The sequence below is a fragment of the Bradyrhizobium sp. HKCCYLS3077 genome (genome assembly GCF_051167555.1).
Classification (GTDB): Bacteria; Pseudomonadota; Alphaproteobacteria; order Rhizobiales; family Xanthobacteraceae; genus Bradyrhizobium.
Genome location: NZ_JBNPTH010000003.1, coordinates 734,456 through 931,440, shown reverse-complemented (window position 1 = coordinate 931,440; position 196,985 = coordinate 734,456). Strand labels below are relative to the sequence as shown.

Below are 196,985 nucleotides of genomic sequence, written 5' to 3'. Positions count from 1 at the left end.
GTACAGAAGCAAGGGCCCGGCGATAGGACATGCAATTGGGATTGACAAACCAAGGCCCGTTACAGAAGCCCGGATGAGCGGAGCGACATCCGGGTTCAACGCCAGCGGCGCGTGAGACCCCGGATATCGCTGCGCTCATCCGCGCAACCTTAAACAAAAAGCCCGGACACGATCCGGGCTTTTTCCTTGCCGTTGAGCTGCTGGTTACGCCGCGCGCACCGCTTCGAGGAAATTGCCGACCTCGCGCTTGAGGCGGTTGGAGTCGCCGGCGAGCGATTTGGCCGAGGAGAGCACCTCGGAGGACGCCGAGCCGGTCTCGGTCGCCCCGCGCTGCACGTCGGTGATGTTCGACGAGACCTGCTGGGTGCCGTGCGCGGCCTGCTGCACGTTGCGGGAGATTTCCTGGGTCGCGGCCCCCTGCTCCTCGACCGCGGCGGCGATCGCCGCGCCGATCTCGGCCAGCCGCTCGATCGTCGTGCTGATTGCCTGGATCGCGGTGACCGATTCCTGCGTCGCCGTCTGCACGCCGGAGATCTGTTGCGAGATCTCGTCGGTGGCCTTCGCGGTCTGCTCGGCCAACGCCTTCACTTCGGTGGCGACGACCGCGAAGCCGCGCCCGGCCTCGCCGGCGCGGGCAGCCTCGATGGTGGCGTTGAGCGCCAGCAGGTTGGTCTGGCCGGCAATCGTGTTGATCAGTTCGACGACGTCGCCGATCCGCGCAGCCGCCTGCGACAGCTCGGCGACGCGGCTGTTGGTCTGGCGCACCTGCTGAACGGCGTCACCCGCCATGCGCGCGGAGGTCTGCACCTGCCGGCTGATCTCGTTGACCGAGGAGGACAGCTCCTCGGTCGCGGACGCCACCGACTGGACGTTGGCGGAGGCTTCCTCCGACGCCGCCGCGACCACCGTGCTGAGCTCCTTCGAGCGGTTCGCGGTGCTGGTCAGCGTATCGGCCGCGGTCTCGAGGCCAGACGCGGCCGACGACACGGTGTTGACGATGTCGGCGATCGTCGCCTCGAAATTGCGGGTCAGCGTGTCCAGCCGGCGGGCGCGATCGATCTGCGCCTGGGCATCGCGCTGCGCCGCCTCGTCCGACGCCTTCTTGGCGACCAGGGCATCCTTGAAGATCTTCAGCGCGCGCGCCATGGCACCGATCTCGTCCTTGCGGGTGTCGTTCGGGATCTCGGCGTCGAGCTCACCATTGGCGAGACGCAGGGTCACGCCGGTCAGGCCGACCAGCGGGCCGATGACGCCGCGGACGACACCGATGACCACAGCGACCGAAACGGCCGCGACCAGCAGAAGCACGCCGAGCGCAATGGACAGCCGCAGCCGCGCCGCGCCGATCGCCTGGTCGATCGACTGATGCGCCGTTTTCAGCGCCGCGTCGCGCAGTACGATGACATTGTTGAGCATCGGAGAGGTCCAGCGGCCCCACTCCTCGGCGGTGATCGGCGATGGCTGGGCGTCGCGCGCGGCGGTCACGATGGCGCGATAGCGGCGCTCTCCGTCACCCATCAAGGTCGAGCGGACATGTTCGAGGGCCGCGGAGACCTCCGGCGCATTGCGAACACTGCGGGCGGCCAGTTCGATCTGCTGCCACAGCAGGGTCACCTGCCCGCTATTTTCGGTCACATCGGCGAGACGGGCCGGCGTCCAGCTGGTGTTCTGGATGAAGAAGCGCAGCACCGCCGAGCGGGCGCCATTGATCGTGCGCATCGACTGCGACAGCTGCGCGAGCTGGGCGGATGGCAGAAGGTTCTCGACCTCCCCGCCGGACCGCGCCAACTCGATCGCCGTCTCGTCGATGGCAGCGCTGAGCGCGTCGGCCGCCCGGCCGAGGCCATCGGTCGTCGCGGCTTGGCTATTGGCGGGGCGCTGGGCCGCCGCAAGCTGCGCTGCGCCACGGCCTGCCGAGCGGACATCCTTCAAGGTCTGCATGGCGGCGTCGACATTCCGGGTCGGCAACCCTGCCACCTGCACCGCGCTCTTGGCCTGTGCGAGCGCCTCGTCCGTCGTCGCGATCGCCTTGTCGAGCTTGGCCATGTCCTCGGCCGACGCCGCTCCGGGTGCTCCGAGCACGTTCCACTGGCTGCGTTCGAGCGGGATCAGCGCGTTCACCTTCATCACCAGTTCGAAGGCATCGAGCACGCGCGCGGCCTGCTCACGCTTGCCGAGATCCCCCCAACTGCTCCAGGCGAGCATGCACGCGAAAGCCATGGCAAACACGCCGGTCAGCAGATTGCCGGCCAGGATCTTCCATTTGAGACTGACCGCTCCAGCCTCCCGGTGAACGGGATCGTTCTGCATCATCGCAAGGTCGGACATCGGTCATTCCCAATCGATCGCCGTCGGCCGCGTGGCGACCCGCATGGTCAGCCGGCGCGGACCGCGTCATCTTTGCCGCGTCCTCATCATTAAGAACGAATGACCACCAATCCCTTAAACCGTCTGGTTTTTGTGGTAATCGAATGCTGATTAGTTCGATGAACTTGACAGTTTCGAGGATCGTTCACCCGCCGCTACTCGGCGGCGGCCGTCGTTACAACTTCGGGATCGTGCACCACGACGCCGGACAGCGGATCGAACTCACCCTTCCAGGGCATCCGCTCCAGCACCGAGCGCGTATGCTGATAGCCGGCGCTCCAGCGCGCGGCGATGCCGCGCTCGCTGAAGTCGATATCCTTGGTGTGGTTCTCGCGATCGAGCTGCGGCGCCAGCAGCCTCACCACGTGCATCCTGGTCTGGCAGCCATAGCTCGCGAGCTCGCGCACGACCGGATCGTTGCGGACGGAGTCCGGCAGCCGCGCGGCCAGTTCCTTGATGATGTGGCGGAGCCGGTGGATCTGCTCCTGGCGGGCGATCTGGCTGCCCATTCGGCTCGCATATTGGACGTCCTTGTGACGGTTGAACACCTCCGCCATCGTCACCGGCTCGGTCCCTTCCGGATTCCACAGATTGACCGCGAAGATCAGCGAATCCCGGCGCGGATTGTCGTCGAACACGACCTCGGTCGGCGTGTTCGAAAGAATGCCGCCGTCCCAATAGAGTTCGCCGTCGATGCGGACGGCCGGAAACGCGGGCGGCAGCGCGCCGGACGCGAGGATGTGGCGGACGTCGAGCGTCCCTTCGCGGCTGTCGAAATAATGCATCCGGCTGGTCCGGACATGCGCGGCCCCGACCGTGACGCGGAGGCCACCGCCATTGAGCAGATCGAAATCGACCAGTTCCCGCAGCGTCTCGCGTAGCGGGGCGGTGGCGTAGTAGCCGGCCTGCTCGGCGCCGAGTGGAAACCCATCGCCGGCATGTGCCAGCGCGTTGGGCTTGAAGAACCCGGGAATGCCGTGGGTCAGGGTCGTCCAATAGGACAGCTTCTCGTCGAGATCCGGAAAGGCGGTGCGGAGGCCCCAGATCGGACGCGCGTGCATTCGCATCCAGAACTCCCGCAGCCGGGCCATCCGCTCCTGCACCGGACTGCCGGCGATCAGGGCGGCATTGATGGCGCCGATCGAGGTCCCGATCACCCAGTCCGGCTCGATGCCCGCCTCGCTCAGGGCCTGATAGACGCCAGCCTGGTAGGCGCCGAGCGCGCCGCCGCCCTGCAGCACGAGGACCACCTGCCCAGGAAGCGTGCTGCGATCGATCGTCGCGCGCGTCGTGTCGCCGCCCTCGGCCAAATCTGCGGCCATGTCTGCCTCTTCATCCGCGTGAACTCTTGGCCTGTTCGCAAGGCCCGCGGCATTGTTACGACAGGGGCCGTCGATGCGACAGTGTCAGCGTTCGCGGGGATGGTAAGGGGATCACGACCTCGAAGGGGCAGCCTCCGGCTGAGCCGGGGCGGCCGGCTCATCATCATCGGCAATAGCGCGCCAGGCGGCGCCTTCGAGGTCCTCATACTGGCCGCTCTTCAGCGACCAGAGGAAGCCGACCAGTCCGGCCAGACCGAGCGCCAGCGCCAGCGGCACCAGGATGATCATCACTTCCATGACGCGGCCTCCTCGCGGACCTTGCGGGCCCGCAGCGCGTTCAGCATCACCAGGATCGACGAGCCCGACATCGCGGCCGCCGCAATCAGCGGCGTGACGACGCCGCTGATTGCCAAAGGCACCGCGAAGACGTTGTAGAGCACCGCGAGCCACAGATTCTGCCGCATCAGATGCAGCGCCTTGCGGGCGTAGTCGATCGCAGCCAGCACCGGCGCGAGTGGGCGGCCGAGGAAGACGAGATCGGCGGTGGCCTGGCTGAGATGCGCGGCCGAGATCGGCGACATCGAGACATGGGCGGCGGCCAGCGACGGCGCATCGTTCATGCCGTCGCCGACCATCATCACCTTGACGCCCGCCCGCTTGAGCTCCTCCACGCGCGCGATCTTGTCGGCCGGCGTCACGCCGGCGCGCCAGTCGGTGATGCCCAGCGCCTTCGCGGCGGCGGCAACGGCCGCCTCGCGATCGCCCGAGAGGATCTCGACCTTGATGCCGCGGCGCTGCAGGCCGGCGACGATCCTGGCGGCATCGGGACGCAGACCCTGCCGCACGGAGAACAGGTACTTCTGATCGCCACGGCTGAACGCGACGACGGAGGCCTCGGGATCGACATACGCCGTGAGCAGCGCCTCGGCGCCGCAGAATGCCGGGCGTCCCAGCCTGATCTCGACGCCGTCGACGATGGCGCGGACGCCCTGCCCGGGCTCCTCGGTCGCACCCATCAGCGGCGAACGGGCCTGCGCGGCCTGAGCCACCGCCGCGGCGACCGGGTGATGACTTGACAGCGCGAGCTGGCCCGCGAGCGCGAAGACATCCGCCGGGATATCAGCCGCGTTGACCACTTCGAGCTCGGGCAATGTCAGCGTGCCCGTCTTGTCGAAGATGACGTGATCGGCCTCGGCCAGGCGCTCTATCGCGTCGCCGGCATTGAGCAGCACGCCGGACTTGAACATCGCGCCGGAGGCGACCGTCTGCACGGTCGGAATGGCAAGGCCGAGCGCGCAGGGACAGGTGATGATCAGCACGGCGATGCCGGTGACGATGGCATCGTGCCAGCTCGCGCCGGCGAGCGCCCAACCCAGCACAGTGAGCGCTGCGGTGGCATGCACCACCGGCGCATAGAGCCGCGAGGCGCGGTCGGCGAGACGCATGTAGCGCGAGCGGGCCTGCAGCGCGGTGTCGAGCAGGCGCGTGATCTCGGCGAGCAAGGTGCCTTCCGCCGCGGCCGAGACGCGCACACGCAGCGTGCCGGAAATGTTGAGCGAGCCGGCATAGACCGCGGTGCCCTGCTCGGCCGGCACATAGAGCGTCTCGCCGGTGATCAGGCTCTGGTCGATCTCGGAGCGGCCCTCGACCACGACGCCATCGACGGCGCAGCGCTCGCCGGGCCGCAGCAGCACGAGGTCGCCGGCGCGGACGGCGGCGACCGGGACCTCGGAGATTTCGTCCGCGCCGATGAACTTGGTCGCGGTCTCCGCCTTCAGGGCGGCGAGATTGCCGGCGACGGCGCGGGTCCGCCGCCGCATGTTCTGGTCGAGATAACGGCCGACCAGCAGGAAGGTCAGCAGCATGATCGCGGCGTCGAAATAAGCGTGCTCGGCGTGATGAAAGGTCTCGACGATCGACATGCCCAACGCCAGGATCACGCCGATGCAGATCGGCACGTCCATGTTGACGTTGCCGGTCTTCAAGGCGCGCCACGCCGAGCGGAAGAACGGCTGGCCGGCATAGGCTGCGGCCGGCAGCGCGATCAGCGCCGACAGCCAATGAAAGAAGTCGCGCTGCTCTGGCAGCATGTCGCTGACGTTGCCCGACCACACCGGGATCGACAGCATCATCACGTTCATGGTCGCGAACGCCGCGACACCGAGGCAGCGCAGCAGGAAGCGCGATTCCTCGGCCTCGGTCGCCTCCGCGCTCGCCTTCTCGAACGGATAGGCCTTGTAGCCGAGCTCGGCCAGGCGATCGATGAACTTGGCCGGATCGAGCGTGCCCTGCTTCCACTCCAGCGCGACGCGGCGGTCGGTGAGATTGACACGCGCCAGCGTCACATCCGGCAATGCCGACAGCCCGCGCTCGATCTTGGCCATGCAGCCGGCGCAGCTGACACCTTCGACCGCGAGGTCGATATGCTTCAGGCCGGCGCCGAGATCCTTGACGTAATGGGAGAAGTCACGCGTCACGTGCATGATCGAAACATCCTTCAGTTCAGCAGCACGCGGTTCTTGGACATGAACAGCCGCCGGCCGCTGGAATCGCCTTCGAGCACGAGATCCCACTGCCCCGGCGCGATCGCTTCCGCCGTGCCGCGATAGATCCCGATGCCGACCTCGGCCAGATCGACCTGCTGATCGGCGCGCTTGTCGGCGGGGCGCTCGAGCCGGCCCTGGAAGGTCAGGCCGGAGACCGGATTGCCGCTCGCGTCACGCGCATTGACCTGCACCACGGCCGCCCCGCTGGCGCCGCGCTCGATATGCGCCTCGACCTTCCAGCGCCGTGCGTCCTGATCGCGCGCCGCCGCGATCTCCTTCTCGTAGCCGAGGCTCGCGCTGTAGGCGCTGTCGACGTCGGTCCCGGGCAAGGTCGAGATCGCCATCTTCATCATGTAGACGTTGACGCCGATCACGAGCCCGAAGAAGCCGATCAGCATCGCGAGCACCATGCGTCCGGTCAGCTGGAAGGACGGTTGGGAACGGCTGGCCATGGACGGGCTCCTTCGATCTTACGGGCTGACGAAATTGTCGGTGGCGGAGGCGACGACGCCGAGGCCGATATCGGTGATGTGGAACTTCACCGGGATCGACTTCTCCGGATTGCTCTCCTCCGGCGCGGTCACCAGGAGCCGCAGCTCCTCGGTCTGGTCGCGGCCGATCACGATCATCGGGCGATCAGGCGTCACGGAGTCGGCGCCGACGACGTGGACGGTCGAGTTCACCGGCCCCTCGATGTCGATGGCGATGACGCGGTCGAAGCCGTGCTTGTTGAGCACGCGCACGGTGTAGGCGTTGCGGATCGAGCCGTCGGACAGCTTGATCGCAATCGGGTTGCGATCATGCAGGACGTTGACGTCGAGCAGTGAGCGGGTCGCGAGCTTGTAGACCATCGCGCCGCCGACCACCGCGATGATCGCGGCATAGGTGACGGTGCGCGCGCGCACGAGCTTGTAGATCGGCGCCTTGCCTTCCTGGCGGCGGTGGATGTTGATGTCGTTGTCATAGCCGATCAGCCGCGTCGGACGGCCGATCTTGGTCATGACGGTGTCGCAGGCGTCGATGCACAGGCCGCACTGGATGCAGTCCATCTGCGCGCCGTCGCGGATGTCGATGCCGGTCGGACACACCGCGACGCATTGCTTGCAGTCGATGCAATCGCCGGCCGGCTGGCCGAGCGCGCGCAGCTCGGCGGCCTTCTTGACCGACATGCGGTTCTCGCCGCGGTCGTAGCGATAGGTGACGTTGAGCGCCCATTCGTCGGTCAGCGCCGCCTGGATGCGCGGCCACGGGCACATGTAGACGCAGACCTGCTCGCGCATGAAGCCGGCGAGCGTGTAGGTCGTGGCGGTCAGGATCGCGATCCAGATATAGGCCAGCGGCGGCCCCTGGAAGGTGACGAGCTCCTTCACCAGGGTCGGCGCGTCGCTGAAGTAGAGCACCCAGGCGCCGCCGGTCCACCAGGCGATCATCAGCCAGATCGAATGCTTGAGGACGAGCTCGGAGATCCGTTCCAGCTTCATCGGGTCGCTGGAGGCGTCCTTCTTCATCCGCTCGCGGCGGTCGCCCTCGATCAGGCGCTCCACGGCGTAGAACAGGTCGGTCCAGACTGTCTGCGGACAGAGGTAGCCGCACCAGATGCGGCCGCCGATCGCGTTCATGAGGAACAGGCCGATCGCGGCGATGATCAGCAGGCCGGTGAAATAATACACCTCCTGCGGCCACAGCTCGATGAAGAAGAAATAGAAGCGATGATTGGGGAAGTCGATCAGCACCGCCTGATCCGGCGCGCCGAGACCGCGATTCCAGCGCACGAACGGCAGGAAGTAATAGACGCCGAGACAGAAGCCCATCAGGCCCCATTTGATCCGGCGGAAGGTGCCCGAGACGCTCTGCGGATAGACCTTCTTGGTGGGCGCGTACAGCGGACCGTAATCGTCCACCGGCTGCGCCTCTTGAGGCTTCAGGTCGTCGGGTTTTACCGTCTGGTTCATCGCTGGGGTCTTCTCGCAGTTGCGGCCGAAGGTATGCCCACCTCCGGCCGCTCAGTTGATCCAGCTCAATTGGAAGGAAAGTTCCGTTGGATTTCCGTTACTTTCCTCCGCCCAGCGAATGGACATAGACGGCCATCGCCTTGATCGTGGTCGGGTCGAGACGGCCCTCCCAGGCCGGCATGACACCGGCGCGGCCATTGGTGATGGTCTCGATCAGGGTCGCCTCGTCCGAGCCGTACAGCCAGATCTTGTCCGTGAGGTTGGGCGCGCCGACCTCCGGATTGCCCTTGGCGTTGTCGCCATGGCACGCCGCGCAGTTCTCGGCGAAGATCTTGGCGCCGGCCTTGGCGTCATAGCCTTGCCGCGTGGGCAGGCCGGCCAATTCGCGGACGTAGTTGGCGACCGTTACAATCTCCGCCGGCTTCAGGACACCGTCCTTGCCGAAGGCGAGCATCTGGCCCTCGCGGGTCTTCGGATGACCTGAGCGGATGCCGTACAGCAGGGTCTGCTGGATCTGCTCCAGCGAGCCGCCCCACAGCCAGTCGTCGTCGTTCAGGTTCGGAAAACCCTTGGCGCCGGCCGCACCCGTGCCGTGGCAGGCGGCGCAATTGTCGCCGAACACGGTCTTACCCTTGGCACGGGCCAGGGCCAGCATCGCCGGATCCTTTTCGATGTCGGCGAGCGAGGCGGTCGCGAGCGCCGCCATCTTGGCGCCGCGGATCTTCTCGAGATTGGCGAGCTCGACCGCGACGTCCGCGCGGGACGAGTAGCCGAACAGGCCCGTCGTGTTGCTGGTGATGGTCGGCCAGGCCGGATACACGATCCAGTAGCCGATCGCCCAGACGATGGTGATGTAGAAGGTGATCACCCACCACCGCGGCAGCGGGGTGTTGAGCTCCTTGATGCCGTCCCAGGCGTGGCCCGTGGTGGCGGTGCCGGAGACGCTGTCGACTTCGTTGTGGTCAGCCATGTTGAATTACTCCTCCCGCAACGGCATGCTCGCCGCCTCGTCGAAAGCGGCCTTGTTGCGAGGCCAGAGGGCATAGGTCACGATCGCGATGAAGATCGCGACAAAGATCGGGGTCCACAGCGTCGTCACGAGTGACGACGCGATGTTCTCGACTGCAAGGATGGGCTTCATGATGTCAGGCTCCCGATCTCAGCGCAGATTGGCTTTTTCGTTGTAGATCTTGAAGTCGACCAGGGTGCCGAGCATCTGCAGATACGCGACCAGCGCATCCATTTCCGTCGGCGCCCCCGCCTTGCCGTCGAAGTTGCGCACCACCGCCTTCGGATAGCGCTTGGTGAGCGCCTCCGCGCCGGCATTGTCCGGATCGACCTGCGCCTTCAGATCGGCAGCGGCGTTGGCGATCTGGTCCTCGGTGTAGGGCACGCCCACGGCCCGCAACGTCTTCAGATGGTCGGCGACGTTGTCGGCGTTCAGCTCGGTCTCCTTCAGGAAGGGATAGCCGGGCATGATCGACTGCGGAACGATGGCGCGCGGGTTGGTCAGATGGGTGACGTGCCAGTCGTCGGAATACTTGTTGCCGACGCGGGCGAGGTCAGGCCCCGTGCGCTTGGAGCCCCACTGGAACGGGTGGTCGTACATGCTCTCCGCGGCGAGCGAGAAGTGGCCGTAGCGCTCCACTTCGTCACGCAGCGGACGCACCATCTGCGAGTGGCAGAGATAGCAGCCCTCGCGGACATAGATGTTGCGGCCGGCCAGCTCCAGCGGCGTGTAGGGACGCACGCCGTCGACCGCCTCGATCGTGCTCTTCAGGTAGAAGAGCGGAGTGATCTCGACGAGGCCGCCGATCGCGACCACCAGCAGGATGCCGATGATCAGGATGATCGAGTTCTTCTCGAAGACTTGGTGTCGTTGCCAGAATGACATGGTTGGATACCTCACTCCGCCGGCTGAAGGGCGACGGGGGACTGAACCTCTTCCTCACCGACACGGACCGTCATCCAGAGATTGTAGGCCATGATGAGTGAGCCGATCAGGAACAGCGCGCCACCGGCGGCACGGATGATGTAGAAGGGGTGCATCGCCTCGACGGTCTCGATGAACGAGTATTCGAGAAAGCCGAGCGCCGTGTAGGACCGCCACATCAGACCCTGCAGGATGCCCGAGACCCACATCGCGGAGATGTAGAGCACGATGCCGAGCGTGGCCGTCCAGAAGTGCCAGTTCACCAGCTTGAGGCTGTAGAGACCCTTACGGTTCCAGATCCACGGCACGAGGCAGTACAGCGCGCCGAAGGAGACGAAGCCGACCCAGCCGAGCGCACCGGAGTGCACGTGACCGATGGTCCAGTCGGTGTAGTGGCTGAGCGAGTTGACCACCTTGATCGACATCATCGGACCTTCGAAGGTCGACATGCCGTAGAAGGCGACCGAGACGACCAGCATGCGCAGCACCGGGTCAGTCCGCAGCTTGTCCCACGCCCCCGACAGGGTCATCAGGCCGTTGATCATGCCGCCCCAGGAGGGCATCCACAGCATGATCGAGAAGGTCATGCCGAGCGTCTGCGTCCAGTCCGGCAGCGCCGTGTAGTGCAGATGGTGCGGGCCGGCCCAGATGTAGAGGAAGATCAGCGCCCAGAAGTGGATGATCGACAGCCGGTAGGAATAGACCGGACGCTCCGCCCGCTTCGGGATGAAGTAGTACATGATGGCGAGGAAGCCGGCGGTCAGGAAGAAGCCGACCGCGTTGTGGCCGTACCACCACTGGAACATCGCATCCTGCACGCCGCCCCAGGCGATGTAGGACTTCGAGCCGAAGAACGACACCGGAAGCGCCGGGTTGTTGCCGAGATGCAGCACGGCGATCGTGACGATGAAGGCCAGATAGAACCAGTTCGCCACGAAGATGTGCGGCTCCTTGCGCTTGATGACCGTCACCAGGAAGACCAGCAGATAGACCACCCAGACGATCGTCAGCCAGAGATCGGAGTACCACTCCGGCTCGGCGTACTCCTTGCCCTCGGTGACGCCCAGCAGATAGCCGGTGCCCGCGATCAGGATGAAGAAGTTGTAGCCGACCACCACGAACCACGGAGCGAGGTCACCGGCGAGGCGGACGCGGCAGGTGCGCTGCACGACGTAGAACGACGTCGCCAGCAGCACGTTGCCGCCGAACGCGAAGATCACCGCCGAGGTATGCAGCGGCCGCAGGCGGCCGAAGCTGGTCCAGGGCAGATCGAAGTTCAGCGCCGGCCAGGCGAGCTGCGAGGCGATGATGAGGCCGACGGCGAAGCCGGCGATGCCCCAGAACATCGCCATGAAGGAGGCGAACTTGATCGGCCCGAGATTGTAGTAGGGCCGGCCGTTGATCTCCTGCGGCGGCAGGTCGCCGCGCTCGAAGTAGCGGTTGAGGATGAAGAAGACGGACGCCGCGCTGGCGGCAGCCGCGAGCGAGGCGTGAAACGCGAAGGCCGTATCCAGTGCCTTCGCCGCAGCGAAGACGCACAAGAAGGCGGTGACGGCGAAAATGAGCGATAGCCCACTCTCACCGATGGTCATGGATTTTGTTGATGAGGACGCGCTCATGCGGAATCTCGCTGAAAGAACACGAGCCCAGCAACCATAATCGCCCACACGTGGAATTGATCGAAATCAACCTTGCGACCCGTTCGCCGCCAATCACCCAGGATGTTGCCGAAATCAGCGCGGTTCCGAGGTGAGATGACGAGTGCAGCCGAGCCGCCCGAACTCGCCTGTGCACATCTTCGCTGCGGGGGGATTCCGCCTCGCCCCGCTTGCGGGGAGAGGTCGGATTGCATCGAAGATGCAATCCGGGTGCGGGGGATTCTCGGCGGAGTCGGTGGATGTGGCTGCCCCTCACCCCAACCCTCTCCCCGTGAAGGACGGGGAGAGGGAGCGCACCGTTTGTGCCTTCAAGAGCCCGAATCCAACTTTGAAGATGTTTGCTCAAACAAGGCTACAGATCCCGAGAGAAGACGAGAACGACCAAGCTCGCAGATGGGACATCTGCGAGCCGGGCCGATCAAACATTGGTATGCGACGCGAAACAGGTCGCCGCGCTCAGTCCTTGGCGGCCGCGGCAAGCGCCCGCACGATATCCTCGCGGGCGACGATCCCGACCACCCTGTTCTCGGCATCTGTTACGGGAAGGCTGCGGATGCGGTGCTCGACCATCAGCTGAAGCACGCGCGTGAGCTTCGTATCCGGGCGGACATAGATGAACTCCGACGTCATCACGTCCGCCACCGTCCGGTTCATCAGATCGGCATAGCGCGGCAGCATCTGGTTCGGCGTGAAGGCGAAGCACTTCAGCACGTCGAACTTGGTGACGATGCCGATGACCTCGTCGTTCTCGACGACGGGGTAGGTGTTGAAATCGTCGCGATCGAACATATCGCCGAGCTCGCGGATCGTCGTTTCCCGGGTCACGGTGGTGACGTTCCGCGTCATGCAGCTGCCGGCGGTTTCCTCGAGGAATCTGTACAAGGCGGCAATCCTGTTCTCGGATGGAGCGGGTGAAAACCTCAATGCGACAGCAGCACGCAACGTTCGGTGCGCGTCATCAGATGCTCGGTGACGCCACCGAGCACGAACTCGCGGAATCGCGAATGGCCATAGGCGCCAGCGACGACGAGCCCGGCCGACAGATCGGCGGCGACGGCGTCGAGCCTGGCCGTGACGCTGCGCCCCTGCCCCGCCTCCTCGACGCGCGCGGATGCGACGATCTCGTGACGCTTGAGCCAGCCGATCACATCCTCGAGGCGCGCCTCGCAGGCATCATATTCGGAGGCATTTTCCAGGATCTCGGCCACGACCACGTTGCTGGCCTTCGCCAGCAGCGGCAACGAATCGGCCAGCGCCCGGCGCGCCTCCGGCGTCTCCTTCCAGGCCACCAGCACCGTATCGAGATCGAGCCAGCTCGCAGTGTCGGGCACCGCGAGCAGCGGCCGTCCGGCCTGCATCACGAGATCCTTGGGGCTGGCGACCGCGAACGCATCGGAGACGCCGGTCGGAGCGCAGCCGGTGACCAGGATGTCAGCCGCGCGGGCCTGGGCCAGCGTGTAGCGGGCGGGGAAATCCAGCGCGCTGCGCCAGCCCAAGGGGGCGGCGCGGTCGCCGATCGTCGCGCGGAATTGCCGCTCCAGCTCCGCGAGCCGGTTCTGGAGCCCGGCCTCGCCCTGCTCGATCAGGTCCTGCGCCTGCTCGCCGGTCGTGAAATAGAGCGGCGGCGTGAATTCGCCCGCCGCCACGCCGATGACGCCTGCGCCAAAGCGGGCCGCGAGATCGCCTGCGACCTGAAGGCGGGCCTCATTCGGCTGGCTGAGCGCAAGACTCACCATGACAGTCGCGAGCGTCATCCCGCCTCTCCACACGTTGCTTCCATGCCGCTCTTAGAGGTGAAAACACCGGCCGTGATGAGATAGATCAATATGCCGCGATGGAACCGTCGCGCAGACCGGGCCTGGAACCGGCGAAAATCGGAGAAAGCCTTGAATTGTCGAACCAAAGTTTAAGCCGGCCGGGGTTGAAACAATCCAATCTGGTATAGGATGAGACGGTGGCCGGCCCCGGCTGCGACATCAACGGCGAATCGATCGAAGGCTCACAAGTGCGCGGCGTCACCCAACCTTTCCCGGACGCATCCGTCAGGCCCGAGGACGCCCGGGCGCTGGGGTTCGGCGCGTGGGATCTCGACCTCGCCTCCGGGGCGTTCTACTGGTCGGTGACGACGCGGAAGCTGTTCGGGGTCACGGCCGACGAGCCGGTGAGCTATGGCCTGTTCCTGTCCCTGCTGGCCGCACGGGACCGCGCTCCGGTCGAGGCGGCGATCGAGCATGCGCGCCACCAGGGCACCGGGTTCGACATGTCGTTCCAGGTCTCCGGCGGCGGCCACTGGATCCGGGTGCTCGCCGGCGTGGTCCCCGACGAAACCGGCAAGCCGCGGCATCTGCGCGGCATCGCGCTCGACATCGACCAGGAAAAGCAGCTCGAAGAGGCGCTGCGGCTGCGCGAGCAGCACTTCCGCTCGATCCTGGACACCGTGCCCGACGCGATGATCGTGATCGACGGCGGTGGCATCATCCAGTTCTTCAGCGCCGCGGCCGAGCGGATGTTCGGCTATTCGGAGGAAGAGGCCGTCGGCCTCGACGTCAGCGAGCTGATGCCGGAGCCGGACCGCTCACGCCATTCCTCCTACCTGACGCGCTATCACGGCACCCGCGAGCGCCACATCATCGGCATCGGCCGCATCGTGACCGGACGCCGCCGCGACGGCACGACCTTCCCGATGCATCTGTCGATCGGCGAAATGCAGTCCGGCGGCAAGCCCTATTTCACCGGCTTCGCCCATGATCTCACCGAGCACCAGCAGACCCAGGCGCGATTGCGCGAATTGCAGTCGGAGCTGGTCCACGTGTCCCGGCTCAGCGCCATGGGCGAGATGGCCTCGGCGCTGGCGCATGAGCTGAACCAGCCGCTCGCCGCGATCAGCAACTACATGAAGGGCTCGCGACGGCTGCTGGCCGGCAGCAGCGATCCGAACACGGCAAAGATCGAGAGCGCGATGGACCGGGCCGCCGAGCAGGCGATCCGCGCCGGCCAGATCATCCGCCGCCTGCGCGACTTCGTCTCGCGCGGCGAATCGGAGAAGCGGGTCGAGAGCCTGTCCAAGCTGATCGAGGAGGCCGGCGCGCTGGGCCTTGCCGGCGCGCGCGAACAGAACGTGCAGCTGCGCTTCCAGCTCAATCCCGAAGCCGATCTGGTGCTCGCGGACCGGGTCCAGATCCAGCAGGTGCTGGTCAATCTGTTCCGCAACGCGCTCGAGGCCATGTCGCATTCCGAGCGCCGCCAGCTCACGGCGACGAATCGGCGGGTCAGCGACGACTTGATCGAGGTCGCCGTGTCCGATACGGGGACGGGGTTCCCCGACGACGTCATGCCCAATCTTTTCAAGACCTTCTTCACCACCAAGGACACCGGCATGGGCGTCGGCCTCTCGATCAGCCGGTCGATCATCGAGGCTCATGGCGGGCGCATGTGGGCCGAGAACAACGAGGCAGGCGGCGCGACCTTCCGCTTCACCCTGCCCGGCGCCCCAACCAAGGTTGAGCAAGATGGCTGAACGGGCCAAGGTCTATGTGATCGACGACGACGAGGCGATGCGGGACTCGCTCAACTTCCTGCTTGATTCCTCGGGCTTCGACGTCACGCTGTTCGAGAACGCGCAGAGCTTCCTCGACCGGCTGTCGACGCTGAGCTTCGGCTGCATCGTCTCCGATGTGCGGATGCCGGGGATCGACGGCATCGAGCTGCTCAAGCGCATGAAGGCCGCCGGCAGCAGCTTTCCGATCCTGGTGATGACCGGCCATGGCGACGTGCCGCTCGCGGTCGAAGCCATGAAGCTCGGCGCGGTGGACTTTCTCGAAAAGCCGTTCGAGGACGAGCGCCTCGTTGCGATGATCGAGACGGCGATTCAACAGGCGGCGCCGGCCGCGAAGAACGAGCAGGTCACGCAGGACATTCTCGGCCGCATCGCGAGCCTGAGCCCGCGCGAGCGCCAGGTGATGGACGGTCTGATGGCCGGGCTCTCCAACAAGCTGATCGCGCGCGAATACGACATCAGCCCGCGCACCATCGAGGTTTACCGCGCGAACGTCATGACCAAGATGGGCGCGAGCAGTCTCTCGGAGCTGGTGCGTCTGGCGATGCGCGCGGGCGCTTTGAAGGATTGAGCTAGATCAAGCGCGCTTGACAGATTCGGGTGTTATGTTGCGCCTTGGTTCAACATCACATTCGCGCGGCACGTGCCATGTCGGTTCACGCCAAACCCAAGGTCTACGTCGCCGACGACGATGCTGACGTCCTCGGCTCGTTGCGTTTCCTGCTGGAGGCCGACGGCTTCGACGTCCGCACCTTCCGCAGTGGTACCGCCTTGCTGAAGGCATCGACCCAGGCGCCGGTCGACTGCTTCGTGGTCGATTACAAGATGCCGGAGCTGAACGGAGTCGAGCTCACGGAAAGGTTGCGCAAGCTGGGCGCGACCGCGCCGGTGGTGCTGATCACGGGGCATTATGACGACCGGCTGGAGGCCCGGGCGGCAGCGGTGGGCATCCAGGATTTCCTGCTCAAGCCGTTGCTCGACGATAATCTGGTCAAGCGCATCCGCAAGGCGATCGCCAGCGACCATTCGGCTACCGCCCAGCGCGTCTCCTGACCGGCCGGTTACGTACATCTACGTAAGGGAACCCCCTTAAGATAACGGCCCAAATGTCCTTAACGGGAGGCGCCGTGTACCACATCGCCATCCGCCGCAAGGAGATGGTCATGCTCAATCAGTCGCTTACCCACTCGGTCGTCACCCCCAGCGCCACTGCCGTCTCCTCTCCTGCCGCCAACCCCTTTGCCGAGATCACCGGCCATGCCGGGCTCATCGCCAGCGAGTTCTCCTACAAGAAGGACGAGGAGATCTATGGCGAGGACGAGCCGGCCGAGTACGTCTACCAGGTGATCTCCGGCGCCGTGCGCAGCTACAAGCTGCTCTCCGACGGCCGCCGCCAGATCGGCGCCTTCCATCTTCCCGGCGACGTCTTCGGCCTCGAATTCGGCTCCGCCCACCGCCTTGCCGCTGAAGCCATCATCGACACCACCGTGCGCCTGGTGAAGCGCCGCAGCCTCGAACAGGCCGCCGGCACCGACGTCGCCGTCGCCCGCAAGCTCTGGACCATGACGGCCCACGATCTGCGCCACGCCGAGGACCACATGCTGCTGCTGGGCCGCAAGACCGCGATGGAGCGCGTCGCGACCTTCCTGCTGGAGATGGACCGCCGCCTCGCGGTGGCCGGCATGATGGCGCTGCCGATGTGCCGCCGCGATATCGGCGACTATCTCGGCCTGACGCTGGAAACGGTGTCGCGCGCGCTGTCGCAGCTGCACAGCCAGGGCGTTCTCGGCTTCTCCGGCGCCCGCCAGATCGTGTTGCGCAACCGTCAGCGCCTGCGCAGCATGGACGCCTGAGCGACGCCCGTTACGCCCTGCGAACGCGCTGCCCCGTTTCCGGCATCAGCAGCGCGATCAGAACGAGGCCTGTCAGCGCCACGCCGGACAGGCCCATGAAGGCGGCGACGCTGCCGTAGCGGTCGCTGGCAAAGCCGGCGATCACGGTCGACAATGATCCGCCGATTCCCGACGCTGTCCCGACGATTCCCTGCGCCAGATTGAAGTGGCCGCTGCCGAAGGCGACGTCGGCCACCGTCAGTGGGATCATTACGGCGAACACGGCGGCGGTGATGCCGTCAAAGATCTGTACCGCGACCAAGATGTAGGGATCGTGCACGACCGCGAACAGTGCGCCGCGGACGGCGAGCGCGGCGAATCCCAGCATCAGCAGCGGCCGCCTTCCCCATTGTTGCGCCACCGCCCCGACCGACGGCGAGGTCAGGGCCACGATCGCCTGCGGCACCACGATGCAGAACGCGATCAGCATCGGCGCCCATTCGCTCGATTTCGTCGTCACCACGCCGGCCATCAGCGGCAGCATCGCGGCGTTCGCGAGTTGCAGCAGGAACACGCCGAGCGCGAACACCAGCAGCGCACGCTGTCGCAGCAGGCCGAGCAGGCTCGACAGCCGCGCGACCTCCTTGTCCTCCTGATCCGCGCGGCCATGCGCGCGCGCGATGTCGATCTCGCTTTCGCGGATGCGCGACAGCGCGATCAGCGTCGGAAAAGCGAGGATGAAGGTGACGAGAAACACCGCGCGGCTGGAGAGCAGGTAGCCGCAAGTGCCCATCACCGCCGCCGCGACGCCGTTGCCGAGCGAGGCGAAGCGCGCGTTGCGGCCGAGTCGTTCGGCCATGCCGCGCGGCCCGACCAGGCCGAGGCTGATCGCGGCAATCGCCGGTCCCAGCACGCAGCTCGCGGCCGCATGCAGCATGGCTGCGCCGGCGACCACCGGAAAGATCGGCCAGACGGCGTAAGCGAGCGCGCAGCAGCCGATGTTCGCAATGGCAAGGCCGGCGACGCGCCGCTCGGATTTCGCGGCATCAATGATCGCGCCGCCCGGCATCTGTCCGATCAGCCCGACGATGCCGCCGATCGACAGCACCAGTCCGATCTGCGCCTGCGTCCATTTCTGTGTCGTCAGATACACTGCGATGAACGGACCAAAGCCGGTCTGGACATCCGCGAGGAAGAAGATGAACCAGTCGAGCCCGCGCAGGCTCTGCTTGGAGGGCGAAGGCCTCGCGGCCGGGCCGTGGTCCTGCACCTCGTCCGCGCGCACGTCCGCCGCCGCGCGCTCCGGCGCGGGGTCCCGATCAGATGATCTCGACGGCCGTGCAATCGGCATGATCTCGACGCTTCAAGTCAGGGCTTGCTGGACAAACACTCCCGCCATGCCCCGGTCGCTGTGCGGCCCGGAGTGGCGGCCTCACTCATCAACTCAATGATCGAAATCCCAGGGAGACAGCTTGCCGGCCGCGCCGAGCACGACGACCGGCTTGTCTTCCTTGTATTCAGGCGCGGCCTTCACCTGTTCCTTGGTGAGGTCGAGCGTGACCTGGTCGCTCTTGTCAGCGATGTGCTTGAAATCGAGCGCGGTCCAATCCACCACGATCTTGCGGCTGCCGACGCCGAGGAAGCCGCCGAAATCGATCACCGCCGCACGCACCGTGCCGGTGAGATCGACGATCACATCGACGATGTGCCCCATGTCCTCGCCGGTCGAACTGCGCACGTCGCGCCCAAGCACGCCATGTGCATCGCGTGCGCCGAGGATGGTCACCGACGGCGGCGGCGCGGGCTCCTTGACGGGAGCCGGCGTTTCCTTGGCCGTTGGAGCCGGCGAGGCCTGTTGTGCCCAGCCAAAAGAAGGCTGAACCGCAATCAGCAGCATCGGCAGACCCACGATGACGCGTCGCCACGCTTGTCGTGCACTCCTCGTCATTGCGCCAGCACCAGCGAGACCTGGATCTGCCCGCGCCGACGCAGCACCTCCATGGAGACGTCCTCGCCGTGACGGCGGATGCGCAGATCGATCGCCGAGCCGCCGAGCCGGAGATCGCGCAGCACGACCCAGTCGAGGAAGGCCGGCAGCCGCGGATTGCGCAGCCGGATCTCGCCGCGCGCGGCGTCGAACTCGAGCCCGAGCGCCGCCTCCAGCAAGGTGAACGGCGTCGCGCTCGCCCAGGCCTGCGGCGCGCAGGCCACGGGATAGAGCGTGGGGCCGCGATGCTTCTCACGCCGGAAGCCGCAGAACAGCTCCGGCAGCCGGCGCAGATCCATGTAGGACGCGGCCTCGAACAGGCCTCGGAACACCTGCTCCACGGCATGCTTGAGGCCGTAGCGCGACAGGCCGAGCGCGATCAGCGCGTTGTCGTGCGGCCAGATCGAGCCGTCATGATAGGACATCGGATTGTAGCGCGCTTCTCCGTAAGCGACCGTGCGGATGCCCCAGCCCGAGAAGAAATGCGGCCGCAGCAGGTCGGCCGCGACCTTGCGGGCGCGGTCCTCGCGCACCATGCCGCTGAACAGCAGCTGACCCGCATTGGACGTGCGCACCCGGCACGGCTGCTTGTTGCCGTCCAGCGCCAGCGCATAGGTGTTGAGCTCCTCGCACCAGAAGGCTTCCTCGAAGCGCTTGGCCAGATCGGCCGCCTCGGCATCGAGCCGGTCGGCCATCTCGGTCTTGCCGAGCCGCCGCGCGCAACGCGCCGCGAGCTGCTTGCCGGCGAAGACATAGCCCTGGACCTCGGCGAGCGCGATGTAGCCCTCGGCGAGACGGCCGTCGGCGTGGAACACCGCGTCGTAGGAATCCTTCCAGCCCTGGTTGGCGAGGCCCTGCTCGGAGGCGCGCTGATACTCGACGAAGCCGTCACGATCGGGATCGCCGGGTCCGTCGATCCAACTGAGTCCCAGTTCGATCGCCGGCCACAGTTCCTTCAGGGTGTCGAGATCGCCGGTGCGCTCGACATAGAGGCCGGCCAGCAGCACGAACAGCGGCGTGGAATCGACGCTGCCGTAGTAGCAGGCGAACGGAACCTCGCGCAGCGCCGCCATCTCGCCGCCGCGCATCTCATGCAGGATCTTGCCGGGCTCGGCGTCGGCGAGCGGATCGGTCCGCTGCGCCTGGTACACGGCGAGCCGGCGCAGCACGCCGCGCGCGATGCGCGGATCGACCCACAGCATCTGCATCGCCGTGATCAGCCCGTCGCGGCCGAACGTCGTCGAATACCAGGGAATGCCGGCATAGGGGTAGCGCCCCTGCGGCGTATCCGTCATGAGGATATTGAGATCGGCGGCCGCCTGGCACAGCACCTCGTTGAGGATGTCGTTGGAGGTTTCGATGCTGGTCGCGCCCTGCGTGCAGCGGCGCATCTCGCGGCGGTGCGCGAGCAGGCTGCGGAAGAACCGGCCTGGCTGCTCGCCGGCCGCGGCGTTGCAGCTCACCGCGACGAACAGCGAGGTCGATTGCTGCGGCTCCAGATCGAAATGATAGGTCGCGACATCGACCGACAGCCGCGTCGGACGCGGATCGAAATGCAGCGCGGTCGTGCGCGTCGCGCCGTCGAGGCCGCGATAGTCGAGCATCACGTCGGAGGAGCTCATCAGCTTGCCCGACCCGGCGCCGCGCCGCGGCCGGACGCTGCCGCGCACCTCGAACAGATCCGCGAAATCATTGTCGAAGGTCAGCTTGAGATCGAAACTGGCGCGCCGGTCGCCATGGTTCTGCACGCCGATGCGCTGGTAGGCGGTGCCGCGCCAGAGAAAGATCGTGCGCACGATGTGCAGCATGTCCTTCGGCAGCACCAGCCGGCCCTGCTCGTAGATATCGGGATTCGTCAGGTCGATGGTCAGGGACGAATTGTCGTCGCGCAGGCTCGATCCGAGCAGCAGCGGCTGCACCTCGTCGAGGGTCAGCTCGAGCCGCGCCAGATAGCGCGTATCCGCGTTGAACAGGCCGTCCGGGCCGCCGGCGGAGGCGCCGATGTCGCCATGGCCATCGAGCACGATGAAGGTGTCGTCGTGCTTGAGGGACCGCCGCGGCCGCGCCGCGGGTCCGGTCATCGGGATGTAGAACGGCTGCTCGGCGGGCTCATCGGCCCGCGCGATCGACGTGAGTGAGGTTGCGACTTCAGCCGACATTTTGACCTCGTGCGAAGTTGGAGTGATCACGCGACCGGGGGCAAGCAAGGTCGCGACGCGACGCAACGATCAGGCGGCGAACGTGGCGAGCCGATTCATTTCCTGGGTGACGAGTTCCCGATAAGGACCCTCGCCCTGCATCAGCCGGTCAGGCGCACCGTCCTCGATGATCCTGCCCGATTTCAGGACCACGACGCGGTCAAAATTGCGCAAGGTCGCCAGCCGGTGCGCGATCGCGATCACGGTCCGGCCACGCATCAGCCGGCTCAGCGCCTCGCGGATCGCCTCCTCGGATTCGCTGTCGAGCGCGGCCGTGGCCTCGTCGAGCAGCAGGATCGGCGCGTCCTTGAGGAAGGCGCGCGCGATCGCGATGCGCTGGCGCTGGCCCCCCGACAGCTTCACGCCGCGATCGCCGACCATGGTCTGCAAACCCTCGGGCAGCGTCTCGACGAAGTCGCAGCGCGCCGATATCGCCGCGCGCAGCACCTCGTCGTCGGTCGCGCTCGGCCGGCCGTAGCGGATGTTCTCGAGGATCGAGCGATGGAACAGCGAGATGTCCTGCGGCACCACCGAAATCGCCTCACGCAGGCTCTGCTGCGTGACCCTGGCGATGTCCTGGCCGTCGATCTCGATGTGTCCCGCCTGCGGGTCGTAGAACCGCTGCAGCAAAGTGAACAGGCTGGACTTGCCGCCGCCGGACTGGCCGACCAGCCCGACACGCTGACCCGGCAGCAGGCGCAGCGTGAAGTTCTCGAACAGTTTGTTGCCGCCCGGATAGTGAAAGGTGATGTCGTTGAAGGCAATGGCGGCGCCGCTCTTGACCAGCGGCTCGGCCTCGGGATGATCGCGCAGCTCATGCGGCTGCAGCAGCGTGGCGATGGCCTCGCTCATGCGCGCGACATGTTGCGTCACATCGACCAGGGCGACTGCGAGATCGCGCGTCGCGTTGAGGATGCACAGGCCGAGTGTGCACACCAGCACGACGTCGCCCGTGGTCGCCCCGCCCCGTTGCCACATCGAGATCGCCCAGGCCATCAGCGCGACGGTGAGCACGATGGTGACCGTCGCGTGCAGGATCCGCAGCTTTTCCAGATAGCGGAGGCTGCGTCCGCGCGCTTCGAGTTCCTTGTCCACGGTCGCATCGAACCGGTCGTGCTCGTGGCGCAGGCCGCAGAACGCGCGCACCAGCGGCATGTTCGAGATCACGTCGACCATCTCGCCGTCGACCATCGCCGCCTTGTCGGCGAAATCATCATGCAGCGGCTTGCCGGCCGACGCCAGGCGGAACATGGCCAGGACCATCATGGCCGCGATCAGCAGTAGCGCGCCGGCCATCGGGCCACTCACGGTTCCAATCAGCAGAATCGCCGCAACCGTCGCCAGGCAGGGCGGCAGCACGTTCCAGACGAACATGTTCTCGACCGTGAACACGGCGTTCGAGGTGGCGGTGATGCGGCTCGACAACATGCCGGGCAGCCGATCACCGAAATAGCTCGGCGAATGGCCGGTGAGATGACGGAAGATGTCGCGCCGGAGATCGCCGGTGACGCTCACGAAGGTGAAGCTCGCGATCCAGCTGGCGACGCGCCAGAGGACGTTGTCGGTTGCGATCAGCGCCATCAGCAGGATGAATGCGGCCCACACATTGCCGCTGCCGCGGGGACCGGCCGACAGGCTGTCGACCAGGAACTTGACTCCGTATTGCGTGCCTACCGAACAGGCAACTGCACCGACAACAGACAACAAGATGATGAGATGCGCCGTCGGCCGCTTGCGCAGATAGCGCATGACGAATGGGAACGGCCGGTGCGCGTAGCCTGATAGCTGATCCATGTTTGTCCTGTGCGACTGTTGCGACACCTGTTGCGGCCAGATGAACGATGAACGGTTTCTTCTGTTCCGCGCCGCAACAGCAGTGGCGCTCTGTCAACTTCGCATGAGCGCTGGTCGGCAGAGCTGAAGATGCCAGATGGCAGCAATGAGGTCGGTGGGAACACGTTGTGTCGAAGAAAGAGTGATCGCAAGCGCCGGAACTTCGCAGATGGGTCAACGTTCCTGCTGCGGCAGTGCCGGTGCCATCTGGGGGTTTCCATCCATGATCACGAATAGGAGACGATGAGATGCGCATTGCGCAGGTTGCTCCGTTGACGGAGGCTGTGCCTCCGAAACTCTATGGCGGCACTGAGAGGGTGGTGCACTGGCTGACCGAAGAGCTCGTCGCGCTCGGGCACGACGTCACGCTGTTTGCCAGCGGTGATTCGCAGACCTCGGCGAAACTCTCACCGACTTGGCCGAAGGCGCTGCGCCTCGACGGCTCGGTCCGGGATCCCAACGCGCTGCACATGGTCATGCTCGAAAGCGTGCGCCAGCGATGTGACGAGGAGGAGTTCGACGTTCTGCACTTCCACCTCGACTACTATCCCTTCTCGCTGTTCCACCGGCAGCCCACGCCGTTTCTCACCACGCTGCATGGCCGGCTCGACCTTCCCGAGCACCAGCCGGTGTTCTCCGTCTTCAAGGACGTTCCCGTGGTCTCGATCTCCGATGCACAGCGCAGACCCGTGCCGAATGCGAACTGGGTCCGCACCGTTCTGCACGGCCTGCCCGAACAGCTGCTGATGCCGAAGCCCGTGACGCCGAGCTATCTCGCCGTGCTCGGACGCATCGCGCCGGAAAAGGGCGTCGACCGCGCCATCAAGATCGCGATGCGCTGTGGCATCCCGCTCAAGATCGCCGCCAAGGTCGATCGCGCCGACCAGGACTATTATGACCAGCTGATCTATCCGATGATCAACGGCAATCCGCTCGTCGAGTACATCGGAGAGATCGGCGACCATGAGAAGCCGGAGTTCCTGTCCGGCGCGCTCGGCCTGCTGCTGCCGATCGACTGGCCCGAGCCTTTCGGACTGGTCATGATCGAATCGATGGCCTGCGGCACGCCCGTGATCGCCTATAATCGCGGATCGGTGCCGGAGGTGATCGATGACGGCGTCACCGGCTTCATCGTCGAGGACGAGCTCAGCGCGGTGGCGGCCGTCAACCGTCTGCACGATCTCAGCCGCGCGCGCGTGCGCGACCGCTTCGAGCAGCGGTTCACGGCCCGGCGCATGGCGCTGGACTATCTCGCCGCCTATCGCGGCCTGATCGAACGGGCCGAGCCGCGCATCCGCCTGGTCAGCAGCGCTGAGTGATGCGCATGGGCCGGGCAATTCCGACGCCCGGCCCGCCTCAGGTCACCGCGGTCCGCTTCGGCTCGACGATCTCGAACATCCGCGGAAACTCATCCATCAGCGACATCAGCTCGGCGAGCCGCATCGGATTGCCGACGACGCTGATCTTGCCGGCGGCGACCGCTTCCGGAAAAGTCGTCGCCTTGGCGATGACCGCGTCGAGAGTCGATCGCGCCAGGGTGAAGCCGGCATCCGCCGTGGACGCCTGCGCGCCGGCCGCATAGGTCAGCGCGCAATTCTGCAGCGTGAGGACGAAGCGCTCGCCGGTGTCGGTGAAGCTCCAGTTCAGCACGATGTGCTTGCCCTCGGCCTTCGGTCCGTTCAGCCTGACGCCGAGCACGTCCCATATTTGCTCGGTGCGCAGCGCCGCCAGGGTTTCTCGCGGCATGCCCGGGCGCGCCGGGATCTCCGGCATGCCGTGGCGCAGCTCCTGGGCGCCGAACAGATAGGCGTTGCGCCACGTCGCGCTTTCGGCGGCATAGCCGAGCTGTTCCAGCGTATCGGCGAGCAGCGCACGCGCCTCGGCATTGTCGGGCTCGGCGAACACCAGATGGCCGACGACCTGGGCGACGAAGCGAAACTCGCCCCTCTCGAAATCCGCGCGCGCCCGCGCCAGCAGCGCCTCCGCGCCGCCCATATAGTCGACGTATTTCCGGCCGGCCTGGACCGGCGGCAGCGGATCGAGATTGACGGGATTGGCGTCGTACCAGCCGAGATATTTCTGATAGATCGCCTTCACATTGTGCCGGATGTGGCCGTAATAGCCGCGCGCGTGCCAGGCGTGCTCGAGGCTTTTCGGCAGCGCGATCTGCTCGGCGATCTCGCTGGCGGTCAGGCCGTGGTTCATCAGGCGGAGAGTCTGATCGTGCGCGAATTTGTAGAGGTCGCGCTGCTCGCGGATCATCCTGTCGACGCGGGCTGCGCCCCACACCGGCCAGTGATGCTGGCCGCACATCACCTCGGCCTTGCCGCCCCATAATTGCAGCGCCTCGCCGAGATATTTCGACCACGCCAGCGCATCGCGCACATCGGCGCCGCGGAACGGCAGCAAATTGTGGAAATTGTGCGTGCAGTTCTCGGCGAGGTTCAACAGCCTGTAGCGCGGCACATAGAAATGCATCTCCGCCGGCGCCTCGCTGTTCGGCGCCATCTGGAATTCGAAAGCGACGCCGTCGATCGTCCTGGTGTCGCCGGTTGCCATGATCAGATCGGTCGGCCGCAGCAGCGCCACGCTGCCGGCGGCCATGGTCTTGCCCAGGCCGCAATCGACATGGCCCTTCGTCCCTTTTGCCAGCAGCGGCCCAAACTGATACTGCGCCCGGCGCAGCATCGCGGGACCGGCGATGATGTTCTCGGACACCGCGTGCTCGATGAACAGGTTCGGCGCGATCAGCGGCACGCGGCCGCCGGTGACGGCCTCCTCGTCGACGACCCCACGCGCCCCGCCCCAATGGTCGGTGTGGGTGTGCGTGAACATCACCGCCATGACCGGCCTGGTGCCGCGGTGCTGATAGTAGAGATCGAGCGCGGCGCGGGCGCCCTCGATCGAGGTCAGCGTATCCACCACGATCACGCCGGTGTCGCCCTCGATGAGGGTCATGTTCGCGATGTCGAGCCCGCGCACCTGGTAGACCCCGGGCACGACCTCGAACAGGCCGTGCTGCATGTTGAGCTTGGCCTGCCGCCACAGGCTGGGATTGACGGTCGGCGGCGCCTCCTCGGCCTCGAGGAAGCCGTAGGGCGCAAGGCTCCAGACGGTTCGGCCCTGTGCGGTGGCCACCTTGGCGTCGTCGATGGTGCCGAGAAAACCGCGGGCCGCATCGTCGAAGTCGGCGGTATCGCCGAACGGCAGCGTCTCGAGCATCGCCTGCTGCGCGGCCCTCACCGCCGCGGTCGCGTCCTTGGCCTCCTTCGAGCTGTTGTCGCTGACCGGCACATTCATGGCTTTAAGTCCCCCCGTCACGAATTTTGTTGGCGGGATGCTAGTGCGGGAGATCGTCGAGCGCAAATTGCGCAGAACGGAAGGGTGCTCAGAGCACGCGATCCACCGCCTCGTCGATCGCCGCGTAGACCGTGTCGAGATCCTCTGATGTGACGCAGTAAGGCGGCATCACGTAGATCGTGTGGCCGAGCGGCCGCAGCAGCACGTGGCTGTCACGGAAGATGCCGTGCAGCTTCGGCCCGACGTCGGCGAGGTAACCGGGCTCCTCGGCGTGCAGATCGATCGCCGTAATGGTCCCGCACCGCCGCAGATCGGAGAACCGCTCGTCATAGCGGAAACGCTCCAGGCAGCACTGCTGCATTGCCGCGACCGCGGCGACGCGGGCTCGCGTCTCGGGCTGGCGCCATAGCGCGAGATTGGCCGATGCCGCCGCGCAGGCGATCGGATTGGCCGTATACGAGCTGGAATGAAAGAAGGTCCGCGCACGATCGGCCGACAGATGCGCCGCGAAGATGGCCTCGCTGCACAGCGTGACCGCGAGCGGCATCGCCCCTCCGGTGAGGCCCTTGGCATAGCAGGCGATGTCCGGCGCAATCTCCGCCTGCTCGCACGCGAACAGCGTGCCCGTGCGGCCCCAGCCCGTCATGACCTCGTCGGCGATGAACAGCACGCCGTGCGCCCGGCAGATGCGGTGGATCTCGCGCAGCACCGCAGGCGAGTACATCAGCATGCCGCTGGCGCCCAGCACCAGCGGTTCGACGATGAAAGCCGCCGGGCGATCCCGCTCGCAGATGGCGGCGAGTGCATCGAGCGTCGCCTGCTCGCGGCCCTCGGCCGGAAAGGGCACGACCGCGACATCGAACAGCAGCGGCTCATAGGCGGCGTTGAACACGCCGCGCGCGCCGACCGACATCGCGCCGATGGTGTCGCCGTGATAGGAATGCTGCATCACCACGATGCGCGTGCGCGGCTGACCGATATTCCTGAAATAGCCGAGCGCCATCTTCAGCGCGACCTCGACGCTGGTGGCGCCAGAGTCCGAGAAGAACACGTGCGCCAGGCCCGGCGGGGTGAGGTCGAGCAGCCCGGCGGCCACCTGCTCCGCCGGCTCGTGCGTGTATCCGGCGAAGATCACCTGGTCGAGACGCTCGGCCTGCTGCTGGATCGCGCGCACGATCGGCGGATGACAATGGCCATGCGTCACCACCCACCAGGACGCGATGGCATCGATGATGCGCCGGCCGTCGGCCGCGTGCAGATAGGCGCCTTCGCCGCGCGTGATCGGAATCATCTGCGGCTGCAGCGCGTGCTGCGTGAACGGATGCCAGATCGGCGAACCTGCCGCGCGCGTCATCGCGCGAAATCCTTGCGCCGGAATGCGGCTGCCATCGCCTGCTGCAGCGTCGATGCCGTGAGCGGCGCCAACCAGGGCAAACGGCCAAGACGCGTGACCTTGCCGAGACGGCAGATCGTCTCCTCGCTCTCCGCGACCGCGTCGCCGATGAAGGCGATGCCGAGCACGTCGATGCCGCGGCTGCGCAGCGCCGCCAGCGACAACAGCGAATGATTAATGGTGCCGAGGCTCGTGCGTGCGCACAGCACCAGCGGACAGCGCCAGCGTGCGAACACATCGAGAGAGAGCGTGTCGTCGTCGAGCGGCACCATGACCCCGCCGGCGCCCTCGATCACCAGAGGCCGGCCGGTGTCGGGAGGATCGAGACTGAGCGGATCAATCCTGATCCCTTCGAGGCGGGCGGCGCGATGCGGCGACGCCGGTTCCGCCAGCCGATAATTTTCGGGGAGGACGCGATCCGCGGTGAGTTCGGCCAGACGGCGGACGCGATCGGAATCCGTCTCCTCCGCGAGGCCTGCCTGCACCGGCTTCCAATAGCAGGCGCCGAGCAACGCCGTCAGGCCGGCGGCGAATACGGTCTTGCCGATGCCGGTGTCGGTGCCCGTGACGACGATGCGCTGCGCCATTGCTGCTCTCCTTCAAGTTCGACAAGCGTGTCGAGCAGCGCCGTGATCGCGGCCTCGTCGACGTTCAGGGTCAGCGACAGCCGCAAGCGCGCGGTGCCTGCGGGCACCGTCGGCGGCCGGATGCCGCGCACGTCGAAGCCGCGCCGCTGCAGGCCGGCGGCGAGGGTCATCGCGCGCGCATTGTCGCCGACGATGTAGGGAATGATCTGCGTCGACGACCACGTCGCGCCGAACCGTGCGACGATCGCGCGGTGTGCAAACGCCATGAGCTCCGTCAGCTTCTGCTGCCGCTGCGGCTCATCCTGCAGGATCGCGAGCGCCTCCGTGACGGCCACCGCCATCAGCGGCGACGGCGCGGTGGCGAAGATGAAGGGACGAGCGCGGTTGACGAGGATGTCGCGCAGCACGCGGTGCGCGGTCACCAGCGCGCCGGCGGCGCCGAGTGCCTTGCCGCAGGTGTGCACGACAACGACATCGTCACGGCCTTCGAACCGTGCAGCAAGGCCCCGCCCCTGCGGGCCATGTACGCCGGTCGCATGCGCCTCGTCGATCACCACGAAGGCGTCGTGTCGTTCGGCCACCGCGATCAGATCATTCAGCGGCGCGATGTCGCCATCCATGCTGTAGAGGCTTTCGACGACGATCCAGGGCCGGCCGACACCGCCGTCGCGGCGCCACGCCAGGATCTTGTCCTCGGCGGCGCTGGCATCATTGTGCGCGAACTGACAAATCCTGGCCCGGCTGGCGCGCGCGCCCTCATGGGTGCTGGCGTGCACGAGCGCATCGAGCACCAGCAGGTCGTCGGCTTGCGGCAGCGTTGCCAGCACGGCAAAGTTGGCGACATAGCCCGAGCCGAAGACCAGCGCGCTGTCGACGCCGAAGAAACGTGCCGCTTCGGCTTCCAGCCGCTCGTGCTCCGCGCAATTGCCGCGCAGCAACCGCGCCCCACCCGCGCCGACGGGCGTGCCCGCCTCCATCGCCGCAGCGATCGCGCGCTTGATCCGCGGCGACTGAGCGAGGCCGAGATAATCGTTGGACGAGAAATCGAAACCGGATCGCGGACTCAGGCGCCGGAGACGGTCGCGCGCCGCGAGATCTTGCAGGTCGTTTGCATAGATCGCCAATTTGTCGGAAGGCATATTGTATCCGCTCTCTATCGGTCAGCCGCATTCGCTTGGAGTCGGAGAACCATGCGGCCAACGTCCGGGCCTCGCCGTTCGAGACGCCCGCCTGAAGGGCATGCTCCTCGGGGTGAGGGAAAAGCGGTTCGGCGAAGCCGCCAAGCACCGCATGAGATCGAACGCTTGCTTGATGCGCACACGACTCATCGTCTTCGTGCAGCTCCGATTGCGGAGCCCATCCCTCATGGTGAGGAGCGCCGCGCACGCGATCGAGCCGTCGCGAACGGTCGCAATGGCGGCGCGTCTCGAACCATGAGGCCCCGCTCCTGCGACATCATGCAATGACTGATCGCCGCGCCGGCCCGCTTGCATCTGTTCTCTCACGCGCCGACAACGACGACGTCATACCGAGCCGCGCCAGCAAGTCAGCATCGCGCTCGGCCTGCGGATTGGCCGTCGTCAACAACACGTCGCCGATGAAGATCGAGTTGGCGCCGGCGAGCAAGCACAGGCTCTGCAACTCGTCGCTCATGTACTGCCGCCCCGCCGACAACCGCACGACGCTCTTCGGCATCATGATGCGCGCCACCGCGATCAGCCGCACCAGCGCGATCCCGTCGGGCCGCGTCGCGGTGTCGTTGACCGGCACGCCCTTGACCTCGTTCCAAAGGTTGATCGGCACGCTATCCGGATGCGCCTCGAGATTGGCGAGCAGCACCAGCATGCCGAGCCGGTCATCAACCTCCTCACCCATGCCGATGATTCCGCCGCAACAGGTCTTGATGCCGGCCTCGCGCACATGCGCCAGCGTGTCGATGCGGTCCTGCAAGGTACGGGTGGTGATGATGCGGTCGTAGAACTCGGGCGAGGTATCGACATTGTGGTTGTAGTAGTCGAGCCCGGCCTGCTTGAGCCGCTGCGCCTGGGGCGGCGTCAGCATGCCCAAGGTGACGCAGGTCTCCATCCCCAGATCCTTCACGGCGCTGACCATGTCGCAGACCTGGTCGAGATCACGGTCTTTCGGGCTGCGCCACGCGGCGGCCATGCAGAAGCGCTCGGCGCCGGCCTGCTTGGCGCGCCGCGCCGTCGCGACGACGGCGTCGTGGTCCATCAGCTTGGTCGCCTTCAGGCCGGTGTCGTAATGCGCGCTCTGCGAGCAGTAGCCGCAATCCTCCGGACAGCCGCCGGTCTTGATGCTGAGCAGGCTCGCGGTCTCCAGCCGGGTCGGGTCGAAGTGCCGCCGATGCACCGACTGGGCGAGAAACATCAGGTCCGGAAACGGCAACCCGTACAGCGCCTCGGCCTCGTCCCGGGTCCAGTCATGGCGGACGGCGCCGCCCTGCTGGATTGGCTCGGACGACGAACTGCTGACACCGGTCATGCTGACGCTCCACAATTATAGATTTTCATAGATATTATCTATTAAGTTTCGTTCTTCCTGGACCGTAGGACGGCACAGCTTCCGTTGCACCAGCTTTTTCGATAGATAATCTATCACCATGACAGATGAGAACCTCACGACAGCCCATCGCATCGCCGAAGCCATCACCGAACGCATCGTCAGCGGCGCCCTGCCTCCGGATGCGCCGCTGCGGCAGGACCACATCGCCCGCGAGTTCAATTCGAGCCATGTGCCGGTGCGCGAGGCGTTCCGGCAGCTCGAGGCGCTGCATCTGGTGGTCGCGATGCCCAGGCGCGGTGTCCGTGTCGCGCCGCTCGATGCGAAGGCGACCAAGGAGATCGTCGAGATGCGCGTCGCGCTCGAAGTGGTGGGCTTGCGCAATGCCGCGCCGCGCTACACGCCGGCGCATCTCGCTGCGATCGAGCTCGCGCTGATCGAAGGCGACAATGCCGAGACCATCCAGGAGTTCGAGACCGCCAACCGCGCCTTCCACCGCGCCCTGGTCACCCCGTGCGCCATGCCGCGCCTGCTGGCGAGCCTCGACGGACTCCGCCTCGCCAATTCGCGCCTCGTCCTCACCATGGCCCGCACCGCCGGCTGGCGCCCGCGCAGCAACGGCGATCACCGCCAGATCCTGCAGGCGCTGCGCGAGCGGCAGATCGGGCATGCGTGCGAGTTGCTGACACGGCACAATCAGACGATCGAGCGGCTGGCGCGGCCGGGGAGCGCGTAGCTACACACAGCGACTCGGACGGTTAGATGGGGCCGCTGACATCCGACCCGATCAGGGCCAATCTGACTGGAATGGGCTGCGAGTTGCCCTGACGTGACATTGATGGGATGTCCGGCGCTCACCTGACGGCGAGCGACTTGCTCCACACACAATCACGGCGGCCTGCGTCAGAACAAAGTTGTTAGTCCACCCCTGATCATAACCAGCCCTCTGAAGATCGGTCGACATGTTTGATGTTGCGTCTCGGAAGCAGACATCACCTGGCGCTAGCTGGACGTCAAACATCAACCAACAGCGGAATTTAGTTCAGCTCCTCACGTGAAGGCCCCGACAGGAGAGAGCAAAGACCCATACACACTACTCCTGCCATAACGATGGTCCACACGTGAGCCGAATAAGGCTGTTCTGTACGGCTCGCTATCGCAAAGAGGAGAAACGCCACAGTCGCCCCGCCAACGACCACGATGAGCGGCGCCCTGAGCTGGGAGGAGAAAAAATGTGCGAGGTAGCCGTCAACCAATCCGGTGGAGATCGAAACGACAAGCGAGAACATGAAGGCCCAGACTATGCCTTCTTCGGGGATTCTTCCCGCAGCCAGCTCAATCATAACGGCCGAAGCGACACAAAGCGCAGGGCCTAGCAGCGAGAACACGAGAGTTCTTCTCATTGATATCACCGCAGCGGCCCCAATATCCTTTGCTTCACGCCTAAGCGCCACGGCGCATGGCTTCGTATATGGAACGTCCGGTTAAGAGGCGGTTGTGGGGTCCGGGTCATGTCGGCTTCGGGTCGAATGCAAACATCCACGGCGGCTACAAGAGTCGGCTTTGGTCATAACCAGAGATACTCTAGGCGCTGCACCACACTCCCCTATCACCCCCCAGGGCCGTCCTTCAGGATGTAGCCCATCAGGTCGTCGACATTGTGCTCCAGATCCCGGATGATGTTCTTGACGACGTCGCCGATCGAGATCACGCCAACGACCTTGTCAGCGTCCAGCACCGGCAGGTGGCGAAAGCCGCGCTGCGACATCATCGCCATGCAACTGTCCAGCCGGTGGTCCGGCCTGACCGTCACCGGATCGGCCGTCATCACCTGGCCGACCGGCGTCCGCGTCGCATCGAGCCCGGGCAGCAGCACCTTGATGGCGCAGTCGCCCTGGGTGACGATGCCGACGAGCACGCCGTCGTCGATGACCAGTACCGAGCGGACCCGGTTGTCGCGCATCTTCTGCAAGGCTTCGACGACCATGTCGCTGGAGCGAACATGAACCAGGGCGCCACTCTTCTGGGCCAGAGCGTCTTTGACTGTGCTCATTGATCTCCTCGTGGGCTCCCTGTTTTGTTCTGCCTTGATGGTCTGTTTGCATCGGACGATAGTCGAAATAGATGGCCGCGTCAGCACCGTGACGATGTTGCCGGCGAGGCCATGAGTTCGCGCGGCACGTCCTCTCCGCCGCGTCGTTCCGGGGCGAGCGGAGCTTGCGGCCGACGCAGTCGGCCGCAAGCGCAGCGCGAGCCCGGAACCCATACCCACAGGCCCGTCGTATGTGGCACGCTGGTGGTGGGCGTCTCGCGCCCCACTTCCGTTCGTGGTTATGGATTCCGGGCTCATTCGCGCTGCTTCAGAACGGCTGCGCCGCTTTCCGCGCGAATGCCCCGGAATGACGGAGCAAGACGAGGGGCTCTTGCAAGCCTCCAACAGTCTCGGCTCCGCCCCCGCGCATAAGCCCATGCGCCAGCAATGGCTGGGGCTGTCGCCCGCTCCCGTGTACACGCTCATTGGAGACGCGCGCACCGAAGGTCCTCCAGCTCCCCATGTCCAACCGCCACCACGCTTCGAAGCTCGCCGGCGACGGCCCGGCCGACGGCCTGCCCGCCAGCCAGCGGCCCTGGGCGATCGCGGCGATCTTCACGGCGCTGTCGATGGCTTCGCTCGACGTCGCCATCGCCAACATCGCGCTGCCGTCGATCTCCAATGATCTGCACGTCTCGCCGGCCGAGGTGGTCTGGGTCGTCAACATCTACCAGATCGCCCTGGTCGCGACCCTGCTGCCGCTGGGCGCGCTCGGCGAGATCGTCGGCCACCAGCGCATCTATCTCGGCGGCCTGCTGCTGTTCACGCTGGCCTCGGTCGGATGCGCGCTGGCCTGGTCTCTGCCATCCCTGGTGGTCGCCCGCGCATTGCAGGGGCTCGGCGCCAGCGGCATCATGAGCGTCAACACCGCGCTGGTGCGCTATGTCTATCCCGGCAAGATGCTGGGGCGCGGCCTCGGCCACAATGCGCTGGTGGTCGGCATCTCCTTCACTTTCGGCCCCACGATCGCGTCGGCCATCCTCTCGCTCGGCTCCTGGCCCTGGCTGTTCGCGATCAACCTGCCGTTCGGCCTGATCGCGATCGCCATCGGCATGAAGATGCTGCCGAAGACGCCGCGCGCCGAGCACGCGTTCGACTTCCTCGGCGCCGGCCTCGCCGCTGTTTGCCTCGGCCTGTTCATCACCGGCATCGGCAGCGCCGCGCATGGCGCGACGCCGGCGATGGTGGTCGCGGAACTGATCGGCGCACTCGTGCTCGGCATCATCCTGGCGCGGCGCCAAGCCGATCATCCCGCGCCGATGCTGCCGATCGACCTGTTCCGCCGCGGCGTGTTCGCGCTGTCGGCGGCGACCGCTGTCTGCTCCTTCTCCGTGCAGGGCCTCGGCTTCGTGTCGCTGCCCTTCTACTTTGAGGACATTCTGCAGCGCTCGCAGGTCGAGACCGGCTTCTTCATGACGCCCTGGCCGCTCGCGGTGACCATCATGGCGCCGATTGCGGGCCGACTGTCGGATCGTTTCCCCGCCGGCCTGCTCGGCGGCATCGGCCTCGTGATGCTCGGAACCGGCATGGCGCTGCTCGCGATGCTGCCGGAGAACCCAAGCATCCCGAACATCGTCTGGCGCATGCTGATCTGCGGCATCGGGTTCGGCTTCTTCCAGGCGCCCAATATGAAGGCCATCATGTCAAGCGCCCCGCCCCATCGCAGCGGCGGCGCCAGCGGCATCGTCGCGACGGCAAGGCTGACCGGCCAGACCACCGGCGCGGCGCTGGCCGCGCTGTGCTTCAGCTTGGCCGGACGCGAGGGCGCGACCATGGCACTGGCGCTCGGCGCAGGCTTCGCCGCGCTCGGCAGCGTGATGAGTTTCCTGCGGCTGGCGGTGGCGCCGCCGCGCGGCTGATGAGTTCGGGCGAACTCAAACCCCGCCCCATCACAAATCTTCCGCGCCGCAAACGCATATTCTTGATTTGAAGGATTCCAGGCTTCGCGCCACAGTGCGACCTTCAGTTCAACGGGCGCGTTGAACGAAAGGGATCTGCGATGGCAAACCTCACGATTAACGGAAAATCCTATTCGCTCGATGTCGAGCCGGACACGCCGCTGCTGTGGGCGATCCGCGAGAACGCCGGGCTGACCGGCACCAAATATGGCTGCGGCATCGCACAATGCGGCGCCTGCACGGTGCATCTCGACGGCACCGCCGTGCGCTCCTGCGGAGTCACCGTCTCGGAAGCCGTGGGCAAGCAGATCACCACCATCGAAGGCCTCGCGGCGGACAATGGCCTGCACAAGGTGCAGCAGGCCTGGCTCGAGAACGACGTTCCGCAATGCGGCTATTGCCAGAGCGGAATGATCATGGCCGTCGCCGCGCTGCTCAAGGACAATCCGAAGCCGAGCGACCAGGACATCAACGACGCCATCACCAATATCTGCCGTTGTGGAACCTTCGCCCAGGTGCGCGAGGCGATCCACGCCGCGGCGAACGCCTGAGGAGGCTGGCATGAACCAGCATGTGACGCCGCGCCTCAACCGCCGCTCCTTCGTCATCGGCACCGCCGCGCTCGGCGGCGGCCTTGCGCTCGGCCTCGACCTTCCCTTCGGCGGCCCGCAGGTGGTGCGTGCCGCTGACGGCTCGCCCGAGGTCAATGCCTGGGTGGTGATCCGGCCCGACGACACCGTGGTGATCCGCATCGCCCGCTCGGAGATGGGCCAGGGCTCGCTGACCGGCCTTGCCCAGCTCGTCGCGGAAGAGCTCGCCTGCGACTGGAGCAAGGTCACGACGGAATATCCGACGCCGGGCCAGAACGTCGCGCGCAAGCGGGTCTGGGGCGATTTCTCCACCGGCGGCAGCCGCGGCATCCGCTCCTCGCAGGACTATGTCCGCAAGGGTGGCGCCGCCGCGCGCATGATGCTGATCCAGGCCGCCGCCGACGAGTGGAAGGTGCCGGCAGCGGAATGCACGGCCGCGAACAGCGTCATCACCCACAAGGCCTCGGGCAAGACCACGACCTATGGCAAGGTCGCGGAGGCCGCCGCGAAGCTTTCGCCGCCGGCCGACGTCAAGCTGAAGGACCCGAAGGACTGGACCTTGATCGGCAAGGGCGTGAAGCGGCTCGACACCGCCGACAAGGTCACCGGCGCGATGGTCTATGGCGCCGACATCAAGCTGCCGAACATGCTCAACGCCGCGATCAAGGATTGCCCGGTCACCGGCGGCAAGCTCAAGAGCTATGACGAGGCCAAGATCGCCGGCATGAAGGGCGTCAAGAAGGTGGTCGCGATCGACGGCACGGCGGTCGCCGTGGTTGCCGACACCTGGTGGCACGCCAAGACCGCGCTCGATGCGCTGCCGATCGTGTGGGACGAAGGTCCGAACGCAAAGGTCTCGTCGGAGTCGATCCGCAAATGGCTGGCCGAAGGTTTGGACTCCGGGCCGGCTTTCGTCGGCAATGAGAACGGCGATGCTAAGGCGGCGCTGGCGAGCGCGGTGAAGAAGGTCGAGGCCGTCTACAACTATCCGTACCAGAACCACGCCACGATGGAGCCGATGAACGCGACCGCGCTCTACACGCCGGAGCGTTGCGAGGTGTGGTGCGGCACGCAGAATGGCGAGGCGGCGTTCGCCGCGGTGCTGGAGGCGTCAGGCCTGCCGGCCGACAAATGCGAGGTGCACAAGCTGATCCTCGGCGGCGGTTTTGGCCGGCGCGGTCAGACGGACTACGTTCGCCAGGCGGTCAAGATCGCCAAGGAGCTGCCGGGCACGCCGGTCAAGCTGATCTGGTCGCGCGAGGAGGACATGACGCATGGCCGCTATCACCCGATCACGCAATGCAAGCTGACCGGCGGCTTCGATGCCGACAACAATCTGACAGCGCTGCACATGCGCATCTCCGGCCAGTCGATCCTGTTCAGCCTGCGCCCCGATGCGCTCGTCAACGGCAAGGACCCCGCGACCTTCCAGGGGCTCGCGGCCTCGGGCGAGGCCACGATCGGCTACTCCGTTCCCAACCTGCTGATCGAGCACGCCATGCGCAACCCGCACATCAATCCGGGCTTCTGGCGCGGCGTCAACGTGAACCAGAACGCGATCTATCTCGAATGCTTCATGGACGAGCTCGCCAACGCCGTCGGCCAGGACCCGCTGGAGTTCCGCCGCAAGCTGATGAGCAAGAATCCCAAGCATCTCGCCGTCCTCAACGCCGTGGCTGAAAAGATCGGCTGGGGCACGCCGGCACCGGAAGGCGTGTACCGTGGTCTCGCTCAACTGCACGGCTATGGCAGCTACGTCGCCGGCGCGGCCGAGATCTCGGTGATCGACGGCACAAAGATCAAGGTTCATCGCATCGTCGCCTCGACCGATCCGGGCTACGTCGTCAACCCGGCGCAGGTCGAGCGGCAGATCGCGGGCTCGTTCGTCTACGGCCTGTCGGCGCTGTTCTATGGCGGCTGCACGGTGAAGGACGGCCGCATCGAGCAGACCAACTTCGATACGTATAATTCGATGCGCATCGCCGAGATGCCGAAGGTGGAATCGATCATGATCCCGAGTGGCGGCTTCTGGGGCGGCGTCGGCGAGCCGACCATCGGCGTCGCCGCGCCTGCGGTGCTGAATGCGTTCTTCGCCGCCACCGGCAAACGCATCCGCTCGGTGCCGCTGCGCGACCAGAACATCACCTTCGCATGATCAGCGTGGCGGCAGCTGTTGGGAGCAATGGCTGCCGCCGTGCTATTCTCACGCAATGACATTTACCCGTACGCGCAGAGAGGTCGGCGGCCTGATCGCGGCAAGCGTCGCCATGGTCGCCGCACCTGCCGTGCTGCGCGCGCAGACGGCGGCGCGCGTGGTCGTGATCGGCGGCGGCTTCGGCGGCGCGAGCTGCGCCCGCGCGCTGCGCAAGGCGGATGCGAAGCTCGACGTCACCTTGGTCGAAGCCAACAAGACCTTCACCTCCTGCCCCCTCAGCAACGAGGTCATCGCCGGCCTGCGCGACATCGGCGCGCAGCAGTTCGGCTACGACAAGATCGCCGCCGAAGGCTTGCGCGTGGTGCCGCAGGCCGCGACCGCGATCGACGCGTCCGCGCGCAAGGTGACCCTCGCGGACGGCACCACCCTCGCCTATGACCGCCTCGTGCTGGCGCCGGGCATCGACATCGATTTCACGGCATTGCAAGGCTATGACGAAGCGGCCTCCGCCGTCATGCCGCATGCCTACAAGGCCGGCGCGCAAACGCTGCTGCTGCGCAAACAGATTGAGGCGATGCCGGACGGCGGCACGGTGGCGATCTCGGTCCCTGCCAATCCCTCGCGCTGCCCGCCCGCGCCTTATGAACGCGCCAGCCTGATCGCGCATTACCTCAAGACGAACAAGCCCAAGTCGAAGCTGCTGGTCCTCGACGCCAAGGACAATTTCTCGCAGCAGAAGCTGTTCGAGCAGGCCTGGCAGCAGCTCTACCCCGGCCTGATCGAGCGCATCCCGTTGTCGCAGGGCGGCCGCGTCACCGGCGTCGAGGTTGGCACGCGCACCGTGATCACCGAGTTCGGCAACTACAATCCCGCTGTCGCCAACATCATCCCGCCGCAGAAGGCCGGCCGCATCGCGCAGCTTGCCGGCGCGGTCGACCGCACCGGCTGGTGCCCGATCGACGCCGCGACCTTTGCCTCGAAGCTGCTCCCTGACGTCCATGTCGTCGGCGATGCCTGTCTCGGCGGCGGCATTCCGAAATCGGCCGGCGCGGCGCAGGCGCAGGGCAAAGCCTGCGCGGCGGTGATCGCGCGCGACCTCATCGCGCGGTCATCCGAGCCACCGCCGCTGACCGGCGTCTGCTACAGCACCGTCGCGCCGGACTACGCGTTCTCGCTGTCGGGTGTGTATCAGCCCAAGGGCGATCTGTTCGCCGAGGTCGAGGGCGGCAAGACGAGCTCCCTCGACGCGCCGCGCAGCGCGCGCGCGGCCGAGGCGGATGCTGCGACGGCCTGGTTCAAGGCGCTGACCCATGATGCGTTCGGCTAGCCGGGTCATCGCCGTGATCGTCACAGCCCTGCCCGCAGTCGCCGGCGCACAGGCGCTGAAGCCGTACACGATCAGTGGCGACGGCATCGCGCAATCCCTCACCGGCGAGCCCGGCGATCCAGCGCGCGGCCGCGCGCTGGTGCTGGCGCGCAGCTCGACCTGTATCCTCTGCCACTCCGGCCCGTTTCCGGAAGCGCGCTTCCAGGGCGATCTTGCGCCCGGCCTTGCCGGCGCCGGCGGCCGCTCGACGATCCCGCAATTGCGGCTGCGGCTGGTCGATGCCTCCAGGATCAATCCGGAGACGATCATGCCGTCCTACTACCGCGTCGACGGCCTGACCCGCGTCGGTTCCGCCTGGCGCGACAAGCCGATCCTGTCGGCGGAGCAGATCGAGGACATTGTCGCCTATCTCGCGACCTTGCGCGAGTGAGCCCATATGGAGAGCATGTTCGAACCGCTCCCCCTCTCGCGCCGCCATCTGCTGCAGCTGGCGGCGACGGCCACCGCGGCCAGCGCCCTGCCGCTGATCACCGTCCGCCCCGCGCAGGCGACGCCGGCGATGCTGGCCTCCGCGATCCGCAGTCTCGTCGGCGAAGCCCACGTGCAGGTCGGCAAGATCCGGCTCGACATCCCACCGCTGGTCGAGAACGGCAACACCGTGCCGATGACGGTCAGCGTCGATCACCCGATGACGCCGGACAGCTACGTGAAGAGCATCCACGTTTTCAACGAGAAGAACCCGCAGCCCAACGTCGCGAATTTCCATCTCACGCCGAGCGCCGGCCGCGCCCAGGTCACGACCCGCATCCGGCTCGCCGACACGCAGAAGGTTGTGGCGATCGCAAAACTCTCCGACGGCTCGTTCTGGTCGGCGACCGTCGACGTCATCGTCACGCTCGCCGCCTGCACCGAGGAGATGCCGTAATGCCCGCCGCCCTCGTCAACGTCCCGCCAAAGGCCAAGCGCGGCGCGGTCATCGAGATCAAGACCTTGATGAGCCACGTCATGGAGCCCGGCTATCGTCACACCGCCGCCGGCGAGGTCGTGCCGCGCGACATCATTACCAGCTTCACCTGCAGGTTCAACGGCGCCGAGATCTTCCGCGCCGATCTCTATCCCGCCATTGCCGCCAACCCGTTTCTCTCGTTCTTCACCACGGCAAGCGAGAGCGGCAAGTTCGAATTCGAGTGGATCGGCGACAACGGCTTCGTCGCCACCGCGTCGGCGGCGATCACGGTCGAATGACGCCGCGCGCCCTCCTCGCCGTGGCTCTGCTCGGCTTGGGCCTGCCGGCGCTGGCCGGCGAGATCGCGACCGCCGACCGCCGCTCCGGCTACGACTTCATGTCGCCGGAGACCAAGGCGATGCAGGACGACGACACTGCCAATCCCGCGATGCTGTCGGTGCTCGACGGGGAGACGCTGTGGACGACAAAGGCCGGCGCCGCCAACAAATCCTGCAACGATTGCCATGGCGCGGTCGACGTCAGCATGAAGGGCGTCGCCGCGCGCTATCCCGCCTTCAACGCCGCCAGCGCCGCGCCGGTCGATCTTGGCCAGCGCGTCAATCTCTGCCGCAGGCAGCACCAGGAGGCGGAGGCCTTTGCGCCTGAGAGCCGCGAGCTGCTCGCGCTGACGGCGCTGATCGCCAGGCAGTCGCGCGGCATGCCGATCAAGGCCGGCGACGATCCGCGGCTGTCGCCGTTCGTCGCGCGCGGCCGCGAGCTGTTCGTTCAGCGCCAGGGCCAGCTCAACCTCGCCTGCGCCAATTGCCACGACGACAATTGGGACAAGCATCTCGCGGGCTCCGCGATCACGCAGGGACAGCCGACCGGTTATCCGATCTATCGCCTGGAATGGCAGGGCATGGGCTCGCTACAGCGCCGCCTGCGCGGCTGCATGACCGGCGTGCGCGCGCAGGCGTTCGACTTCGACGCGCCCGACATGATCGCGCTGGAGCTGTATCTGATGTCGCGCGCGCGAGGCATGAAGATCGACGCCCCGGCGGTAAGGCCTTGAGCTCGTGCTTCTGAGCAGAAGCCGCTATCAGCGCGGGCGCTTCAACCTCTCCCCGCCCTTTGCGGGGAGAGGGAGCGCACCGGTTGCGCGGCGACAACTCCTATGGCAGGGGCAGTCATCAGCTCGGATCACCCGGACAAACATCCTCCCTCTCCTCACGCCCCCACGTTCCGCCTCTTCCTCTCGCCCGCCGCCGTCGCGTCGATCACCGGCGGCGGTCCCTCCGACGCCTGCTTCATCAGCGGATCGGCGGCGATGAAATCGATGAAGGTGCGGACCTTGGCGGAGAGATATTTGCGGCTGGGATAGACCGCCATCAGCGGCGCCTTGATCGTCAGCAGCTCCGGCAGCACCGGCTCGAGCCGGCCGCTCGCGAGGTCGTCGGCCATCAGCCAGCGCGGCAGCACCGCCATGCCCATGCCGGCGACGGCGGCGTGATGCAACAGGGTCTCGTTGCCGCTGATCAGCACATCCTTGAATGTCAGCGCCACCTCGCCCTCGGGACCGGGCACGGTGACCGTCCGCAGCGGATACAGCGCATATTTCAGCATCGCATGGCCGTTGAGATCGGCCACCGATTTCGGCCGCCCTGCCGCGGCGAGATAGCGCGGCGACGCCACGAGCTGCATCAGCACCGGAGCCAGCGGCCGGGCGATCAGTCCATCCCCGGGTGCCGCCGAGACGCGCAGCGCGAGATCGAACCCCTCCTCGACCAGGTTCACCAGCCGACCACTGAGATCGAGATCGATCACGACGTCCGGGTAGCGCGCGCGGTAGGCCGCGAGCGTGCCGGCGAACAGCGCATTGGCGAACCACACCGGCGCGCTGACCTTCAAGGTGCCGCGCGGGATTACCGTGGCCTTGCTGACGACCGCCTCGGCCTCGTCCAGCTGATCCAGCATCGGACGCACCTGGTCGAAATAGACCTGGCCGGCCTCGGTGAGGCCGACCCGCCGGCTGGTGCGGTTGAGCAGCCGCGTCGACAGCCGCTGCTCCAATTGCATGACGTGCTTGGAGGCCATCGCCGGCGACAGGCTCAGGCGGTCGGCCGCGGCCGCGAAGCTCTTGAGCTCGGCGACCTGGCAGAATACCCGAATACTGACGAGCGTATCCATCATCAACCCAGAGGAAACAATGCTTCAACGGCAAGCATAATGATCAAACCGGATGAAATCATCAATGTCGGCCGCAGGATTCAATCTCGGAGACCCCTGATGTCCGCGACGACGACCAACGACCTTCCGCTGCAGCCCTCGCTCGCGCTGCGCATCGGCCTGTGGATCGCACAGGCCCTGCTCTTCGCCCTGTTCGCCTTCGCCGGCGTGACAAAGCTGTTCACGCCAATCCCGGAGCTGGCGCAGATGATGCCGTGGACCGGCGATCATTCCGCGACCTTCGTCCGCATCATCGGCCTGATCGATCTGGCCGGCGGCCTCGGCATCCTGCTGCCGTCGCTGACCCGCATCATGCCGCGCCTGACCGTGCTGGCCGCGCTCGGCTGCGCCACCCTGCAGATGTTCGCCTTGGTCTTCCATCTCTCGCGCGGCGAAGGCGCGGTGACGCCGCTGAACATCCTGCTGCTGGCGCTGTCGCTGTTCGTGCTGTGGGGCCGCAACGGCAAGGCGCCGATCGCGCCGCGCGGCTGAGCCGACAACCGGCGGCCCCGGCCAGGTTCAGGGCCGTCACTCGCTCGCGACACGGAGGAAGACCATGAGCGAACCTGTTGCACCAGTGTCGCGCCGCGGCTTCCTCGCTGGCGCGACGGCCCTCGGTGCCCCAGCCCCCGCCGGGCCGGCCGTCGCCCAGCATCACGCCGGCATCGTCATCCTGATCGACCGAAATGACCCGCATGTGATGGGCCACGCCATCAGCTATTCGGGCAATCTCACGCGGCATTTCACCAGCCTCGGACAGACGCCCATCATCGAGGTCGTTGCCAACGGCACCGGCATCGACGTTTTCCGCGCCGACAAATCGCCGCTGCAGGAGCCGATCGCCGCGCTGCGCCAGATGTATCCGCATATCGGCTTCAGCATGTGCGCCTCGTCGAAGGCGATCGCCGAAAGCAAGGAGAACCTGACGATCCAGCTGATCGACGGCGCCAGGCTGGTGCCGTTCGGCATCGGCCGCGTCGTCGAGTTGCAGCGCAAGGGCTGGGCCTATGTCCATGGCTAGCTCCGCGTCTGCGAGCACGCTCACGCGCCGCGCAGCTCTGCTGGGCGCCGCGACCACCCTCCTCGGATCTTTACCGCGTGTCCGTGCCGCGGCTGTTGAGCCGAGCCCGCCGATGTTTCGCAGCGGCCGCAGCCAGTTCATCGTCGAACGGCCGCGCAATCCGCTGCCGCAGCTGAAGCTTCAGGAGCTGAGCGGCAAGGACGTCACGCTCACGGCGAAGCCCGGCCATGTCACGCTGATCAATCTCTGGGCCACCTGGTGCGCGGCCTGCAAGACCGACCTGCCGACGCTCGCCGCGCTGGAGCGCATGCGCCTGCCGGCGCTCGAGATCTGGACCATCTGCACCGACCGCCGCGACATCAGGACGATCCGCCGCTACGCGGAGACGATCGCGATGCCCCGCCTCTCCTTTGCCGATCCGCATGCGCACGCGACCAATCCGGCCAACGCCGACGCCTCCATCTTTGCTACGCCGGCAATGCCGATCACTTATCTGATCGGGACCGGCGGCTTGGTCGAGGGCTATGTCACGGGCGCGGCCGAGTGGCTGTCGGAGCCGGGCCAGGACCTGCTGCGCTACTATCTGGATCGGCCGCCGGCGTGATGGTTGGAGATACAAGGTCCGCCTGCAGACGTTGGTCTCTGCTGGTGTCGGCGTCTGCATCACCACGATGTCATTCCGGGGCAAGGCCGGCAGGCCTTGAACCCGGAATCTCGACATTGGCTTGCACCCGTTTCAACAAGCTCGAGATTCCGGGTTCAATCGCCAACACGCCGCCGCTTCGCGACGGCATGCTGACGATTGCCCCGGAATGACGGTGAAGCCTAGCCGTCGAAGCGCCGTTCACCTACTCCGCCGGCGCCGCGTGCATGTCGGCATGCGGCACGTAGCTCTCGGACATGCCCAGCCGGCCGAGCCAGAACAGCCCGCCCGCGACCACGGCATAGGCGAGCGCCACCGCCGGCGTGACGCCGAAGCCGCCGCCGATACCGACGGCCTCGCCGTGCATGAAGCCGAAATAGGTCATGACAGCACCGGCGAGCGCAAAGGCCGCGGCCTTGGTGAAGTCGCGCTCGATCACGAACACGCCGATGGCGCCGAGCACGAGGCCGGCGAGGATCGAGCCGCCGCCCATCACCTCGAGCCCGTGATACAGCACGCCCTGCTGCGGCAGCGCGGCGATCGCCGCGGCCTTGACCGCATCGACCTTGTCGGCCGCCAGCCCGCCGACGGCCTGCGCCGCCGTGACCGTCGAGGCCAGCATGGTGTCGATCTGCAGCTTGGCCCAGGCGGCGAGATGCGGCGTGAAGGCGAGCACGATCGCCGGCGCGTGCTTGACCGGCGTGGTCTGGAACGCCTGCGCGCCGATCAGCATGCCGATATAGAGCAGGATCGGCGAGATCGCGACCACCGGCACCAGCGCCAGCAGCACCGAGATGATGCCGAGCCAGGACAGCACAATCACCATCACGCCGGTCGCCGCGGAATAGCCGATGCGGCCGCCCATCGCCTTCCAGCCGGGATGGCCGATATAGACCGCGTTGATGAAGGGGTTGCCCATCATGCAGCCGATCAGGCTGACGATTCCGTCGGCGGTCAGCACGCGCGTGGTCGGATATTCGTCGCCCGCGGCCTCCGCGCTCTCGACGTTGTCCATGGCCTCGACGAGGTCGTAGATGCCGAACGGGATCGCGGTCACCAGGATGATGCCGAGATATTCGAAGCCGGAGAACACCGTGCCGAACGCCGGCAGCGGCACCGAGAAACCGAAGCTCGCGAAGGCATCGCCGACGCCCTTGACGCTGAGCCCGCCGATCCCGAGCCCGAACAGGTTCGAGCCCCAGGCGATGATCATGCCGACGGCGATCGCGACCAGACCCGCCGGCAGACCCTTCGGATATTTCACGCCGCCGAACCAGCTCACAAGGATGATCGCGAAGCACACGAGCCCAATCTGCGGCGTCATGTACATTTCGAGCGCCGGCCGCATCGAGATGAAGGTGACGGAGACGCCGGCGAGCGTGCCGAGCAGCGCCGCCCGCGGTGTGATCTTGCGGATATAGGGCGCGATGAAGCCGCCGATCATTAGGATGAAGCTCTGGAAGAACACCCAGACGAGGCCGGCCGACCAGCCCTTCAGCGGATCGCCGGTCTTCAAGGTGATCGGCAGCATGATCACGAAGGTGACGATGAACATATGCGGCACGCTGACGCCGGAGGGCAGCGCGCAGACGTCGGTCCGACCGGTCTTCTGCGCCAGCCGATAGGCGAGGAACGCATAGTAGAGCGTCGACAGGCACATCATCAGGCCGAGCGCAGGCAGGATACGGCCGAACACCAGGCTGTCCGGCATCTTCAGCACGAAGCGCAACAGCCCGGTGAGGACGAGCATGTTGACGAGGATGTTGGTGCCGAAACCGAAGAACGCGTTCCAGTCTCCGGATGTCCAGAGCACCGGCTTGAAATCCGCTTTGACCGAACTTGCCGTCCCGCTTCCGCTCATCGCCTTGCTCCCCTGTTTGCCGTCAGCGACTACATGATCGAACTCATCCGTCTCAGATCTCTCAGTCCGTTTCTCAGACCATGGCCTTCAGCACCGCGGCGGAGTCCGCGACCCAGCCGAAGATGCCGCCCTGGGCCTTGATCATCCTCAGGCCCATCTCGTGGAATTCCGGAAAGTAGGACGCGCAGCCGTCGGAGATGACGACGCAGCGATAGCCCCGGTCATTGGCCTCGCGCACGGTGGTGTTGACGCAGACCTCGGTGGTGACGCCGCACACGAGCAGGTTCTCGATGCCGCGCTGCTTGAGCACATCGCCCATCTCGGTGGCGTAGAACGCACCCTTCCCCGGCTTGTCGATCACCACCTCGCCGTCGATGGGATAGAGCGCGGCAATGATGTCGTGCCCGGCCTCGCCGCGGATGAGGATGCGCCCCATCGGCCCGGGATCGCCGATCCGCAAGCTGGGCGCGCCGCGCTCGACCTTCGCCGGCGGCGCGTCGGACAGATCCGGCTTGTGGCCTTCGCGGGTATGGATGACCAGCATGCCGCTCTTACGCGCCGCCGCCAGCACATTCGCGATCGGCTGCACGGCGCGCGCCAGCTGCGACACGTCATTGCCCAGCGTCTCACCGAAGCCGCCGGGCTCCATGAAATCGCGCTGCATGTCGATGATCACGAGCGCGGTCTTGGAGAGATCGAGCGCAATCGGCTCCGGTTCGGCCATGATCGTTGCGGTTGCCGATGCAGCTGGGTTCGCCATGTCGCCGCGTGCCTCCCCGCGAAAATGCGTCGCAGAAGACGAAGCAAGCGGTGTGCCATTGTGTACAATTGGGCAGAGGACCACGGCGATCGCGAAGCACGAACTAATTCAATAGGTTGATCCGACCGGCAACGTTGCCCGCTTGCTGAGCAGGCGCATTTGGCGCGAAGTCAGCCCATTTCGTGAGCGGTCATTGCATGCAACGATCATCTTGATGCAACTCTGTGCGGCAGCAAACCGACTGAGTTGGACCTCATCCCATGCCGGAGGTCGACCACCGATCGCGCTCCACAACAGGTGTCGTCCCGGGCTTGACCCGGGACCCATAACCACCAGCCGCAATTTGTCGCGCAGACGTCGACCAGATCGCTCTCACCACTCCCGCCGCGGCGTATGGGTCCCGGGTCAAGCCCGGGACGACAGCGGAGGATGACGCGAGACCTTCCGATAAATATAATTCTCTTGCCATTTTTCGGAAATCATGATTATCTCCCCGCATCCCGCCTCAAGCAGAAGGGGCGTAGCGCGCGATCGTCACGACACGCGAGGCGGGGATGCGGTGGCCGCGAGAGATCGCAGCGTCTTCGGTCACGAGGGCGCGGACGAACGATCTGGCGCGGACGTGAAGTCGCAGCGTCCTGACACCCCGATGCTGGTGTCCCCCGCGCGAGGCGCGAGCCTCGTCGCGGCATGGTGGCCAACAAGCCCGGCGCACCAGGGAGACTGCGTATAAGCGTGAAGACCATCGCGCAGGGAATGCCGGCGTGTTCCGGCTTTGCCTGTGGTACCTGCCGCCTGCTTTTTTTCCGCAGGCGGGCCATGGGTGAGGCTGTCACCCGGCATTCCCTGCGCCCTCTGCATGTTGCGAGGGACGAACTGAGAGCAGGGCTCGGGCGCGACGCGCCGCGAGAACGCGATGACGCGCCCGTGCTGTTTGAGACCGTGAAACCGACAACAAGCGACGCTGCCGTAGGGTGGGCAAAGGCGCGTCCTTGACCTGCGTTGCAAGCAAAGCTCCATCCCGCGCCGTGCCCACCATTGTTACCGAGCAGGCGGATGCACGGTGGCACGGCGCGCGATAGGCCGGAGCAAATAACTCACAGGCCGGCGCGGCTTTGTCCACCCTATGGACTAACCACTCCTCAACAGCACGCCACACGGCGATATAAGAATGCGCAGTGCTCGTAACAGCGCCCTCTCCCCTTGTGGGAGAGGGCATGTAGGAACGTTCAGCAAACTCGGTTGGGTGAGGGGTCTCTCTCCAAAGATCATACTCGTAGAGAGAAACCCCTCACCCAACCGAGTATGCGGAGGGGCCGTACATGCCCTCTCCCACAAGGGGAGAGGGCGCATTGAACGGCCGTCACTAACGACCAGCGAGCGATGACGCCCCTGCTCTCCACTTCAACCCGCGGCCTGCCTCGCCGGCTTGCGCTCCACCGGGTGGATGTCGATGCCGCGCAATCGTCCCAGCCGCAGCACGTCCATCGCCACGGTCCGGCCGATGCGGTCGCGATCGAGGACGCGGATCAGATCGTCGACGCCGTTGATGTCGACGCCGTCGAGCTTGATCACGACATCGCCGGGCAACAGCCCGGCACGCGCCGCCGGTCCGTCCGGCTCGATCTGCATCAAGAGCGCGCCCATCTTGTTCTCGACGCCGGCGAGCACGGCATGACGGCGCGGCACCGGCGCGGTCTGGCCGGAGACGCCGATATAGGCGCGGCGGACATAGCCGTGGCGGATGATCTCCGACAGCACGAACTGCGCGGTGTTGCTGGCGACTGCGAAGCAGATGCCCTGCGCGCCCTGGATGATGGCGGTGTTGATGCCGATCACCTCGGCAGCCGACGACACCAGCGCGCCGCCGGAATTGCCGGGGTTGAGTGCGGCATCGGTCTGGATGACGTCCTCGATCGTCCGGCCCGAGACGGAGCGGATCGAGCGTCCCAGTGCCGACACGACGCCAGCCGTCACGGTCGACTCGAAGCCCAGAGGATTGCCGATCGCGACCACGAGCTGGCCACGCCGCAGGCTCTTGGAGTTGCCGAGCGCGGCGTAGCGCAGGTCGCGCGCATGGTTGGCGCGCAGCAGCGCAAGATCGGTGTCGGGATCGACGCCGAGCACCTGTGCATCAGTCACAACGCCCTCGACATCGCGCAGCCGGATGTCCCTGGAGCTGCCGACCACATGGCTGTTGGTCAGCACCAGTCCATCCGGCGAGATCACGATGCCGGAGCCGAGGCCGCCGCGCTCGGCGCGGGAGCCGGCTTTCGGTCCGGTCTCGACGCGCACGACGGCGGGGCCGACCCGCTCGGTGACGTCGATGACCGCATTGGAATAGGCGTCGAGCAGCGCCCTATCATCGGCCGGGGCAGCAGACGACGCTTGCGCCGGCGACAGTGCGTCACCGGCGAGATCTGAGGTAAAGTCCAACATGGCGAAATTTCCTTCGCCTCGTCAGATGGGTAGCAAGCAGCGTCTGTGCAAGGCGGCGCGACGGCCGTCAATCGGCGGCGCCCGTCACCTTGCCGCGAATGGCCTTTACGTCACCCGCCGTCACCGGAGATGCGGCATTGCCCCAGCTGTTGCGGACATAGGTGACGACGGCCGCGATCTGCTCGTCGCTGAGACGATAGCCGAAGGACGGCATCGTCGGCGCGGTCGGATGCGTCGCGGTGGCCGCCGCCTGTCCGCCGGTGATCACCACGTGGATCAGCGAGGCCGGATCGTCCTGCACCGCGATCGTCGCGCCCGCGAGCTTCGGGAACACCCGCGGGATGCCCTCGCCGCTGCGGACGTGGCAGGCCGCACAAGTGTCGACGAAGATCGCCTCACCCATCTTCATCCGGCCGTCACTGGCAGCCACGGGACTCGGCGCCGCGGCCCCCGCCGCGCCACGCTCCTTCAGATAGACGGCCATGGCCTTGAGATCGTCGTCCGCCATCTTGGACGTCGAGTTCTCGACCACGTCCTTCATCGGACCGGAGGCGATCACGCCGCGCGCCTGGCCATTCTTGAGATATTGCACGATATCGTCGACCGACCACTTGCCAAGCCCGAGCTGGGCGTCGTTGGTGATGTTCGGCGCCGTCCAATTGTCGATCTGTCCGCCCTGGAACGCGCGGTCGGACTTGTTGGCGCCGAGCGCGTTCATCGGCGTATGGCAGACTCCGCAATGGCCGAGGCCTTCGACCAGATAGGCACCGCGATTATAAATCTCCGATTTCGCCGGATCTGGCTTGAACTCGCCCGACGTGAAGAACATCGCGTTCCAGCCCAGCATCGAGGTGCGGATGTTGAACGGGAACGGCAGAGTGTTGCGGTTGACCGCGTTCGACACCGGCGCCAGCGAGCGCAGATAGGCGAAGATCGCGTCGGAGTCCGCGCGCGTCACCTTGGTGTAGGACGGATAAGGGAATGCCGGATAGAGCCGCGCGCCGTTCGGCCGCTTGCCCTCATGCATGGCGCGGGCGAAATCGTCCGCGCTCCAGCTGCCGATGCCGGTGACGTTGTCCGGCGTCAGGTTCGGCGTCATGATCGCGCCGAACGGGGTCTGCAGCGCCAGCCCGCCGGCGAACGGCGCGCCGCCGGGCGCGGTATGGCAGGCGACGCAGTCGCCGGCCGTCACCAGCGCCCTGCCGCGCATCGCTTCGAGATAGGTGTCGGGATCGGCGATCGCCGCCGACGGGATCGTCAGCAGCGCGACGGCCAGCAGATGCCGCAGCCCATGCCCGCGCGTGGTCCCGTGCCTCGTCATGTTCGCGCTCATTGCTGCACCAGAGCTCCGGGAGATTTCAGATATTTGTTCTGAATGGCATCGAGCGCCCAATAGGTCAGCGCCCCCACCGTGCCCGTCGGGTTGTAGCCGGCGTTCTGCGGGAAGGTCGACGCGCCGAACACGAAGACGTTCGAGACGTCCCAGGACTGCAGATAGCGGTTCAGCACGCTGGTCTTGGGGTCAGAACCGGTGACGGTGCCGCCGGTGTTGTGCGTGCTCTGATACGGCACCACGTTCCACGGCGTGTTGAGCCGGTTGAGTTGCGTGGTCTTGGCGCCCATCGCCTTGGCGATCTCCTCGCAGCGCTCGGCCATCCAGTTGGCCATCTTGATCTCGTTCGGCTGGTAGTCGAACGTCATCCGCATCAGGGGCCGCCCGAGCTCATCCTTGTAGGTCGGGTCGAGGTCGAGGTAGTTGGCGCGGTAGCTCATCACGCTGCCCTGGGCGCCGACATTGGTGACGCGCTGATAGGTCTCGCGCACCGCCTTCTTCCAGGCCGAGCCCCAGGTCGGGGTGCCCCGCGGCGTCGGCCGGTACATGATCGGCCGGCCGTTGGTGTAGGCGTTGGTGATCGACGCGCCGCCCACGAAGCCATGCGGGCCGTGATCGAAATTGTCGCTGTTGTAGTCGTCGAGGGCCACGCCGAGCGAGCCCGCCGCGGCGAACGGATTGAAGTTGACGTTGTCGAAGAAGGCGGTCGCGCCGGAGCCGGTCTGGTAGGCGTAGTTGCGGCCGACCACACCCTCGCCCGAGTTCGGATCATAGGGCTTGCCGATGCCCGACAGCAGCATCAGGCGGACGTTGAACAGGCCGTAGGCGCACAGCAGCACGAGGTCCGCCGGCTGCTCCCACTCCTCGCCATTGGCATCGACATAGATCACGCCGGTCGCCATCTTGCCGTCGCCCGACAGGTTGACCCTGGTGACCTCGCATTCGGTGCGGGCCTCGAAATTCGGCTCGCGCACCAGCGCCGGCAGCACGCAGGTCTGCGGCGACGACTTCGAATAGTTCGAGCAGCCGAAGCGCTCGCAGAATCCGCAATAGGTGCACGGCGCCATGCTGCAGCCGTAAGGATTGGTGTACGCCGACGACAGGTTCGCCGAGGGCCGCGGGAACGGATGCAGGCCCATGCCGGCCGCGGCCTTCGTGAACAGCTCCTGCGAGTAGCCCTGCTTCATCGGCGGCGTCGGGTAGTCGCGCTCGCGCCAGCCCTCGAACGGGTTGCCGCCGGCTTGCGCCTGACCCTTGATGTTGCCGGCCTTGCCGGAGATGCCGAGCACATGTTCGAACTTGTCGTAGAACGGCTCGAGCTCGTCATAGCTCATCGGCCAGTCCTGGATCTGGTGGCCCTCCGGCATGATCTTCTCGCCGTAGCGCTCGATCGTGTTGCTGCGCAGACGGAAGTCGTTGGGCAGAAACCGCCAGGTCTGGCCGTTCCAATGCGAGCCGGCGCCGCCGACGCCGTTGCCCGGCAGGAAGCTGCCCCAGCGCCGGATCGGCAGCGCGGTCTGGGACGAATTGTTGCGCATCGTCAGCGTTTCCTGCCGCGTGCGCAGGAAGATGTCGTGGCGGACGGCGTAGCGCAGCTCGTCCGGCGCGGTGCCGATGTTGAAGTCGGTGGCGGTGTCGCGCCACGGGCCGCGCTCGATCGCGACGACGTCGAGACCGGAGCGGCACAGTTCGAGGGCCATGATCGAGCCGGTCCAGCCGAGCCCGACGATGGCGACATCCTTGCGTGGAAGACGGCGTGCCATGTCAGCGAACTCCCCAGGCCGGCTGGCCCTGCATGCTCACCGGAGGCAGCGTGTAAGGCTTGTTTGGATTGTCGATCACGTCGCGGAAGTCGTAGCGCACGCCGGGGAAGCCGATCAGCTTCCAGCCCGCCATGTCCTTGTTGCCGCCGTAGATCGGGTCGGCGAAGAAGCCTTCCATGGTGTTGGTATGCACCGCATTGAACAGCATGCGGCTGGAGAAGCCCTCGAACTTCACGTCGCCCTTCTCCATGCCGGCGAGCAGTCTGTCCTTCTCCTCGCCGGACAGATCGGTGAAGGCCCGGCCGCCGAAATTGGCCTTGCAATAGGCGGCGAGCGCCGCGAGCCCCTGGCGATATTGCTGCCGCGGCGTCAGAGGCGACTGCAGGCCCTGCGTCGGCAGCGGATTGGTAGAGAACGGCCCCTTCATGTAGAGCCAGTCGTGACCGCCATAGGGGCCGGCCAGCTGCCGGTCGATGAAGGTGGTGACGCCGGAGTCCTTGGCGCCGGGGCCGAGTTCGTCCGCCGGTATCAGCCGGTCGACGATCGCGTCGACGACGGCGGCCTCCTCGGTGGTGAAGAACAGCCAGCCTCCCGGCGTCACGGGCGTCACCGGGTAGACCTCGTTCGGCCGCCACGGCAGCACCTTGGTCACGACCTTCGCCGTTGCTCCAGACGTCGTGATCAGCAGCGCCGCCGTTGCCAACAGGCTTCGGCGCGACATGCCCGCATGGCGCGGCGTTTCGGTCGGCGGCGCGAACTTGGCGCGCATGGCCGAGCGATCGTCGGTGTACATCTCTTCAGCCCCCTCTTGCCGGGTCTCCGCGATCCCAGCCTGGAATGCTTCTTAGACGAATTCGTTGGGAAGTCTTGTCGGGTTTTGCTGCGTCTGGCTCATGGCTCATCTGCGCGGGGGCGCAGGGTCCACCGCAACAAGCCTTCGCAGCTTCGATCAGCACGAATTGATCATGCGTTGTTCCAGATGTTAGAACTCACAGCAACACGGGCAAGGAGAAAGAAATGGAAATGTCGACCGCCGGGTTTCGGACAGCGATCGTTGTTGCGATCGCGTCCATGGCCGCGCTGAGCCCGGCGCTGGCCGCGACGGCGACAGTGCGCAGCGGCGACACGCTCCAGCTCGGCGACGCCGTGTATCGCCTCGACGGTATCGATGCGCCGGAGGTCGATCAGCTCTGCATCGACGACCATGCCGATCCCTGGAGCTGCGGCGTCGAGGCGCGTGAGCAGCTCAGCAAGCTGATCGGCGGCCGCTCGGTGCGCTGCGAGGATCTCGGTCCGGACAAGCCGCTGAAGACGCGCAAGATCGGGATCTGCGCCGTCGACGGCGACAAGGTCAGCCTCAACCAGCAGATGGCGCGCGCGGGCTTCGCGGTCAGCGCCGATCCGGCAGCCAAGGCACGGGTCAAGGACGACGTCGCCGCGGCCAAGGAGGCGCTGCGCGGACTTTGGAAGGGCTGCTTCATCGCGCCGGCCGAGTTCCGCAGCGACAAGAAGGATGGCACCCTGCTCGGCGCGGCCTGCCGCGCCGATCGCGACCGCGAGATCCGCGCGGTGCTGTTCCCGGAAGCGCCGAGCGCGCCGCCCGGCTGCACCATCAAGGGCAAGTTCGCGGTGCGCGCCCGTGTCACCGGCAATATCGGCATCTATCATCTGCAGGGTTGCCCGAGCTATCCGGCGACCACCGAGCCCGATCGCTGGTTCTGCTCCGAGGACGACGCGAGAGCGTCGGGCTTCCGCCGTGCGTTCAATTGCCGGGCGCAGAAGAAGTAAGGACGACGCGTTGACGCGCGGGAGCAAATTTACAGCGTTCGCGCGGCCCCTGGATTGCTTCGCTTCGCTCGCAATGACGACTGTGGCGGGCACCTCGCCCCGCAAACTCCGTCATCGCGAGCGCAGCGAAGCGATCCAGGGGCTCAGCAAAGGCTCGGTGATCGGCGAAGATGCTTACTGCTGCATCTGCATCAGCTGATTCATCGGCATCATGTTGTGGTTCAGGTTCGCCATGATCCACAGCGAGCCGCCGACCACGAGGAGGACGATCAGCAGACCGAAGGCGAGCGCGAGCACGTTGTTGGTGTTGTCGGGTCCGGTGGTGATGTGCAGGAAGAACACGAGGTGCACGCCCATCTGCGCGATCGCCAGCACGATGATGGCGACAGGAATGGAGGGTTGCCAGACGAGATGGGTCCCCGCGATGAAGAACGACGCGGCGGTCAGGAGGATCGCGAGGCCGAGGCCGGCCAGATAGAACAGGACGCGCGAGCGCAGGTCGCCGTGCTGCTGCTCGCCCGGCGCGAGATCGCCACGGTCGCCAAATTCCTGGGCGTGATCGCTCATGTCGCACTCCCGAGCAGATAGACCACGGAGAACACCGCGACCCAGATGATGTCGAGCGCATGCCAGAACAGCGCAAAGCACAGGATGCGGCGCTCGATGTCGGCGCGGAATCCCTTCGCCACCACCTGCGCCATCATGGTGAGCAGCCAGAGTATGCCGGCCGCGACGTGCAGGCCGTGGCATCCGACCAGGGTGAAGAACGCCGACAGGAAGGCGCTGCGGCTCGGCCCGTCGCCGCGGCCGACGAGATCGGCGAACTCGCGGATCTCCATCGCCAGAAAGCCGGCGCCGAGCAGGCCCGTGACCGCCATCGCGACCTGGAACCAGAACGCGTTGTGGCGGTCGGCGGCGATGCTCGCCATTCCGCAGGTGAAGCTCGACAGCAGCAGCAGCGCGGTCTCGATCGCGACGTTGCGGATGTCGAACAGCTCGGCCCCGCCGGGGCCGCCGGCCGTGCCGCCCGACAGCACCGCGAAGCTCGCGAAGAAGCACGAGAACATCACGATGTCGGAGAGCAGGAAGATCCAGAATCCGAACCCGGTCACGATCCGCTTCGGCGCCGGCCCCGGATGGTCGGCGGCACGCAGATGATGCGGATCGGCATAGACCGGCGATTGCTCGACCGTGGTCACCGACATCGGTCCACTCCGGCTGCAAACGGATCAATGGGCATGCGACGCTCCGCCCTCTGGCCGCGACTGGTTCTCGCTGAGCTGCGGTCCCGGCGCCGGCGGGATGTGCTGGCTGGCGATCTTGCCGAACAGCTCGGGATCGGCGAGCCGATAGGTCCTGGGCGTCTTCTCGACCGACTGAGCGGCAAGCTGCTTGTAGCTGGCTTCGTCGAGCACCTGGTCGCTCTTCGCCGCACTGGTCGCCCAATTGGTGAAATCGGGCTGCGACACCACGTTAGTGTCGAACATCATGTCGGGAAAGCCGTCGCCGCTGAACTGCGAGGCGAGCCCCTTGTAGGTGCCGACGTGATCGCCGCACAGGTTCAACCGCGTCACCATGCCGTTCATGGTGTAGATCATGCCGCCGAGCTGCGGGATGAAGAACGCGGTCATCACGCTGCCGGAGGTCAGCTCGAACTGCAGCGGCGCCCCGATCGGAACGGTGAGGCTGTTGACGGTCGCGATGCGCCGGTCGGGATAGATGAACAGCCATTTCCAGTCGAGCGATACCGCCTGGATGCGAATGGGGAGACCGGTGCCAGCGACCGGCTTGGCGGGATCGAGCTCATGCGAACCGATCCAGGCGACGCCGCCGAGCAGGATCACGGTAAGCGCCGGAATCGACCACACGACGAGCTCGACGGCACCGGAATAGGCAAAATCGGGCCGGTAGCGTGCTCGGGTGTTGGAGCTGCGGAACCAGTAGGCGGCGGCCAGCACCGCGATCGAGGTCGGAACGATGATCGCCAGCATGATGATCACGGAATCGATCAGGATCGTCTGCTGGGCTGCGGCGACCGGTCCTTTCGGATCGAAGATGTTCATGCAGGCTTCCGGCGTTCAACCCCGCACACAACCCATCCTGGGTCGGGAGGTTCCTGCGCCGCAGAACACACCTCAGCGGCTGACGCGCCAGATCGTGCCGTTGCCGTCTTCGGAGATCAAAAGGCTGCCGTCGCGCGCGACGGTGACGCCGACCGGACGGCCCCAGACCTCGCGGTCGTTGACGACGAAGCCCGTGACGAAGTCCTCGTATTCGCCGGTGGGCGCGCCATCCTTGAGCCTGATCCGAATGACCTTGTAGCCGGTGCGCTTCGACCGGTTCCACGAACCGTGCTCGGCGGCAAAGGCGTCGCCGCGATAGTCGGACGGAAACAGCGTGCCGTCATAGAACGTCAAGCCGAGCGAGGCGGAATGTGCCTGCAAGAGCACGTCGGGCACGGTGATCTTGCCCTTGAGATCGGTCCGCTCGCCAGCATGGCGCGGATCGGGGTTGTCGCCCATGTAGTACCAGGGCCAGCCGTAGAAGGCGCCCTCCCTCACCCGCGTGACGTAGTCCGGCACGAGATCGTCGCCGAGCCCGTCGCGCTCATTGGTCGAGCACCACGGCGTACCCGTCGCCGGCTGGATGGCGAGGCCGACACAGTTGCGGATGCCGCTCGCGAACAGCGTGCGGTTCTTGCCATCGGGATCGAAAGCCAGCACGCCGGCGCGATCGGTCTCGCCGCCCCAGGCCGCGCCGAGCGGATGCGCCTTGATCCAGGCAGCAAGCCCGCCGGCCGGCTCGCCCAGGGCCTCGCCGACATTGCCAGCCGAGCCGACCGAGACCAGCATGCGGGCATCGTCCTTCGTGAAGACGATGTCGCGGGTGGAATGGCCATAGCCCGCCGGCAGATCGGGGACGACCACCTGCATCGGCCCCGAGGCCTTCGTGTCGCCGGAGCGATACGGAAAGCGCATCACGCGCTCGGTGCTCGCGACATAGACCCATTGCGGATCGCGGCTCGGATAAAAGGCGATGCCGAAGGGATGGCCGAGCCGGTCGGCGAAGATCTCACTCGACGCGACCTTGCTGCCATCCTCGCTCGGGCGCAGCACGCGGACACGCCCTGCCCGCGTCTCGGCGACGAAGATGTCGCCGTTCGGCGCGGTGCGGATGATGCGCGGTCCGCTCAGCCCCTCAGCAAACAGCGCGATCCTGAATCCGTCGGGCACCTTGGGAACGGCCGAGGCCGGCCGCTGCAACACGCGGGAGACGTTGGCGGCGGACGCCGTCGCCCCGGGCTTCGGCAGGTCCTCGGGACGGATGAGGCGGATCGTGCCCGGCGTGTCGCCCTGCCAGCTTCCGAACGCGTCCTTGCCCTTGAGCACCGCAGGCTCGGCGGCAGCCGTCGTCGTCGTCAGGGCGCAAACGACAGCCGTTGTGATCCGTCTCATCATGTCGTCCTCGCGCGTCCCAAACGGCCGGCAGCCTATCCTGGCCCAGGGATCACGTCGCGCGGCGATGCGACGCGATCACGACAGGGCGCCGAGCACACCGCGCGTCGCCTGGTCGATCTCCTCGACATAGCGGCGGCGCGCGAAGGACTCGGTCAGGAAGCCGATCACCTTGCGGCTGTTCTCGGACTCCAGCACCGCCAGCACCTCGGCGCCGGAATCGTCAAAAATCTTCATCGCCGTCTTGACGTTCATTTCCGGCAACAGCGCGACATCGAAATATTTGGCGAGCTCGACCACCTGGATCTCGTCGGCGATCGAATCCAGCTCGCCCGAGAACAGGTCGGGCAGCGACACCAGCCCGCAATAATCATCGCTGTTGTTGACCACGACCACGGCCTGACGCGTGCCGAGGGCGAATTCGCGGCGGCAGGCGGCGATCGAGGTCGTGGTCGGCACCTTGCCGACGTCGGAGCGCATGAGGCGCTCGACCGTGAGGTTGCGCAGCCAGCCGACGTCGTTGGCGCTGCGGATGGTCTCGCCGCGCAGATGCAGGCGCCAGGTCGAGAACGAGTGCCCGAACAGCACGCGCACGCACACCGAGGTCACGATGCAGGCGCCGAGCACGACGGCGGTGACGTCGACGCTGCGGGTCATTTCCAGCACCAGGAAGGACATCGTCAGCGGTCCGCCGACGATGGCGACGCCGAGCGTCGCCATGCCGGTGAGCATCGCCACGACGGGATCGAGCGTCAGCCCGAGGCCAAGGCCGACGATCGCGATCAGCCCGGCAAACAGCTTGCCGAGCAGGCTGCCGATGAACAGCGAAGCGAAGAACAGGCCGCCGCGAAAGCCGGAGGCCAGCGAAATCAGGCACGCCGCAAGCTTGAGCACGATAATGGTGGCGATCATGCCGACCGCCATCTCGCGATGCAGGTCAAGCAGCATCGCGCCGTGGCCGGCCGCGAGCACCTGCGGCGTCACGATCGCCATGGCGCCGACGCAGAGGCCGCCGATCACCGGCCGCAGCCAGACCGGGATGCGAACGAACAGCCGCTCCACCGCCGGCGAAGCGCGCATCACCACGATGCCGATGAAGGCGACGAGCAGCGCCAGCACGAACAGCGCAATGTACTGCTCGAAGCCGACAGCGCCGACTTTCTGGATCTCCAGCGAGTACGGCGCGCCGGTGAGATATTGCGAGGTCAGGGCGCCGGCCAGCGAGGCCGCCAGGATCGGCGCGGCGCTTGCGACCGAATAGACGCCGACGATCAGTTCGCAGGCGTAGAATGCGCCGGTGATCGGCGCGCCGAACGCCGCCGCGATCGCCGCGGCCGCACCGCAGCCCACGATCAGGCGGAGGTCGTTGCGGCGAAGCGTGAGGTATTGACCAAGCAGCGAGGCCACGCCGGCGCCGATCTGGGTGTAGCCGGCCTCGAGGCCGACGGAGGCGCCGGAGCCGTTGGAAATCAGCGTCTGACTGCTGACCACGACGCTGTCGCGCATCGACAACCGGCCGCCGCGCAGCGCATTGGCCTCCACGGGATCGACGGCCGCCGCGATCTTCCAGCGCCGCCGCTGCCATTCCATCAGGCCGAGGATCAGACCGCCGCAGGCCGGCGCGATCAAGGCGACCACCGGATTGACCCAGGCATTGGCGCTGAGCCGGACGTCGATAGGAATACCGTAGATCACCACATGCGCGACTTGCGCAATCAGGCTCATCACCGTCACGATCGCACCGGTGGACACGCCGATCACCAGCGCCAACGGGATCAAATAGAACTCGTTGCTGCGCAGCAGGGCCCGCAGCCGCGTGACCACCCGGTTCGAGGCCTTGCGATCGATGATATGCGACAGCGTCGAGAGCACGAGAGCCATTTCTTCTACGAGGAGGCCTCTGCGTGGCAATAACCTGTCGCCATTTGCGGAACAAGCGCGAATTCCTTTCCAGCCGAAACGTGGTTGGCTGGTCCGGAAACTGGAACCGCAGCGGAGCCGTCGCGGGAACGTGGGGTGTCAACGAGCGTGCGGAAGGTCGCAGCGGGCACGGGCGTTCCAGAACGGTGGGTCCCAAAAGCAACGCCCGCCGCGGGAGGTCCGCAGCGGGCGTCATGCCTCGATGGAGATGTGAGCGCTCAGACCCGCTCGATGATGATCGCGGGCGCCATGCCGCCGGCCGCGCACATCGTGACCAGGCCGCGCTTGAGGTCGCGCCGCTCAAGTTCATCGAGCAGCGTGCCGATCAGGATGGAACCGGTGGCGCCGATCGGATGCCCCAGCGCGATCGAGCCGCCGTTCACATTGACCTTGGCGCGGTCGAGCTTGAGGTCGCGGATGTACTTCTCGGCAACGACCGCGAACGCCTCGTTGATCTCGAACAGGTCGATGTCGTCGGTCGTGAGCCCGGCCTTGGCCAGCACCTTGCGGGTCGCGGGCACCGGAGCGTTGAGCATCAGGGTCGGGTCATCGCCCATGTTCGCCGTCGCGACCACGCGCGCTCGGGCTTTCAGGCCATGCGCCTTGGCGTAGGACGGCGAGGCCAGCAGAATCGCGGCGGCACCGTCGACCACGCCGGAGGAATTGCCGGCGTGATGCATGAATTGGATCTCGAGGCCCGGGTAGCGCTGCAGGATCAGGTTGCGATAGGTGGTGCCCTTGTCGTCGAGCGCGTAATCGGCAATCGCGGGGAATGCCGGCTTGAGGCCCGCCAGCGCCTCCGCCGTGGTCTGCGGCCGCGGATATTCCTCGTGGTCGAGCGCAAGGCTGCCGTCCTCGCGATGCACCGGCACCAGGCTCTTCTTGAAATGGCCGCCGGCGATCGCCGCCGCCGCGCGCTTCTGGCTCTCCAGCCCGAGCGCGTCGACATCGGCGCGGGTGATGCCCTCCATGGTGGCGATGGCGTCGGCGCAGACGCCCTGGTGCGACTGCGGATGCAGCGCGCGCAGATGCAGATTGCCGGCATCCATCATCAGCGGCCCCTCGCCGCGCCGGCCATCCATCGACATCATCTCGCAGCCGCCGGCGATGACGAGATCCTCCTGCCCGGCCATGATCTGCGCGGCCGCGATGTTGACGCTGGTGATGCCGGAGCCGCAGAAGCGGTCGAGCGTGACGCCGGAGGCGCGGATGTCGTAGCCGGCGTCGAGCGCCGACATGCGTCCGAGATCGCCGCTCTGCGGCCCGCGCTGCGACGAGCAGCCCCAGATGATGTCGTCGACATCGCCGGTGTTGATGCCGGTGCGCTCGGCCAGCGCGCGCAGCACGGTGGCACCAAGGCGCTGCGGGTGCAGCCCCGCCAGCGCGCCCTTGCCGGCCTTGCCGATGCCGCGCGGGGTCCTGCAGGCGTCGATAATGAGCGCGTCGGCCATGGTGTTTCCTCTCCTGATGAGCTGCAACCGGCGATCCGGTCGTCCTTGGCGTCGTCGATAGCATTGCGCCGTCGCGCTCGACAACCGCATGAACTGCGGATCAGGCTTGAATCCCGCGCGCTCAGGTGCTTGACGCACAACGCTTTTTTCGCGGTACGGAACCGCGAGCAACAGCCTCGGACGCGGTCTCGCTCCATTGCGACTTCAACCTGTTTGAGCTGCACGGCTGGCACAGCGAACAGGCGACATCCGCCGTCGCAAGCCTCACGCGAAGACATCGCCATAAGCCGATGGCCGCAGAAGGCAATTTGCCTCTCGGTTCAACCATGACGTCAGGATGTGGGGGATGTCGGATGGCCTCTCGCGCGATCCTTCTGCAACACGATAGCAGCGAAACAATGGAAAAATCGCAAACGCCCTTTGCATCCGCTGCATTTGACGCGATGACGCGCAGCTTCCATGAAGACGCGCCCCTTCCCGCGCCTTGTGCCCGACAGGACCTGACATGAGCAGTTCGAGTTCGACCCTCGCCGCGCCCGCCGGCAGCGCCCGCCGCGGCTGGTGGAAGGAATTGTGGGTCCAGGTCCTGATCGCGATGGCCGCCGGCATCCTGCTCGGCGCGGTGAAGCCGGATCTCGGCGCACAGATGCAGCCGCTGGGGGATGCCTTCATCAAGGCGATCCGGATGCTGATCGCGCCGATCATCTTCTGCACCGTCGTCAACGGCATCGCCCACATGGCGGACATGGCCAAGGTCGGCCGCGTCGCCATCAAGGCGCTGGTCTATTTCGAGGTGATCACGACCTTGGCGCTGATCATCGGCCTCGCGGCGGTGAACCTGTTCCAGCCGGGCGTCGGCATGAACGTCGACCCCGCGACGATCAATTCCGCGACCATCGAGCCCTACGTCAAGCAGACCGCTGCGGTCGGCCTGGTGCCGTTCCTGCTCAACATCATCCCGCAGACCTTCGTCGGCGCGTTCGCCGAAGGCAACATCCTCCAGGTCCTCTTCATCTCCGTGATGTGCGGCTTCGCCCTGATCTGGCTCGGCGACCGCGCCAAGGCCGTGACCGACGTGATCGAGGTCGCCGGCCAGATGATCTTCGGTGTCGTCCGCATCGTGATGTGGGCGGCTCCGCTCGGCGCCTTCGGCGCGATCGCCTTCACGGTCGGCAAGTTCGGGATCGGCTCGCTCGCCAAGCTCGGCCTGCTGCTCGGCAGCTTCTATCTGACCTGCCTGATCTTCATCGCCGCCGTGCTCGGCCCGATCGCCGCCTTCGCGGGCTTCAGCCTGTGGAAGCTGATCCGCTACATCCGCGACGAGATCCTGGTCTGCATCGCCACCACCTCGTCCGAGACCGTGCTGCCGCGCATGCTGGCCAAGCTGGAGGCCGCGGGCTGCGAACGCAGCATCGTCGGCCTCGTCATTCCCACCGGCTACTCGTTCAATCTCGACGGCACCTGCCTCTACCTCGCCACCGCCGCGGTCTTCCTGGCGCAGGCCACCAACACCCATCTCGACATCGGGCATCAGATCGGCCTGCTGCTGATCCTGCTGGTGACGTCCAAGGGCGCAGCGGGAATCGCCGGCGCCGCCTTCGTCGTGCTGGCGGCGACGCTGGCCGCGACCGGCACCATTCCCGTCGCCAGCGTCGCGCTCGTGCTTGGCATCCATCGCCTGATGTCACAGGGCCTGACGCCGACCAATCTGATCGGCAATGCGGTCGCGACCATCGTCATCGCACGCTGGGAAAATGGCTTGGACGCCGCACGCCTCAAGCAGGTGCTCGATGGCGGCAATTTGGCATCTGATGCAAATTGAAATCATCCGCGTAAGACCGGATTCGCATTTGCTGCAATGACGCCGATCAAACGGCGCATGACCTAAAATTAATAGTTATCTCCTTCGTCCCAATGCTGCGCTCGGCTAATGAGAACACGACCGATCGCCCGCGTCGTCCCTTGCGCGATCAACAGAAACGTTCAGGGAGTGAGTGCCGAGGGACAACGATCTCGCCCACGCCCCGTGTGCAAGACGATCATCTGGAGATGACGATGAACAAGCAGCTTCTGCTCAAGCTCCACCGCTGGATCAGCCTGACCTTTGCGCTGCCATTGCTCGTGATCATCGCCACCGGACTGATCCTCTCCTTCGAGCCGATCGCCCAGATCGCTGCCGTGAAGCCGGGCAGCGTCGATCCGGCGCGCGTCGTCGCACTTATCAAGCAATACGATCCCGACGGCAAGGCGCGCGGCATCTCGATCAATCCGACGACGCAGCATCTGACCTTGCAGGGCCGGCCCGGCACCGAGCTCGACATGGCCACCGGCGCGGTCGCCGACAAGCCCGCAGCGAGCAGCGTGTTTCAATGGGCGCGCATGACCCATGAGCACCTGATCGGCATCGAGGGTCTCACGACGATCTCCACCATCGGGATGATCGTCATCATGATCATCGGCATTCTGATGGGGCTGCCGCGGCTGCGCAACACGCTGTCGGGCTGGCACAAGGGCGCAGCTTGGTTCACGCTGCCGCTGATCCTGCTGAGCCCCTTGACCGGCGTCCTGCTCGACCCCAGCAACAGCTTCTTCAGTGCGCCGGCGACAGCAGGCAAGCGTGTCTCCTTGACGGAGGCGGTCAGCATCGCTGCCAGGGATCATGATCTCGCCACCGTCAACATGATCGGCACTCGCGGCGGGCGAATGCTGGCGCGAATCATCGAGGGCGACGAACTGCGCGCCTATGCCGTGACCGCCGATGGCGTCTCCGCGCTGCCGCGCAACTGGGTGCGGCTGCTGCACGAAGGCAACTGGTCGCTGATCGGCAGCGCTGCCAACGTACTGATCTCGGTGGTGCTGCTCGCGCTGCTCATCACGGGCGTCCTGATCTGGACGCAGCGCCGGCTGCGGCGGCCGAAGCGGACGGGCGACGCGCAAGTCAAACCGGCCGTCGCGACATCCGCTCCGACCTGACGTTCATCGCCGTCGCGAGGGCCGCTTGAGCTGCGGTCGAAGGGGCGTCTTTGACGCGGACCCTGAAGTAGCCTTTGACACTGGCTTGCAAGCCGCCTTTCGGCCTGCCGTCGGCCGCCCATAGGCTGCGATGAAGACCTTGATCCCGCCTTCGAGCTGAGCGCGGCATTCGGCCGGGCTCGGCGCCTGCATCGACAGCGCCCACGTCAATGGCAGCCGCCCCTGGATCAGGGTGAGAAACTGCGTCGCGGCCAACCTGACATTGCCGATATCGAGCAGTCCCTGCTTCTGCGCCGCGCGCAGGAACGCCGCGACCTCTGCATCGCACCGGTCCGGCCCCGCTGTCATGAACGCCTGCGCGACCGCCGGGTAGCGTGAGGCGCACGACATGATCAGCCGATGCATCGCCAATCCGCGGTCGTCCAGAAACATCGACAGGAAACGGCGCGCCATCTCGCGCAGATCCCGTTCGAGCTCGATGATCTGCCCCGTCTCGATCCAGAGCGGCTCACGCCGCCGACGGCAATCGTCCTCGACCAGCGCCAGCAGCAGCGCATCCTTGTCGGCGAAATGACCATACAGCGTCGCCTTCGACACCCCGGCCAGCCGCGCGATCGCATCGACGCTGCTGTTGTCGAACCCGACCTCGAGAAACAGCGTCCGCGCACTGTCGAGAATCTGCCCGTGCTTGAGCTCGGAGCGGCCCGCGGCCGCGAGAGCGCCTGACGGACCGGCTTGCGAAGAAGATGTGACCATGCCGCTTCCTAGCACCAACGTGACTTGACTCAAGCCTGACACGGCAAGCATGGTCGCTCAATGAGAACGAAACGGTTTAGTTTTATGTCTGATCATGTCGAAATGTTTCCCATCTCGTCGAGGCCGGTCCCGCGACGCGGTGGAATTCCCGTTTCGCTCGGGGTCGTCAGTTGCAGCGTGCTGCTGGCGTCCTGCGCTGTCGGGCCCGACTTCATGTCCCCGGACGCGCCGGCCGCCACCGGCTACGTCCGCGAGCAGCGCCTCGGTTCGACCGCGAGCGCCGTCACGCCGGGCGGCAACGCGCAGAGCTTCGCATCCGGGAGTGACCTCCCCGGCGTCTGGTGGGCGCTGTTTCACTCACGGCAGCTCAACGCCTTCGTCGAAGAGGCGATTCGCAATCATCCGGACATCGAGGCCGCGCAACTGGCGCTGCGCGCCGCGCGGGAGAACGCCCTGTCGCAACAAGGCGCGCTGTTTCCACAGGTGAGCGCGAGCGGATCGGCGGAGCGCACGCAGGCTTCGACCACGCAGCAGGGTCAGTGGCCGGGCCAGACCTCGCTTTATACGCTCTACGGCGCATCGGTCAGCGTCAGCTATGCGCTCGACGTCTGGGGCGGCACACGGCGGCAGGTCGAGGCACTGCAAGCACAAGCCGACTACCAGGCGTTCAAGATGGAGGCGACCTACCTCGCGCTCACGGCCAATGTGGTGACGGCCGCGATCACCGACGCCTCGCTGCGCGATCAGATCGCCGCCACCGAGGAGATCATCAAGGCCGAGACCGATCAGCTCGGGCGCATCCAGCGCCAGTTCGACGTCGGCGCCATTTCCAAATCCGACGTGCTGTCGCAGGAGGCGACGCTGGCGCAGGCCAAGGCGACCTTGGCCCCGCTGCAGAAGCAACTCGCGCAGCAGCGCAACCAGCTGATGGCCTATCTCGGCCGGCTGCCTAGCCAGGACCGCGGCGAGCATGTGACGCTCGCGGAGCTGCGGCTGCCGCGCAGGCTGCCGGTCTCCCTGCCCTCCTCGCTCGTCCGCCAGCGCCCCGACATCCGGCAGGCTGAGGCGACCCTGCACCAGGCGACCGCGACAGTCGGCGTCGGCATCGCCAACCTGCTGCCGCAACTGACGCTGTCGGGCAGCTATGGCGCGAGCGGACCGGAGCGATTGTTCTCGCCGACGACGCTGGTGTGGGAGGCGGCCTCGAGCGTCAGCCAGAAGCTGATCGACGGCGGCACGCTCTATCATACCAAGGAAGCCGACGTCGCGACCTTCGAGCAGGACCTGTCGCTCTACAAGAGCACGGTCATCACCGCGTTCCAGAACGTCGCCGACTCGCTTCGCGCCATCCAGTACGACGCCGAGGCGCTGAAGGCGCAGGCCGCCGCCGAGAAGGCCACGGCCGACAGTCTGGCGATGGCGATCGAGCAGTTCAAGAGCGGCGCCGTTCCTTACGCCAACGTCATCACGGCGCAGCAGTCCTACCTCAACGCGCGCGTCTCCCGCATCAAGTCGCAGGCGACACGCTTCACCGACACCGCGGCGCTGTTCCAGGCGCTCGGCGGCGGCTGGTGGAATCGCCAGGACGAGACACCAGCGGCGCTGCCACGCGCCAATCCCGGCTATTTCGCCGGCCCTAACCGCACGACCCAGGAAGCACTGTAATGAAGAAACGCATGACGATCATGCTGGCCGTCATGGCCTTGTTGTTTGGCGGCCTGTACGGCTTCCAGACGTTCAAGGGCATCATGATCGCCAAGGCGATCGGCGCGATGGCCAACCCGCCGCAGACGATCTCGACCGCTGTCGCGGCGACCGCGTCGTGGCGCTCCAATCTCACCGCCGTCGGCTCGCTGCGCGCCGTCAACGGCGCCGACCTGGCGCTGCAGGTCTCCGGCATCGTGCAGAGCATCCAGTTCAATTCGGGCGATTCGGTCGAAGCCGGCCAGTCGCTGTTGCAGCTGGTGGCCACCGACGACGTCGCCAAGCTGCAGTCGCTGCAGGCCACCGCCGAGAACGCCGCGATCGTCGTCAAGCGCGACGAGGAGCAGATCAAGTTCAACGCCGTCAGCCAGGCGACGCTCGACAGCGACCGCGCCAATCTGAAGAACGCGCAGGCGCTGGTGGCGCAACAGAAGGCCGTCGTCGAGCAGAAGACCTTGAAGGCGCCGTTCGCTGGCCGGCTCGGCATCCGCGCCGTCGATCTCGGCCAGTATCTCAGCGCCGGCACCACCATCGTCACCCTGCAGAGCCTCGATCCGATCTTCGTCGATTTCTATCTGCCGCAGCAGTCGCTCGCCGATATCAGGATCGGCCAGGATGTCAGCATCTCCGTCGATGCCTTTCCCGGCGAGCGCTTCACCGGCCAGATCTCGGCGATCAACGCCAAGGTCGATTCCACCAGCCGCAACGTCCAGGTCCGCGCCACCCTGCACAATGAAAAAGCGCGCCTGCTGCCGGGCATGTTCGCCAAGGTCGAGATCGGAGTAGGCCAGCCGGAGCAACTCGTGACCCTGCCGCTGACCGCTGTCGTCAGCAATCCCTATGGCGACCTCGTCTACGTCGTCGACGATCTCAAGGACGGCCAGGGCAAGGCGCGGCAGATGTTCATCAAGAGCAAGCCGGCCAAGGGCGACCGCATCGCGATCACCGAGGGCGTCAAGCCGGGCGAGACGGTGGTGATCGCCGGACAGATCAAGCTGCGCAATGGCAGCCCCGTGAAGGTCGACAATTCGCACGTGCCCGTGGCGGAAGCCGCTCCTGATGTCGTCGATCAGTAACCGCGCGCCAGCCGAGATCAGACCCCCCATGCGTTTCACAGACATCTTCATCCGCCGGCCGGTGCTGGCGCTCGTGGTCAGCGCGCTGATCCTCGTGCTCGGTCTGCGCTCGATGACGACGCTCGCCATCCTGCAATATCCGCGCACGCAGAACGCCATCGTGACGGTCAGCACCGCCTATGCCGGCGCCGACAGCGACATCATCGCCGGCTTCATCACGACGCCACTGGAGAACGCGATCGCCCAGGCCAACGGCATCGACTACATGACGTCGACCAGCGTCACCGGCAGCAGCACGATCACGGTGAACCTGCGGCTCAACTACGATTCCGGCAAGGCGATGACCGAGATCAACGCCAAAGTGAACTCGGTGCTGAACCAGCTGCCGACCGGCACGCAGCAGCCGACCCTGACGCTGAAGGTCGGCCAGACCATCGACTCCATGTATATCGGCTTCGCCAGCGACGTGCTGGCGCCGAACCAGATCACCGATTATCTCACCCGCGTGGTGCAGCCGAAGCTGCAGGCCGTCTCCGGCGTGCAGACCGCCGAGCTGCTCGGCGCCAAGAAGTTCGCGCTGCGCGCCTGGCTCGATCCGGACAAGCTCGCCGCCTATGGCCTGACCGCGACGGACGTGTCGACGGCGCTGTCCGGCAACGACTACATCTCCGGTCTCGGCACCACCAAGGGCCGCCTCGTGCAGGTCGATCTCGCCGCCGCGACCAACCTGCATTCGCTGGAGCAGTACCGCAATCTCGTCGTCAAGCAGGTCAACGGCGCCATCATCCGCCTGCGCGATGTCGCCAATGTCACGCTGGGGAATGACGACTACGACTCGGCGACGCGCTTCAACGGCAAGACCGCCGTCTATATCGGCATCCAGGTGGCGCCGACCGCCAACCTGCTCGACGTCATCAACGGCGTGAAGGCGGTCCTGCCGGACCTGCAGCGCCAGCTGCCGAACGGCATCACCAGCGAGGTTCTCTACGACTCCACCGACTTCGTGAACTCCTCGATCGACGAGGTGGTCCATACGCTGGTGGAAGCGATCGCCATCGTGATCTTCGTGGTGTTCATGTTCCTGGGCTCGTGGCGCTCGGTGCTGATCCCGGTGATCGCGATCCCGCTGTCCTTGATAGGCACTTTCGGCCTGATGCTGCTGATGGGCTTCTCGATCAACCTGCTGACCTTGCTGGCGCTGGTGCTCGCGATCGGGCTCGTCGTCGACGACGCCATCATCGTGGTCGAGGCGGTGCACCGGCTGATCGACGAGGGCGTCGCGCCGGTCGATGCCGCGATCCAGTCGGCGCGCGCGCTGGCGAGCCCGATCATCGCGATGACCGTGGTGCTGATCGCCGTCTATGTGCCGGTCGGCTTCCAGGGCGGTCTCACCGGCGCGCTGTTCACCGAATTCGCCTTCACCCTTGCCGGCGCCGTCACGGTGTCCGCCGTGATCGCGCTGACTTTGTCGCCGATGAATTGCGCCTGGCTGCTGCGCCGGACCGAGCGCGACGCGCAGACGCTGGAGGCGCGGCTGGTCCGCACCATCGACCACGTGCTCGAACGTCTCGCCCACGCCTACCGCCGCGGGCTGGAGAGCGTCTTCACGACTAAACCTGTCGTCGTCGTGTTCGCGCTGCTGCTGCTGGCGATGATCCCCTGGCTCTATGTCAGCTCGACCAGCGAGCTCGCGCCCGACGAGGACCAGGGCATCGTGCTGTCCCTGACCAGCTCCGCGCCGTCGGCCACGCTCGAGCAGCGCGAGTTCTATGGCAAGCAGCTGTTCGGCCTGATCGCGCAGCGGCCGGAGACGCGCACGGTGTTCCAGATCGACACCCCGACGCAGGCGATCGGCGGCTGGGTGCTGAAACCCTGGGATCAGCGCAAGGCGACGACCAAGACCCTGCAGCCGGAATTCCAGCAGATGCTGAACGGCATCGCCGGCGCCCGCTCGGTCGCCTTCCAGCCCGCCCCGCTGCCGGGCAGCAACGGCCTACCGGTCCAGTTCGTGATCGGCACGACGGGTGCGTTTTCCGAGCTCAACGACGTCTCGCGCGACTTCATGGCCAAGGCGCTCGCGAGCGGCAAGTTCATCTTCCTCGACACCGACCTGAAGATCGACAAGCCGCAGACCACCGTCGTATTCGACCGCGACAAGGCCGCCGATCTCGGACTGAAGATGAGCGACCTCGGCGGCGCGCTCGCGACCATGCTGGGCGGCAACTATCTGGACTATTTCAGCCTGGAGGGCCGCTCCTACAAGGTGATTCCCCAGGTCCGGCAAAACGACCGTCTCACCGACAATCAGCTGCTGGACTATTCGATCCGCACCAGCGGCAATACGATGGTGCCGCTGTCGACCGTCGCCCGGCTCGAGCACAAGACCATTCCGGAATCGATCAACCACTTCCAGCAGATCAACGCCGCGACGATCTCGGGCGTGGCGATGCCGGGCGTCGCGATGGGCGATGCGCTCAACAGCCTGAAGGAGCTCGCGACATCGCTGCCGTCGGGCTATTCGATCGACTATGGCGGCGCCTCTCGACAGCTCGAGCAGGAATCCGGCGGCTTCGTCACGACTTTCGTGTTCGCCCTGATCATCATCTTCCTCGCGCTCGCCGCCCTGTTCAACAGCTTCGTCGACCCGATCATCATCCTGGTGTCGGTGCCGATGTCGCTCGCCGGTGCGCTGATCTTCATCAGCCTCGGGCTCGGCGGCGCCAGCATCAACATCTACACCCAGGTCGGCCTGGTCACCTTGATGGGGCTCGTCAGCAAGCACGGCATCCTGATGGTCGAGGTCGCCAATGAGCTGCGCGAACAGGGCAAGGACCGCACCGAGGCGATCATCGAGGCCGCCACCATCCGACTGCGGCCGATCCTCATGACGACGGCGGCGATGGTGCTCGGCGTGATCCCGCTGATCACCGCCAGCGGCGCCGGCGCGGTGTCGCGCTTCAACATGGGCCTCGTGATCGCGACGGGGCTCGCCATCGGGACGCTGTTCACGCTGTTCGTGGTCCCCGTCGCCTACGCCCTGATCGCCCACCGCGGCACAGCGCATGCGACGAACGCGGACACCGCCGTGGCGGCCGCTCCATAGCAAACGAAAGGCTCAATATATCAGTCACTTGGCTCATCATTCGAGGCGTCCAATCGATCGCTATTGACAAACGATGCCTATAAACGATATATCGTTCGTACAAAACGGAGATCATATCGTATGAGACATCATCATCATCATCATCATTGGACTTTCGATCGCCAGGGCTGGGACGAGGAGCACGAGCATCGCGGCTGGGGTCATCATCGCCGCCATGAGCGACACCACGGCTTCGACAAGGGGGGTGAAGACGCTCGCCTGGCCGGCCGCGGTCCCGGTTTCGGCCGCCATCGCGGGCCGGGCCGGTTTGAAGGCGATGGACGGCGCGGCGGCCGCGAGGAGTTCGGCCGTGGCGGCGGCGGTCGCTTCTTCGGCCCCGGCGACCTGCGCAGCCTGCTGCTGTGGCTGATCGGCGAGAAGCCGCGACATGGCTACGAGCTGATCAAGGCGGTCGAGCAGTTGGTCGGCGGCGCCTACTCGCCGAGCCCCGGCTCGGTCTATCCGATCCTCAGCCTGCTCGAGGACATGGGCCAGATCGAAGCCGCATCAGCCGAGGGCGGCAAGAAGCTGTTCGCCATCACCGAGGCCGGCCGCCAGGCGCTGAAGGACGACGCAGCCGCCATCGAGGGCCTTCTCAGCCGGATGCGCATCATGGCCCGCGCCATGGGCGGCATGCACCCGCCGGAGCAGGTGCTGCAGGCGGTGCAGACGCTGAAGATGGCGCTCAAGATGCACCGACCGGGCTGGAGCGAGGCGGAGGCCAAGCGTGTCAACGACATCCTCACCCGCGCGATCGCCGAGATCCAGGGCGACGGCGCAGCCTGATCCGCGGCCAATCATCGAGAGATCGACGAGATGCCCCACGCCTATGCCATCGAAGTCACCGACATCAGCCCGCGCAGCGACGGCCACGCGGGCCCCAGTTATGATTTCACATTCCAAAGCCATGACGATCTCAACGAGATCGTCGCGCGCATCCAGCGCCGCGGCCTATTCAACGACGACCACGAGCGCAAGGCGTTCGTCACCGGGTTGAAGCTGCTCGGCGGCGTGATGCTGAAGCATCGCCGCGAGCCGCTGTTCGCCGAGTTCGGCCCGGCGTTCAAGCAGTTCATAATGAAGCTGAAATCCGGGAACCACCGGACGAAGAGACCGTGACCTTCGTCACGCGGCATTCGCTCGATGCGTCGCGATGCGGCGGGCCGGCACCGACTCGACATCATCAGGTCTGCTCGATAAGAAACATGGACTGTGTTTCTTGTCGATGCCGGCTGAGATGTTGCTGCCGGCGCCCCGTGTGTAATGTCATTGCTGACGTTGGTTCATTGTGGAAAGTCCGGATCAGAGCTCCAGATTTCGCGCGACCTTGGAGCACTGGAGCAAATTGCATCCTTATGAATTCGCGCAGGACGTTCGCGAGAGCCGCTACGTCGAAGGCGACAGCGGCGGTCTCGCCGACCTGCTCACGCTCCTGTCGGCTCACAATGAATACGCGGTCGAAGATCTGATCGCTCTGGACGGCCGCGACTTCGTCGCGTCGGCGACGGCCGCGCTGCGCGGGCGCCTGCCTGGTCCAGCGCAATACCAGATCGCCGCCAGCGATCTTCACATGTGGCAGAAGCTCGACCTCCTCATCGAGCTCGATGCTGCGAACCGCAAGGACGGGCGCCGCATCCGGACCAACATCCGCCAGGTCGATCGCCTGCTGTGGCATCTGCATCGGCGCCTGACGGGGCTCGGCCTTGCCACAGCAGGGCGTCTGGCATTTGCCTTCTTCCGCTGGCGCGCGCGCCGTCTCGGGACCCGGCTCGCTCCGGACACGTCGCTGCGCCGGATGTTGCTGAGATCGCTGCGACAGCCACAGGGCAAGCCTTCACCCGCGCCGTCGCGCCGCCGTGTCGTGATCGCCAATCTCTATCCCGTCTGGCCCGTGATGCACGGCGGCCAGCGGCGCATCTTCTTCCTTGCGCGCGAGCTGTCGCGGACGTTCGACGTCGAGATCGTCACACCGCAGATCAGGGGGCGCGACCGCATCATCACCTTCAATCCGCACCTGCGGGAAATCCGGATCAAGACCGAGCCCGGCTACGACCGGCAACTCGACGCGATCGAGCAGACAGTCGAGATGGCCTCCGATGCGGCCTATGCGCTGCATTGGGCCAAGTGCCGCAACTACCAGGCCGCGTTGGCCGCACGCCTCGCCGGCGCCGACCTGTGCGTCAGCTCGCACCCCTATTCCATTCATGCGCTGCTGGACGCCCGCTGCGCGCAGCCGATTCCGCTGATCTATGACGCCCACAACGTGGAAGTCCGCCTGAAGGCGCCGTTGCTGGAGCAGCACCCCGCTCTGCTGGACGCCGTCCGCGCTGTGGAGACCACGGCCGTTGACGAGGCCGATCTCATCGTGTGCTGCTCGCCAGACGACATTCAGGGGCTGCGCGACGACTACGATGTCGAGCGTGTCCCGCTTCATCTGGTGGCCAACGGCGTCGACGCGCGCGGCGTCCCCACATTGACCGCCGAGGCGCGCCGGCGCATTCGTCACGCCTTGCACGACACGCGTACGGGGCGGCTGGCCATCTTCGCGGGCTCCTATCATTATCCGAACTTCGAAGCGGCCGACCGCATCCTGGCGCTGGCTGCCCGGATGCCCGAGATCACCTTCCTTTTTGTCGGATCGGTCTGCGGCTATCAGGCGTTGAAGCGATCCCATGCCGTCAACGTGATCCGTCTCGGCGAGGTCGACGAGAGCACCAAATGGCTTGCCTTCCAGGTCAGCGACATCGCGCTCAACCCGATCGAGAGCGGCTCGGGCTCGAACATCAAGACCTTCGAATATGCCGCCGGCGGGCTGGCGGTGCTGTCGACCCGGTTCGGCGCGCGCGGCGTGCCGCCGGAGCTGCGCGATCAGTTCATTCTATGTGAGCCCGCCGAATTCGGGCGGCGCCTTGCGGAGCTCGCACTGCGCGATGACGAGACGTTGCGGCGGATCGGGGCGGCGACGCGCGCGGCCGCGCTCGCCTGCGCGGATTGGGCCGTCATCGGCCAGCGCTACCGCGAACATGTCAGCGCTTTGCTCGACCGGTACGACGCTCCGGTGATTTCCGTCGCATGACAGCCACTGTCCTGATCGTCGAGCCGCACCTGCAAGGCAGCTTCGGTCATCCCTGGCGCTATGCGATCGCGCTGACCCGCCGCCTGGAACGTCTTGGATGGTCCGCCCGTATCCTGGCGAACGCCGCCTATCGCGGCCCGTCACGAATCGAGGGCGCGGAGGTCATCCCGACATTTGCGCGGTCCTACTACGAACGGCGAGACAGCTCTGCCGCGCGAGCGGCCACCGACCGGATGTTCGAGACCAGCACCTTCTCTCCTTTCGCGAGCGCGGTGCTCGAGGCCATCGACATCGAGGCCGCCCGGTCGGATGCGCTGCGCGTGCTGGTGCCGACAGCCACCGTCGCGATGCTTGCCGAGTTGCTGGCGCTGCCGCTGTTTCTCGCCGCCCCGCCGCGCATGGCGCTCATGTTTCACGAGAAGCCGGAGCTTTACACGTCGTGGTACCGGCCGCTCGACGTCGGCGCCTTGCGCTGGCGCGTGCAGGGCAGCGGATGGGCCGATCGGATCGGCTGTTTCGCAACCAACCGCCGTTTGGCAGCAAGACTGCAGGACCTGCTCGGCGTGGCCGTCGACGGCATCGGCGATGTCTTCGACGACGACGAGATCGCGCGCCTGACGGGTTCATCAACTACAATGTATGAGACGCCGCTTCCACCGCAGGAACGAGCGCTCCTGGACAGCCTGACCGCATTCCGGCGCGACGGAGGACGCTTGGCCTGGTGCCCCGGAAGGATGCGGTCCGACAAGGGCGCAGCTCTGCTTCCTACCATCATTGGAGCGCTAGCCGACGCAAACCCGCGCTATCGGCTGCTGCTGCAGCGGCCGGACATCGGTGACGGAGCACGGCCGCAAATCGATGCTGTCTCGACCCATCCCGGTACGCTGGTTCATCCTGACGATCTTTCGGACGAGGCCTATGGCGCGCTGCTTCGGCTCGCCGATGTGATCCTGCTGCCTTACGATCCTGATGCCTATGGCTGGCGGGTGAGCCGGGTGTTCCTTGAAGCGGCCTTGGCGGGAAAGCCGGTGCTCGCCGCCTCCGGCATGTCCGCCGAGCAGGAGCACTCGAACGGCGCCGCGCTCTTCCTGACCGACTGGCGCGGCTGGCCCGACATGGCCGCCGCATTGATCGCGCGCCCGCGCAGCGGTGAGGAGATCTTGGCTGCCGATGCCGTGAGGCAATGGCATCGGATGACCGCCTGGCTCACCGATACCAGCGAGCACACAGTGCGGCCTCGCCTGCCTGTTCTCCATGTCAGTTCGGTCAAGACTGCGAGCGGCCCGGACTCAGTTCGGGAGCAGCGCCTCAGATTGCTCGCCGCGCGGGGATTCGCCGTGGCCGAACTGCTGGTGTCGCAGCGCGAGTTCCGGCGCTCCGCGATCCGCGAGATGGTCGAGCAGCGTGGCGCATCCAGCGCGGCGCTGCTTGGCGCTTGCCCGCAGCCGCGCTGGATCCGGAAGCTGCTGCGGTTGCTGGAGCCGGTCAGCCGGATCATCGGCGGCCCCGGTGCAGCCCCTCTGCCCGCCGTCATCGAGACCGTCCGCCTGCGCCGCGGCTTCTCCTTCGTTCTCCTGAATGAGCCCGATCACGCGCGGGACATCGCCGCGGTGCTGGCCGACGTGCCGCAATGGATCGGGGCGCGCGGGCCAGCCCAATGCGATGACCGCGCCATTGCAGCGGATGTGGAGGCCGCCATCGCGCGTCTGGCGCCGACCTCCGATCCGTCGCCTCGTCCTATGAATCAGGAAAGGCTTCGGTAGAGCTCGGCGACGCGATCCGCGCTGGCTTGCCAGCTGAAGGAGCGGGCACGGAGAAGCCGCTGCTCGCGCAGCAAGGGATCGGCATGGGCGTCACCATTTGCCGCCTCGTCGAGGACGTGCGTCCACCCCTCCACATCCAGCGCCGCGGCGCGCCGGCCGAGACCGGCGGTGATCTCGTCCATCGCCGTATCGCTGCTATGAGCGACAGCCGTCCCGCACGCCAGAGCCTCCACCACCGGCATGCCGAAGCCCTCATAGATGGACGGCATGATCAGCAGCCGGGCGCCCTCGTAAAGCGAGCGCAGTTCGCGGCTGGTCACTGCGCCGAGAAACCGGAGGTGGCCGGAGGCCCTCAACCGCTCGGTGGCCGCTGGCAGCGCGAGATCGCCCCACCCTGTCATGCCCACGACGACCATCGGGCATCGGGCTCGGGTTGGCGCCGGCAGGCGGCTGAAGGCGTCCACCAGCGTGCGGAGATTCTTGCGCGGCTCGAGCGTGCCGACCACCAGCACATAGCTGCCGAAACGCAAGTCCCGCGCGGCGAGATGCGTGGTGCAGGCCGCCTCGCCCAACGGCCTGAAGATCGCTGCCGCCGCAGGCGGGGCGACGACGATCTTGTTGCCGGCGATCCCCAGGATTGCCTCGATCTCTCGCTTCGAGAACTCGGAAACGGTCTGGACCGCTGGCGCCCGCGCCGCCACATCGGCCAGTCCGCGGAGCAGCCTGACCCGGTCCGCGGGATGGAATTCCGGATATCTGACCACGGATAGATCGTGAATGACGGGGACGACCGGCACCGACAAACTTACCGGCGGCATGAAGTTGAAGGCGTGGAACAGATCGAGCCGCGCAGGAAGCGCCGCGTTTCGAAAACGCCGGCGCCGCAACGCGCGATAGGCTGCGCGGAGCGGTGAAAACCGCGCCAGACGATGGCGCAGGGCAGCCTCGATCCGCACGGTTGCGGGCCGCGGCGTCGAGGCGATCCCGTCGGCATCGCCTACCAGCTCATCGAGCCCCTGCAAATCGAGAGCGGACCAGCGCCCGCCCCCCAGCGCCGCGAATTTTGGCGGCAGATCGCGGGCCAGCAATGCGCGCACCATGTGGATCGTATAATTGACGACCCCGGTGCGCGGCCCTCTGATCAGGCCGGCTTCGACGCCGATCACGAGCGATGCGCCGCCTTGCGCCCTCATAGCGCGGCCATCGCGACACGGCGTCGCCGCCGCGCCAGCGCGTCGGCGTAGACCGCTTCGATGCGGGACTGAAACACCGACTGATCGAACTCCGCGAAGGCCCGCTGTCGCCCGCCGGCCGCAAGGCGCGCGGCAAAGTCGGGATCAGCAAGCAGGCGCGCGATCGCCTTGGCGAGCGCGGGCGCATCACCGGGCGGCACCGTCAGTCCTTCAAGTCCATGACGCACGACGCGCGGCACGGCGGTTCGCAGCGCCGTGTTGATGACCGGACGTCCTGCGGCCATCGCCTCGATCTGCACAAGTCCGAAGGCCTCGGCGTCCGTGACCGACGGGACGACGACGACGGCGGCGGCGTGCATGTGCGCCTTGACGTCGTCGCGGTCGGCGCCGCCGCGAAACTCGACACGCTCGGCGATCCCGAGTTGCTGGGCCAGCCGTGACAGCGGCTGCCGAAGCACGCCGTCGCCGATCACGACGACATCGGTATCGACATGCTTTGCTGCGTGAAGCAGCACGTCGAACCCCTTGTAGCCGACGAGCCGCCCGACGGCGACGACCAGACGCGGCTTCCGGCGGCGGAGCTCGGCGACCCGTTGCGCCATTGGTCCGTCCAGCGTCCCCCAGTAGCGAACATCGCATCCCAGCGGCACGGTCGTGCATTTGTCACGGAAGCAGGCGAGAGCCTTGCTCTCCAGCATCGTATCGTCGGTCACGACGATGCGGTCGGCCCTTGTCAACGCACGCCGGATCAAGGGCGCGACGCCGCGCTTCAGCCATTCCCGACCAACGATATCGGCATGCCAATGGATGACGAGCGCGACGTGTTCGGGCAGCCCGAGCAACGCCAGATCCGTCAGCGGAAACGGCGCGTGATGAGCGACGACATCTGCATCCCACGCGAGGCGCGCCATCGCGAACGGGTAGGTCGGGGCCAGCGGCACGGACGACAGCGTGCCGAGCGATGCGACCCGTTGAACCCTCGTCGTCCCGCGCTGATCGCGACCGCCCCACCCAAACGACCGTGGCGCGACCACCGCGGATGACATCGCGGCGGATGCGGTGATCGTCTCGATAACATGCGGAATCCCGCCGAACATATCGGGGACAAAGACCTTGTAAGCGTGCAGCACCTTGATGCGGCCCGGCGGAGCGCCGGCCATGCTGACTGTCACGCCGGCGTATCCGGAAATGGTCTCCGCACGGGATCCCAATGATCCACGCGGGGTTCAAATCGGTGTCTGAAATCTAGCAACGCGCGCGAGTCCAATATACACGTCAATGTGCATATAGGGAGGTAGCGCGTTTGAGTTGACGCGGCAATGCGACGTTTCAGCCGGGTTTTCGCCGCGAGCCGCCCAAAATTCGACTCAACGTGGCGGTGGGCCGTTCACTCTCCCCTCAATAGGAAGGCGCGAGGGGCGAAATGCCCGCCCTCGTGCCTTGATCGGGCCATTGGTCAAACCGCGCCAGAAGGGGTCCCTCGCTACGCCGGCTCCAGCACCATCAGGCCGGTCGCCGTGTTCGAGATCGGGATGTGGTAGTTCGCATGCTCCTTGCGCACCTTCTCCGGCAAGGCGCCGCGCGCGACCATCCAGTTCAGCAGCTCGACGCCCTGCGTGCCCGACAGCTCGACCAGCTCCGTGGTCGAGTACTTGGTCGCCCAGGCGGGGTCGTCGACCATGCTGGCCATGAACTTCTCGTCGAAATCCTTGTTGATGAAGCCGGCGCGCTCGCCGTCGAGCTGATGCGACAGACCGCCGGTGCCCATCACCACGACGCGCTCGTCCTTCGGCCAGGATTCGATGGCCCGCGCCAAGGCCTGGCCGAGCTTGTAGCAGCGCGCGGCCGAGGGCAGCGGCGCCTGCACGGTGTTGACGACGACCGGCACCACGCGGACCGGCCATTTCTGGTCCGGCCAGCACAGCGCCATCGGCAAGGTGAAGGCGTGGTCGACGACCATCTCCTGGCAGGTGGTGAGGTCGAAATCCTCCTTCACCAGATGCTCGATCAGGTGCCACGACAACTCGCTGTCGCCCTTGAACGGCGCGGTCTGCGGAATGCCCCAGCCCTCGTCGGCATTGCTGTAGCTGTCGCAGGCGCCGATCGCGAAGGTCGGCATCTTGTCGAGGAAGAAGTTGAGGCCGTGATCGTTGTAGACGAGCACGACGACGTCCGGCTTCACCTTGGCGAGCCAGTCGCGGACATGCGGGAAGCCGTCGAAGAACGGCTTCCAATACGGATCCTGCTGCAGCCCCTTGGCGATGGCGCCGCCGATGGCCGGGACGTGCGAGGTGGTGATGCTGCCGACAATCTTTGCCATGATGATTACCCCCGTGCCGCCAGAAGCTTGGCCTTGAACTGCTCTTTGGTCAGTCCGGTCTGCTGGGCGCCGATATCCTGCATGTCCAACCCGAAGATGCCGGCGAATTTGGCGAGGTAATAGGCGTTGCCGCCGGCCTCGATCAGCGCCAGCACATTGCGGCTCTTGATCGCGGCGCGCTGCTGGTCGTTGAGGGCATATTTCGTGCAATAGCCGTCCTCGTCGGCGACGAAGGCCTTGCGGTTGGCGGCGTCGTTGAACGAGTAGCACATCTTGTTGAGGGCGTAGCCTTTGCGGGCCTGCTCGCCGTCGAAGATGGTGGTGCCGGGCACGGGCTGCCGGGCCGATGTGGCGGACATTGAAACCTCCCCTGAAAGCGTTCTGGGCCGCCGCGTTTGATCTGGATCAAGCGCGGCGTGATCCGTGCCCGCCAGTATCGCTGCGAAACGCATCCGATAAAGGCAGCCCGCCTGATCTGATCCATGAGCCAATTCGATCATTTGGACCTCGACGGCCATCTGCTGCAGCTGCTGCTCGCCGTTATCGAGGAGGGCTCGGTGACGCGCGCCGCGCAGCGGCTCGGCGTGACGCAATCCGCCGTCAGCCATCTCCTCGACAAATTGCGGGCCATCACCGGCGATCCGCTGTTCGTCAAGTCCGGCCGCGGCATCGTGCCGACGGCGCATGCGCAACTGCTGGCGTTGCGCGCCCGCGCCCTGCTCGACGATCTCCGCGGCTTCTCGCATGCCGCCGCGTTCGAGCCGGCCAAGATCTCCGCGCAAGTGACGATCGCCGCCAATGACCTGCAGCGCGACCTGCTGCTGCCCTCGCTGCTGCGCTACGCCCGCGCGCAGGCGCCGGGCCTGAGCCTGCGCGTGATCCCGTCGGGCGCGCCGACGCCGGAGATGCTGCGTGAGGAGCATTGCCAGCTCATCATCACGCCGCGCCCGCCCGAGGGCAGCGACATCCTGCAGAAGCGGCTGTTCGAGGACAGCTACCGCGTGTTCTACGATGCAAGCCAGCGCGAGCCGCCGCGGAGCCTGGAGGACTATCTCGCCAGCGATCACGTCACCGTCGTCTACGAGCCACGTCGCCGGCTTGATATCGACGAGGTCCTGGCCGAGCGCGGCCTCGTCAGGCGGTTCGTCGCACAAGTGCCGGGCTTCGGCGGCATCGGCCCGTTCCTGCGCGGCAGCCGCATGATCGCGACCCTGCCGGGCCTGCTGCGCGCCTACATGCTGCGAGGGCTCGCCGTGGCGCCAGTGCCGGTCCCCTGCCCGCCCATGCCGATGTACATGGTCTGGCACCTGCGCCACCATGATGACCCGATGCACCGCTGGCTGCGCCAGCAGCTCGAGATCGTGGTGGCGCCGAGCCTCGCCGCCGCAGCGGAGCACATGCCGGTGACGGCATAGTCCGCCTGGGGATCACTCACTCCGGCGTATGACAGACCGCCTCGACATTGTTGCCGTCGGGATCGCGTACGAAGGCGCCGTAATAGGTCGCGTGATAATGCGGCCGCAGTCCCGGCGCGCCATTGTCACGGCCGCCTGCCGCGATCGCCGCCTGGTAGAATGCATCGACGGTGGCGCGATCCTTGGCCTGGAACGCGACATGCGTGGAGGTCGCCGCCTTGCCGCCGGTGCCGATCCAGAAGTCCGGGCGACCGTCACCGAAGCCGGCGTGATCGCCGTGGCCTCCGGTCTGCGCGTCGGTGATCTCCATCATCAGGACGTAGCCAAGCGGCGCGAGCGCCGCTGCATAAAAGGCCTTGGCGCGAGCGAAGTCGGAGACGGGAAAGCCGACGTGGTCGAGCATGACGATCCTTTCTGGTCGAGGACAATTGACGTCCGCAGAGCGTGCGGACGCCACGTCATGCACGCGGCGCGCTCAGATGGCAAGCAGCCGCCGCGCCGTGTCGAGGCCGCTCGCCAGCGCCGCCTCGACGGTGCCCATGTCGCGCCCGCGATACAGCGCTTCGCCGGAGATCAGCAGCGGGCCGTCCGCGCGCGACAATGCGTCCTGCGCCTGATGCGAGGCGAGCGTCGCATAGGAATAGGCGCCGCGCGCGAACGGATCCTTGGACCAATCCACGGCACGCGCCGCGATCAGCTCTTGCCGCAGCGCGCTCGCCGGCCGCGCGAAGATCGAGGCGAGCGCCGATAGGCCGCATGCGATCAGCTCCGGCTCGGTCATGGCCGCGAACGCGTGGGTCGGCGGGCCGGCGAGCCAGCCGGTCAGCACCGCGTGCTCGCTCGGATGCTGCGTCCACCACACCGGCAACTCGGCATCGGACAATACGAACAGCATATCCGAGAGATCTTCCGTACGGCTTCCGCGCCACCAGCAACTTTCGAAGCGCAGCAGCAGCTTGATCACGTTGCCGAAGCCGATGGCGTCGGCCGCGGCCTGCGGAGCGCGCATGCCCGGCGGCAGTACAATGGTCTGCAGCAGCGGCAATGGCACCGTCAGGATGACGCGATCGCCGTGCTCGACTCGCCCGTCGGCGCAGCGGATGACGACGCCCTCCTCTGCCGTCTCGACAGCGCTGACAACCGCGCCGAACTGGAATGCGACGCCAAGACGTCGGCACTCCACCACGAGGAAATCGACCAACGATGCATAACCGCCGACGATGCGGCCCTGCGCCCCGCGCTCGCCGCCCATCCATTCGTCGCGCAGCGCGAACACGCTGGCGCGGCCGGGATCGGCGGCGTCATAGCCCTGAACCGTCCTGAGCACGGATTGGCGCAGCGCCGCGAAGTCCTCGCCGGCGAAATGGCGATCGAGCAGCGCCGTCACCGTCATGTCCTGGTCGAGCTGCCGCGCGACATCGTACAGCCGCCGCATCTGCCGGTCGGCGGGATCGTCAGGCGAGAACGCGCCGTTCCTCACATGCCAGCGCGCGCCGTCGACCGGCACCGACCTCAGCCCCGCCTCGGCCATCAGCGCGTGCGTGACCGGCGCATCGCCGTGAATGAACTCGGCGCCGGCGTCGGCGCGATAGCCGAACTCGCTCTCCGGCAAGGGATGAATGCGGCCGCCGCAGCGCTCGCGCGCCTCCAGCAGCGTGACCTTACGGCCGGCGCGCGCGAGCTCGCGCGCGGCCATCAGGCCGGCTGCGCCGGCGCCGACGATGATGATGTGGTCGCGGCGCTGCTCAGCCATGGCTGGCCTGCGCCGGCAGATCAGCGCCGTTGGCGAGCTTGTAGCGCAGCCATAGAGCGCCACCCTCCAGCGCCGTCGTGCTTTCGAGCGTCATGGCCGTCAAAGGCGCGCGCTGGTCGGACTCGTCCTCCGGGGAATCGAACACCATCGGCGCGCCCTTCGCGCCGTCGATCGCCGGGCACAGCACGAGGTTGAGCTCATCGATCAGCCCTGCCCGCAGGAACGTGCCGTTGACATGGCCGCCGCCTTCGAGCAGCAGGCGCTTCACGCCGAACTCGCGCGCGAGGATGTCGAGTACGCGCGGCAGATCCAGCTTGGTCTCACCCGCGAAGATATAGGACACGCCCTCGCTGCGCAGACCCGCGAGATGGGCATCCGAGACGGCTTCCGTCAGCACGACGACGATCGGATCGCCGCCAATGTCGGAGCGGCCCCAGCAGATCTTGCCGTGGCCATCGAGCACGACGCCATAGACCTTGGCATCGCGCCGGCTGATCCAATGCTCGCGCGGAAAGCGCTCGGTGGTCGTTGCCGGATAAGACTTGCCCTTGGCGAACTCCTGGCCGGTGACGCGGCCGATCAGCCAGGCATCGCCGCCGAGCTTGTCATGCACCTGCTCGAACAGGTCGCCCGAGCCCTTCGGGCGCCAGCGGCTCGGCCATGTCCGGCCGTCGACGCTCGAGGCCATCAGGCAGATCACGTCCGGTTTCATGCATCCTCCTTGTTGCCGCGGCGGGCTCATCGAATATGGTTCCCGCAGCGCTGTCGTCAACGAAGCGGCCCCGGTTTCGTTCGATGCCGGCCCTCTCCACGCACGCCGACTGTTTACCCCGGATGTCCCTGCGCTAAAATCGGCTGCAATGGAGCAGGTCATGTCAGGCGCGCCGCGCCCATCAACTGCGAAGCGTGCGCGCGCGATGGCGCTGCTGGCTGCGGCGCTTGTCGGGCTTGCGCTCTGCGCGGCCGGCATCTGGCGCCTGGAGACGGAGCGCGCCGGCCTCACCATCACGCAAGGCCAGGTCGACACCACGCCCATCACCATCTATCGGCGCGGTGACGCGGTCTCCGCACCGGTGGTGGTCATCGCCCATGGCTTCGCGGGCTCGCGCCAGTTCATGGAGGCCTATGCACTGACGCTCGCGCACGCGGGTTATCTTGCCGTCTCATTCGACTTCGAGGGCCATGGCCGCAATCCCGAGCCGATGTCGGGCGATGTCACGCGTATCGACGGCACAACGCGGAAACTGATGAGCGAGATCGGGCGCGTCACCGACGCGGCGCTGGCGCTTCCGGGCGCCGATGGCCGCGTGGCCCTGCTCGGCCATTCCATGGCGTCCGACATCATCGTACGCCAGGCGCTGGCCGATCCGCGCATCGGCGCGACGGTGGCGATCTCGATGTTCTCACAGGCCGTCACCGCGAACGCGCCGCGCGACCTGTTGATCATCACGGGGGAATGGGAGTCGGCGCTGCGCCGCGATGCGCTGCGCAATCTGAGGCTCGCCGATGCCGCCGCGGATGAAGGCCAGACCGTGGGCGATCCCGCTCAAGGCGGCGGCCGTCGCGCCGTCGTGGCGCCTGACGTCGAGCATGTGAGCGTCTTGTATTCGGCGACGGCGCTGCGCGAGGCACGCAGGTGGCTCGACCAGGCGTTCGGCCGCAGCAGCAGCGGCCCGGTCGCCGCGACCGGCGGCGCCATCGTGCTGCTGCTTGCGGGCATCGTGCTCTTGGCCTGGCCTCTGGCCCAGTTGCTGCCGCAACGCGCTGCGCCGCCGCCTGCGATCCCTTTGCGCCAGTTGCTGATCGCCACGCTGGTGCCCGCAATGGTGACACCGGTCGCGCTGCGCTTCGTCGACACAAGCTTCCTGCCGGTGCTGGTCGCCGACTACATCGCGGTGCATCTCCTGGTCTATGGCGGGCTGTCGCTGGCGCTGCTGCGTCTGCAGGGCGTTCGCTTCGGCCGCGTCGCCTGGCTCGCGGCGCTCGCGCTGGCGACCTACGGAATCCTCGGCTTCGGCGGCGCGCTCGACCGTTACGTCGCCTCCTTCATGCCGATCCCGGCGCGCCTGCCGATCATCGCCGCGATCGCCGTGGGCGCCGTTCCCTACATGCTGGCCGACAGCATCGCCAATCAGGGCGGCCACGCCGCGCTCTGGCGCACGCTGTTCATCCGTGCCGCCTTCCTGGCGTCGCTCGGCGGCGCCGTGGCGCTCGATGTCAGGCGGCTGTTCTTCCTGCTGATCATCATCCCCGTGATCGTGCTGTTCTTCATCGTGTTCGGCCTGATCGGCGGCAGCGTCGGCCGCAGGACCAATTCGCCGGTCGCCGAAGGCATCGGCCTCGGCCTGATCCTGGCATGGTCGCTCGGCGTGTCGTTTCCGATGTTCGTGGCGGGATAGCGGGTGACTACGCCGGTAACCGAGCGAGGCAAGACGATGCAGGCGGCCTCAAATCAGAACCAGCACGAGCCGCCGGGGCGCGCCTGACGAGATCGGCATCGTCACGCTGTCGAAGGGTCGAACATCGCCCCGCGCCGCCCGCCGGTTGCGCGCCTGGATTATCGCGGCCCGCCGCTGAAGATAGGCCGCAACCCGCATGTCGAGCCAAACACGGGCGTGCAGGACGAGCAGCGTCAATTCGCTTGTCATTGAAAAATCTCTCTTGATAGCTGTCAGCAAGGCAAGCTGGCGTGCCGCCCGCAACCGAGCGGCACGAGAATGGATCTGTGTGAATTCGAGCGACCGGTCCGTGACGATACGATGCGGGCCGGCCGCGCGATGTCAGTTCACGCCATGCGCGGCCTTGATGATGTCGGCGGCGCGCTCGCCGATCACGACGCAGGGCGCCATCGTATTGCCGCTGGTGATCTCAGGCATGATCGACGCATCGGCGATGCGCAGCCTGTCGACACCGTAGACCTTCAGCTTGCCATCGACGACGGACATCGCGTCGTGTCCCATCTTGGCCGTGCACGACTGGTGCCAATAGGTGACGGCGGCGTTGCGCACGAAGCTCTCCATGGCGGCCGCATCGCGCTTGCCAGGAATGGCTTCGTGCTTGACGAGCCGGTTGAAGGCGGGGTCGCCGCCCAATGCGCGGCACAGCTCGATGTTGGCGTAGGCCGCAGCGAGATCATCCGGATGCGACAGCGTGTTGGCCGCGATGCGGACCGGGTCGTCCGGTCCCGGCCCCGACAGATGCAGCGTGCCGCGGCTCTTCGGATGCGCCAGCCCCGCGAACATCGTCCACCCATGCTCCGGAACGTCCGGCCCCATGATCTCGGCACTGACGACCGGAAACTCGACCTGGCAGTGAAACATGTCGGGGCGATCGAGACGCGCGTCGCTCGTCCAATAGAGTGTCGCTTCCGAACCGCCGTAACCGACGGCCTGCGGCTCGCGATATTCGAAGACGCAGGCGAAGGCGATATGATCCTGGTGATTGCGGCCGACGCCCGGCAGATGCTGGATTACCGGAATGCCGTGACGGCGGAGTTCGTCCTCCGGGCCGATGCCGGACTGCATCAGAACCTTTGGCGTATTGATGGCGCCGAGCGAGAGCACGACCTCGCGGCCGGCCATGAACCGGCATTGCTGCGAATCCCGCATCGCTTCCACGCCGACGACGGAGCGGCCGTCGAAGATCAGCCGTGTGACCATCGTCTCCGTCAGCACCGTGAGATTGGACTGGCCGAGCCGCGGATACACGTAGGACCGGTAGATCGACGAACGCCGCCCGTCCTTGACGATCAGGTCGTTGATCGCAGCTCCGCCGCGCCCTTCCATCATGGCGCCGTTCGGACTGTCGAATGCCGGCAGCCCCAGGGATTGTGCGGCCTCGATCATCGTCCGCGCAATCGGCTGCGGGTGGGCCGCGGGACCGACGTGCACCGGCCCGCCAGTGCCGCGGCGCCGCGGGTCCGGGGTGCCCTGCCAGTTTTCGATGCGGCGATAGATCTCCAGCACCGACTCATAGCCCCACGCCGCATCCTGCGCCTCCGCGGCAAAGCGCTCCCAATCGTTGCGGTGTCCGCGAGCCCAGACCATCACGTTGATGCTCGAGCCGCCGCCCAGCACCTTGCCCATGTTGAGCGGAATGGCCCGACCGTTCAGATGCGGATTGGGTTCAGCCCTGAAGTCCCAATCGCGCGCCGAGCCGAGGTTCAGCGGCCACTGCGCCGGGCTCATGACTTCGGGAACATCGTCGCTGCCGCCCGCTTCGAGCAGGAGCACGCGCACCGCCGGATCTTCCGCCAGCCGCGCGGCCACCACGGACCCCGACGATCCGGCGCCACAGACGATGAAGTCATAGTGCCCTGTGCTGATTTCGGGTGCTCGCAGGCTGGTCCGCTGCGGATCGTCGTCACGGGTCACGGTCGTCATCATTGGCTCTCTCTCCGTTTGAAGTGGACACAACACATCCACAACGTGCAGACGCAGGCGGATCATACCGACAATAGGTAATATGATGCCGCAACGCGAATAGAAAATATCAAATCTATCGATTTTATCAATATCACTAAATATGATTGTTTCGTGATCACGCAGGCGCGCTTGCGCTTGAACCAAACCGGCCCATGTGGTGAACGCGGGTGCGGCGGTTCAGCGGAAGCTGCGAACCATGCTGCCAGCCGATACGGTGCGGTCGATGGATAAGGACGTTCTGACGACATCCGAGGCGGCGAAGCTGCTCGGGATTTCGGTGCGCACGGCGCAATTGCTGATCGAGGGCGGCACGCTCACCTCCTGGAAGACTCCGGGAGGACACCGCCGGGTCTACCGGACCGAAGTCCAAGCGCTGATCGCTCGCACCAAGCCGGCGCCTGTCCTGGACTCCACGCTCGTCATCGTCGTGTGCTCCGCGGACCGGCGAGCGGCTTACGAAACGGCGCTGGCGGACGTGCCGGAATGCACCGTCGCGATCCACCAGGATGCTCACACCGCGGCCTTCGTCATCGGCTCGCGACAGCCAGCCGCGGTGATCGTCGACCTGACCGACGCCGATCCGGACCGGCTGGCGTTCCTGAAGCATATCGACATGAATCCGGCGTTCGGCTCGATCGCCCTGTTTGCCGTCGCAGGAGCCGAGGCCGCGGCGAGCGGCGATCTCTCAAGCTTGCGGCGCGTGACCGTGACGCCGCGAGACCAACTGCCGGCTGCGTTGCAAAGCCTGCTACAGGACCGGGACGCGCCGCGGGACATCGTCGTGGACGGCGCGCCGTTTCCGCTCGCCGCGAATGAGGGCCGGCGCCTTGCAGCACTGAAGCGCTCGGGTCTGGTCGATACTGCGCCTGAGGACGCCTTCGACCGCCTGACCTGGCTCGCGAGCCGCAGCCTCAAGGCCCCTGTCGCGCTGCTGACGATTCTGACCAACAGCCGCCAATGGTTCAAGTCGCGGGTCGGGCTGCAGATGACCGAGACGCCGCGAAGCTGGTCGTTCTGCAATCACACCATTCTGCAGAAGGGCGTCTTTGCCGTGGACGACCTCGCGGGCAAAGCTCCGTTCGATACCAACCCGGCCGTCGCCGGCGAACCGCATTTTCGCTTCTACGCCGGCGCGCCCGTCACCGACCCCGACGGCTTTGCCGTCGGAGCGCTGTGCGTCATCGACTACGAACCGCGCACGCTCGACGCCGATCAGGAAAAGACGCTGCTCGCGCTGGCGAAGCTGGCATCCGACGAGATCCGGCTGCGCGCTACCGAGCGCCAATTGCGCTGGGCCTTGGACTCGCTCGACAGGCAGCATGAACGATCTTGACGGCAGGCGGAGCGGGAGCAGCCATGGCGAAACACAAGATCTACACGATGAGCTTTGCGAGCGTGTACCCGCTCTACGTCGCGAAGGGCGAGAAGAAGGGACGCAGCAAGGCCGAGGTGGACCAGATCATCTGCTGGCTGACCGGCTATGACCAGACGGCGCTCGAGGCCCAGCTGAATCAAAAGACCGATTTCGAGACCTTCTTCGCGCAGGCGCCCGCGATGAATCCGGCGCGGTCGGAGATCAAGGGCGTGATCTGCGGTGTCCGCGTCGAGGACATCGAGGAGCCGACGATGCGCGAGATTCGCTATCTCGACAAGCTGATCGATGAGCTGGCGCGCGGCAAGGCGATGGACAAGATCCTGCGCAGATCCTGATCGCGCTCAGTCCTGCTCTCAGTCCTGGTCCTGCCCCGCCTCGGGCCGCAGCATGAAATGGCCGAATGCCGTGGCGTGCGGCTTGGTGGCGTCGTCCTGCCAGGCGCGGGCTTCGAAGGCGACGACGCGGCGGCCCTGCTTCACGATCGAGGCCGACGCGATGCTGTCGAGCGCGCGGCCTGACCGGAGATAGTTGACGGTCAGTCCGATCGGCTTCGGCGGCGCGGCCACGCCGAGCTCGCGCATGACGGTGACGATCGCCGCGGTCTCCAGGAACGCCCCGGTCATGCCGCCGTGGATCGCGGGCAGCACGGGATTGCCGATGATCCGGTGCGAGAACGGCATGATCGCCGTGCCGTCATCGGCGACTCGAATGCCGAGGCACCGCGCGAACGGGCTGTTCGCGAACCGCCCCGTGGGATCATCGGGCGCATCGAGCGGCGGCGGTTCGCCGCCGAAGGCCGGACGGTCCGTCAGCATGTTGGTGCGGTTGGCGCCGATCATGAAGCAGGCCGTGGCGGTCGCCACCGGCGCGCTCTCCTCCTCCTGATAGGCGGTGGCGCGCACGAAGGCGATCGAGCGCGTGACGCGGTAGCATACGGCATGCGCCTTGATGTCGAGGCCGGGCGTCGCCGGCTTCTGATAGTCGATGCGCAGGTCGAGCGTCGCGATCGCACGGCTGCCGTCGAGCGCAAGCTGCACCGCCATGCCGCAGCTCTCATCCAGCATCGCGGTGACGACGCCGCCATGGATCACGCCGGTGTCACTGTCGCCGACGAACACCGGGCGATAGGGCAAGGTCGACCACGCCTCGCCGGGCGCGAAGCGGTCCATTCTCAAGCCGCTGATGTGACCATAGACCGAGCGGCGGTGCCTGATGGCCTCGGCGAGGTCGTCGAAAGCCGGCGGCGCGGCGGAAATCGATGTGTCGGACATGGCCCGAGACTTAGCGCATCGCCGTCACAGGCGCGACGTCTTTTGCCCGAATGCAAGGCTTGCGGCGAACCATCCGCCTCGCGCTTCGCCCGGCATCCACGCATTGCGGACACGCTCGCAAAATCCGAACGGCACGCCTTCGACCGGACCGCCAGTGTCGCGCCGCGTGTCCATCTCATCACTGCACGCGAGATTCCGGAAAACTACGTGGATGAAATGTTACGACAGCACGGCGCGCTTAGAACATTGGAAACCTTAATACGGTCATAATTGCCGCAATCGAATCCCTGGAGACGTGTCGATGCGCAAGACTGTGAAGACGCCGGATGCTCCGCCGAGCAGCGGCACAACCTCTCTACGAATTGTCCTGAGCCTTGCGCTCGCAGCGAGCGCCGGCGTGATGTGGTGGAGCAGCGGCGGGGCCAACAGCTTGTCCTTTGCCGGCATCGGGTCATCATCGCTGGAGACTCGCGTCGCCGCGTTGACATCCGAGATCACCCAGCTCAAGGCCGAGACCGCGCAGCTGCGCGACCGCCAGAACGACACCTCCGGCGAGCTGCTGCAGCTCCGGGCCAGCCTGTCGACCGCCGAGACCGGCCTCGCGACGCTGCGGACCACCGCCGACGACAGCGAGATCCGCCGTCGCGAAACCGCTGACAAGATCGAGCAGGATCTCGCGCTGCTGAAGCGCCAGGCCATCCGCCTGCGCTCCGCGCAGGAAGACGTCACGACCGAGCTCAGTGGAATGCGCACCGCCGCCGCGAACACCGACATGGCCATCGAGCAGTTGCGGACCAGCACCGGCGAGATGCGCAAGCAACTGACGCGGATCGAGACCGCGCGTGAAGCCACCAGCTCGATCTCGCGCAGCCGTCCTCACCGCGTCAAGCGCGTGGCGCGCGCGCCGGAGACTCAGTCGGAGCCGCAGCCTTTCGTGATGCAGTGGCCCGGCGTCATCCCGGGCGGCCGCAACTGATTTGACTTGAACGTTGGCCTGACCGCAGCCCGCGGTCAGGCACAGGCCCGGCTGGTCACCACCAGCCCGGCTGCATCGGCCGATAATAGGTCGGAGCCTGGCCGCGGCGACGCTGCGGCGCGACGGGCTGACCATCCCAGCCGCGCTGGACCGGCTGGCCATCCCAGCTGCGCTGGAAGAAGTTCCCGAACCCGTCATCATATGGATCGCCGCTGGCGACGACGTCGACATTGGTCGTCGGCTTGCGCGTGATGAAGCCGCCCTGCGGCTGATTGCTCAGCACGGCAACGAACTCGGTGCGATAATTGGTCTCGCTCGACAGCGGCTCGTCGGAGACGATGATCGAGGAACGCGGCACCGCCGTCGGTGCGATGCGGTCGAGCACATCCTTCGGGATCGTGATGCGGTCGAGCGCGTCCTTGGCGTCGTCGCCGTCGTCGATCGTCACCGCCGTCCAGCGCAGGCCCGCGCCGTTCTGCGCCACGGCCGTGAAGATATGCGTGCCGAGCGGGCGGTCGGGATCGCGGATCGTGACCGGCGACTCGATCGAGGTGTCGAACACCTCGCCACCGCCGTCACGCGCCGGCTTGTGCGTGTTCCGCCGCACATACAGCATCTGGGTCGAGCGGCTGATATAGACCGAGACCGGCTCGGTCGCGAGGCTGGCATCGGTCGCCGCCTTGCTCGTATCGGCCTTCCTCGCCGCGGCCGCCTTGGCGGCGTCCTTCGTCGTCGTGACGGCGGCGAGCTTGGCGGAAGCCTCCGCCTTGGCGGCGTCGAGCTGCGCGGCCGCGTCGGCAGCCTTCGCCGCCGCCTTCTGCTGCGCCTCCTCGGCCGCTGGCTTCGCCTGATCGGTCTTCACCGCGGCGAGCTTCCTGTCGGCCATCTTGAGCTCGGCATCGGCACGCGCCTTCGCCTGCTCCAGCTTGCGCAAATTCGACTTCACCGACTTCGCCTCGCGCTCGGCGGCGGCCGCAGCGGCTTTCGCCTCGTCGGCGGCCTTCGTCGCCTCCTCGGCCTCGCGGTTCAGCGTGCTCGCACGCGACGGCGCGGCGGCGAGTGCGTCGGGCTTCGGCACGAACAGCGCGGGATGCGAGAACTCGACCGGCGCCGCGTCGCCTGGGGCGATGATCACGCGCATGCCGATATAGGTGCGGTCGAACAGCTTCTCAGCAAACCCATAGGGCATGCGCACACAGCCATGCGAGGCGGCATAGCCCGGCAGCGGCCCGCCATGCAGTGCGACGCCGTTCCAGGTGATGCGCTGCATGTTCGGCATCCAGGCATCGTCATAGAGCGTCGAGTGGTGGTCCTTGTCCTTCTCCAGCACGGCGAACACGCCAGCCGGCGTCTCGCGGCCGGACACGCCGGTCGACACCGGCGCGCGCCAGATCCAGCCTTCCGAATCGTAGAACGTGACCTTCTGCGTCTTGATCGAGACGATCGCCATGATCGGATCGCCATGCGCGCGCGGCGCGGTCGCCTCGGTCACCGGCGCGGGCTTCGCCTGCCGGGCATGCGCCACGGGGCTGGTCAGTCCTAGCGCCAGGGCCGCCAGAAGCACGAGAGCCGGTCCGGGTGGGTGCATCGCTGCAAGGTTCTGAGCCGCCGAGGATCGTGTCACCATGCCCTATTCCCGATTCGCCATTGCCGTTCCGCCCGCGCGAGCGACGCAGGGTATATACGCTCGATCATGTCTTGGGGTGAAGTGAGGCGGACAACCGCCTCAATCGGCCTCACTTGCCGCATTTGCGTCAGGTGCCTGCACACATCCGCTGACGTGCTTGCCCCCCTCGGCCGCTGTGATCACCCCAACACTGAAGACACCGCATCCAACACCCCACCGGTTGCCCGTCACTTAACGCGAAAGGGCGCGGCGAGGTCCGCGGGCTTCGCACGGGCGGAACAACCGTCATGCGACAAGATGAACGAAATTTTCCGGGAGCGCTTGAATGCGCTGTTCCGCGTGCCCACCCTCCATCGCGCAGGCGAGCTCCGCACCATTCGGGCCCGCTTTTTCTCACCCGGCCCGAAGGGAGGAGAGCCGATGCCCGACCCGCGCGATTTTCACACACCGCAATCGTCCTACACCAAGGAGGACCTGCTCCAGTCCGGCGAGGGCGGCTATTTCGGCCCGGGCAACGCGCAGTTGCCGGCGCCGCCCATGCTGATGATGGACAGGATCACGGCGCTCAGCATGGACGGCGGCCGATATGGCAAGGGACGTGTGGTGGCCGAGTTGGACATCACGCCGAAGCTGTGGTTCTTCGACTGCCTGTTCCGTGGCGATCCGGTGATGCCGGGCGGCCTCGGCCTCGACGCGATGTGGCAGATGGTCGGCTACTGGCTCGGCTGGTCGGGTTCGCCGGGCAAAGGCCGCGCCACCGGCGTCGGCGAGGTCAGCTTCCGCGGCCAGATCACACCGGACGTGAGCTGCGTGCGCTACGAGGTCGACATGCGCCAGGTCAGGCGTGGCCGGCTGGTGCTCGGCATCGCCGACGGCCGCGTGCTGGCCGACGGCAGGTGCGTCTTCGAGGCAGCCGACATGAGGGTCGCACTGGTCGGCGCGGCGGGTTGAGACTTCAACAGTTCCGCTTAACGACCATTTTTATCGAGACGACATGAGCAAAGAATTCATCCTGATTGCCGGCCCCATGGTGCGCGCGTCGAGCTGGCAGCCAACGGCCGAACACCTGCGGAAATTAGGTTACTCGCTGCAAGTGCCAGATATTCTCGCGCATCATGCAACGCCACCGGCCTGGAGCGCTTGGCCACGGCTTCTGCTCGATCACATCGCGCCAACCGACGCCTCCATTCTCGTCGGCCACAGTTCAGCGAGTGCGCTCGTCGCCAGTCTTGCGACCAAGCTCCCAGTCCGCGGCATCATCATTGTCGATGGCGACATTCCGCCGGACGGAGGCCGCGCATGGCCGGTCCGCCCCGCACTGCATGAGTTCGTGCGCCGCATTGCTGCAGCGGACGGAATTCTTCCAATCTGGTCGCGGTGGTTCGTTCAGGACCCGCAGCGGGCCACGCTCATCGGCTTGGACCAGCTGTCCCAGAATCCGATCGCGTTAGCGCAATTCGAGGATGGCCTTCCCGCTATGACGCTGAGCTGGTTCGAAGAGGACATGGACCTGATGCCGTGGCGCCATATCCCCGTTGGCTACCTCCAAACTTCGCCGATCTATGAGCATGCTAGTGCAGAGGCGCTCCGCCTGCGTTGGCCAGTCGAGAAGCTGAACGGAACACACCTTCATCCCACATTGTGCCCAGCCGAGACGGCGAGTGCCCTTATAGCGATCGCGCGCCAACTCGAGCCGAACGCAAGCCGGACTCAACCTAAAGCACCTTCTCGAAAAACAAATCCGGATACGGATCGTCGTTGAAGCGGTCGATCTCGGTCCAGCCGGTCTTGCGGTAGAGCTGCTGGGCTTCGCCGAGCGCGCTGTTGGTGTCGAGCCGGAGCGTCGTGATCGACAGGTGTCGCGCGGCGGTCTCGGCGGCGTCCATCAGGCGCCGGCCGAGGCCCAGGCCGCGCGCTGCAGGAGCGACCCAGAGCCGCTTGATCTCGGCGATCTCCAGCCCCGAGCCCTTCAGGCCGACGCAGCCGAGCGGTAGCCCGTCCGACAGCGCAATAAAGAACGCGCCGCGCGGGGCCAACATATCCAGCGCGTCGGGATCGCGCGACAGCTTGACGTCGAAACCGCGGGCGAAGCGGCGCGACAGCTCGGCGTAATACTCGGTCAGGCAGTAGCGCGCCGGTTCGCTGCGCGGATCGACCTCGTCGATGCCGATGCGGTCGCGGCCGAGCGCGGCGGCGACCATGTCCATGGCCGCGAGCAGCTCCTCGCGCCGGCTGGAGCGCCCCAGCATCGATTGAGCCTGCGCATTGGAGAGCGTCTCATAGGCGTCGAACTCGCGACGGCCGGCGGCGGTGAGTTTTGCGATGCGGCGGCGCGCATCGTCCGGATGCGGCCTGGTGATCACCAGCCCCTCCTCCTCGAGACCGCGCAGCAGCCTGCTCATCAGACCGGAATCCAGGGCGAGGTAGTCGCGCAGCTCGGCGACATCGTTGCGGCCATGACCGACCGCGTTGAGGACGCGCGCCGCGCCGAGCGGCCGCCCACGCCCCAGGAACGAGGTGTCGAGCGCGCCGACCTCCGAGGTGACAGCGCGGTTGAAGCGGCGGACGCGGGCGATCGGATCGAGCATAATATCTGACTTAAGTCAGACATCTCTAAATGTCAATCGGACTGGCACGCGCCCACGTACAAAACAAAAAAGGCGGTCCAGACACCCCGCCGAAGCCGGGTGCCGGACCGCCAGGTTTTCCCCGGGAGGAACTCAGATCAGTTCAAAAGCTTCGCGACGTTGTCCTTGGTCACGAGATCGAGGCCGGTGTAGATCACCTCCGGCACCTTCTCGCCCTTCTTGATCGCGAGCAGCGTGTCCATCGACTTCTCGCCCATCTCGAACGGACGCTGGCCGGTGAGCGCGTTGGAATAGCCGTCGCGCAGCAGCTCGAGCTGCATCTTCAAGGTATCGGCGACAACCAGCGTCAGCTTGCCGGCATCGATGTCCTTCTTGTTCTTGTTGACGAAGGCCTTGTAGCCCTCGGGCGCGAACATCGGCCAGCCGCCGATCGGCACGATGGCGCCGAGGTCAGGGGTCGCGGTGCGGAGGTCAGCCATCTGCTGGACGGCCAGCGCTGGATCGTCGTTGCAGAAGGTCGGCGAGCCCGCCACTTCCGTCCACTTCGAGCCCTTCAGCGCCTCGCGCACGCCATCGACGCGCTCGGCGAGATTCTTGGCACCGGGACCGCCGGACACCACGGCGTACTTGCCACCATCAGGCCGGAGCTCGCGCAGCTGCTTGCCGAGCGCGAGGCCGAAGTCTTTGTTGTTGGTGCCGATGTAAGCGAGGCGCTTGGAGCCGGGCGCATCCGCGTCGAAGGTGATGACAGGGATGCCGGCCGCCGTCGCCGCGTCGATCGACTTGGTCATCGCCGCGACGTCGGCCACCGAGATCGCGAGGCCGTCGACCTTCTGGGTGATGAAGTCCTGGATGATCTGCGCCTGGGTGGCCGGCTCGTGCTCGACCGGGCCCTTGTAGATGCACTCGACATTGCCGAGCTCCTTGGCGCGCTTCAGGCAGCCGTCGCGCGCGACGTCGAAGAACGGGTTGTTCATCGCCTTCGGCACGATGGCGAAACGATACTTGGTCTCGGCCTGCGCCGGGCCCATCAGGATCGCGAGCGATGCGACCGCATACAGCAGCTTCTTCATGGCTTCCCTCCTCCATGTCTATCCTTGATGATTGTCTGCGCCGGGCGCGGATAGACTGAACAGTCACATCCCGGCCAGTATCCCGTCACAAGAGTCGCGCGCGGATGCGATCGACCAGCACGGCTGCGATGATGATCACGCCGACCAGGGTCTGCTGCCAGTAGGAGTTGACCTGCGCCAGCACGAGGCCGTTGCGGATGACCTCCAGCAGCACGCAGCCGACGATGGCACCGAGCGGACCGCCGATGCCGCCGGCGAGATTGGCGCCGCCGATCACCGCCGCCGCGATCACGTTGAGCTCGTAGGACGTCGCCATGTTGGCCGGCGCGGAGCCGAGCCAGCCGGAGATGATGATGCCCTGCAGGCCCGCTGCGAGCGCGCCGACCACATAGACCTCGATCTTGACGCGCGGCACCGAGACGCCGGTCAGCTCGGCCGCCTTCTCGTTGCCGCCGATCGCGAAGACGTGGCGGCCGAACGTCGTGTGGTGCAGCACCAGCGCCATCAGCAGCGCCAGCAGGATGAGATAGATGAACGGCGCGGGCACGCCGTACACGTCGCCTTGCGTCAGCGCATAGAAATAATCGGCATCCGGGCCGCCGGGAAAGCTGCCCTTGCCGTTGGAGATGACGTAGCCGAGGCCGCGCACGATCGAGAGCATGCCGAGCGTGGTCACGAACGGCGACAGCCCGAGCAGCGCGACGCAGACGCCGTTGACGAGGCCGACGATCAGCGACACGACGAGGCCCGCCAGCACCGAGACGATCAGGATCAGTCCCGGCACGTTCGCCACCACCGTCTTGCCGTCGGCGGCGAGATGCACGAACAGCGACGACAGCGGCATTCCCGGCGTCGACAGCGACGTCATCACCATGGAGGTGATCATCGCCGCAAAACACATCAGCGAGCCGACCGAGAGATCGATGCCGCCGGTGATGATGACGAAAGTGATGCCGAGCGTCGCGATCGCGATGAAGGAGAAGTTCTTGGCGACGTTCTGCAGGTTGCCCTGGGTCAGGAAATACGGGCTGGCGAAGCTCATGATGACGATCAGCGCGACCAGCGCCATCGTCACATAGGCCGTCTGCGACGCGAACACGCCGCGATGCCACCACCTGCTGGCACCGACATTGGTGAAGGTGACGTCGGGGCTCGTCGCGCTCGTTTCGGATGGAACGGACATCACGCGGCCTCCTTGGCGCCAGTGATCAGCGCGGTGACTTCCTCGGGGCTGGTCTCGGCGACCGGCTTGTCGGCCTTCTTTTCGCCGCGCCGCATGACGACGACGCGGTCGCACACCGCGAAGATGTCGGGCATGCGGTGCGAGATCAGGATCACGGCGATGCCCTGCTCCTTCAGGCGATGGATCAGGCTCAGCACCTGCTCGACCTGGCGCACCGAGATCGCCGCCGTCGGCTCGTCCATCATCACCAGCTTGGCATTGGACAGCCGCGTGCGCGCGATCGCCACCGCCTGGCGCTGGCCGCCCGACATGTCCTTGACGAGATCGTGCGGCCGCGTCTCCGAGCGCAGCTCGCGGAACAGTTCCAGCGCGCGCGCCTCCATGCCCTTGTGGTCGAGCAGCTTGAGCGGTCCGAAATTGCGCCTGAGCTCACGGCCGAGGAAGACGTTGGCGGCGGCGGTAAGATTGTTGGCGAGCGCGAGGTCCTGGTAGACGACCTCGATGCCGACGCTGCGCGAGTCCATCGGGCGATGGAAATGCACCTCGCGGCCGCAAAACTGGATCGCGCCCTGGCTCGGCGGAAAGTTGCCGGCGATGATGCGCACCAGGGTCGACTTGCCGGCGCCATTGTCGCCCATCAGGCCCACGACCTCGCCGGCGCCGATCGTCAGATCGACGCCGTGAAGTGCGCGGATGGCGCCGAACTGCTTGCCGATGCCCTTGAGCTCCAGCACCGGCTGTGCCGTGGGCGTCGCGCCCATGGCGGCCGTCTCGTTTGGCATGCGCAGGCTGCTGTCGTCAGACATAGCGGTTCACCACACTTTCCAGATATTCCTGCCGGCCCGAGCGCGGCTGCGGATCGAGGCCGGAGGTGATGGCGCGGTCGGCGAGCTCGGCGAGCGAGCGGCGGCCGGCGAGAATGGCCTGCCCTTCGTCGCCGTCCCAGCCGGCGTAGCGTTGCGCGATCGGCGCCGTCAGCGCGCCGTCCTCCAGCATCTGGTCGGCTGCGATCAGCGCCCGCGCGCACGCATCCATCGAGCCGACATGGGCGTGCAGCAGATCGTCGGGATCGATCGACTGCCGCCGGATCTTGGCGTCGAAGTTCAATCCGCCCGTGGTGAAGCCGTCGCCCCGCAGAATGTCGTGGAACACCAGCGCCAGCTCCGGCACGTTCATCGCGAACTGATCGGTGTCCCAGCCCAGGAGGTCGTCACCGCGGTTGATGTCGAGCGAGCCGAACACGCCGAGCGCCTGGGCCAGCGCGATCTCGTGCTGGAACGAATGGCCGGCGAGGATCGCATGGTTCTGCTCGATGTTGAGCTTGACGTCGTCGAGCAGATCGTAGCGCTTCAGGAAGCCGTAGCAGGTCGCGACGTCGAAATCATATTGATGCTTGGTCGGCTCCTTCGGCTTCGGCTCGATCAGCAGCGGCCCCTTGAAACCGATCTTGTGCTTGTGCTCGACGACCATGGACACGAAGCGGCCGAGCTGGTCGAGCTCCCGCTTCATGTCGGTGTTGAGCAGCGTCTCATAGCCCTCGCGGCCGCCCCACAGCACGTAGTTGGCGCCGCCGAGGCGATGCGTCACCTCGAGCGCGGCGCGCACCTGGCCAGCCGCGTAGGCGAAGACATCCGGGTCGGGATTGGTCGCGGCGCCAGCCATGTAGCGGCGATGCGAGAACAGATTCGCCGTGCCCCACAGCAGCCGCACCTTGGCGGACGCCATCTTCCGTTCGAACAGATCGGCGATGGCGTTGAGATTGGCGACCGATTCCTTCAGCGTCGCGCCTTCCGGCGCGGCATCGACATCATGGAAGGTGAAGAACGGCACGTCGAGCAGCCGGAACAGCTCGAACGCGACATCGGCCTTGGCGCGCGCCAGCGCCAGCGCGTCGTCGCCATGCTGCCACGGCCGCAGGAAGGTCTCGCCGCCGAACGGATCGGAGCCCGGCCAGCAGAGCGAATGCCAGTAGCAGACGGCGAAGCGCAGATGCTCCTCCATCCGCTTGCCGCGGATCATCCGGTCCTTGTCGTACCAGCGGAACGACAGCGGGCTACGCGACTCTGGCCCGCCATAAGCGATGGTCGCACCGGTCTGGAAGAAGGGGGCCTGGACGTTCACGAGATCGACTCCTTGAGAGCGGGATAGAGCTTGCGCCATTGCGCGTAAGCTGCGTCGTAAGCCGCACGCTGTGCGGCGCGGGGCGCGAAGCTCTGCAGCCGCCGCGGCTTGCGGCAGACATCGGCGGGCGCCTCGCCGGTGGCGGCGAGACGGCCGAGCCGGGCCGCGCCGATCGCGGCGCCGACCTCGCCCTCCTCGACGCGGTGCACGGCGACGCCGAGCACATCGGCCATGATCTGCGCCCACACCAGCGAGCGCGAGCCGCCGCCGACGAGATCGACCTCGGTGATCGCCTGAGCGTTGCGGCCGAGGGCTGCCCGCATGTCACGCGCGGCGAACGCCACGCCCTCGAGGACCGCCTGCACGAGATCGCTGCGGTCAGCGGCGCTGCGCAGGCCGACCAGTGCGCCCGCGGCGCGCGCGTCATTGTGCGGCGTGCGCTCGCCATCGAGATAAGGCAGGAACTGCACCGGGCTCGGCCGTTCCACGGCCGCGCCCAGCGGCGCCAGCAGTTCAGCTTCCGGCGCATCGAGAATGCGCGCGAGCCATGCCAGGGACGCCGCCGCCGACAACATCACGCCCATCTGGTGCCAGAGACCACCCAGCGCGTGGCAGAACGCATGCACGGCCGCCTCCGGCGCCGGTGCGAAACGGTCGGTGACGCGGAACAGCACGCCCGATGTGCCGAGCGACAGAAAGGCGTCACCGGGCCTGATCGCGCCGAGCCCGATCGCGCTCGCCGCATTGTCGCCCGCGCCGCCCGCGATCACGACATCGGCGCCCATGCCCCAGCGCCGCGCCAGTTCGCGTGACAGAACGGCACTGCGCTCATTGCCTTCGACCAGACGCGGCATGTGATCGAGACCGAGCCCGGTCGCCGCCAGCAGCGTCTCCGACCAGCGCCGCGCGCCGACATCGAGCCACAGCGTGCCCGCGGCATCCGACATGTCCTCGACCATCTCGCCCGACAGCCGGTAGCGCACATAGGCCTTCGGCAGCAGCACCTTCGCCACACGATCGAAAATCTGCGGCTCGTGCTTCGCGACCCAGGCGAGCTTCGGCGCGGTGAAGCCGGGCATCGCGAGATTGCCGGCGATGGCGTGCAGTTCCGGGCAGCGCCGCTCGAGCTCGGCGCATTCATCCTGCGAGCGGCCGTCATTCCACAGGATCGCCGGCCGCAACGGCCGACCGTCACGCCCGAGCAGGGTCGCGCCGTGCATCTGTCCGGACAGGCCGATGCCGCGCACCGCCGCGGTCTCGCGCGGATGCGCGCGGGCGAGATCGTCGATCGCGCCCAACGTCGCTTCGACCCAATGATCGGGATCCTGCTCGGACCACAGCGGCTGCGGATGCGACAGCGCCAGCGGACGGCCGGCGCTCGCAATCAGCGCGCCCTTGTCATCCTCCAGCACGGCCTTCACGCCGGATGTGCCGACATCCAGTCCGAGAAACACGGTCTACTCCTCCCACGGGTTGCTGGACGTGGCGATCTGCGTCGCTTCGCACAGCCCCTGCTCGTCTCGTCGTCCATCCGCGATCAGCCCGGCCGCGACGCGGCCGCACCGGTCACAGCAGATTGTCGCGCATCACGATGTCGATGCGGATCGTTTCCTGTTCGCTCAGGATCGGCTCGCCGCGCGCCAGCGCCAGCAGCACGCGCAGCGCCGAGCGCGCCTCATGTCCCGGGTTCTGCGAGATCGCCGCATCCATCGCGCCCGAGAGCAGCAGCTTGCGCGTCAGCGCCGTGACGTCATGGCCGACGAACACGATCTCGCCGGCGCGGCCGGACTCGGCCAGCGCCTTGGCGACGCCGGAGGTGCCGGCGCCGACATTGTAGAGACCGACGATGTCCGAATGCTCGGCCAGGAGCTTCCGCATGAGGTGTTCTGAGCGGTCGTCCGCGTCATGCCCCTCAGCGACGGGCAAAACCTCCAATTGCCGAAACTCCGCCGCCACCACCTGGCTGAAGCCAAAGATCCGCTCGGCATGGTCGCGCAGGCCGAGCGAGCCGGCCATGATCGCGATCCGCCCGGTCCTGCCGCTGGCAAAGCGCCCGACCAGCGCACCGGCGGTGCGGCCGGCTGCGATATTGTCGATCCCGACATAATGATGCCGGCGCGACGACGGCACGTCCGACACCAACGTCACCACCTTGGCGCCGGACTCGACGAGATCGTTGATCGCCGCGCGCACGCTCGGATGATCGAGCGCAACCACGGCCACGCCATCGACGCGGCCCACGAGGTCGTCGAGCCTGCCGGCCAGCACGAGCGGGTCGAATACGTCGGTCGTTCGCACATCGACCGTCAGACGCCGCGCCGCCATCCAGTTCGCCATCTCGCCAAGTTGCGTCTGGATCTGCTGCATGAATGGGTTGGGTCCGGACGGCATGACGAAAGCAAAGCGCCGTGACCGCGCGCGGGCAAGCTCCGACGCCGCCGCATGCGGCTGAAAGCTGCTGCGCGCCATGGCATCCTTGACACGGCGCACGGTGTCGGGACGCACGCCCGGACGGTTGTGCAGCACACGGTCGACGGTGGCCAGGCTCACGCCGGCCTGCCGCGCGATATCCCGCAATGTCAGCGGTGCGTCCATGCTCCTCCCCTTCGGGTTGAGGAACTTAGCGCGATTTTTGAGGTGCGCAACTCATTTCTGAGGGCCGAGGACCTGGGTTCCGCGCGCCCGTTCCGCTGGGCACTACACGAACGCGACCTCGATCCGCCGGTCCGACCGCGAGGTCATGCGGCAGGCGCGCGAGATGCCGTCACTGGCGATCGCCAGCTTGAACTGCTCGGGCACGTCGGCCACCGACATCACGTCGAGCGAGGCCGCCGTCTCGGACAGCGCGCGGACCGTGCAGTCGAAGGTCGATCGTCCCGCGTTGAACGCGATCTGCCCGGCCTTGAACACGCGCCGCAGCGAGGGCGCGAGCGACGGAGCCGCCTCCACCCACGCGACAACGCGGTTGCGACCATCATTCTTGGCCGCATACATCGCAAGATCGGCACGCTCCAGCATCGCGTCGAACGTCAGCCCGGGAACGAAGTCCACGGCGCCAAAGCTCGCCGTCACCCGTATCGGTCCACACGGGCTGTCGACCGCGAGGCTGGCCACCGCCAGGCGCATCTTCTCGAGCACCGCCATCGCCTGGGCCAGGCTGGTGTGCGGCAGCACGATGCCGAACTCCTCGCCGCCGAGACGGCCGATGACATCGGAGTCGCGCAGGGCGCCGCGGCAACTCTCGACCACTTGCGACAGCACGAGATCGCCGACGGCATGGCCGTACTGGTCGTTGACCGACTTGAAGTGGTCGACGTCGATCAGCGCGCAGGTCAGCCTGTGCCCGTGGCGCTCGGCCAGCGCCCGCAGCCGCTCGCCCTCGCTGCGGAAGGCGCGGCGCGACAGCGCCCCGGTGAGGCTGTCCCGCATGCTCAGATTGCGCAGCATCAGTTCGTCGATGGCGATGGCCGCCAGGTCTTTCAGAATCTCCGCGTCCTGCGCGCTGAATTCGCGCGGCTTCGTGTCCATCGCACACAATGTACCGACATTGACGCCGGCGATGCGAAGCTGCGCGCCGGCATAGAAGCGGATGAAGGGCCGCCCATGCACCAGCACGTTGTCGGCAAAACGCGGATCACGGTGGGTGTCGGCAACGATCAGCGGTTCGAGCTGCTGGATCGCGTAGTTGCAGAAGGCCGGACGGCGCTCGCCCTCGCGGTCCGCCACCCCGTCGGCCGCCTTGAACCATTGACGATGACCGTCGATGAAAGTGAGCGTCGACATCGGCACGTCGAAGATCTTCCGGCACAGGCCGGTCAGACGGTCAAAGGCGCGCTCGCGGGGCGTATCCAGAACGTCGAGTTCCGCCAGCGTTTCCAGGCGGCGTGCATCATCATGGTGGTCGTTGGACATCGGCGTCTCCCTCGCCTGACCATCGCGCGCACGGCTTAACGCACGATTGATGAGAAGAATGAGGGAACTACTAACAGGGAACCTGCTGCTCGCATTTGCCGAGATGCGGAACGATGCGAGCAGCATCAGCAACAGTCCATCGCGATGTCGGGGGGGGTGATGGAACTCATCCGAGGCGATCAGAGCGGACCGCTCGCCGCACTCAATGCCGGGATGACGGCGGTGCTTGTTGAAGCTGGGATGGTCGATGCGCGGCCTTGTAGGGTGGGCAAAGCGGACGACCGCAGGGCGGTCGCGTGCCCACCGTACATCGGCACGCGTGGAAGGAATGGTGGGCACGGCGCGCGATGCAGCGGAGCAAACAACTCGCAGCTTTGGCGCGCCTTTGCCCACCCTACGGACGGCGCGAGCCGCTAGAACGGCAGGCCCACATAGTTCTCCGCCAGCGACCGCTGCGCGGCCTCGGACGAGAACAGATAGGCGAACTCGGTGTCCTGCAGCTTGTCCTCATACGGCAGACGGTCGGGGAAGCGATGCAGCAAAGTCGTCATCCACCAGGAGAAACGCTGCGCCTTCCAGATCCGCGCCAGCGCCCGCTGCGAGTAGCCGTCGATGCCGCGGTCGTCGCCCTTTTTGTAGTGATCGAGCAGGCCATGATAGAGATAATAGATGTCGGACGCGGCCGAGTTCAGCCCGCGCGCGCCGGTCGGCGGCACGATGTGGGCCGCGTCGCCGGCCAGGAACATCCGGCCGTAGCGCATCGGCTCGGCGACGAAGCTGCGCAGCGGCGCGATGCTCTTCTCGATCGACGGTCCCGTGATCAGCTTGGCGGCGACCTCCTCCGGCAGGCGGCGCTTGAGCTCCTCCCAGAACGCCTCGTCGCTCCAGCCCTCGACCGTGTCGGTCAGCGGCACCTGGATGTAGTAGCGGCTCAGCACCTGCGAGCGCAGCGAGCACAGCGCGAAGCCGCGCTCGTGCTTGGCGTAGATCAGTTCCGGCGACACCGGCTTGGTGCGGGAGAGCACGCCGAGCCAGCCGAACGGATAGACCCGCTCGAACTCCTTGATCTTGTCGTGCGGGATCGACTTGCGGCTGACGCCGTGGAAGCCGTCGGCGCCGACGATGTAGTCGCAATCGACGCGGATGACCTCGTCGCCGGTCCGGTAGGTGACGTAGGGCGCATCGGAATCGATGTCGTGCGGCGTCACGTCGAGCGCGTTGTGCACGACCTTGCCGCCGAGCTTGTCGCGGGCTTCGTAGAGGTCGCGGGTCAGTTCGGTCTGGCCGTAGACCATCACCGAATTGCCGCCGGAATATTTGTGCAGGTCGACGCGGTCGAGCTTGCCGTCATGGGCGATGTAGAAGCCGTGATGGATCTCACCCTCGCGGTCCATGCGCTCGCCGCACTGCGCCTCGCGCATCAGCTTGGCAAAACCATGCTCGAGCACGCCGGCGCGAATGCGCGACAGCACGTAGTCGCGGCTGGATTTTTCCAGGATGATCGTGTCGATGCCCTGCAGATGCAGGAGTTGCGACAGCATCAGGCCCGACGGGCCGCCGCCGATGATGCAGACTTGGACTTTCATGGGCTTCTTCTCCCGGATTCGCGACAACAGGCTTGTTGGCTTTGCTTGTCAGTCGCGGATTTTAGCAAGGATTGCGGCTGGTCACTTGGATGGACCCGGCAATCTCTTGCACTTTTCCGGCACCATGCCGCAGCGCAACAGAACGCCCCCACCCACGGCTCAGCCTGCGCGACGCGCGGCGTCATCACCGACGCCCATGGCACGGCGGTAATCGCGCGGGCTCGCCCCCGTATGGCGCTTGAAGAAGCGGCAGAAATAGGCGGGGTCCTTGAAGCCGAGCTCGAACGCCAGCTTCGACACCGGCGCCGCGATGTAGGTGAGCCGGCGGCAGGCCTCGCGGGCCAGCCGCGCATGCACGATATCGAGCGCAGACTGTCCGGTCTCCGCCCGGGTCAGCCGGTTCAGCCGTTCCGGCGTCATGCCGAGCTGGTCGGCATAGCGCGCCACCGACCAGTGATCGCGGTGATGCGCCTCGACCAGCACGATGAAGCGGGTGAACAACGCGGCCTGTCCGCTGCCGCGCCGCGCGCCCTCCGACAGCCGCGCGCTCTGCTGCGCCAGCCGCCACACGATCGAGCGCCCCAGCCAATGCGGCACCGGCGAGGCCGCCGAGTCCGCGGCGGCGAACTCATCGGCGAGGTCGACGAACAGCGCGGCGATGCGTCGGGTGGCGACCGCCTGCGGATCGAGGGGCAGGATCTGCGCGGTCGCGAACAGGTCGCGCAGCGCCTCGCCGGTGGCCGGGACGTCGCCTTCGACCACCGCACGCGGATTGAAGGTGAGCACGTAGCCGTCGGTGTCGCGCGAGAAGCGGAAGGCATGCACGACTCCCGGCGGAATGATCACCGCCACTGGCCCGGTGCAGCGCTCGCGGCGTTCGTCCAAGGCGATGTCAGCCGGGCCGGACGCCACCCAGAGGATCTGATGCAGGCCTTGATGGGTATGCGCCTCGATCTCCCAGCGATACAGTTTGCTGCGCACCTGGATCGGCTCGATATGCAGCATGTCCGGCTGCGCGGCGGACGCCTCGCCATACAGCGCGAAGGCAGGGATCGACGGCTTGGTGCGAAAGCGTGGCATGCGCGACAGCTAAGCCGGAATGCCGGAAAAGTACAAGTCTTGGCCGGCGTTCGTGTCTCACGCCGCGGCAAGGACGCGGTTAGGATCGTGAAAAGAACAACAACGACCATACTCAATGGAGAGGAGGCCCAGGAGATGTTCACGTTCGATCCGTATTCGCCGGCGGTCGATGCTGACCCGTTCCCGTTCTACAAGACCTTGCGCGACGAGCACCCGTGCTTCTGGAGTCCCCAGGCCCAGGTCTGGATCCTGTCGCGCTACGCCGATGTCGCCGCGGCCGGCACCAACTGGCAGACCTATTCCTCGGCCAAGGGCAATCTGATGACCGAGCTGCCGAACCGCGCCGGCGCGACGCTCGGCACCACCGACCCGCCGCGCCACGACCGGCTGCGCGGTCTCGTGCAGCACGCCTTCATGAAGCGCAACCTGGAGAGCCTGTCAGGTCCGATCCGCGACATCGCCCGCGCCAGCGCCGAGGCGCTGCGCGGCCAGGAGCGCTTCGACTTCATCGAGGCGTTCTCGTCCAAGTTCACCGTGCGCGTGCTGTTCGCGGCGCTCGGCCTGCCGCTCGGCGACGAGCAGACGGTGCGCGACAAGGCCGTGCTGATGGTGCAGAGCGATCCGGTCAGCCGCGCCAAGGGGCCGCAGCACATCGCGGCCTATAATTGGATGCAGGACTATGCGGCATCCGTCATCGCCGAACGCCGCGCGCGGCCACAGAACGATTTGATCTCGCATTTCAGCATGGCCGAGATCGACGGCGACCGGCTCGACGAGCGCGAGGTGCTGCTGACGACGACGACCCTGATCATGGCCGGCATCGAGTCGCTCGGCGGCTTCATGAGCATGCTGGCCTACAATCTCGCAGACCATGCGGACGCTCGCCGCGCCGTCGTCGCCAATCCCGATCTGCTGGCGGATGCGGTGGAAGAGTCGCTGCGCTTCAACACCTCGGCCCAACGCTTCCGCCGCTGCCTGCAGAAGGATCTCACTTTGCACGGCCAGACGATGCGCGAAGGCGACTTCGTCTGCCTCGCCTACGGCTCCGCCAATCGCGACGAGCGGCAGTTTCCAAATCCCGATGTCTACGACATCACCCGCAAGCCACGCGGCCATCTCGGCTTCGGCGGCGGCGTCCATGCCTGTTTAGGCTCAGCGATCGCGAGGATGGCGATCAAGATCGCGTTCGACGAATTCCACAAGGTCGTGCCCGAGTATCGCCGCACCCAGGAGCAACTGCCGTGGATGCCGTCCTCGACCTTCCGCAGCCCGCTGTATCTGGAGCTGACGGTGCATTAGTTAGTTGCAAGGACTAGATGAGAACCCAGGCTCGCGCCCCGCTGACGGTGCGCTCCCTCTCCCCGTTCTTACGGGGAGAGGGTTGGGGTGAGGGCGGCCTCACCCACCGACCGCGCGGAGAGCCCCCTCACCCGGATGGCATCTCCGATGCCATCCGACCTCTCCCCGCACGCGGGGAGAGGTGAAGACCGAGCAAACCGCGACAGCTCACACCAGCGCGCCAAGATCCGCCGCGTTGAAGCCCTTCAATCCGGCCTTGTCGCCGGCCTTGATCTTCGCCACCCAATCCGCATCGCTGATCAGCGCGCGGCCGACGGCGATGAGGTCGAACTCGTCCTTCGCCATGCGCTCGAGCAGCGCATCGAGATCGGCCGAACTCGACGGCTTGCCGGCGAAGGCCGAGAAGAACTCGTCGGACAGGCCGACCGAGCCGACGCTGATGGTCGCCGCGCCCGTGATCTTCTTCGCCCACCCGGCGAAGTTGAGCCCCTTCTCGCCGTCGATCTCCGGAAACTCCGGCTCCCAGAAGCGGCGCTGCGAGCAGTGCAGGATGTCGACGCCGGCGTCGACCAGCGGCTGCAGCCAGTCGCCCATCAACGCGGGCGCCTCGGCGAGGCGCGTCGCGTAGTCCTGCTGCTTCCACTGGCTGACGCGCAGGATGATCGGGAAGTCGGACCCGACCGCCTTGCGGATCGCCGCGACGATCTCGCCGGCAAAACGCGAGCGCTCCTTGATGGTCGGCCCGCCATAGCGATCCTCGCGCTTGTTGGTGCCGGACCAGAAGAACTCGTCGACCAGATAACCGTGCGCGCCATGGACCTCGACCGTGTCGAAGCCGGCGCGCTTGGCATCGGCCGCAGCCTGCGCGAACGCCGCAACGGTGTCGGCGATGTCGTTCTCGGTCATTGTATTGCCGCGCGGCTTTTCCGGCGCGATCAGGCCCGAGGGGCTCTCGACCGGCGCGTCCGGCTCCCAGCGGCTCATGCCCTTGGTCGAGCCGGTGTGCCAGATCTGCGGCGCGATGCGGCCGCCGGCGGCGTGCACGGCGCTCGCCACGGTCTGCCAGCCGGCCAGCGCGGCCTCGCCGTGGAAGAAGGGAATATTGGGCTCGTTGCGCGAGGCCGGGCGGTTGATCACCGTGCCCTCGGTCAGGATCAGCCCCACCCCGCCCTCGGCGCGGCGGCGGTAATAGGCGGCGTTGGCCTCGCCGGGGATGCCGTTCGGCGCTGCGTTGCGCGTCATCGGCGCCATGACGATGCGGTTCTTCAGTTCCAGCGACTTCAGGCGAAACGGACGAAACAGCACGCTGGTATCGAGATCGGACATTCAGAAGGCTCCATTGCGTTCGGAACCGCTCCAGTATACTTCGGAAACCTGAAGTCAATGGGGCACCCGAAGTCGCTCAGGTATATCCGAGGAAACCACCGTGACCGCTACGCCGACGTCCGAGACCGCCCCGCTTCGCTGTAAGCCGCAGCACTTCTCGTCGGAATGCCCGAGCCGGGTGCTGATCGACCAGATCGCCGACAAATGGTCGATGATGGTGCTGGCGGTGCTCGACGGCGGCCCGCTGCGCTTCAACGCGATCAAGAAGCAGCTCGAAGGCGTGACACAAAAGGCGTTGACGCAGTGCCTGCGCAGGCTTGAGCGCAATGGCCTCGTATCGCGGGAAGTGATCGCGGGGTCACCGATCGCCGTCCAATACGAGATCACGCCGCTCGGCCGCACCTTGCAGCCGCCATTCCGCGCGCTCTACGCCTGGACCATTGCCAAGATGCCGGAGGTCGAGCAGGCGCGTCAGGCATTCGACGAGCGCCGGGCGTGCTGATCTCAGGGCGGCTACTGAAACGCGACCTCGGCGAAGCTGCGCAGCTTGCGCGAATGCAGCCGCTCCGACTCCTGGTGCTTCAGTAGCTCCAGCGCCTTCAGCCCGATCTGGAGATGCTGGCCGACGCGCTGGCGGTAGAAGTCGCTGGCCATGCCGGCGAGCTTGATCTCGCCATGCAGCGGCTTGTCCGACACGCAGAGCAAGGTGCCGTAGGGCACCCGGAAGCGATAGCCGTTGGCGGCGATGGCGGCCGACTCCATGTCGAGCGCGACGGCGCGCGATTGCGACAGCCGCCGGATCACGGCGGGGCCCGAGATCTCCCAATTGCGGTTGTCGACGCTCGCGACCGTGCCGGTGCGCATCACCCGCTTCAGCTCGAAGCCGGAATAGCCGGTGACGGCCTCCACGGCCTCTTCGAGCGCGACCTGCACCTCGGCCAGCGCGGGGATCGGCACCCAGGGCGGCAGCTCCTGGTCGAGCACATGGTCCTCACGGACGTAGCCATGCGCCAGCACGTAGTCGCCGAGCCGCTGGGTGTTGCGCAAACCCGCGCAGTGCCCGACCATCAGCCAGGCATGCGGCCGCAGCACCGCGATGTGGTCAGTGACGTTGCGCGCATTCGACGGGCCGGTGCCGATGTTGATGAGAGTGATGCCCTGGTGACCGGGCTCGACGAGATGCAGCGCGGGCATCTGCGGCGTGCGCGCCGGCGCTGCGCCGGTGGTGCCGCCGCCGAGACGAGCATTGCGCGTGATCACGTTACCCGGCTCGACGAAAGCTTCCGCCGCGCCCTGCCCGGCCGCCAGTTGCTGCCGGCCCCAATCGGCGAAGGCGTCGACATAGAACTGATAGTTCGTGAAGATCACGAAATTCTGGAAGTGGTCGGGATCGGTCCCGGTGTAGTGATAGAGTCGGCGCAGCGAGTAGTCGACGCGCGCGGCGCGGAACAGCGACAGCGGCTCAGGCATGCCCGGCTTCAGCTCGAGCGTGCCATCGGCAATGGCGTCGTCCATGGTCGCGAGATCCGGCGCGTCGAACACGTCGCGCAGCGAGCGCGTCACCAGCGGGCTCTCGTGATGCGGCAGCGCCGTCTCGATGTTGATGTCGCGGCGGTAGGCGAAATGCACCGGGATCGGCTCGGCGGATTCGCCGATCTCGACGGGCACGCCGTGGTTCTCGATCAGCAGACGGATCTGCTCGGTGAGATAGGAGCGGAACAGGTCCGGCCGCGTGATGCTGGTCTCGTGCACGCCCGGCCCCGCGACGAAGCCATAGGCGAGACGCGAGTCGAGACGCGCATGGCTTGCGGTGATGAGGCGCACGAAGGGATAGGTGGCGCGGATGCGCGTCGCCGGCACCACGCCGTTGGCATAGGCCTCAAAATGCCCGCGCAGGAACGCCGTGTTGCGCTCGTAGATCTCCTCGAGCCGGGCCACCGCGGCCGCGGCGTCGGTGAAGCTTTCGGTCGGGAACGATTGCGGAGAATGGACGGTCAAGGCGGCCTCATCTTGCTGAAGCCGAAGGTTAAGCGAAGCGGCCGTTCCTGCGCAACGCCTCCCGGCGCATCGTCCCGGCGCCGGAGCTGCCCTCCCCGCGCACATCAGCGCGAGGAGGGTCTGACTTCAGCACTCCACTCAGCCCTTGGCAAGCTGCTCGTCGAGGTCGTGCAGCACCTGGTAGCAGGGCAGCACCTGGGCGACGGAGGCGTTTGGCTCGCGGCCCTCGCGGATCGCGGCGAAAAACTCGCGGTCCTGCAGCTCGATGCCGTTCATGGAGACATCGACCTTGGATACGTCGATCTTCTGTTCCTTGCCATCAACCAGATCGTCGTAGCGGGCGATATAGGTGCCGGTGTCGCCGATGTAGCGGAAGAAGGTGCCGAGCGGGCCGTCATTGTTGAACGACAGCGACAAGGTGCAGATCGCGCCATTGGCGGCCTTGAGCTGGATCGACATGTCCATCGCAATGCCGAGGGTCGGATGGATCGGCCCCTGGATCGCGTTGGCCTTCACGATCGGCGAGCCCGCCTGGTAGGCGAACAGGTCGACGGTGTGCGCGGCGTGGTGCCACAGCAGATGGTCGGTCCAGCTGCGCGGCTGGCCCAGCGCGTTCATGTTGGTGCGGCGGAAGAAGTAGGTCTGCACATCCATCTGCTGAATGTGGAACTCGCCGGCCTTGATCTTCTTGTGCACGAACTGATGGCTGGGATTGAAGCGGCGGGTGTGGCCGCACATCGCAACCAAGCCAGTCTCCTTCTGCAGCTCGACCACCTGCTGCGCGTCCTTCAGCGAGTCGGCGAGCGGGATCTCGACCTGGACATGCTTGCCGGCCTTGAGGCAGTCGATCGCCTGCGCCGCATGCATCTGCGTCGGCGTGCAGAGAATGACGGCGTCGACTTCCGGCAGCTTGAGGCTGTCGGAAAGCTCGGTCGAGACGTGCTTGATGCCGTATTTGTCGGCGACTTCCTTGGTCTGGTCGAAGCGGCGGCCGACCAGCGACACCACCTCGACGCCGTCGATGTTCTTGATGCCGTCGAGATGCTTGATGCCGAAGGCGCCAGCGCCGGCAAGCGCGACCTTGATCGTGTTGGCCATTTAGTTGTTCTCCAGAATGACATGGCCGACGGCGGTGTTGCTGGCCGGCACATGGTAGAAGCGGTGACGCACGGTCGGCGCGTTGCCCTTCTTGGTCTCGTTGACGTCGCTCATGGCGCCGCGCGCGATCAGCCACATCACGAGCTCTATGCCCTCGCTGCCGGCCTCGCGGACGTAGTCGATATGCGGCACCTTGGACAGCCCTTCCGGATCGTTGATCAGCTTGTCCAGAAAGGCGTTGTCCCATTCGCGGTTGATCAGGCCGGCGCGCGGACCCTGGAGCTGGTGGCTCATGCCGCCGGTGCCCCAGATCTGCACGTTGAGCGGCTCGTCATAGCTCTCGATCGCCTTGCGGATCGCCTTGCCCAGCATGAAGCAGCGGCGGCCCGACGGAACCGGATATTGCACGACGTTGACGGCGAACGGGATCACCGGACACGGCCAGGCATCGACCTGACCGAAGATCAGGCTGAGCGGCACGGTGAGGCCGTGGTCGACATCCATCTTGTTGACGATGGTGAGGTCGAAATCATCCTGGATCACCGACTGCGCGATATGCGCAGCGAGCTTCGGATGTCCGATCACCTTCGGGACGGGTCGCGGGCCCCAGCCCTCGTCGGCCGGCTGGTACTCGGCCGCAGTGCCGATCGCGAACGTGGGAATCATGTCCAGGCTGAAGGCGGTCGCGTGGTCGTTGAAGACCAGGAACACGACATCAGGCTTCTGCTCCTTCTCCCACTGCTTGGCGAAGTCGTAACCGGCGAACACCGGCTTCCAATAGTCCTCGCCGGTCTTGCCGAGGTCGAGCGCGGCGCCGATCGCAGGAACGTGCGAGGTGAAAACGCTTGCGGAGATTTTTGCCATTTACTTCTTCTCCCCGGTGTAGCGGTTGCCCTCAGGCGAGCGGCCGCCCTTGATCATCATCTCGCGATACTGGTCTTCGGTCATGCCGGTCATGCTGCCGGCCATCTGCTGAAAGCTCTTGCCGTCGGTCGCGCCGATCTTGGCCAGGAAGTAGATATTGCCGCCAAGCGCGATGCAGCGGTTGAGATCGCGGTCGAGCACCGCCTGCTTCTGCTCCTCGCTCATCGGCCATTCGTCGAGATAGGCACGCTCATTGGCCTTGAAGCGGGCGCGGTTCTCCGCCTTCATCAAGGACATGCAGAACTGGTTGAGGTGATAGCCCATCCGCGACATGTCGGCGTCGAAGATGGTCGTGCCGGGAACGTCGGTATAGGGTTTGTCGAGCGACATCGCTTCCCTCCTCTTAGGATTCTTCGGGCCAGTACAGCCGCATCGGATTGTCGACCAGGAGCTTCTTCTGCAGTTCCTCGGTGACGGCGATATGGGGAATGAAATCGACCAGCAGGCCATCGTCGGGCATGTGGTCCTTGAGGTTCGGATGCGGCCAGTCGGTGCCCCACAGCACGCGGTCCGGGAATGTCTCGACGATGCGCTTCGCGAACGGCACCACGTCGCGATAGGCACTCTGCTCGCCGTTCAGCGCCGGCGGTCCCTTGACCGACAGCCGCTCCGGGCAGCTCACCTTGGACCAGACGTTGTTATGCTCGCGCATGAACTTCACGAACAGCTCGAATTCGGGGCCATCGACCGGCTTGGTGACATCGGGCCGGCCCATGTGATCGACGACGACCGTGGTCGGCAGCGAGGTGAAGAAGTCCCACAGCTCCGGCAGGTCGACGGCCTCGAAATAGATCACGACATGCCAGCCGAGCTTGTTGATGCGGTTGGCGATCTCGACCAGTTCGTCCTTGGGCGTGAAGTCAACCAGGCGCTTGACGAAGTTGAAGCGGACGCCGCGCACGCCGGCGTCGTGCATCGCCTGCAGCTCGGCGTCGGTGACGCTGCGCTTCACGGTGGCGACGCCGCGGGCCTTGCCGTTGGAATGCACGAGCGCATCGACCATGGCGCGGTTGTCGGCGCCGTGGCAGGTCGCCTGCACCACGACGTTGCGAGCGAAGCCGAGATGGTCGCGCAGCGCGTAGAGCTGGTGCTTGGAGGCATCGCACGGCGTGTATTTGCGCTCGGGCGCAAAGGGAAATTCGGCGCCGGGGCCGAACACGTGGCAATGCGCATCGACGCTGCCGGCCGGCACCTTGAAGCGCGGCTTCGACGGACCGTCGTACCAGTCGAGCCATCCCGGGGTCTTCTGGAACTCCATGAGGTTCCCTACTCCTTGGATTTGATCTTATTGAGAATGCGATCGGCCTCGGTGCGCCAGTCGGCGCTGCGCGCGAAGTCTTTCGTGCCGCGGGCGCCGAACAGGCCTTCATCGGCGAGATCGGCCACCCAGGCCTGGCGCTCGGCGGTGCCTTCAGCCGACCATGGCGTCAGCCCGATGTCGCGCACGGTCTCGGCGACCTCCCTCACCTCCTCGGCGCGGCGGCGGCCATGCTCGATCACGCGCTGAAAGAAATAGGCGCCCTGCTTCTCCCAGTCGATGCCGGGAAAGGTCTCCTTGAGCGATGCGAGAACCGCATCCTCGACCCCGTAGGCGCGTGCCGTGGTGAAGCTTTCGATCACCATCGCCTCGAGGCCCTTGATCATGATGCTGCGGCACATCTTGGTCGCCGAGGCGACGCCGAGCTTGTCGCTGGCCGGCTTGGCGGCGAAGCCGAGATCGTTGAGCAGCGGCGCCAGCTCGCGCGCGCCGGCACCGCCCAGCAGCAGCGGCACCTTGATGCGATAGGGCGGCACTGAGGTCATGACGGCGCCCTCGACATAGCGCCCGCCGGCGCCGTCGATCAGCGCCGCCGCGCGCTGCTTGGCACCGGGCGAGGCCGAGTTGAAGTCGAGAAACCACGCGCCCGGCTTGATCGCCGGCGCGCAGGCGTCCGCGACCGCCACGTCCTGGCTGGCGGTCACGGCGGAGACGATGAAATCGGCCTGCGCCGCCAGCTCCGCATGCGATGCGGTCAGCGTCACGCCGATGCTGTCGGCATGAGCACGCATCACGTCGCCGCGGCTGTCGGCGAGCTTCACATCATAGGCCGAGACACGCACCCCGTCCCTGCGCAGATCCTCGGCGAGGATCTTGCCGACCTCGCCGTAGCCGATCAGCCCGACATGCCACTGGTTGGACGCCGCGGTCATCGCTTAGTCGATATATTTGAGCCCGGCCTTCGCCAAGGGCTCGCGCATCTTGTACATGTCGAGGCCGAGCACGCCCGACGCCAGCTTCTCGCGCTTGTCGGCCTCGTTGGCCTCGCGCGCGGCGGCGGCATCTGCCGCCTGGTGCGCGACGGCGGCCGGCACCACGACGATGCCGTCGACGTCGGCGACGATCACGTCGCCGGGATTGACGGCAGCACCCGCGCAGACGATCGGGATGTTGACCGAGCCGAGCGTCGCCTTGACCGTGCCGCGCGCCGAGATCGCGCGCGAGAACACCGGAAACTGCATCTCGGTGAGATCGGTGACGTCGCGGACGCCGCCGTCGATGACGAGGCCCCGGGCACCGCGGGCGCGAAAACTGGTGGCCAGGAGATCGCCGAAAAAGCCGTCGGTGTTCTCGACCGTGCAGGCGGCGACGACGACGTCGCCGGGCTGGATCTGTTCGGCCGCAACATGCAGCATCCAGTTGTCGCCGGGCTGCAGCAGCACGGTGACAGCCGTGCCGCACATCTTCGCCGTCGGGTAGATCGGGCGCATATAGCACTGCATCAGGCCGACGCGGCCCATCGCCTCGTGGATGGTGGCGACGCCGAACTTCGACAGCTTCTCCACCGCCGCCTTGTCCGCGCGGGTGATGTTCGTCTTGACGACGCCGAGATTGTTCATGGGGGTGCTCATATCGCTTGCCCTTTAGATTACTTGCCCTTGGCCTTCAACGCGGCGTCGAGCCGCGGGAACACGCGCCGGGCATTGCCCTCGTAGATCTGGTGGCGCTGCTCGGGCGTCAGCTTGGCGGCCTCGATGTAGCGCTTGGTGTCGTCGTAGTAGAAGCCGGTCTCCGGATCGATGCCGCGGACGGCGCCGATCATCTCGGAAGCGAACAGGATGTTGTCGATCGGGATCACGCCGGTCAAAAGGTCGATGCCCGGCTGATGATAGACGCAGGTGTCGAAGAAGATGTTGTTGAGCAGATGATCCTTCAACAGCGGCTTCTTCAGCTCCTGCGCCAGCCCGCGGAAGCGGCCCCAGTGATACGGCACCGCACCGCCGCCATGCGGGATGAGGAACTTCAGGGTCGGGAATTCCTTGAACAGGTCCGACGTCAGGCACTGCATGAACGCCGTGGTGTCGGCATTGAGGTAGTGTGCGCCGGTGGTGTGGAAGCAGGCGTTGCAGCTGGTCGAGACGTGGATCATCGCGGGGATTTCGAGCTCAACCATCTTCTCGTAGATCGGGTACCAGTGCCGGTCCGACAGCGGCGGCGAAGTCCAGTGGCCGCCCGAGGGATCCGGGTTCAGATTGATGCCGACGAAGCCGTATTCCTTGATGCACTTCTCGAGCTCGGGAATGCAGGTCTTGGGGTCGACGCCCGGCGATTGCGGCAGCATGGCGACGCCGATGAAATTGTCCGGGAACAGCTTACTGACGCGGTAGCACAGCTCGTTGCAGATCCCAGCCCAGGTCGAGGACACCTGGAAGTCGCCGATGTGGTGGGCCATGAAGCTCGCGCGCGGCGAGAACACGGTGAGGTCGCTGCCGCGCTCCTTCATCTTCTTGAGCTGGTTGCTCTCGATGCTCTCGCGCAACTCGTCGTCGCTGATCTTGAGCTCGGAGACCTTCGGCATCACGGACGGATCCTTGATGCCCGCGATCTGCCGGTTGCGCCACTCTTCCAGCGCCTTCGGAGCCGTCGTGTAATGGCCGTGCACGTCGATGATCACGTCAGTCTCTCCCTCAAGCTTTTCATTCGTCCGGCGCCGCTCAATGCGCGACCACGGGGCTGCCGACATCCTTGCCGCTGGCGCGGCCGCCCGGTCCGACCGCCTGCTTTACCACAAGGGCGAGCGCCGCGATCAAGCCGGGAACTGCGATCACGGTGAAAATCTCGCTGAAGGTCAGGTGCCGCGCGGTCAATTCGGCGACCAGGAAGGAGCCGGCGATACCGCCGAAGCGGCCGATGCCCATCATCCAGGCGACGCCGGTGGCGCGGCCCTGGGTCGGGTAGAACGACGCCGCCAGCGCCGGCAGCGACGATTGCGCCGTGTTCATGACCACGCCGGCTGCGAACACGATCACCACCAGGAAGCCCATGTTGCCGGCCGCCTGCCCGATCAGGAAGATCGTCACCGCCGTCAGCGCATAGCCGATCGCGACGATGCGGTTGGCGTTGAAGCGGTCCATCAGGAAACCAAAGAACACCGCGCCGACGCCGCCGAGCGGGAACAGCGCCGAGATCAGGGTTGCCGTCTGCGGGTTCAGCCCGACATCCTTGAACAGGATCGGCATCCAGTTGATCAGGGAGTAGAAGATCACCAGCCCCATGAAATAGGTGATCCACAGCATCAGCGAGCCCACGCGCAGCACCGGCGACAGCACCATGCCGATGCCGGTCGCGTTGACGCGGCGGGTGGTCTCGGCGTGCTCCGGCTCCAGCATCACGAACTGGCCGACCTCGGCGGCCTTGGCCGAGATCTTGCGCATCACCTTGCGCACGCGCTCGACGCTGGCGCCGCGCGACAGCAGATAGTGCACCGATTCCGGCAGGATCGCGACCAGCAGCACGGTCAGCACCAGCGGCGTGACGCCGCCCAGCACCAGCACGCTGCGCCAGCCCCATTGCGGGATCATCCACGCCGCGAGGAAGCCGCCGCAGGCCGCGCCCAGCGGGAAGCCGCAGAACATCAGATTGGTCATGGTGGCGCGCAGCCGGCCCGGGCAATACTCGCTGAGCAAGGTGACGGCGTTCGGCATGGCGGCGCCGAGGCCGAGGCCGGTGACGAAACGCAGCACGGTCAGTTCGGTCAGGTTGCCCGCGAACGCCGAGACGAGGCAGGCGACGCCGAAGATCAGGACGGAGCCGACCAGCACCAGCTTGCGGCCGAGGCGGTCGGCCACGGGACCCGCGAGCAGAGCGCCGGCGGCCAGGCCGAACAGCGCTGCGCTCAGCACCGGCCCGAGCGCCGATTTCTCGATGCCCCACTCCTTCAAGAGCGACGGCGCGATGAAGCCGATCGCCGCTGTGTCGAAACCGTCGAGCAGCACGATGATGAAGCCGAGCGCGAAGATCAGCCATTGGAAGGCGGAGAACGGGTGGTCGTCGAGAAAGGCCTGGACGTCGACACGGGCGGTCGTAGGCATCGCTTCTGCTTCCTTGGGGTGCTGTTCTGGCGTTCCAACCGAGGCCCGCAGGCGCACGTTCCTCGCGCGATCGGCTCCTGCAGCTTCGGCAGCTTGACCGGCTATGTGACCGAGCGCGACAGCCCGCGCCAGCGCTGGGGGCCTTCTATCAGCTATTCCGAAATGGCATAAGATATCAGATGAGCCATGCTGATTTTAGAATGGGTCTGGAGAGCTCCGCTGCTTGCTTTTGCCCCGCTGGACGCCGCGGGCTCCACCCTCCCCTGGAGGGGAGGGTCGCTCGCGCGCAAAGCGGGCGAGCGGGGTGGGGTGAAGCCACGGCGGGACTGCCCGTGTGGCTCACCCCACCCCCCCTCAAGGGGAGGGTGGCACCGCCCGAGCTCACGTTATTCGCGATTCACCGCGGCAGCTTCTTGATCAGCGCCGTCGCCAGCTTCATCGTCTGCTGCGCCAGCGGCGTCGGGCGCTTGTGCGCGGACGTAACAAAGCACAGCACGCTGGTCGGTGCCGGCTCGGTCAGCGGACGGATGGCAAGCTCTGCCGCCCGCCCCGATGCCGCCACCCCGCTCGGCGTCAGCACGGCATGGCCGTAGCCCGCGCAGACCAGATCGATGATCGAGGGCACACTCGACACCTCCCAGGCGATGTCCAGCTTGACGCCGGCCAGCGCCGCCTGCGTCTCCAAGAGCCGCCGCATCGCGTGCACGCGCTCCGGCATGATCAGGCTGTAGCGCGACAGCTCGGCCATCGGCAGCGGCGCGGTGACGCGGCGCTTGCCCTTCGGCGCGTGGCTGACCAGCGCCAGCGGCTCCTGCAGCACCGGCGTGATCTCGATGCCGGCCTGGGCATCCGGATTGTAGACCATGCCGACGTCGATGCGCCCCGACGTGATCCACTCCACGACATGCGTGGACAGGCCCTCGACCACGGCGAGCCGGGCCGCCGGATATTCCTTCCGGAAACGATCGATCAGCGGCAGGGTCAATTGCCGCGCGATGCTCGGCGGCAGGCCGATGGTGACGCGGCCGACCGGCGCGTCACGGCTGGCGCCGAGATCCTCGCGCGCATGCGCCACCAGCTGCAGCACGCCGACGCTGTGATCGAGCAGCCGCTTGCCGGCTTCGGTCAGTTCGACGCCGCGGCCATTGCGCGCGAACAACTGCTGCTTCAGCTCGGATTCCAGCGCCCGCACCTGCCGCGACAGCGCCGGCTGCGCCACGTCGAGCACGGAGGCGGCTTTGCTAAAGGAGCCGAGCTCGGCGACCTGGACGAAATATTCGAGCTGCTTGAGGTTCATGGGCGGACCCGCGAGTCCGAGCCGTGCGACGCGACGTCCGATGCGCGCGCTGGATGCAACCTCCCACGGCCAGCGGGAGCGCCATGGCGTTTGACGCTCGGGGAATTGCGCTTGCCTGCCTCCGCGGCGTCATGGCCGGGCTTGTCCCGGCCATCCACGTCGTTCGGAAAGCTGGGAACCACGTGGATGCCCGGGACGAGCCCGGGCATGACGGAATAACTAACTGGCACGCCCGTTCGTCGCGACAGCCCCGCATTGCTTGCAAGAAAAGAAGTAATCCGGGTCAGGGAGTAGAGGTCTCGACGCAGACACTTCCCGTGCGGTCGCCCCTCACCCCACCCCTCTCCCCGTAAGGACGGGGAGAGGGAGCGCACGGGCGTCTGCGTCTGACAGCGAGCTTCCATCAGCCGCCCCATCTCAATTCAGCACGTTCACCGAGAAATTCAGCACCGACGCGAACGCGACCCAGCACGCATACGGCACGAACAGCAGCGCCGCGGTGTGGTCCTCGCGCCATTGCATCACGATGAAGGTCACGATCAGCACGAACATGCTGACGATGATCGCGAACGCGACCCACATCAGGTGCGCGGTGAAGAACACCGGCGACCAGGCGAAGTTCAGCACCAACTGGCCCCACCACACCTGCATGACGGCGCCGCTCTCGACCCGTTCATAGGTGCGCCAGCCGGCAAGCGCGACCAGGATGTAGATCACCGTCCAGGCGATCGGAAACAGCCAGCCGGGCGGGGTGAACCAGGGCTTGTTGAGTGAGCCGTACCAGGCGCCGGGCATGTTGGAGGCGCCGATGATCCAGCCGCCTCCGACCACGAGGACCAGGAGGACGAGAAGATGCAGGATGGATCGGTTCATATTCCGCTCGGCGTGATTTTTGGGGTCTATCCGCTGGCGACCGGCAGCCATGCGGCCAAGGCACCCACGCGCGCACTGGACAGGGCCGCCCGCTGCGCGTAGCCAGGACATAACACAATGCGAGGAAAAGTCAGGGTTTTCGCCCTGGCGCCAACGTCCAGGGACCGGGAACGCCGAAAATTCAGCGCCGGGGTCCTGATACCAGGAAACGGAGCTTTCTCAGTGGCTGATTCCCCGGCCCCCTCCTCAGCCATCGCCTCGATCGCGGCCGTCGAAGCCGGCCTCGCCGCCCAGGGCTATATCGCCAGCCGCCAGATCGCGACCGCGGTCTATCTGTCGCAGGCGATCGACAAGCCGATCCTGGTCGAGGGTCCCGCCGGCGTCGGCAAGACCGAGCTTGCGAAAGCGATCGCCGCCTGGCGCGGCCTGAAGATGATCCGGCTGCAGTGCTACGAGGGCCTCGACGAAGCCAAGGCGCTGTACGAGTGGAAATACGCCAAGCAGTTGCTCTACACCCAGATCCTGAAGGACAAGCTCGGCGAAGTCCTCGGCGGCGCGCAGACCCTGCATGCCGCGCTCGGCCAGTTGCATGATTTCGGCGACGTGTTCTTCTCCAAGGAATTCGTCGAGCCGCGGCCGCTGCTGCAGGCCCTGCTCGAACCCGAGGGCTGCGTGCTCCTGATCGACGAGATCGACAAATCGGACGCGGAGTTCGAGTCGCTGCTCTTGGAAATCCTCTCCGACTTCCAGGTCACGATCCCCGAGCTCGGCAGCATCGCCGCCGCCAAGCCGCCGACCGTGATCCTGACCTCCAACTCCGAGCGCAATCTCGGCGACGCGCTGAAGCGGCGCTGCCTGCATCTCCACATCGGCTTCCCCGAACAGCGGCTGGAGGAACGCATCGTCGAGAGCCGCGTGCCCGGCATCTCGCAGACGCTGCGGCGGCAGCTCGTGGCCTTCATCCACGACATCCGGACGCTCGACCTGAAGAAGCAGCCCTCGGTCAGCGAGACCATCGACTGGGCGCGCGTGCTGGTGCTGCTGCAGGCCGCCGAACTCGGCCACGAGCTGGTCAAGGACACGCTCAACGTGCTCCTGAAATACGAGTCCGACATCGAGGTGGCGCTGCCGCAGGTGACGACCTTCGTCGCCAAGGCGCAGCGCCAGAACATCTTCGGGTAGGCGCGCCATGCAGGAGAACCTGCATCGATTCTTCCGGGCGGCGCGGGGCGCCGGCGTCCACGTCTCGCCGGCCGAGAGCATCGACGCGATGCGCGCGGTCGCGAGCGTGGGCCTCGCCGATCGCACGGTGCTGCGCGACACGATGCTGCTGACGCTCGCCAAGAGCGAGGACGAGAAGAAGGCGCTCGGCGCCTGCTTCGACCTGTTCTTCGCCCATGTCGATCCAGCGCAGGCCGAGGCGAAGGACGACGCATCGCAGGACGCTCCCTCGAACGAGGCCCAGGCTGCTCCGCCCTCGGGACAGCAGCGCGAGGGTGACGCGAGCACCGAACTCGGGCCCCTCGCCCAGATGCTGCTGGCGCAGAACACCGCCGACATCTCCGCCGCGATCGCCAACGCCTCCAGCGCCGTGGGGCTGTCGGAGATCCGCTACTTCACCCAGCGCGGCCTCTACTCCAGCCGCATGCTGGAGACGATGGGCATCCAGCGGCTGCGCGACGATCTCGACGCGCTGACCGAAACCAACCCGGCGCTCGCCGAGCGGCTGCAGGCCGGCCTCGACGGCTTGCGCGACACCGTGCGCGACGCGGTCGCGCAGGCGCTGGCGCTGTACGGCCGCGAGGAGGCCGAGAACCTGCGCCACGAGATCCTGCGCAACGCGCAGCTGTCGCGGATCGAGCCGCGCCAGGTCGCGGCGATGCGCGCGCTGATCCGGCAGATCGCCCGCCGCCTGCGCGAGCGCTACAGCAAACCGCGCAAGCGCCAGCGCCGCGGCCATCTCGACGTCCGCCGCACGCTCCGCCGCAACGCCGCCTGGGGCAGCGTCCCCTTCCTCACCGCCTGGAAGCGCAAGCACCGCGACCGCCCGAAGATCGTCGCGCTGTGCGACGTCTCCGGCTCGGTCGCCCGCGTCTCCGACTTCTTCCTGCTGCTGATCCACAGCCTGCACGACGTCGTCAGCGACGTCCGCTCGTTTGCCTTCTCCGGCCATCTGATCGAGGTCAGCGAAATTCTCGAGCAGAAGTCCGCCGAGGAGGCCATGGCCGAGATCATGCACAAGGTCGGCTTCGGCTCGTCCGACTACGGCTCGTCGCTGGTCGATTTCGAGAAGCAGTTCATGGCCTCGGTCACGCCGCAGACCACCGTGATCGTTCTCGGCGATGCCCGCAGCAACAAGCTCGACCCGCGCGCGGATATTTTGAAAGCGATCTCCGAACGCGCCAAGCGCGTCGTCTGGCTCAACCCGGAAGGCCGCGTCACCTGGGGCTGGGGCGACTCCGAGATGCCGCGCTACCAGACCTTCTGCAACGTGGTGCGCCCGTGTGCCACGGCTCAGCAGCTGGAGCGCGCGGTGAGCGACATCGTGTCGGCGTATCAGTAAGCTACGGCTCTCACCACGCGTCATTGCATCGAAGCGATGCAATCTGGACTGACGGACGACAAATAGACGCTTATCACTCATTCTTCCTGCAGCGAGCGCGATGCTCGTGAATGCGCCCTCTCCCCTTGTGGGAGAGGGCATGTAGGACAGTTCTGCGAGTTCGGTCGGGTGAGGGGTTCTCTCCACGAGCGCGACTCGCGGAAGGAACCCCTCACCCAACCGAGCGCTTGGACAGGCCGCACATGCCCTCTCCCACAAGGGGAGAGGGCGCTGTATCGCGCAGCGCTGAAGTTTGTAGTCCGTAGGGTGGGCACGGCGCGATGACATCGCGTGGGCTCACTACGACTGCACGGGCGCGCCTTTGCCCACCCTACGCACCTCTGAGCTACCGTCCCCCCGCCGCCCGCTTCAACAACACTGCGCGCTGCTGGTCCGAAAAACTCACGCCCGACTTCTTCTCAACCACCCGAACCGCCCATGACCGCATCGGATCGTCATCCACGCGCGCCGGCTCGCGCAGGATGGCGATGCCGATCTCCAGCATCTTGGCGTCGGCCTGATGCTCGATGCCGCCGCCGGTGCTCGTCAACGCGAACACGCCGGCCGCTGCACCGATGGCAGCCGCCAACGCCGCCGTCACGAAGAGTTTCCAGTCCAAGTCCGCCCCCTGCTCTCACTGCCATTGCGCGGCCACGTTCGAACAGGTTGTTGTCTGCGACATGGCGATCCCGCGTCCGTCAGTCGGCGAGATCTGCATCTGGCGACCACAATTGTTCGCTCCGCGAATGTCACGCTCGCTGTCTGTGATATGATGTATGATTGCCCGTCGCGTTACCTTGTCGCAGCAATCAGCCCTTGTGTCGTCGGGCAAATCAGGCCGATGCTTGCGCCCAACCTGCCTCCTCGAAGAGGGGCGTACGCGTCGTCACGATACGTGAGGCAGGCTGCGGTGGACGTCGTGCATCATGCGCATCTCGCGCGGACGAGTGATGTGGGACGTCCGGTGAAGTCGTGATGTCCTGATACCCCGATGCTGGTATCACCCGCGCGATGCGCAAGCATCGTCGCGGCATGGTGGCCAACAAGCCCGGCGCACCAGGGAGACCACGTATAAGCCGATAAAACATCGCGCAGGGAAGGCCGGCACGTTCGGCCCACCTGTGGTTCCTGCCCCGTGCATTTTCTCTCGCACGGGGGCCGCGGGTGTGGTGGACACCCGGCCTTCCCTGCGCCCTCGGTTTTACCTTGGGTGATCGAACAGCAAGGCTCGGACGCGTCAGCGCCGCGAGAACGCGCATGCTCATGTCCGGTCGACGTGAAGAACGCCTGAGGAGAAGCGGATGCACGCGCCCGCGCGCAATCGCGATCTAGCCCCGCATGGGCCGATCCGATCGGCCATTCACCGGCGACACGTCCGCATCAACGAACAGGCGCTGATGGGCCGCAATGGCGAGATTGGCCATCCTCAGCCGGTTGGTCTGGCCGCGATCGACCAGCCGCGAGATTTCGGCCGCGAGGAACTGATAGGTTTCGACCTCGTCACGAACAGCGCCGGACCGCCAGAGAAAGTCGAGCGCGATGTCATAGGCCTCGGCGGCCGCGGGCTGTCGAACGTCACTGAAGATCAAACGTGCCATCGAAGAGAAGGCGCGGAGGCGAGTCTGGTTCCTGTAGCGGGACATGATCTCACCACCTCCGTGCCGGCCTGGCCCTCAGCGCGGCACCACCGCGGTGGCCTCGATTTCCACCCGCGCCGCCTTCTCCACCAGCCTGACAACCTGCACCAGCGCCATGGCGGGATAGTGGCTGCCGAAGATCTCGCGGTAGATCTTCCCGAGCTCCTTCAGGTTGCCGAGATATTCGTCCATGTCGACGACGTACCAGGTCAGCCGCACAAGGTGCTCCGGACGCGCGTCGCCCTCGGCCAGGATCGCGGCAATGTTCTGCAGCGCCTGCCGGACCTGCGCGATGAACCCGTCGGCAAGCTTCTCCTGCGCGTCCCAGCCGATCACCCCGCCGGTGACGACGATGCGCCCCTCGGCGCTGATGCCGTTGGCATAGCCCTTCGGCATCGGCCAGCCGCTCGGCTGCAGCACGCGCAGGCTCGAAGCATCCTGCTTCACCACGGCGAGCGTGGGCGCTTTGGTCGTGCTCACGAACGTCTCTCCCTGTTTCTGCTACGCGGCCGTGCCGGAGGCCGCGGCCTGCGCGATCTGCCGCAGAGCGAACCGCTTCAGCTTACCGGTCTCGGTCTTGGGCAGTTGCGTGACGAATTCGATCGCGCGCGGGTATTTGTACGGCGCGATCTCGCGTTTGACATGCTCCTGCAGCTCGGTCACGAGCGCCGGCGTGCCCTCCGCTCCGGGCGCCAGCACGACATAGGCCTTCACGACCATGCCGCGGGCGTCGTCGGGGGCGCCCACCACGCCGCATTCGGCGACGGCCGGATGGGTCAGCAGCGACGCCTCGACGTCGGTGCCGGCAATGTTGTAGCCCGACGACACGATCATGTCGTCGGAGCGGGACTGGTACCAGAAGTAGCCGTCCTCATCCATCACATAGGTGTCGCCGGTGACGTTCCAGCCATTCTGGACGTATTTGCGCTGGCGCTCGTCGGCCAGATAGCGGCAGCCGGTCGGACCGCGCACCGCGAGCCGGCCCATCGTGCCCGGCGGCACGTCGCGGCCCTCATCATCGACGATCTTGGCCTCGTAGCCGGGCACTGGTTTGCCGGTGGCGCCGGGACGGATCTCGTCCTCAACAGCGCTGATGAAGATGTGCAGCATCTCGGTCGAACCGATGCCGTCCATCAGCTTGAGCCCTGTCGCCTTCAGCCAGGCGTCGAAGGTCGGCTTCGGCAGGGTCTCGCCGGCGGAGACGCATTTCCGCAGCGAGGAGATGTCGCGGCCCTCGAGCTTGCCCAGCATCGCGCGATACGCCGTCGGCGCGGTAAAACAGACGGTCGCCTTGGTGCGCTCGATCGCGCCGAGCAGATCGTCCGGCGAGGTCTTCTCCAGCACGACATAGGAGGCGCCGATATGCATCGGAAACAATACGCCGCCGAAGCCGAAGGTGAAGGCGAGCGGTGCGGTACCGATGAAGCGGTCACTCTGGCTGGCGCGCAGCACATTGCGGGCATAGCCGTCGCACACCGCGAGCATGTCGCGGTGGAAATGCATCGTGCCCTTGGGATCGCCGGTCGTGCCCGAGGTGAAGGCGATCAGGCAGAGATCGTCGGAGGCAGTGTCAACCGCGGTGAAGTCGGGGCTCGCGTCGGCAATCAGCGCTTCCAGCGCGTCGGGCTGCCCGTTGCCCCAATACACGACCTGCTTGAGCGCCGGCGCGAGCGGGCGGGTCTTTTCCATCTCGTCGGCCAGCTTGCCGTCGCACAAGGCGAGTGCAATCTGCGCCTTCTGGATCGGATAGGACAACTCCTTGGCGCGCAGCAGCGGCATGGTGGCCACCACGATGCCGCCGGCCTTGATCGCCGCCAGATAGGTCGCGACCATCATCGGATTGTTGGCGGAGCGCAGCAGCACGCGGCCGCCCGGCACGAGGCCGAGCTTGCCAACGAGGACATTGGCAATTTTGTTCACCAGCGCCTGCAGCTCACGATAGGTGTAGCTCACCTCGGTGCTGACGATGCACGGCGTATCGCCCCGCCCCTCCGCGACCCAGCGGTCGAGGAAATGCGTCACGCAGTTCAGCCGCGGCGGATACTGGAATTCGGGACGGCTGAACACGAAGTCCGGCCACAGCTCGCGCGGCGGCAGGTTGTCCTGCGCGAAGGTGTCGACATGGGCGCTGTGCGCGCTCTCCGGCTGCTGAACCTTGGCGGCAGTGGCCATCACACGCTCCTGTCTCAAAGGGAAGGACGCCCGGCACGTTTCAGTTCTAAACATTTTAGACTTAAAACAATTGGACGCAAGAGGCGAAGAGAGCCGAAGATTGTGCACTGCCCGCAAATTGTTTGAGCGTTTGCCGCGCGCGACGGCGCTGGCCTGCGACCTCTTGTCAGGCCGGCCTCAGTCCTGCCGGCGCTGCACGGCCTTCTGCGCCGAGCCCTTGGTCTTGGCCAAGAGCCGCATCAGTTCGCGCACGTCCTTCTCGGTGAGATCACCGAAGATGTCGGCAATCCAGGTCTCGTGCTCGGCGGCCATTTTGCGGAATTCCGCGCGACCGAGCTTGGTCAGGCGGATCACCTGGACGCGGCGGTCGGTCTCGGAGGTGCGGCGATCGAGATGGCCGGACTCGACGAGGCGTTCGACCAGGCCGGTGACGTTGCCGTTCGACACCATCATGCGCTTGGACACGTCGGACAGGGTCATGCCATCGGGCGCCTTGTCGAGCTGTGCCATCAGGTCGAACCGCGGCAAGGTCACGTCGAAACGCTCGCGCAGGCGGCCGCGGATCTCGCCCTCGATCAAGGTCGTGCAGGTCAGCAGGCGCAGCCACAGCCGCAGCTCCTCGGCATGGTCCTCGGGCAGCTCGACGGCCTTGGTCTCGGAATCAAGCGTCATGACGGATTCACTGGTGACGGAATCATTTGGAGCACGTTCAGCCTCGTCGGCGTGGCTCATGAGTTTGACCTTCAGGTGGTCAAGGGAGCAAGGAAAAACGTACCGTCATTTGCGCCGGACGATCAGCAAGGCAATTCCTTTAACCTTCAAGCAATTGGCGCGCTGCTTGCATACGGCGGAAACTGCCCTTTCCGCAAGCAGCTCGCTTGCGGCTCGGGCCGTCATCAGACTAGGCTTGGTCCCAAGCTGCGGTCTGACCCATCATTCGGTCAGGTGCCAAAAACAAAACCTGAATTTCCGCATCCCGGGGGAGTTGTCATGAAAGTGAGTTCGAAGCTGGCCGGTCTCGGCGTCGTGGCGTGCGTGCTGGCGCAGCCGGCGCTGGCCGCCGACAAGATCAAGATCGGCGTCATCGTCACCCTGTCCGGCCCCGCGGCCGCGCTCGGCGGGCAGGTCCGCGACGGCTTCAACCTCGCGATCAAGGATCTCGGCGGCAAGATGGGCGGCAAGGACGTCGAGGTCGTCGTCGCCGACGACGAGCTGAAGCCGGACGCCGCGATCACCAAGGTCAAGGGCCTGCTCGAGCGCGACAAGGTCGACTTCGTCGTCGGCCCGATCTTCTCCAACATGCTGCAGGCGATCCACCGCCCGATCACCGAGAACAAGACCTTCCTGATCAGCCCGAATGCCGGCCCGTCCAGCTATGCCGGCAAGGAGTGCAGCCCGTTCTTCTACGTGACCTCGTATCAGAACGACCAGGTGCACGCGATCCTCGGCAAGGTGGCGCAGGACCGCGGCTACAAGAAGATGTACCTGCTGGTGCCGAACTATCAGGCCGGACGCGATTCCGTCGCCGGCTTCAAGCTCGACTACAAGGGCGAGATCGTCGAGGAATCCTACGTTCCGCTGAACACGCTCGACTTCCAGCCCGAGCTGTCCAAGATCTCCTCGCAGAAGCCGGACGCCGTGTTCACCTTCATGCCCGGCGGCATGGGCGTGAACCTGGTCAAGCAGTTCAAGCAGGCGGGCCTCGCCGAGACCGTTCCGGTGCTCTCGGCCTTCACCGTCGACGAATCCACCCTCCCCGCGCAGCAGGATGCCGCCGTCGGCATGTTCGGCGGCGCCAACTGGGCGCCGAACTTCGACAATGCCCAGAGCAAGAAGTTCGTCACGGCCTACGAGGCCGCCTACAACATCGTGCCCGGCACCTATGCGATGCAGGCCTATGACGCCGCCTTGCTGATCGACAGCGCCGTGAAGGCGGTCAAGGGCGACCTCAGCAACAAGGACGCCGTCGCGGCCGCGCTGAAGAAGGCCGATTTCGCCTCGCTGCGCGGCAATTTCAAGTTCAACACCAACGGCTATCCGATCCAGGACTTCTACCTGACCAAGGTCGCCAAGCGCGCGGACGGCAAGTTCCAGACCGAGATCGTGCAGAAGGTGTTCGAGACCTACGCCGACCGCTACGCCAAGGATTGCGCAGCCAAGTAACGACAGGGAGTGAAATCATCATGAGCCATCCGGAAATCGCCGGCATCACCCGGGCCAATGAGGGCATCCAGGGCATCTCCTGGAACATCCTCGGCCAGGTCTACGTCCCGAAGAGCCGCACCGAGCACAGCTTCTCCTGGCATGCGACGTTCCCGGTCGGCACCTTCGTGCCGCCGCACATCCATCCCGACCAGGACGAGTATCTCTACATCCTCGAAGGCCGGCTCGACTTCTTCCTCGACGGCGCCGAGGACTACGCCACCGCCGGCGACACGGTGCGGCTGCCGATGGGCAAGCCGCACGGCATCTTCAACAAGTCGCAGCAGACGGCGAAGACCCTGTTCTGGGTGTCGCCGACACGGCGGCTCTACGAACTGTTCTGGGGGATCCACAACATGCGCGAACAGAACCCCGACGATGTCGTCAAGCTCGCCGCCGAGCACAACATCCGCTTCTTGCCCCCACCTCCGGGGGCGTGAGCGGACTGCGCGCTTGAGTCACGAGCCGTCGCGCAGCAAACAGTGCGCTCCCTCTCCCCGTCCTTCACGGGGAGAGGGCTGGGGTGAGGGGCAGCCCCAGCAACGGTCTGAGCTACAATTACGACGCCTGTCGCGTCACCATCCGCGCGGCGAACCCAGCCCGGCTCGCATAGCCGCGCACGATGCCCTCGCGGGCCTCGTAGTTCAGGATGGTGTTGATGTCGGAAAATCCTTGCGGCGCGAGCTGCTCGACCGCATCGATCACGCCCTCCGGCCCGCCACGGCGGTTCGACGCCACGATCTCCGCGGTCATCGGCAGCCGCTTCTGCTCATAGGCCATCAGCGCCTGCCGCGGATGCTCGGAGCGGGCCAAGGCATCGGCGAGCGCACGGGCATCGAGGATCGCCTGCGAGGCGCCGTTGGAGCCGACCGGATACATCGGATGCGCGGCATCGCCCAGCAACGTCACGCGACCGCTCGACCAGTACGGCAGCGGATCGCGGTCGCAGCAGGGATATTCCCAGAACTCCGGCGTCGCGCGCACCATCGCCGCGAAGTCGACCTGGGGAATGGAGAAGCCGTTGACATGCGGCATCAGTTCGTCGGCCTTGCCGAGCCGCGACCAGTCCTCGCGCCGCGGCGGCGCGGTGTTGGCGTCGCCGATGCGCACCAGCACCGCCCAGTTCGTGAGCCGTGTGGCGGGGCTGGAGCCCTCGGCGATCGGATAGATCACCGCCTTGGCGTTGAGGCCGCCGGCGATGATCATCGACCGCCCGCTCAAAAACACCGGCCAGTCCGTGGCGCCGCGCCACAGCATCAGGCCGTTCCAGCACGGCGCGCCCTCGTTCGGGAACAGCGTCTGCCGGACCTTGGAATGGATACCGTCGGCGCCGATCAGCACGTCGCCGCGGGCGGTGTGAACGTGGGAGCCGCTGCGATCGAAGAAGTACGCCGTCACCCCGCCCTCGTCCTGGGTGAAGGAGCCGAGCCGGCAGCCGGTGTGGACCTTCTCCGGACCGAGCCGCTGCATCACGGCTTCATGGATCACGCTCTGCAGCCGGCCGCGATGGATCGAGAATTGCGGCACGTCATGGCCGGCGTCGACGCCGCGGGTCTCGTGCCAGACCTCCTGGCCGCGCCGGGTCAGATAGAACAGTTCGTAGGTGCGGATCGCGACTTCATCGAGCCGGTCGAGCAGCCCGAGTTGGGCAAGCTCGCGGATCGCGTGCGGCAGCGTGTTGATGCCGACGCCGAGTTCGCGGATCGACTCCGCCTGCTCGAACACCTCGCAATCGATGCCGCGCGCCCGCAGCATCAAAGCCGTGGTCAACCCGCCGATACCGCCGCCAACGATGATCGCCTTCATCGCCCCTACTCCACTGACATTCGTCGTACCGGGCGGCAGCGTCGCACAGCGGCTTACTCTGCCGCAAGCGGCTTCGCCGCCTCCGCCTTCAGCTCCGCCCGCGTTTTCGGTTTAGCCTTAATCTTCAGCTCCTCAAAGTCCTGCCGCTCCCGCACGCTATTGCGGAAGATCTGCTCCTTGCCCGGCAGATATTGCGGCGGACAGAACATGTCGGCGCCATACCAGGCCGCCGCCTTCATGGTGAAGGCGGGATCAACGAGATGCGGACGGCCGAGCGCGACGAGATCGGCGCGGCCGGCAGCGAGGATGGTGTTGACCTGGTCGGCGCTGGTGATGTTGCCAACGCACATCGTGGCGACATGAGCCTCGTTGCGCACCTGGTCAGAGAACGGCGTCTGGAACATGCGGCCGTAGATCGGCCGAGCCTCACGCACGGTCTGTCCCGTCGAGACGTCGACGAGATCGACGCCGGCCTCGCCGAACGCGCGGGCGATCAGCACCGCATCATCGCCGGTGATGCCGCCCTCGGCCCAATCGGTCGCGGAGATGCGCACCGACATCGGCTTGTGCGCCGGCCAGGCCGCGCGCATGGCCGCGAACACTTCAAGCGGGAAACGCAACCGGTTCTCGAGCGAGCCGCCGTAATCGTCCGTGCGCTTGTTGGTCAGCGGCGAGATGAAGCTCGCCAGCAGATAGCCATGGGCGCAGTGCAGCTCGAGCATATCGAAGCCGCAAGCGTGGCCGCGCTCCGCTGCCGCGACGAAATCCGCCTTGATCGCATCCATCGCAGCCCGATCGAGCTCGCGCGGCACCTGGCTGTCGGGGAAATACGGCAGCGGCGACGCCGAGACGATGTCCCAGGCGCCCTGTTCCAGCGGACGGTCCATGCCGTCCCACATCAGCTTGGACGCACCCTTGCGGCCGGCATGACCGAGCTGCAGCGCGAACTTCGCCGTCGAGTTGGCATGGACGAAATCGACAATGCGCTTCCAGGCCGCTTCCTGTGCGTCGTTCCACAAACCGGCACAACCGGGCGTGATACGCGCATCACGGCTCACGCAGGTCATCTCGGTGAACAGCAGACCGGCGCCGCCGATCGCGCGCGAGCCGTAATGCACCAGATGGAAGTCGCCCGGGACGCCCTCCTCGGCGGAGTACATGCACATCGGCGACAGCACCGCACGATTGGCGAGCGTCATGTCACGCAACTTGAGCGGCTGGAACATCGGCGCGACCGGCTTGTCGACATCGACGTCAAAGCCCTTGGCGCGCACCTGGCGTGCAAAAGCCTTGTCGACCTCGGCCACGAAGTCCGGCGCGCGCAGCGTGAGATTGTCGTAGGTGATCGCCTTCGAGCGAGTCATCACGCCGAAGGCGAACTGCACGGGATCGAAGTCCCAGAAGCGGTCGACATGCTCGAACCAGACCAGCGAGACGTCAGCGGCGTGCTGGGTCTTCTCGACCTCCTCGCGGCGGCCGTGCTCATAGAGATCGAGCGCCGCCGGAATGGTCGGCGCGCGCTGCATGGCCTCGGCCAGCGCGATCGCGTCTTCCATCGCGAGCTTGGTGCCCGAGCCGATCGAGAAATGCGCAGTCGACTTGGCGTCACCGAGCAGCACCATGTTGTCCTTGACCCAGCGCTTGTTGCGGATCATCGGGAAATTGCGCCACATCGAGCGGTTGATCAGCAGCGGATGATCGCCGAGGAACCAGCCGAAGATCTCCTTCATGCGGTCGGCGGACTGCCGCTCGTCGAGACCGGTCAGGCCAGCCTTCTCGAACGTCTCGGGATCGGTCTCGAAGATCCAGGTCGAGTGCCCCGCCTCGTACTGATAGGCGTGCGCGATGAACGGACCCCACTCCGTCTCCTGGAAGATGAAGGTGAAAGCATCGAGCGGCTTGGTCGAGCCCATCCACGCGAACTTGTTGGCGCGCAGGTCGACCTCGGGCTGGAAATGATCGACGTATTTCTGGCGGAAGCGGCTGTTGATGCCGTCCGAAAGGATCATCAGGTCGGCATCTGCGAACTGCGACTCGTCCTCGAGATCGACCTCGAAATGCAGGGAAACGCCGAGCTCGCGGGCGCGCTCCTGCAGAATGCGCAGCAACGTCCGGCGCGAGCAGCCGCAGAAACCGTTGCCGCCGACGCGATGCACGGTACCGCGGAAGTGGACCGCAATGTCGTCCCAGTAGGCGAACTCCTGGGTGATGCGCTGGTAGCTTGGAAGATCGTGCTTCTCGAAATTGTCGAGCGTGGCGTCGGAGAACACCACGCCGAAGCCGAACGTGTCGTCGGCGCGGTTGCGTTCGTAGACCGCGATGTCGGCCTTGGGCCGCTGCTTCTTGAGCAATATCGCCGCATAGAGACCGGCAGGTCCGCCGCCGATGATCGCGATCTTCATGAGCGCCTCCACTGGAGAGCCGAGCCAATGGAAATTATTTTAGACCTAAAATATTTCCTGGCAAGCCCCTTCGGTTCCCTGCATTCGTCAATTGCCTTGGAAGACCGGCTTCTGCTTCGCAGCAAAGGCTTCGAATGCGCGGTTGAAATCCTCCGTCGTCATGCACAAGGCCTGGGCAACTGCCTCAGCCTCGATCGCTTCCTCGACCGACATCGCCCATTCCATCGCCAGCATGCGCTTGGTCATGGTGTTGGCGAAGGTCGGCCCGTTCGCGATCTCGGTGGCCAGTGCCACAGCATGCGTCAGCACGTCGCTCGGCGCGACGATGCGGCTGAAGAACCCCCAGCGTTCGCCCTCGTCCGCGCTCATGAAGCGACCGGTGTAGAGCAACTCGGAGGCACGCGACTGACCGATGATGCGCGGCAGGATCGCGCAGGCGCCCATGTCGCAGCCGGCCAGACCAACCTTGTTGAACAGGAATGCGACCTTGGCGCCGGTCGCGGCGAGCCGGACGTCGGAAGCCATTGCGACGATCGCGCCGGCGCCGGCACAGATGCCCTCCACGGCCGCCACGACCGGCTGCGGACAGGCGCGCATCGCCTTGACGAGGTCACCGGTCATCCGCGTGAACGCGGTCAGGCCCTTGGTATCCATCTTCACCAGCGGCCCAATGATTTCGAACACGTCACCACCCGAGGAGAAATTACCGCCCGCGCCGGTCACGACGATCGCCTTGACGTCGTCGTCAAACGCGCAGGCGCGGAAGAAATCCGTCAGCTCGCGATAGCTCTCGAAGGTCAGCGGGTTCTTGCGCTCCGGCCGGTTCAGCGTCACGGTCGCGACGCGATCCTTGACCGTCAGCAGGAAATGGCTTGGCTTGTAGTCGGCCAACGGCACGGTGACGGGATTGGCGGGCTTGGACATGTGAACTCCCTCGGTTCGATTATTCTGTTTGAACGACGCGACCTAGACTTCGCCGCCCGCTACTGCAATCGCCTGCCCCGTGATGGCGCCGGCGCCGGTGCCGCACAGCCACAGCACGGTGTCGGCGACCTCCTGCGGCTTGATCAGTCGTCCCTGCGGATTGTGCTTGGCAAGCTCGGCGATTGCCTGCTCGCGGCTGCGGCCGGTCTTCTTCATGATATTGTCGACGCTGTCGGCGACGAGATCGGTGTCGGTGAAACCGGGACACACGGCGTTCACGGTCACGCCCGTCGCAGCCATCTCCAAAGCCAGCGACCGCGTCAGGCCAACGACAGCATGCTTCGCGGCCGTATAGGCACTGACATAGGGGTAACCCTTGAGGCCCGCGGTGGACGCCACCGCAACGATCCGGCCGTAAGGCTGCGCCCTCATCGCCGGCAACACGGCCTGCACGGCGTGCACGACGCCCATGAAGTTGATGTCCATCATGCGGCGGAACAGCGCGGCGTCGGACTTCAGGAACGGCGCGGACTCCGCGCTTCCCGCGTTGGCAACCAGGATCGCGATCGGCTGTCGCGCGGCGGCAGCCGTCACCGCCGCAGCCAGCGCCGACTGATCGGCGACATCGGCGATGGCGGCGTGATCGGCGCATCCGGCCGCGATGGCCTCATCGAGCGTTGCGCGGCTGCGCCCGACGATCGTCACGGTTGCGCCGGCAAGCTTCAGAGCGCGCGCGATTTCGCGCCCGATGCCGCGGCCTCCACCGGTCACCATCGCATGCGCTGCTTCGGGCAGTGCGGACATGCGCGCGTCTCCTCATCTTTGCAATACGATCGCAGCTTCGAGATTATTTTAAACTTCAAATTTTTGCAACAACACGGCCGAAGCGGCTTGACACTCTTGTCGCCACGGCTAGCGTTCGAAGGCCTGGAGCAAGCAACGTTGCGGCCTCGGGCGCCATCTCGGAGGTCTGTGTGCCCGCGTCGCAAATCCTGACCACGAAGGACGGCCGCTTCGGCTACGAGGCAGCGGGAGCGCCCGATCGGCAGACGCTGGTGTTCCTCCACGGCATCGGCGGCGCGGCGCGCGCCTGGCGCGGCCAGCTTGCCCATTTCGGCGAGCGCTTCCATGCAGTGGCCTGGGACATGCCGGGCTACGGGCAGTCCGCCAGACTCGATGCGGTCAGCATCGCCACTCTCGCGGCCGCGCTTCAGAGCTTCCTGAACCAGATCGATGCGCGGCGGCCAATCCTGGTCGGCCATTCCATCGGCGGCATGATCACCCAGGACTGGCTGATCACGCATCCGCACGCCGCGAGCGCTGTCGTGCTGGCACAGACCAGTCCCGCGTTCGGCAAGGCTGATGGCGACTGGCAAAAATCCTTCATCGAGGCGCGCCTCGGGCCACTCGATCGCGGCGCCACGATGGCGTCGCTGGCACCGGATCTCGTGAAAGAGCTGGTCGGCGACGATGCCGATCCCGCCGGTCTCGACCTTGCGACATCATGCATGGCCAGCGTTCCCGAGGCGAGCTACCGCGCCAGCATGCTGGCGCTGCTCGGCTTCGACCGGCGGCAGGCGCTCAAGGATATCAAGGTGCCGACGCTGGTGCTCTCGGGCTCCAGGGACCGCAATGCACCGGCGCCGATGATGGAGAAGATGGCGAGCTTCATTCCTGGCGCTCACTATGTCGAGCTGCAAGGTGCCGGTCATCTCGTCAATCTCGAACGTCCCGGCGAATTCAACGCCGCGCTCGACTCCTTTCTGAATGCACACGCGATCACGACTGCGGAGGCACGATGACCATCCAGGTGCAGAAGACGGCGACGGCCTCCGGCGAGGCGCTTGACGCGCCGATGTTCGATCCGGCCGCCTACCGGCTCACCGCCGAGCAGGCCGACATCATCTCCCGCGCGCGGCAGCTCGGGCAGAGCGTGCTGGCCGGTCGCGCCGCCACCTGGGATCGGGAGGCGACGTTCCCGACCGAGAACTACAAGGACCTGCATCGCGCCGGCCTGCTCGGCATCTCCGTTCCCAAGGCGCTCGGTGGTCTCGGCGCCGGTTACCAGACCTACGCGCTCACCGCCGCCGAGATCGGCCGCTACTGCGGCGCGACCGCGCTGACCTGGAACATGCATGTCTGCTCGACCCTGTGGTCGGGACCGCTTGCCGACGATCTCGACATGGAGGACGATGTCCGCGCCGAGCACCAGCGGCGGCGCGCGATCCACTACAAGCGCATCGTCGAGGACGGCGCGATCTACTCGCAGCCGTTCTCGGAAGGTGGCGCGGCCGCGGCGGGCGGCGTGGCGTTCGGTACCGAGGCGAAGCCGGTGAAGGGCGGCTGGCTGGTCAGCGGCAAGAAGATTTTTGCCTCGCTGTCCGGGCACGCTGATTACTACGGCGTGCTGTGCACGGAGATCAGCGAGGGCGAGAAGGCCTCGCGGCGAAACACGCTCTACCTCGCGATCCCCGCGAAGAGCGAAGGCGTCTCCGTGGTCGGCGACTGGGATCCCCTTGGCATGCGCGGCACCGTGTCGCGCACGCTGGTCTTCAAGGACGTCTTCGTCGACGAGGATGCGGCGTTGATGCCGCGCGGCGTCTACTTCCAGGCGGCGATGCGCTGGCCGCACATGTTCATGACGCTCTCGCCGACCTATATGGGCCTCGCGCAGGCCGCCTACGACTTCACGGTGAAATATCTGCGCGGCGAGGTGCCGGGCATGCCGCCGGTCAAGCGGCGGATGTATCCCACCAAACAGATCGCCGTGGCGCAGATGCAGATCAAGCTGGAGCAGATCAAGGGCATCTGGTTCCAGGCGGTCACCGAAGCGCGCGCCAATCCGACGAAAGAACAGGTGCTGCGCGCCTATGCCGCGCAGTATTCGGTCATGGAAGGCGCCAACGAGCTCGCCGCGCTTGCGATCCGCACCTGCGGCGGGCAGTCGATGCTGAAGACGCTGCCGCTCGAGCGCATCTATCGCGACAGCCGCTGCGGCTCGCTGATGCTGCCGTGGACCGCCGAGCTGTGCCTCGATCGCATCGGCCGCGAAGCGCTGTACGAGCCCGGCGAGACGGACGAGTAGAGCGTGGACCTCTGCAGCCTGATCGAGCGCAACGCCGCGTTCACGCCGGACAAGCCGGCGATCCGTTTCGAAGGCGCGACGCTGACCTATGCCGAGTTCAGCGCGCGTATCGCCGCGATGGCGCGGGCGCTGAAATCCGAGTACGGCGTCGGGCGCGGCGACCGTGTCGCCATTCTCAGCCTGAATCGGCCGGACTATCTGGTCCTGCTCTATGCCTGCGCCAGGCTCGGCGCGATCCTGGTGCCGCTGAACTGGCGGCTTGCGGTGGCCGAGCAGGTCTTCATCCTGTCGGATGCCGCCGCCAAGGTGCTGGTGCTGGAGCAGGCGTTTGCGCCGGTGCTGCCCGCGCTTGCGGAGCAGCATCCCGAGACCATGCCGGTCGGTGTCGACTTCACGCCGGCCAACGGACTGATGATCGACGAGCTGCTCGCCCGCGGTCACGGCGACGATCGCAATCCGCACATCGATCTCTCCTGCCCGCTGCTGATCGTCTACACCTCGGGCACCACGGGCCGGCCCAAGGGCGCCGTGCTGCGCCAGGAGGCGCTGCTGTGGAATGGGGTGATGAGCCAGCACATGCATGGACTCACCTCCGACGATCACGTGCTGACCGTGCTGCCGCTGTTCCACGTCGGCGGCCTCAACATCCAGACCACGCCGGCGCTGCATCACGGCGCCGCCGTCACCTTGCATGCCCGCTTCGCGCCGGACACGACGCTCGCGGCCATCGTCCACGAGCGGCCGACATTGACGGTGCTGGTGCCGGCAACCATCCAGGCCGTCACCGAGCATCCCGGCTGGGCGGCTGCGAACCTTTCTTCGCTCAAGGCCGTCTCGACCGGCTCCAGCATCGTGCCGCCGGCGCTGATCGATCGCATCACCGCGCGCGGCGTGCCGGTGCTGCAGGTCTATGGCTCGACCGAGACCTGCCCGATCGCGGTCTATACGCGGCTCGGCGGCGACCTCTCGCGCGCGGGCTCGACCGGCCTTCCGGGCCTGTGCTGCGAGGCCAAGATCATCGATCGCGATGGCGATGAGCTGCCGGCTGGAAAGGCCGGCGAGATCGCGGTGCGCGGGCCGAACGTGTTCTTCGAATATTGGGGCAACGCCAAAGCCACGCAGCAGGCGATCCACGACGGCTGGTACCGCACCGGCGACATCGCACAGCGCGATGCTGACGGCTACTTCTTCGTACTCGAACGGAAAAACAACATGATCATCTCGGGCGGCGAGAACGTCTACCCGGCCGAGATCGAGCGCGTGCTCGGCGAGCATCCCGACGTGGTCGACTGCGGCGTCATTGGCCGGCCCGATCCGCGCTGGGACGAGGTGCCGGTGGCCTTCGTCGTCAAGCGCAAGGACTGCGCGCTCGATGCCGAGACGTTGCGCGCGCATCTGCAGGCGCAGCTCGCGCGCTACAAGGTGCCGCGCGACATCGTCTTCGTCGACGATCTGCCGCGCACCGCGCTCGGCAAGGTGCAGCACCATCTGCTGCGCCAGAGGCCGAATGACCGATAGGGAGATGCGCTCTTGAAGATTGCAGTGCTCGGCGGAGGCAACGGCTCGTTCGCAGCCGCGGGTGATTTCGCGCTTGCAGGCCACGAAGTGCGGTTCTGGCGCCGCGATGCGGACGCCGTGGCGCAGCACAGAGCGGCGGGTTCGATCATCACCGTCAAGGACGTCAGCGGCCGGCACGAGGCGAAGCTCGCGCTGGTCACGACCGATATCGGCGAGGCCGTCCGGGGCGCCGAGCTGATTCTCTGCCCCGCGCCGGCCTTTGCGCAAGCAGACATCGCGAAACAGCTCGCGCCGCATCTCGCCGACGGCCAGGTCGTGTTCCTGCCACCGGCGACGTTCGGCACGATGATCTTTGCGGCGGCCGCGCGTGACGCCGGCAACAAGGCCCAGATCAGCTACGCGGAGACCGGCACCCTGCCCTGGCTGACGCGCAAGCACGGGCCGTTCGAGGTGGCGATCACCATTCGCGCCAAGCGGCTGCCGGTCGGCGTCTTCCCGCAGAAGACAGCCGAGCACGCGCTTGCCGTCATCGGACGCGCCTTCCCCGACGTAATCGAGCCGTGCGGCGATGCGCTGTCGGGCGCGCTCATGAATGCCGGCTGCATCATTCATCCGCCGCTGATCGTGATGAATGCCGGTCCGATCGAGCATTTCGAGCGCTGGGACATTCACAAGGAAGGCACGCAAGCCGCGATCCGCCGCGTCACCGACGCGCTCGACGCGGAGCGGATCGCCGTGCGCGAGGCGCTCGGCTATGGCGCGCCGCATTTCCCGCTGGCGCATCACTACGCCAAGGAGGGCGAGGTCTGGATGTATGGCCGCGGCTCGCATGACCGGCTCACCGACTCCGGGGACTGGCGCGAGCAGCTGGTGCTGACGCAGCATCGCTACATGCGTGAGGATCTTCGGCTCGGACTGTCATTCCTGATCTCGGCTGCGGAGCTGACCGGAACGCCCACGCCACTTGCTCGCGCGTTCCTCGCCATTGGCGGGGCGATCTGCGGCGAGGATTTCATGGCGACGGGACGCACGCTGAGCAGCCTGGGCTTTGGTGGACTCGATCGATCCGCCCTGCAGGCGCTGCTGCGCGACGGGTTCGCGGCATGAGCGCGCGCGGTCACATCGCCTGTCTCGGCGCCGGCCGCATGGGCCGCGGCATCGCGGTCGCGTTCGCCTATGCCGGTCATCCAGTGACAATGATCGACATCAAGCCGCGCACGGCGGAGGAATTCGCCAAACTGGAGCGCGAGGCGCTCGGCGAGATCAGCGCGACGTTCGCGACCTTGGCGCGGCTCGGGATGCTGCAGGCCGCCGATGCCGACAGGCTGATGGCCAAGATCACCGTCGCGCCGGCGGCGGCGAGCAACGACGTGCTGGCGCAGACCACGCTGGTGTTCGAGGGCGTGCCGGAGATCGTCGATCTCAAGCGCGAGGTGCTCGGCGCGGCTTCGCGCGCTGTGGCGCCGGATGTCATCATCGCCTCGACGACGTCGACGATCCTGGTCGATGATCTCGCCGGTGCGATCGACAAGCCCGAGCGCTTCCTCAATGCGCATTGGCTCAATCCGGCCTATCTGATCCCGCTGGTCGAGATCTCGCCGGGCCAGGCGACCGATCCCGACGTGACGGCGCGGCTGAAGGCGCTGCTCGAAGAGATCGGCAAGGTGCCGGTGGTGTGCGCGGCGACGCCGGGCTTCATCGTGCCGCGCATCCAGGCGCTCGCCATGAACGAGGCCGCGCGCATGGTCGGCGAAGGTGTCGCCAGTGCCGAGGAGATCGACAAGGCGATCCGCTACGGTTTTGGCTTCCGCTACGCGGTGCTCGGCCTGTTGGAGTTCATCGACTGGGGCGGCGGCGACATCCTCTACTACGCCAGCCGCTATCTCGAAGGCGCGCTGGGCAGCGACCGCTATCGCGCGCCCGAGGTGATCGAGCGCAACATGGCCGAGGGCCGGATCGGCCTGCGCACCGGGGCGGGGTTCCTCGATTATTCGGGGATGGATGTCGCCGCCTATCGCGAGCAGCGGCTTGGGGCATTGGTCGACATGCTCAGGCATTTCAAGCTGACGCGGCCGCCGGTGGTGGATTGAGGATGACGTTGTAGGGGGAGCAAAGGCGCGGCACGCCATCGCCGTTGCGCGACGATGTCGCTCGCGCCGTGCCCACCATCTCGCTCAGCATCCGCGAATGCATGGTGGGCACGGCGCCATCACCAACTGAACTCTGAGACGCAGCACGACAGCGCCTTTGCCCACCCTACGGCAGCGGGGCTCTGGCCTCTCGCTCATGTTGATCGCGATTGAATCAACAAGCACCGTCGTCATCCCGGCGAACGCCGGGATCCATAACCCCAGGGAGCGGTTTGAGGCAGGCTGGTCATTGGCATTGTGCCCATCACCTCTGCTGCGGAGTATGGGTCCCGGATCGGCGCCATGCCGCGCTGGCGCGCGTCATGGCTTGTCCGGGACGACAGTTGTGGGTGCGGCAAATTCACGCTTCAAACAGCTACGACATCGCGGACGTGTCATTGCGATCTCGCGGCGCGTTGCGCCCGAGGTGTGCGATCAGTTCGTCCCTCGCAAACATGCAGAGGGCGCAGGGAATGCCGGGTGACAGCCTCACCCATGGCCCGCCTGCGGAGAAAAATGCAGGCGGCAGGTACCACAGGCAAAGCCGGAACACGCCGGCATTCCCTGCGCGATGGGTTTACGGCTGCTTCGCGATCTCCCCGGTGCGCCGGGCTTGTTGGCCACCGTCGTCCACGTGATGCGTCAGCACCAGCGCGAACTTGACCTCAGCATCGGGAGGCCAGGACCACGCGACTTGACCGTCCGCAAGACATCGTTCGTCCGCGCCCTCGTGAGAAGACGCTGCGATCTCTCGCGGCCACCGCTCCCCGCCTCGCGTGTCGTGACGATCGCGCGCTACGCCCCTCTGCTTGAGGCGGGATGGGGAGAGAGAACCATATATTCCGAAAAATGGCAAGTGATTTATATTTTTCGGAATACATACGATCACACGTGACATGCGTCCGCCTCGTCGTTTGAGGCAACCTGCCGCCGCGATCGCGGTGCCCTCCCCTCCCCCTTGCGGGGAGGGGTCGGGGGTGGGGGTCTCCGGGGGAGCTGAACGGCGTGGGATACCCCAGCGCTTCGCTACGCTCGCAATGACGGGGTAAGGTCGCCAACTTAAACTCACAGCGCGCCCGCAGATGGTTTCTCAGCTCTCCTCTCTGAGAGCGGAGTTCGGGGACCCCCACCCCCGACCCCTCCCCGCCTTGCGAAGCTCCGCTTCGCTTGGGGGGAGGGGAGCGCACCGTCATCGGGGCGATTGCTCGAATACGACCAAGAGTACTACCCGAACACGTCCTGCAGCACGCCGTGCTTGATCACGGCCACCCCATCCAGCTCGATCGTCGTTCCCATCATCGGCAGATCGAAATGGCCCGCCGTGTAGCGGCCGGCGAATTCGTTGGCGCCGGTGGAGAACAGGAAGTTGCCGGGGACGGCGCGCAGTTCGGTGCCGTTGGTGTCGCGCTGGTCGTACATGGTCAGTGCTTCGTAGCGTGCGCCGGGATTCATGCCCCAGCCGACATGCGAGACGGCATAGGCCTCGCGATCGCCCCAGGAGGCGAGATAGGCGCGCATCATCGCGGCATCGGCGCCCTCGCCTTCCAGATCCGTGATGTAGTCGTCGCGCATCGTCATCGTGACGGGCGAGGACAGATAGCGCTTGAAGGTGAGGTTGATGTCGCCGGGCGCCATCACGATGGTGCCGTTGACCGATTTGCTCTTGGGGAAGCTGACGACGATGCCGCCCGGCCAATGCGCCAAGGTACCGGGACGATCGGTCCAGCCCCAGACGCCGACCGTCGAGGCCCCCTCCATGATCACATCGAGATCGGTGCCGGCCTTCGAGGTCACGCGCATCCGCTTGGTGCCGCGCAGCATCTTGGCGGCGGCGCGGACGCGCTTCTCCAGCGCTGCATCGGGCCGCATGCGCTCCAGCGCTTCCGGATGCTCGTTGGAGATCACGAGAATGCGCGCGCCGGCTTTGAGGATCTCCGGCGTCTCCACCGCATGCATTAGACCTTCGATTGTGCAGTCGACGACGAAGCCGGCCTGCTGCAAGGCCGTCACGACGGGGCCGAGCTTGCCGATGGCTTCAGAGGCGCCGGTCGAGCGCACCGGCACCGGATGGGGATTGCGCGGCGTCGGCACCACCACATGGAAGGGGCGCGCACCCATGCGCAGCAGCGCCAGTTCTGCGATGTGGACGTTGAGCGGGCGCGACTGCGTCTCCGACAGGATGGCGGCGGTGTCGCCGGCCTTCACCGCGCAGCGCTCGAAGATCTCGCAGAATGCGTCGATCCATTTCGCCTCGATGCGATCCGCCAGCATGGTCGTTCTCCCGAATTGTCGTTGGTTGCTTTTATCAGACTGAGGGAAAGCCGCGCAGCAAGTACGCGCGCAGGCCCTGCAGCAGGGCGTTGAGGATGAGGCCCAAGAGCGAGATCGTGATCAGCGGCACGAACATGTCGACCGCCTGGAAGGTGCGCGCGGCGGTGACGAGCACGTGGCCGAGTCCGTCGGTCGAGGTGATCATCTCCGCCAGGAACACGACGATGCAGGAGATCACGAGGCCGATGCGGCAGCCGGTCAGGATCGAGGGCATCGCGGCCGGCAGCACCACCTTCCACAGCACGTCGCGCGGCGGCGTGCCGGCGGCGAGCGCCGACCAGATCAGCTTCTGCTCGATCGTGGTGGCGCCGTAATAGGTCGACAGCAGGATCGGAAACAGCGCGTCGGCCGCCACCAGCATGATCTTGGATTCGTGGCCGAAGCCGAGCAGCAGCAGGAAGGCGGGATAGAGCGCGACCTTCGGCAGCGGCGCCAGCACGCGAACGATCGGCTTGACGGCGGCGTTGATCGGCGGACTCACCGCGGCGGCAATGCCGAGCGAGACGCCGAGCACGACGGCGATGGCGAAGCCGGCGAACAGCCGGAACAGGGTCGCGGCGATGTCCTGCTGGAAGGTGATGCTGGAGAGTTGCTGCGCCATGCGCAGGAACACCTGCCCCGGCGGCGGCAGCAGGGTCGGCGGCGCATAGCCGAACGACACGAGGCTTTGCCACAACAGCAGGACCAGCACGATCGGCGCGGCGCCCAGCAGGACGTTGTTGGAGGTGCGCGTCATGAGAAGCTCAGGGGCATGTCGAACTGCGGCTCCGACCAGCGCACCAGCCAGCGCCTGACGATTTCGAACGCGGCATCGAGGCAGATGCCCATCGCGCCGACGATGATGATCATCGCGAACACGGTGTCGTACTGCCCCATGTCGAGCGCGTTGAACAGGATGTTGCCGGCGCCGGACTGCCGCGCGATCATCTCGCTCGTCACCATCGTGATCAGCGCCAGGACGAGGCCGGTGCGGCAGCCGGTCAGGATTTCCGGCAGCGCGGCGGGCAGCACGATGCGCAGCAGGCGCTCGGCCGGCGACAGGCCCATGGCGGCGCCCGACCACAGCATCTTCTCCTCGACTGCCTTGGCGCCCTCGAAGCTGTGGTAGATCACGGGCAGGCTGACGCCGAGGAAGATGACCAGCGTCTTGGAGATATCGCCGACGCCGAGCCACAGCATGATGATCGGCATCAGCGCCGCCTTCGGCACGGGGTAGATCAGCATCAGCAGCGGATTGAAAAAGGCGGCGGTGGCCCGGCTGCGGCCCATCAGCAATCCCAAAGGAATCGAGAAGGCCAGCGCGAGCGCGAAGCCGATCGCCATCCGCCGCAGCGAGGCCAGGATGTTGATCAGCGATTCCTTGTCGGTGAGAATCGGCGGGATCGCGCGCAGCGATTCCAGCGCGGTCGGGAAGCTGTCGTTCTTCAGCCCGAGCGAGGCGAGCTGCCAGGCGAGCAGCAGCCCGCAGCAGGCCAGCACCGGCGCCAGCGGCTTCATCAGTCCGCTCATGTCGGCAGCTCGTTGTCGCCGGAGGCGTCGAACATGCGCTCGATCTCGACGATGTAGTTCTGGTAGCGCGGATCGAGCAGCAGCTCCTCGCGGCGGCGCGGCCGCGGCAGGTCGATGTCGATGACCTGGCGGATACGCCCGGGCGAGCGCGACATCATGACGACCTTGTCGGAGAGGAACACGGCTTCCTCGACCGAGTGGGTCACGAACAGGACGGTCTTGCGGTCGCGCTCCCAGATGTCGAGCAGATCGTTCTGCAGGCGCGTACGCGTATGCGCATCGAGCGCGCCGAACGGCTCGTCCATCAGCAGCACCTCGGGCCCATAGGCCAGCGTGCGGGCCAGCGCGACGCGCTGCTTCATGCCGCCTGAGAGCTCCTTGGGATAGAATTTCTCGAAGCCGGTGAGGCCGACCATGGTGAGCAAGGTCCGCGCGAGCGCCTCGGCCTTCGCCGGCTTCATGCCCTGCTGCAGCGGGCCGTACATGACGTTGCCGAGCACGCTCTTCCAGGGGAACAGCGCGAACTCCTGGAACACCGGGCCGCGATCGGTGCCGGGACCGGTGATCGGCTTGCCCTTCATCTTCGCGGCGCCGCCGGTCGGCTTGACGAAGCCGCCGACGATGTAGAGCAAGGTCGACTTGCCGCAGCCGGACGGACCGAGGATCGAGACGAAGGCGCCCTCCTCGATCGACAGCGAGATGTCCGACAGCGCGGTGTGGTCGCGGCGCGACGAGGTCTTGAACACCTGCGAGACGTGGTCGATCTCGATGATCGGCGTGGCAGCATGGCGGCCGAGCGGAACGCCCGCGAGCTCGCCGGGTCGGATCGGGGTCACGCCCATGTCGGCTTCTCTTTCCGGTGCAGCACGCTCAGCGGCTCCAAGTTATCATGACGGCAAACGCAGGGACTCATCCCCGACCACATCCACTGTCATTCCGGGGCAAGGCCGAAGGCCTTGAACCCGGAATCTCGAACTGGCCGGGCGTTCATGCTCAACAAGCTCGAGATTCCGGGTTCAATCATCGAGGCTGCGCCTCGACGATTGCCCCGGAAGGACGGGGTGTATGGTCGCAAGATGAGCAAGAACCCTGCCAATCGTCGCGCGTCGCCTCTCATTCCTGTTCCTGATCGAACCATGGCCATTCGGCTGGTCCCTCATGCGTGACGGCGCCGAGCGGAGCCTGCCCGACCAGCTTTGCGTATTTCGCGAGCGCGCCGGCGCGGTGCCGTGGCGGCCGCGGCATCCACGCGCTGCGGCGCAGGGCGAGTTCGCGCTCGTCGAGCAGCACGTCGAGCGTCCGCGCCTTCGCATCGATGCGGATCGGATCGCCATCTTTCACCAGCGCCAGCGGACCGCCGACGAAGGCTTCCGGTGAGACATAGCCGATGCACATGCCGCGGGTGGCGCCGGAGAAGCGGCCGTCGGTGATCAGCGCGACCTTCTCGCCCATACCCTGGCCGTAGATCAGCGCGGTGACGCCGAGCATCTCGCGCATGCCGGGGCCGCCGACCGGCCCCTCGTTGCGGATGATCAGCACCTCGCCCGCTTGGTAGTTGCGCGCACGGACGGCGGCGACGCACGCCTCCTCGTCCTCGAACACGCGGGCACGACCCTCGAACACCAGGCTCTTGAGCCCGGCGACCTTGATGACCGCGCCATCCGGCGCGAGGTTGCCCTTGAGCACCGCGACGCCGCCATCGGCCATCATCGGCTTGGCCGGAGTGAAGACGACCTCTCCATCGGGTGCATTGGCCGTGCCATATTGCTCGGCGAGCGTGCGACCGGTCACCGTGATGCAGGAACCGTCGATGTGACCGCTCTCGATCAGCGCGCGGATCACGACGGCCGCGCCGCCGATGTCATAGACGTCCTTGGCGGTGTACTTGCCGCCGGGCCGGAGATTGCCGATCAGCGGCGTGCGCGCGAAGATTTCGCCGACATCGTCGAGCGTGAAGCGGATGCCGGCCTCGTTGGCGATCGCGGGCAGATGCAGCGCGGCGTTGGTCGAGCCGCCGGTGGCGGCCACGATCGCCGCACCATTCTCAAGGGATTTGCGGGTGACGATGTCGCGCGGCAGTGGCCCGCCGTTGGCGAGCATCTGCATGATCAGCCGCCCCGCCTGCCGCGCGACGTGGCCGCGCTCGGCATAGACGCCGGGGATCATCGAGACGTTGGGCATCGACAGCCCCATCGCCTCCGACAGCATGCCCATGGTGTTGGCGGTGAACTGTCCGGCGCAGGCGCCGATGGTCGGCAGGCAGGACCGCTCGATGCCCTCGAGCGTGGCGGCGTCGATCTCGCCGGTCATGTAGCTGCCGACAGCTTCATACGAGTCGAGAACGGTGAGCGTCCTGCCCTGGTACTTGCCGGGCAGCGCGCTGCCGCCATAGATGAAGATCGACGGCACGTTGCAGCGGACCATGCCCATCATCACGCCGGGCAGGGTCTTGTCGCAGCCGCCGAAGCCGATCAGCGCGTCATAGGCGAGGCCGTGCACCACGGCCTCGATCGAATCGGCGATCAGCTCGCGCGAGAACAGAGAGAACTTCATTCCCTCATGGTTCATGCTGATGCCGTCGGACACCGAGACGGTGGCGAATTCGCGCGGCGTGCCGCCGGCCTCGGACACCCCCGTCTTGGCGGCATCGACCTGGAAGTCGTGCGTCATGTTGCAAGGCGTCTGCTCGCCCTTCTGGCTGACGATGCCGATCATCGGCTTGGCGATGTCGGCATCATCCAGACCCATCGCGCGCATGAAGGCGCGGTGCGGGGCGCGGTCGAGCCCCTCCACCGTGACGCGCGAGCGCAGCTTCCTCATCGATGCTTGCTCCGCGTGGCGCCCTACTGGATCGGCGCGACGATCGAGGGATGCTTGAACTGTGCGACGTCGAGCTTCGGCAGCATGCCGGTCTCGGCGTAGATGTCGAGCATCTTCTGGATCGCGGGGAAGTTCGGCGCGGCGACCGGGTCGCGGCCGAAATCATTGTCCTTGAGCAGATAGGTCTCGATGACCGGCACCGGCACCTTCATCACTTCGGACACGACCTTCAGGGTCTCGTCGCGGTTGGCAAGCGCCTTCTTCATGCCGGCGGTGATGTCGCGGACATAGGCTTTCACCAGCTCCGGGTTCTTGTCGACGAAGTCGGCGCGGCAGGCTTCGAGGATGTGGACGATGTTCGGCATCGCCTGCGACAGCTGGAACAGCTTTCGGGTGCCGCCCTTGGCCTCGGCGCGCGCGGCGAACGGCTGGTTCATGTTGACGGCGTCGACGCGGCCCTGGCGCAGCGCATCCTCGGCGACCGCGAAGCCGACCTCGACCAGCTTGATGTCCTTGGCGGGATCGAGCCCGGCCTGCTTCAGGAGCAGATTGAACGGACCCTGCGTGCCGCCGCCGATGACGGAGATGCCCACCGTCTTGCCCTTGAGATCGGCGATGGTCTTGATCGGCGAATCGTCCTTCACCGCCCAATACACCGAGAACCCGCCGGGCTTCTCATAGACGTGCTGGGCGACGATGTAAGCCTTGAGGCCGCCGCCGACCACGCCGTTCGACAGCGACAGCGGGGCCTGGGTCGCGCAATCCAGCGCGCCAGCGGCGAGCGCCTGGGTCATCGGTGCCGTGCCCTGGAACTGGGTCCACTCGATGTTGTAGGTCTTGCCGAGATCCGGAAATTCGCTCGGCCGCTTCATCATCCAGTATTTGGATTCCTCCGCCGGAATGGTCCAGCCGACGCGGATCGTCTGCTGCGCGAAGCCCGGCCCCGCATTCGTCGCCAACGTCATCGCTGCCAGCGCCGCCAGCATTAACCGTGTCCGCATCACGCCCCTCCGAAATCGTTTAAAAGGAACCTCGCGGGGAATGTTTCATGTCTCAAATATCGGTGCAAGCGCGGAAAACATTCCGTGCTTGCCTCTGCCATGAGCAGCTTTCGCCGCAACGCGACAATGCGTCGGCAGGCGGAAAACACATGATGGCCGCGTGGAGTTTGCAGGACGCCAGACCCGCAATTTAAGGTCGCGTCGCTCCGAAGCCGTCGCAGCCGACTGGCATTGCGGCGCGGCACGCGCTAGGGAGAGGCCCCGAATTGACCTTTTAAGGAGTTCTCTCGATGTCCATCCAGCGCTTTGAAGTCGGCCCGCGCATGAGCCAGGTCGTCGTGCACGGCAATACCGTCTATCTGGCGGGCGTCGTCGCGCAGAAGACCGCCGGCGAAAGCGTGACCAAGCAGACCGAGGAGATCCTGTCGATCATCGACGGTCATCTCGCCAAGGCCGGCACCGACAAGACCAAGCTGTTGTCCGCGACGATCTACCTCACCGACATCAAGACCTTCGGCGAGATGAACGCGGTGTGGGACGGCTGGGTGTCGGCCGGCAACACGCCGGCGCGCGCCACCGTCGAGGCTGGGCTGGCCGCGCCGCAATACACGGTCGAGATCATGGTGATCGCGGCGAAGTAAGTTGGTGCGGATTGCGCAGTTGCCGTGAGACTCACGCTCGTGCGGCTCGCTCGCTGCACCTCGCCCCGCTTGCGGGGGCGCGACGAGCTTCGCTCGCGCTGAGAGGTCGGATTGCATCGATAGATGCAATCCGGGTGAGGGGGTACAGGTCTCACCGCGAACGCTCCTGGCGCGTGTGCCCCTCTTCACACCACCCGTTCCGCTGCCCCTCACCCCAACCCTCTCCCCGTGAAGAACGGGGAGAGGGAGCGCAGCGAGTTCGCGGCTTCTATTTAGTCTCGCGACGGCCGGTGTTGCGATTGAGCGGATCGCGCCGCTCGCGCGTCAGCCCTTCCGGGAGCACCGGTTCGGTGCCGGGGAGCGGCTCGGCGCGCACGTCGGCGCCCCACTGCTCCCGCTGGCGCGGCGTCGTTGCGTCCTTGACCTGCTGCGGTTGCGGCAAACCGTCCTTGCTGACGGGATCATAGGCGCCGGAGCGCAGGTCGCGGGTGTCTCTGCCTGTCATGGTCGTCCAACGGACGTTGCCACCGGTTCGTTCCTACACGTGATCCTGCGACCGGCCGATGCGCACCGCCGCCAGCACGAAGTCGAAATGCGTCTCCCAGAACGGGTTGGCGAAGGCGAGCTGCTCGGCGCGGCGGGGATCGTCGACGCGATCGAATTTCGCCAGCAGGCTCTTCTTGACCCCGAACACCGCATCGGAATCGATGTAGCGATCGTCGGGATCGAAGATGTGGGTGGTCAGCGTCTCGAAGCCGTCGCCCGAGATGATGAAGTGCAGATGCGCCGGCCGATAGGGATGCCGGCCGAGCTTGCCCAGGAGCTGGCCGACCGGGCCGTCGTCGGGGATCGGATAGAAGCGCGGCTTGACGGCGCGGAACCAGTAGCGGCCCGCCTCGTCGGTGCGGAACACGCCGCGCAGGTTGAAGTCGGGCTGCAGGCCCTTCTGCTGCACGTCGTAGAAGCCGTCATCGTTGGTCTGCCAGACGTCGATCTTCACATTCGGGATCGGCCGCCCCTCGGTGTCGCGGATCGTGCCGGAGATCACCATGTCCTCGCCCTTGCGGTCGAGGCAGATGTTGCTGCCGAGCGGCAGCTCCGGCGCGTCGTGTACGTAGAACGGCCCGAGCACGGTGCTCTCGGACGCGCCGGCCGGCTTGCGGTGGTTGATCGCGTCGACCAGCATGGAGACGCCGAGCACGTCCGACAGCAGGATGAATTCCTGCCGCCATTCGTTGCACATCTGGCCGGTGCGGGTCAGGAACATGATCGCCTCGAACCATTCCTGCTGGGTCGGCTCGATCTCCTTCACCGCCTCGTGCAGCTTGCGGGTGATGACCGCCATCACCTCCTTCAGCCGCGCGTCCTTGGCGTTCTTGTTGCGGCCGATCACGACTTCGGCGGAGTTCTCTTCGGTGAAATAGCCTTGCTCATGATCGTCCATGAGGTCTTCCCTTTCCGCTTCAGTTCGCCAGGATCCGCTTGAACACGCGGCGCAGCTCCGCCGCCGGATCCTCGGCCAAGGTCTCGCGCCGCCAGCACACGTGCTGATCCGGCCGCGTCAGCACGATGCCGCCGTCCCTCACCTCGCGCAACCGCGACCAGTCGCCGTCGAGATCCTGCCAGACCTGGCGCGGGCCGATCACATGCGCGTCGATCTCGATGCCGAGCTCCTGGCTGAGCTTCCTCGCCGCCGCCGCCCAGGCCTCGCCGCCGATACCGGTCAGCACCGTGAACTTGCCATGGCCGGCGAGATCGAGCGTCGAGATTTTCGTGCCATCCTTGCCGAACAGCCACGCATGCGGCAGCCGCGCGCCAGGCCAGGTCGTCTGCTGGAAGTGCAGCTCGGGATCCCGGGTGAAGGCCGGCTCCTGCTGCCCGTCGGTCACGATGGCGTCCGAGCGATAGCGGTGGTTCATCTCGACGCCGTGGGCATCGAACTCATAGACCTTGCTGGCGATGGTCTCGCGGATCTTGGCACGCTGCTGCTCGGCCTGTTCGGTGCGGTCGCAGCGCGCGTCCATGTTCTGCTGCATCTTGACGGGATCAATCGAGTCCAGCAGGCCGAGCGCCTGGAAGATCGGCCCGAACTCCTCGATCGACTTGTTGGCGCGGGTGACGATCTGCTTGGCGACCGGCGCGCGCTCGATCGTGTAGCTGTCGAGCAGCTTTGGCCCGGCGCGGTCCTTGATGACATAAGCGAGCTTCCAGGCCAGGTTGAAGGCGTCCTGGATCGAGGTGTTGGATCCCAAGCCGTTCGATGGCGGATGGCGGTGGATCGCGTCGCCCATGCAGAACACGCGGCCATGCGACGTGCGGGTCGCGTACATGTTGTTGACGGTCCAGGTCGATACCGACTGCAGCTCGATCTGAAGGTCCTGGTCGCCGACGAGATCGCGCGCGACCTTCACGGCAAACGCCTCGTCGACCTCCGGCGCAGGCTGGTTGATGTCATAGCCCCACACGATCAGCCATTCGGTCCAGGGCCTGACCATGCGCACCAGCCCCATGCCGATGCCGCCGACATCGGCGCCGGGCTGCACCACCCAATACAGCACCGACGGCCGGTGCGCGACGTAGCGCGACAGATCGGCCTTGAACAGGATATTCATCGAGCCGCCGACGCCCATCTTGCCCTCGAACGGCAGGCCGGCATGCTGGGCGACCAGCGAGTTGCCGCCGTCGGCGCCGATCAGATATTTCGAGCGCACGGTGAACGTCTTGCCGGTCAGGCGGTCGAGCAAAGTGGTGGTGACGCCGTCGTCGTCCTGGACGTGGCTCTCATAAACCGTCGACATCCGCGCCTGCGTGCCGCGCGAACACGCCGTCTTGAACAGCAGCGGCTCCATATAGGTCTGCGGCAGATCGTTCATCTTCGCCGGCGACGACAGCTGATGCTCGGCGCGCGACAGCGGGTGATTGCCCCAGGTCTTGAGCCGGCCGATCTCCTCGCCGGCCAGCGAGGTGCAGAACACGTTCTCGCCCATGATGTCCTGCTGCGAGGCGAACATGTAGGCCTCGTCCTCGACGTCGCGGCCGAGGTCGCGCAGCACCTCCATCGTACGCTGGTTGGTGATGTGGGCGCGCGGCGTGTTGGCGAGCCAGCGATAGCGGTTGACCACCATGTTCTCGACGCCATAGGTGGACAGCAGCGCCGCCGCGGCCGAGCCGGCCGGACCGGTGCCGATGATGAGAACGTCTGTCTTGATGTCGGCCATCGGGCCCTCCCTGTCGATTGTTGTCAGTTGTCGATCGGTCCGCCGCGCAGCAGGCGGCGGACCGGCAGCAGCTGGATGCCGGTCCGGCTTGCGAACAGGCCCCATAATCCTTGCGGCGCGAACAGCATGATGACGATGCCGATCAGGCCGAGCGCGAGCAGATAGAGCGAACCGAAATCGGCGAGCAGCTTCTGCAGGCCGAAGAAGATCAGGACGCCGACGATCGGCCCCTCGATGGTGCCGATGCCGCCGATCACGACGATGAAGATCACATAGGCGGTCCAGTCGATCACCGAGAACGCCGCGTCCGGCGAGATCCGCGCCTTCTGCACGTAGATCAGCGCGCCGACGAGACCGGTCAGCGCCGCGCTGGTCAGATAGACCATGGCCTTCAGCCGCCGCGCATCGACGCCGACGGCGCGCGCAGCCTCCTGGTTATCGCGGACGGAGGCGAGCGCGAGACCATGGCGCGAGCGCAACAGCCGATACACCGTGAAGATGGTCGCGACCGCGAGCAGCAGCGCCAGCCAATAGCAGATGATGTCGACGGCCTGCGCCGGCCGGACGCCGAACAGGCGCTGCACGACATCGGTGCCGAACATGGCGCGGGTCGCCGCGCCCGGCAGCGACGTGCCGGTGCCGCCGCCGAGCGTCTTCCATTGCGCGACGACGAGGCGGACGATCTCCGCGACCACCCAGGTGCCGATCGCGAAGTATGCCCCCTGCAGACGGAAGGCGAAGAAGCCGGCGGGGATGGCGAGCGCAGCCGCAGCCACGCCACCGAGCAGGATCGAGAGCAGCGGATCGAGCTTGAGCAGCACGACGCCGGCGAACATCGCGTAGGCGCCGAGGCCGACGAAGGCCTGCTGGCCGACGGAGACGAGGCCGGCATAGCCCGCGAGCAGGTTCCAGCTCTGCGCCAGCACCAGCATGGTCAGGATGAAGAACAGATCCTGCAAGGTCGCGCGCGGCAGATAGGCCGGCGCGATCACGCCGGCTACGACGATGAGCGCCGCAATGACGGCAAAGACGGTCGAGGCCTTGGTCCTCGTTTCGACGCGCCAGGGGAAAGTTCGTCCGTGCATCGCCCTGCCCCTCAATCGACCGCGCGCGGGAAGAAGCCGCGCGGACGGACCAGCAGCACCAGCACAAAGGCGATATGACCGGCGAGGATCTGCCATTCCGGATTGATCGCACCGCCGAGCGTCTGCGCCACGCCGAGCACGACGCCGCCGGCCAACGTCCCCCACAGCGAGCCGAGCCCGCCCATGATGACGGCCTCGAACGCATAGATCAGGCGCGCCGGACCGATGGTCGGATCGAAATTGGCGCGGGTGCCGAGAAACACGGCGGCGATCGCGACGATCGCCATCGCGATGCCCGTCGCCACCGCAAAGGTCCGGTTGGGCCGGATGCCCATCAGGCCGGCGGTCACGGCGTCATCGGAGGTGGCGCGGAAGGCGCGGCCGAGCTCGGTGCCGTAGAGCACGCGGTTGAGGATCAGGATCACGCCAACCGCCGAGGCGAAGGTCAGCATCGGCATGACGCCGATGTTGAACGGCCCGATTGCGACCGACGCAGTCTCCAGCGAGCCTGCGGGAATGCGGCGGCTGTCGGCCGAATAGGCTTGCAGCAAGCCGTTCTGCAGCACCACCGACAGACCGAAGGTCACGAGCAGCGGCGGCAGGATGTCCGGGCCGAGCGTCCGGTTGAGCACATAGGCTTGCAGCAGCCAGCCGATGCCGAACATCAGCGGCATCGCGATGACAACGGCGACGAACGGATGCAGGCCAAGACCGCTGACCAGCACCAGGATCAGATAGGCCGCGAGCACGATCAAATCGCCATGCGCGAGATTCACCAGCCGCATGATGCCGAATACGAGCGAGAGCCCGGCGGCGAACAGCGCGTAGAGGCCGCCGAGCAGCACGCCCTGCAGGATGGTGTCTGCCCAGCTCATGCGTGCGCTCCGAAATAGGCCGCGTGGATCGCTTCGCGGCTGAGCTCCGCGGGCCGGCCGCTCAGGGTCACGCGGCCCTCCATCATGCAGTACAGCCGATCCGCGACCTTCATGGCCTGGCCGATGTCCTGCTCGACGATCACGATCGACGCGCCGCTGGCGCGGATCGCCGGAAACGCGGCGTAGATGTCCTTGATGATGATCGGCGCGAGGCCGAGGCTCAGCTCATCGCACAGCAGCACGCGCGGGTTCGACATCAGCGCTCGCCCGATCGCCACCATCTGCTGCTGGCCGCCGGACAGCGCGGTGCCCGGCGTGTGGCGCCGCTCCTTCAGCACCGGGAACAGCCGGTAGATCGTCTCCAGCGACCAGGGCCCCGGCGCTGCGCGGCCGTAGCGCCCGATCAGCAGGTTCTCCTCCACCGACAGCGAGGGAAACAGTTTTCGTCCCTCCGGCACCATCGCGATGCCGAGCGCCACGACATCAGGCGCAGCCAGCGCGCCGATCGGGCGTCCGTCGAACAGGATCTGATCGGCGCCGTTGCGCAGCACGCCCGAGATCGAGCGCATCAAGGTCGACTTGCCGGCGCCGTTGGCGCCGACGATCGCAATCGTCTCGCCGGCCTCCAGCACGAGGTCGACGCCGAACAGCGCCTGGAAGTCGCGATAGAACGCCGTCAGTCCATGGGTTGCGAGCAGCGCCATCAGACCTCGATCCCCAGATAGATCTCGCGCACCGCGCTCGAGGCCATTATCTCCTCGGGCTTGCCGATGCCGATGACCTTGCCAAAATTGAGCACCAGGAGCCGCTGCACCACGGCGTTCAGCGCATGCAGCACGTGCTCGATCCAGACGATGGTCACGCCGGACGCATGAATGCCGCTGATCGTCTCGACCAGCGCGCGGCACTCGGCCTCCGTCAGGCCGCCGGCGATCTCGTCGAGCAGCAACAGTTTTGGATCGGTGGCGAGCGCGCGCGCCAGTTCGAGCCGCTTGCGCTGCAGGAGACCGAGCCCGCCGGCCAGATTGTTGGCGCGGTCGATCAGCCCGGTCTTGACCAGGATGTCGGCGCAGCGATCGGTGACCTCGGATTCCGCCTTGCGCGATCCCATGCTCGCGGCCACCACGAGGTTCTCGAACACGGTCAGCTTCTCGAACGGCTGCGGGATCTGGAACGTGCGCCCCACCCCCGCGTGACAGCGCGCCATCGGCGGCATCCGCGTGACGTCGACGCCATCGAACGCCACGCGGCCGGCGTCGACGCGCAGATTGCCCGTGATCAGGTTGAACAGCGTCGACTTGCCGGCGCCGTTCGGACCGATGATGCCCAGCGCCTCGCCCGGCGCGACGTCGAAGGTCACGTCATCCGTGACCTTCAACGCGCCGAAGCGCTTGGCGACATGATCAAGCTCGAGGATGGGCACGCCGGTTGCTCCGCTCATCGACCGTCAGGCGATCGGCTCCATCTTCCCGCTGGCGGGAATGTTCGGCGCCGTCTTGTTGTCGGTGATGACGAGGTCGTAGCCGCCGCCATCCTTGAGCCGCCACTGGCCGCCGACCAATGGCGTCTTGCAGACGTTCTTCGCGGCGAAGGGCGGCAGCTTGGCGCCGTTCCACGCGATCGGGCCGACGATGGTGTCGAGCTTGGTCGCCGCGACCGCCGCAATCATCTTGTCGGCGTTGGTCGGATCGTCGACGCGCTTCAGCACATCGGCCGCGATCTCGAACAGCGCGTGCACGAATCCGATCGGCTGAGTCCATGGGCGCTTGGTTGCGGCGGTGAAGCCATCGGCGAGTTCCTTCGCGGACGCGCCCGTCAGCGACGATTTGAACGGATGGCTCGGCGTCCACCAGACTTCCGAGGAGAGATTGTGCCCTTGCTTGCCGAGCGCTTCCACGGCTTGCGGGAACAGCAGCGCCTTGCCGATCGAGGCGATCTTCGGCGTAAAACCCTTCTGCTTGGCCTGATTCCAGAACGTGGTGAAGTCAGGCGGGATCATCACGCCGGTGATCACCTCGACATTGCCGGACTTGAAGGCGTTGATCTGGGCCGAGAAGTCGTCCGACAGATTCTGGTAGCGGCCCGGATCGATCAGCTTGTAGCCCTTCTCGGTCAGCACCGGCGGGAAGCCGACCTTCGGATCGCCCCAGGCGTTGCCGTCGCCGTCATTCGGGAAGAGACCGCCGACCTGCTTGTTGGTCGAGAGCTGCGCCCACATGTTGGTGAAGACCGCAATGACGTCCTCAAGGCCCCAGAAGAAGTGATAGCTCGAGCTGAACGGCTTCCACGAGGCGGGATCGCCGGGATTGCCCTGCTGGCCGATGAACCAGGGCTGCCACGGCGCGACGGTCGAGATGCACGGCAGGCCTTCGGACTCGCAGGTCGTCGACACCGGGTTGGTCGTCTCCGGCGTCGAGGCGACGAGCATCAGGTTGACCTTGTCGCTGACGATCAGCTCCTTGGCGACCTCGGCGGCGCGGTTCGGATTGGACTGGCTGTCCTTGACGACGACCTGGACCTGCAGCCCGGCCGCCTTCGCTGCGGCATTGAAGCCGTCAATGATGAACTTGTCGGCCTCGGCGAAGGCCGCGAGCGGCCCGCTCTGCGGGCTGACATAGCCGATCTTGGCCGCCTTGCCGGCTGCAAGCGCGGGCTTGAAGATCGTATCGGTGGCGGACAGCAGGCCGCCGACAGCGGCGGTCTCGAGGAGCCTTCGTCGCGTGATCATGTGTCGTTCCCTCCCTGTTTTGTTTTTTAAGTTAAGTCACGATCATTCTAGAGCGGTGGTTCTGTTCCGGACCAGGCATCCTGCAGCAGCGCGCGGATGTCAGCCTGGCTGAACGGCCGCGGATTGGCATAGGGGTTCTTGACCGCGATCGCGGTCGCCCGGTCGAGATCAGGCTCGGTCAGACCGAAATCCTTCAGCCGCGTCGGCGCGCCGAGCTGCACGGCGAAACGATGCAGCGCCTTGCCGGGCGTGGCGCCACCGAGCGCGAGCGAGATCGGCGCCAGCAGATCACCGGTGACCGCCGCATTGAAGCCGATCGTGTGCGGCAGCAGGATCGCATGCGTCTGTGCATGCGGCGTGTCGAAGCTGCCGCCGAGCGTATGACAGAGCTTGTGATGCAGCGACATCGAGGCGCCGCCAAGGGTCGCGCCGCACAGCCATGCGCCGTACAGCGCCTCGGCGCGGGCGTTTCTGTCGGAGAGGTTCGCGACCACGGCCGGCAACGCGGTCGCGAACGCCCTGATCGCATCCGCCGCCATCAGCGACAGGATCGGATTGCGGTCCGGCGCATACAGCGCCTCGGCGGCATGCGCGATCGCGTTGAGGCCTGACGAAATGGTCATCTCCTTCGGCAGGCTCAGCGAGAGATCGACGTCGTAGATCACCGTCTCCGGCAGGATCGCGGGATCACGCCGCGTGGTCTTCTCGCCACTGCTGGTCTCGCCGAGGATGTCGGTCATCTCGGAGCCGGCATAGGTGGTCGGGATGGCGATCTGGTCGGCCCCGGTGCGCAGCGCGATCGCCTTGCCGAGCCCGATCGACGAGCCGCCGCCGAGCGCGATCACGCAATCCGCCCCACTCTGCTCATAGGCCGCCACGGCTTCGCGGGTGACGTCCACGGGCGTGTGCATCACCGCGCCGGCGAAGACGCCGGCCGTAGCGCTGCCGAGCCGGTCGGCGAGCGCATCGATGTCCTTGCGCTGCTGCGGCGTCGCCAGCAGCAGCGCGCGCCTGCGGCCGAGCCGCTGCAGCTCGGCGCCGAGCTGCGACAATGTGCCCGCGCCGAACACGACGCGCGAGCGGATACCCGGGAAGACGAAGGCGCGTGTGCTCGTCATGTCATGCTCCGCGTCTTCGGCGCGCGCGCCATGACAAAGGTGTAGGCGAGGCTCCACGGCACGTCCTTGCGCCGCGTCGGCTTGAAGTCGGCGAGCAGGCTCGGCTTCACGCAATGTAGCGCGTCTTCGGTCGTATCAGTGCGGTCGAACAGCTGCGTCGTGATCGGCTCGAAGCCGGCGGCGGAGACGATGAAATGAATGCTGGCCGGGCGCCGCAGCGGACAGCCGAGCTGCCCGAGCAGCCGGCCCGCGGGACCATCGACCGGCACAGCATAGCTCGCCGGCTTCACCGTGAGATAATCGAACGCGCCATCAGCATCGGTCGTGAAAATGCCGCGGAGATTGCAGTCCGGCTGCTCGTCCGGCTGCTGGTTCTCGAAGAAGCCCTGCCCGTTGGCCTGCCAGGTCTCGACGACGGCGCCGGCAATCGGATGACCGTCGAGATCCACCACCCTGCCCGCGACCGCGAGCGGCTCACCTGCGCCGTCGAGACAGATGTTCGCGCCATTGGGGCGGCGCGGCGCGTCGGCGCGATAGAACGGGCCGCGCGGCGCGTTCGGCGTGGCGCCCGCGGGACGGCGGCTGTTGATGTCCTCGACCAGCGCGGTCGCGCCGATGAGGTCGGCCAGCAGCACCCATTCCTGGCGGTTGTCGGTGGTGGCATCGCCGACGGCTGCGAGATACCCCATCGCGTCGCGCCATTCTGCCCTGGTCGGACGAAGCTCGCGGATCAGCTGATGGATGTGGCTGACGATGGCGATCATGCCGATCGCCAGCCGGCCGTCGCCGGCCCGCGCGATGCGCTCCAGCATGGCCTCGCCCGGCTGTCCGCCACTGCGATCGATGGGCAGCTCCTGCCGCATCGTCCCTCCCCGGAAACGTTGTCCTGTTTCGTGGAACGGTAGCAGGGCCCGGCGAGGGCATTGATGATTTTTGCGCGGGATAATATAGCAAATTGCTATGAAGATCGACGAACGCCACCTCGTCCAGCTCGCCGCCGTCATCAATGCCGGGGGCGTCACCGAGGGCGCCGCGCTGCTCGGCATGACGCAGCCGGCGGTCTCGCGCACGCTTGCCGCCCTGGAAAAGCGGCTGGGCGAGCCGCTGTTCGTCAAGGGCCGCCGGCCGCTGCGTCCGACGCCGTTCGGCCGGGCGCTTGCCGATCACGGCCAGGCCATGCTGCTCGCCTCGCGCAAGGCGTCCGAGTTGATCGACAATTTTCGCCACGGGCTGGCCGGCTCCGTGCGTGTGGCCGGGACACCGTTCTTTATGGATGGCCTGATCTCCGGCCTGATCGCCGAGTTCCACAACGTCCGCCCCGACGTGCGCGTGATCCAGAGCTACGGCTACATGCCGGACCTGCAGGAGGCGATTCGCGCCGACCGCATCGATCTCGCCATCTGTCCGGTCGACGTGCTCGACGGCGATGACCTCGAATTCCAGTCGATCCTGCCCGGGCGCAACGTCATCGCCTGCCGCGTCACCCACCCGCTGCTGATGAAACGCAAGCTGAAGGGCCCGGAGATCCTGGACTATCCCTGGATCGCGCCGCCGCCGAACAGCCCGCTGCAGGCCGACATGCGTGCGCTGCTGCTCTCGTTCGGCTCGACCGGCGTGAGCATGCCTTACGTGGGCGGCTCGCTGGCAAGCGCGATGAACTATTTGAAGCGTACCGACGCGCTGACGATCCTGCCGCACGGAGTCGTCTTCGCCTACCGCAAAGAGCGCGAGATCACCGCCCTGCCGCTGCGCGTGCCGCATCCGGAGCGCGCGCTCGGCATTCTCCGGCTCGCCGGAAGCCCGCAATCGCCCGCGGTGCTCGCGTTCTCGGACTCGGTCGCAAAGGGTTTTGCCGCGCTCGCCGAGTTGATCCGCCGCCACGAGCAATCGGTCATCTGGAAGGGCTGATCACCGCAGATAGCTGGCCAGGTTCAGGCTCTGGATCTTGGAGATGGCCGTGTAGGACGCTGTCAGCTGCGCCTGATACGTCGACAATTGTGCAGTGACCGCCGCGACGTCGACGCTGGTCAGGTCGGTCGCAAGGCTCTCGGCATAGCTCTTGTAGTCGGTCTGCTGCGACTTGCCGCTCTCGATCCGCGACGCGGCGTCGGATAGTTTCGCCTGCACCGTCGCCACCTCGTCCACGGCCTGATCGGCAAGCGTCAGGGCCGCGCTGATGTCGCTGTCGGACAGGTTCGCGCTGTTCGCAACATATTTGAGGACGCGCATGACCTTTTCAAAAGCCGGGTCGTCCGCCGTCACACCATAGCTCACGGACTGCCGGTCTGACACCCGCACCGACGCAAGCTCGCTGTCACCTTGGTAATAGCTGGTGTCGGCCGTCGTCAGCGAGCCCGTTCCCGACGCGAAGGCCGAGGTGTCGACGGCGGTTGTCGAGGTTCGCGCGCCGCCGAACAGATATTGTCCATCGTACTGCGTGTTGAGGATCCCCGTCATCTGCTGCAGCAATTGCTGCGCGGTACTGATGGCAGAGGAGGTTCCCGTGCTGCTGCCAGACGTCGCGGCGCTCAGCGCCGATCGCAGCTGCGTGACGACATCGGACACCTGGCCGACCGCCGAATACATCACCTGCACCTTGCTGTCGGCCAGCGTCGCCGCATCGATATAGGACTGGGCACGGGTGACCGAGACCTGCAGGTTGACGACATGCTGGGTGTCGGCGCCGTAATCCGCAAGATACTCCGATTTCAATCCCGACGCTTCCTGGACCTGCAGCGTCGCCATGGTCGCCTGCGTCCGCAGCGAGCTTGCGATCATCTGGTCGGAATTCGCAAAGGTCGCGATCCGCATCGTCATGGCATTCGCTCCGGGTTAGCTCGACTGCACGGCGCTGAGCAGCGACGAGAACATGCTGTTGACGACGGAGATGACCTGGGACGCCGCCGCATATTTGTTCTGCAATGCGCTCAGCCTGGCCGTCTCCTCGTCGATGTTGACGCCGGATTGCGAGGACAGGGAACTGGCGTAGGTCGATTGGGCCGTTGATTTCGTCGTGTAGGCGCTCGATGCCTGCGACGCCTTGCTGGCGACATTGGCGACGATGGCCGCCGCATAGTCGGCGAACGAACCGGTCGTCGCGCTCAGGCCTCCGGCCGACGAGAAACTCGTCGCGCCGGTCAGCCTGTCGTAGAGCGCGTTGATGACGGTCGCCGACCCCGACGTCAGCACCTGGCTTCCGGTCGTCAGCGTCGTGGACCCGTCGAGCGATCCGGTCGGCAGGCCTGCATCGCCGGACAGGATGCTGCTTCTCACCGCGAAGTCGGCGGCCCCCGTCCCGGTCACAAGGTCGTCCATGCCGAAATAATCGGAGAAGCCGGCGCCGCCGATCGCGCTGCTCATGTCGTTGATGGCGACGCCATACGAGGACGACGTTGCGCTGATCGACAGATGCCCGGCAGAGTCGATCGACGCGGAGACACCGGAGATGCCGTTCAGGGCGGTGACCAGGTCACCCACCGTGGCATAGGACGACAGATCGAGATCCTGGTAGGAGACGAGATTGCCGCTCTGGTCGGCCACGGCGATGCGGACCGTACCGGAGGCAGACAGCGACGCCGCGCCGCTGGTCGCCGTCGTGCCGGTCAGATTGTTCGGCGGCGGCACTGCCGATGCGCCATTCGTGGTCTCGTTGAGCGCCGATGCCAATTGTGACGCCAGTTGATCGAGCTGGCTCTGCACCGCCGGGAGCGTCTGGTCGCGCAGGGTCACCAGCGCGCCGATCTTGCCGGAGGTGATCTGCGAGGTCACGTCGACGCCGTCGACCATGATGCCGCTGAAGCCGCCGGACCCATAGCTGGAGGACGCCGAGACGTTGGCCGACGCCGTATAGCTGAGCGCGTGAACGGAGCTGTCGACCAGCGCCCGCCCCGACGACGTGTAGACCTGCAGGTCGCCGTTCGACGCCGAATAATAGCTGACGTTCATATAGGACGAGAGATCCTGCAGCGCGGCGTTGCGCTGGTCCTCGAGGTCGGCCGTGGACTGGCCCGACGCCGCCAGCTTCCGGATCTCGACGTTGAGATCGGCGATCTGCTGCAGGTCGTCGTTGACGCTTTCGACCGACGACGCGATGTCCTTGTCGGCGTTGGCGCGGAGAGTCTGTACGCTGCTGGACGTGCCGCGCAGCTGGCTCGCGAAATCATCGAGGGCGCTGACGACGGCGGACTGCAGCGACACGCTGCTCGGCGAACTCGCCAGCGATGACAGCGCTGACTCCAGCGATGCCAGCGAGTTGGCGAGCGACGTTCCGCCGGTCGACGTCCCCGACGTCGAGGCGCTGCCGAACAGCTGCTGAAGCTGTTCGAGATAGTTGTTCGTGGCGTCGGCGGAGCCGAGCTCGGAATTGGCGGCGATCAGCGACTTCAGCAGCAGCTTGTCGACATTGCTCGAAATGCCGGTGATCGACACGCCGGTGCCGATGCCGGCCGTCACGTCGGCGACCTGGTTGGCCGATTTCCGCGTATAGCCCGTAGTATCGGCGTTCGAGATGTTCGACGACGCCAGACTGATCTGCAACTCCGTGGCGGAGATGCCGCTGAACGCGACGAGCCGTGCTATATCGAGCGACATCGTTCGACTCCCGCTTCCCGTTGTCGATCACGCCCGGACATTGGTTCCGCAGGACGTCGCACGCGCGGTCAGACGCCCGCCGGCCCCATAGGGCGCGGCGCTCGCGATCTGGTCGCGGATGGCCTGCATGATCGCCTCGATCCGCCGATGGCTGGCGTCGATCGCAGCGCGCAAACGGACGAGATTCTCGTCCATCGCGCTGCGCAGCCTGATGATGTGCTCCATGAGCTGCTCGCGCAGCACGCGATCGCGCACGTCGAGGCTCGCCGTCTGCCTCGCGCATTCGGCGACCCGCTGCTCGAAAACCCCGGCCAGCCGGCTCTTGTCGTCGAGCTGCTTGGACCGCGAGGCCGGCAGCCCCTTGGCGAGTTCGGCATTCTCTTCCGAGATCACAGCGATCAATTCATCGATCAGCGCGAGCAAGGTGCGCACGTCGTCCTCGCTCGCCGGCCGTCGATCGGCCTGGGTTCCCAGTTTCATTCTGTCACTCCCATCTCAATGTTCACGGCGCCGGCTTGCCTGCGCCACGCGCGCGTAGCTGCTCAAGGCGGTCACGCGGACCGCGGCAACCCTGAATTCTTCCTCGAGCAGCGCGCATTCGCGCAGCAGCTTGCGGCGGACACTCTCGATGTCGTCCATCAGCGCCAGCAGTTGCGCTCGATCATCCTTGCCGACGGCCGCCGCGCGGAGCTTCAGCCGCCGCAACTTCCTCAACAGGACCTCGCCCTCACCGAGCCGGTCCTTGCTCCGCTCGGTCATGGCTACCTCATCGACGAGATCAGGGTGTCGTACATCTTGTTCACCGCCGAGACGACCTGCGACGCCGCCGAATAGGCCTGCTGGGCGGAGATCATGCTGCTGAACTGGCCTGTCGTGTCCGTCGTGCTGGACTCCAGCTCGCTGCCGTAGACCGTCCCCGCGCCGTTCTCACCGGACGCCTGCAAGGTCGCGTTGCCGGAGGTCGCGGTTGCCGAATACATGCCGCTGCTGTGCGCTACGAGCCCGTTCGGATCGCCGAACGTCGCCACCGCGATCTTGTAGATCGGCACGGTCTCGCCATTGGAATAGGTCGCTTCGACCAGGCCGTTCTTGCCGACAGAGATGCTGCTCAGCGTGCCGAACGAGACGCCGTCGGAATTGGCGCTGAAATTGGAGACGCTCGGGGTGGTGCTGCCGGAGGCCTTCTGCGTCAGGCCGTCGGTGCCGCCGCCGGTGGTGCCAAAGCTGAGCGCGATCGAGCTGGCCGCCGCGCCGTTGTTCCAGGTGATGCCGAGATTGGTCGAGGAGACGCTGCTCAGCGAGCCATCCGAGTTGAAGTCGATGGTATAGGTGCCGCTGGTCACCGTGCCGTCCGTGCTCGTCGCCGGCGCGAAATCGGCGGTCCATTCGTTGGCGGTCGCCGACTTGGTCCAGGTGATGTTCATGGTGTGCGCCTGACCGAGCGAATCATACACGGTCATCGAGCTGCTGAACGTGTCGCCGCTCGCGGCATCGGCCGGCAGATTGGCGGCCAGCGAGGTCTCGGTGGTGGCTCCGCCGTTGGTCAGCGCGACCCTGGTGTTGACCGGCTCGAGCCCGTTGCCGACGACGTTGCCGCTCGCATCGGTCCGCCAGCCTTCGAGATAGTAGCCGTTGTTCTCGAGATAGCCGGCATTGTCGATCGTGAACGCGCCGTTGCGCGTATAGAACGTTTCGCCGCCGGCGGTGGTCGAATTGGTCGCGACGAAGAAGCCCGATCCCTGGATCGCGACGTCGGTCGCGTTCGTCGTTGCGGCCAGCAGTCCCTGCTGCGTGATGTTGGCGCGGCCCGACACCGACACGCCGCCGGACGAATAGGCCTTGGAACTGCTCGATGCCGTCACCAGCTGCTCGAACAGGCCGGACGTCGTCTTGTATCCGGTGGTGTCGGCGTTGGCGATGTTGTCGCTGATCATGGCAAGCGAAGAGCTCTGCGCGTTGAGCGCGGAGATGGCCGAGGACAGTGCTCCAGACAGACTCATGATGCTACTCCGAAAGGTCGCGTCAGGACGTGACGCCGATGATGTTGCTGGCGCTGACCGGGACGCCGCCGACGGTGAGCGAGGGCGTGCTGGTCGATGTGTCGATGCCGGTCACCGTTCCGGTGACGGTCGTGTAGTTGAGGACCGAGTTGCCGGCCGAATCGGTGGCGGTGACGGAGATCGTGTATTGGCCGCCGTCGCTGAGCTGGTTGCCGCTCGAATCCGTGCCGTCCCAGGTGATGCTGTTGCTGCCCTTGTTGCCCGTGCTCGTGCCCGTCCAGACCGTGTTCCCCGAGGAATCGTTGATCGAGACCGATACGTTCGACGCGGCCGAGGACAACGAGTAGCCGAACGTGGCGGAGCCATTGGAGAGAACCGCCGTATCCGTCTTCGCCTCGACGGTGTGGCCGATGTAGTTGACGGAGTTCAGCGTCACCAGGCTCGAGAACGAACTGGCCAGCGAGGTCATGCTGCTGTTGAGCGACTGCTGCGACGTGTAGTTGGCGTAGGACGTCATCTGATTGACGAAGTCGGTCACGCTGGTCGCGTTGAGCGGATCCTGGTTCTGCAGCTCGCTGACGAGCAACTGGAGAAAGTCGGTCGAGCTCAGCGTCGTGCGCGAGTCGCTACTCGATGACGTCGAGGATGTCGTCGTCGTCGACGAGCTTGTTGCAGTAATCGTCATGGCTGGCTCCGGCTCTCGCAGCACCTCCGGCGTGGGGGAGATGTCTGCTGATCAAACGGCCGAAGCGCCGAGATCAGGCGCACAAACAGGTCGCGAACTACGTTGTTTTGGCGGCAGAATTTGCCGCCGCGCGCTCAGCCGGGGCGGCAAAATTCGCCTGGTACGACGCGCGGCGAGGCTCGCGCGCGCGACGAGGCATGATGACGACGGCGAACCGTCGCGACCGGCTCAATGCGCTCGAGCGCGAACGCGCCATCCGATGCGACCGCCGCATCGATTGATCATTTGGTGGGTGCGGAGTGCGTGGCCCGGCTCAGCCGGCCTCGTGGACATCGGCAGATGCGGGCGCCGTCTGTTCGGACGTCGCCTGGCCAGCCGCCGCAACGATGCGGGCGGCAAGACCGGAGGGGGCACGGATCGGCGTCGACGCCAGCGCCTGCCGCACGAGGCGCGCTTCCGCGAGCAGTCGTTCGGCGTCGGGTGACGACGCCAGCAGATCGGTCGCCGACTGGCGCTGCTCAGCGGGCCATTGGGAGAGGTCCTCACCCAGGCGGTCGATCAGATCCTCGAATTCCCTGACGTCCATCGTCCGGCCATCCCGCGTCATCAGCCTCCTCATAAAGCATTCAGGCGGCGTGCGAAATTGATATTGGCCGACGGCGACGACGGACCACGGGACATGGACCGAAAACCTGTCGATTTTGGCTGGCGGACGCGCCTGCGGCCGAACGGAATACCGCGCGCGCCGGTTGATGCTGACTGTTTCCAGCCAGTTTCAGGGAATTTCTGCGGTGCAACAGGAGACTGATTCGGGCCTATCGGCGGGAGCTCGAATCGCCAGGGGGTCGCACGCTCCGCGCAGCCGCGTCGACCGACTCCCAGGCCTCCCGCAATTGGAGCAGGCTGTTCGTGATCGTCTGGACATGCTCGCGCATGCGAGGCTTGCCGTAGGCGCGCAAGGCCGCGACAATCAGCCCGTTATAGGTCTCGAACAACTGCTCCGCCACGGCCCCGCCCCTGACGGAGTCGAGATGCAGGCTCAATCCGCGCAGGATCGCGGTCGCCCGGGTAAGCTGGGCGTACCCCTCCTCGAAGCGGCGGGCCTCCTGCGCCTGCACCGATTTCTGCAGACAGGTCATCGCGCCATTGAGCAGCATGATCACGGCGCGCAGCGGCGGCACCGCCACGGCCGCGCCGCGATAGGCCTGGCTTGCAAGTTGGGCGATCGAACTCTGGGTCATCAGTCACTCGAACTCGCGTTGAGAAGTGCTTTCAGGTAGGTCAGGGTGTTGTTGGCGCTCTCGATGGCGGCCTGATATCTCGCATACTGTGCCGTGAGCTGCGTCTGGAATGTCGCGGCCGCGCTCTTGATGTCGTCGACCTTGGCCTGCATCGTCTCGTCCTGGGACGTCAGATTGTCGATCAGCGTCTGCAGCGATCCCGTCGTGGACGAGGCGTTCTTCGCGATCTGGTAGATCTGCGTGGCGAGCCCCTGTGTCGACGTCACCGTGATCGATTGCGACGTCGAGCCGGTGTAGGTGAAGGCCATGCCGGCATAGATCGTCCCGGAATTGCCGACGATGGTATTGCCGCTGACGGTGAACAGCGAACTGTCGCCGCCGACCGAGGCGGCCGTCAGGCTTCCCGACGAATCCACCGTGAGATCGAGCGTGAAGGATTGCGGCGACGTTCCGGTGTTGACGACGCTGAGCTGACTCGACGAGGTCTTGGTCTGCGCCGACAGCAGCGTGGTCACGCCGCTGAGATTGGTGCTGAGGATCGTCGACAGCGTGCCGGTGTCGAGCTCGAGCTCGTTCTTCTCGTTGAAGGACAGGCCGAGATCGGCCATCGTGAGGCCGCCGACCGAGGTTCCGAGCACCGCCTGCAGCGTGTTCATGATGTCGCGCATCGTGCCATCGCCGAACAGCACCGCGCTCGATGCGGCAGTGCCGTCCGAATTGGTCGTCTGTTGCGCGATGACGGCGTCGCGAAACGCGTTGTAGTCGGTGACGAAGGTCTGCAGCGCCGACGAGATCTGGCTGGTATCGGTGCCGATGTCGATGGTCAGCGACGTCCCCGACGGCGTCGCCTGCAGCAGGTTGAACGTCACGCCACTGAGGACATCGGTGATGTCGTTGGTCGTGCGGGTCATGCTGATGCCGTCGAGGGTGAACTCGGCGGCCTGCGCGGTCTGCAACACCGTCGAGAAGTCGCCGGCGCTGTCGGTGACGCCGAGCGCATTGAGGACATCGTCGCCGGACGCGCTCGACGTGGTGATGTCTGCGGCATCCTGCGTTCCGGTCAGGACCAGCTGATACGATCCGCTCGACACCTGAACGACGGAGGCCTCGACATTGGTCGTGGACGTCTGCGCATTGATCGTATCGACGACGTCCAGCAACGACATGTCGCTCGTGATGGTGATGTCGGCGGTGCTGCCCCCTGAAAGACCCAGTGAGAACGTGCCCGCGTATCCGAGCGCGTCGGTCTGGCTCGACTGCGCCGTTCCCGTCACCTTGTGCGCGGTCGCGATCTGGCCGATGGCCAGCGTGTGGCTTCCCGTCGCCGCGCCGTTGCTGACCGACATCGACAACGCCGATGAGGCACTGACGTCGCCGGTCGAACTCAGCGTCGCCGCCCGCGTCGCGAAGACGTTGGTCGCGAGCGAATTCACCATCGACGTCGCGAGCGAGGAAAGCCCTGACGACAGCGTTTTCAACGCCGTCTGCAGCGTCTGATACGCGGTGATCTTGGCCTCGTTGGCGGTGATCTTGGTCGAGATCTGCGTCGCCTGTGTCAGCTTGGCATTGACGGCAGACTCGATCAGCGCGCTCCAATCGATCGTGCTCGTGGTGCTGGTCCCCGAGGTGGTCAGGGAACTGCTCGAGCTCGTCGACGAAGAGGACGATGATGTCGTACTGCTGGTGCTCGAGGTGGCGCTGCTCACCGTCATTCATCGTCCTCCGAGAATGGAGCCGGACCGGCGCAACGCCGGCCCGGCAGATCGCGGCTCAGCCGAGCAGCTTCAGGAGATATTGCGGGATCTGGTTGGCGGCGGCTTCCGCCGACACCGCCGCCTGGGTCTTCACCTGGGCCGAGGACAGCTTCGCCTGCTCCGAGGCGATGTCGACGTCCTTGATCGCCGAATTGGCGGACTGCAGGTTCTGGGTCTGGGTCGAGATCGAGTCGGCCGAGAAGTTGAAGCGCGACTCCTGCGCACCGATATCCGCGCGGGCCTTCGACACCGTGTCGATCGCCGTATCCAGCGTCGTCAGCGCAGTGTTCGCACCGGCCTGCGTGCTGACGTCGAGCGTCGACACGCCGAGCGTGGCGGCGGTGAGATCCGACAGTTTGATGTCGATCGTATCGCTGGCGGAAGAGCCGACCAGCACCGACACGCCAGTGGAGAAAGTGCTGGTGCCATCGAGCAGGCTCTGTCCCGAATAGCGCGTGCCGGTCGCGATCGAGGTGATTTCGCTGATCAGCTGCGAGAATTCCGACTGAATGTAGGTGCGGCTGGTTCCGACCGTGGTGCCGGAGGCCGACTCGGAGGCCAGCGACTTCATGCGCGCCAGGATGTCGCTGATGTTGGAGGCGCCGCCGTCGGCGGTCTGCAGGATCGACGTCGCCTGCGCGGCGTTCGTCGCGGCCTGCTGCAAGGTGGTGATGTCCGACGAGATGCGGGTCGAGATGGCCAGGCCGGCGGCATCGTCCGAAGCCGCGGTGATGCGCGAGCCGCTCGACAGCTTCGACAGCGAGCTCGTTTCCTGGTTGGAGTTGATGTTCAGGTAACGGACGGCCGAGTTGGCGGCGATGTTGGTGGAAATGGCGGGCACGGTGAGAACTCCTGAATGATCGGCAAGACACGCCGCATCGTGGACGGACTGACGGTGCGGATCAGCCCCGTCTGATCGATCAAACGGAAGCGACTGCGGGAATCAGGCGGGATTTCTGCCGCGCCGTCGCGCGTATGGTTAGCGGTCGGTAAAGGCGCCGCGAATGTCGCGCTCGTGCCGGCGCAGGATCTCGCGCAGTTGCTGACGTCCGCGCTTCAGCAGCGACTCCACCGCCGAAACCGTCGTGTCCATGACGCCGGCGATCTCACCGTTACTCATGTTCTCGTGATACGACAGGATCACCGCAATGCGCTGCTGCTCGGGCAGCCGCTGCATGGCGGCATCGAGGATGTCGCTCATCTCGGCGCGCTCGATCACGCTGACGGCATCGGGTGTGCTGTCGGCCACCTCCGGAACGACGTCGACATTTTCGGTCCGCGGCTTGCGGCGGATGTCGATGCAGCGATTGCTCACGACGCGATACAGCCAGGTCGAGAACTTCGCGCGGCCGTGCTGCCAGCGCCCGCGATGCGTCCAGACCTTGAGCATCGTGTCCTGGACGACATCCTCGGCGTCCGCGGCGCTGCCGACGATGCGCAGGGCGATCGCATAGGCGCGGTCGACGTGGCGCTCGACCAGTAGACGGAACGCAAGCTCATCTCCTGTTGCAAGCCTGTCGAGCAGTTCCTTGTCTTCATCAAAGATCGCAGGTTCGACGACGGGCTCGCAGGCGGGAACGGTGCTGGCCGACTCGCTCCAGGGCATCGATACGGCATCCTGCGACGCCGGCTCGTTCAAGGACACGCCATCGGCCGGGGCACAGACATCCAGCGCGTAGCTCATTTCCGACTCTCCAACCCGCATTGCCGATCGCGCAGTTCGCAGACGGCTTCCGATCCTTGAACGGCGCGATCGACAGATCCAGGCAAGCTATTTTTGTTGTTTTTCAATTGCTTAGATGGAAACTTTTGCCTGGAGCGCGGCAAATTCTGCCGCACGCGAAGGCCGGATCGCGCGATGTTGAAGACGAGAAAGCCGCTGGTCGGCATGGCAGGGATTCATTCCGGACGACGAATTCAGTAGAAAACGCAACCGCAACGCCAACTAACAGCAGCCGGTGACCACATCTGGCGCAACAGCGCAGCGTCGGCCCCGATGACTCGCGATGTCGTGCGAGCAGTGATTTTCACTCGGCAAGTTTTTCCGAATCACGTCGTCGAAATTATCGTATTTTTTGACGCTGTCAGTTGCCGCGTGCCGCGTTTTCGGAAACTGCCGAAGATTTTTTACGACAGTGTGCGCCTGATCGCGCGATTTCATCCGTTGTAGTTGATGCATATGATGATTTGGAGGACGATCGACCTTGCAGGTCGAGCGTTTCGTGCGCGCGTGTATTGCTGAATGTTTCAAATCACGTCGGATCTATGCACGATGATGTCTCTCGCTGTCATGAGAGCATCGGTCGCGACGTTCGCCGTGCGCGCTATCCTCCTGCCATCGGCAATTCCGAGTGCCGAACAACGCCATTGCAGAGCCAACTAATCAAACCCGCGCCCGACGACGGGACTCCATCCTTTCGCGGCCACAAGCTCAACCGTGACACGTTGAAATATCTCGAAAAGAAATGCGCGTTTGCCGTGTGAAATTAACAAGCGCAGCCGCCGATTCAGATCGCCGGACTTCAACTTGATGCGCCTGATTGGCCGCCGTCGTCCGTTTCACGCTGAAGAGGACACGGCATGACGCGATCAGACTTGCACTCCATTCACGGCGCGATAGCAATCTTGCGCAGACACGGCGTCAAGCTCGGCGACCAACAGACGCGCCGCCTGGAATGGCTGTCGCATGCGGTAGGACCACTCGCGATATGGAACGGCGAGCGCCCGTCCGCTGGCGGACGATACACCATCGTCGTCATTGATCCCCCGACGGGCGCGGGCGCGGAGCTCCTGTTCGGCGCGATGAAATCGGGCGACGCCATCGTCATTCCGTTCGGAGAAAATCCGGCATTCGATTTCCTCAAATCCAAGTTCACGGAGTGCGGCACCGTCGGCGTCTCCGCGGACGGACCCCACCTGCTATGGTGGGGAGGCATCGACCGGAGCTCTTCAAGCGGCGCGGCCGCCAAACCCGCAATGCGCATCGTCTCCTGCCATCCAAGTCGCGTCGGCGACCTGCACGTCTATCATCTGCGGCGATCGCTCGAGCGTCTCGGACTCGCTTTCGACATCGAAGCGATCGACGGACAGGATCGGCTGACGGCGGCCGACAAATCCGCTTTCCTCGCCCGCATGTGGCGACGCTCCCGCGAGCCGCTGCTGTATGTCGACCCCGACGTGATGTTTCAGGCGGTGCCTGATCTTCCTCAGCTCGCCAGCTGCGATTTTGCGGTCCACAAGTGGAACGGCTGGGAAATGTCAGCACGGACGCTGTATTTCGGCCGCTCAGTCGCGGCCGAGGCGCTGCTCGCAACCTGGCACGACATCGCCACCTCCTATCCGGACGTCTGGGACGGCTACGTGATCGACCAGGCCTGGAGCGCAGTGACGTCCCAGATGGCCCTGGACACTGTCTGGCTGCCGCGGTCCTACCATGCCGTCGCAGGCGAAGCCGATATGCGGCGCGCAACCATCGTCCACAATCTCCCGCCGACTGGCATGGATCGGGGCGCTGATGCGGATTTCGCCGTCAGGGCCCGCCTGCCCAGGCGGGCAGGTCGCGCGGGAGCCACGGATTCACTGCTCGTGATCACGTCCGAGGCGGCATCCGATCAAGCCGTCACGGTCGTTCTGCGTGACGAGGGCAGCCCCGCGCGTGATACAGCCGCGAGCCTTCAGGCGCTGACCACGGCATTCGCTCGCGACAATGGCGGCTTCTGCCGCCTCGAAGTCTCGCTTTGCGCCTGGCAAGACGACGTCCGGATTGTCAGGGACGCTGCGCGCCGATCGGACAACAATCTGATCGAGATCGCGCCCGGCCAAACGCTGCGGCCTGACCTGTTCCGCGCGCTTGCCGCCAACGCCAGGTCACAACCATTCAACCTCGTGACCGACCGCCCCTGACCCCACCGGGATTGCGCACCATGTTCGATACGATCATCCTTCTCACCGGCAGCCGCGATCAGCACCTCGCTCTGACCGAGCTCCTCAAGGCGCACAATCCGGCCTTGTCGTTCCGCTGCGCCGTGAGCTTGCAGGAGCTCGAACGCATCGAACGCGACCTGCTCGGCAGATCCCGCCTGATTGCGTTCACGTCGGGCGTCATCGTGCCATCTGATATCCTTCAGGCCCTCGGCCATGGTGCCTATAACTTCCACCCCGCCACACCCGACTATCCCGGCTGGGCGCCCGCCCACTTCGCCATGTACCAGGGTGCCGAGCGCTTCGGCGCGACGGCCCATGTGATGGAGACCCGCGTCGATTGCGGCGCGATCGTCGGGGTCGAGACATTCGACATCCCCCGTGGCATCGACGTCCGCGGCCTCGAGCAGATGGCGTTCGTGCGAACGGCCTATCTGTTCTGGCGCATGGCGCGCGAACTCGCCTGCCACGCCGCCCCACTGCCGGAGCTCGATATCAGTTGGAGCGGAGTCAAGAGCACGAAGCAGATGTATGCTGCGATGTGCGAGATGCCCGCCGACATCGCGCCGGCCGAGATGATGCGCCGTATCCGCGCCTTCCACGACGATTACCGCGGCATCGCGCTCACCGTGACCGTCAACGGCGTGCGGTTTGAACTGTCGCGGGCAAGGACTGCGGATGGGCTGAAATCCGTGAGCGCCCCCGCTCTTGCGGCCGATGGCGAGTTGCGGTCGGAGGCTCTGCAGGCCAGCAGGGTCAGCTGAACGCCCGGCTGACGGAGCGCGGCGTCGCCCCCGCAGCAGGAGGAAACCGGAGCCGCAAGCGACTCATTTCATCTTGTCCCGCGTCGCGTTTTCGTCTCTAATTTGATCGTGCAGCGTCGCTGCATGTCCGCACGCTCCGAGGCCGCAGCGTGTTTCCAAGGCAATGATCGCCATATCTCCCTTTGCGGAGAACGGCGACTTTTGGCCGGTCTCCGCACGGGCAAGCGGAGATTCGCATGATCCTCGATTCCTACCGAATTGACGTAGAACCCTATTACCAGCCGTCCGGCCAGGAGGTCGCGACCTTCATGGCCGCCTATCACGAGCGGCTGCCGGTGATGCTGAAGGGCCCGACCGGCTGCGGCAAGACCCGCTTCATCGAGCACATGGCCTGGCGGCTTGGAAAGCCGCTGATCACGGTTGCCGCGCATGAGGACATGACGGCAGCCGATCTCGCTGGCCGCTATCTGCTGGAGCCATCCGGCACGGTCTGGCACGACGGGCCGCTGACTCTCGCCGTGCGTCACGGCGCGATCTGCTATCTCGACGAGATCGTCGAGGCGAGGCAGGACACCACGGTCGTGATCCATCCGCTGACCGACGCGCGGCGCATCCTGCCGCTCGACAAGCACAATGAGGTCGTGCCGGCGCATGCCGACTTCCAGCTGACGATCTCCTACAATCCCGGCTACCAGAGCGCCGTCAAGGACCTCAAGGAATCGACCAAGCAGCGCTTCATCGCGATCGATTTCGGCTATCCGCCGCCGGCCACCGAGAGCGCGATCGTCGCGCGCGAGAGCGGGGCCGATGCCGATCTTGCCCGCCTGCTCGTCAGCATCGCCGAGCGCTCGCGCAACCTGCAGGGTCACGGGCTCGACGAGGGCGCCTCGACGCGGATGCTGATCCACACCGGCCGCATGGTGCGCGCCGGCCTGCCGCTGCCGGCCGCCGTGCAGTCCGGCATCGTGCTGCCGATCACCGACAATCCCGACATCCGCGCAGCGCTGTCGGACGCGATCGAGGCGTGCCTGCCGTGAGCGCGGCGCCGCTGCAACTGCTGACCGATCCCGACGGGCCGACGCGGACGCTGCATCTGTGGATCCGTCAGCGCGAGACGTTGCGGCCGCTCTTCCTTGCGGCATGGGAAACATTGTCGCGCCGCTTCGATGCCGCCGAGATGGATGCGTGGGCTGGCGCCATGCTCGTGCTCGCGAACGTCAATGCCGGGCCGGCCTGCCTGATCGCCTATTGGGAGGCGAGCACCGGCGATACCGCCGGCGAGATCGCACCGCTGCTCGGCGCGGCGCAGGCAGCCGCAGAGGTGTGCCGCCATGCTGGCGCGCCGGCCGCGACAAGTGCGCTGAAGGCGCTGCCCGCAGCCCGCCGCATCCTCGGCCCCGGCGCGGCCCTGTCGCGCTGGTGGCGAACGATGGACGTGCTCGCGAAGCAGGCGCCGGAGTCGATCGCTGCCGCCGCGAGCCACATGACCGAGACCCTAGGGCCGGGCAGCATCGCCGCGTTCGAAAGCTTCGTCGCCGCCGGCCTGCGCGCCGCGGCGGGCGATCGCCGCAAGCGGCTCGCCTTCTTCTCGCTGCAGGACGAGCTGGCACGCCGCCTGATCGCGCGCGATCTAGGCAGCGTGACGTTCGGCGATGTCGAGACCGAGCTGAAAGCCTTCCTCACCGCGCTCCATGGAGCGGTGCCGCTGCTACGGAGCATGCCGGTCGAAGGCGGGCAGACGCCGCAGCGCCGCTCCGCCCTCGCCGGGCCGCTGATCCGCCTGCCGGAGGTCTATCGCGGCATGCAAGGCGAGGCCGCCCGCGCCTTGTTCCGCGCCGCTGCCGCGCATGCGCAGGCACACCTCGTACTCGGCCGCGCCCGTTTTCCGATCGGCCATCTCAAGCCGCTGCAGGTCGCGCTGGTCAATCTGATCGAGGATGCCCGCGTCGAGGCGCTGGCGATGCGCGCGCTGCCCGGCCTCAGGCGGCTATGGGCGCCCTATCACGTCGCCGTGCCCACCACCGTCACGACAGCGCCGACGCTTCTCGCGCGGCTGGCGCGGGCGCTGTTCGATCCGGACTATGCCGATGACGACGGCTTCGTCGGCAAGGGCCGCGCGCTGTTTTCAGCGGCGCGGCCGAGGCTCGATGACCACGCGATCAGCCGCGAGATCGGCATGCTGCTCGGCAACGATCTCGGCCAGATGCGGGTGCAGTTCAACGCCAAGACCTATGTGGTCGAGCCGCTCTACCGTGATGACGGTCTCGGCCTGTGGGACTTCGACGCGGACACGCCGCCATCGGCCGAGACATTGGAGCTGTTCATCGACGCCGTCAGGCCGGAGCAGCAGCCCGACGAGGGCGAGCGGCACGAGCAGGATGCCGAGGACGCGCCAGCCGAGCCCGGCCGCGCCCGCCCCGTGGCGCCGGACGCACGCGGCGTGATCATCGCACGCTATCCGGAATGGGACCGCGTCGACGCGATCGAACGGCCGGACTGGACCACGGTGCGCGAAGTGGCCGCGCCGGCCGGCGATGCGGCGCGCATCGAGCATGCGCTGGACCAGGCGAGCGCCCTGCGCAGCCGCGTGGCGCGGCTCGTGCGCGGCGTGCGCATCGGCCGCACGGTCAGGCTCAAGCGGCAGCAGGACGGGCACGACCTCGATCTCGACGCCGTGCTCGACGCCGGGATTGCGCTCCGCGGCGGCGAGATGCCGGACCTGCGCGTGTTCCGCTCGGCCAAGGCGCTGCACCGCGACCTCTCGGCGCTGCTGCTGGTCGACATTTCGGAATCGACCCGCGACCGCCTCGCCTCGGGCGCGACCGTGCTCGACGTCGAGCGCCTTGCGGTCGCGCTACTAGCCGAGGCCATGGATCAGCTCGGCGATGCCTTCGGCATGCTCGCCTTCGCCTCGGACGGGCGCAACGACGTCCGCATGATCACCATCAAGGCGTTCAGCCATGCCTATGACCGCGACTGCCGCGCGCGGCTTGCTGGTCTCGCATCGGGACTGTCGACCCGGCTGGGCACCGCGCTGCGCCATGCCGGCGCAGTGCTGGAGACAGCCAACACCAGCCGCAAGCTGCTGATCGTGCTGACCGACGGCGAGCCCTCCGACATCGACGTGCCGGATCCGCTCGATCTCATCGAGGATGCGCGCCGCGCCGCGCTCGGGCTACATGGCCAGGGCATCGATGCCTATGGCGTCGTGCTCGGCCGCGGCGGCGTCGATGCCGCGACGCGCATCTTCGGCCGCGGCAACACGATGCTGGTGCATCGTGTCGAGGATCTGCCGGCGCGGCTGTCCGAGCTGTATTTCAGGCTGGCGCGGCGCTGAGCTATTTGCGCCGGCGCGCCAGCGTCAAGCCGAGCGCGGCCTCGGCCGCAACATGGAAGGCAGTATCCATCGCGCGCGACAGGGTGCCGCCGTCCGGCGCGAGGATGCGCAGCACGAGGCCGGCGTCGTTCGGCGCGGCCGACGCGCCGGCCAGCGCACCGCAGGCATCGGCCGCCTGCTGCAGGCTCTTCGCGGGCGGCAACCGATCGGCCGGCGCGATGAGGACGAGATTGGCGGCCGCGGCCATCGCGCCCAATGCGCCCGCGAGGTCGTCGCCGCCGATGCGGCCGGCGTCCTGCAGCAGCAGGCGGCCGTCGGGACGCACGATGCGCAGGCGGCTCGACAGCTCCGTGAACATCCGGCCGCTCCCGCGCGGATCGTGCACGGCGAAACCGTCCGCCACGCACAGCACGGCATCCTCGGCGACCGTCGCCGCGGTCTGCAGCGTGAGCTCGGCCCCGGGAAACAGCACATAGGGATCGTTCGTCACGGCGCAGAACGCACCGGCCTCGACCGTCACCGTCAGGCGTTGCACGGCGCCGACATCGCGGCCGTCGTGAACCACAGTCGCCGCCTGTGTCGTGAGGTGAAACGCCGCGCCGCGCGCGACGCTCACATCGAGGCCGATGCGGTCGCCGGCATAGAGACCGCCTGACGCCGATTGCAGATACAGCGTCAGCAGATCGGGTTTGGCCGCATCGAGATAGAACCCGCGCGTCACATGCAGGGGATATCCGACATGCTGACGGCGCAGCATGCTGCGGCCGCCGGCATGTTCGATGGACAGCGCGGCCTCGACCGCGCGGCCCTCAGACGCGGAACAGGACTGCAGCGGAGATCGCATCGGCGACCGCCTCCACGCCAGTGCCGTTCTTCAGATTGGTCGCGATCACCGGCCGCCCGCCGCGCACCTGCCGCGCGTCGGCGAGCATGCGCTCGAGATCGACGCCGACATGCGGCGCGAGGTCCATCTTGTTGACGACGAGGAGATCACAGCGCAGCAGCCCGGGGCCGCGCTTGCGCGGGATGTCGTCGCCGCCGGCGACGTCGATGACGAAGATCCACCAGTCGACGAGGTCGAGCGAGAAGGTCGAGGCGAGATTGTCGCCGCCGGATTCGAACAGGATCAGCTCGACGCCGGGAAAGCGCGCCTCGAGTTCGTCGCCGGCCGCGATGTTCAACGTCGGATCCTCGCGGATCACCGTGTGCGGACACGCCCCCGCTTCCACCGCCAACACCCTCTCCGGATCGATCAGGCCGGAGCGGCGCAACCGTTCGGCATCCTCCTTGGTGACGAGATCGTTGGTGACGACAGCGAAATCGATGCCGCGCCGCTGCAAGACCGGGATCAGCGCCTCGATCAGCGCGGTCTTGCCCGAGCCTACCGGACCGCCGATGCCGACGCGTGCGGCCCCTGTCGCCGCTTGCACATCGGTCGACATCAATGTCTGCAGCATCGTCTCACCTCAGCATGTAGCGCCGCGCCAGCGGCAGCTCGCGCGCCGGCTCGCAGGTCGCGAGCTCGCCGTCGACGAACACGTCGAAGGTTTCAGGATCGACCCGGATGTTGGGACACGCATCGTTCCACAACATGTCGCGCTTGGAGAGCCCGCGCGTGCCCTTCACCGGCAACAGCTGCTTCGACAGGCCGAGCTCGGCAGCGAGGCCGCGCTCGATCGCCAGCGGATGCACGAAGCAGGCCGACAGCGCCGCGGGCGCACGGCCGAACGCGCCCCATTGCGGCCGCATCAGCATCGGCTCGCAGGTCATCAGCGACGCCGCGCTGTCGCCCATCGCGCCCCAGGCGATGAAGCCGCTCTTGATCACGAGCTCCGGCTTGATGCCGAAGAACGCCGGACGCCACACCACGATGTCGGCGATCTTGCCGTCCTCGAGCGAGCCGATGTGGTCGGCGATGCCGAAGGTCTTGGCGGCATTGATCGTGTACTTCGCGATATAGCGGCGGATGCGGGCGTTGTCGCCGAAGCCGGGCTTGTCGTCCGGCAGCGCGCCGCGCTGGTCCTTCATCTTCGAGGCGAGCTGCCAGGTCCGGCAGATCACCTCGTGGATGCGGCCCATGCCCTGGCTGTCGGAGCCGAGCATCGAGATCGCACCGATGTCGTGCAACACGTCCTCGGCCGCGATGGTCTGCGCGCGGATTCGACTCTCGGCGAAGGCGACATCCTCGGGGATGGCCGGATTGAGATGGTGGCAGACCATCGTCATGTCGAGATGTTCGTCGAAGGTGTTGACCGTGTAGGGATTGGTCGGATTGGTCGACGACGGCAGGCAATGCATCTCGCCGGCGACGCGGATGATGTCGGGCGCGTGGCCGCCTCCGGCGCCTTCGGTGTGATACATATGGATGGTGCGGCCGCCGATCGCCTCCAGCGTGTTCTCGACGAAGCCGGACTCGTTCAGCGTATCCGTGTGGATCTGGACCTGAAAATCTTGCGCGTCGGCTACCTTGAGACAGGTGTCGATCGCCGCCGGCATCGTCCCCCAGTCCTCGTGCAGCTTCAGTCCCATCACGCCGGTCTGCAGCTGCTCGATCAGCGGCGCCTCGCGATGCGAATTGCCGCGGCCGAGGAAGCCGAAATTCATCGGCCAGGCCTCGGCGGCCTGCAGCATCTTGCCGGTGTTGAACGGACCGCCGGAGTCGATGCCCACGGTGATCGGGCCGAGCGAGCCGCCGATCATCGTGGTGATGCCGCTCGCCAACGCATGCTCGACGAGGCCTGCGCTGTCGAAATGGACGTGGACATCGATCGCACCGGGCGTGGCGATCAGGCCCTCGCAGTCGCGCACGGTGGTGCCGGTCGAGACGATGAGGCGCGGATCGACGCCGTCCATGATCGCGGGATTGCCGGCCTTGCCGATGCCGACGATGCGCCCGTTGCGGATGCCGAGATCGCCCTTGACGATGCCGATGACGGGATCGATCACGGTGACGTTGCACAACAGGAAATCCAGCGCGCCTTCGGCGCTGGTGATCCCAGCCATGCCGATGCCGTCGCGCAGGGTCTTGCCGCCGCCATGCAGGCATTCGTCGCCATAGACGGCATGGTCCTTCTCGACCACGGCGAACAGCGAGGTGTCGCCGAGCCGGACCGCATCGCCGGTCGTCGGGCCGTAGAGTGCGGCGTAGTCACGCCGGTCGATCGTCGCCAATGGATGTCCCCCTTCGAAAACTCAGGCGCCGCGGAAGCCGCGCGCCTTGGCGCGCGCCAGCGCGGCTGCACGCACGGCCGGATCGGACGCCGCGCCATCGGTGAGATTGTTGAGGCCCGACAGATGCTGGCGGCCACCGAACTCCACCAGGGTCACCTGCTTGGAGGCGCCCGGCTCGAAGCGAACGGCGGTGCCGGCGGGAATGTCGAGCCGCATGTTGAAGGCCGCCGCGCGGTCGAATTCCAGCGCCTTGTTGACCTCGAAGAAATGGAAATGCGAGCCGATCTGGATCGGCCGGTCGCCGGTGTTGACCGCGGTCAAGGTGATGCTGCGACGGCCGTCGTTGAGCGCGAGCTGGCCCGGCAGCGCCTTGATCTCGCCGGGACGCTCGGGATCGGCGGCCGAGCCGACCGCCGGCCGGATCGGCTCGTGCACCGTGACGAGCTTGGTGCCGTCGGGAAACACGCATTCGACCTGGATGATGTCCATCATCGCCGCGATTCCCGGCAGCACGTCGTCGGTCGTCAGGATGGTCGAGCCGTGGCTGATCAGGTCGGCCACGCTGCGTCCGTCGCGCGCGCCTTCGAGGATCTCATCGGTGATAATGGCCACGGCTTCCGGATAGTTCAGCTTGAGCCCGCGGGCACGGCGACGGCGCGACAGCTCGGCGGCGTTGAAGATGGTGAGGCGCTCGAGTTCGGTGGGTGTGAGCAGCATGCAGTGACACTCTCAATTGGCGAACAGCCGCAATTCGGCATGGACGTGCCGCGCGGCGGCAATGTCGAGAACGGGGATGAAGCTCTCCAGCTCGGCGTCGTCATCGACCGGACGCGCGACCAGCTCGTCGATCAGCGGCAGCAGCGCCTGCAGCACGCTCTGTCCCTGCAGCGCGCCGACGCTTCCGAGCCGCACAGCGGCCGTGATGAGCCCGGAGGCGACCGTGTAGGCCGAGCACAATTCGGCATGCCGCTCCTCCAGTTGCAGCGCAGCCCAGACCGCGCCCTGCATGACGGCGATATGGCCGTGGCCCTCACCTGCCCTCAGGCGCTCGCGCAGCTTCACCGCGAGCGGCTGGCCGAGCCGCGCATGCGCGGCCAGGAAGGATGCGCCGTTGCGCCGCGAGCCCGCGCGCAACGCCTCGATCAGGGTTGACGCCTCGACGTCCCGGTCGATCGCGTCGAGGACCGCGACGTCTGGCCCGGCGCGGAACGACCGCAACAGGGCAACGCGGTCATAGCTCGCCCAGCGCTGCTGCAGCACCGCCGCGCAGAGCCGTTCGAACTCCGGCAGGCCCATGTCGGGCCGCAGCGCGAGCGCGCCTTCGATACCATAGGAGAAGGCGAACGCGCCGCTCGGGAATGCGGCATCCGCCTGCCAGATCGCGCGGAGCAGCGGCAGCATGGTCAATGATCGCCGTGATGATGATGGTGGTCATGGCCGGCGGATGGCGCAGCATCGGCCGGCGCCAAGGCATCCGCGGCATCCTCGTCGAGCACGGTGACGGCGACGCGGCGCGCCGAGATCAGGTTTTCGATCCGCGTCGTGTAGTCCTCCGGCCGCCCCTCGAGGGCGACCAGCAGCACCTCGCCGCCGAACCTGACGCGCCAGTGCAGATTGCCGACCTGGTAGCCGAGCTCGACCGCGTCCGAGATCGAGCGCGGTTCCAGCCGCAGCCAGCGCTCGGTCGCGGCGCGCACCACGATGGCGCGGTCGGCCTCGAGCAGCAGCACCGCGCCGTCGAACAGTCTCTCGGTCCGCGGCAAGGCGATCGCGAGTTCCTCGCCGCTGCGCGTCGCAATCAGCAGACGGCGGCGTGCGAGGTCGGCGGACGGCACGGTGACGACATCGACCGCCCCCTGATGCTCGAGACGATGGAGCTCCTCGGAGAAGTCCGGCTCAAGCCTGCTGCCCAGCACGTGCTCGATGCGTCGCATCGCAGAAATCTCCTTTCACCCGATGACAAGACAAGGTCGGCGGCGGATGTGGCCCGCCGCCGACGGCATTCGAGCTAGCGGTGCGCCACCTTCTTGTTCGGGATGCCCTCGATCGGGCATTCCTCGGTCCCGACGGTCGAGCGCGTGAACGACTCCACCATCTCGCGCGTCCCTTCGGGATCGGCGACCCATTTGGCGTAGAAGTCGTACGGACAGGCCGCGACGCCGCGATCGCCGTCACCGGAGTTAATCAGACCGGTGTAGCCGCGGTGGACGAGCTTGAAGAGGTGGTTCTGCGACTGGCCGTTCTTGCGCGCGTCGCGGATCAGCGACTTGGACAGCTGCGCATACTGCACGCCGTAATCCTCCTCGCCGCATTCGCCGAGCGTGCGGCCGTCGAAGCCGATGATCGCCGAATGGCCGAAATAGGAGTAGACGCCATCGAAGCCGGAGGCGTTGGCAACCGCGACATAGACGTTGTTGGCCCAGGCCATCGCCTTGGCCATGATCACCTGCTGGTCCTTGGCCGGGTACATGTAGCCCTGGCAGCGTACGATCAGCTCCGCGCCCTTCATAGCGCAATCGCGCCAGATCTCTGGATAGTTGCCGTCGTCGCAGATGATCAGCGAGATCTTCAGGCCCTTCGGCCCTTCCGAGACATAGGTGCAGTTGCCGGGATACCAGCCCTCGATCGGCACCCAGGGCATGATCTTGCGATACTTCTGCACGATCTCGCCCTTGTCGTTCATCAGGATCAGCGTGTTGTAGGGCGCCTTCTTCGGGTGCTCCTCATGACGCTCGCCGGTCAGCGAGAACACGCCCCAGACCTTGGCCTTGCGGCAGGCTTCCGCGAAGATCTCGGTCTCGTCGCCTGGCACTGTGGAGGCCGTCTCGTACATCTCCTTGGAGTCGTACATGATGCCGTGAGTCGAATATTCCGGGAAGATCACGAGATCCATGCCCGGCAGGCCCGTCTTCATGCCGACGATCATGTCGGCGATCTTGCGGGCGTTGTCGAGCACCTCCGCCTTGGTGTGAAGGCGCGGCATCTTGTAGTTCACGACGGCGACGCCGATCGTGTCGTTGCTGGACGTGATATCACCGTGAAGCATCTTGCTCTCCTTGCTGCCAACCCGTCAGAAGCCTGCCGTTCGCGATGCGATGCGCCGGCCCGCGCATCCACTTTCTCCACGACCTCCGATCGTCACACCGCCATGTGGCGGTGGACCATCGCATCGGTGAGTTCCGAAATGTCTCCCGCCGCGACGATGCGGCCCTTCTCCATCATGGCGAAGCGGTGCGCCGCGTTGCGGGCGAACGCGACGTTCTGCTCGACCAGGATCACCGTCAGCCCGATCTCGCGGTTGAGCCGGATGATGACGTTCTCGATCTCCTCGACGATCGACGGCTGGATGCCTTCGTTCGGCTCGTCCAGCAGGATGATCCTGGGATTTGCGGCCAGCGCGCGGGCGATCGCGAGCTGCTGCTGCTGTCCGCCCGAGAGCACGCCGCCGTTGCGGTCGAGATTGTTCATCAGATACGGGAACAGCTCGGCGACCAGCGGCGGGATCTCGCGCTTGCCGTCGGCCCGCGCGAACGATCCCATCAGGATGTTCTCGCGGATGGTGAAGTCTGGAATGATCTCGCGCCCCTGCGGCACATAGGCGATGCCGGCGCGCGCCCGCTTGAAGGTCGGCTCGGCGCCGATCTCCTGATCGCCGAGCCAGATCTGGCCGTGCATCTTGTCGGTCAGCCCCATCAGCGTCTTGAGCAAGGTCGTCTTGCCGGTGCCGTTGCGGCCCAGGATCGCCGTCACGCGGCCATCGGGCACGTCCAGCGACACATCGTGCAAGATGTGGCTGCGGTCGTAGAAGCTGTCGACATGCGCAAACGCCAGCATCAGGTGATCCCCTTCGATCCGAGATAGGCAGCGCGCACCTTGGGATCGTTCTCGATCTCGGACACGCTGCCTTCCGCCAGCACCTGGCCGAGATGCAGCACCGTGATCCGCTCGGCGATCTCGCGGACGAAGGCCATGTCGTGCTCGACCACGATGATGGTGTGGCGGCCCTTGAGGTTGTTGACGATCAGCGAGGTCTTGTGCGTCTCGGCCTGGGTCATGCCCGCGGTCGGCTCGTCGAGCAGGATGATCTTGGGATCCTGGGTGATCAGCAGGCCGAGCTCGAGCCATTGGGTCTGGCCGTGGCTGAGATAGGCCGCGACCTGGCTGGCCTCCTCGGTCAGCCCGATCAGCTCCAGCACCTCGTCGATCTTGGATTTCGCTGTAAAGCCAAAGCCGAGATTGGCGAACACGCCGGGATTCTTGCAGCTCGCCACTTCCAGGTTGCGGCGGACCGTGAGCTCCTTGAACACGCTGGGGATCTGGAACTTACGGCCGATGCCGGCGCGGGCAATCTTGTGCTCCTCCCAATTGGTGATCTCGGTGTCGTGTACGAACACGCGGCCGCCGGTCGACTTCGTCTTGCCGGAGATCAGGTCCATCAAGGTCGTCTTGCCGGCGCCATTGGCGCCGAGCAGCACGCGTAGCTCGCCGTCCTCGACGATCATCGAGACCCCGTTGACCGCCTTGAAGCCTTCGAAGTCGACGCTGAGTCCGTCGATGGTAAGCGCTGCCTGGCCCATGAGCTACTCCGCCGGCTGCGAGGATGGATCGTTGACGCGCAGGGCCGGCGCCGGGGTCGACGGTTTCCGCGCGATGAAGCGGTCGATCAGGTCATGGGCGAGGCCCGCGATGCCGCGGGGCATGTAGAGCACGACCAGGACGAAGATCAGGCCGATGATCGCCTTCCACGCTTCGGCAAAGCCCTCGGTCTCGCTGACCGTCGCCGAGATCATGTTGATCAGGATCGCGCCGATGCAGGCGCCGAGGATCGAGGCCCGGCCGCCGACCGCCGCCCACACCACCATGGTGATCGAGAAGCTCAGATCCATGAAGGTCGGCGAGGCGAACTCCGACACGATCACATAGAGCATGCCGGCAAAGCCTGCGATCAGCGCCGACACCGCGAAGAAGAAGATCTGGTAGGCCGGCACGTCGAAGCCGAGATAGCGGGCGCGGTTCTGGTCGTCACGGATCGCCTGCAGGATGACCCCTGCCCTTGTCTCGACCAGGAGGCGTGCCAGCACCAGCACGACGCTGAGCGAGATCGCGATCAGATAATAGGTCGGCACGACATAGGGATCGAACTCGAACTCGCCGAGCTTGAACCAGCCGAGGTCGGTAAGGCCATTGAAGCCGTTGGTGACCGGCTGGGCGTCGATCATGACCAGCCGCACCAGCAGCACCAGCGCCAGCGTGATGATGGAGACGAACACGCCGGCGATGCGCTTGCGGAACACGATCGAGCCGAGCACGAAAGCGATCACGACAGGCAGGACCAGACCCATGGCGACACCGAACCATTGGCTCTGGAAGGGTAGCCATAGGAACGAGGCCTTGTTGATGCAGCACAGCTCTGTCTTGGCGCCGGGCTCGGCGTTCCAAAGCATGAAGTCCGGCACCGGCCTGTCGGAGCCCTGCTGCAGGCTGGTGGAGCTCGCGAGCTTCAGCGACATCGCCAGCATGTAGGCGCCGGTGCCGAAGAACAGCCCCTGCCCGAGGTTGAGAATGCCCGCGTAGCCCCAGGACAGCGCCACGGCGATGCCGAGCATGCCGAACACGAGATATTTGGCCAGGCGATTGAGCCAGAACGAATCCATGACCAGCGGCACGAGCATGATCGCGACGATGAAGATCGCGTAGATCGCCCAGTCGATACGGCGCTTCGACAGCATGTCAGCGCCCCTTGAGGGCGAACAGGCCCTTCGGCTTGAGCACGATGATGGCGATCACGACGCCGAACACGACGGCGCGGGCGAGGATGTCGTTGGTCGCGGCCGCAACGAGCCCGTTGATCTCGCCGAGAATGCCGGCGGACAGCACCGATCCGAGCAGGCTGCCGACGCCGCCCATGACGACGACAAGGAAGCCGTCGACCACCATCGAGGTGCCCATGTCGGGAAACACCGTCTTGAAGCCGGACATCATCACGCCGGCGACGCCGGCAAGGCCCGATCCGAAGGCGAAGGTCAGCGCGTTGACGCGGGTGACGTCGATGCCGCAGGCGGCCGCCATTTTCGGATTGCGGATGATGGCACGGACCTGAGTGCCGGCCACGGTGCGGTAGATCACGAACCAGGTGGCGATGGCGAGAACGGCCGTGACCAGGATGATGAAGGTCCGATAGCGGTTGATGTCGGAGCCGAAGACATGGAACGTGCCCTGCAGGATGTCGGGCACGCTGACATTCTGCAGCCCGGGGCCGAGGCCCTGGATGTGGATGCCGAGGAATGACAGCCCGAATTCGAGCCGCACCGCCTGCTGGATCAGGATGGCGATGCCCCAGGTCGCGAGCAGCGTATCGAGCAGCCGGCCATAGAGCTTGCGGACCACGACGCGCTCGATGAGCAGGCCGAGCAGCGCGGTCACGATGAAGGCGAGCGGGATGGCGACGAAGATGTTGGTGCCCAGCCACAGGCCGGAGAGCACGGTCACATAGGCGCCGACCATGACCATCTCGCCATGGGCCATGTTGATGACGCCCATCGCGCCATAGGTGATGGCGAGGCCGAGCGCGACCAGGAGCAGGATCGATCCCAGGCTGAGACCGATGAACAATACCTCGAGCATGACATGCCTCCCGCCATCCACCGCGCGAGGGAGGCGCGCGGTGGATGAGGTTTCCTTACGACGTCAGGTTTTCAGCTTGGCCGCGTCGAGACCTTTCCCAGTACAGAAAAGGTTCGTCGGGGTCTCGCCATAGGCGACGTAGGGAAGCGGCATGACCGGCTCCTTGTAGGCATCGATGATCTTGCCCTGCCCGTCCGGGAGCCACTGCGCGATGCGCGGCGTCAAATAGGTATGCAGGTTCTCGGCCTCGATCTTGACGTGGCCGTTGGGCGCGTCGAACTCCTGGCCCTTCACCGCTTCGCGGATGGCCACCGGCGTGATCTCGGCGGCCTTCTCGACCGCCTGCTTCCACAGGAACACCTGGAAGTAGGACGATTCCAGCGCGTGATGGGTCACCGCCTTGGGGTCCTTGACGAACTTGCGGTAGCGCTCGATGAACGCCTTGTTGCGGTCGGTGTCGATCGCCTGGAAGTACGGGAACGAGGTGAAGGAGCCGACCGCATATTCGGCGCCCATGGCCGCGATCTCGATCTCCGAGGTCACCGTGGCGCAGATCGGCAGCTTGTCGTGGGTCAGGCCCTGGTTCTTGTACTCGCGATAGAACGCGATGACGGAGTCGCCGACCACGTTGGACAGCACGACGTCGCAGCCCGAGCTCTTGATCTTGTTGACCATCGAGCCCCACTCGGAATGGCCGAGCTCGAGATATTCGTCGGCGATCCACTCGCCGCCGTTCTTCTCGATCAGGATCTTGGAGACCTTGGCCATTTCGCGCGGATAGATGTAGTTCGATCCAACGATGAAGAACTTCTTCTTGCCGAGCGTCTTGATGATCCAGGGGATGAAGTTCGACAGCTGCTGATTCGGAACGGCGCCGGTATAGACGACGTTCTTCGAACACTCGAAGCCTTCGTAATAGGTCGGATAGAAATACAGATTGTTGCGCTTCTCGAACACCGGGAGCACCGCCTTGCGGCTCGCCGAGGTGTAGGAGCCGAACACGGTCGGGACCTTGTCCTGGATGACGAGCTTGGAGGCCTTCTCATTGTAGGTCTTGGGATCGGAGGCGCCGTCCTCAGCGATCGCCGAGATCTTCATGCCCTTGACGCCGCCGGCGGCGTTGATCTCGCTGATCGCCATCATCGTGGCGTCGTGCAGCGACTTCTCCACGATGGACAGGCCGCCCGTCAGCGAGAACAGCACGCCTACCTTGATCTCACCGGCCGCCTTGGCGCCAGTCGAGAACACCCATGGCGAGGTAATCAGTGCGCCGCCCGCCAGGGCGCCGCTCTTCAAGAATTTGCGTCGATCGACTGCCATACCGCACACTCCCCGTTGTCCAGGCACACGTCCTCGTTCGCGCCGAAGCACGTTGCTTGCTGCCAAAATTCGCCCAGAGCGGTTCGAGCTCCGACGACGCGCGGAGCGCCGGCGGTCAAACTCGAGCCCAAAAAACAAAAAAGCCCGACGAACCCTTCACGGGTTCTTCGGGCTACCTAGCCGATGCCAGACCAGCATCCTTGATGGTCCGGCGGCGCTGAGATGGATCTTCTCCCCTCAACTAACAAAAGCTAATCATTCTTCGCGCGGTATTGCAAGAGCTCGTTTGCATGAATGATTGCCGCAGCCATGTCGTCCATCGACAGCCGCTTGGACATCGCCTGCTTGCGAATGCTCTCATAGGCATCAGCCTCGCTCAATCCCTGGCCATCCATCAGGATCGCCTTGGCTTTCTGGATCCGCTGGATGCCGGCGAGCTTGCGCTCCAGCTTGCGGACGCGCTTTTCGGCCTCGCGCCGCTCCAACCACAGGCTGCGCGCAATCGTCAGATTCGTGAGCAATCCGAACGGCCGAATCGGCCGCTCGATGACGGCGACCGCACCGGCCTCAAGTACCAGTTGCAAGGTGGATGGATCCTCATAGGAGACGACGGCGATGAGGGTCGGCCGATGGTTTGCATCCGATTTGAGCAGCCGCTGGATCTCCAACCGCATGTCGTGCTCGATCGCGAGCAAGACGACGTCGGCGCCATCCGCCCATCCATCCGGCACCGGCCACTGGATCTCGACCATGCAGCCGATGCGGCGCAGATGCTCGACGAGCTTGGTCCGCTCGCTGTCCGGCGGGTGCACGACATGGACCCGCAGGCCGCGCAGATCACGAAGAATTTGGATCGCCACGCCCGATTCTCCGCCACGCTACCGCTGGACCATCAGGACCGAATAAGCTGCTGCTCGTCGACCGACCAGTCGTCGAGGCTCTGCACCACGCAATAGGGATCAGGCTTGACGCGCACGCCGGGATTCCAGACGATCTGAAAACGGCCCTGACCATCGACGCGCGCGATCCGCGGCCACAGATAGGTGTGGTTGTTCTCGGGATCGACCCGGACGCGTCCCTGCGGCGCATCGAACTCGAAATCCCGCATGTTGCCGAGCACCTGCTCCGGATCGTCCGAGCCGCATTTGGCGACCGCGCGCATCGCCAGATGCACCTGGAAATAGGCCGCTTCCGCGCAAGCCGTCACCGGCGCATCGTCGCCATATTGCGCCTTGAAGCTCGCAACGAAGCGCCGCGCCGCCTGCGAGGACAAGGTCTCGAAGAACGGTGCCGCGGTAATGTGGCCTTCCGCGACGTCCGCCCCCATGTCGGCAACCTCCGCTTCGCTGGTGCTGAGGCTTGCAATCGGCATTTTCGTCGGATCGAACCCCGCCGCGCGATAGGCGCGATAGAATTCCGCGGTCCCGCTGCCGACCACGGTCGAAAAGATCACGTCCGGCGACGTTTTCTTGATGCGGGCGATGACCTTGTCGAAATCCTTGGCCTGCGCATGCAACGGCACGTAGATCTCGTCCAGCACCTTGCCTTTGCCCTGCACCACGAAATCCGCCATCAGCCGGTTCGACTCGTAGGGAAAGACGTAGTTGGAGCCGACGAACAGGAAGCGGTTGCCGTAAGTCGATAGCAGGAAGCGCGCGAGCTGCAGCGAATTCTGGTTCGGCGCGGCCCCGGTATAGATGCAATTACGGGAGTACTCGAAGCCCTCATACAGGGTGGGATAGAACAGCAGGCCGCGATGGCCTTCGACCGACGGCAGAACCGCCTTGCGCGTGCTCGACATGTAGCAGCCGAACAGCAGGCGGATGCGGTCGACCTGGAACAGGCGCTCGGCAAACGAGCGAAACTTCTTCGGCTCGGAACCGGGATCGTAGATGATGGGCTCCACCGGACGCCCGAGGATGCCTCCGGCGGCGTTGATCTCGGCGATCGCAAGCAGGGTCGCGTTCAGTTGTGTCCGTTCGATCCCCGAGGTCACGCCGGTCTGCGAAAACAGCACGCCGACACGCCAGCTTTCGAGCTGCCTTTCTGATGATCCCATCTGACGACTGCACCACGCCCCGATTGACCGTCTCCCGACACCGCTGATCGGCATCGGAGACAACCGCCTCTCGCATTCTGTGTAGGATGACTGTTCGCGTGGCGTCAACTCGTCGGCCATGTCGCTGCCGACGGGCGGAACGTCAACCGGCGCTCGAAATTGCCCCCGGATCGGTTTCGACGATGTCGCAATGGTGGGTCAGGCGGTCCAGCACTGTGCTGACCGATGGCCTGCCGGCGGTCGAGGCCGCCTGCACCGAGACGATCACCGCGGCCGTTGACGCGAGCGCAAACGGAGGCGCGAGCGCGATCGTTTCCGCGCGGGGAACACGCACGGACACCCGCATCTGGAACCATAGGAACGATTCGCTGTGCCGATCTTGAGTTGATTGCAGAAGGAGACCGGGCTCGCCGGCGACGGATGGCCCATGAGGACGAGAGCGGATGCAGGCAGGTTTTGCGTTTACGAAGCTGGTTGACCGCCTGAGGAGTCTGACGGAATTGTCGATCGATGATCTCGAGCTCCTCAGGCGAATGCCAAGCACGATTAGAAGCTTCGCCCCGCATGAGGAGGTCTGGCGCAAGAGCGAGGAGCCTTCGACCTGCTGCTTGCTGCTGCAGGGCTATCTCTGCTGGAAGGATGTCGATGCGGGCGCTGGCCAGATCACCGCGATCTACGTTCCGGGGGATGTGCCGGATCTGTACACGACCATCGTCCCGCAAGTCGCGGGACACCTCTGCGCTCTGACTCCGGCCGTCGCGGCCTTCGTGCCGCACGCCTTCTTTCGCGACGTGCGCGCTCACTCCGAACGACTGGCAACGGCGCTCTCGCTGCTGATGCTCGCCGACGCGGCGGCGCTACGAACCTGGCTGACCAATCTGGGGAGCCGGGACTCGCTGAGCCGCGTGGCGCACCTGATCTGCGAGATCACCGTGCGGCTGCGGGCCGTCGGGCTCGGGCACGAGTTGCGTTTCCCATCGCCGTTCACCCAATCGGATCTCGCGGCGATCTGCGGCATCTCCCCTGTGCATGCCAATCGGACCATCCAGGACCTCCGCCGCCGGGCCCTGCTGCATTGGCATTCGCGGACGATCACGGTCACGGATTGGAAGGGGCTGACGCGACTGGCTGGCTTTCGGCCTGATTATCTGATGCTGCGCCAACCGCCAGCACTTGACCCTGCCACGGCGGGGCCGCTAGGCCCGGAGCCTAGGCTGGGCCTGGACGCGGCGAGCTGATCGCGGCGACCCGGTCGCACAGGGCTTGCCTCACCTGGGCGACGACACCAGTCCAGTCTCCCGGCGACTGCTGGTGAAACAACCGTGTTCGCGGATACCAATAGGTTCGCATTCCGGCCGCGGGCCAACGCCAGTCGGGGTCTGCGTGCAACATGATCCAGGTTTCGCAACCGAGCGCACCGGCCAGATGCCCCACCATCGTATCGACGGTGATGACGAGATCGAGAGCGATCAGCGTGTTCGCAAGCACATCGATGTCCGCCGAGCTGATGTCTCGGGCACCGATTTCGGCGACCTCCGCCGCGCCGAGGTCGGCTTGCAGCGAGAATGCAGCGATGCGCGGGATCAGCAGCGTTCGAACGAGGTCGGCGGGCAGCTCCCGCCGCTTGTCCCAGTTTCCGACGCGCCACACCAATCCGACCGCGAGGCCGTCATGCGCAGGCAGCGCCACCGGCGGCCCTGCGGGCGCGAGATAAGACGCTCTCATGCCGGCATCTTCGCCATCAACCCGCAGCGCATGCGCGAGCTCCATGATCTCGATATCCACCTCGAAGGCCACATCCGGGATACCGTCATGCAAAGGAAGCACATGCCGGACGCCCGGCACCCGCGCGATCAGGCCGCACAGCGCCGGCTGGCACCACACGATCACGTCGCGGGCGATGCGGGCAAGCGCCGGCAGGAGCCGGGCAAACTGGATCGTGTCGCCGAGCCCATGATAGCAGCGCACCAGCACGACCCTGCCGCCGAGGTCCTCGCCACGCCAGATCTTCTGCAAGTGACGCGGACCCTCATGCTTCGCCGGGCCGATCGACCGTATCGTCGACAGGTCGCGGTCGGCGATCGTCCAGGCGCGCGCAAAGTCCTGCGCGCGCATCGCGGCGACCCAGTCGTTCGCCTCGCTGCTTTGGCCGCTCTCTCCGTTCACGCGTCGCGGCGGACGAATTTGTGGAAGCGGCTGATCTTCCCGTCCTTGGTGCGGTCCTGATACAGGAACGCGAGTTCGGCCTCGTCGAACTTGCGGAAGAACTCGTCCCAATCGATCTCGTCCAGGGACTTCTCCTTCGGCCCGAAGTCGATGCGCAGGATGCCTGCGTGCCCCTCCTGCTCCGTCGACGCGACGGTGGACGGACGACCGTCGCGCTCTTCGGCCCATTTGCGGATCTTGCCGTGATCGGTGGTTGTTGCGCTCTCGCTCATCGCGGACCTCCTCACAAGACGGACGAGACGAATCGTGCCTCGCTGCTGCGATCAAACGCGAGAGCACCCGATTCGTTCGTAAAACGGGCCGGGACAGCGTGTGCTGCCAGGCTTCTTGTTCTTCATCATTGAAGAAGATCGTTCCTGCCCCCCGTGCACGGAATCTAATCTAGATCAGCCTTTCCCGCCTTTTCAGGCGAAAACGACCGGGGCCGCAGCGTCGCCGGGTGCTCCAACAGGAACGAACATATCCCGGGCACGTTCGCCGACGTACTTAGGTTTCGCTCATGTCGCGTGGCCAAATTCGGAGGACGACACTCGATGCACTCCCGTCTTCAAGACCGACATCGTGTTCGTGTCGGAGTCGTCGGAGTCGGCAATTGCGCCAGCTCTTTCATCCAGGGCCTCAGCTACTATCGTGATGCGAAGTCCAACGAGCCCGTCCCGGGGCTGATGAACGCAGACATCGGCGGCTATCACATCGGCGACGTCGAGATCGCCGCCGCCTTCGACGTACATGCCGACAAGGTCGGTCGCGATGTCGCCGACGCGATCTGGACACGGCCGAACAACACTTTCCGATTCGCGCCGGTCGAGGAAACCGGGGTCATCGTCGCCCGCGGGCCGGCGCTCGACGGCATCGGACGATATCTCGAGGACGACGTGCCGCTGGCACCGGGACCGGAAGCAGACGTGACCGATGTCCTGAAGCGCTCGCGCACGGACATCGTCGTCTCCTATCTGCCCGTCGGCGCGCAGAAAGCAACGGAGTACTATGCCGCCCGCGCCATCGAGGCCGGCTGCGGCTTCGTCAACTGCATCCCGGTCTTCATCGCGTCCGATACGTCCTGGCGCAAACGCTTCGAGGACGCGGGTCTGCCGATCGTCGGCGACGACATCAAGAGCCAGGTCGGAGCCACCATCATTCACCGCATGTTGGCCAACCTGTTCCGCGAGCGCGGCGTCCGGCTCGACCGCACCTATCAGCTCAACGTCGGCGGCAACACCGACTTCAAGAACATGCTGGAACGTGAGCGGCTGAGCTCCAAGAAGATCTCCAAGACCCAGGCGGTGACCAGCCAGTTCGACGTGCCGCTGCCCGTCGACGACGTGCACGTCGGCCCGAGCGACCACGTGCCGTGGCTCACCGACCGCAAGCTCGCCTACATTCGCCTCGAGGGCACGACCTTCGGCGGCGTACCATTGAGCGCCGAGCTGAAGCTCGAGGTGTGGGATTCGCCGAACTCCGCAGGCGTGGTGATCGACGCCGTGCGCTGCGCCAAGCTGGCCATGGACCGCGGCGTCGGGGGGGCGCTGACCGGGCCGTCCAGCTATTTCATGAAATCGCCGCCCCGGCAGTTCACCGACGAGGAGGCCCGACGCAGAACGCGCGCCTTCATCGACGACGTGCCGCTCGACGACGCCGGCTGAAGGCCTTGATGATGACCATCACGATTCACCTGATCCGGCACGGGCATCATCCTCTGCTCGGCCGCACCCTCTGCGGTCGCATGGCCGGCGTCGCGCTCGATGCCGAGGGATGCCGCGAGGCCGAAATCTGCGCCCGGCTGATCGATCCCATTCCGACGCTGATCCAGTCGAGCCCGCAACCGCGGGCGCTGCAGACAGCCGACATCATCGCGCGCCAGCACGAGCTACCGGTCGAGATCGTGCAGGCCTTGGACGAGCTGGATGCCGGCGACTGGACTGGCTGCAGCTTCGCCGAGCTCGATGCCGATCCGGCGTGGCAGCAGTGGAACGCCAAACGTGCCTCGTCCACGCCGCCCCATGGCGAGAGCATGTCCGCGGTGCAGGAGCGGATGATGTCGCACGTCGCCCAACTGTGCCGAACCCATGGCAGCGCCAGCATCGTGCTCGTCAGCCATGCCGAGCCGATCCGGGCCGCCATCATGCAGGTCGCGAGGATCGCCCTCGATGAGTTCGCTTCGGTCGACGTCGCGCCAGCCAGCATCAGCACGCTGGTCGCGGATTCCACCGGCTTGAAGCTGATCCAGGCCAACATGAAGGTGCCGGCGTGAAGATCGTCATTTTCGGGCTGACCATCTCGTCGTCCTGGGGCAATGGCCATGCCACGCTGTGGCGTGGGCTGTGCAAGAACCTCATCCGTGCTGGCCATAGCGTCGTGTTCTTCGAGCGCGACGTGCCTTATTACGCCGACAATCGCGACATGGCCGAGCTCGCAGGCGGTCATCTGATTCTCTACCGTGGCTGGCAGGATGTCGCGAGGCAGGCCAAGGCGGCCTTGGCCGACGCGGATGCCGCCATCCTGTCGTCCTATTGTCCCGATGGCCATGACGCCACGAGGTTGATCCTCGACAGCCGCTGCGGATTGAAGGTGTTCTACGACCTCGATACGCCGGTCACGCTGGAGCGGCTGCGAAGCGGCGAGCCACTTTCCTACATCGGCCCCCGCGGGCTCGTCGATTTCGACCTCGTGCTCAGTTTCACCGGCGGGCCGCGCCTGTTCGACGAATACCGCAATCAGCTCGGGGCGCGCATGATCGCGCCGCTTTACGGCCATGTCGATCCCGACGTGCATCGGCCGGTCGCGCCGCAGCCGCAATATCGGGCCGCGCTGTCATATCTCGGGACCTATTCGGCGGATCGCCAGGCCGCGCTCCAAGACTTGTTCGTCGAGCCGGCGCGCGGCCGTCATGACCTGCGCTTCCTGATCGGCGGCGCGCAATATCCGCGGGATTTTCCCTGGTCGTCGAACATCTACTTCGTGCGCCATCTGCCGCCGGCAGAGCACGCCGCCTTCTTCGCCTCGTCGCGACTGACCCTGAACGTCACGCGCCGCGCGATGGCCGAGATGGGCTGGTGTCCCTCGGGACGGCTATTCGAGGCGGCCGCCTGCGGCGTCCCCCTGCTCAGTGACACCTGGGACGGGATCGCGGATTTCTTCGCGCCCGATGAGGAGATCATCCTGGTCAATCGCTCCGAGGATACGCTTGCGGCATTCGCCCGCGACGACGGCGAACTGGCGCGCATTGCGGCCAGCGCCCGACAGCGCGCGCTCGACGAACACAGCTCGCAGACGCGTGCGAACGAGATGATCGGTCTGTTCGAACGGTCGATCCGGCGCACACCGACGCTGACGACACAGGAGGCCTGACATGTGGGGCATCGTGCCAGCCGCCGGCCGCGGGAGCCGCATTCAACCGCTGGCGTTCTCCAAGGAGCTGCTCCCGGTCGGCAGCCGCAGCGACGGTGGCGTCGAGCGGCCATGCGCCGTGTCGGAATATCTCGTCGAGCGGCTGATCCTCGGCGGCGCCGACAGGATCTGCTTCGTCATCTCGCCGGGAAAATCCGACATCCTCGAATATTTCGGCGATCGCTACGGCGGCGCTCGCCTTGCTTATGTCGTCCAGCCCGAGGCCGCAGGCCTGTGCGACGCCGTCTTCCGCGCCTCGACCGTGATCGGCGACCACCAGGACGTGCTGGTCGGGCTGCCGGATACCGTGTGGTTTCCGAAGGCGGGGCTCGCCCGACTGCCCGCTGCCGATCTGTCGTTTCTGCTGTTTCCCGTCGAACATCCCGAATTCTTCGACGCGGTCGTGCTGGACGGCGACGCCGTCAAAGAAATCCAGGTCAAGCAGCGCGACGCAACCTCGAACTGGATCTGGGGCGCATTTCGCATGTCGGCGCGAGGCTTCCATGACCTCAACATCCTGTGGGAGGCCCGTGGCCGCAGCGATGAATACTTCGGCACGCTGGTGAACGGCTATCTCGCCGCCGGAGGCGCTTGTGTCGGCGTCAAGGCCGGCGAGGCCTATGTCGATGTCGGCACCATCAACGGCTACCGCACGGCGATCGCGCTGCTCGCGGCCTCGCAGGACGGCCACGAGCCGCGTCCCATGTTGCGCGCGGCCGCCGGCGCCGGCGTCGCCGCGCCTTTCCCGGGAGGACGCGCATGACCGGCGCCCTGTTGTCCCGGGACGAGATCCGCCGCCGCGTCGATGCACTCGGCCCGTGGTTTCACAACCTCGACCTCAAGGGCGTCGCGACTGCGCCGACGCATTTCCTCGGCGATTATCCCGCCGTGAAGTGGCGAGGCTTCGCCGACATCGTCCCGGATGATCTCACCGGAAAGTCCGTGCTCGACATCGGCTGCAACGCCGGCTTCTACGCCATGGAGATGAAGCGGCGCGGCGCCGATCGCGTGCTCGGCCTGGATACGGATGACGACTATCTGGCACAGGCGCGCTTTGCTGCCGACGTCAACGGGCTCGACATCGAGTTTCGAAAGCTCTCGACCTACGATGTCGGACAGCTCGGTGAGACGTTCGATCTCGTGATCTTCATGGGCGTGCTCTATCACCTGCGCCATCCGCTTCTGGCGCTCGACCTCATTCGCGATCATGTCGTCGGCGATCAACTGTTGTTCCAGTCGATGCAGCGTGGCTCCCCGGAAGTCGACGAGATCGCCCGCAACTATGATTTCTGGACCACCAGTCCGTTCGACAGCCCGGGCTATCCCAGGATGCATTTCATCGAGCACAGCTACGCCGATGATCCCACGAACTGGTGGGCGCCGAACCGTGCCTGCGTCGAGGCCATGCTGCGCAGCGCCGGCTTCGTGATCGTCGCGCATCCCGAAGCCGAGGTCTATCTGTGCCGCAAGGCGCAGCGCCCCCAACCGGACGGCCCGGTGTATCCGGCGCGAGGTGTGCGATGATCGAGGCTGCCAAGATCTGGAACGAGCCGAACAACAAGTCGCATTGGGACCTTCAGCTCGATCCCGACTGGGCGCGCTTCGCGGACACCGCGATCGCGGCCGGCAAGGCAATTCGCTCGGTGCACACGACGTTGCCGCGGGTGCTCGGCGGCATCTCGCCGATCGATCCCGCCTTCATCAACAACATGAAGGCGCGCGGCGTGCTGGATCACGTCGACGCCGTCGCAGTGCACGGCTTTCCGCTGGATTGGAATCTCTGGAAGATCGACGAATGGCCGGCCAGGCTTGCCGAGATCCAGGCGCTCGTCTCCGTGCCGGTCTGGGTCACCGAGGTCGGGGTGTCCTCGTTCGGCGCCGACGAGGTGCAGGCCTGGGGCTTGCAGCGCACCGCCGAGCTGCTCAACGGGCGCGCGCCGCGCATCCACTGGTACAGTCTGTACGATCTGCCGATGGCATGGGAGGCGACGACCCGGCACAAGGAGGCCGAAGGCTCGTCCTACTATCGACACTTCCACATGGGTCTGCTGCGCGAGGATGGCGCGCCGAAGCTGGCGGCGGAGCTGTTTCCGGAGCATGCCCACGGCATGGGCCTGTGCCAATGGTTTCATTTCGAGGACCATCGCCTGAATGATGCGGTGCTGTGGTTGCGCCGGCTCGGCGTCCGCCACGTCCGCACCGGGCTGTCCTGGGCCGACAGCTTCCGTCCCGGCGCGCTCGACTGGTTCGATCGCCAGATGGAGGCGCTGGCCGAGTTCGACGTCACCGTCACATTCTGCTTTACGCCGGAGCATCGCGGCCTTGCCGCGCACCACACCAGCCCGCCGCTCGACGCCAACGAGTTCGCCGACTTCTGCGCCAGCATGATCATGCGCTATTGCGCACGGACAGGGTCTGCGGCCGCTCGGTCCGACCTGCCGGAGCCGTTGCCATGCGTGCCCTGATCCTGGTGTTGGATTCCGTCGGCGTCGGCGGCGCCCCCGATGCCGCCGATTACGGCGATGCCGGCGCCGACACGGTCGGCCATATCGCCGAGGCGTGTGCAGCCGGCCGCGCCGATACCGACCGGCGCGAGGGACCGCTGCGTCTCCCCTATCTGGTGGCGCTCGGCCTCGGCGAGGCGTGCGAGCTCGCGACTGGCCGGCGGCCGCCCGGCCTGGATGGCCCGGCGAGCGCGGGCGCGGCGTTCGGCTGTGCCAGCGAGCGATCGCGCGGCAAGGACACACCGTCGGGACATTGGGAGATCGCCGGCGTGCCCGTGTTGTTCGACTGGGGCTACTTTCCAAGGAGCAGTCCCGCCTTTCCGCCGGACCTCATTCGGCAGCTCTGCGCGACGGCGGACCTGTCCGGCATTCTTGGCGATCGTCACGCCTCTGGCA

General features: G+C 66.1%; 182 protein-coding genes (1 of these 182 cut by a window edge). 59 read left to right on the top strand and 123 right to left on the bottom strand.

All coding sequences use genetic code 11. From position 1 onward, the window contains the following. Positions 1 to 204 precede the first annotated feature (204 nt). The 12 genes from ACQR0Z_RS16225 to ACQR0Z_RS16170 form a co-directional block, all read right to left on the bottom strand. Complete coding sequence (locus ACQR0Z_RS16225; RefSeq protein WP_434919294.1) at positions 205 to 2,328, bottom strand: methyl-accepting chemotaxis protein; 2,124 nt, start codon at positions 2,326 to 2,328, stop codon at positions 205 to 207. Between the two features lie 194 nt (positions 2,329 to 2,522). Next, entirely contained in the window at positions 2,523 to 3,689 is a 1,167-nt protein-coding gene (locus tag ACQR0Z_RS16220) for a DUF3734 domain-containing protein (protein ID WP_434919293.1), read from the bottom strand. A 111-nt stretch (positions 3,690 to 3,800) separates the two neighbouring features. Beyond that, positions 3,801 to 3,986, bottom strand: coding sequence for a cbb3-type cytochrome oxidase assembly protein CcoS (gene ccoS / locus ACQR0Z_RS16215; RefSeq protein WP_434856602.1), 186 nt, complete (start codon positions 3,984 to 3,986; stop codon positions 3,801 to 3,803). After that, entirely contained in the window at positions 3,977 to 6,172 is a 2,196-nt protein-coding gene (locus ACQR0Z_RS16210; protein ID WP_434919292.1) for a cation-translocating P-type ATPase, read from the bottom strand. The genes ccoS and ACQR0Z_RS16210 overlap by 10 nt, the downstream gene beginning before the upstream one ends. Before the next feature lie 14 nt (positions 6,173 to 6,186). Next, complete coding sequence (locus ACQR0Z_RS16205) at positions 6,187 to 6,687, bottom strand: FixH family protein (RefSeq protein ID WP_434856604.1); 501 nt, start codon at positions 6,685 to 6,687, stop codon at positions 6,187 to 6,189. A gap of 18 nt (positions 6,688 to 6,705) precedes the next feature. Beyond that, positions 6,706 to 8,187 carry a cytochrome c oxidase accessory protein CcoG gene (gene ccoG, locus ACQR0Z_RS16200; protein ID WP_434919291.1) on the bottom strand — a complete coding sequence of 494 codons (1,482 nt, stop codon included), beginning with the start codon at positions 8,185 to 8,187 and terminating at the stop codon, positions 6,706 to 6,708. A 97-nt stretch (positions 8,188 to 8,284) separates the two neighbouring features. Then, a complete protein-coding gene (ccoP, locus tag ACQR0Z_RS16195) occupies positions 8,285 to 9,157 on the bottom strand; it encodes a cytochrome-c oxidase, cbb3-type subunit III (RefSeq protein WP_434856606.1) in 873 nt (290 codons plus the stop codon). Between the two features lie 6 nt (positions 9,158 to 9,163). Then, entirely contained in the window at positions 9,164 to 9,328 is a 165-nt protein-coding gene (locus tag ACQR0Z_RS16190) for a CcoQ/FixQ family Cbb3-type cytochrome c oxidase assembly chaperone (protein ID WP_035639721.1), read from the bottom strand. Positions 9,329 to 9,346: 18 nt separating this feature from the next. After that, a complete protein-coding gene (gene ccoO, locus ACQR0Z_RS16185; RefSeq protein WP_434919290.1) occupies positions 9,347 to 10,081 on the bottom strand; it encodes a cytochrome-c oxidase, cbb3-type subunit II in 735 nt (244 codons plus the stop codon). Positions 10,082 to 10,092: 11 nt separating this feature from the next. Further along, positions 10,093 to 11,739: a cytochrome-c oxidase, cbb3-type subunit I gene (gene ccoN, locus ACQR0Z_RS16180; RefSeq protein ID WP_434919289.1), complete on the bottom strand. Its 1,647-nt coding sequence runs from the start codon at positions 11,737 to 11,739 to the stop codon at positions 10,093 to 10,095. Positions 11,740 to 12,234: 495 nt separating this feature from the next. Beyond that, a complete protein-coding gene (locus tag ACQR0Z_RS16175; protein ID WP_434919288.1) occupies positions 12,235 to 12,660 on the bottom strand; it encodes a CBS domain-containing protein in 426 nt (141 codons plus the stop codon). A gap of 38 nt (positions 12,661 to 12,698) precedes the next feature. Continuing rightward, complete coding sequence (locus tag ACQR0Z_RS16170; protein ID WP_434919287.1) at positions 12,699 to 13,532, bottom strand: universal stress protein; 834 nt, start codon at positions 13,530 to 13,532, stop codon at positions 12,699 to 12,701. Between the two features lie 251 nt (positions 13,533 to 13,783). Between ACQR0Z_RS16170 and fixL the strand changes: the two genes are divergently transcribed. The 4 genes from fixL to ACQR0Z_RS16150 all read left to right on the top strand — a co-directional run bounded on the left by fixL (position 13,784) and on the right by ACQR0Z_RS16150 (position 17,187). Continuing rightward, complete coding sequence (fixL, locus tag ACQR0Z_RS16165; RefSeq protein WP_434919330.1) at positions 13,784 to 15,295, top strand: sensor protein FixL; 1,512 nt, start codon at positions 13,784 to 13,786, stop codon at positions 15,293 to 15,295. Continuing rightward, a complete protein-coding gene (fixJ, locus tag ACQR0Z_RS16160) occupies positions 15,288 to 15,905 on the top strand; it encodes a response regulator FixJ (RefSeq protein WP_434919286.1) in 618 nt (205 codons plus the stop codon). The genes fixL and fixJ overlap by 8 nt, the downstream gene beginning before the upstream one ends. A 77-nt stretch (positions 15,906 to 15,982) precedes the next feature. Continuing rightward, positions 15,983 to 16,387 (top strand): response regulator, encoded by a 405-nt coding sequence (locus tag ACQR0Z_RS16155; protein ID WP_434919285.1) that lies wholly within the window; start codon positions 15,983 to 15,985, stop codon positions 16,385 to 16,387. 110 nt (positions 16,388 to 16,497) lie between these two features. Beyond that, entirely contained in the window at positions 16,498 to 17,187 is a 690-nt protein-coding gene (locus ACQR0Z_RS16150; protein ID WP_434919329.1) for a helix-turn-helix domain-containing protein, read from the top strand. 10 nt (positions 17,188 to 17,197) lie between these two features. On the opposite strand, the gene ACQR0Z_RS16145 is transcribed toward ACQR0Z_RS16150, so the two are convergent. The 4 genes from ACQR0Z_RS16145 to ACQR0Z_RS16130 form a co-directional block, all read right to left on the bottom strand. After that, positions 17,198 to 18,517 (bottom strand): MFS transporter, encoded by a 1,320-nt coding sequence (locus ACQR0Z_RS16145; RefSeq protein WP_434919284.1) that lies wholly within the window; start codon positions 18,515 to 18,517, stop codon positions 17,198 to 17,200. A 93-nt stretch (positions 18,518 to 18,610) separates the two neighbouring features. Beyond that, entirely contained in the window at positions 18,611 to 19,063 is a 453-nt protein-coding gene (locus tag ACQR0Z_RS16140) for a PRC-barrel domain-containing protein (RefSeq protein WP_434919283.1), read from the bottom strand. A 47-nt stretch (positions 19,064 to 19,110) separates the two neighbouring features. Further along, entirely contained in the window at positions 19,111 to 21,312 is a 2,202-nt protein-coding gene (locus ACQR0Z_RS16135; protein WP_434919282.1) for an amylo-alpha-1,6-glucosidase, read from the bottom strand. 69 nt (positions 21,313 to 21,381) lie between these two features. After that, positions 21,382 to 23,145, bottom strand: a complete 1,764-nt coding sequence (locus ACQR0Z_RS16130) for an ABC transporter ATP-binding protein (RefSeq protein ID WP_434919281.1) — start codon at positions 23,143 to 23,145, stop codon at positions 21,382 to 21,384. Positions 23,146 to 23,432: 287 nt separating this feature from the next. Here ACQR0Z_RS16130 and ACQR0Z_RS16125 point away from each other — a divergent pair, with 287 nt between their 5' ends. Further along, positions 23,433 to 24,503 carry a glycosyltransferase family 4 protein gene (locus ACQR0Z_RS16125; RefSeq protein WP_434919280.1) on the top strand — a complete coding sequence of 357 codons (1,071 nt, stop codon included), beginning with the start codon at positions 23,433 to 23,435 and terminating at the stop codon, positions 24,501 to 24,503. 37 nt (positions 24,504 to 24,540) lie between these two features. On the opposite strand, the gene ACQR0Z_RS16120 is transcribed toward ACQR0Z_RS16125, so the two are convergent. From ACQR0Z_RS16120 to bioB, 5 genes are all read right to left on the bottom strand, one after another. Further along, entirely contained in the window at positions 24,541 to 26,406 is a 1,866-nt protein-coding gene (locus ACQR0Z_RS16120; protein WP_434919328.1) for an alkyl/aryl-sulfatase, read from the bottom strand. Between the two features lie 166 nt (positions 26,407 to 26,572). Beyond that, entirely contained in the window at positions 26,573 to 27,838 is a 1,266-nt protein-coding gene (locus ACQR0Z_RS16115; protein ID WP_434919279.1) for an adenosylmethionine--8-amino-7-oxononanoate transaminase, read from the bottom strand. After that, positions 27,835 to 28,464, bottom strand: coding sequence for a dethiobiotin synthase (gene bioD, locus ACQR0Z_RS16110; RefSeq protein ID WP_434919278.1), 630 nt, complete (start codon positions 28,462 to 28,464; stop codon positions 27,835 to 27,837). Before bioD ends, ACQR0Z_RS16115 begins: the two co-directional genes overlap by 4 nt. Next, positions 28,395 to 29,603 carry an 8-amino-7-oxononanoate synthase gene (locus ACQR0Z_RS16105; RefSeq protein WP_434919277.1) on the bottom strand — a complete coding sequence of 403 codons (1,209 nt, stop codon included), beginning with the start codon at positions 29,601 to 29,603 and terminating at the stop codon, positions 28,395 to 28,397. The genes bioD and ACQR0Z_RS16105 overlap by 70 nt, the downstream gene beginning before the upstream one ends. A gap of 316 nt (positions 29,604 to 29,919) precedes the next feature. Then, positions 29,920 to 30,966 carry a biotin synthase BioB gene (bioB, locus tag ACQR0Z_RS16100; RefSeq protein WP_434919276.1) on the bottom strand — a complete coding sequence of 349 codons (1,047 nt, stop codon included), beginning with the start codon at positions 30,964 to 30,966 and terminating at the stop codon, positions 29,920 to 29,922. Positions 30,967 to 31,084: 118 nt separating this feature from the next. On the opposite strand from bioB, the gene ACQR0Z_RS16095 reads away from it, so the two are divergent. Beyond that, complete coding sequence (locus tag ACQR0Z_RS16095) at positions 31,085 to 31,720, top strand: GntR family transcriptional regulator (RefSeq protein WP_434919275.1); 636 nt, start codon at positions 31,085 to 31,087, stop codon at positions 31,718 to 31,720. A gap of 873 nt (positions 31,721 to 32,593) precedes the next feature. Here the strand turns inward: ACQR0Z_RS16095 and ACQR0Z_RS16090 are convergent. Continuing rightward, positions 32,594 to 33,037: a CBS domain-containing protein gene (locus ACQR0Z_RS16090; RefSeq protein ID WP_434919274.1), complete on the bottom strand. Its 444-nt coding sequence runs from the start codon at positions 33,035 to 33,037 to the stop codon at positions 32,594 to 32,596. Positions 33,038 to 33,537: 500 nt separating this feature from the next. Between ACQR0Z_RS16090 and ACQR0Z_RS16085 the strand changes: the two genes are divergently transcribed. The 8 genes from ACQR0Z_RS16085 to soxA all read left to right on the top strand — a co-directional run bounded on the left by ACQR0Z_RS16085 (position 33,538) and on the right by soxA (position 41,064). Further along, positions 33,538 to 34,935: an MFS transporter gene (locus ACQR0Z_RS16085; protein WP_434919273.1), complete on the top strand. Its 1,398-nt coding sequence runs from the start codon at positions 33,538 to 33,540 to the stop codon at positions 34,933 to 34,935. A 140-nt stretch (positions 34,936 to 35,075) separates the two neighbouring features. Beyond that, positions 35,076 to 35,525, top strand: coding sequence for a (2Fe-2S)-binding protein (locus ACQR0Z_RS16080; protein WP_434875221.1), 450 nt, complete (start codon positions 35,076 to 35,078; stop codon positions 35,523 to 35,525). A 10-nt stretch (positions 35,526 to 35,535) separates the two neighbouring features. Then, positions 35,536 to 37,719, top strand: coding sequence for a molybdopterin cofactor-binding domain-containing protein (locus ACQR0Z_RS16075; RefSeq protein ID WP_434919272.1), 2,184 nt, complete (start codon positions 35,536 to 35,538; stop codon positions 37,717 to 37,719). 55 nt (positions 37,720 to 37,774) lie between these two features. Continuing rightward, positions 37,775 to 39,046 carry an FCSD flavin-binding domain-containing protein gene (locus tag ACQR0Z_RS16070; protein WP_434919271.1) on the top strand — a complete coding sequence of 424 codons (1,272 nt, stop codon included), beginning with the start codon at positions 37,775 to 37,777 and terminating at the stop codon, positions 39,044 to 39,046. Next, positions 39,030 to 39,476, top strand: coding sequence for a sulfur oxidation c-type cytochrome SoxX (gene soxX, locus ACQR0Z_RS16065; protein WP_434919270.1), 447 nt, complete (start codon positions 39,030 to 39,032; stop codon positions 39,474 to 39,476). The genes ACQR0Z_RS16070 and soxX overlap by 17 nt, the downstream gene beginning before the upstream one ends. A gap of 6 nt (positions 39,477 to 39,482) precedes the next feature. Continuing rightward, positions 39,483 to 39,971, top strand: a complete 489-nt coding sequence (locus ACQR0Z_RS16060) for a SoxY-related AACIE arm protein (RefSeq protein ID WP_434919269.1) — start codon at positions 39,483 to 39,485, stop codon at positions 39,969 to 39,971. Then, a complete protein-coding gene (gene soxZ, locus ACQR0Z_RS16055; RefSeq protein WP_434919268.1) occupies positions 39,971 to 40,291 on the top strand; it encodes a thiosulfate oxidation carrier complex protein SoxZ in 321 nt (106 codons plus the stop codon). The genes ACQR0Z_RS16060 and soxZ overlap by 1 nt, the downstream gene beginning before the upstream one ends. Next, the gene (gene soxA, locus ACQR0Z_RS16050; RefSeq protein WP_434856630.1) at positions 40,288 to 41,064 is read left to right on the top strand and encodes a sulfur oxidation c-type cytochrome SoxA; all 777 of its coding nucleotides are present in this window, start codon (positions 40,288 to 40,290) and stop codon (positions 41,062 to 41,064) included. The genes soxZ and soxA overlap by 4 nt, the downstream gene beginning before the upstream one ends. Before the next feature lie 155 nt (positions 41,065 to 41,219). On the opposite strand, the gene ACQR0Z_RS16045 is transcribed toward soxA, so the two are convergent. Then, a complete protein-coding gene (locus tag ACQR0Z_RS16045; protein WP_434919327.1) occupies positions 41,220 to 42,179 on the bottom strand; it encodes a LysR substrate-binding domain-containing protein in 960 nt (319 codons plus the stop codon). A 99-nt stretch (positions 42,180 to 42,278) separates the two neighbouring features. On the opposite strand from ACQR0Z_RS16045, the gene ACQR0Z_RS16040 reads away from it, so the two are divergent. The 3 genes from ACQR0Z_RS16040 to ACQR0Z_RS16030 all read left to right on the top strand — a co-directional run bounded on the left by ACQR0Z_RS16040 (position 42,279) and on the right by ACQR0Z_RS16030 (position 43,843). Continuing rightward, positions 42,279 to 42,710: a DoxX family protein gene (locus tag ACQR0Z_RS16040; RefSeq protein ID WP_434919267.1), complete on the top strand. Its 432-nt coding sequence runs from the start codon at positions 42,279 to 42,281 to the stop codon at positions 42,708 to 42,710. 64 nt (positions 42,711 to 42,774) lie between these two features. Further along, positions 42,775 to 43,239 carry a hypothetical protein gene (locus ACQR0Z_RS16035; RefSeq protein ID WP_434919266.1) on the top strand — a complete coding sequence of 155 codons (465 nt, stop codon included), beginning with the start codon at positions 42,775 to 42,777 and terminating at the stop codon, positions 43,237 to 43,239. 112 nt (positions 43,240 to 43,351) lie between these two features. Further along, a complete protein-coding gene (locus tag ACQR0Z_RS16030; protein WP_434919265.1) occupies positions 43,352 to 43,843 on the top strand; it encodes a TlpA family protein disulfide reductase in 492 nt (163 codons plus the stop codon). Positions 43,844 to 44,087: 244 nt separating this feature from the next. On the opposite strand, the gene ACQR0Z_RS16025 is transcribed toward ACQR0Z_RS16030, so the two are convergent. From ACQR0Z_RS16025 to ACQR0Z_RS16000, 6 genes are all read right to left on the bottom strand, one after another. Then, a complete protein-coding gene (locus tag ACQR0Z_RS16025) occupies positions 44,088 to 45,743 on the bottom strand; it encodes a regulator (protein ID WP_434919264.1) in 1,656 nt (551 codons plus the stop codon). Between the two features lie 73 nt (positions 45,744 to 45,816). After that, the gene (locus ACQR0Z_RS16020; RefSeq protein WP_434919263.1) at positions 45,817 to 46,503 is read right to left on the bottom strand and encodes a cysteine hydrolase family protein; all 687 of its coding nucleotides are present in this window, start codon (positions 46,501 to 46,503) and stop codon (positions 45,817 to 45,819) included. A gap of 1,404 nt (positions 46,504 to 47,907) precedes the next feature. Beyond that, a complete protein-coding gene (locus tag ACQR0Z_RS16015) occupies positions 47,908 to 48,942 on the bottom strand; it encodes a S1C family serine protease (protein WP_434919262.1) in 1,035 nt (344 codons plus the stop codon). Between the two features lie 67 nt (positions 48,943 to 49,009). After that, a complete protein-coding gene (locus ACQR0Z_RS16010; RefSeq protein ID WP_434919261.1) occupies positions 49,010 to 50,263 on the bottom strand; it encodes a c-type cytochrome in 1,254 nt (417 codons plus the stop codon). 8 nt (positions 50,264 to 50,271) lie between these two features. Then, on the bottom strand, positions 50,272 to 52,038 hold the full coding sequence (locus tag ACQR0Z_RS16005; RefSeq protein WP_434919260.1) for a GMC family oxidoreductase: 1,767 nt from the start codon (positions 52,036 to 52,038) through the stop codon (positions 50,272 to 50,274). A gap of 1 nt (position 52,039) precedes the next feature. Beyond that, a complete protein-coding gene (locus ACQR0Z_RS16000) occupies positions 52,040 to 52,831 on the bottom strand; it encodes a gluconate 2-dehydrogenase subunit 3 family protein (protein ID WP_434919259.1) in 792 nt (263 codons plus the stop codon). Positions 52,832 to 53,109: 278 nt separating this feature from the next. Here ACQR0Z_RS16000 and ACQR0Z_RS15995 point away from each other — a divergent pair, with 278 nt between their 5' ends. Next, complete coding sequence (locus tag ACQR0Z_RS15995) at positions 53,110 to 53,826, top strand: thermonuclease family protein (protein ID WP_434919326.1); 717 nt, start codon at positions 53,110 to 53,112, stop codon at positions 53,824 to 53,826. 174 nt (positions 53,827 to 54,000) lie between these two features. Here the strand turns inward: ACQR0Z_RS15995 and cyoD are convergent, their stop codons facing one another. The 6 genes from cyoD to ACQR0Z_RS15965 all read right to left on the bottom strand — a co-directional run bounded on the left by cyoD (position 54,001) and on the right by ACQR0Z_RS15965 (position 60,652). Next, positions 54,001 to 54,393, bottom strand: a complete 393-nt coding sequence (cyoD, locus tag ACQR0Z_RS15990) for a cytochrome o ubiquinol oxidase subunit IV (protein ID WP_434856640.1) — start codon at positions 54,391 to 54,393, stop codon at positions 54,001 to 54,003. Next, positions 54,390 to 55,031, bottom strand: a complete 642-nt coding sequence (gene cyoC, locus ACQR0Z_RS15985) for a cytochrome o ubiquinol oxidase subunit III (protein ID WP_434919258.1) — start codon at positions 55,029 to 55,031, stop codon at positions 54,390 to 54,392. Before cyoC ends, cyoD begins: the two co-directional genes overlap by 4 nt. Positions 55,032 to 55,055: 24 nt before the next feature. Next, positions 55,056 to 55,889, bottom strand: coding sequence for a COX aromatic rich motif-containing protein (locus ACQR0Z_RS15980; RefSeq protein ID WP_434919257.1), 834 nt, complete (start codon positions 55,887 to 55,889; stop codon positions 55,056 to 55,058). Between the two features lie 72 nt (positions 55,890 to 55,961). After that, the gene (locus tag ACQR0Z_RS15975; RefSeq protein ID WP_434919256.1) at positions 55,962 to 57,284 is read right to left on the bottom strand and encodes a PQQ-dependent sugar dehydrogenase; all 1,323 of its coding nucleotides are present in this window, start codon (positions 57,282 to 57,284) and stop codon (positions 55,962 to 55,964) included. Positions 57,285 to 57,359: 75 nt separating this feature from the next. Continuing rightward, positions 57,360 to 59,162 (bottom strand): chloride channel protein, encoded by a 1,803-nt coding sequence (locus tag ACQR0Z_RS15970; protein ID WP_434919255.1) that lies wholly within the window; start codon positions 59,160 to 59,162, stop codon positions 57,360 to 57,362. A gap of 257 nt (positions 59,163 to 59,419) precedes the next feature. Beyond that, positions 59,420 to 60,652: an acetyl-CoA C-acetyltransferase gene (locus ACQR0Z_RS15965; protein ID WP_434919254.1), complete on the bottom strand. Its 1,233-nt coding sequence runs from the start codon at positions 60,650 to 60,652 to the stop codon at positions 59,420 to 59,422. A 505-nt stretch (positions 60,653 to 61,157) separates the two neighbouring features. Between ACQR0Z_RS15965 and dctA the strand changes: the two genes are divergently transcribed. Then, complete coding sequence (gene dctA, locus ACQR0Z_RS15960) at positions 61,158 to 62,474, top strand: C4-dicarboxylate transporter DctA (RefSeq protein ID WP_434856646.1); 1,317 nt, start codon at positions 61,158 to 61,160, stop codon at positions 62,472 to 62,474. Positions 62,475 to 62,707: 233 nt separating this feature from the next. Then, on the top strand, positions 62,708 to 63,625 hold the full coding sequence (locus ACQR0Z_RS15955; RefSeq protein WP_434919253.1) for a PepSY domain-containing protein: 918 nt from the start codon (positions 62,708 to 62,710) through the stop codon (positions 63,623 to 63,625). Between the two features lie 3 nt (positions 63,626 to 63,628). Here ACQR0Z_RS15955 and ACQR0Z_RS15950 read toward each other — a convergent pair whose 3' ends face one another. Beyond that, entirely contained in the window at positions 63,629 to 64,381 is a 753-nt protein-coding gene (locus tag ACQR0Z_RS15950; protein WP_434919252.1) for a TetR/AcrR family transcriptional regulator, read from the bottom strand. 84 nt (positions 64,382 to 64,465) lie between these two features. Between ACQR0Z_RS15950 and ACQR0Z_RS15945 the strand changes: the two genes are divergently transcribed. From ACQR0Z_RS15945 to ACQR0Z_RS15915, 7 genes are all read left to right on the top strand, one after another. Further along, on the top strand, positions 64,466 to 66,046 hold the full coding sequence (locus ACQR0Z_RS15945; RefSeq protein ID WP_434919251.1) for an efflux transporter outer membrane subunit: 1,581 nt from the start codon (positions 64,466 to 64,468) through the stop codon (positions 66,044 to 66,046). After that, positions 66,046 to 67,161, top strand: coding sequence for an efflux RND transporter periplasmic adaptor subunit (locus ACQR0Z_RS15940; RefSeq protein ID WP_434919250.1), 1,116 nt, complete (start codon positions 66,046 to 66,048; stop codon positions 67,159 to 67,161). The genes ACQR0Z_RS15945 and ACQR0Z_RS15940 overlap by 1 nt, the downstream gene beginning before the upstream one ends. Before the next feature lie 28 nt (positions 67,162 to 67,189). Next, complete coding sequence (locus ACQR0Z_RS15935) at positions 67,190 to 70,264, top strand: efflux RND transporter permease subunit (protein WP_434919249.1); 3,075 nt, start codon at positions 67,190 to 67,192, stop codon at positions 70,262 to 70,264. Positions 70,265 to 70,384: 120 nt separating this feature from the next. Continuing rightward, positions 70,385 to 71,089: a PadR family transcriptional regulator gene (locus tag ACQR0Z_RS15930; protein ID WP_434919248.1), complete on the top strand. Its 705-nt coding sequence runs from the start codon at positions 70,385 to 70,387 to the stop codon at positions 71,087 to 71,089. 30 nt (positions 71,090 to 71,119) lie between these two features. Then, the gene (locus tag ACQR0Z_RS15925) at positions 71,120 to 71,422 is read left to right on the top strand and encodes a DUF3861 domain-containing protein (protein ID WP_434919247.1); all 303 of its coding nucleotides are present in this window, start codon (positions 71,120 to 71,122) and stop codon (positions 71,420 to 71,422) included. A gap of 226 nt (positions 71,423 to 71,648) precedes the next feature. Then, positions 71,649 to 73,379, top strand: coding sequence for a glycosyltransferase (locus ACQR0Z_RS15920; protein ID WP_434919246.1), 1,731 nt, complete (start codon positions 71,649 to 71,651; stop codon positions 73,377 to 73,379). After that, complete coding sequence (locus ACQR0Z_RS15915; protein WP_434919245.1) at positions 73,295 to 75,142, top strand: glycosyltransferase; 1,848 nt, start codon at positions 73,295 to 73,297, stop codon at positions 75,140 to 75,142. Before ACQR0Z_RS15920 ends, ACQR0Z_RS15915 begins: the two co-directional genes overlap by 85 nt. Here ACQR0Z_RS15915 and ACQR0Z_RS15910 read toward each other — a convergent pair. From ACQR0Z_RS15910 to ACQR0Z_RS15895, 4 genes are all read right to left on the bottom strand, one after another. Then, positions 75,124 to 76,308 carry a glycosyltransferase family 4 protein gene (locus ACQR0Z_RS15910; protein ID WP_434919244.1) on the bottom strand — a complete coding sequence of 395 codons (1,185 nt, stop codon included), beginning with the start codon at positions 76,306 to 76,308 and terminating at the stop codon, positions 75,124 to 75,126. The genes ACQR0Z_RS15915 and ACQR0Z_RS15910 overlap by 19 nt on opposite strands. Before the next feature lie 23 nt (positions 76,309 to 76,331). Then, a complete protein-coding gene (locus ACQR0Z_RS15905; RefSeq protein ID WP_434919243.1) occupies positions 76,332 to 77,507 on the bottom strand; it encodes a glycosyltransferase in 1,176 nt (391 codons plus the stop codon). Between the two features lie 311 nt (positions 77,508 to 77,818). Next, positions 77,819 to 78,655 carry a class III extradiol dioxygenase family protein gene (locus tag ACQR0Z_RS15900; RefSeq protein WP_434919242.1) on the bottom strand — a complete coding sequence of 279 codons (837 nt, stop codon included), beginning with the start codon at positions 78,653 to 78,655 and terminating at the stop codon, positions 77,819 to 77,821. A 5-nt stretch (positions 78,656 to 78,660) separates the two neighbouring features. Next, positions 78,661 to 79,014, bottom strand: coding sequence for a protocatechuate 4,5-dioxygenase subunit alpha (locus ACQR0Z_RS15895; RefSeq protein ID WP_434919241.1), 354 nt, complete (start codon positions 79,012 to 79,014; stop codon positions 78,661 to 78,663). 123 nt (positions 79,015 to 79,137) lie between these two features. On the opposite strand from ACQR0Z_RS15895, the gene ACQR0Z_RS15890 reads away from it, so the two are divergent. Further along, a complete protein-coding gene (locus ACQR0Z_RS15890; protein WP_434919240.1) occupies positions 79,138 to 80,070 on the top strand; it encodes a LysR family transcriptional regulator in 933 nt (310 codons plus the stop codon). A 16-nt stretch (positions 80,071 to 80,086) separates the two neighbouring features. Here ACQR0Z_RS15890 and ACQR0Z_RS15885 read toward each other — a convergent pair whose 3' ends face one another. The 3 genes from ACQR0Z_RS15885 to ACQR0Z_RS15875 all read right to left on the bottom strand — a co-directional run bounded on the left by ACQR0Z_RS15885 (position 80,087) and on the right by ACQR0Z_RS15875 (position 82,535). Further along, positions 80,087 to 80,473, bottom strand: coding sequence for a VOC family protein (locus tag ACQR0Z_RS15885; protein ID WP_434919239.1), 387 nt, complete (start codon positions 80,471 to 80,473; stop codon positions 80,087 to 80,089). Between the two features lie 72 nt (positions 80,474 to 80,545). After that, positions 80,546 to 81,823 (bottom strand): flavin monoamine oxidase family protein, encoded by a 1,278-nt coding sequence (locus ACQR0Z_RS15880; RefSeq protein ID WP_434919238.1) that lies wholly within the window; start codon positions 81,821 to 81,823, stop codon positions 80,546 to 80,548. Then, entirely contained in the window at positions 81,816 to 82,535 is a 720-nt protein-coding gene (locus ACQR0Z_RS15875; protein WP_434919237.1) for a RibD family protein, read from the bottom strand. Before ACQR0Z_RS15875 ends, ACQR0Z_RS15880 begins: the two co-directional genes overlap by 8 nt. A gap of 160 nt (positions 82,536 to 82,695) precedes the next feature. Here ACQR0Z_RS15875 and ACQR0Z_RS15870 point away from each other — a divergent pair, with 160 nt between their 5' ends. After that, on the top strand, positions 82,696 to 84,222 hold the full coding sequence (locus ACQR0Z_RS15870) for a serine aminopeptidase domain-containing protein (RefSeq protein ID WP_434919236.1): 1,527 nt from the start codon (positions 82,696 to 82,698) through the stop codon (positions 84,220 to 84,222). A gap of 48 nt (positions 84,223 to 84,270) precedes the next feature. Here the strand turns inward: ACQR0Z_RS15870 and ACQR0Z_RS15865 are convergent, their stop codons facing one another. After that, complete coding sequence (locus ACQR0Z_RS15865) at positions 84,271 to 84,459, bottom strand: hypothetical protein (RefSeq protein ID WP_434919235.1); 189 nt, start codon at positions 84,457 to 84,459, stop codon at positions 84,271 to 84,273. A gap of 144 nt (positions 84,460 to 84,603) precedes the next feature. Beyond that, positions 84,604 to 86,205: a GMC family oxidoreductase gene (locus ACQR0Z_RS15860; RefSeq protein ID WP_434919325.1), complete on the bottom strand. Its 1,602-nt coding sequence runs from the start codon at positions 86,203 to 86,205 to the stop codon at positions 84,604 to 84,606. A gap of 199 nt (positions 86,206 to 86,404) precedes the next feature. Between ACQR0Z_RS15860 and ACQR0Z_RS15855 the strand changes: the two genes are divergently transcribed. Together ACQR0Z_RS15855 and ACQR0Z_RS15850 are read left to right on the top strand one after the other, a co-directional pair. Then, positions 86,405 to 87,580, top strand: coding sequence for an excisionase family DNA-binding protein (locus tag ACQR0Z_RS15855; RefSeq protein ID WP_434919234.1), 1,176 nt, complete (start codon positions 86,405 to 86,407; stop codon positions 87,578 to 87,580). 23 nt (positions 87,581 to 87,603) lie between these two features. Beyond that, on the top strand, positions 87,604 to 87,957 hold the full coding sequence (locus ACQR0Z_RS15850) for a DUF2200 domain-containing protein (protein ID WP_434919233.1): 354 nt from the start codon (positions 87,604 to 87,606) through the stop codon (positions 87,955 to 87,957). A gap of 18 nt (positions 87,958 to 87,975) precedes the next feature. Here the strand turns inward: ACQR0Z_RS15850 and ACQR0Z_RS15845 are convergent, their stop codons facing one another. Continuing rightward, positions 87,976 to 88,893 carry a PaaI family thioesterase gene (locus ACQR0Z_RS15845; protein WP_434919232.1) on the bottom strand — a complete coding sequence of 306 codons (918 nt, stop codon included), beginning with the start codon at positions 88,891 to 88,893 and terminating at the stop codon, positions 87,976 to 87,978. Positions 88,894 to 89,194: 301 nt separating this feature from the next. Here ACQR0Z_RS15845 and ACQR0Z_RS15840 point away from each other — a divergent pair, with 301 nt between their 5' ends. Continuing rightward, positions 89,195 to 89,869 carry a hypothetical protein gene (locus tag ACQR0Z_RS15840; RefSeq protein ID WP_434919231.1) on the top strand — a complete coding sequence of 225 codons (675 nt, stop codon included), beginning with the start codon at positions 89,195 to 89,197 and terminating at the stop codon, positions 89,867 to 89,869. 55 nt (positions 89,870 to 89,924) lie between these two features. Here ACQR0Z_RS15840 and ACQR0Z_RS15835 read toward each other — a convergent pair whose 3' ends face one another. Next, a complete protein-coding gene (locus ACQR0Z_RS15835; protein ID WP_434919230.1) occupies positions 89,925 to 91,496 on the bottom strand; it encodes a L,D-transpeptidase in 1,572 nt (523 codons plus the stop codon). A 420-nt stretch (positions 91,497 to 91,916) separates the two neighbouring features. On the opposite strand from ACQR0Z_RS15835, the gene fabA reads away from it, so the two are divergent. Continuing rightward, positions 91,917 to 92,447, top strand: a complete 531-nt coding sequence (gene fabA / locus ACQR0Z_RS15830; protein ID WP_434919229.1) for a bifunctional 3-hydroxydecanoyl-ACP dehydratase/trans-2-decenoyl-ACP isomerase — start codon at positions 91,917 to 91,919, stop codon at positions 92,445 to 92,447. Between the two features lie 43 nt (positions 92,448 to 92,490). Then, positions 92,491 to 93,258 (top strand): alpha/beta hydrolase, encoded by a 768-nt coding sequence (locus ACQR0Z_RS15825; protein WP_434919228.1) that lies wholly within the window; start codon positions 92,491 to 92,493, stop codon positions 93,256 to 93,258. Here the strand turns inward: ACQR0Z_RS15825 and ACQR0Z_RS15820 are convergent. The 10 genes from ACQR0Z_RS15820 to ACQR0Z_RS15775 all read right to left on the bottom strand — a co-directional run bounded on the left by ACQR0Z_RS15820 (position 93,212) and on the right by ACQR0Z_RS15775 (position 105,039). Then, positions 93,212 to 94,084, bottom strand: a complete 873-nt coding sequence (locus ACQR0Z_RS15820; RefSeq protein WP_434919227.1) for a bifunctional helix-turn-helix transcriptional regulator/GNAT family N-acetyltransferase — start codon at positions 94,082 to 94,084, stop codon at positions 93,212 to 93,214. The genes ACQR0Z_RS15825 and ACQR0Z_RS15820 overlap by 47 nt on opposite strands. A 137-nt stretch (positions 94,085 to 94,221) precedes the next feature. Next, the gene (locus ACQR0Z_RS15815) at positions 94,222 to 95,157 is read right to left on the bottom strand and encodes a sugar-binding protein (protein ID WP_434856674.1); all 936 of its coding nucleotides are present in this window, start codon (positions 95,155 to 95,157) and stop codon (positions 94,222 to 94,224) included. 85 nt (positions 95,158 to 95,242) lie between these two features. After that, positions 95,243 to 96,340 carry an ABC transporter permease gene (locus ACQR0Z_RS15810; RefSeq protein ID WP_434856675.1) on the bottom strand — a complete coding sequence of 366 codons (1,098 nt, stop codon included), beginning with the start codon at positions 96,338 to 96,340 and terminating at the stop codon, positions 95,243 to 95,245. Continuing rightward, complete coding sequence (locus ACQR0Z_RS15805) at positions 96,340 to 97,101, bottom strand: ATP-binding cassette domain-containing protein (protein ID WP_434857234.1); 762 nt, start codon at positions 97,099 to 97,101, stop codon at positions 96,340 to 96,342. Before ACQR0Z_RS15805 ends, ACQR0Z_RS15810 begins: the two co-directional genes overlap by 1 nt. Before the next feature lie 37 nt (positions 97,102 to 97,138). Beyond that, a complete protein-coding gene (gene xylA / locus ACQR0Z_RS15800) occupies positions 97,139 to 98,461 on the bottom strand; it encodes a xylose isomerase (protein ID WP_434919226.1) in 1,323 nt (440 codons plus the stop codon). After that, complete coding sequence (xylB, locus tag ACQR0Z_RS15795; protein ID WP_434919225.1) at positions 98,458 to 99,915, bottom strand: xylulokinase; 1,458 nt, start codon at positions 99,913 to 99,915, stop codon at positions 98,458 to 98,460. The genes xylA and xylB overlap by 4 nt, the downstream gene beginning before the upstream one ends. A 112-nt stretch (positions 99,916 to 100,027) precedes the next feature. Next, positions 100,028 to 101,056 (bottom strand): LacI family DNA-binding transcriptional regulator, encoded by a 1,029-nt coding sequence (locus ACQR0Z_RS15790; protein ID WP_434919224.1) that lies wholly within the window; start codon positions 101,054 to 101,056, stop codon positions 100,028 to 100,030. A 102-nt stretch (positions 101,057 to 101,158) separates the two neighbouring features. After that, the gene (locus ACQR0Z_RS15785; protein ID WP_434919223.1) at positions 101,159 to 102,712 is read right to left on the bottom strand and encodes a sensor domain-containing diguanylate cyclase; all 1,554 of its coding nucleotides are present in this window, start codon (positions 102,710 to 102,712) and stop codon (positions 101,159 to 101,161) included. 74 nt (positions 102,713 to 102,786) lie between these two features. Beyond that, entirely contained in the window at positions 102,787 to 103,959 is a 1,173-nt protein-coding gene (gene pobA / locus ACQR0Z_RS15780; RefSeq protein ID WP_434919222.1) for a 4-hydroxybenzoate 3-monooxygenase, read from the bottom strand. 159 nt (positions 103,960 to 104,118) lie between these two features. Continuing rightward, positions 104,119 to 105,039 (bottom strand): helix-turn-helix domain-containing protein, encoded by a 921-nt coding sequence (locus tag ACQR0Z_RS15775; protein ID WP_434919221.1) that lies wholly within the window; start codon positions 105,037 to 105,039, stop codon positions 104,119 to 104,121. Between the two features lie 135 nt (positions 105,040 to 105,174). On the opposite strand from ACQR0Z_RS15775, the gene ACQR0Z_RS15770 reads away from it, so the two are divergent. Then, entirely contained in the window at positions 105,175 to 106,338 is a 1,164-nt protein-coding gene (locus ACQR0Z_RS15770) for a cytochrome P450 (RefSeq protein WP_434856682.1), read from the top strand. A gap of 207 nt (positions 106,339 to 106,545) precedes the next feature. On the opposite strand, the gene ACQR0Z_RS15765 is transcribed toward ACQR0Z_RS15770, so the two are convergent. Beyond that, positions 106,546 to 107,664 (bottom strand): NADH:flavin oxidoreductase, encoded by a 1,119-nt coding sequence (locus tag ACQR0Z_RS15765; protein WP_434919220.1) that lies wholly within the window; start codon positions 107,662 to 107,664, stop codon positions 106,546 to 106,548. A gap of 100 nt (positions 107,665 to 107,764) precedes the next feature. On the opposite strand from ACQR0Z_RS15765, the gene ACQR0Z_RS15760 reads away from it, so the two are divergent. Continuing rightward, positions 107,765 to 108,166, top strand: coding sequence for a winged helix-turn-helix transcriptional regulator (locus tag ACQR0Z_RS15760; protein ID WP_434919219.1), 402 nt, complete (start codon positions 107,765 to 107,767; stop codon positions 108,164 to 108,166). Positions 108,167 to 108,177: 11 nt separating this feature from the next. Here ACQR0Z_RS15760 and ACQR0Z_RS15755 read toward each other — a convergent pair whose 3' ends face one another. The 11 genes from ACQR0Z_RS15755 to ACQR0Z_RS15705 all read right to left on the bottom strand — a co-directional run bounded on the left by ACQR0Z_RS15755 (position 108,178) and on the right by ACQR0Z_RS15705 (position 119,161). Beyond that, a complete protein-coding gene (locus ACQR0Z_RS15755; protein ID WP_434919218.1) occupies positions 108,178 to 109,662 on the bottom strand; it encodes an AMP nucleosidase in 1,485 nt (494 codons plus the stop codon). A gap of 138 nt (positions 109,663 to 109,800) precedes the next feature. Beyond that, on the bottom strand, positions 109,801 to 110,760 hold the full coding sequence (locus ACQR0Z_RS15750; RefSeq protein WP_434919217.1) for a Gfo/Idh/MocA family oxidoreductase: 960 nt from the start codon (positions 110,758 to 110,760) through the stop codon (positions 109,801 to 109,803). Next, entirely contained in the window at positions 110,761 to 111,624 is an 864-nt protein-coding gene (locus ACQR0Z_RS15745; protein ID WP_006609597.1) for a class III extradiol dioxygenase subunit beta, read from the bottom strand. It lies immediately after the preceding gene. After that, on the bottom strand, positions 111,625 to 112,014 hold the full coding sequence (gene ligA, locus ACQR0Z_RS15740) for a protocatechuate 4,5-dioxygenase subunit alpha (protein WP_009030426.1): 390 nt from the start codon (positions 112,012 to 112,014) through the stop codon (positions 111,625 to 111,627). It lies immediately after the preceding gene. 13 nt (positions 112,015 to 112,027) lie between these two features. Then, positions 112,028 to 112,942, bottom strand: coding sequence for an amidohydrolase family protein (locus ACQR0Z_RS15735; protein ID WP_434919216.1), 915 nt, complete (start codon positions 112,940 to 112,942; stop codon positions 112,028 to 112,030). An 8-nt stretch (positions 112,943 to 112,950) separates the two neighbouring features. Further along, entirely contained in the window at positions 112,951 to 113,874 is a 924-nt protein-coding gene (locus ACQR0Z_RS15730) for a DUF1932 domain-containing protein (RefSeq protein ID WP_434919215.1), read from the bottom strand. Between the two features lie 3 nt (positions 113,875 to 113,877). Beyond that, on the bottom strand, positions 113,878 to 114,561 hold the full coding sequence (gene ligK / locus ACQR0Z_RS15725; RefSeq protein WP_434919214.1) for a 4-carboxy-4-hydroxy-2-oxoadipate aldolase/oxaloacetate decarboxylase: 684 nt from the start codon (positions 114,559 to 114,561) through the stop codon (positions 113,878 to 113,880). Between the two features lie 29 nt (positions 114,562 to 114,590). After that, positions 114,591 to 115,616, bottom strand: coding sequence for an amidohydrolase family protein (locus tag ACQR0Z_RS15720; RefSeq protein WP_434919213.1), 1,026 nt, complete (start codon positions 115,614 to 115,616; stop codon positions 114,591 to 114,593). Between the two features lie 40 nt (positions 115,617 to 115,656). After that, positions 115,657 to 117,033 carry an MFS transporter gene (locus tag ACQR0Z_RS15715; RefSeq protein ID WP_434919212.1) on the bottom strand — a complete coding sequence of 459 codons (1,377 nt, stop codon included), beginning with the start codon at positions 117,031 to 117,033 and terminating at the stop codon, positions 115,657 to 115,659. Between the two features lie 397 nt (positions 117,034 to 117,430). After that, positions 117,431 to 118,330 carry a LysR family transcriptional regulator gene (locus tag ACQR0Z_RS15710; RefSeq protein WP_434919211.1) on the bottom strand — a complete coding sequence of 300 codons (900 nt, stop codon included), beginning with the start codon at positions 118,328 to 118,330 and terminating at the stop codon, positions 117,431 to 117,433. 417 nt (positions 118,331 to 118,747) lie between these two features. Next, the gene (locus ACQR0Z_RS15705; protein WP_434919324.1) at positions 118,748 to 119,161 is read right to left on the bottom strand and encodes a TspO/MBR family protein; all 414 of its coding nucleotides are present in this window, start codon (positions 119,159 to 119,161) and stop codon (positions 118,748 to 118,750) included. Between the two features lie 264 nt (positions 119,162 to 119,425). Here ACQR0Z_RS15705 and ACQR0Z_RS15700 point away from each other — a divergent pair, with 264 nt between their 5' ends. Continuing rightward, positions 119,426 to 120,385, top strand: a complete 960-nt coding sequence (locus tag ACQR0Z_RS15700) for an AAA family ATPase (RefSeq protein ID WP_434919210.1) — start codon at positions 119,426 to 119,428, stop codon at positions 120,383 to 120,385. Between the two features lie 7 nt (positions 120,386 to 120,392). Further along, a complete protein-coding gene (locus tag ACQR0Z_RS15695) occupies positions 120,393 to 121,766 on the top strand; it encodes a vWA domain-containing protein (RefSeq protein ID WP_434919209.1) in 1,374 nt (457 codons plus the stop codon). 385 nt (positions 121,767 to 122,151) lie between these two features. Here the strand turns inward: ACQR0Z_RS15695 and ACQR0Z_RS15690 are convergent, their stop codons facing one another. The 5 genes from ACQR0Z_RS15690 to ACQR0Z_RS15670 all read right to left on the bottom strand — a co-directional run bounded on the left by ACQR0Z_RS15690 (position 122,152) and on the right by ACQR0Z_RS15670 (position 126,286). Further along, positions 122,152 to 122,424, bottom strand: coding sequence for a hypothetical protein (locus ACQR0Z_RS15690; RefSeq protein ID WP_434919208.1), 273 nt, complete (start codon positions 122,422 to 122,424; stop codon positions 122,152 to 122,154). Between the two features lie 709 nt (positions 122,425 to 123,133). After that, on the bottom strand, positions 123,134 to 123,448 hold the full coding sequence (locus ACQR0Z_RS15685; RefSeq protein ID WP_434919207.1) for a hypothetical protein: 315 nt from the start codon (positions 123,446 to 123,448) through the stop codon (positions 123,134 to 123,136). A 30-nt stretch (positions 123,449 to 123,478) separates the two neighbouring features. Beyond that, positions 123,479 to 123,922, bottom strand: a complete 444-nt coding sequence (locus tag ACQR0Z_RS15680) for a RidA family protein (RefSeq protein WP_434919206.1) — start codon at positions 123,920 to 123,922, stop codon at positions 123,479 to 123,481. A 21-nt stretch (positions 123,923 to 123,943) separates the two neighbouring features. Next, on the bottom strand, positions 123,944 to 125,614 hold the full coding sequence (locus tag ACQR0Z_RS15675) for a benzoate-CoA ligase family protein (RefSeq protein WP_434919205.1): 1,671 nt from the start codon (positions 125,612 to 125,614) through the stop codon (positions 123,944 to 123,946). A gap of 177 nt (positions 125,615 to 125,791) precedes the next feature. Continuing rightward, on the bottom strand, positions 125,792 to 126,286 hold the full coding sequence (locus ACQR0Z_RS15670) for a MarR family winged helix-turn-helix transcriptional regulator (RefSeq protein ID WP_434919204.1): 495 nt from the start codon (positions 126,284 to 126,286) through the stop codon (positions 125,792 to 125,794). Between the two features lie 318 nt (positions 126,287 to 126,604). Between ACQR0Z_RS15670 and ACQR0Z_RS15665 the strand changes: the two genes are divergently transcribed. Both ACQR0Z_RS15665 and ACQR0Z_RS15660 read left to right on the top strand, forming a co-directional pair. Then, the gene (locus ACQR0Z_RS15665; protein ID WP_434919203.1) at positions 126,605 to 127,777 is read left to right on the top strand and encodes an ABC transporter substrate-binding protein; all 1,173 of its coding nucleotides are present in this window, start codon (positions 126,605 to 126,607) and stop codon (positions 127,775 to 127,777) included. Positions 127,778 to 127,797: 20 nt separating this feature from the next. Then, entirely contained in the window at positions 127,798 to 128,256 is a 459-nt protein-coding gene (locus tag ACQR0Z_RS15660; protein ID WP_434919202.1) for a cupin domain-containing protein, read from the top strand. Between the two features lie 118 nt (positions 128,257 to 128,374). Here ACQR0Z_RS15660 and ACQR0Z_RS15655 read toward each other — a convergent pair whose 3' ends face one another. The 4 genes from ACQR0Z_RS15655 to ACQR0Z_RS15640 all read right to left on the bottom strand — a co-directional run bounded on the left by ACQR0Z_RS15655 (position 128,375) and on the right by ACQR0Z_RS15640 (position 133,752). After that, positions 128,375 to 129,622, bottom strand: a complete 1,248-nt coding sequence (locus ACQR0Z_RS15655; protein WP_434919201.1) for a flavin-dependent oxidoreductase — start codon at positions 129,620 to 129,622, stop codon at positions 128,375 to 128,377. 53 nt (positions 129,623 to 129,675) lie between these two features. Further along, positions 129,676 to 132,024 carry a bifunctional salicylyl-CoA 5-hydroxylase/oxidoreductase gene (locus ACQR0Z_RS15650; protein WP_434919200.1) on the bottom strand — a complete coding sequence of 783 codons (2,349 nt, stop codon included), beginning with the start codon at positions 132,022 to 132,024 and terminating at the stop codon, positions 129,676 to 129,678. Between the two features lie 87 nt (positions 132,025 to 132,111). Continuing rightward, complete coding sequence (locus ACQR0Z_RS15645; protein ID WP_434919199.1) at positions 132,112 to 132,948, bottom strand: enoyl-CoA hydratase family protein; 837 nt, start codon at positions 132,946 to 132,948, stop codon at positions 132,112 to 132,114. A 42-nt stretch (positions 132,949 to 132,990) separates the two neighbouring features. Then, the gene (locus tag ACQR0Z_RS15640; RefSeq protein WP_434919198.1) at positions 132,991 to 133,752 is read right to left on the bottom strand and encodes an SDR family NAD(P)-dependent oxidoreductase; all 762 of its coding nucleotides are present in this window, start codon (positions 133,750 to 133,752) and stop codon (positions 132,991 to 132,993) included. Positions 133,753 to 133,922: 170 nt separating this feature from the next. Between ACQR0Z_RS15640 and ACQR0Z_RS15635 the strand changes: the two genes are divergently transcribed. From ACQR0Z_RS15635 to ACQR0Z_RS15615, 5 genes are read left to right on the top strand one after another with little or no spacing between them, the layout of a single operon-like run. After that, positions 133,923 to 134,750 (top strand): alpha/beta fold hydrolase, encoded by an 828-nt coding sequence (locus ACQR0Z_RS15635; RefSeq protein WP_434919197.1) that lies wholly within the window; start codon positions 133,923 to 133,925, stop codon positions 134,748 to 134,750. Further along, on the top strand, positions 134,747 to 136,033 hold the full coding sequence (locus tag ACQR0Z_RS15630; RefSeq protein WP_434919196.1) for an acyl-CoA dehydrogenase family protein: 1,287 nt from the start codon (positions 134,747 to 134,749) through the stop codon (positions 136,031 to 136,033). The genes ACQR0Z_RS15635 and ACQR0Z_RS15630 overlap by 4 nt, the downstream gene beginning before the upstream one ends. A 3-nt stretch (positions 136,034 to 136,036) precedes the next feature. After that, a complete protein-coding gene (locus ACQR0Z_RS15625; RefSeq protein WP_434919195.1) occupies positions 136,037 to 137,551 on the top strand; it encodes a class I adenylate-forming enzyme family protein in 1,515 nt (504 codons plus the stop codon). A gap of 12 nt (positions 137,552 to 137,563) precedes the next feature. Further along, entirely contained in the window at positions 137,564 to 138,658 is a 1,095-nt protein-coding gene (locus ACQR0Z_RS15620; protein ID WP_434919194.1) for an NAD/NADP octopine/nopaline dehydrogenase family protein, read from the top strand. Then, positions 138,655 to 139,641: a 3-hydroxybutyryl-CoA dehydrogenase gene (locus ACQR0Z_RS15615; protein ID WP_434919193.1), complete on the top strand. Its 987-nt coding sequence runs from the start codon at positions 138,655 to 138,657 to the stop codon at positions 139,639 to 139,641. Before ACQR0Z_RS15620 ends, ACQR0Z_RS15615 begins: the two co-directional genes overlap by 4 nt. A gap of 1,263 nt (positions 139,642 to 140,904) precedes the next feature. On the opposite strand, the gene ACQR0Z_RS15610 is transcribed toward ACQR0Z_RS15615, so the two are convergent. The 6 genes from ACQR0Z_RS15610 to ACQR0Z_RS15585 form a co-directional block, all read right to left on the bottom strand. Further along, positions 140,905 to 141,951 carry a peptidase M29 gene (locus ACQR0Z_RS15610; protein WP_434919192.1) on the bottom strand — a complete coding sequence of 349 codons (1,047 nt, stop codon included), beginning with the start codon at positions 141,949 to 141,951 and terminating at the stop codon, positions 140,905 to 140,907. Between the two features lie 34 nt (positions 141,952 to 141,985). Further along, positions 141,986 to 142,747: an ABC transporter permease gene (locus ACQR0Z_RS15605; protein WP_434919191.1), complete on the bottom strand. Its 762-nt coding sequence runs from the start codon at positions 142,745 to 142,747 to the stop codon at positions 141,986 to 141,988. Continuing rightward, positions 142,744 to 143,520, bottom strand: a complete 777-nt coding sequence (locus ACQR0Z_RS15600; RefSeq protein WP_434919190.1) for an ABC transporter permease — start codon at positions 143,518 to 143,520, stop codon at positions 142,744 to 142,746. The genes ACQR0Z_RS15605 and ACQR0Z_RS15600 overlap by 4 nt, the downstream gene beginning before the upstream one ends. Then, on the bottom strand, positions 143,517 to 144,362 hold the full coding sequence (locus tag ACQR0Z_RS15595; RefSeq protein ID WP_434919189.1) for an ABC transporter ATP-binding protein: 846 nt from the start codon (positions 144,360 to 144,362) through the stop codon (positions 143,517 to 143,519). The genes ACQR0Z_RS15600 and ACQR0Z_RS15595 overlap by 4 nt, the downstream gene beginning before the upstream one ends. 271 nt (positions 144,363 to 144,633) lie before the next feature. After that, the gene (gene ilvD, locus ACQR0Z_RS15590) at positions 144,634 to 146,340 is read right to left on the bottom strand and encodes a dihydroxy-acid dehydratase (protein ID WP_434919188.1); all 1,707 of its coding nucleotides are present in this window, start codon (positions 146,338 to 146,340) and stop codon (positions 144,634 to 144,636) included. 23 nt (positions 146,341 to 146,363) lie between these two features. After that, on the bottom strand, positions 146,364 to 147,341 hold the full coding sequence (locus ACQR0Z_RS15585) for an ABC transporter substrate-binding protein (protein ID WP_434856716.1): 978 nt from the start codon (positions 147,339 to 147,341) through the stop codon (positions 146,364 to 146,366). A gap of 290 nt (positions 147,342 to 147,631) precedes the next feature. Here ACQR0Z_RS15585 and ACQR0Z_RS15580 point away from each other — a divergent pair, with 290 nt between their 5' ends. Beyond that, positions 147,632 to 147,982 carry a RidA family protein gene (locus tag ACQR0Z_RS15580; RefSeq protein ID WP_008965519.1) on the top strand — a complete coding sequence of 117 codons (351 nt, stop codon included), beginning with the start codon at positions 147,632 to 147,634 and terminating at the stop codon, positions 147,980 to 147,982. A 268-nt stretch (positions 147,983 to 148,250) separates the two neighbouring features. Here the strand turns inward: ACQR0Z_RS15580 and ACQR0Z_RS15575 are convergent, their stop codons facing one another. From ACQR0Z_RS15575 to ACQR0Z_RS15530, 10 genes are read right to left on the bottom strand one after another with little or no spacing between them, the layout of a single operon-like run. Next, positions 148,251 to 148,487 carry a hypothetical protein gene (locus tag ACQR0Z_RS15575; protein WP_434878667.1) on the bottom strand — a complete coding sequence of 79 codons (237 nt, stop codon included), beginning with the start codon at positions 148,485 to 148,487 and terminating at the stop codon, positions 148,251 to 148,253. 33 nt (positions 148,488 to 148,520) lie between these two features. Next, a complete protein-coding gene (locus ACQR0Z_RS15570; RefSeq protein WP_434856718.1) occupies positions 148,521 to 149,426 on the bottom strand; it encodes an intradiol ring-cleavage dioxygenase in 906 nt (301 codons plus the stop codon). 19 nt (positions 149,427 to 149,445) lie between these two features. Next, the gene (locus ACQR0Z_RS15565) at positions 149,446 to 151,200 is read right to left on the bottom strand and encodes an FAD-dependent oxidoreductase (RefSeq protein ID WP_434919187.1); all 1,755 of its coding nucleotides are present in this window, start codon (positions 151,198 to 151,200) and stop codon (positions 149,446 to 149,448) included. A gap of 23 nt (positions 151,201 to 151,223) precedes the next feature. Then, complete coding sequence (locus ACQR0Z_RS15560) at positions 151,224 to 152,285, bottom strand: branched-chain amino acid ABC transporter permease (protein ID WP_434919186.1); 1,062 nt, start codon at positions 152,283 to 152,285, stop codon at positions 151,224 to 151,226. A gap of 11 nt (positions 152,286 to 152,296) precedes the next feature. Next, the gene (locus ACQR0Z_RS15555) at positions 152,297 to 153,160 is read right to left on the bottom strand and encodes a branched-chain amino acid ABC transporter permease (protein ID WP_434919185.1); all 864 of its coding nucleotides are present in this window, start codon (positions 153,158 to 153,160) and stop codon (positions 152,297 to 152,299) included. After that, positions 153,157 to 153,864, bottom strand: a complete 708-nt coding sequence (locus tag ACQR0Z_RS15550; protein WP_434856722.1) for an ABC transporter ATP-binding protein — start codon at positions 153,862 to 153,864, stop codon at positions 153,157 to 153,159. The genes ACQR0Z_RS15555 and ACQR0Z_RS15550 overlap by 4 nt, the downstream gene beginning before the upstream one ends. After that, the gene (locus ACQR0Z_RS15545; protein WP_434919323.1) at positions 153,864 to 154,583 is read right to left on the bottom strand and encodes an ABC transporter ATP-binding protein; all 720 of its coding nucleotides are present in this window, start codon (positions 154,581 to 154,583) and stop codon (positions 153,864 to 153,866) included. Before ACQR0Z_RS15545 ends, ACQR0Z_RS15550 begins: the two co-directional genes overlap by 1 nt. A gap of 24 nt (positions 154,584 to 154,607) precedes the next feature. After that, positions 154,608 to 155,888 carry an ABC transporter substrate-binding protein gene (locus ACQR0Z_RS15540; protein WP_434919184.1) on the bottom strand — a complete coding sequence of 427 codons (1,281 nt, stop codon included), beginning with the start codon at positions 155,886 to 155,888 and terminating at the stop codon, positions 154,608 to 154,610. 47 nt (positions 155,889 to 155,935) lie between these two features. Next, the gene (locus ACQR0Z_RS15535) at positions 155,936 to 157,006 is read right to left on the bottom strand and encodes a maleylacetate reductase (RefSeq protein WP_434919183.1); all 1,071 of its coding nucleotides are present in this window, start codon (positions 157,004 to 157,006) and stop codon (positions 155,936 to 155,938) included. Continuing rightward, complete coding sequence (locus ACQR0Z_RS15530; RefSeq protein WP_434878802.1) at positions 157,003 to 157,818, bottom strand: dioxygenase; 816 nt, start codon at positions 157,816 to 157,818, stop codon at positions 157,003 to 157,005. The genes ACQR0Z_RS15535 and ACQR0Z_RS15530 overlap by 4 nt, the downstream gene beginning before the upstream one ends. A gap of 148 nt (positions 157,819 to 157,966) precedes the next feature. On the opposite strand from ACQR0Z_RS15530, the gene ACQR0Z_RS15525 reads away from it, so the two are divergent. After that, positions 157,967 to 158,914, top strand: a complete 948-nt coding sequence (locus tag ACQR0Z_RS15525) for a LysR family transcriptional regulator (protein ID WP_434919182.1) — start codon at positions 157,967 to 157,969, stop codon at positions 158,912 to 158,914. Here ACQR0Z_RS15525 and ACQR0Z_RS15520 read toward each other — a convergent pair whose 3' ends face one another. The 12 genes from ACQR0Z_RS15520 to ACQR0Z_RS15465 all read right to left on the bottom strand — a co-directional run bounded on the left by ACQR0Z_RS15520 (position 158,915) and on the right by ACQR0Z_RS15465 (position 169,166). Beyond that, entirely contained in the window at positions 158,915 to 159,823 is a 909-nt protein-coding gene (locus ACQR0Z_RS15520) for a flagellin (RefSeq protein ID WP_434919181.1), read from the bottom strand. Positions 159,824 to 159,838: 15 nt separating this feature from the next. Then, positions 159,839 to 161,596 carry a flagellar hook-associated protein FlgK gene (gene flgK / locus ACQR0Z_RS15515; protein ID WP_434919180.1) on the bottom strand — a complete coding sequence of 586 codons (1,758 nt, stop codon included), beginning with the start codon at positions 161,594 to 161,596 and terminating at the stop codon, positions 159,839 to 159,841. A 27-nt stretch (positions 161,597 to 161,623) separates the two neighbouring features. Beyond that, positions 161,624 to 162,076 carry a flagellar protein FlgN gene (locus ACQR0Z_RS15510; protein ID WP_434919179.1) on the bottom strand — a complete coding sequence of 151 codons (453 nt, stop codon included), beginning with the start codon at positions 162,074 to 162,076 and terminating at the stop codon, positions 161,624 to 161,626. A 15-nt stretch (positions 162,077 to 162,091) separates the two neighbouring features. Beyond that, positions 162,092 to 162,355: a hypothetical protein gene (locus ACQR0Z_RS15505; protein WP_434856729.1), complete on the bottom strand. Its 264-nt coding sequence runs from the start codon at positions 162,353 to 162,355 to the stop codon at positions 162,092 to 162,094. Between the two features lie 2 nt (positions 162,356 to 162,357). After that, complete coding sequence (gene flgE / locus ACQR0Z_RS15500) at positions 162,358 to 163,596, bottom strand: flagellar hook protein FlgE (protein WP_434919178.1); 1,239 nt, start codon at positions 163,594 to 163,596, stop codon at positions 162,358 to 162,360. Between the two features lie 22 nt (positions 163,597 to 163,618). After that, entirely contained in the window at positions 163,619 to 164,281 is a 663-nt protein-coding gene (locus ACQR0Z_RS15495) for a flagellar hook assembly protein FlgD (protein WP_434919177.1), read from the bottom strand. A gap of 313 nt (positions 164,282 to 164,594) precedes the next feature. Then, the gene (locus ACQR0Z_RS15490) at positions 164,595 to 164,888 is read right to left on the bottom strand and encodes a hypothetical protein (RefSeq protein WP_434919176.1); all 294 of its coding nucleotides are present in this window, start codon (positions 164,886 to 164,888) and stop codon (positions 164,595 to 164,597) included. 208 nt (positions 164,889 to 165,096) lie between these two features. Next, positions 165,097 to 165,522, bottom strand: coding sequence for a flagellar export chaperone FliS (fliS, locus tag ACQR0Z_RS15485; RefSeq protein ID WP_434919175.1), 426 nt, complete (start codon positions 165,520 to 165,522; stop codon positions 165,097 to 165,099). After that, the gene (gene fliD, locus ACQR0Z_RS15480; protein ID WP_434919174.1) at positions 165,522 to 167,234 is read right to left on the bottom strand and encodes a flagellar filament capping protein FliD; all 1,713 of its coding nucleotides are present in this window, start codon (positions 167,232 to 167,234) and stop codon (positions 165,522 to 165,524) included. The genes fliS and fliD overlap by 1 nt, the downstream gene beginning before the upstream one ends. A gap of 58 nt (positions 167,235 to 167,292) precedes the next feature. Further along, positions 167,293 to 168,117: a flagellin gene (locus ACQR0Z_RS15475; RefSeq protein ID WP_434919173.1), complete on the bottom strand. Its 825-nt coding sequence runs from the start codon at positions 168,115 to 168,117 to the stop codon at positions 167,293 to 167,295. A gap of 138 nt (positions 168,118 to 168,255) precedes the next feature. Next, positions 168,256 to 168,960: an RNA polymerase sigma factor gene (locus ACQR0Z_RS15470; protein ID WP_434856736.1), complete on the bottom strand. Its 705-nt coding sequence runs from the start codon at positions 168,958 to 168,960 to the stop codon at positions 168,256 to 168,258. Then, positions 168,957 to 169,166 (bottom strand): hypothetical protein, encoded by a 210-nt coding sequence (locus ACQR0Z_RS15465; RefSeq protein WP_434919172.1) that lies wholly within the window; start codon positions 169,164 to 169,166, stop codon positions 168,957 to 168,959. The genes ACQR0Z_RS15470 and ACQR0Z_RS15465 overlap by 4 nt, the downstream gene beginning before the upstream one ends. Before the next feature lie 735 nt (positions 169,167 to 169,901). Here ACQR0Z_RS15465 and ACQR0Z_RS15460 point away from each other — a divergent pair. The 4 genes from ACQR0Z_RS15460 (at position 169,902) to ACQR0Z_RS15445 (ending at position 175,298) form a co-directional block, all read left to right on the top strand. Further along, complete coding sequence (locus ACQR0Z_RS15460) at positions 169,902 to 171,179, top strand: hypothetical protein (protein WP_434919171.1); 1,278 nt, start codon at positions 169,902 to 169,904, stop codon at positions 171,177 to 171,179. Between the two features lie 20 nt (positions 171,180 to 171,199). Next, entirely contained in the window at positions 171,200 to 171,961 is a 762-nt protein-coding gene (locus ACQR0Z_RS15455; RefSeq protein WP_434919170.1) for a formyltransferase family protein, read from the top strand. 236 nt (positions 171,962 to 172,197) lie between these two features. Next, positions 172,198 to 172,998, top strand: a complete 801-nt coding sequence (locus ACQR0Z_RS15450; protein ID WP_434856739.1) for a CbbQ/NirQ/NorQ/GpvN family protein — start codon at positions 172,198 to 172,200, stop codon at positions 172,996 to 172,998. Continuing rightward, positions 172,986 to 175,298 (top strand): nitric oxide reductase activation protein NorD, encoded by a 2,313-nt coding sequence (locus tag ACQR0Z_RS15445; RefSeq protein WP_434919169.1) that lies wholly within the window; start codon positions 172,986 to 172,988, stop codon positions 175,296 to 175,298. The genes ACQR0Z_RS15450 and ACQR0Z_RS15445 overlap by 13 nt, the downstream gene beginning before the upstream one ends. A gap of 1 nt (position 175,299) precedes the next feature. On the opposite strand, the gene ACQR0Z_RS15440 is transcribed toward ACQR0Z_RS15445, so the two are convergent. From ACQR0Z_RS15440 to ACQR0Z_RS15370, 15 genes are all read right to left on the bottom strand, one after another. Continuing rightward, entirely contained in the window at positions 175,300 to 176,142 is an 843-nt protein-coding gene (locus ACQR0Z_RS15440) for an urease accessory protein UreD (RefSeq protein WP_434878685.1), read from the bottom strand. Continuing rightward, positions 176,108 to 176,755, bottom strand: a complete 648-nt coding sequence (gene ureG, locus ACQR0Z_RS15435) for an urease accessory protein UreG (protein WP_434919168.1) — start codon at positions 176,753 to 176,755, stop codon at positions 176,108 to 176,110. Before ureG ends, ACQR0Z_RS15440 begins: the two co-directional genes overlap by 35 nt. A gap of 4 nt (positions 176,756 to 176,759) precedes the next feature. After that, positions 176,760 to 178,469, bottom strand: coding sequence for an urease subunit alpha (gene ureC, locus ACQR0Z_RS15430; protein ID WP_434878687.1), 1,710 nt, complete (start codon positions 178,467 to 178,469; stop codon positions 176,760 to 176,762). Positions 178,470 to 178,490: 21 nt separating this feature from the next. Further along, the gene (locus tag ACQR0Z_RS15425) at positions 178,491 to 179,186 is read right to left on the bottom strand and encodes an urease subunit gamma (RefSeq protein WP_434878688.1); all 696 of its coding nucleotides are present in this window, start codon (positions 179,184 to 179,186) and stop codon (positions 178,491 to 178,493) included. Positions 179,187 to 179,198: 12 nt separating this feature from the next. Next, positions 179,199 to 179,870: an urease accessory protein UreF gene (locus ACQR0Z_RS15420; RefSeq protein ID WP_434919167.1), complete on the bottom strand. Its 672-nt coding sequence runs from the start codon at positions 179,868 to 179,870 to the stop codon at positions 179,199 to 179,201. A gap of 2 nt (positions 179,871 to 179,872) precedes the next feature. Further along, positions 179,873 to 180,403 (bottom strand): urease accessory protein UreE, encoded by a 531-nt coding sequence (ureE, locus tag ACQR0Z_RS15415; protein ID WP_434919166.1) that lies wholly within the window; start codon positions 180,401 to 180,403, stop codon positions 179,873 to 179,875. Between the two features lie 74 nt (positions 180,404 to 180,477). Further along, entirely contained in the window at positions 180,478 to 181,515 is a 1,038-nt protein-coding gene (locus tag ACQR0Z_RS15410) for an aliphatic amidase (RefSeq protein ID WP_012042181.1), read from the bottom strand. Between the two features lie 92 nt (positions 181,516 to 181,607). After that, positions 181,608 to 182,303, bottom strand: coding sequence for an urea ABC transporter ATP-binding subunit UrtE (gene urtE, locus ACQR0Z_RS15405; protein ID WP_434878690.1), 696 nt, complete (start codon positions 182,301 to 182,303; stop codon positions 181,608 to 181,610). Beyond that, positions 182,303 to 183,046, bottom strand: a complete 744-nt coding sequence (urtD, locus tag ACQR0Z_RS15400; protein ID WP_434919165.1) for an urea ABC transporter ATP-binding protein UrtD — start codon at positions 183,044 to 183,046, stop codon at positions 182,303 to 182,305. The genes urtE and urtD overlap by 1 nt, the downstream gene beginning before the upstream one ends. Before the next feature lie 3 nt (positions 183,047 to 183,049). Further along, entirely contained in the window at positions 183,050 to 184,198 is a 1,149-nt protein-coding gene (urtC, locus tag ACQR0Z_RS15395; protein WP_434919164.1) for an urea ABC transporter permease subunit UrtC, read from the bottom strand. A gap of 1 nt (position 184,199) precedes the next feature. Continuing rightward, entirely contained in the window at positions 184,200 to 185,093 is an 894-nt protein-coding gene (gene urtB, locus ACQR0Z_RS15390; RefSeq protein ID WP_434878692.1) for an urea ABC transporter permease subunit UrtB, read from the bottom strand. 63 nt (positions 185,094 to 185,156) lie between these two features. Continuing rightward, the gene (locus ACQR0Z_RS15385) at positions 185,157 to 186,413 is read right to left on the bottom strand and encodes a transporter substrate-binding protein (protein ID WP_434856751.1); all 1,257 of its coding nucleotides are present in this window, start codon (positions 186,411 to 186,413) and stop codon (positions 185,157 to 185,159) included. A gap of 251 nt (positions 186,414 to 186,664) precedes the next feature. Continuing rightward, positions 186,665 to 187,273, bottom strand: a complete 609-nt coding sequence (locus ACQR0Z_RS15380) for an ANTAR domain-containing response regulator (protein WP_434856752.1) — start codon at positions 187,271 to 187,273, stop codon at positions 186,665 to 186,667. Positions 187,274 to 187,305: 32 nt separating this feature from the next. Continuing rightward, the gene (locus ACQR0Z_RS15375; RefSeq protein WP_434878693.1) at positions 187,306 to 188,472 is read right to left on the bottom strand and encodes a transporter substrate-binding domain-containing protein; all 1,167 of its coding nucleotides are present in this window, start codon (positions 188,470 to 188,472) and stop codon (positions 187,306 to 187,308) included. Positions 188,473 to 188,614: 142 nt separating this feature from the next. Next, the gene (locus ACQR0Z_RS15370; protein WP_434856754.1) at positions 188,615 to 188,818 is read right to left on the bottom strand and encodes a hypothetical protein; all 204 of its coding nucleotides are present in this window, start codon (positions 188,816 to 188,818) and stop codon (positions 188,615 to 188,617) included. Between the two features lie 97 nt (positions 188,819 to 188,915). Between ACQR0Z_RS15370 and ACQR0Z_RS15365 the strand changes: the two genes are divergently transcribed. Beyond that, positions 188,916 to 189,710 carry a Crp/Fnr family transcriptional regulator gene (locus tag ACQR0Z_RS15365; protein ID WP_434919163.1) on the top strand — a complete coding sequence of 265 codons (795 nt, stop codon included), beginning with the start codon at positions 188,916 to 188,918 and terminating at the stop codon, positions 189,708 to 189,710. Here the strand turns inward: ACQR0Z_RS15365 and ACQR0Z_RS15360 are convergent. Together ACQR0Z_RS15360 and ACQR0Z_RS15355 are read right to left on the bottom strand one after the other, a co-directional pair. Continuing rightward, positions 189,682 to 190,587 (bottom strand): hypothetical protein, encoded by a 906-nt coding sequence (locus ACQR0Z_RS15360; protein WP_434919162.1) that lies wholly within the window; start codon positions 190,585 to 190,587, stop codon positions 189,682 to 189,684. The genes ACQR0Z_RS15365 and ACQR0Z_RS15360 overlap by 29 nt on opposite strands. A 47-nt stretch (positions 190,588 to 190,634) precedes the next feature. Then, entirely contained in the window at positions 190,635 to 190,910 is a 276-nt protein-coding gene (locus ACQR0Z_RS15355; RefSeq protein WP_434856757.1) for a hypothetical protein, read from the bottom strand. 321 nt (positions 190,911 to 191,231) lie between these two features. On the opposite strand from ACQR0Z_RS15355, the gene ACQR0Z_RS15350 reads away from it, so the two are divergent. The 7 genes in view from ACQR0Z_RS15350 to ACQR0Z_RS15320 are tightly spaced (at most 11 nt apart) and all read left to right on the top strand, a layout consistent with a single transcriptional unit that may run on beyond the window. Then, complete coding sequence (locus ACQR0Z_RS15350) at positions 191,232 to 192,341, top strand: inositol-3-phosphate synthase (RefSeq protein WP_434919161.1); 1,110 nt, start codon at positions 191,232 to 191,234, stop codon at positions 192,339 to 192,341. A gap of 11 nt (positions 192,342 to 192,352) precedes the next feature. After that, a complete protein-coding gene (locus ACQR0Z_RS15345; protein ID WP_434919322.1) occupies positions 192,353 to 192,949 on the top strand; it encodes a histidine phosphatase family protein in 597 nt (198 codons plus the stop codon). Beyond that, positions 192,946 to 194,046 carry a CgeB family protein gene (locus tag ACQR0Z_RS15340; protein WP_434919160.1) on the top strand — a complete coding sequence of 367 codons (1,101 nt, stop codon included), beginning with the start codon at positions 192,946 to 192,948 and terminating at the stop codon, positions 194,044 to 194,046. The genes ACQR0Z_RS15345 and ACQR0Z_RS15340 overlap by 4 nt, the downstream gene beginning before the upstream one ends. Position 194,047: 1 nt before the next feature. Beyond that, positions 194,048 to 194,848, top strand: coding sequence for a nucleotidyltransferase family protein (locus tag ACQR0Z_RS15335; RefSeq protein WP_434856760.1), 801 nt, complete (start codon positions 194,048 to 194,050; stop codon positions 194,846 to 194,848). After that, entirely contained in the window at positions 194,845 to 195,609 is a 765-nt protein-coding gene (locus tag ACQR0Z_RS15330; protein WP_434919159.1) for a TIGR04290 family methyltransferase, read from the top strand. Before ACQR0Z_RS15335 ends, ACQR0Z_RS15330 begins: the two co-directional genes overlap by 4 nt. Next, the gene (locus tag ACQR0Z_RS15325) at positions 195,606 to 196,550 is read left to right on the top strand and encodes a beta-xylosidase (RefSeq protein ID WP_434919158.1); all 945 of its coding nucleotides are present in this window, start codon (positions 195,606 to 195,608) and stop codon (positions 196,548 to 196,550) included. Before ACQR0Z_RS15330 ends, ACQR0Z_RS15325 begins: the two co-directional genes overlap by 4 nt. Beyond that, positions 196,538 to 196,985: the start of a phosphopentomutase gene (locus ACQR0Z_RS15320; protein ID WP_434919157.1), read on the top strand. 764 nt of this gene lie beyond the right edge of the window; the window shows 448 of its 1,212 coding nt (coding positions 1–448); the start codon lies at positions 196,538 to 196,540; its stop codon lies off the right edge, out of view. Before ACQR0Z_RS15325 ends, ACQR0Z_RS15320 begins: the two co-directional genes overlap by 13 nt.

Coding starts and splice junctions, on each gene's coding strand:
- ACQR0Z_RS16225 (WP_434919294.1), bottom strand. CDS start 2,328: ATGTCCGACCTTGCGATGATGCAGAACGATCCCGTTCACCGGGAGGCT.
- ACQR0Z_RS16220 (WP_434919293.1), bottom strand. CDS start 3,689: ATGGCCGCAGATTTGGCCGAGGGCGGCGACACGACGCGCGCGACGATC.
- ccoS (WP_434856602.1), bottom strand. CDS start 3,986: ATGGAAGTGATGATCATCCTGGTGCCGCTGGCGCTGGCGCTCGGTCTG.
- ACQR0Z_RS16210 (WP_434919292.1), bottom strand. CDS start 6,172: ATGCACGTGACGCGTGACTTCTCCCATTACGTCAAGGATCTCGGCGCC.
- ACQR0Z_RS16205 (WP_434856604.1), bottom strand. CDS start 6,687: ATGGCCAGCCGTTCCCAACCGTCCTTCCAGCTGACCGGACGCATGGTG.
- ccoG (WP_434919291.1), bottom strand. CDS start 8,187: ATGAACCAGACGGTAAAACCCGACGACCTGAAGCCTCAAGAGGCGCAG.
- ccoP (WP_434856606.1), bottom strand. CDS start 9,157: ATGGCTGACCACAACGAAGTCGACAGCGTCTCCGGCACCGCCACCACG.
- ACQR0Z_RS16190 (WP_035639721.1), bottom strand. CDS start 9,328: ATGAAGCCCATCCTTGCAGTCGAGAACATCGCGTCGTCACTCGTGACG.
- ccoO (WP_434919290.1), bottom strand. CDS start 10,081: ATGTCATTCTGGCAACGACACCAAGTCTTCGAGAAGAACTCGATCATC.
- ccoN (WP_434919289.1), bottom strand. CDS start 11,739: ATGAGCGCGTCCTCATCAACAAAATCCATGACCATCGGTGAGAGTGGG.
- ACQR0Z_RS16170 (WP_434919287.1), bottom strand. CDS start 13,532: ATGACGCTCGCGACTGTCATGGTGAGTCTTGCGCTCAGCCAGCCGAAT.
- fixJ (WP_434919286.1), top strand. CDS start 15,288: ATGGCTGAACGGGCCAAGGTCTATGTGATCGACGACGACGAGGCGATG.
- ACQR0Z_RS16155 (WP_434919285.1), top strand. CDS start 15,983: ATGTCGGTTCACGCCAAACCCAAGGTCTACGTCGCCGACGACGATGCT.
- ACQR0Z_RS16150 (WP_434919329.1), top strand. CDS start 16,498: ATGCTCAATCAGTCGCTTACCCACTCGGTCGTCACCCCCAGCGCCACT.
- ACQR0Z_RS16145 (WP_434919284.1), bottom strand. CDS start 18,517: ATGCCGATTGCACGGCCGTCGAGATCATCTGATCGGGACCCCGCGCCG.
- ACQR0Z_RS16140 (WP_434919283.1), bottom strand. CDS start 19,063: ATGCTGCTGATTGCGGTTCAGCCTTCTTTTGGCTGGGCACAACAGGCC.
- ACQR0Z_RS16135 (WP_434919282.1), bottom strand. CDS start 21,312: ATGTCGGCTGAAGTCGCAACCTCACTCACGTCGATCGCGCGGGCCGAT.
- ACQR0Z_RS16130 (WP_434919281.1), bottom strand. CDS start 23,145: ATGGATCAGCTATCAGGCTACGCGCACCGGCCGTTCCCATTCGTCATG.
- ACQR0Z_RS16125 (WP_434919280.1), top strand. CDS start 23,433: ATGCGCATTGCGCAGGTTGCTCCGTTGACGGAGGCTGTGCCTCCGAAA.
- ACQR0Z_RS16120 (WP_434919328.1), bottom strand. CDS start 26,406: ATGCTCGAGACGCTGCCGTTCGGCGATACCGCCGACTTCGACGATGCG.
- ACQR0Z_RS16115 (WP_434919279.1), bottom strand. CDS start 27,838: ATGACGCGCGCGGCAGGTTCGCCGATCTGGCATCCGTTCACGCAGCAC.
- bioD (WP_434919278.1), bottom strand. CDS start 28,464: ATGGCGCAGCGCATCGTCGTCACGGGCACCGACACCGGCATCGGCAAG.
- ACQR0Z_RS16105 (WP_434919277.1), bottom strand. CDS start 29,603: ATGCCTTCCGACAAATTGGCGATCTATGCAAACGACCTGCAAGATCTC.
- bioB (WP_434919276.1), bottom strand. CDS start 30,966: ATGACCGGTGTCAGCAGTTCGTCGTCCGAGCCAATCCAGCAGGGCGGC.
- ACQR0Z_RS16095 (WP_434919275.1), top strand. CDS start 31,085: ATGACAGATGAGAACCTCACGACAGCCCATCGCATCGCCGAAGCCATC.
- ACQR0Z_RS16090 (WP_434919274.1), bottom strand. CDS start 33,037: ATGAGCACAGTCAAAGACGCTCTGGCCCAGAAGAGTGGCGCCCTGGTT.
- ACQR0Z_RS16085 (WP_434919273.1), top strand. CDS start 33,538: ATGTCCAACCGCCACCACGCTTCGAAGCTCGCCGGCGACGGCCCGGCC.
- ACQR0Z_RS16080 (WP_434875221.1), top strand. CDS start 35,076: ATGGCAAACCTCACGATTAACGGAAAATCCTATTCGCTCGATGTCGAG.
- ACQR0Z_RS16075 (WP_434919272.1), top strand. CDS start 35,536: ATGAACCAGCATGTGACGCCGCGCCTCAACCGCCGCTCCTTCGTCATC.
- ACQR0Z_RS16070 (WP_434919271.1), top strand. CDS start 37,775: ATGACATTTACCCGTACGCGCAGAGAGGTCGGCGGCCTGATCGCGGCA.
- soxX (WP_434919270.1), top strand. CDS start 39,030: ATGATGCGTTCGGCTAGCCGGGTCATCGCCGTGATCGTCACAGCCCTG.
- ACQR0Z_RS16060 (WP_434919269.1), top strand. CDS start 39,483: ATGGAGAGCATGTTCGAACCGCTCCCCCTCTCGCGCCGCCATCTGCTG.
- soxZ (WP_434919268.1), top strand. CDS start 39,971: ATGCCCGCCGCCCTCGTCAACGTCCCGCCAAAGGCCAAGCGCGGCGCG.
- soxA (WP_434856630.1), top strand. CDS start 40,288: ATGACGCCGCGCGCCCTCCTCGCCGTGGCTCTGCTCGGCTTGGGCCTG.
- ACQR0Z_RS16045 (WP_434919327.1), bottom strand. CDS start 42,179: ATGGATACGCTCGTCAGTATTCGGGTATTCTGCCAGGTCGCCGAGCTC.
- ACQR0Z_RS16040 (WP_434919267.1), top strand. CDS start 42,279: ATGTCCGCGACGACGACCAACGACCTTCCGCTGCAGCCCTCGCTCGCG.
- ACQR0Z_RS16035 (WP_434919266.1), top strand. CDS start 42,775: ATGAGCGAACCTGTTGCACCAGTGTCGCGCCGCGGCTTCCTCGCTGGC.
- ACQR0Z_RS16030 (WP_434919265.1), top strand. CDS start 43,352: ATGTTTCGCAGCGGCCGCAGCCAGTTCATCGTCGAACGGCCGCGCAAT.
- ACQR0Z_RS16025 (WP_434919264.1), bottom strand. CDS start 45,743: ATGAGCGGAAGCGGGACGGCAAGTTCGGTCAAAGCGGATTTCAAGCCG.
- ACQR0Z_RS16020 (WP_434919263.1), bottom strand. CDS start 46,503: ATGGCGAACCCAGCTGCATCGGCAACCGCAACGATCATGGCCGAACCG.
- ACQR0Z_RS16015 (WP_434919262.1), bottom strand. CDS start 48,942: ATGTTGGACTTTACCTCAGATCTCGCCGGTGACGCACTGTCGCCGGCG.
- ACQR0Z_RS16010 (WP_434919261.1), bottom strand. CDS start 50,263: ATGACGAGGCACGGGACCACGCGCGGGCATGGGCTGCGGCATCTGCTG.
- ACQR0Z_RS16005 (WP_434919260.1), bottom strand. CDS start 52,038: ATGGCACGCCGTCTTCCACGCAAGGATGTCGCCATCGTCGGGCTCGGC.
- ACQR0Z_RS16000 (WP_434919259.1), bottom strand. CDS start 52,831: ATGTACACCGACGATCGCTCGGCCATGCGCGCCAAGTTCGCGCCGCCG.
- ACQR0Z_RS15995 (WP_434919326.1), top strand. CDS start 53,110: ATGGCCGCGCTGAGCCCGGCGCTGGCCGCGACGGCGACAGTGCGCAGC.
- cyoD (WP_434856640.1), bottom strand. CDS start 54,393: ATGAGCGATCACGCCCAGGAATTTGGCGACCGTGGCGATCTCGCGCCG.
- cyoC (WP_434919258.1), bottom strand. CDS start 55,031: ATGTCGGTGACCACGGTCGAGCAATCGCCGGTCTATGCCGATCCGCAT.
- ACQR0Z_RS15980 (WP_434919257.1), bottom strand. CDS start 55,889: ATGAACATCTTCGATCCGAAAGGACCGGTCGCCGCAGCCCAGCAGACG.
- ACQR0Z_RS15975 (WP_434919256.1), bottom strand. CDS start 57,284: ATGATGAGACGGATCACAACGGCTGTCGTTTGCGCCCTGACGACGACG.
- ACQR0Z_RS15970 (WP_434919255.1), bottom strand. CDS start 59,162: ATGGCTCTCGTGCTCTCGACGCTGTCGCATATCATCGATCGCAAGGCC.
- ACQR0Z_RS15965 (WP_434919254.1), bottom strand. CDS start 60,652: ATGGCCGACGCGCTCATTATCGACGCCTGCAGGACCCCGCGCGGCATC.
- dctA (WP_434856646.1), top strand. CDS start 61,158: ATGAGCAGTTCGAGTTCGACCCTCGCCGCGCCCGCCGGCAGCGCCCGC.
- ACQR0Z_RS15955 (WP_434919253.1), top strand. CDS start 62,708: ATGAACAAGCAGCTTCTGCTCAAGCTCCACCGCTGGATCAGCCTGACC.
- ACQR0Z_RS15950 (WP_434919252.1), bottom strand. CDS start 64,381: ATGGTCACATCTTCTTCGCAAGCCGGTCCGTCAGGCGCTCTCGCGGCC.
- ACQR0Z_RS15945 (WP_434919251.1), top strand. CDS start 64,466: ATGTCTGATCATGTCGAAATGTTTCCCATCTCGTCGAGGCCGGTCCCG.
- ACQR0Z_RS15940 (WP_434919250.1), top strand. CDS start 66,046: ATGAAGAAACGCATGACGATCATGCTGGCCGTCATGGCCTTGTTGTTT.
- ACQR0Z_RS15935 (WP_434919249.1), top strand. CDS start 67,190: ATGCGTTTCACAGACATCTTCATCCGCCGGCCGGTGCTGGCGCTCGTG.
- ACQR0Z_RS15930 (WP_434919248.1), top strand. CDS start 70,385: ATGAGACATCATCATCATCATCATCATTGGACTTTCGATCGCCAGGGC.
- ACQR0Z_RS15925 (WP_434919247.1), top strand. CDS start 71,120: ATGCCCCACGCCTATGCCATCGAAGTCACCGACATCAGCCCGCGCAGC.
- ACQR0Z_RS15900 (WP_434919242.1), bottom strand. CDS start 78,655: ATGGCAAAGATTGTCGGCAGCATCACCACCTCGCACGTCCCGGCCATC.
- ACQR0Z_RS15895 (WP_434919241.1), bottom strand. CDS start 79,014: ATGTCCGCCACATCGGCCCGGCAGCCCGTGCCCGGCACCACCATCTTC.
- ACQR0Z_RS15890 (WP_434919240.1), top strand. CDS start 79,138: ATGAGCCAATTCGATCATTTGGACCTCGACGGCCATCTGCTGCAGCTG.
- ACQR0Z_RS15885 (WP_434919239.1), bottom strand. CDS start 80,473: ATGCTCGACCACGTCGGCTTTCCCGTCTCCGACTTCGCTCGCGCCAAG.
- ACQR0Z_RS15880 (WP_434919238.1), bottom strand. CDS start 81,823: ATGGCTGAGCAGCGCCGCGACCACATCATCATCGTCGGCGCCGGCGCA.
- ACQR0Z_RS15875 (WP_434919237.1), bottom strand. CDS start 82,535: ATGAAACCGGACGTGATCTGCCTGATGGCCTCGAGCGTCGACGGCCGG.
- ACQR0Z_RS15870 (WP_434919236.1), top strand. CDS start 82,696: ATGTCAGGCGCGCCGCGCCCATCAACTGCGAAGCGTGCGCGCGCGATG.
- ACQR0Z_RS15860 (WP_434919325.1), bottom strand. CDS start 86,205: ATGACGACCGTGACCCGTGACGACGATCCGCAGCGGACCAGCCTGCGA.
- ACQR0Z_RS15850 (WP_434919233.1), top strand. CDS start 87,604: ATGGCGAAACACAAGATCTACACGATGAGCTTTGCGAGCGTGTACCCG.
- ACQR0Z_RS15845 (WP_434919232.1), bottom strand. CDS start 88,893: ATGTCCGACACATCGATTTCCGCCGCGCCGCCGGCTTTCGACGACCTC.
- ACQR0Z_RS15840 (WP_434919231.1), top strand. CDS start 89,195: ATGCGCAAGACTGTGAAGACGCCGGATGCTCCGCCGAGCAGCGGCACA.
- ACQR0Z_RS15835 (WP_434919230.1), bottom strand. CDS start 91,496: ATGGTGACACGATCCTCGGCGGCTCAGAACCTTGCAGCGATGCACCCA.
- fabA (WP_434919229.1), top strand. CDS start 91,917: ATGCCCGACCCGCGCGATTTTCACACACCGCAATCGTCCTACACCAAG.
- ACQR0Z_RS15825 (WP_434919228.1), top strand. CDS start 92,491: ATGAGCAAAGAATTCATCCTGATTGCCGGCCCCATGGTGCGCGCGTCG.
- ACQR0Z_RS15820 (WP_434919227.1), bottom strand. CDS start 94,084: ATGCTCGATCCGATCGCCCGCGTCCGCCGCTTCAACCGCGCTGTCACC.
- ACQR0Z_RS15815 (WP_434856674.1), bottom strand. CDS start 95,157: ATGAAGAAGCTGCTGTATGCGGTCGCATCGCTCGCGATCCTGATGGGC.
- ACQR0Z_RS15810 (WP_434856675.1), bottom strand. CDS start 96,340: ATGTCCGTTCCATCCGAAACGAGCGCGACGAGCCCCGACGTCACCTTC.
- ACQR0Z_RS15805 (WP_434857234.1), bottom strand. CDS start 97,101: ATGGGCGCGACGCCCACGGCACAGCCGGTGCTGGAGCTCAAGGGCATC.
- ACQR0Z_RS15790 (WP_434919224.1), bottom strand. CDS start 101,056: ATGGACGCACCGCTGACATTGCGGGATATCGCGCGGCAGGCCGGCGTG.
- pobA (WP_434919222.1), bottom strand. CDS start 103,959: ATGAAAGTCCAAGTCTGCATCATCGGCGGCGGCCCGTCGGGCCTGATG.
- ACQR0Z_RS15775 (WP_434919221.1), bottom strand. CDS start 105,039: ATGCCACGCTTTCGCACCAAGCCGTCGATCCCTGCCTTCGCGCTGTAT.
- ACQR0Z_RS15770 (WP_434856682.1), top strand. CDS start 105,175: ATGTTCACGTTCGATCCGTATTCGCCGGCGGTCGATGCTGACCCGTTC.
- ACQR0Z_RS15765 (WP_434919220.1), bottom strand. CDS start 107,664: ATGTCCGATCTCGATACCAGCGTGCTGTTTCGTCCGTTTCGCCTGAAG.
- ACQR0Z_RS15750 (WP_434919217.1), bottom strand. CDS start 110,760: ATGGCCAACACGATCAAGGTCGCGCTTGCCGGCGCTGGCGCCTTCGGC.
- ACQR0Z_RS15745 (WP_006609597.1), bottom strand. CDS start 111,624: ATGGCAAAAATCTCCGCAAGCGTTTTCACCTCGCACGTTCCTGCGATC.
- ligA (WP_009030426.1), bottom strand. CDS start 112,014: ATGTCGCTCGACAAACCCTATACCGACGTTCCCGGCACGACCATCTTC.
- ACQR0Z_RS15735 (WP_434919216.1), bottom strand. CDS start 112,942: ATGGAGTTCCAGAAGACCCCGGGATGGCTCGACTGGTACGACGGTCCG.
- ACQR0Z_RS15730 (WP_434919215.1), bottom strand. CDS start 113,874: ATGACCGCGGCGTCCAACCAGTGGCATGTCGGGCTGATCGGCTACGGC.
- ligK (WP_434919214.1), bottom strand. CDS start 114,561: ATGAACAATCTCGGCGTCGTCAAGACGAACATCACCCGCGCGGACAAG.
- ACQR0Z_RS15715 (WP_434919212.1), bottom strand. CDS start 117,033: ATGCCTACGACCGCCCGTGTCGACGTCCAGGCCTTTCTCGACGACCAC.
- ACQR0Z_RS15710 (WP_434919211.1), bottom strand. CDS start 118,330: ATGAACCTCAAGCAGCTCGAATATTTCGTCCAGGTCGCCGAGCTCGGC.
- ACQR0Z_RS15695 (WP_434919209.1), top strand. CDS start 120,393: ATGCAGGAGAACCTGCATCGATTCTTCCGGGCGGCGCGGGGCGCCGGC.
- ACQR0Z_RS15685 (WP_434919207.1), bottom strand. CDS start 123,448: ATGTCCCGCTACAGGAACCAGACTCGCCTCCGCGCCTTCTCTTCGATG.
- ACQR0Z_RS15675 (WP_434919205.1), bottom strand. CDS start 125,614: ATGGCCACTGCCGCCAAGGTTCAGCAGCCGGAGAGCGCGCACAGCGCC.
- ACQR0Z_RS15670 (WP_434919204.1), bottom strand. CDS start 126,286: ATGACGCTTGATTCCGAGACCAAGGCCGTCGAGCTGCCCGAGGACCAT.
- ACQR0Z_RS15665 (WP_434919203.1), top strand. CDS start 126,605: ATGAAAGTGAGTTCGAAGCTGGCCGGTCTCGGCGTCGTGGCGTGCGTG.
- ACQR0Z_RS15660 (WP_434919202.1), top strand. CDS start 127,798: ATGAGCCATCCGGAAATCGCCGGCATCACCCGGGCCAATGAGGGCATC.
- ACQR0Z_RS15655 (WP_434919201.1), bottom strand. CDS start 129,622: ATGAAGGCGATCATCGTTGGCGGCGGTATCGGCGGGTTGACCACGGCT.
- ACQR0Z_RS15650 (WP_434919200.1), bottom strand. CDS start 132,024: ATGAAGATCGCGATCATCGGCGGCGGACCTGCCGGTCTCTATGCGGCG.
- ACQR0Z_RS15645 (WP_434919199.1), bottom strand. CDS start 132,948: ATGTCCAAGCCCGCCAATCCCGTCACCGTGCCGTTGGCCGACTACAAG.
- ACQR0Z_RS15640 (WP_434919198.1), bottom strand. CDS start 133,752: ATGTCCGCACTGCCCGAAGCAGCGCATGCGATGGTGACCGGTGGAGGC.
- ACQR0Z_RS15630 (WP_434919196.1), top strand. CDS start 134,747: ATGACCATCCAGGTGCAGAAGACGGCGACGGCCTCCGGCGAGGCGCTT.
- ACQR0Z_RS15615 (WP_434919193.1), top strand. CDS start 138,655: ATGAGCGCGCGCGGTCACATCGCCTGTCTCGGCGCCGGCCGCATGGGC.
- ACQR0Z_RS15610 (WP_434919192.1), bottom strand. CDS start 141,951: ATGCTGGCGGATCGCATCGAGGCGAAATGGATCGACGCATTCTGCGAG.
- ACQR0Z_RS15605 (WP_434919191.1), bottom strand. CDS start 142,747: ATGACGCGCACCTCCAACAACGTCCTGCTGGGCGCCGCGCCGATCGTG.
- ACQR0Z_RS15600 (WP_434919190.1), bottom strand. CDS start 143,520: ATGAGCGGACTGATGAAGCCGCTGGCGCCGGTGCTGGCCTGCTGCGGG.
- ACQR0Z_RS15595 (WP_434919189.1), bottom strand. CDS start 144,362: ATGGGCGTGACCCCGATCCGACCCGGCGAGCTCGCGGGCGTTCCGCTC.
- ilvD (WP_434919188.1), bottom strand. CDS start 146,340: ATGAGGAAGCTGCGCTCGCGCGTCACGGTGGAGGGGCTCGACCGCGCC.
- ACQR0Z_RS15585 (WP_434856716.1), bottom strand. CDS start 147,341: ATGCGGACACGGTTAATGCTGGCGGCGCTGGCAGCGATGACGTTGGCG.
- ACQR0Z_RS15580 (WP_008965519.1), top strand. CDS start 147,632: ATGTCCATCCAGCGCTTTGAAGTCGGCCCGCGCATGAGCCAGGTCGTC.
- ACQR0Z_RS15575 (WP_434878667.1), bottom strand. CDS start 148,487: ATGACAGGCAGAGACACCCGCGACCTGCGCTCCGGCGCCTATGATCCC.
- ACQR0Z_RS15570 (WP_434856718.1), bottom strand. CDS start 149,426: ATGGACGATCATGAGCAAGGCTATTTCACCGAAGAGAACTCCGCCGAA.
- ACQR0Z_RS15565 (WP_434919187.1), bottom strand. CDS start 151,200: ATGGCCGACATCAAGACAGACGTTCTCATCATCGGCACCGGTCCGGCC.
- ACQR0Z_RS15560 (WP_434919186.1), bottom strand. CDS start 152,285: ATGCACGGACGAACTTTCCCCTGGCGCGTCGAAACGAGGACCAAGGCC.
- ACQR0Z_RS15555 (WP_434919185.1), bottom strand. CDS start 153,160: ATGAGCTGGGCAGACACCATCCTGCAGGGCGTGCTGCTCGGCGGCCTC.
- ACQR0Z_RS15550 (WP_434856722.1), bottom strand. CDS start 153,864: ATGGCGCTGCTCGCAACCCATGGACTGACGGCGTTCTATCGCGACTTC.
- ACQR0Z_RS15540 (WP_434919184.1), bottom strand. CDS start 155,888: ATGATCACGCGACGAAGGCTCCTCGAGACCGCCGCTGTCGGCGGCCTG.
- ACQR0Z_RS15535 (WP_434919183.1), bottom strand. CDS start 157,006: ATGACGAGCACACGCGCCTTCGTCTTCCCGGGTATCCGCTCGCGCGTC.
- ACQR0Z_RS15530 (WP_434878802.1), bottom strand. CDS start 157,818: ATGCTGGAGCGCATCGCGCGGGCCGGCGACGGCCGGCTGGCGATCGGC.
- ACQR0Z_RS15525 (WP_434919182.1), top strand. CDS start 157,967: ATGAAGATCGACGAACGCCACCTCGTCCAGCTCGCCGCCGTCATCAAT.
- ACQR0Z_RS15520 (WP_434919181.1), bottom strand. CDS start 159,823: ATGACGATGCGGATCGCGACCTTTGCGAATTCCGACCAGATGATCGCA.
- flgK (WP_434919180.1), bottom strand. CDS start 161,596: ATGTCGCTCGATATAGCACGGCTCGTCGCGTTCAGCGGCATCTCCGCC.
- ACQR0Z_RS15510 (WP_434919179.1), bottom strand. CDS start 162,076: ATGAAACTGGGAACCCAGGCCGATCGACGGCCGGCGAGCGAGGACGAC.
- ACQR0Z_RS15505 (WP_434856729.1), bottom strand. CDS start 162,355: ATGACCGAGCGGAGCAAGGACCGGCTCGGTGAGGGCGAGGTCCTGTTG.
- flgE (WP_434919178.1), bottom strand. CDS start 163,596: ATGAGTCTGTCTGGAGCACTGTCCTCGGCCATCTCCGCGCTCAACGCG.
- ACQR0Z_RS15495 (WP_434919177.1), bottom strand. CDS start 164,281: ATGACGATTACTGCAACAAGCTCGTCGACGACGACGACATCCTCGACG.
- ACQR0Z_RS15490 (WP_434919176.1), bottom strand. CDS start 164,888: ATGACGCGGGATGGCCGGACGATGGACGTCAGGGAATTCGAGGATCTG.
- fliS (WP_434919175.1), bottom strand. CDS start 165,522: ATGACCCAGAGTTCGATCGCCCAACTTGCAAGCCAGGCCTATCGCGGC.
- fliD (WP_434919174.1), bottom strand. CDS start 167,234: ATGACGGTGAGCAGCGCCACCTCGAGCACCAGCAGTACGACATCATCG.
- ACQR0Z_RS15470 (WP_434856736.1), bottom strand. CDS start 168,960: ATGAGCTACGCGCTGGATGTCTGTGCCCCGGCCGATGGCGTGTCCTTG.
- ACQR0Z_RS15465 (WP_434919172.1), bottom strand. CDS start 169,166: ATGCCGACCAGCGGCTTTCTCGTCTTCAACATCGCGCGATCCGGCCTT.
- ACQR0Z_RS15455 (WP_434919170.1), top strand. CDS start 171,200: ATGTTCGATACGATCATCCTTCTCACCGGCAGCCGCGATCAGCACCTC.
- ACQR0Z_RS15450 (WP_434856739.1), top strand. CDS start 172,198: ATGATCCTCGATTCCTACCGAATTGACGTAGAACCCTATTACCAGCCG.
- ACQR0Z_RS15440 (WP_434878685.1), bottom strand. CDS start 176,142: ATGCGATCTCCGCTGCAGTCCTGTTCCGCGTCTGAGGGCCGCGCGGTC.
- ureG (WP_434919168.1), bottom strand. CDS start 176,755: ATGCTGCAGACATTGATGTCGACCGATGTGCAAGCGGCGACAGGGGCC.
- ACQR0Z_RS15425 (WP_434878688.1), bottom strand. CDS start 179,186: ATGCTGCTCACACCCACCGAACTCGAGCGCCTCACCATCTTCAACGCC.
- ACQR0Z_RS15420 (WP_434919167.1), bottom strand. CDS start 179,870: ATGCTGCCGCTGCTCCGCGCGATCTGGCAGGCGGATGCCGCATTCCCG.
- ureE (WP_434919166.1), bottom strand. CDS start 180,403: ATGCGACGCATCGAGCACGTGCTGGGCAGCAGGCTTGAGCCGGACTTC.
- ACQR0Z_RS15410 (WP_012042181.1), bottom strand. CDS start 181,515: ATGCTTCACGGTGATATCACGTCCAGCAACGACACGATCGGCGTCGCC.
- urtE (WP_434878690.1), bottom strand. CDS start 182,303: ATGCTGGCGTTTGCGCATGTCGACAGCTTCTACGACCGCAGCCACATC.
- urtD (WP_434919165.1), bottom strand. CDS start 183,046: ATGGGCCAGGCAGCGCTTACCATCGACGGACTCAGCGTCGACTTCGAA.
- urtC (WP_434919164.1), bottom strand. CDS start 184,198: ATGCTGTCGAAGCGCCGTATCGACTGGGCGATCTACGCGATCTTCATC.
- urtB (WP_434878692.1), bottom strand. CDS start 185,093: ATGCTCGAGGTATTGTTCATCGGTCTCAGCCTGGGATCGATCCTGCTC.
- ACQR0Z_RS15385 (WP_434856751.1), bottom strand. CDS start 186,413: ATGGCAGTCGATCGACGCAAATTCTTGAAGAGCGGCGCCCTGGCGGGC.
- ACQR0Z_RS15375 (WP_434878693.1), bottom strand. CDS start 188,472: ATGGGATCATCAGAAAGGCAGCTCGAAAGCTGGCGTGTCGGCGTGCTG.
- ACQR0Z_RS15370 (WP_434856754.1), bottom strand. CDS start 188,818: ATGCGGGTGTCCGTGCGTGTTCCCCGCGCGGAAACGATCGCGCTCGCG.
- ACQR0Z_RS15365 (WP_434919163.1), top strand. CDS start 188,916: ATGCAGGCAGGTTTTGCGTTTACGAAGCTGGTTGACCGCCTGAGGAGT.
- ACQR0Z_RS15360 (WP_434919162.1), bottom strand. CDS start 190,587: ATGCGCGCGCAGGACTTTGCGCGCGCCTGGACGATCGCCGACCGCGAC.
- ACQR0Z_RS15355 (WP_434856757.1), bottom strand. CDS start 190,910: ATGAGCGAGAGCGCAACAACCACCGATCACGGCAAGATCCGCAAATGG.
- ACQR0Z_RS15350 (WP_434919161.1), top strand. CDS start 191,232: ATGCACTCCCGTCTTCAAGACCGACATCGTGTTCGTGTCGGAGTCGTC.
- ACQR0Z_RS15345 (WP_434919322.1), top strand. CDS start 192,353: ATGACCATCACGATTCACCTGATCCGGCACGGGCATCATCCTCTGCTC.
- ACQR0Z_RS15335 (WP_434856760.1), top strand. CDS start 194,048: ATGTGGGGCATCGTGCCAGCCGCCGGCCGCGGGAGCCGCATTCAACCG.
- ACQR0Z_RS15330 (WP_434919159.1), top strand. CDS start 194,845: ATGACCGGCGCCCTGTTGTCCCGGGACGAGATCCGCCGCCGCGTCGAT.
- ACQR0Z_RS15325 (WP_434919158.1), top strand. CDS start 195,606: ATGATCGAGGCTGCCAAGATCTGGAACGAGCCGAACAACAAGTCGCAT.